Genomic DNA, 185684 nt, shown 5'->3' with positions numbered 1-185684 from the left:
CCCACCTTACGGGCGTCTGACGCCCGTAAGGTGGCCTTAACGGCATTTCTGTCCTGTGGGGGGGGCGACAGGGTGCGTTTTCTTTCCGAGGTGCGGGGTACTCGCCGAGGTGGATCCGCAGGCTACGGAAGGGACCCTTGATGCGCGTGGTGATCGCCGGCGCCGGTTTCGCCGGGTACCAGGCAGCCAGGACTCTGGCGCGAACCGCTCCCGAAGGCACCGAAATCGTCGTGGTGAACCCGACGGACTACTTCCTTTACGTCCCCCTGCTGCCCGAGGTCGCGGCCGGGATCCTCGATCCGCGGCGGGTGCTGGTGTCGATTCCCGGCACGCTGCCCGGCGTCCGGCTCGCGCTGGGCACGGTGTGCGGTGTCGACCTCGACGAGCGCTCGGTGCGCTACCTCGACCCGGAGGACCGCGAGCACACGCTGTCCTACGACCGGCTGGTGCTCGCCGCCGGCAGCGTGACCAAGCTGCTGCCGATCCCCGGGGTGACCGACCACGCGCACGGCTTCCGCGGCCTGCCCGAGGCGCTGTACCTGCGTGATCACGTGACCCGCCAGGTGGAACTCGCCGCCGCGGCCGACGATCCGGCCGAGCGCGAGGCCCGGTGCACGTTCGTCGTGGTCGGCGCGGGCTACACCGGGACGGAGGTGGCCGCGCAGGGACCGATCCTCACCGCCGCGCTGGCCGCCCGCCATCCCGAACTCGCCGATCAGCCGATGCGCTGGATGCTGCTCGACGTCGCCGACCGCGTCCTGCCGGAGCTGGACGAGCGGCTGGGCACGACCGCGGACCAGGTGCTGCGCGAGCGGGACGTCGACGTCCGGATGAAGACCTCCATCGACGAGGCGACCGCCGAGGGCGTCACGCTCACCACCGGCGACAAGGTCCCGACGCGCACGCTGGTGTGGTGCGTCGGCGTCCGGCCGGACCCGCTCGTTTCGGAGGTCGGGCTGCCGACCGACCGGGGCCGGTTGCGGGTCGACGCGACACTGCGGGTGCCGGGACATCCGGAGGTCTTCGCCTGCGGTGACGCCGCGGCGGTGCCCGACGCGTCGCGGAAGGGCGAGATCACGCCGATGACCGCGCAACACGCCGTCCGGCAAGGAAAACTCGCCGGGCACAACGTCGATGCCTCGCTGCGGGAGCGTCCACTTGGCGAGTACAGGCACCATGACCTCGGTTTCGCGGTGGACCTCGGCAAGGGGCAGGCCGCGGCCAACCCGGTGCGGATCCCGCTGTCCGGGCTCCCGGCGAAACTCCTCACCCGCGGCTATCACCTGATGTCCATGCCCGCCAACAAACTCCGCGTCGCGGCCGACTGGGCACTCGACGCCGTCACTCCGCGCCAGACCGTCCAATTGGGACTCGTCAGGTCCGGGTCGGTCCCGCTGGACACGGCCTCGCCCGAACTGCCCGTGACCCGTCGCTGAGCCCCGGCGCCGAAAGGAGAACCTGCCATGCCCGGAACCCCCGAACCCGACCCGGTCCGCGCCGAAGGTCCGCCGGTGGTCGTCCACGGTGTCCCCGGCGGCAGGCGGGTGCTCGTCCTCGATCCGGCGGGCGCGAGCAAGCACGACGAGCTGCCCGCCACCTGGCGTCCGTTCACCGAGGACCGCGAGATCGTCTGGGCGCGGCTGCCCGTGGACGGCGCGCTCCACGCGTGCGAACACGTGCTCGCCCATGCCGGCGGGCCGCTCCCGGTGACCGACATCGTCGCGAGTGGACCGTACGGCGAGGAAGCGCTGCTGCTGGCCGAACACCGGCCGTCCGTCGTCCGGTCCGTGCTGCTGGTGGACCCGGCCGCCGAAGGTTTCCTCGAGGCGGAGCGGGCGCGGGCCGCCGACGCGGACTGGCTGCGCGACCACGGCAACCGGGTCGCCGGGCTCCGGGACGCCGGAGTGGAGGTCGAAATCGTCGCGCACAGCACGGGCGATGCCGGCGACCGGGTGCCCGCGCCGCTCCCGTTAGGACATCCGGACGTCGTGTCCGCGCTGGTCGACGCCTTCGATCGGCTGCCTGCCGTGCGCAGGCCCGCCCTGTAGGCACCGCGTGATTGAGCCCGCCGGACAGCGGGTAGCCGGGTGACATGGCCGGAGAAACAGCTCGCACGGTCGCCGGCCGGCTGCTCGACGAGCACTTGGTGAGTGGCCGTCCCGAACCCGGCTCGGAGATCGGGCTCCGGGTGGACCAGACGCTGACCCAGGACGCCACCGGAACGCTGGTGATGCAGGAGCTGGAGTCGCTCGGCATCGAGCGCGCCGCCACCGAGCTGAGCGTCCAGTACGTCGACCACAACCTCCTGCAGGCGGACGAGAAGAACGCCGAGGACCACGCGTTCCTGCGTTCGGCCTGCCGCCGCTACGGGCTGTGGTTCTCCAAGGCGGGCAACGGGGTTTCCCATCCGACGCACATGCAGCGGTTCGGGATGCCCGGACGCACGCTGGCCGGTTCGGACTCGCACACCTGCGCGGCGGGCTCGCTCGGGATGCTGGCGATCGGCGTCGGCGGGATCGAGGTCGCGCTCGCCATCGCCGGGGAACCGTTGTACCTGCGCATGCCGGAGATCTGGGGCGTCCGTCTCACCGGCACGCTGCCGGACCGTGTCTCGGCCAAGGACGTCGTGCTGGAGATGTTGCGCAGGCACGGTGTCGGCGGCGGGCGCGGGCGGATCATCGAATACCACGGCCCCGGTCTCGCCGGGCTCACCGCGATGGACCGGCACGTGATCGCCAACATGGGGGCCGAACTGGGCGCCACCACCACGGTCTTTCCCGCCGACGAGGCGGTGCGCGAGTTCCTGCGCGCCGAAGGCCGGGAGGACGACTTCCGCGAGATCCTCGCCGATGAAGGCGCCGAATACGACGTGCACGACGAGATCGATCTGTCCACTGTGGAACCACTGGTCGCCAGGCCGTCGTCACCCGGTGACGTCGTACCGGTCCGCGAGGCGGCGGGCACGCCGATCGGCCAGGTCGTCGTCGGTTCCTCGGCGAACCCTGGGTTCCGGGACTTCGCCGTCGTGGCCGCGATGGTCCACGGCAGGCAGGCAGCCGGCTCGGTCAGTTTCGACGTCAACCCGACGTCGCGGCAGATCCTCGTCGACCTGACGCGTGCCGGGCACACCACCGAGCTGCTCGCCGCGGGCGCGCGGATCCACCAGGCGGGCTGCCTCGGCTGCATCGGCATGGGACAGGCACCCGCCCCGGGCCAGAACTCGCTGCGCACCTTCCCCCGCAACTTCCCCGGCCGCTCCGGGACGGCCGACGACGCGGTGTGGCTGTGTTCCCCGGAAACCGCCGCCGCGTCGGCCGTCACCGGGGTCATCACCGACCCGAGGGAGTTCACCGCCGACGTCGACCCCGAGAGTATCCGCCCGCCCCGCAAGTCCACAGTGGACACACGTGTCTTCGCCGAGCCACTGCCCGAGGCGGAGGCCCGGCACGAGGAACTGGTGAAGGGCCCGAACATCTCCGGGCTGCCCGAGTTCGACCCGCTTCCGGACCGCGTCGAAGCGCCGGTGCTGCTCAAACTCGGTGACGACGTCTCGACCGACGAGATCTCCCCTGCCGGCGCCGCCGCACTGCCGCTGCGGTCGAACATCCCGAAGCTGGCGGAGTTCACCTTCACCCGGATCGACGCGGACTACCCCGCGCGGGCCGCCGAGGAGCCGGCGCATTGGCTGGTGGCCGGGGAGAACTACGGCCAGGGATCGTCGCGGGAACACGCCGCGATCGTGACCCGGCACCTCGGCCTGCGGGTCGTGCTCGCGAAATCCTTCGCCCGCATCCACTGGCAGAACCTCGCGAACTTCGGCGTGCTCGCGCTGGAGTTCGCCGACCCGGCCGATTACGACCGCGTCGAACGCGACGACGTCCTCGTTCTCGGCGAAGCCAGGAATCGACTGTCCGATTCGGACACGTTCACCGTGCACAACCGCACGCGGGACGAGAACTACCACGTCACGCACCGGCTCTCCCGCCGCCAGCGGGACGCCGTGCTCGCGGGCGGCCGGATCCCGCTGATCGCCGCCCAGCGCGCCGGGTGAGCGGCACGTTTCCCCGATGTGGCCCGAAGCACGACAGAAAGGTGTTCCCCATGACGATGAGCGCCCCGGACCGCGAGTCCCTCGCCCGGCACCTCGCCGACGTCGAATACCCGTGCGGGCGCGAGGAACTGCTCCGCCGGTGCGCGGCCGCGGGCGGGGGCGACGAGTTGCTCGGCCCGCTCGCCGCCCTGCCCGACGAGCACTACCGCGACCTCGACACCGTGGTCGAGGCCATCTCGGCGACCCGCACCGGCCGGGACTGAGCCCCAGCCCTGGACCACGTGGGCTGAAGGGGACTTTCGTCTCGGCACATGCGAGGGAAGTCCCCTTCAGCTCATGTCACGCGAGGAAAGTCCCCTTCAGCCCGGTCCGGCCTCGGTGGGGGCGACCTTCGGTGGAGTCAGATCTCGCGCAGGGCGGGAAGCAGCTCGCGCTCGGCGAAGTCCAGGAAGTCCTCCTGCCGGTCACCGCCGATCTCGACCAGCGCGACGTCGGTGAAGCCCGCCTCGGCGAACTGGCGCACGCCCCGGGCGATCGGCTCGATGTCGGGTCCACAAGGGATTCCCGCCGCGACGTCGTCCTCGGTGACGAACCGGGTGGCTCCGGCGAACCCGGCCGGGCCGGGCAGTTCGGCGTTGACCTTCCAGCCGTTCCCGAACCAGCGGAACTGCTCGTGTGCGCGCTTGACCGCGGCCGCCCGGTCGGGGTCCCACGAGACCGGCAGCTGCGCGATCTTGCGGGTCGGCCTGCCCAGCCGGGTCGCGTCCCATTCCCGGCACAGCTGTTCCTTCGGCTCCACCGCGATCATCGCGTCCGCGACCGGCGCGAACCGGGTCACCGACCGACTGCCCGAAACCGCGACCGCGACGGGCGTCCGCGCCGTGGGCAGATCCCAGAGTTTCGCCGAGTCCACCCGGAAATACGTTCCCGCGTAATCGAAGTAGCCGCCGTCGAAGAGCCCGCCGATGATCTGGACGGCCTCCGCGAGCATGTCGTGCCGGACGTTCACCGGCGGCCAGCCGCGGCCGACGACGTGCTCGTTGAGGTTCTCCCCCGCGCCCAGCCCGAGGGTGAACCGGCCGTCGCTCAGCTCCTGCACGGTCGCCGCCTTCTGCGCTACCACAGCCGGGTGATACCGCATCGTCGGGCAGGTCACGTACGTCATCAGCTCGATCCGTTCCGTGCAGTGCGCGACGGCGCCGAGCACGCTCCACGCGTACGGCGAGTGGCCTTGCTCCTCCAGCCACGGCGAGTAGTGGTCGCTGGACACCTCGAAGTCGAAGCCCGCGCGTTCGGCGCCCTCGGCGTAGCGGACGAGTTCCTTCGGGCCTGCTTGTTCGGTCATCAGCGTGTAGCCGAGGCGCATGGGTACCTCCTCGCGGGGTTTTGTGGATCACCCGCCGGGTACCCGAACGAAACGTGCGTATGCGGAGGATCGTGATGACCGAGCGAACCGGACGTTATCCCGCGCGGCTGATCGTCGCGCTCATCGGAATCGCCTACCTGGCACTGGGCCTGGCCGGCTTCTGGACCCCGGCGACCGGCACCGTCGGCCACGACCCGAGCCGGACGGTGTGGATCTTCGGCTCCAGCGCCGTGCTGAACGTGGTGCACACCGCCGTCGGTGTGCTCGCGCTGCCGGCGGCTCTGCACCGCGCGAGCACCATCGCGTTCGCCTGGGTGCTGTTCTTCGGGTTCACCGGGCTCACCGTGAACGGCGTCCTCGTGGCGGCCACCGGCAGCGCGGCCGATCCCGTGAACGTGAACTGGGCGGACAACTGGCTGCACGGCCTGACCGCGCTCGCGGGTCTCGCGATCGTGCTGTACGACATCGCGGCGTCCCGGCGCGGAGTGTCCCGGCGCACGGGCGCCCACGCGGCCTCACGTCGTTGATTCACACCGCTTTCGCTGCTGTCGCGAGGTCCGCGCGGAATGCTTCATAGGCGCTCTCGCGGTCTTCGGCGCGGAGCACCGAAGACGGATGCACAGTGGCGATGGCCCGCCGGCCGCCGAACTCCTCCGGCAGGCGGACGAGCTTGCCCCGTTCCCGGGTGATGCGGAAATCGGTACCCAGCACCGCCTGCGCCGCCGTCGCGCCGAGCAGGACGACGAGTTCGGGCTCCACCGCGGTGAGTTCGGCGAGCAGCCACGGGCGGCACGCGACGACCTCGGTCCGCGACGGCTTCTTGTGGATCCGTCGCTTGCCGCGCTCGGGGCGGGTGAACTTGAAGTGCTTGACGGCGTTGGTCAGGTAGATGCCCGCGCGGTCGAGGCCGACGTCGTGCAGCGCGCGGTCCAGGAGCTGCCCGGCGGGGCCGACGAACGGCTCACCCTCCACATCCTCCCGGTCGCCGGGCTGCTCGCCCACCAGCATGACGCGCGCGTCCCGTTCTCCCGCGCCGAACACGGTCTGACTGGCATCCCGGTACAGCCCGCAGCCTTCACAAGCCGCGGCCGCGGAACGCAGCCGGGGCAGCGACACCGTGTCCGGCAGATAGTCGGCCGCGCTCATCTTGTGTCCTTTTCGGACGTCCTCTTCGGACATCCATCGTGGACCGGCCGTACCCCGGCCATAGTGGACGGAGCACGGCCGAGCCTGTCGGGGTTATTCCTCCTGGGAAACGGCTTCGACGAGTTCGCCGCTGGCCGGGTTGGTCAGCGCGCGGGCGACATCGGCCTGCGCGACGATGCCGACCAGGGTGCCGCCGTCGACCACGGGCAGGCGGCGGACGGCATGCTCGGACATGGTGCGGATGATCTCCTCGGCCTCGACGTCGGGGCCGATGGTCACCACGCCGCCCTCGACCACCTCCGACGTGTGCAGCGCCCGGGGATCCTTGCCCTCGGCCAGCACCCGCACGACGATGTCGCGGTCGGTGAGCATGCCCTTGATCCGGCCGTCCTCCCCGCAGACCGGCACGGCGCCGACCCCCTCGGCGGCCATCAGCCGGGCCGCCTCCAGCACCGCATCCGATTCGCGGACGCACTTCACGGGGCTGGTCATCAGCTCACGTACGGTGGTCACCGCAGCCTCCCTTCCTCGGCGTTCGCGGCTCTGCCCACCCTGGGTTCCCGGTGATCCGCCCGGCAAACCCGTGCCCGCCGTGCGACCGTGGAGCCATGCGCACCCGGATGATCGCCGTCGCGTTCGACTGCCACCGCCCGGAGATCGTCGCCGCGTTCTGGCGGGCCGCGCTGGGCTACGGCACAGTCGAACGCTGGACGGACGAGGACGGCACGGGCTACGTCGAGGTCAAGGAGGCCGGGCAGCCGTCACTGCTCTTCCAGCCCGTGCCCGAGGACAAGACCGTCAAGAACCGGGTCCACCTCGACCTCGCCCCGGCGGAGCTGGACCAGCGAGGCGAGGTCGCCCGTCTGGAGGCGCTGGGGGCCACGGTGGTCGAGGAGGACACCGCGGGCCCGTGGATCGTGCTCGCCGATCCCGAGGGCAACGAGTTCTGCGTGCTCCCGGCCAGGTGATCCCCCGGCATCGGCGATGTTTCGTCCCGCGCGGACCGGCAACCCGGCGGACATGACCACCACCGTTGCGGATCTAGTACTGTCCCGGCTTCGCGAATGGGAGGTCGAACAGGTCTTCGGCTATCCCGGCGACGGCATCAACGGTCTCGTCACGGCGTTCGGCGCGGCGGACGACGAACCGCGGTTCATCCAGGCGAGGCACGAGGAGATGGCGGCCTTCCAGGCGGTCGGCTACGCGAAGTTCAGCGGCAGGGCCGGAGTCTGCGCGGCCACCTCCGGACCCGGCGCCATCCATCTGCTCAACGGGCTCTACGACGCCAAGCTGGACCACGTTCCGGTGGTGGCGATCGTCGGCCAGACCGCGCGCAGCGCGATGGGCGGGAGCTACCAGCAGGAGGTCGACCTGCAGGCGCTGTACAAGGACGTCGCGAGCGAGTACCTCGTCGAGGTGAACGTCCCCGAGCAGCTGCCGAACGCGATCGACCGGGCGATGCGGACCGCGCTCGCCCAGCGCGCCCCGACCGCGATCATCATCCCCAACGACGTCCAGGAATCCCCCTACCACGCGCCGGAGCACGTGTTCAAGCACGTGCCGTCGAGCCCGCCGTCGCGGCCGAGGGCCCAGGTCGTCCCGCCCACCGAGGACCTCACCCGTGCCGCCGAAGTACTCAACGCCGGGAGCAAGGTCGCGATCCTGGCAGGCCAGGGCGCCCGCAACGCCGTCACCGAACTGCGCGAACTGGCCGAGCGGACCGGCGCGGGAGTCGCGAAGGCGTTGCTGGGCAAGGATGTGCTGCCCGACGACCTGCCGTACGTCACCGGGGCGGTCGGCCTGCTCGGCACGCGCCCGAGCTACGAGCTGATGCGGGACTGCGACACGCTGCTGATCGTCGGGTCGAGCTTCCCGTACTCCCAGTTCCTGCCGGACTTCGGGCAGGCACGCTCGGTGCAGATCGACCTCGACGCGCGGTTCCTCGGTCTGCGTTATCCCACCGAGGTCCCGTTGCTCGGCGACGCGAAGGCGACGCTGGAACGGTTGCTGCCGTTGATCGAACCCAAGACCGATCGCGAGTGGCGGGAGAAGATCGAGGGCGACGTCGCCGGCTGGTGGGAAACCATGTCGCGGCAGGCGATGCTGGAAGCCAAGCCGGTCAACCCGATGCGGATCGTGCACGAGCTGTCCGAGCGGATCCCGGACGACGCGATCGTCACCGCCGACTCCGGCTCGGCCGCGAACTGGTACGCCCGGAACCTCCGGATACGGGGCCGGATGCGCGGATCGCTGTCCGGCACGCTCGCCACCATGGGGCCCGGCGTGCCCTACGCGATCGGCGCGAAGTTCGCCTACCCTGACCGGCCGGTCATCGCGCTCGTCGGCGACGGCGCGATGCAGATGAACGGGCTCGCCGAACTGCTCACGATCGCCCGCTACCGCGAGCGGTGGCCCGACCAGCGCTGTGTGATCTGCGTCTTCCACAACGGGGACCTCAACCAGGTCACCTGGGAGCTGCGGGCGATGGGTGGCGCGCCGAAGTTCGAGGAATCGCAGTCGCTGCCCGAAGTGTCCTATGCGGACTTCGCTCGCGGCATCGGCCTCGGCGGCATCACCGTCGACTCTCCCGACGACCTGGGTGCCGCCTGGGACCAGGCGCTCGCCGGTGGTGTGCCGACGGTACTCGACGTCCATTGCGATCCCGAGGTCCCGCCGATCCCGCCGCACGCGACCTTCGACCAGCTCAAGTCCATGACCGAAGCGGTGCTCAAGGGCGACCCGCACGCGTGGCACCTGATCGTCCAGGGTGCCAAGACGAAGGCGCAGGAGTTCCTGCCCTCCCGCTCCGGCTCCGAACGGGAGGAATGATGACCACCCGGATCCCCGCCCGCATGCAGATTCCCGACGACGGCACCGCGGTGGCCTGTGAACGCTGTGGCTTCCCGACCCTGCGGGTCGCCGAACTCGTCTCCGTCGACGGCACCGTGGTGGGCCGGACGATGGTGTGCACGTCCTGCCGCCGGCTCCTGCGGCCGGAAGGACCGGGCACGGCGAGCGGGACCGACTGAGAGCCGGTCCCGTCCGCCGGGTGCCTCAGCGGCTCCCGATGCCGAGCCGGATGCCGAAATGGTCCAAAGTGGACGGAAGGCGGCCCGGCACCAGCGCGGCGGCGGTGCCTTCCGGGGTGTACTCGGCCTCCTTGAGCAACACGGCCAGCAGCGTCGACGCGGTGAAGAGCACCACGTCCCGGCCGGGGCAGATCCCCGGACCGCCGCTGAAGGGCACCAGCGCGGGATTCCGTTGCGCCCGGCCGTCGAGCCAGATGTCCGGCGCGAAGTCGTCCGCGTACGGCAGGGTTTCGTCGTCACGGTGGAAGAACGGCGTGTAGACGAGGAACGACGTGCCGCCGGGACCCCACGCCGTCTCCGATCGGCTCTCCCGCAACAAGGCGGGCGTGGTCGGCCACAGCCGCACCGATTCCAGCACGCAGGAACGCAGATAGGGCAGCTGGTGGGGTTCGGTGAGGTCGAGGCCCTCGAGTTCGCCGAGCGCGCGCTCGCGCTGGGCGGGATGGGTGGCGAGCAGGGCCAGTGCCCGCAGCGTCACGATCCCGGCGGCGTCGAACGCGAACATCCAGTGTGGCAGCTGGCCGGCAGGATCTGTCTCGGCGTCGGAGGTCTCGGCGAACTTCGCGAGCTCGCCCGCGAGGCTGCCCGGACGGTCGAGGGCGACCTGATGCCGCACCAAAGCGAGGAACCGGTCGCGAGTGCTCTCCTGTTGCCGCCGCGCGTAGGCCCAGTTCGCGTCGAGCCGCAGGTCGTCCAGCAGCGCGGTGATCTCGCGGTCCACGGCGGTGTCACCGCCGAGCGTGATCCGGCGGACGATCGTCCACCAGTGGCGGGTGAACCGGTCGGCGCCGAGTTCGGCCATGCCCTCGGTGATCCGGCCGCCTTCCTCATGGATGATCTTCGCCCACGGCCCCGCGAGGTGGTGCAGTGGGAGGCCGGGTTCGAGCACGGCCTCGTTCAGTTCGCGGCGCTCCTCCCGGCGGCCGCCCTCGGAGATCAGCACACCGTGCGGCTGGAAGTGCCGCAGCGCGGCGTTCTTCTCCGTGGTGTCCGGGCTGAACGGCACCGGCGCGTCGGCGAGCAGCCCGCCGACCTGCGCCGGATCGAGCACGAGACTCAGCGAACGGCCGGGCACCCGCAGCCGGAGCGGGCCGGCGCCGTACTTGTGCCGCAGCTTCCGCATGAGCCGGATCGCGGGCCGGTCGACGTGGGTCCGGTGGGCGAGCGCCATCATCGCGGGGCGCCGTTTGACGACCCCGATCGCGACCGTCGGCGCGGCGATCTCCGCCGCGACGCGCAGGGTGTCGCCGACCGAGGCCCACACCGGCCGCACCTGTTCGTCCGGAATCGGGATGGCAGGGTCTCCGGGTTCTCCTGGTGTCACCATGATCGCCGGTTACCCGTCGCGGAGGCCGCGGAAACGCGTTTCGGGCGGCGCCCGGCGGGCTACCCGGACGGGACGGCGTGACCGCTCGGGCACGCCAGCCGCCGATCCGAAGGAGGCCGCATGCACCGCGAAAGCGACCGCCATTCGCCCCGGGATGACGACCGGCTCAAGGCCGAGCTGGCCGGGATGCTGCGCGGCAACGGACCGAGCCGCGCCGAGGAATGGCGCGACCCGGAACCGCCCGCCGACGACGATCCGGAGGTTCCGCCGTTCGGCCGGACGGACGCATCGTGACCACCGCCGCCCCCGTGCGGACCTCGTGCCGATACCGCAGGGCGGGCGACTACCTGAGCGCGGCGATGATCCACCTGCGCGACAACACCCTGCTGACCGAACCGCTGCGGCCGGAGCACGTCAAACCCCGCCCGCTCGGCCACTGGGGCACCTGTCCGGGGCTCAACCTCGTCTACAATGGACTGAACGCGCTGATCAGGCTGACCGGGCAGCGCACGCTGCTGGTCACCGGGCCCGGCCACGGCGCACCCGCCATCCACGCGAACCTGTGGCTCGAAGGCACCCACGCGGAGTACGACCCGGCACTGAGCCGCGACGGCAACGGGCTCGCCGAACTGGTCCGGCGGTTCTCCTGGCCGGGTGGCTTTCCCAGTCACCTTTCCCCCGGCGTTCCCGGCGTGATCCACGAAGGCGGCGAACTGGGGTACGCGCTGGCGACCGCCTTCGGCGCCGTACTCGACGACCCCGGCCTCCTCGTCGCGTGTGTCGTCGGCGATGGCGAGGCGGAGACCGGCCCGACGGCGGCGTCCTGGCACTCGCCGCGGTTCACCGGCTCGCACGACGGCGCCGTCCTGCCGATTTTGCACCTCAACGGCTACAAGATCTCCTCGCCCACGATCTTCGCGTCGATGAGCGACGAGGATCTGGAGCACTACTTCCGCGGCTGTGGCTGGTCGCCGCGGTTCGCCGACGTGCGGCGGTCGGCCGACCCGGACACGCTCTTGACCCAGTCGCTGACAGCCGCCTACCGCGACCTCGGCGCGGACCGCCCGCCGATGCTGATCCTGCGCAGTGACAAGGGGGAAGGCGCGCCGGTGCGGGACACCGGCGGCCGTCCGCTGGCCGGGACGTTCCGGGCGCACCAGGTCCCGCTCAAGCACGTCACCGAAGACGGCGATGAACTGGCGCTGCTCGAAAACTGGCTTCGGTCGTATCATCCGGAAGAGCTGTTCGCCGAGGACGGCTCCCCCGCACCCGACCTGCTCGACGTCCCGCCCGAGGGCGATCTGCGGCTGGGCAAGGTACCGCAGGCGAACGGCGGGCTGCTGCGCACCCCGCTTCCGTTACCCCGCCTCATCACCCACTCCGTGCGAGTGGAGACACCCGGCGCGAGGGACGCGAGCGCGACCGAGGTCGTCGGCGGCTGGCTGGCCGATCTCGTGCGGGCGACCGAGGAACGCCGGGATTTCCGGATCGTCTGCCCGGACGAGCTCGAATCCAACAAGCTCGGCGCGGTCCTCGACGCGACGCCCCGCGCGTTCAGCGGCGACGTCCCCGGGTACGCCGAACACCTCGGCTCCGGCGGGCGCGTCATGGAGGTGCTGTCCGAGCACCTGTGCCAGGGCTGGCTGCAGGGCTACCTGCTCACCGGGCGGCACGGCCTGTTCCCCTGCTACGAGGCCTTCGTGTCCATTGTGGACGGCATGGTCAACCAGTACGCCAAGTTCCTGAAGATGGCGCGGGAAACGCCATGGCGCGCCCCGGTGTCGAGCCTGAACTACCTGCTCACCAGCGACGGCTGGGAACAGGAGCACAACGGCTACAGTCATCAGGGCCCCGGCTTCATCAACACCATGCTCACGAAACGGTCCACAGTGGCCCGCGTGTACCTCCCGCCGGACGCGAACACCGCGCTGGAGACGATCCGCCACTGCCTGCACACCACCGACCTGATCAACGTCGTCGTCGCCGGGAAACAGCCGACCGCGCAGTGGCTCGGCCCCGCCGAGGCAGCCGCGCACTGCCGCGCGGGCGCCGGGATCTGGGACTGGGCGGGCACCGCAGGCGACGAGGATCCCGACGTCGTGCTCGCCTGCGCGGGCACCACTCCGACGGTGGAAACCGTCGCCGCGGCCTGGCTCATCCGCCGCGCGCTGCCCGAGGTCCGGGTCCGCGTGGTCAACGTCGTCGACCTGCTCAGGCTCTGCCCGCCGGATCGGCACCCGCACGGCATGACCGGCGACGCGTTCCACCGGCTCTTCCCCCGTGAGGTCCCGGTGGTCTTCGGCTTCCACGGCTACCCGTCGGCAGTGCACGAGGTACTGCACGGCCGCCCTGGCACCGAGCGGTTCCATGTGCACGGCTATCTCGAAGAGGGCACCACCACGACGCCGTTCGACCTGCTCGCGGGCAACCGGATGACCCGGCACGACCTGGCCGCCGACGCGCTGACCCGCTCCTCGCGGGTCGGCAGGGCCCCCGATGTCGCGCGGGAACTGCTGCGGGAACGGGACGCGCTGCTGGCACTGTCCTATCGCGACGGCCGGGACCCGGAACCGATCACCGGCTGGCGGTGGACGCCGTGAACGTCCTGACCGTCAACGCCGGTTCGTCCAGCCTCCGCGCGCATCTCGTCGACACCGCCGCGGAGAAAGTGCTCGACTCCGCCGAAACCGGCGAGCCCGCGGACACCCGGGAATCCCGTGACGCGCTGGAGAATCTGCTCGACCGGATTCCTGCCGAACCCGACGCCGTCGCGCACCGGTTCGTGCACGGCGGTGCCACGGTCACCGGTCCGGCGATCGCCGGACCGCGGGTCCGGGCCGCGCTCAACGCCGCTCGCTCGCTGGCCCCGTTGCACCAGCCGCCCGCACTGGCGTTGCTCGACCTGCTCCGCGACCGGCTGCCGCACATCCCGCACGTCGTCTGCCCGGACACGGCGTTCCACAGTGGACTCCCGGAACGCGCGCGGACGTACGCGCTGCCGGAACGCTGGCGGGCTCGCTGGGACCTGCGCCGCTACGGCTTCCACGGGATCTCCTACGGCTGGGCCGTCCGCCGCGCCGCCGAGCTTCTCGGCCGTCCGCTCGAAGAGCTGGACCTGCTCGTGGCCCATCTCGGGGGCGGCTGTTCGGTGTGTGCCGTGCACGGCGGGCGCAGTATGGACACCTCGATGGGGCTGACCCCGCTCGACGGCCCGGCGATGTCGAAACGGTGTGGCTCGGTCGATCCCGGCCTGCTGCTGTGGTTGCTGCGGGACGGCAAACTCGGGCTCGAAGAGCTCGCGCCCGCCCTGCAGACCGAATCCGGGCTGCTCGGCCTGTCCGGGATCTCCGGCGACACCCGCGACCTCGTCCGCGCGGCGAAGGACGGCGACGTCCGCGCCAGCTTCGCGATGGCCGTGTTCGAGCACCAGGTCTCGCGTGCGCTCGCCGGGGTGGCCGCGAGCCTCGACCGGATCGACGCGCTGGTCTTCACCGGCGACATCGGCTGGGACCAGCCCGAGGTCGCGGAGAGTGTCGCGGACGGGCTCGGGGTGCTCGGCATCCGCGGCGGGCTCGACACCCGGCGTGACGCCGACGCGGTGATCAGCGGACCGGGCGCCGGCGTCCCGGTGCTCGTCGTCGAATCACGGGAAGAACGCGAACTCGCGGCCCTCGCCGCGCGGGCGGTCGAGGCCAGGGAACACGACGAGCCAAGGAGGGCGACCGGATGACCACCATCAGCACTCCCCGCCGGATCGGGACCGTGGTGCGATACCGGCTGCGCGCCGGCTTCACCGTCGACCGCGGGCTCTCCTGGGCACGCATGGTGCTCGACGAGGACAGCGGTCTCGAACTCGACGGCGAAAGCCTCCGCGTCCGGGTCGGGCACTGGCACGTGCCGATCTGTCTGTCCAATGTGGCCGGTGCGGAGGTCACCGAGGGATGCCTGCCGTCGGAACGCGGCGTCACGGCGTTCCCGGAGGGCCATGGCCTGATCGCGCGCACGACCACCGGGCCGGGTGTCCGTATCCGGTGCCGCGAGCCGGTCCCCGGCGCCGGGCCGTTCGACGGCCTGTGGCATTCGATGGTCACCGTGACCGTCGGCGAACCCGCGGTCGTCGCGGACCTGCTCACCCGGGTCGCGGGTGGACATCGGGCCCTCGCCTGAGGGAAAGGCGGAATCATGATCACGAACGAATCGGGTGGCGGGCCCGTCGTGGTCGGCACCGACGGCTCGCAGTGCGCGCGGCAGGCGGTGACATGGGCGGTCGGCGAGGCGGCCGCGATGGGCCGCGGGCTGCTGATCGTGCGGGCGGCGCGGGGCCGGTGGCCGCCGCCGGGGGCCGATCTCCTCGCGGCGCCGCTGGCCGGTGCCCCCACGACCCATGATGTCATCCTCGACACGCGGCAGCGGCTGGCCGGCCTCGCCGCCGAAGTCCGGCAGCAGAATCCCGGCACCGTCGTGGAAACCGCGCTGCGGGACGGTCCGCCGGAGGAGGCACTGGTCGCGGTCGCCGAGGACACCGACGCGGCCATGATCGTGCTCGGCGCGTCCGGCTCCGGCGCGTTCGCCCGGCTCCTGCTCGGCTCGACGGCGGCGGAGGTGGCCCGCACCGCGTTCCGGCCGGTCGTCGTCGTGCGGGGTCCCTCGCCCCATCCGGCCAACGCGGGCCCGGTGGTGCTCGGCGTCGACGGCTCCGACCAGGGTTCCGCAGCGGCCCGTTTCGCGTTCGCCTTCGCCGAACGGCATCGGCTGGCCGTCCACGCGGTCCACGCGTGGCTGAGCCCCACACTCGGCCCCGCGTTCGGCCCGGCGGGCGAACTCGGCCTGGCCGGACAGACCCCCGGCCTCGCACGGGACGAGCTGAGCGCGGCGGCGACGAAGGCCGTCCATCAGGCACTGCGGCCGTGTACCGAACGGCATCCCGATGTCGAGGTCACACACGAGGTCGTGGAGGACCTGGCGGCGAAGGCGTTGCTGGACCGCTCGGCCGACGCCACCCTGCTGGTGGTCGGCAGCCACGGCGGCGGCGAACTGCGGCGCGTGCTGCTGGGGTCGGTCGGCCACGCGGTGCTCTACCACGCCGACTGCCCGGTGGCCGTCGTCCGGCCGCCGGAGAAGACCGAACCCCCGGACTGAGCGTAGCTCCGGGTGCTGAAGGACGCTTTCAGTGCGTTGGCCGCGCTGAAGGACGCCTTCAGTGCATTGAGCGCACCGAAGGCGTCCTTCAGCACGCGCCGGGGAGCCGCTACGGTCTGGTCCATGATCGTCTCGACCCTCCCCACCTTCCCCGACCCACCACGTCCGCTCCCGGCGCCGGGGCGGGCGCGATGACGAGCGCCGTGCACGTGACGCCGGGCAGCCCGTGCTGGATGGAGCTGGCCACCAGCGATCCCGAGCGCAGCATGCGGTTCTACCAGGCCTTGTTCGGCTGGGACTACCGGCTGCTCCGCGACGGCGCGGGCCAGGACTACCCGGTCGCCGTGCTCGCGGGCGAACTGGTCGCCGGGATCCGCGTCCAGCGTCAGGTCGTGCGGGACTGGACCCCGTACCTGGCGGCGCCCGATCTGGCCGGCACCGCGTACCAGGTGAGCGAACTCGGCGGCACCCTGCTCGAAACCCACCCGCACGTCGTCCCCGGCGTCGGGGCGAAGGCGCTGGCCGACGACCCCGGCGGCGCCACCGTTGGCCTGGCCAGCCCGGCCGCCGACTGGGCGTTCGTCGCGGGCGAGCCGGGAACGCTGGTGTGGCTGGAGTTCGTCACCCACCGCGCCCATCAGGCCGACCGCTTCTACCAGCGATTGTTCGGCTACGAACAACGTCAGTTCGGCGACGGACGCGACGTCGATTACATGGTCTACACCGCCAACGGCGACTCCGTGCTCGGCCGCGTCCGGATGGCCCCCGGCACCCCCGACGACGTCCCGCCCCGCTGGATCGCCCACTTCGCCGTCGACCCCGACCACGGGTTCGACCACACCCTCCACCAGGCCCGCTCGCTCGGCGCCAAACTCCGCTTCCGCCCCTACACCTCCGCGCTCGGCAAGGTCGCCGTCCTGTCCGATCCGCTCGGCACCCGGTTCGCGATCATCGACCCGGCCCTGGCCTCGGACTGGGACTTCCGCTCCGCCGCCGACGACCCCTACGACGACTGATCACCGGCGGAGATCTCGCGTGATCAAGTGGCGGTCTCGTGTGATCAGGCGGAGATCTCACGTGTTTGAGCGAGATCTCCGTTCAAGCACGCGAACCCGCCGTTCAAGCACGCGAGTTCGCCGTTCGGGCACGGGTGGCGCGGGCGAGGGTGTCGAGTAGCGGGAGCGTGCGGTCCCAGCCGAGGCAGGCGTCGGTGACGCTGAGATCCGGGCGTGGCGCACCGGTTCCCGGGTCCTGACGGCCGTCGGAGAGGTAGGACTCGATCATGACGCCGGTCAGCGCGTCGGCGCCGTCGGCGAGCTGACCCGCGAGATCCGCGACGACCAGCGGCTGACGGTTGTGGTCCTTGCCGCTGTTGCCGTGGGAGGCGTCGACCACCACACGCGGAGGCAGGCCCGCCTCGGTCAGCGCGCCGAGGGCCGCGGCGACGCCTGCGCGGTCGTAGTTCGGGGTGTGCCCGCCGCGCAGCACCAGGTGGGTGTCGGCGTTTCCGGTGCTGCGCAAGGTGGTCGGCCGCCCGTCCGGTCCGAGACCGGGGAACGTGTGGGGCAACGCGGCGGCGCGGATGGCGTCGATGGCGGTGCCGACCCGGCCCGAGACGCCGTTCTTCATCCCGACCGGCATCCGCAGCCACGACGCCAGATGGCGGTGCGGCTGGCTGGTGACGGTCCGCGCGCCGACGGCCGCCCAGGTGACGGTGTCCGCGACGTAAGGGGCCAGCAGCGGGTCGACGAACTCGTAGGCCAGCGGCAGCCCGAGCGACGCGACCTCGGCCAGAAACGCCCGTCCGGTCCGCAAACCGGTCGCGATGTCGCCCTCGCCGTCGAGCGCGGGGTCGAGCAGCAGACCGGTCCAGCCGCCGATGGTGCGCGGCTTTTCCAGATACGCGCGCATGACGACGACGAGGTCGTCGGCGTACCGTTCCGCGGCCGCGGCGAGCAGGCCCGCGTACTCCAGCGCCGCACCCGGATGGTGGACGGAACATGGGCCCACCACGACCATCAGCCGCGGGTCGCGTCTGCCGAGCACAGCGGCGACGGTGTCCCGGTGGCGGGTGCTCGCCGCGGCGGCACTGGCGGGCAGCGGGTGCGCGGCCTGGAGTTCGGCGGGGGTGGGCAGGGTGTCGGTCGCGAGGGGCCCGCTCTCCAGGAGCGCGACACGGTTGTCGGGCATTTCAGGAACCTTTCCTGTGCTCGGAACGCACGGTTGCTTCGGCTTTCGCCCGGTGGCGGCGCGGCAGCCTGATCGCGCCCGCGGCGGCGACGAGGCAGAACCCGAGGACCCACCAGAAGGTGTCGGCGAACGCCGTGGAGATGTCCGTCCCCCGCGTGTCGAGCCGGGCCTGCAGGACGACCGCCAGCGTCGCGGTGCCGACCGATCCGCCGACCGTGTTCAGCAGGTTCAGCGCGCCGGAGGCACGCGGGAGGAAAGCGGGGTCGATCCCGCTGTAGACGATGTTCATCACCGGCGCGCCGATCATCGCGATCCCCGCGCCGCGGGCCAGCAGGGAAAGCGCTATCAGGGCATCCGGCGGCGTGTGCCCGAGTTGCGTGAACACGACCGTGCCGAGGGTGACCAGCCCGATGCCGGTGAGCACCATCGTCCTCGGCGCGACGGTGTCGATCGCGCGGTTGACGAACACCGAGCCCGCCAGCGCGCCGACGCCCTGCGGCGCGAGCAGCAGCCCGGTCTCCCACGCCGTCAGGCCGCGTCCGGTCTGCAAGTACAGCGGCAGCAGGAACATCGTGCCGAAGACACCGGCGCCGAGCACCGCCAGCGCGAGCGCGGCCACCCCGAACGGCGGCCGGGTGAACAGCCTCGGGTCGATCAACGGCGTCCGGCCGGTCCGCAGCCCGTGGACGACGAACGCGGCGAGCATCGCGAGCCCGGCGACGATCGCCACGACGGCCACCGCGAGCGGGACAGCACGGCCGCGGCCGACCTCGGTGAGACCGAAGACCAGCACGGCAAGACCGGGCGAAAGCAGTGCCGCACCCCGGAAATCGAACGGCGCGCGCGGCTGGGACGGCGAAGACACGGGCAGATAGCGCCGAGCGAGGAGGATCGCGGCGACGCCGATCGGCAGGTTGACGTAGAACAGCCACGGCCAGTCGGCGACCGAGAGCACCGCGCCGCCGATGAGCGGGCCGAGCACCGGCGACAGCAGCGGGACCACCGCGACGATGCTGATGATCCGCCCGGTCCGGCTCGGTCCCGCCGCCCGCGCCAGCAACGCCTGCCCGGTCGGCGGCAGCAGCCCGCCGCCCAGCCCCTGGATCACCCGCGCCACCACCAGAGCGGGCACCGACCACGCGAGCGCGCAGAGCACCGAGCCGAGCAGGAAGACGGCCACCGCGACAAGCCAGGTCCGGCGGCCCCCGAACCGGTCCGCCAGCCAGCCCGACGTCGGCACCACAGCGACCACCGCGAGCAGGTAGGCGGTGCTGACCCACTGGATTTCCGTGACGGAAGCGCCGAAATCGTCCGCGAAGGTGCCGATGCCGACCGTGACGATCGTGGCGTCCATCGTCGCCATGAACGTCCCCAGCACCAGGATGAACGCGCTGCGCAGGAGTGCCGGGTCGATTCTCCCGGCACTCGCGCCGCCGGTCACCGCTCGTCCTTCCCGAACCGGGCCAGCCACTCGGCCGTGTCCTCGCCGAGCCGTTCGTCCCGGACCAGTTCCCCGATCACCGCGCGCAGATCCTCGCCCAGCTCACCGAGTTCCGCCGCGGTGAACATCCCGGGCTTGGCGGCGAGCACACCGGTCCAGCCGTCGCCCACCGGCATGATCGTGCACGTCAGCGGGTAATGGGTCGTCTCGCGGAACCGGGTCCCGGTGATCGTCAGTCCCGGCGCGGGTTCGCGCAGGCGCGCCGGGTCCACCGGGTAGTTCTCGAAGACCAGCAGGGTGTCGAACAGCCTCCGGTGCCCGGTGAGGCGCTCGAGGTCGGCCAGGCCGACATGGTGGTGTTCGACGATCGCCTGCTGCCGCCGCTGGAGATCGGTGAGCGCAGCTTCGAGCGTCCCATCCAGCCGGACACGCACCGGGACCGTGTTCGCCACCAGGCCGAGGATCTCCTCGACGCCTTCGACCTCCGGGGTACGTCCGGAAACCATCGTGCCGAAGCAGACGTCCCGGCGCCCCGACCACGCCGCGAGGACCATTGCCCAGGCACCCTGCACCAGGGTGTTCGGTGTCAGCCCCCGTGCGGCGGCGGCCCGGGTGATCCCCTCGACCGTCCGCGCGTCGAAGCCGAGCAGCACCGGGTCCGGAGGTTGTTCTCCCGCACCGGTTCCGCGATCGGTCAGGTAGTCGCCCTCGGGCAGGCCGTCCAGCTCGGCACGCCAGGCTTCGACATCGGCCGTCTGGTCCCGGTCCGCCCGCCAGCTCAGGTAGCGCGTGAACGGGACCGGCGCCGGGAGGTCCGGCGTCGTGCCCCGGACCCGTGCCGTGTAGCAGGCGAAGATCTCGGCCAGCATGCGCGGCGCCGACCAGCCGTCGGAAAGCACGTGATGGCTGGTGAGCACGAACTCGGCCCGCCCGGGCTCGCGGCGGATGGCCGTCAGACGTATCGGCGGACCGGCCGCGAGATCGAACGGCTCCGCGAGGTCCTCGGCCAGCAGCCGCTCGACTTCCCGGTGCCGCGCCTCGGTTTCGAGACCCGAGACGTCGATGAACCGGCAGTCCGGCCGCACTCCGGCCCGGATGACCTGCACGTGGTCGAGTGGCGCGGCCGGGAACGCGGCGCCGAGGTTCGGATGCCGACCGAGCAGATCGGCACCGGCCGCGTGCAGCGCGGCGACGTCGAGTGGTCCGTCGATCGAGAACGCCGCCTGCACGGTATACGGATCGGGCGCGCCCTCGGCCCGTGCCCGGGAATGCCGCAGCATCAGTTCCTGCAGCGGGGTCAACGGCAGGACGTCTTCGACGGCGTAGTCCCGTTCCAGCGCATCGATCGCCGTCTGGTCCAGTGTGGACAGTGGCAGATCCGACGGGGTCAGCCCGGCTCGCACACGCACTGCCGGGTCCGCCGCGAGCCGGGTCAGCGCGCGCTGGAAGAACTCCGCCAGCTGCTCGATCTCCAGGCTGTCGAAGAGCGCCGAGGGCCAGGTGAACCGGACGCCGAGACGTTCGTCGCGAGCCAGCGCGTCGACCATGAGACCGTACGGCAGCGGCAGCGTGTCGCCACCGCCCGAGCCGAGCGGATCTGCGTCCGCCGGAGCCTGCCACGCGGTCTCCCCGGCCGAGGCGGCCGGGAACTGCCCGAGGTAGTTCCAGCTGAGCTCCGGCACCACGGCCAGATCCGGCTCGGCACCGGCGAGAATACCGTGCCCGAGCCCGTCACCCTGGGCGTGCAGCTGCTCCTTGACAGCCTTCAACGCTTCCGGGAACTCCTTGCCGGACAAGGCTGTTCCGGACAAGCACAGTCGGGCGGGATGGACCGCGGTGAACCAGCCGACGGTCTGCGCGAGGTCCACCGGACGCGAGCGGTCCGGAGTGTGCGGCGGACGGCCGTGACTCTCCAGCGCGACGAGGAGTTCCGCCGCGCCGCCACGCCACTCCCACACCGCGGTGACGAGCGCGGTGAGCAGGACGGTGTCCGGGGTCGTGCGGTAGGCCGCGGGCAACGTCGTGAGCAGTGTCCGCGTCGCCTCGGCAGCCAGCCGGATCTCGTGGTGGACGGCGGTGGCCGCGGTGTCCCGCACCGGATCGAGCGCGGTCACCGACAACGGACGCGCGGGTGCTTCCGCTATCCGCCGCCAATGCGGCAGTTCGGCACGCCGGGACTCCACGGCCGCGCGCAGCGACCGCGCCCAGCCGAGGAAAGATTCCCCGTGCCGCGGCAACGCAGCCGCCCGCGACTGACCGTCCACAACAGACATCGAGGCGTACGCGTGCGCGACGTCGTCGAGCAGGATCCGCCACGAAACCCCGTCCACCACAAGATGATGCGCGATCAGCACGAGCCGCCCCAACCGCTCCGGCCCGGCGTCCACCCACACCGCCCGCACCAACGGCCCCGCCCACGGATCCAGCCGTTCCCGGGCCTCCGCGATCGCGGCATCGGCCAAGGCGCGCGGATCCCCGGCGCCTCGCGCCACGGTGAGGACGTCCGCGCCGGTGACCTCGCCGACCGGCGGGATGCGGAGCACCGGTTCGGCACCCTCGCCAGGCGTGACGAGGCGGGCGCGAAGGACGTCGTGCCGGGCGAGGATCGCGTCGAGCACGGCCTGCCAGGTCGCGGTGCTCCCGCCCGCCGGAACGCGGATCTCGGTCCACTGGCAGTACCCGTCGGGGGACGTCCCGGCCGCGTCGCACCGGCGCAGCAGGTCGCGCATGACCGGGGTCAGCGGCGCGTCGCCCACCGCGGGAGCCTCGGGAGCGGTCTCGTCGAGCGAGGTGGCACGAGCGGCGATCCCGGCGACGGTGGCGCCTTCGAAGACGTCCCGCGCGGTCAGGCCCAGTCCTTCGCGCCGGGCCCGGGAAACCACCTGGAGCGACACGATGCTGTCGCCACCGATGTCGAAGAAGGCGTCGTCGAGGTTGACGTCGTCCGTGCCGAGCACCGCACGGAAGACGTCGAGCAGGACCGCCTCCGCGCGCGTGGCCGGTTCGCGTGCCTCGGACGCCGTGGTGCCGGGCGCGGGCAGCGCGGCGCGGTCGAGCTTTCCACTGGGACTCAACGGAAGCCGGTCGAGGACGACCAGCGCGGACGGCACCATGTGATCGGGCAGCTCCCCGGCCAGCCGCTCGCGCACCACCGCCGGATCGAACTCGACGCCGTCGGCCGGGATGACGTAGCCGACGAGCCGCCGGTCACCGGGCCGGTCCTCGCGCACGATCACCACGCACGCGCGAACATCCGGATCCCGGGTGAGCACGGTCTCGATCTCCGCGAGCTCGATGCGGAAGCCGCGGATCTTGACCTGATGGTCGGCCCGGCCGAGGAACACCAGCTGTCCGTCCGGCCGCCAGCGCACCAGGTCACCGGTGCGGTACATCCGCTCCCCCGGCGCGCCGAAGGGATCGGCGACGAACGCCTGCGCGGTCAGCCCGGGACGTCCGACGTAGCCGCGTGCCAGGCCCGGACCGGCCAGGTACAGCTCGCCGGTCATGCCGGCGCCCACGGGCAGCAAACCACTGTCCAGCACGTACGCGCGGATGTTCGGGTCGGGCCGTCCGATCGGCAGCGGGCCGGGGTCGTCGGGGTCGTAGTGCCAGGTCACCGCGTTGATCGTGACCTCGGTCGGGCCGTAGGCGTTGAACAGCGCGCGCCGGTCACCCCAGCGACGGGCCAGTTCGGGGTCGAGCCGCTCGGCGCCGACGACGAAGAAGACGTCCTTGTCCACCGTGCGGTCGTCCGGCATCGCGGCCAGGAACGACGGCAGCAGGTTCACCCCGGTGACCCGGTGCTCGACGATGTAGTCGAGCAGTTCGTCGCCGGGCACGCGCACCTCCTCGGGCGCGATGACGGACGTCCCGCCGGACAGCAACGGCACCATCGTCTGCCAGAACGCGACGTCGAAGCTGGTCGACGCGAAGTGCAGGTACCGTTCGCGTTCGGTGACCCCGACGACCTCCTCCTGCAGGGCGATCAGGTCAGGAATTCCCTTGTGCGGCACGGCGACGCCCTTGGGCCGCCCGGTAGTCCCCGAGGTGTAGATGACATACGCCAGCGCGTCCTCGGTGAGGCCGCGGCGCGCCTCCGCCGGATCCGTGTCCCAAGTGGACGGACCGGCGAGCGTGGCCGGATCGTCCAGCCGCAGCACGGGAACCCCGGCGGGCAGCACCGCGAGCGGATCGCCGGTGGTCACCGCCGCGGCCGGGGCGATGTCGCCGATCATGTAGGCCAGCCGGTCCTTCGGGTAGCTCGCGTCCATCGGGACGTACACCGCGCCCGCCTTGAGCACCCCGAACAACGCGACCACCATCTCGACGTCGCGGCCGAGCAGGACCGCCACCGGGTCCTCCCGTCGGACCCCGCTCTCGACGAGCTTGTGCGCCAGGCGGTTCGACAGCCGGTCCAGTTCTCCGTAGGTCAGTGTCCTTTCGCGACAGACGACCGCTTCCTTGTCGTGGTGACGACGCACCTGGACGGCGAACTCCGCCAGACAGCTACCGCGTTCCTTCGACGGCACGATCTCGGTACCGGTCCGAAGCAGACTGTCCTGTTCGGACGCGTCGAGCATTGGAATCCGCGCCACCGGCCGCTCCGGATCGGCCACGATCTCCCGGAGCAGCGTGTGCAGCCACCGGCCGTAGTCCCGCACGGTCGCCTCGTCAAGAGCGTGCGGCTGGTAGCCGAGTCCGATCGTGATCTCGTCCTCGGGGATCACGATCACGGTCAGCGGATAGTGCGTGGCGTCGACGATGTCCACGCCGGTCAGCTCCAGTCCCGGCGCGAGCACGGTGCGATTCCGGCTCGACAGCGGGAAGTTCTCCATCACCAGCATCGTGTCGAACAGCTCGCCGGCGCCCACGGCCCGCTGGATGTCCGGGAGGCCGACCTGGTGGTGCTCGGCCAGCGCGACGCTGTCGGCGTGGACGGCGGCCAGCAGCTCGGCCGCCGTTCCGGACGGGGACTGCCGGACGCGGACCGGGATCGTGGTGCCGAGCTGGCCGATCATCGTCTCGACGCCGTCGACCTCGTCCGGCCGCCCCGAAACGGGACAGCCGAAGACGACGTCGTGCCGTCCGGTGAGCCTGCCCAGCAGCAGGCCCCACGCGGTCTGCAGCACGGTGGTCAGGGTGATCCCACGATCACGGGCGAACGCGCGCAGCCGGTCGCTGAACTGTCCGCCGAGCCCGATCGACACACGCTCGGGCCGGTCCACCTGCGCACTCCCCGTCGTGAGCCGGGTTCCCTCGTCGATCCCGGCCAGTGCGTCACGCCAGGTCTTCAGCGACGCCTCGCGGTCGCGGTCGCTCAACCAGCGGTGGAATTCACCGGTGGAGGTCGCCTCCGGCGCGACCGGGCCGCCGCCGAGTTCGGCGTAGAGGGCCAGCAGCGTCCGGCCGACGAGCGGCATCGACCAGCCGTCGAGCAGCGCGTGATGATTGGTGAGCACCAGCCGGTGTTCGCCCGGTGCGAAGGTGCAGAGCAGGAACCGGATCAGCGGGGGCTCCCCCGGATCGAACGGCCGCTTCAACTCCGCCCGGGTTCGCGCGGCGAACAGACCTTCGCGGTCTTCCGGTGCGGTGGCGGAGAAATCGGCCTCCTGCCAGTCGAGGAGGACGTCCTCGGGGACCACCTGGACGACCTCGCCGGACGTCGTCGTGGCGAGGTGGATCCGCAGCGACGGGACGCGCCGCAGCAGTTCCCGTGCCGCGTCGGCCATCCTCGCCGAATCGACGTCACCGGCCAGGAATGTCACCGCTTGGACCACGTAGACGTCGGTGTCCTCGTCACCGCGTACCAGGCTGTGGAAGGACAAACCGACCTGCAGCGGCGTCGCGGGCCAGACGTCCGCGACGCGGCGAGTGCGTTCGAGGGCGTCGATGGTGGCCTGGTCGAGTTCGGCCAGCGGCAGATCCGACGGCGTGAGGCCACCGCCGTCCGGCCCGATCCGCGCCGCGTGCGCGGCCAGCGCGTTCAGCGCCGCCTTCCACGCGGCTTGCAGGTCCGTCACGGTCTCGGCGTCCAGCACCTCACCGGCGGCGGTCCATTCGACGGCGAGCCGAGGCGCACCCTCTTCGTGGACGAAGCAGTTGAGGGCCAGCACTTGTTCGAGAGCCTTACCCGCCGGTTCGATGACCGCGAAGGCGTTGCGTTCCGGGAGCCGCCAGCCGGTGCCGGGCAGTGGGGTGAAGCGGCCGAGGTAGTTCAGCAGGAGTTCCGGTGCCGCGAACTCGCCTCGTGTCGCCGGGTCCAGATACCGCAGCACGCCATAGCCGATGCCCTCGTCGGGAGTGTTTCGTTTGGCCTCCTTGACCGCACGCACCAGCCGTCCGGCGGCGTCCCCGCCCGCGAGCGCGTCATCGAGGTCCATTGTGGACGAAACCGCGTCCGCCGGTGCACGCACCGGGTACTCGCTGGTGAACCAGCCCACCGTGCGGGAAAGATCGGCGCCCGGCGCCAGTTGCGTCCGGCCATGGCCCTCCATGGTGACCGTGACAGCGTCCTCAGTGGACCGTCCCCGGCTGCGCAGCGCCAGGACCAGTGCGGCGAGCAGCACCTCGTCGACACCCGCACGGTACGCCGACGGCAATGTCGTGAGCAGTGCTTCGGTGGCTTCGGGTGTGGCCATCGTGGTCGATCTGTGGGCGGTCGCCACGGTGTCCCTCGCCGGATCGAGTGCCCGGCTCGCCAGACCAGGCGAGACGCTCGCCGCATCCCGCCAGTGGCCGAGTTCGCCGCGTCGCGCGCCGGTTTCCCCTTGTTCGGCAAGCAAAGTGGCATGCCGGCGCCACGACGTGCCCACCGGAGCGAGCCCGGCCGCCCGGCCGGTGCACGCCGCGTGCAGGTCGGGCAGCAGCACCCGCCAGGACACGCCGTCGACGACGAGGTGGTGGATGACGACGACCAGCCGATCCGGCTCGCCTTCGCCGGTCCGGACCAGCGCGAGCCGCAGCAACTCCCCGGAACGCGGGTCCAAAGTGGCCGCCAAGCGCTCGGCCACCGCGTCGACGTCTTCGCCGTGCACCTCACTGACGACGTCGGCGGCGGACACCGTCCCCTGTGGACGGATGAGCAGCTCGCCGGTCACCCGGAGCCGCAGGGCATCGTGCCGGTCCAGGATCGTTCCTACGCCCGCGACGAGGTCGTCCAACGCCAGATCGTCCACGCTCAGCGCCGTCCATTGCGCATACCCGGCCACGACGTCGACGTCCGGATGCGGGTCGAGCAGGCCACGCACGATCGGCGGCGCCGGGACCGGGCCGGTGGGATCGTCGGGGAGCGCGTCGGGAGTGTCCTCGATCGCCTTGCCCGCCGCGGCGAGGGAAGCGAGACTCCGCCGGGCGAGGAGATCCCGCGGCCGCAGTTCGAGACCGCGGGCCCGTAGCCTGCTGCTCACGCTGATCGCGGTGATGCTGTCCCCGCCGAGCGCGAAGAAGTCGTCGTCCACACCGACCCGGTCGAGGCCGAACACCTCGGCGACGGCCTCGCAGAGCAGCCGTTCCCGTTCGGTGCTCGCGGCCCGTCCGCCGCTCTCGGCGCGCGGGACAGGCAGGGCGGCGCGATCCAGCTTTCCGTTGACCGTCAAGGGAAGTTCGTCGAGCACCAGCACCGCGGCCGGGATCAGATGCTCGGGCAGCCACTCGGCGAGCGTGTCCCGCACCGACTCCGGGGTGACCGGCGAACCGGCCAACGTCGCGGACACGACGTACCCGACCAGCCTCGCCCTGCCCGCATCGGTCCTGACCAGAGCGGCCGCCGCGGCCACCCCCGGCGCCGCGGCCAGCGCCGCTTCGACCTCCCCGATCTCCACGCGGTAGCCGCGGATCTTGACCTGCCCGTCGCCGCGTCCCAGGTATTCGAGGCCCCGCCCCGGCACCCACCGCGCCAGATCGCCCGTGCGGTACATCCGCTCCCCCGGCCCCGCGAACGGGTCGGCGACGAACCGCTCGGCGGTGACGCCCGGCCGGTTCAGATAGCCACGGGCCAGCTGCGGCCCGGCCAGGTACAGCTCTCCCCGGGCGCCGTGCGGCACCGGCTGCAGCGCGCTGTCGAGCAGGTAGACGCGGCTCCCCGCGAGCGGCAGTCCGATCGTCGGCTCCCCGCCGTCGATCCGCGCGAACGTTCCATCCACAGTGGACTCTGTTGGCCCGTAAAGGTTTCTGGCCGGGACGCCCGAGGCGGCGACCCGCTGCCACAACGCCCGTGGCGTCGCTTCGCCGCCGAGCACCAGCAACGACGGCCGGTGGGCCGCGGTGAGCAGACCCGCGTCGACGAGCGGGGCGGCCATCGACGGAGTGGTGTCGACGACGTCGATCCGGTCCCGGGCGAACGCGCCGAGCAGCGCGTCGGCGTCGCGGGTGACTTCGGATCCGTAGAGGTGGAGTTCGTGGCCGCAGAGCAGCCACAGCAACTGGTCGAGTGAGGAGTCGAAGGCGAACGAATAGGTGTGCGCGGCACGAAGCCGTCTGCCCGCGGCGGCTTCCGTTTCGGCGACGAGCGTCGAACGGTGGTGGTGCACCAGGTTCGCGAGCGCGCCGACCCGGCCGAGGACTCCCTTGGGACGTCCCGTCGAACCCGACGTGTAGATGACGTAGGCGAGGTGTTCGGGGTGTCGCGGTGCGGCGAGGTCGGCCGCGGTCAGCGGTCCATCGTCCAGTGCGGACAGTTCGATGGCCGTGTCGGGCGCGTCCAGGCACAGCCTTGGCACGTCGCCGAAGACGTCGTCGGCCGATGGCTCGGCGGCTTCGGTGGTCAGCGCGAGCGCGGGCCGGGCGTCGGCGACCAGCTCCCGTTGCCGGGCGGCCGGATGCGCGGTGTCCAGCGGCAGGTACGCCGCGCCCGCGTCGAGCACCGCGAGCAGCGCCACGACCAGCTCGGCCGACCGGGGCGCCGCGAGCGCCACCACGTCGTCCGGCCCGACCCCGCGCGCCCGCAGCGCGCGGGCCAGCCGGTGCACCCGCCCGGCGAGTTCCTCAGTGGACAGTCGTTCTTCCCTGTGCACCAGGGAGATCGCGTCCGGTTGCACGGCGGCCAGCTCCGCCAGCAATGCCGGGACGTCGCGGGGTGTGCCGGGCAACGCGGGCGGAGACCAGCTCGCCAGCAGTTCGGCGCGTTCCCCTGCTTCGAGCAACTCGACCTGTCCGACGGCGGGAGCGTCCGGCCCGGTCAGCGCCACGAGGAGGCGGCGCAGCACGGCCAGTTTGCGGTCGACCCCGGCCTGATCGTGGGTGCGGGCGTCGACCTCGAACCCGAGCAGCAGCCCGCCGTCCCGGGCCGGCAGCACGCTCAGCCCCGTGTCCTCCGGCGGCCCGCCCGCGACGTTGCGCATCACGCCGGTCGCCCCGGCGAAGTCGAGGGTGAGGTCGAACGCCTTGAGGTTGACGCCCCGGCCGTGCAGCAACGCGCCCGCGCCGGGAACGGCGAGATCCTGCGGCAGGTTCTCGCCACGGTAACGCTGGTGCGCGCGCATCTCCCGCATCGCCTCGGCGACGCGGCGGCTCAGCTCGCCCAGCCGGTCACCACCGCGCACGCCCACCCGCAGCGGCAGCACGTTGACCGCCATCGCGGGCGTCCGCAGTTCGGCCGACCCCGTGCGGCACATCAGCGGCAGCGCGCAGACGACGTCCGTGTCACCCTGAACCCGGTGCAGGAAGGCGACGTAACAGGCGATCAGGGCCTCGCCCCAGGTCACGCCCTCCCGTTCGGCGGCGGCTCGCAGCCGCGTGACCTCCTCGGGCGGGACGACCGCGCGGGCGGTCAGCGTGTCGTCCGGCGGTCCGGCCGCGGAATCGCCGTCGCCCAGCTCCGGCAGCGGTGTGAGGCGGTCCCGCCAGTACGCGCGATCGCGTTCGCACTGCTCGCTTTCCCGGTAGGCGCGATCGGACTCGACGACGTCCGCGAAGCGCCCGAACGGCGACGGTGCCACCTCGGTCCCGCGCACCAGCGCGGTGTAGTGTGCGGCCGTCCGGCGGGCCAGCATCGCGGCCGAATAGCCGTCGAACACCAGGTGATGGCCGAGCAGGGTGTACCAGACCTCGCGGTCGGACAGCCGGATCACCGTCTGGGAGTACAGTTTCCGGTCCGCCATGTCGCGGCAGGCATCGGCGAGCCGGAGCCGTTCGGCCGCCACGAACGCCTCCGCGGCCTCGCGCGGATCAGTCTCGGCACGCAGATCGACGACCGCCGGCAGGTCCGTCCCCGCGTCACCGACCACCTGACGTGGGCCTTCCGGCGTGTCGAAAACGCGCAGCCGCAACGACTCCGCCTCGTCCACAGTGGACGAGGTCGCCTTGGCCAGCGCACCGGCGTCCACCGGCTCGGTGCCGGACACCTCGACGACGTCACCGACCACGTAGAACCGCGAGTCCGGCTCCAGCCGCTGCGCGTTCCAGATGCCGAGCTGGGCGCCGGTGAGAGGCAGTGAGGTCAAGGGAGGCTCCTGAAGAGGTCTGCGATTCACGGGCACGCGTCGAGGTCCGGGACCACCATGGGCGTGCCCGTGACCGGATCCGGCACCACCACACACGGCAGGTCGAAGACCTCCTTGAGCAACGCTTCGTCCACAATGGACGAGGCGGTGCCCTCGGCGACGACGCGGCCGTCCTTCATCGCCACCAGGTGATCGGCGTACCGGCAGGCCTGGTTGATGTCGTGCAGGACCGCGACGATGGTGCGGCCTTCGTCGCGCAGCCGCGCGAGCAGCGCCAGCAGCTGGTACTGGTGCGTGATGTCGAGGAACGACGTGGGCTCGTCGAGCAACAGGTACGGCGTCTCCTGGGCCAGCACCATCGCGATCCACACCCGCTGCCGCTGACCGCCGGACAGCTCGTGCACGCCCCGTCCGGCGAGATCGGCGACACCCGCGGCTTCCATAGCCCCGGTCACCGCCCGTTCGTCCACTTCGGACCAGGCGGCAAGCAGCGACTGGTGCGGGAAGCGCCCGCGCGCGACGAGCTGCCGGACCCTGATGTTCTCCGGGGCCACCGGATCCTGCGGCAGGAAGCCGAGTTCGCGTGCCAGCGCCTTGGTCGGGTACGCGCCCACCTCGCGGTCGTCGAACCGCACGGCCCCCTCCGCCGGGCGCAGCAGGCGGACGAACGCCCGCAGCAGTGTCGACTTCCCGCAGGCGTTGGGGCCCACGATCGCGGTGAAGGCGCCATCGGGAATGTCGAGACTCAGCCGGGTCGACACCACTCGCTCGCCGTAGCGCAGTGTCAGCTCCCGCGCCACCAGCCGAGCACTAGTCCCCTCGCTCACGAACGCCTCACTTCCTTGGTCAGCAACCAGATCAGGTAACAGCCGCCGATCGCGGCGCTGACCACGCCGACCGGGAGCGACACCGGCGCCAGCAGCATCTGCGCGATCAGGTCGGCGCCCTGCAACAGCACCGCGCCGGTCAGCGCGGCCGGGAGCAGCGGCACCCCGGGCGCCTTGGCCAGCCTGCGGCCGATCTGCGGCGCGGCCAGCGCGATGAACACGATCGGCCCGGCCACGGCGGTCACCGTCGCCGTGCAACCGACACCGACGAGCACCATCAGCAGCCGCAGCCCGCCGAGGCCGACGCCGCTGGTCACCGCGAGGTCGTCGCCGAGGGCGGCCTGGTGCATGGCGTGCGACCGGGTCGTGATCACGACCAGCAGCACGGCGATGATCGCGAACGGCAGTACCACCTTCGGCCAGCCGATCCCGTTGAGCGAGCCCGCGTGCCAGCCCACCGCCGCGATCGCGACGTCGAGATCGGCGCGCAGCACGATCCAGGAGTTGAGCGCGGTGATCATCGCGTTCATCGCGACCCCGATCACCACCAGCCGCAGCCCGGACAGCCCGCCCCGCATCGACAGCAGGTAGATCACGGCCGCCACCAGCAGCCCGCCCAGCACCGAGCTCAGCGCCAGCGTTCCGGCCGCCCCGCCCAGCACGGTCAGCGCGACGAGCGCGCCCGTGTAGGCACCGGCGTCGAGGCCGATGACGTCCGGGCTGCCCATCGGATTCCGGGTCAGGTTCTGGAAAATCGCCCCGGCCACGCCCAGCGCCGCACCGAAGACGAGCCCGGCCAGCACGCGCGGCAACCGCCAGTCCCGGATGACGACGACCGAGTCGCCGTACCCGCCGAGCGCGGCGAACACCTCGCCGGGATTCGCCCACGATGCGCCGAAACACAGGCCGAGCAGCCCGAGCCCGAGCATCACCACGACCAGCGACGCCGCCAGTACGAGCGTCCGCCGCTCGGCCCGGATCGCGGCCCCGCGCCACACGACGACGTTCACGGCCGTTTTCCCAGCGGTTTTCACAGCGGTCTTCACAGTGCCGCCACCCCGTACTTCCGCACGGCCCAGATGAGCGCCGGGGCACCGAGGAACGCGGTCACGATCGCGACCGGCACCTCGCCGGTCGGCAGCAGCACCCGCGAACCGACGTCGGCCACGAGCAGCAGGATCGGCGCCAGGACCATCGTGTAGGCCAGCAGCCACGGCACCGAACCCGTGGCGAGACGGCGGGCCAGATGCGGGACGATCAGGCCCACGAACAAAATCGGACCCGCTACCGCCGTCGCCGCCCCGGTGAGCGCGGTGATCAGGACGAGCGTGGTGAGCCGCACCCGCGCGACGTTCGTGCCCAGCGTGTGCGCGACCGTCTCGCCGAGCGCGACGGCGTTGAGCGACCGGCTCAGCAGCAGGGCCCCGATCAGCGCGACGCCGATCACCACCATCGGCAGCAGCACCGGCGCCTGCTCACGCCCCGCCAGCGAACCGACCGACCAGAAGCGGTACTGGTCGAGGACGTCGGGGAACATCAGCCGCATCCCGAGCGTGAGCCCGTTCAGCACCGCCGTGAGCGCCACCCCGGAGAGCACCAGCCGCAGCGGCGACTGGCGGCCGACCGAGTAGACCAGCAACGCGGCCAGCACAGAACCCACCACGGCGAACCCGAGCTGCCCGGCCTGCGACGCCGCCGCGCCGAGCGCGGATCCCAGGGTGACCGCGAACCCCGCGCCCGAGGTCACCCCGAGGATGCCGGGTTCGGCGAGCGGATTGCGCGACAACGTCTGGATCAGCGCGCCCGCGACACCGAGCGCGGCACCCACGGCGATGGCAAGCAGCGCCCGCGGCGCGCGGACATCCCGGACGATCGTCTGGTCACTCGAACCGTCGAAGGCGACGAGCGCGCGCACGACCTCGCCCGGTGCGACGGCGTGGGCGCCGATGCCGATGCTGACCACGGCCACCACCCCGAGCGCCACCAGGGCGACGATCAGGACGGTGGTCCGCTTGACGCCGGGAGCCGCTGTGGTACCCGCCGGCCGCGTGACCGTCACTTCGCCAGCAGCGGCGCGAACGCCTTGTCGACCGCGTCCAGGGTCATCATGGCGCCCTTGTAGGTGGCGGCCTCGGTGTAGCGGAACGGGTAGACCTTCCCGGCCTTCACCGCGGGCAGGTTCTTCCACAGTGGAGAGTCCAGAACGTACTGGACGGCGGGCGGGACGGAGCCGTCGGCCTTGACCGAGTAGGTGATCGCGTCGGCCTCGGCGAACGCGGTCGGCAGTTCCTCGATGGACGGGTACTCGCTGACGTCCTTCGAACCGCCGCCCTTCTTCTTGACCTGGCCGTAGTAGTTCGCGCCGGCGTCCTGGGCGATGTTGGTGCCCCACGAGCCGTTGAACTCGCGCTGGAAGTTGCCCTTCGCGACCTCGCCGTACGCGCCGACGTGGCCGAGCTTCAGCTGCGGCAGCACGGCCTTGTACTTGGCGGCGAGCTGGTCGGCCTTGGCCTTGTACTCGGCCTGGGTGCGGTCGAAGTTCGCCAGCGCGCCGGCGGCGTCGGCCTGGCGGCGGGACAGGTCACGCCAGGCGGACGGGACCGTCGGCCCGATCGCCACCACCGGCGCCACGGCCTTGAGCCGGTTGACGTCGATGTCCTTCAGCACCGGCGCGGGCACGCCGATGACGATGAGGTCGGGTTTGGCGTTCGCGATGGCCTCGTAGTTCGTCTCGGCCGCCTGCTCCCCCGCGACCTTCTTGAGGCCGTCGTAGGTCGCCTTGTCGTGCGGACTCATCAGCGGGATCCCGCGCGCCCACGTCGAAATCCCGACCAGCGGCGCGCCAGCTTCGATCAGCGCGGGCACCGCGTAGCCGGTGGCGACGACGCGCTGCGGCTTGGCCGGGATGGTGATCTGGCCGTTGTCCGCGGCGAAGACCCGCGTCCCGCCCTCGGCCGCGGGGGCACCGTTCGACGCGCAGCCGGTGACGGCCACGGTGAGCGACAGCGCCAAGGCGCCGAGGAGACGGAGTGAACGGCCAGCACGCATAGGTAGTTCCTTTGTAGACACAGTCTTTGTGAATTTGTCCTCAGTGGACGGTTGTTCAGTGGTCATGGTGTTCCTCGTGCTCGTCGTCGAAGTCAGCGACGCCGCGCTTCCAGTAGCCGGTGATGTCGTGATCGTCCTTGGCCAGGCGCAGTTCGTCGCGCACCCAGCGGCGCAACGGCTTGAGCTGCCCTGCCTCGCCGGCGATCCAGACGTAGACCCGCTCGCCCTCGGGCACGGTGACGCCGCGGACGGCGCGTTCCAGCCGATCGCCGGTTCCCGGCGGCCTGCCACCACTGTGCAGCCAGTGCACTTCGACGTCCTCGGGCGCGGAAAGCTCTATCTCGCAAGAGGAATCGGGGACCTCGACGAACGCCCAGCCCGCCGCGGTGCGCGGCAGTTCCTCGAGCCAGCGCGCGATCGCGGGCAAGGCCGTGATGTCGCCCGCGAGCAGGTAGCGGTCGTAACTGTGCGGGACGATCAGCCCGCCGGGCGGCCCCGCGACATGAACGACCTCTCCCGGCTCGACGGCTCGTGCCCAGTCCGCGCCGAGACCGCCGTCGTGCAGCGCGACGTCGATGTCGAGTTCACCGGACGCCGCGTCGTAACGGCGCACCGTGTACTCCCGCGAAGTCGGCGACGGACGCGGCCAGCGCAGCATCTGCCCATCCTGCTCCGGAAGCCGGAGCGTCCCGTCGGGTTCGGGGAAGAGCAGTTTGACGTGCTCGTCCGGCGAATGCGCCTCGAACCCCTCGAGGCCGGAACCGCCCAGGGTGACCCGCACGAGCCCCGCGCCCACCATCGTGGTGCGCAGGACCTCGGCCGCGCGGATCCGGATCGGATACCCCACTTTCTCGGCGCTCGCGCCCGCCCGGACCTCCGCGATCCGCTCGTGGTGCCGATGCCGGTGATCGACGCGGCTCACGGCTTCTCCCCCGCCAGCAACGCCGTCCAGTGCCCGAGTTCGGGCCGCTCGGCCAGATCCGGGAACTCCAGCCCGGTCGCCCCCGCCGCGCGCCACCGTTCGATGAGGCTCATGATCCGCACCGAGTCCAGCCCGCGGTCGAGCAGGTTCTCCTCGGGCGAGACCTCGGCGGGATCGCAGCCGAGCAGACCGGCGATGTCGGCGCGGACGCGGTCGGCGGTCAGGGCGGGCGTGTCGCTCATCGGGGTGCTCCTGCGGGGATCGGCGCCGTCAGCGCGGCCAGCGCGACGGCGGTGGTGGTGACGGCACCGCAGCGCTGCGCGACGTACTCGCAGGCCTGGTCGTGCCGCTCCCGGGAAAAATCGGCGACGGCGTCGGCGACCAGGAACGGCCGGACGTCGCGCATGAACGCCTCGACGGCGGTCGCCTGGCAGCCGATGTGCGCGTAGACACCGGTGATCAGCAGCTGGTCGCGCCCCCTCGCGGCGAGCTGTTCGGCGAACGCGCTGCGCTGGAACGCGCTGTAGCGCCACTTGGCCACCACGGTGTCGCCCTCGGCCGGGGCGAGTTCGTCGACGATGTCCGCGGCGCGCGGGTCGGTGTCGATCACCGCGCCGATCCCGTCGCCCCAGAACTCGGTCAGCAGGCCGCGGTCGGGAGCGTCCTGACGGCCCGGCTGCGCGGTGTAGAACACCGGGATCGCCCGCTCGCGGCACGCCGCGATCAGCGCCGCGATGTTCGCCGTCACCTCGGGCACCGGGGCGCCCGCGTACGGGGCGAGGAAATACCGCTGCATGTCGTGGACCAGCAGCGCCGCCCGCGCCGGGTCGGGCGACCAGCCCACCCGTCCCGCGGGCAGCTCCGCCGCGTCCGGCAGCGGATACGGCCGGATTTCCGGCAGGGACACGGACATCACCCCTTCTCGGCGAGGGCGGCCAGTGCCGCCCGCAGTTCGCGTTTGCTGGTCTTGCCGACGCCGGTCACCGGGAACGCGTCGACGACGAGGACGAGATCGGGCACCTTGAACGCCGCCACGCCCCGTTCCCGGACGAAGCGGCGCAGCTCGGGCGCCGTGGGCGCGGAATCCGCGGTGGGCACCACGTAGGCGCAGGTCCGCTCGCCCAGATACTCGTCGGGCACGCCGACGACGGCCGCGTCGAGCACGCCGGGGTGCGCCATCAGGTGGTTCTCGACCTCTTCGGCCGCCAGCTTCTCGCCGCCCCGGTTGATCTGTTCCTTCGTCCGGCCGACGACCTCGACGTGCCCGGTCGGCCCGCGCCGCACCAGGTCGCCGGTCCGGTAGAAACCGTCCGCGGTGAACGCCGTCGCGTTGTGCGCGGCCGCGCGGTAGTAACCGCGGATCGTGTAGGGCCCGCGGGTCAGCAACGCGCCGATTTCCCATGGTGCCACCACATCTTCGGAGGTCGCCGCCGGGTTGTCCGGGTCGACGACGCGGATTTCGTCGTCGAGCGAGATCGGACGCCCTTGCGTGCCAAGGACGAGCTCATCGGGGTCGTCGAGCCGGGTGTAGCAGACCAGGCCCTCGGCCATCCCGAACACCTGCTGCAGGCGGCAGCCCAGCGCGGGCCCGATCCGCTCGGCCAGCTCCCGGCCGCATTTGGCACCCCCGACGAGCAGAGTGTCCAAACTGGACAGATCGCGCCCGGTGCGCGCCGCGGCCTGGACCCAGGCGGCGGCCAGCGGCGGCACGACGCCGGTGATCGTCACCCGCTCGGACTCGATCAACCGGAACACGGTATCCGGATCGGGCCGGGGAGCCAGCACGCTCGCCGCGCCCGCGTGCAGCGCGCCGAGCACACCCGGCGAGCTGAGCGGGTAGTTGTGCGAGACCGGCAACGCGGCCAGGTACACGCTTTCCGGGCGCAGCCCGCAGATGCGGGCGCTTTCCCGGACGCTGTAGAGGTAATCGTCGTGCGTGCGCGGGATGAGCTTCGGCAATCCGGTGCTCCCGCCGGACAGCTGCAGGAACGCGACGCCCTCCGGGTCGGGATCGGGCAGCTCGCGGGGCGCGGTCGCGGCGAGGTCGTCGAACTCCGTGGACCCGACGATCAGTACCTGCCGCACCGAATCCACGTCAGCCGCCACGGAACACGCGGTCGCCGCGTGGTCGTGCCGTTCGTGCTCCGCGACGGTGATGATCGCGGCCGCCTCGGTCTGCGTGGCGAAATGCCGCAGTTCACTGCCCCGGTGCGCGGGCAGGGCGAACACCGGCCACGCGCCCGCACGCCACAGCCCGAACACGACCGGCATGAAGTCCGGGATGTTCGGCAACTGCAGCACCACTCGGTCGCCCGGCACGATCCCCGACTCGGCGAGGCCTGCCGCGATCCGGTGCGCGCGCTCGTCCAGTTCGGCGAAGGTCCAGCGCTCGAGTCGCCCGTCGAGCTCCCCCACGACCGCTGTGCGCCCGGAGTAGGCGGCCGTCACCGAAGTCAGCAGCGCGCCGAAAGTCTGTCCCCGCCAATACCCGGACGCGCGATACCGAGCGGCGACCTCGGGCGGCCAGGCCACGTGATCCGGACCCGAGTTCACGCGACACCCTCCAGCCCGAGAGCACGCAGCAGCGTGCGGAATTTCGCACTCGTCTCGGCGAGTTCGGCCTCCGGGTCCGAACCGGCGACGATCCCGGCGCCGGCGAAGAGCCGGACCGTGCGGTCGCACACCTCGGCGCTGCGGATGGTCACCGCCCATTCGCCGTCACCGTCCACATCGGACCAGCCGACCAACCCCGCGTAGTACCCGCGGTCCTCCGGTTCCAGTTCCGCGATCGCGGCGTAGGCGGGCGCGGCAGGCACGCCGCACACGGCGGGCGTCGGATGCAGGGCTTCGGCCAGCGCCAAGGAAGACGACCCGGGTTCAGCGGGGTTCTTGAGCCGTCCGGTGATCCGGCTCGACAGGTGCCACATCGTCGGGGTGCCGATCACCTCGGGTTCGGCGGGGACGTCGAGGTCCGCGCAGAACCGGCTCAGCACGTCACCGACCTGTGCCGATACGTGGGCGTGCTCACGGCGGTCCTTCGCCGACGCCAGCAGCGTCGCGATGCGCCGCCGGTTCTCGGCGTCGTCGGCCGAACGCGGCAGCGATCCCGCCAGCGGATTGGCCACCACCGTGTCGCCGCGCCGGGAGACCAGCAACTCCGGGCTCGCCCCGGTGAGCGTGCGCGTGGCCGGGTCTCCCGCCGCCGTGACGTCGACCGCGAACGCGTACGCGGCCGGGTTCGCCCGCACCAGCCGAGCGAGCAACGACGGTACCGAGACCGGGGCATCGGCCGTCAGCTCCAAGCTGCGGGCGAGCACCACCTTGTCCAGTCCGCCCGCGCCGATCAGGTCGAGAGCGCCGCGGACGCCGTCCGCGTACGCCCGTGGCTCGGGCCGCGGCGTCACCGACCACGTCGTCGCCCCGAATCCCTCCGGCGTCTCGCCGGCCGCGGAGCGTTCCGGCGCTCCCGCGCGCCGCACCACGGCCGGGATCACGAGGCCGGCTTCCGCCTCCGGCCGGAACCCGATCGCGCCGGCCACCACCGGTTCGGTGACGCCGAGTGCCGCCGCCTTCCCGAGCGCTTCGACCGCCGCGCCGGACCAGGACCCCGTCCCCCGCCGGACGGACGCGCGCACGCCGTCGGCCAGCAGCGATCCCCTCGGCGAGGAGAAGTAGAACGAGCCCGGCAGGTAGGCGGCGAGCAGATCGGCCGCCCGGTGTACGGGTCTCGGCCGGACCAACGCGGGTGAAGACACGTCGAGATTCCTTTCGGGCATCGCGAAATCGGGGGACCGGAACGGAAATCACACGATCAACGACCGAGCGTGACGACTTCCGGCGCGCACGACCGCTCGCGACCGGGGCGCGAAAACCGTTGCCGGACAAGCCTTTCGGACACCGCCACGAAGGTTCGCCCGCCGGGATTCCGCCCCATCGTCCGCTCCCAAGATCGTCAATTGGTTAGGCTAACCTAATTCACAAACGGGACAGAAGTCCACCGTGTCGCGTGCGTGCCAGGTCACAACAGCCACCCGGACAGGCCCCAGGCTCCTGTCTCCGATTAGGTTAACCTAACCAAAGTTGCCAGGGTAGAGAGGTGTTCGAGATGGTGCCGCCAACGCACGAAGACACGGGAATCGCGGGCAAGGTCGCCGTGGTGACCGGGGCCGCCCGCGGGATCGGCGCCGCGGTCGTGGCGGGCCTCGTCCGCGAAGGCGCGACTGTCGCCGCGGTGGACATCGACGCCGGCGGCCTGGCGGAGGCGGGCGCGCGAATGGGCGAGCGAGTACACCCGTTTCCCGCCGATGTGGGCGATTCCGCGGCCTTCGCGCGGGTCGTCGACGCGGTGGAACGGGATCTCGGGCCGATCGACATCGGCGTCTCGGTGGCCGGGGTGCTGCTGCCGGGTTCGGTCTGCGAAACCACCGACGAGGACTGGGCGAGGACGTTCGCGGTCAACACCACCGGCGTTTTCGTGGTACTGCGCGAGATCGCGCGCCGGATGGTCCCCCGCCGGGCCGGGACACTGGTCACCGTCGCGTCGAACGCCGCCGGGGTGCCCCGGATGGGCATGGGCGCCTACGCCGCGTCCAAGGCCGCCGCGACCATGCTGACCCGCTGCCTCGGGCTCGAGGTCGCCGGACACGGGATCCGCTGCAACGTGGTCGCACCCGGCTCGACCGACACGCCCATGCAGCGTCTACTGTGGACGGACGAGAGCGACGCCGCGCGGGTGATCGCCGGTTCCCCCGACCAGTTCCGTGTCGGCATCCCCCTCGGCCGGATCGCCGATCCCGCCGACATCGCCGACGCCGTGCTCTTCCTGGCCTCCCCTCGCGCGCGGCACATCACGATGCAGGAGCTGTACGTCGACGGCGGCGCGACGCTGCGCGCGTGACCGCGCCGTCCCGTCAGGGCGCGGACAGCACACGCTTGTGCAGGACGGTGACCACCTGGCGCGCGGATTCGAACGCGCCGGCCTGCCATGAGAAGAGGTAGGAGAGCCAATCACCGGAGAAGTAGACCCTGCCCGCGGGCTGGTTGAGCAGCTGGTAGGCCGGGGTACGGAAGGGCGGCATCGTCCACGCGGCCTCGATGTGCGGCACGCGGCGCCAAGCGATCGAGAACGAGCTGGCGAGTTCGGTCCGGAACTTCGCGCCATGGATCTTCGCACCTTGCTCGAGAGCCAGGAGTTCGCGCTCCTTCGGGGAGAGTTTCTCGTACCTCTGGGCGGGGCCTTCGTCGGACTGGTAGCCGACGAGGACGCCGGTACGGCCGTGGTGACCGTGGGACGGGTACCAGATCTCGCTGATGTCCAGATCGGTCCAGGTGATACCGCCGTAGATCCGGTGGTCGGTCTCCCACCAGCGGCCCGTGTACTCCAGGCCGATCTTCCCCGCTGCCACCCGGCTGTCGTGGTAGGTGGCGAGCGCCGCCTGTACCTCGGGACCGAGGTTGTGCGGGATCCTGGCCAGCAGATGCGGTGGCAAGGCCGCGATGCAGTAGTCGGCAGTTAGTTCCCGATCGCGGCCGTCCGCCGTGCGGTAGGCGACCGCCACCCCTCGGTCACCGCCGGAGATCCGGCGGACCCGGCTGCCGGTACGGATCCGTTCCCGGCCGATCGCCGCGGCCAGCGCGCACGGGATCCGGTCCATACCGCCGATCGGCTGGAACATGAGCATCGCCTGGTCGTAATCGAGTTCCTCGAAAAAGTAGCGGCCCACCCCGCTGGCGAAGACCTCGGACAGCGACGGCACCGGGCCGAGTACCGTCCCCTCGTTCGCTCCGGCACCGGGATTCACCGAATAACCCCGTCTGCTGCTTCCGGTGTACTGCCGTCCCGTGCCCTTGTCGCCGATCACGCCCCACTCGTGCAGGAAATCGAGCAACCGCTCCTTGTCGGCCGCGGTCAGTTCGGCGTCCAGCGCGCCACGATCGGTCGCCTTGGCGAGCAGCTCGCTGACGTAGCCGTACACATCCGCCTGCGCGGTCCGATGCCGCTGCGGGGCCTTCATCCCGGCGGATTCGTTGTAGCTGTAGGCGTTCGCGTTGGTATTCGTGAAGACCTCGACCGGCACACCCAGCTCGCGGCAGTAGTCGAGGGTGACCATCCACTGCGCGATCCGCGCCGGGCCCGCGTTCAGGTAACCGTCACCGGCGAACTCCGCCACCTGGGTGACACTGCCGAGTTCGGTGTGTTCGGTACCGTTCCGGACCGTGAAGTTCCGTCCGCCGATCCTGTTCTGCGCCTCCAGTACCGTACAGTCGTACCCCGCCTTTCCGAGTTCGTAGGCGCAGGCCAGTCCCGTGATCCCGCCGCCGAGGATCGCGACCTTCGCCGCGGCTCTGCCGGACAGCGTGAAATCCGCTTTTCGTGGTTCCTGATAGGAATCGGCGCGCGCGGTCGGGGCCAGTCCCAGCGCTCCCATCGTCGCGAACATCGTGCCCGCCCCGCCCGCCGCACCCACCGCGGACAGGAACCGTCTTCTGCTGATCCCGTCGCGCCCCGCACCATCCGTCATCGACGATTCCCCCTTTTACGAATTGCCACGTCGATCGGAGGAGAACATACCGCCGACGCCGAATATCGGTCCAGCGAAAGCAATTTCCGTCGAAAAGTGGGCCGATTGCCGCATCCGGTTCACCGGGAATTGTCGGTGCCGTGTGGTTCCCTTGGCCCATGACGACTTCCGTACTGCACGCCCCGCCCGCCCGCATCCAGCGCCAGGACGTCACGGTGGTGGAGCAGACCACCGCCGACGAACTGCCCCGGATCCGGGAAATCTGGCCGTCGTTCGAGCGGCTGGTCGGGCTGCGTGGGCGCAAGATGTATGCCCGGATCGACGAACGCGCGGGCACCTACACCGTGTGCACGCCGGTCAAGGCGGAGGACCGGCCGGAAAGTCTCGGCCTGCGGACCGGCGTCCTGCCCGGCGGCTGGTACCTGCGCGGCAGGCTCGTCGGCGAACCGGCCACGATCCACGGGCGGATCGGTGCCGGGATGGCCGAACTCCAGGCGGCCGCGGAAGCCGACGAGACGCGGCCGCTCGTCGAGTTCTACCGCAGGCACGACCACATCGAGCTGTGGTTGCCGATCCGGTCAGGACACTAGAACACCTGCCGCAGATCGGCCGCCACCACCAGCGGACCGCGCCACGCGCCCCGGCAGGACCGTTCCCACTCCGCGTCGGTGACCGGTCCGAACGACACGAGATGGGTCAGCACCAGATTGCGCACCTTCGCCTCCAGCGCCACGTTCGCGACCTGTTCGTTCGTGGTGTGCGAGGCCAGGAGGTGCTCCTTCAGCCGCGTCTCGGTCGGCTGCGCGGCGAGCAGTTTGTCCAGCGACGGCAGGTGAAGCACCTCGTGCACCAGCCAGTCCGCGCCCTGTGCCAGGCGGACGACGGCGTCGAACGGGGTGGTGTCGCCGGAAAACACGACCGAGCCGTACCGGGTGTCGAAGCGGAGCGCGTAGGACTCGGTGACCGGCGGGTGGTTGTTCCGCGCGGCCGTGACCCGCACCAGGTCGTCGCGGTAGACCTCGCCGTCGCCGGTGAACTCCCGTGCCTCGGCGAGCCCGCGCGGATCCGGCAGGCCCTGGTCCGCGATCCGGAGATCGATGTCGAAACGGTTCATCGCCAGATAGCCCGCCAGCATGTCCTCCATGCCCGGCGGCGCGTGGAACCCGATGCGATGGGTGAGATTCGCGTTCCACGCGGCGTTCAGCAGGTTCCCGAACTCCAGGTTGTGGTCGGAATGGTGATGCGTGATGAACACCGCCCGCACGGCGGACAGTTCGAGCCCGGCGAGCACGAGCTGACGGCTCACGCCCATCCCGCAGTCCACCACGTACACGACGCCGTCGACGATCAGCGCGTTGGCCGGATTGCTCCGGTCGGACCGCAGTGTCGGACCGCCCTTCGTGCCCAGCGGCACCAGGTGCATACCGGTCTTCGGTACCGGCGGAGTGCCCGGCGGCTGCGGCTCGGCAGCCGAGCACGCGCCGAGCGCGAGCAGCCCGGAGGCGACACCGCCGCTCAGCATTCCCCTTCGTGACAAGACTTTCCCCATACGCGCTCCTCGACGTTCACCGACTGGCCGTCTCCGCCACCGCGAGCTCGGTTTCCCGGAACGAAGCGGGCGAGACCGCCCGCCACACCACCGCTGTCGCGGCGAGCTGCACGACCGCCGCCATCACCCATACGCCCCGCAGATTCCAGTGCGCGGCGACGAATCCCCCGGCCAGCGCGCCCAGCGGGGTCAGGCCCCAGGCCAGCGCGCGATGACTCGTCAGCACGCGGCCGAGCAGGGCGGGCGGGGTGAACCGCTGCCGGATCGACTGCGAACACACGTTCCACACCAGCACCGTGGCGGTGAGGAACACCAGGACGAGCCCGATGGCCACCGGCCACGGCGGCAGGACGGCGATCAGCACCATCACCACCATGTTGGCGGCCTGGCCGAACCGCATCGACCACGAATACCCCAGGCGCGCGACGACACGCTGGACCACGAACGACGACACGACCCAGCCGACCGCCATACAGGCGAGCAGGATTCCGTACCCGATGGCGCCGACGTGCAGCACCTGCGTCGCGTAGAGCACGAACATCGCGTTGGACGCGCTCGCCGCGAACGAGCCGAGCGCCACGCTGAGCGTCACCGACCGCAGCAGCGGTGTGCCGACCAGGTACCGCAGCCCCGCCCCGATGCCCCGCAGCGGATGCACCCCGGACACCGGCGCGGGAGCCGAACGAATTCCCCTCGCCAGCACGAACGCCGCCACCGCGAACGCCCCGGCCAGCCACGCGGGCAAGCCGGCGCCGAGCGACAACAGCAGCCCGGTCACCGGTGGGACGATGAACTGGACCACGCCGCGATCGATCACCTGCAGCCGCGCGTTGGCCGAAGCGAGCCGATCCGGCGCCACGATCTCCGGTACCAGCGCCCCGCTGGCGCCGTCGCCGAGCACCTGCGCCGAGGTGATCACGAACGCGACCACCATCAGCACCGGCAGGCTCAGCAGGCCCGCCGAGCCGGACACGGCCAGCGCCAGCGCCGCGGCGACCTGGACCGCGTAGGCCCACGCGAGCACCGTGGTCCGGCGGAACCGGTCGATCACCACACCGGCGAGCAGCGAGAACAGCAGCCACGGCGCCTGGCCGACGACGTTGACCAGCGACACCTCGCGCGGATCCGTCGTGATCGACACCGCCAGCAGCGGCAACGCCGCCAGCAGCAACCCTTCGCACGCCGAACCGGACACCGCCACCGCCTGCAGGCGCACCCACCTGCCCGTCCCCGCCATGATCGACAGTCTGCCGAATCGCGGTGCCCCGGCGAACAGTTTTTCGCGTACTCCCCCGGATGGCTCAGCCACATCGGAGGGTCCACAGTGGACGACGGACACCCCGCGGGTCGATCCGGGCTATCGTCGAGGTGGACGGACCGGACCGGAAACGGAGCAGACGATGAGCGAGAACGACGCCGGGCCGGCGCTGCCCGCACCCGGCACGCCGGAGGTCCCCGAACCGGACTACACCGAAGCGGGGGTGCCCGGCTTCGACTACGTGCGGGACCGGATCGAGAAGCGGTACACCACCGCGATCGGCTCGACCGAACTCGCCGGGATCGGCGGCGAGGAAACCGCCGAAACGCTGGACAAGAAGATCGCCGACCGGGACGAGGCCGCCAAGGACAAGCTGGCCGAGATCCGCAGGCAGCTGCGCGGCGAGTAGCCCTCAGCCGCCGAGCAGCTCGGCCCGCACCCCCAGCCCGGTGAGGAACGCGGTCGCGGCGGGCGTGCGGCTGAACCTGCTCCACACCAGGTATTCGACGCGGCCCGGCGCGTCGGTCACCGGGACGGTGACGACACCGCTGAGCTGGGGCGCGTAGGTCGACGGGAGCATGGCGACACCGAGTCCCTGCTGGATCAGCCGGGCCATGAGATCCGCGGCGGTCACCTCGAGGGCGACGTCGCGGGTCAGGCCGGCGGCGGCGAAGGCCTGATCGGACTGGGCCCGGCCCGCCGTCCCCGCCGGGAAGTCCACGAACACCTCGGCGGACAGCCGGCGCAGGTCGACGTCCGCTTCCCCGGCGAGCGCGTGCCCCGGCGGGACCACGGCGACAAGGCGATCGCGGGCCAGTTCGTGCGTGTGGACGCCTTCAGGTCGCGCGGTGGTGGGCAGGCCGAGAAGGGCGGCGTCGAGCGTGCCCTGTTTGACCTGCTCGACGAGTTCTTCACTGGCGCCCACCCGCAGGCCGACGCGTACCCGCGGATAGCTTCCGTGGAACTCGCGCAGCACGGCCGGGATGTCCACGGCCGCGACGGTGGGGATCACGCCGACGGTGAGCCGTCCCCGCACCTCGCCGACGGCGGCGGCCACCTCGGCGGCGGCGCGTTCGGCGGCGTCGAGGCACTGGCGGGCCGCGGGCAGGAAGGCAGCCCCCGCCGCGGTCAGCCGCACGCGGCGGCTGGTGCGGTCGAAGAGCCGGGCCCCGAGTTCCCGTTCCAGGCGCGCGATCTGGTGGCTGAGCGCCGACTGGACGACGAGGCAGCGCTCGGCGGCGCGGGTGAAGCTGTTCGTCTCGGCGACGGCGACGACGTACCGCAGATGCTGGAGTTCCACGGATCTATCTTGTATCACGATAGATTCGGTGACAAACATGTGTTGGACTCATCACCGCTGGTCGGCCAAGACTGGACCCATGCGAAACCAGACGATTTCCCCAGCCTCGGGCGGCACGCTCGCCCGTACCGCGATGACCGCGCTCGCCCCGATGGTGTGGGGCACGACCTACGTGGTGACCACCGAATTCCTCCCGCCGGGACATCCGCTGTTCGCCGGGCTGCTGCGCGCACTGCCCGCCGGGCTGATCACGCTGGCGCTCACCAGGACCCTGCCGCACGGCGCCTGGTGGTGGAAGGCTGCCGCGCTCGGCGTGCTGAACATCGGGCTGTTCTTCCCGCTGCTGTTCACCGCGGCCGAACGCCTGCCGGGCGGTGTCGCCGCCACGCTGGGCGCGTCCCAGCCGATGATCGTCGCCGTGCTGGCCGTGCTCATCCTGCGCGAGCGCCCGTCCGGTAGACGGTTCGTCTGGGGCATCGCCGGCGTCGTCGGTGTCGGTCTCGTGGTGATCGGCCCGAACGCGGCGTTCGACGTCGCCGGGATCGTGGCGGGCCTCGGCGGCGCGGCCTCGATGGCGCTCGGGATCACCCTCACCAAACGCTGGGGACGGCCCGACGGTGTCGGTCCGACCGCCTTCGCCGGCTGGCAGCTCACCGCGGGCGGCCTGTTCCTGCTGCCCGTCACGTTCCTCGTCGAGGGCGCGCCACCCGCGATCGACGCGAAGGCCGCCCTCGGCTACCTGTGGCTCGGCCTGATCGGCGGGCTGCTGTCCTACGTGCTGTGGTTCCGGGGCATCACCACGCTGCCGGTCAACTCCGTCGCCGTCCTCGGCCTACTCTCGCCGATGGTCGCCGCGCTGCTCGGCGTGCTCGTGCTCGGCCAGACACTCGGCCCGATCCAGCTCGTGGGCTTCGCGCTCGCCCTCGCCGCGGTCGTCGCGGCACAGCTCTCCCCACGCACCCGCCCGGACGCGCCGGTGCGCGACCTCGTCACGGAAGGGACTGTCCGATGAGGATCGTCGTCATCGGCGCGAGCGGAATGGTCGGTTCGCGCGTCGCAGGGGAAGCCACCCGCCGGGGACACCGGACCACCGTGGTCTTCCGCGGCGAACCACCCGCTTCGCTGCCCGCCGAGGTCACCACCGCGCGAGGCGACGCGACCGACCGCGAGCGCATGCGCGGCCTGTTCACCGGCGCCGACGCGGTCGTCGCGGCGACCCGTCCCGCACCGGGGCACGAAAACCTGGCCGCCCCGACCACGACGGCACTGCTGGACGCGGCCGCGGCGGCAGGCACCCGGCTCCTCGTCGTCGGGGGCGCCGGTCCACTGTGGACACCAGGGCGGCCGGACCTCGCGGTGCTCGACAACCCGGACTACGTGCCCACCGCGTGGCGGGACATCGCGGCGGCCAGCGTCGCGCAGCTGGACGCCTGCCGGGCACATTCCGCGGACTGGGTCTACCTCAGCCCGGCCGCGCTCCTCGAACCCGGGGCCCGCACCGGAACCTACCGGCGCGGCGGCACCACGCTCGTCACGACCGCGGACGGCACGTCCCGGATCTCCGCGGAGGATCTCGCCGTCGCCGTGCTCGACGAACTCGAAAACCCCGGCGAGGACAGGCATTTCACCGTCGGCTACTGAGTTCCGTGCCCCGGAGCCTCTTCGAACGGCACGACCAGGCGGCGGACCTCGGCGGCGATGAGGCCGGGTTCGGTCGCCGGCACCATATGCCCCGATTTCCGGGCGAGGACGTGCCTGCCGCCGGCCGACCGCGTCGCGCGATACTCGTGGGACGCGGTCGCCGCGTCGCGAACCCGCCTGCCCATCCCCGGCGCCGTCAGCGCGCCGGAGATCACCGTGACCGGGATGCCGGGCAGCTCCGGCGGGTTCTCGCGCATCGCCAGCAGATCCGGGACCACCGAGGCCAGTTCGGCGGCACGGGTGCGCATGGTGCCGACGGTGAAACCCTCCGCGCGCATGTCGCGGCGCGCGTCCTCCGGCAGCGCCGCGAGCAGCCCGCGGTAGGCGAACCCGAGCAGCCCGGCACGAGCCAGCGTCGCGCTGACCACCTGTCCGATCTTTTCCGCCCGGCGCATGGCAGGCTGGAAAATGAGGTCACAGGACTCGTCGCTCGGATCGACGAGCACCAGCCCCGAGATCCGGCCGGGCCGCGCCGCCGCGGCGAGCCGCACGATCGGCCCGCCCCAGCTGTGCCCGACAAGGATGAACGGCCCCGTCCCGAGATGATCGAGCACCGCGCCCAGGTCCGCGGCGAGCCTGTCGAGCGATCGCGGTCCCGGATCGGGCGCGCTGCGGCCGAGCCCGCTGCGGTCGTAGACCACCGCGGGGGCCCACTCGGCCACCACCGCCTGAACCGGCGCCCAGTACGACCGGTTCGCGGCGAGGCCACCTTCGAAGACCACCGTCGGCGCATCGGCGTCCACCGGTCCCGGAAGGCGCATGAAGAACAACTCGCGCCCGTCACGGGTCGGCGCGGTTTCGGCGGTTCCCTGGCTGTGCCCCACCTGCTTCACTCCCCCAGCTCCGTCCTCCACTTGCCAGGAGAGGCTAACCTAACCTCCGAAGTCTTGGCGAGTCAGCTCAACGAGGGACGCCGTGGAGGCTTCGAGAGGCGACGAGGGCGTCCCCGGGGGGATCCATACTTGTCTTGAACGCTCCTCCGTTGGGGACGTTGATCGTCCTGAACGGAGCGTTCACGACGTACCTCACTGCGCCGCTCAGACCCCTGTGCACAGGAAGGCACGGCACACAGGGAGTTCATGGTGGCCGAGCAGCCTTCTCAGCTTCGGCAGCTTGCCGTTCGTGCCGCGGCCAGGTCGTCATCGACAGTCGAAATCCTTACACCCCAACAGGATCACTCCACGCAGCCACCGAGTCCCAACCTGGACCGGGAGCAGATTTCACCTGATCGTGTCGAACATATGTTCTAGCTCCTACGGTAGGATGGTGATGTGTCCGAGAACCTGTCCACTCTGGAACCGCCACAGGAGCTGTGGCGGCGATCCGGTCGTGCACTCGCCGACGAAGTGCGTACCCGACTGGAGTCCTTGTGGCGCTTGGACGCTGAACTCGGCCAGTTCCTCGCGGAGATCGAGTCGCGTGGCGTCTCCGAGTTGTACGGGTATGGGTCGACAGCGGCTTGGTTCGCGCACATGGCGCGGATGTCGCGGGGTGAAGCCAAAAAGTACCTCGATCGCGCCCACGGGTTGAACCCCGGTCGCAATATCGACGGTAGCGAACTCCCCGCCACCGCGCCAGCAACCAGAGCCGCCGCCCTCGACGGCGAGATCGGCCCGCACCACAGCGACCGGATCCTCCAGTTCCTCAAGAAGGTTCCTTCCTTTGTGTCCGAAGAGGACAGAAGCAGCGCCGAGAAGATCCTGGTGGAGCTGGCCCGGCACGCCACACCGCAGGAAGTGGTCAAGGCCGCCGACGAGATCCTCGCCCGCATGGACCAGGACGGGAAGCCCCCGAAGGACCCGGATCCGCCGGAGCGCAAGCCCGAGTTGCGGTTGCGGCAACGGAAAGACGGCTGGTTCGACATCGACGGACAGCTCGGCCCCATCACCGGAACCCGCCTCAGCACGATCCTCGACCCGCTGGCCACACCCCGGCCCGCCGGGGAAGACAAATGGCCCGACCTGCGGTCGCCGTCCCAGCGGTACGGGGAAGCCTTCGGCGAGACGATCGCCATGCTCGCCAACGTTCCCGACGTGCCTGGTGGCGACCGCGCCCAACTCCTGGTCACGGTCACGCTGGATGACTTGAAATCGAAGCTGGGTACGGCGTGCCTGGACATGGTCAGCACCATCACCGCCACCGAGGCGCGGATGCTGGCATGCGACTGCCAGGTCATCCCGGCAGTGCTGGGCACCAAGGGCGAACCGCTCGACCTCGGCCGCGCCAAACGACTCGTCACCCCCGCGCTACGCAAAGCGCTGGTCATCCGGGACGGCGGCTGCGCTTTCCCAGGGTGTCATCGCAAACCCCGACATTGCGACGCCCACCACGTGGTCGCGTGGATGAACGGCGGACACACCGTCCTCCGGAATCTCGTGCTGCTCTGCGGCGCGCACCACCGGCTGCTACACAAAGCCGACTGGAAAGTCCGCATCGCCGAAGACGGACTACCCGAATTCATCCCGCCAGATTACGTGGATCCGCTACGCACACCCCGAAGAAACAACCTCCACCAACCCATCTCCAGCTAAGTCCCGTAGCCGTTCCAGACTGGAGAGTCTGGCTCCGGGGCCTGTAAAACGTTCGTTTCACGACCCCAGGATGGGGCCTGCCGCAGAAACGGCAGGCCCCTCCGGCTGCTTCGTCAGCAAAGAAGAACAGAAACCATCAGTCGTAAGCCACCCACAATTCCCAGGCGTCCGAGGGCTCTGACGGCTGGCAGTAGTAGTCGAACCAGGAATCGTCGGCTTTCCCCCTAGCACCGGCATCAAGGCACCGGTCGCGCGTCCCGTATATGGCTCGAAGAACGAACCTCCGCTGTTCAGGAGAATTGGCGCTAACGCTCTGACGGCTCGCCGAGGGGCTGGGCATCGCCTGTGCGCTGGTACCCGCGATGCCGATACAGCTGAGAACCAGAAAAACAGTCACCGCGGCACGTAAAATGGCGCGCGGGCGCAACCGAATGGACTTTTTCACCATGCGCAATCCAATCTTGTGAATTGGTGCTTTTCAACGTGGTGTCGTTGTCCTGGTGCGAGATGGACGACCGCAGTGTATTGAGGTGCCGCCGGGACCGGTCCCGATGCTCGCCACGACACGGCAGCGGTCCGCACCGGCCGCGTTCAACCCGTGGGCATGCCGATCTGGGCACGTTCCAGCGCGGCGCGGAGCCCCGCGAAAGCCCGCGCGACCGCGGACATCGGGGCACCCTCGAGGGCATCGCCGATCAGTTCGGCCAGTCGCTCGGTGAAGGTGCGCTCCGCCGCATCGACCAGCTTCAAGCCGTCGTCGGTCAATGCCAGCAGTGACGACCGGCGATCCGACGGATTCGGCCGCCGGACGGCCCAGCCTTGTTTCTCCAGGCGGTCGACCCCCTTGCTCGTCGCCCCGATGCCGACGGCGAACTCGACGGCGATGTCGGCCACCCGGGAACCGGGATGGTCGCGGAGGTAGCGCAGGAACTCGAACTGCGAGGTGACGATCCCGTGCCGCACCCGAAGACAGTCGTTGAGGTCGTTGTACAGGCGCGTCTCGCATCGGACGAGGTCGGCGAAGAAGCTCGGAAGGTCGGCCGCGGCACCATCGGCCGAGGATTTAGATGCCATGGCATATACTGTAGCGGAATGCACTTCCGAGAGGAGCGCAAGGTGAGCAAGGAACAACGCGCGAAGATCGACGCGATGCTGCGGCAGCCCCGGCCCGAGGGACCTCGATCGGTCAAGGAGATCCGTGCCGGATTCAGAGCACTGATGGCCGGGATGCTCGTCCCGGCCGGGATCCGTACCCGGACCGAGACACTCGGTGACCGGCCCGCGGTGCTCGTCGAACCGGCCGACGACGCGAAGGCCAGGACAACCGCGAAGGCCGGGACGATTCTGTACTTCCACGGCGGCGGTTTCGTGTACGGATCACCCGAGACGGCGATGTCGCTGACGGGGAACCTGGTGGCCAAGACCGGATTCAGGGCCTTCTCACTGGACTACCGGCTCGCTCCCGAACATCCGTTCCCGGCCGCGATCGAGGACACGCTGAGCGCCTACCGCGCACTGCTCGACAGCGGCGAAGATCCTTCGGCCATCGCGTTCGCCGGTGATTCCGCAGGCGGCGGTCTCACCGTCACGACATGCCTCGCCGCCCGTGACGCGGGTTTGCCGCTGCCTGCCGCGATCGTGGCGTTCTCCCCCGGGCTCGACGCCACCAGGACCGGGGAAAGCATGGACACCAAGGCGGATCTCGATCCGCTCCTCACCCGCGAGGGAATGGCCCACACGGGAGCCATGTACCTCGCCGGGGCCGACCCGCACCAGCCACTGCTCAGCCCCGCGATCCTCGCCGACCTGACGGGCTTCCCGCCGATGCTCCTGCAGGCGGGCACGAACGAACTGATCCTGGACGACTCCACCCGCCTGGCCGCGCGCGCCCTCGATGCCGGGGTGGACGTCATCCTCGACATCACCGCCGGCGTGCCCCACGTGTTCCAGTCGTTCACCGGCATCCTGGACGAGGCCGATCAGGCACTGGACCGCGCCGCCCTCTTCCTCACCCAGCACCTGTCATAGGGAGCGCTGTCCGAGTTCGCGCCAGGCCTCGCGGCGGCGGCGCTGCGCGGCGGGGTCGGCGACCGGCGCGGCCGCCAGCAGCCGCTGGGTGTAGGGGTGGACCGGCGCGGTGAGCACCGCCTTCGTCGGGCCCTGTTCGACGACGTGACCGCGGTGCATCACGGCGACCCGCGTGGCGAGTTGCTCGATCACCGCGAGGTCGTGGCTGATGAACAGGCAGGCGAACCCGAATTCGTCCTGCAGCGAGCGCAGCAGTTCGAGGACGCGGGCCTGGATGGTGACGTCGAGGGCGCTGGTCGGTTCGTCGGCCACCAGCAGGTCCGGCCGCAGGGCCAGCGCCCTGGCGATGCAGACCCGCTGACGCTGCCCGCCGGACAGCTCGTGCGGGTACCGGGTGTGCAGCGCGGGCGAGAGCTGGACGGCGTCGAACAGTTCCGCGACGCGTTTGTCCACATCGGACCCGCGCAGGAGGCGGTGCAGCCGGATCGGGGTCGCCACGCTCTCGCCGACCGGCATCCGGGGATTGAGCGCCGACAACGGATCCTGGAAGACCACGCCGATCCGCCGCCGCAGTGCCTTGGCCGCCCGCCCCCGGACGCGGGCGATGTCGGCACCGCCGATCCGGACCGTTCCCGCCGTGGGCGGGATCAGGCCGGTGACGGCGCCGGCGACGGTGCTCTTCCCCGAGCCGGATTCGCCGACCAGCCCGAGGATCTCCCCCGGCTCCACGTGCAGGCTGACGCCGTCGGCGGCGCGGACGGCCAGCGACCGGAAGCGGCCCCGGTAGGTGACGGACAGGTCTTCGACCGTCAGCAGGGGCGAGTCCGCCGGCACGTCGGGGACCGATTGCGTGGCCGGGTGTTCCGCGGCGACGTTACTAATCCGATCAAAAGTAGGCGGATACGGGCCGCAGCCGACCTGCTCGTAGGTACCCGTTTCCGCCGTGACTGTGGTCGAATTAGTAACGAACGGCGCAGTATGTCCCGGCGCGAGCACCGGTTCGGCCGCCAGCGCGCGTTCCACCCCTTCGGTGGCGACCGCGCCGAGGGAGACGACCGAGCCGAGGAGCTGCCGCGTGTAGTCCTCGCGCGGCTCGGTGAAGATCGAGGTGACGTCGTTCTGCTCGACGACCTGGCCGCCGTACATCACCACGACGCGGTCGGCGAGATCCGCGACCACGCCCATGTCGTGGGTGATCAGCAGGATCGCCGTGCCGAGGCGCTGCCCCAGATCCCGCAGCAGTTCGAGGATTTCGGCCTGCACGGTGACGTCCAGTGCCGTGGTCGGCTCGTCGGCGATGAGCAGGCTCGGCTCGTTCGCGACCGCCATCGCGATCACGACCCGCTGCAACTGCCCGCCGGACAACTCGTGCGGGTACGACCGGAATCGTTGCTCCGGCGAGGGAAGCCCGACGAGCCTGAGCAGGTCGATCGCCTTGCGCCTGGCCTCGGCTGGCGAGACCGGCTGGTGCACCCGGATGGCCTCGGCCAGCTGGTCGCCGATCGAGAACACCGGGTTCAGCGCGCTCATGGGTTCCTGGAACACCATGCCGACGTCGTTGCCGCGCACCGCCCGCAGTTCGGCGGGGCTCATCGCGAACAGGTCCCGCCCCGCCAGCAACGCCCGGCCGCTCACCTCCGCGTTCGCCGGGAGCAGGCCCAGCAACGACATCGCGGTGACGGTCTTGCCCGAGCCGGACTCCCCGACCACGGCGACGACTTCACCGGCGGCCACCGTGTAGCGGACCGAGCGCACCGCGCGCGTCGTCCCGAACGAGACCGAGACGTCCTGCAGGTCCAGCAAAGCGGCCTCGCCGACCGGCCGGGCCGACTCGGTCGGCGAGGCCCCGGTCACTGGATCAGCCCGAACTGCCGGTGATCCGCGTAGGCCGGGAACCGGCCGATCACGACGTTGCCGAACTTCGACCCGTGCAGGAACGAGTTGCGGGTGTAGATGAGCGGCACGACCGCCGAATCGGCGAGGATCTTCTTGTCCAGCTCGACCCATTTCTTCGCGGCCGCCGCCGGGTCGATCGTGGCCTGCGCCTCGGTGATCAGCCGATCCACCTCGGGGTTGTTGTACCGCGACTCGTTGTACCCGCCGTTGCCGATTTCGGTCGACTGGAACAGTGGCTGGATGTTGGCGTTGGCGCTCGGGATGTCCGGCTGCCACGAGGTCAGCGTCAGGTCGAAGTCCGAGAGGCCCTTGGTGTCCACTTCGGACGTATAGGTGTCCTCGTCCAGCGCCTTGATGGTGATCTTGATACCCGCCCTGGCGAGCGAGGCCTGGATCGCGGCCGCCTTCTCCGGGAAGCTGTTCTCGTTCTTGGTCGCCAGCACCAGTCCGTCGAGGCCGTTCGGCAGACCCGCCTCCGCCAGCAGCTGCTTGGCCTTCTCCGGATCGCCTTCCGGTTTCGCCGGATACAGGTCGAACTGCTCGCGGCCCGCGATGCCCGGCGTGATCAGCGTGGTCGCGATGTCCCCGGCCAGCCGCGCGCTGCCCGCACTCGCGACCTGGTAGGCGGCCTTGTCCACGGCGTACTGGAAAGCCTTGCGTACCTTGGGATCGGTGAGCTTGCCGCGCTGGGTGTTCAGCGAAAGATAGGCCAGCGCTCCGGATTCCGAGGTGACCAGCCGGGACTTCGCCGAGGCGCTGGCCTGGATCTGCGCCAGCTGGGCGGGCGAGGCGAAGGAGAGACCGAACGCGGCCTGGTCGTTGCCGCTGTCGTCGATCAGCCGCTTGGAGATCACCGTGGTGTCCTGGCCGAGCTGGGTCACGATGGTGTCCGGGTTCGCCTGGCGCGTGTCGTCGGACTTGCGATCCCAGTTCGGGTTGCGGACCAGCCGCGCTTCCTTGCCCCGCTCGTACTTCTCCACCTGGTAGGGCCCGGACGTGATCGGGTGATCGCCGTAGTTCGGCTCGGCGCCCTTGCCCTTCGGCACCGGCGCGAACGCGGGGGTGCTGGCGACCCAGTTCCAGTCACCGTAAGGACGCGAGAGGTGGAAGACGATGGTCTTGTCGTTCGGGGTCTGGATCGTGTCCAGTTCCTTGCCGCCGTCGAAGGGACCCTTGTACGCCAGGCCCGGCGAGAGCAGATCCTTGTGGTAGCTGAGACCACCCGAGAACGGGGCGGCGAACGACCGCTCGAGCCCCCATTTGACGTCCTCGGCCCTGATCGGCGTGCCGTCGCTGTATTTCAGGTTGTCCTTCAGGGTGAACGTCCAGGTCTTGCCACCCTCGCTCGGCGTGCCGGTGTCGGTGGCCAGATCGGGGACGATCGTGGTGTCCTGCCCCGGCGCGACCTTCCACGAGGTCAGCCTGCGGTGCACGAAACTGAGTGCCGAGACCACCAGGTTCGAGCTCTTCGCCGGGTCGTACTGCTGCGAAGGCGCGTCGGACAGCAGATAGATCGTGCCGCCCTGCTTCACGCTCCCGGCCTGGCCCGACGGCTGGTCGTTCGCGCCGCAGGCGGTGAGCGCCGTGGCGGCGACCACCGCCCCGGCGACGACCTTCAGCACGCGTTTCATGGGTTCCCCTCTCAGGTCAGCCGCGCTCGCGGATCGAGCGCGCCGTAGCACAGGTCGACAAGGAAGTTCACGACCGTCACGAGCACGGCGGAGAACAACGTCACGCCGAGCAGGACGGGCAGGTTCATCGAAGCGATGCCGTCGACGAGCAGCCTGCCGACGCCCGCCATGCCGAAGATCCGTTCGGTAATCACGGTTCCGGCGAGCAGCGCGCCGAGGTCCACGCCGAACACGGTGATCACCGGCAGCAGGACGTTGCGCAGCGCGTGCCTGCCGATCACCTTCCGCTCGGTGAGGCCCTTGGCCCGCGCGGTGCGGATGAAGTCCTCGCCCAGCGTCTCCAGCATCTGGCCGCGGGTCAGCCGTGCATAGATCGCGGCGTGCAGGAACGCCAGCACCAGCCACGGCAGCACGAGATGCCAGGCCCATTGCACGGGGTTTTCGGCGATCGGGACGTAGCCGGACTTCGGCACCATGTCCAAAGCGAACGCGAAGATCGTGATACCGATCATCCCCGCGAGATAGGCGGGCATCGACACACCGGCCATCGCGATCCCCATCGTGATCCGGTCCCAGGCCGTGCCACGGCGCAGCGCGGAAAGCACGCCGAGGCCGACGCCGGTGACGATCCAGAGCACCGCGGCCCCTGCCGCGACCGAGAAACTCACCTCGATCCGGCCACCGATCTCGGTCAGTACCGTGACGTTGTTCTGGAAGTCGTAGCCGAAGCACGGCGCCGCGCAGTGGATCGCGGCGGTCCCGGTGCCGAAGGTCCGCCCGGCGAAGATTCCCGCGACGAAGTCGAGGAACTGCCGGTACCACGGCACGTCGAAACCCATGAACTCCTTGGCCAGCGCCAAACTCTCCGGCGAGCACGGCCTGCCGCAGGCCATCCGGGCCGGGTCCGCGGGCAGCAGGTAGAACACCACGAACGTGATGAAGGTGACGATCAGCAGGACGAAAGCCATCCCGGCGAACCGGGTCAGCACGAACCGGGCGGTGCGCATCAGCCCCGTCCTCCCGAGCGCGGGTCGAGGGTGTCACGGATGCCGTCGCCGACGACGTTGAACGCGCACGTGACCAGGAACAGCAACGCACCGGGGAACAGCAGGTACATCGGGTCGGTCTGGAAGTAGTCGATCGCGGTGCTGATGGTGCGGCCCCAGCTCGGGGTCGGCGGCAGGACACCGACGCCGAGGAACGACAACGCCGCCTCGCTGCCGATCATCGACGGGATGCTCAGGCTCGCGACGACGATGATCGGTGCCCACAGATTGGGAAGCAGCTCACGGGAGAACACGTGCCATGGCCCGCCGCCCATCGCCTTCGCCGCCGACACGAAGTCGCGCTTGCCGAGTGTCAGTGCCTGCGCCCGCACGATCCGCGCGACCCGCGGCCAGCCGAACAGTCCCAGCACCACGATCAGCAGCAGCTGCCGGGGGAACTCGACCGGGGCGACCGCGCCCAGCGCGATCATGAAGATCAGGTACGGGAACCCGAGGATCACGTCCGCGGTCCAGGTGACCACGCGGTCCCACCAGCCGCCGAGATAGCCGGCGCTCGCCCCGATCAGCACGCCCAGCAGGGTGGCGAGCACGGTCGCGCCGAGCCCGACCAGCAGCGAGGTCCGCGCGCCGTGGGCGACCAGCGCGAACAGGTCGATACCGGTCAGGGGTTCGACGCCGAACCAGTGCGCCGCGCTGATCCCGCCGAGCGGGCCCGCCGGGAGGCCGGTCGGCCCGAGGTTCCCGATGTCCGGCTGGAGACCCTGCCCCTCGATCAGCGTCAGCAGATCGGCCGCGACGGCCAGGAACACGATCAGCACCACCACGATGGCGCAGACCAGAGTCCAGCGGCCGGCGAGGATCGCGCGCCACAGCGCGGCGGGCACCGAGCGCACCGCCGTCGGCGGAGCGCCCTCGGCGGACGGCAGGGGGTCGGGCACGGCACCTACTCGGGTTCATCTGATCGGGTGACAGACACGGACCCTAGGGAAAGAATCTTCCCGAACCCACTCCCCCAGAGACCGTCCCAGCCGGTGGACATCGTGGTAACGCGCGCTGTCCCAGTAACCGGTACCGGTACCGGCACGGTCAGCGAGCGTAGCGCGTCGCGCGAAGGCACCGGAAGCCCCGAATCACCCGCGGTCGCCGCCTTTTCCGTGGCGGAATCGAGTTGTCCCCGTTGCGATGATCAACGCATGACGCAACCCGTTCTGCACACCCCGCGGCTGAAGCTGGTGCCGCTGGCCGACGAGCATCTCGGCCTGGAGATCGAACTGGACTCCGATCCCGAGGTGATGCGCTATCTCGACGGCCGGGCCTCCTCGCGCGCCGAAGTCGAAGCGGCGCACCGCCGTCGGCTCGCCGCGGCGCTCGAGGTGCCCGGTCTCGGCCTGTGGGCCGGTTTCGACGAGGAGGGGTTCGTCGGCTGGTGGCTCCTGCGCCCGCCCCACGGCCCGGACCAGCCCCAGGTCGACGGCGAGGCCGATCTCGGTTTTCGGCTGCTGCGCCGCCGATGGCGCCGCGGCTACGCCACCGAGGGCGCGCGCGAACTCATCCGCTACGGCTTCGCCGAACTCGGGCTCGACCGCATCTTCGCGCAAACACTGGCCGTCAACACGCCTTCGCGCGCCACCATGACCGCCGCCGGGCTCTCGTTCGTCCGCGCCTTCCCGTGCTCCGGAGGCGACGAGAATCTGGTGCCCGGCACCGCCCAAGGTGAGGTCGAGTACGAAATCACCCGCGCCACATGGCAAAACGGGACCGGCCGGCGCTCCTGAGCCGAACTCGGGAGCCGGCGGAATCCGCAGCGGTCACGAGGACGGTTCGTAGGCGAGATTGGGCCGCAGCCAGTGCTCGATCTCGGCCACATCGAGGCCGCGGCGCCGCGCGTAGTCCTCGATCTGGTCGCGGCCGAGCCGTCCCACGGTGAAGTACCGCGAGTCCGGATGCGCGAAGATCAGCCCGCTGACGCTGGCCGCCGGGGTCATCGCGAACGACGTCGTCAGGCCCATCCCGATGGCTTCGGCGTCGAGCAGTTCGAACAGCTGCCGCTTGAGGCTGTGGTCGGGGCTCGCCGGGTAGCCCAGCGCCGGGCGGATGCCGCGGAACCGTTCGGCGTGCAGGTCTTCGAGCGCGGGTTCGGCGCCGGGCTCGAACCAGTCGCGGCGGGCCTTCAGGTGGAGGTACTCCGCGAACGCTTCCGCGAGCCGGTCGGCCAGCGCTTTCACCATGATCGCGCGGTAGTCGTCGTGCTCGGCCTCGTACGTGGCGGCGAGGTCCTCGGCGCCGTGGATGGCCACCGCGAAGCCGCCGAGATGGTCGCCCTCGGGCGCGACGTAGTCCGAGAGGCAGCGGTTCGGCCGCCCTGCGGGCTTTTCGGTCTGCTGACGCAACATCGGGAACTCGACGCCGTTCCCGAGCAGGATGTCGTCGCCCTTGGCTTGCGCCGGCCAGAAGGCGTAGGCACCCTCGGCCCGGAAAAGCTCCTTCTCGACGATCTCGTCGAGAAGGACGTTCGCCTCGTCGTACAGCTCACGGGCGACCGGCTGGTCCAGGATGGCCGGATACTTGCCCTTCAGTTCCCACGCCAGGAAGAAGAACTGCCAGTCGATCATCTCGCGCAGTTCGGCCAGGCCGGGCCGGACGACCCGCAGCCCGGTGAAAGCGGGCGTCGGGACGTCGTCGAACGAGACACGCTCGGGATTCGCGCGCGCCTGTTCCAGGGTCAGCAGCGGGCGCTGTTGCCGGTTCGCGTGCTGCTCGCGCAGGCGTTCCTGTTCCTCGCGGTTGGCCACCGCGAGGGTCTCGGCGCGCTCGGGGTCGAGCAGATCCGAGACGACGCCCACCACACGCGACGCGTCGAGCACGTGCACGGTCGTCCCGTCGTAGGCCGGGGCGATCCGCACGGCGGTGTGCTGCCGCGAGGTGGTGGCGCCGCCGATCAGCAGCGGCAGCTTCAGCCCGCGCCGCGCCATTTCCGTGGCGACGTTGACCATCTCGTCCAGCGACGGGGTGATCAGCCCGGACAGCCCGACCGCGTCGGCGCCTTCGGCGATCGCGGTGTCGAGGATCTTCCCTGCCGGGACCATCACCCCGAGGTCGATGACCTCGTAGTTGTTGCAGCCCAGCACGACGCCGACGATGTTCTTGCCGATGTCGTGCACGTCGCCCTTCACCGTCGCGAGCACGACCTTTCCGTTGCCGTGCCCGGAAACGACGTTGCCCGCGAGCCGGGCCTGTTCCTTCTCCTCCTCCATGAACGGTTCGAGGTAGGCGACGGAGCGCTTCATCACGCGTGCGCTCTTGACCACCTGCGGCAGGAACATCTTGCCCGAGCCGAACAGGTCGCCGACGATCTTCATCCCGTCCATGAGCGGGCCCTCGATCACTTCAAGGGGACGCGCCATGGCCTGCCGGGCTTCCTCGGTGTCGTCCTCGATGAAGTCGACGATGCCGTGCACGAGCGCGTGCGAGAGCCGCTCCGCCACCGGCGCCTCGCGCCACGACAGATCCACCTCGCGGCGGGTGCCCCGGCCGCTGACCGTCTCGGCGAAGGAAACCAGCCTGTCGGTGGCGTCCGGCCGCCGGTCGAACAGCACGTCCTCGACGAGTTCGAGCAGGTCGGCGGGAATGTCCTGGTAGACCGCGAGCTGCCCGGCGTTGACGATGCCCATGTCCAGCCCGGCCTTCACGGCGTGGAAGAGGAACGCCGAGTGCATCGCCTCGCGCACGACGTTGTTGCCGCGGAAGGAGAACGACAGGTTCGAGATGCCGCCGCTGGTGTGCGCGCCGGGACACCGCTCCTTGATCCGCGGCAGCGCGTCGATGAACGCCTTCGCGTAGCCGTTGTGCTCGGCGATGCCGGTGGCGACCGCGAGCACGTTGGGGTCGAAGATGATGTCCTCGCCCGCGAACCCGGCCTGCTGGGTGAGCAGATCGTAGGCACGGGCGCAGATCTCCACCTTGCGGTCGGCGGTGTCGGCCTGGCCCTGCTCGTCGAAGGCCATGACCACCACGCCGGCGCCGTAGTCACGGATACGCCGCGCCTGCGCCAGGAACTGCTCCTCGCCCTCCTTCAGGCTGATCGAGTTGACGATTCCCTTGCCCTGCACGCATTTGAGCCCGGCTTCCAGGACCGTCCACTTGGAACTGTCGATCATGATCGGGATCCGGGCCACCTCGGGCTCGGTCGCGATCAGGTTCAGGAACGTGGTCATCGCCTGCTCGCTGTCGAGCAGGTCGGCGTCCATGTTGACGTCGAGCACGTTGGCGCCGCCGCGGACCTGCTCCAGCGCGACGTCCACGGCGGCCTGGTGATCGCCGGCCTCGATGAGCTTGCGGAACCGCGCCGAACCGGTGACGTTGGTCCGCTCCCCGATCATCGCGAACCCGGTGTCGTCGCCGATCTCCCACGGTTCGAGACCGCTGAACCGGGTACGCGCCGCCGGTGCCGGGACCGGCCGGGGAGCCGCGCCGCGCACCGCCTTCGCGATCTCGGCGATGTGCTCCGGAGTGGTGCCGCAGCAGCCGCCCACGATGTTCGCCATCCCGGCCGCGGCGAAGTCGCCGAGCAGGCTGCCCGTCTCCCGCGGGGTCTGGTCGTAGCCGCCGAACGCGTTCGGCAGGCCCGCGTTCGGGTGACAGGCGGTGTAGGTGCCCGCGAGCCGGGACAGTTCGGCGATGTGCGGCCGCATCTCCTCGGCACCCAGCGAGCAGTTCACACCGACGACCAGCGGCGCGGCGTGCTCGATCGAGCGCCAGAACGCCTCGACGGTCTGCCCGGACAGCGTGCGGCCGCTCAGGTCCACGATCGTCACGGAGATCCACAGCGGCAGGTGCGGCGCGACCTCGCGGGCAGCCGCGATCGCCGCCTTCGCGTTGAGCGTGTCGAAGATGGTCTCGACGAGCAGCAGATCGACACCGCCGTCGGCCAGCGCCTGGATCTGCTCGGCGTACGAGGCGTACACGTCGTCGAACGACACCGCCCGGTACGCGGGGTCCTCCACCTTCGGGGACAGCGAAAGCGTGACGTTGAGCGGCCCGATCGACCCGGCGACGAACCGGCCGCCGAACTCGTCCGCGGCCTGGCGGGCCAGCTCGGCGGCGCGCAGGTTCATCTCGCGGACCAGCGATTCCATCCCGTAGTCGGCCTGGCCGATGCTGGTCGCGGTGAAGGTGTTGGTGGTGGTGACGTCCGCGCCCGCGGCGAGATACTGGCGGTGCACGTCGAGGACCACGTCCGGCCGGGTGAGATTGAGCAGGTCCGGGTCGCCGGTGACGTCCTTCGGGTGCTCGGTGAACCGGTCGCCGCGGTAGTCGGCCGGGGTCAGCCCCGCGTTCTGGAGCATCGTGCCCCACGCGCCGTCCAGCACCACCACGCGCTGGTCCAGCAGCTCCCGCAATGCCGTCTCGCCCGTCGCGGCCACAGCCCACCTCCCGTTACAGGGAGGCGCCCTTGCGGATGATGGTGCGAGCCGAGCGTGGCGGGCCTTCGCCCGTTGCAGCGCCTCTCGGCCCGGTACCCAGGGTAGTGGGCGACGCAAGCCGCGCGCCAACCTTCCCACTGTTCGCGCGCCACGACACGGCGAGCGCGGAGCGATCATCCGAGTACTGGGAGTACTTCCCGCGACCATCGTGGGCACGGCAGAATGGAACCCTTGTAGCTCTTCTTCTCCAGCGACGATGCTGCCGCCGATTTCCCCTCGAAAAATCCGGCGGACAGTTTCACGCCGTGCCCCCGCTGCCGAACGGAGTGAAACCTGCCATGTTCGTGATCTCCACCCGGGCGATGTACCCCTGGATCGCCGAGGTCGCCGGCAACGCCGTGACCTTCCGCCGCGCCCCGGAGGCCGACCAAGCCCATCCCGAATACCGCCTGCCCCGCGTCTGGAGCGGGCACGGCCTCGCCATGCCGGAGGCCGACCTCCCCGGGTTCGCCATGGCGCTCGCGGAGGTGATGCGGTCGCCGAACTACTGGAACGCGCGCGCCGCCCAGGACGATCCCCGGGTGAACGACACCGAACTGTGGTCGGAGCCCTGGTACGACGTCGACGACGAATTCGTGTACATCAGCGGTCCGTGCGGGCAGGCGGGCGCCGATCCCGGGTACCGGCCCGGCCGTGCCTTCGCGATCTCCCTGCCGCACGTCCGCGGGCTGCGGGTCCGGGTCGCCGCGTACGTCCGCGCCCACGGTGGCCTCCGGCCTGTCGCCCGAACGCACTGAGGTCTACGAGGACGGCCAGTTTCCGAGGACGGTGTCGAGGGCGTCCAGAGCCCGCGCCCACGACGCGTCCGCCCCGCGCGAGGTGTGCCGGAACCCGCCCGCGCGCTCCAAGCTCACATAGCCGTGGAACGTGCTGTGCAGCAGCCGCACCGCGTCCGTCTGGTCGGGCTCGGAAAGCGCGTAGCCGCGCAGGATCGCCCGGGTCAGCTCGGCATGCCTGCGCGCGGCGGCGGGGTCCGCCGACTTCTCGTCGAGGTCGTACTGCATCGCGGCGTACCTCCCCGGATGCTTCTTCGCGTAGTCGCGGTAGGCGTTCGCGAACGCCACAAGCGCCGCCTTCCCCGCCCGCCCCGCCAGCGCGTCGGCGGCCTTGTCGGCGAGTTCGGTCAGCGCCAGCGCCGCCACGCGCGTCTTCAACTCCCGCGCGTTCCTGATGTGCGAGTACAGGCTCGCGTCCTTGACACCGAAGCCGCGTGCGAGCGCGGAGACGGTCACGTTCTCGAAGCCGACTTCGTCGGCCAGGTCCGCCGCCGCCCTGGTCAGGCGTTCGGCGGTCACCCCAGCGCGTGCCATGCGTCGCCCTTTCGTTCCTAGGGTATTAAACCATTTGCCTAGGCACCCTAGGAAGAGTTAGCTTTCCGGTATGAGACCCGTAACCGAGCGCGAGATCCGCGCGTCGTTCGTCAACTGCAGCAAGGGCGAGGCGAAGCGGCTGGCCGTGCCCCGGGATCTCGCCACCTGGCCGTGGGACGACCTGGACTTCCTCGGCTGGCGGGACCCCGCCTCGCCGGACCGCGCCTACCTGGTCACCGAGTCCGGCGACGGACTGGTCGGTGTCGCGTTGCGCCGGGCCACCCCGCCCGCCGGGGTCGCGCGGAGCAACCTCTGCTCCCTGTGCCTGACCACGCATTCGGGCGGTGGCGTTTCGCTGATGACGGCACGCAAGGCGGGCAAGGAGGGGCAGCAGGGCAATTCGGTGGGGTCGTACTTCTGCACCGATCTGGCGTGTTCGCTCTACCTGCGCGGCAAGAAGAAGGTCGCGTCCGGTGAGCGGATCCGCGAATCCCTGACGCTGGAAGAGCAGATCGAACGGGCCAAGACCAAGCTCGCCGCGTTCCTGGCCAAGGTCGCCGCATGACCGGCTGGATCACCACCCCGATCAGCGCGGACCTCGTGTTCGGTGCGCTCGAACTGGAGCGCACCGAACACGGCGTGCTGCCGCATCGGCTGCCCGCGTCGGCGAGGAAGCGCTTTCCCGACGCCTACCTGGCGATGGTGGAGGCCCAGCCGTCCGGCGTGCGGCTGGTCTTCCGCACCAGGGCCACGACCGTGGAACTGGACGTGCTGCCCACCAAGACCAGCTACCAGGGGATGCCCGCGCCGCCGGAGGGCCGGTACGAACTGCTCGTCGACGGCCGTCCGGCGGGCCTGACGAAGGTGCCCGGTGGCAACGTCCACGTCCTCGACATGGCCACCCGGTCCGCGGTCACCCGTCCCGGGGAGCCTGGAACGGCTCGGTTCGCCGGACTGCCGGATCATCTGAAGGACGTCGAGATCTGGTTGCCGCACAACGAGATCACCGAGCTGATCGCGCTGCGCACCGACGCGCCGGTCGAGCAGGCTCCGGATCGCGGCCGCCGGATCTGGTTGCACCACGGCAGTTCGATCAGTCACGGTGCCAACGCCGACGGCCCGACCGCGGCCTGGCCCTCGGTCGCCGCCGCCCGCGCCGGCGTGGACCTGGTCAACCTGAGCCTGCGGGGTAACGCGCTGCTCGATCCGTTCACCGCGCGGGCCATCCGGGACGCGCCCGCGGACCTGATCAGCCTCAAGATCGGCATCAACCTGGTCAACGCCGATCTGCTGCGCCCGCGCGCGTTCGCCCCCGCCGTCCACGGTTTCCTCGACACGATCCGGGACGGGCACCCGGCCACGCCGCTGCTGGTCGTGTCCCCGATCCTGTGTCCCATCCACGAGAACACGCCCGGCCCCGGTGCCCCGGACTTCGACGGCGAGAGGCTCGTCTTCCGGGCCACCGGCGATCCCGGCGACCGGTCCGGACGGCTGACGCTCACCCTCATCCGCGACGAACTCGCCCGCATCGTCGGGGATCGGGTGGCCGACGATCCGAACCTGCACCACCTCGACGGGCTCACGCTGTACGGCGAAGCGGACTCCGCCGAGCTGCCGCTACCGGACCGGCTCCACCCGGACACCGCCACTCACCGCCGGATCGGGGAACGTTTCGCCGACGCGGCCTTCGGCGATAGCGGCCCGTTCGCCACGTCCGTCCACTATGGAGGCCAAATGCCGTGAAGGCCTCCTTACCCGCGTTGAGCGCCGGTAAGGAGGCCTTCACGGACCGGCGGCGGAGAATCACACGCCCGCGACGGACCGGATCCAGTCGCGGTAGCGGGTGATGTTGGTGTAGGCGGTGGTGGAGGAGCGGTCGCTGGTGGACGCGACGCCGACCTGCTTGCCGGAGGCGAACATCGGGCCGCCGGAGTCGCCGCCCGCGGTGATGCCGTCACCGCGGCGGGCGCAGACCGCCACACCGCCGGCGTAGTCGGAGCACGAGACCGACGTGACGCTTACGTTGGCGTACTTGAGATACTGCGACTGGCAGTTGATCTCCTGGCCGCAGCGGCTGGTGGCACCCCAGCCGTACACCTGGACGGACTGCCCGACCCGCACGTCGGAGGACTGGCCGAGCGGCGAGTAGGTGGCGCTCACCGAGCTGGTCAGCTTCACGATCGCGAGGTCGGCCGAGGGGCTCCGGGTGATGGTGGAGCCGGTGGCCATGGTTCCGCCGGAGGTCTGGTCGAGGCTGCCGATCCGGAACGTGTAGGTCCCGGAACCGGCCACGCAGTGCTTGGCGGTCAGGATGTACTGCGGCGCGATGATGGTCGACGTGCAGGTCTGCCTGCCGTTGACGAACAGCCGGGCGGCCCAGGGGCCACTGGTGGCCCGGCTGCCGCCGATGATCATCGGCTCCATGGCGGCGGGGTCGCTCGCCGCGGCGGCGACCGGGGTGGCGACTCCGGCGAGAGCGAGGGCAGCACCGGCCACGGCGAGCCCGAGTCTGATCAGACGCATTTTTCCATCTCGATTCCGCGGCGAAAAGGCCGCACGGGGGAAACGGAGCGGGAAAAAGCATCACTCCCCCGGAAGCCGGGACGGTACCGACGAAGGTCGCAAAACGGGCGAGGACACGACGTTCGTCGCACCGTGCCGAAACGTCCACAGTGGACGTCTCGGGCGGCGGGCTCGCGGGGTGGCGCCGGGGTTTCGGCTTCGGTTGGTGCGAATGGGCGAGGGCCGGGGTCGGCCATCCGGCGGACCCCGGCCCTCGCGTGATCGAGCGCGGAACTCGCGTGATCAGGGGCGTAACTCGCGTGATTGAACGGAGAACTCGCGTGATTGGGGACTAGCGGTCGAGCCAGGGGCCGGTCATCGCGGCCAGCAGGCTGTGCTGCGGGTCGTCGAGGCCGATCTCCCACATCATCATGCCCTTGAGGCCGTTGTTCCTGGCGAACCGGGACCGGTCCTGGATCGAGCGCGGGTTCGCGTAGTTGACCCAGGTCTTCGTCTTCGCGTTCCACAGGTAGGGCGAGCGGACGATCGGGTCCCAGCCCTGGACGAAGTCGGGGTTGCCGATCCACTTCGGACCGACCAGGTCCTTGTAGTTGAGGAACTCGGTGGCGGTGTAGGGCTGGTACAGACCACCGTTCGCGTCCGAGGTGACGGTGAACGAGCGGCCGTAGAACGGCACGCCCAGCACGATCTTGTGCTCCGGCACCCCGTGCGCCTTCATGTATTCCAGCGCGCCGGTGTCGTTGTTGTACCGGTCATTGGGATCGTCCGGGCGCTTCACCAGCGGGTCGTTGAAGCACGACACCGTCGCGTAGCCCGTGCACAGGTCGTAGGTCATCAGGTTGAAGATGTCCACGAGCCCGCCGATGGTCTTGAGGTCGAAGCTCTTCGACTGGTCGTACGGGGCGCCGACGTTCTTGCCGGTGCCGTCGTCCTGGCGGCGGCCCGCCGGGATGTCGATCGAGAGCTTCATGGGCTGACGCCGCCCCGCCTCGCGGGCGTAGCGGTTCATCTGCTGCCGGAACTCGACCAGCAGATGGTTCAGGTTTTCCTTGTCCGCGGGCGAAGAACCGATCTCGGGCAGACCGCCGTACACCGGGAACTCCCAGTCGACGTCGAGGCCGTCCACCAGGCCGGCCGGGAACGAGCGCACCCAGTTGTCGACGCACGAGGACACGAACGCGCGGCGGCTTTCGGCCGTCGCGGCACCCGCGCTGAAGCCCGGCGCGGCCCAGCCCCCGATGGAGACCAGCACGGTCAGCCCGGGATGGGCGCGTTTCACCGCCTGCAGGCTCAGGATGTCCTTGCGCTGCTTGTCGTTCGGCTTGTCGCAGTGGCCGCCCGCCGGCGACGCGAAGAAGTAGCTGATGGTGTTGACCATCTCCCACGGCACCTGATCGGCCGAGGGGGAACCGCCCCAGAACGCTTCGAGCACCGGCTTGCGCGACGCCGCTTCGGCGTCAGCCTGCGCGTCCGCGCTCGCGGCCGCCGGTGCCAGCGACAACGCCGTCGCCACGGCCGCGCCGAGCGCGATCGCGGCCCTCCGCGCGCGCCCCCAGGTGAGTTTCATGCGGTGACCTTCCCGAAGAACTACGTCATGAATGGTTTGGACCAATACCTGTCCATGTCTAACGCGCGGGGGCGCAAAAGTAAAGATTCCGTTGCCGGGAAGGCTCAACGCGGCCGCAGGTCCCGGAGACGGAACTCGAGTTCGGCGAGAAAGCGCGTCTCGGGGTCCGTGACATCGAAGCCGGTGAGTTCGTGGATGCGGCGCAACCGGTTCCGGAAGGTGTTGGGGTGCACGTGAACGCGGTCCGCCGCGCGTTTCACGTCCCCGAAGAGATCCAGGTAGGCCCGGAGTGTCGGCACGAGTTCCGTGCGCTGTCCGGCGTCGTGCCCGGCGAGCACGTCGACCGGGCCGCGCAGGCGATGCCCCGCGCGGGCCAGCGCCCGCACGGACGCCGACAGCGCGAACGTCGCCTGGATGTCGGTGAACGTGGCGACCCCTGGGGCGGACGGATGGTCCGCCAGTGTGCGCAGCACGAGGTCGGCCTCCTCCTTCGCGGCCGCCACCTCGTCGGGTGAGGACGCGACGCTCCCGATGGCCAGCACGAGGTCGCCATCCCGCCCCGCCCGGCGCGCGAATCCTTCGGCGAGCCGTTTCGTCCCGGCGAGCGCGGCGGCCGCGGTCATCGAGGACGGCCACGGCAGCAGCGCGCAGGCGGCGTTGCCGTCGAACGTGGTGACCGCGCGGGGATGGCCGATCGCCAGGTGCAGTGTCAGCGGGTCGAGCACGCGGCGGCGTTCGGCCCAGGACTCGTCCGGCTCGACCGCGGCCGCCGACCGCGCCACCAGGACCGTCAGCTTCGCGGTCCGGACACCGAGCCGCTGGGCGGCGTCGTCCGGGTCGGCACCGTGCAGGAGCGCGGAGACCAGATCGGTCGTGGCGGGCCGCTCCCCCTTGCCGTGCCTGCGCAGAAAGGCCGCGACCGCACCGGCGACGGCGGTGAAGTCGGCGCTGCGTTCGGGACCGAACGGTTCCCCGGTCGTCGTCGCCCAGAGGTAGCCGAGGAGTTCGCCGCCGAAGCGGACGGCGACCGCCATCCTCGGCTTCGCGTGCGACGACGCGGGCCCGAGGAACAACGGCTCGTCCGACGCGGCCAGGCGCGCGAAATCGCCACGGGCCTCCAGCGCGTCGACGAGCCAGCCGGGCGCACGCCGTTCGAGGATCCCGGTCACCCGTTCCTGATCGGCCTCGTCCTGCCTGCCCGACCACGCGAGCACCGCGAGCGCGGTGTCCTCCAGCACGATCGGCGCGTCCAGCAGCACGGAAGCCGCGTCCAGCAAGGCGAACAGGTCGTCGGCGGGCGGCCCGTCCGCGGTGTCCGGCCGGGCGGGCGACCACGCGGTGGCCACAGCGCGCACGTCGTCCGCCAGCCGGGTCCAGTCGGCGCCCGCCGCGAGTTCGAGCACCGTCGTGCCGTGCTCGCGGGCCGCCCGGAGCAGCGCGTCGCCCGCCGGGACCGGGGCCCGGCAGACGATCGCGGGATGCCCGGCCGAGGCCACCGCGGCGAGCAGTTCCGGCAGGTCGTCCGCGGTGACACCGGGGGCCAGCAGCAGGCTGCCCGGCCGGGACGGGCCGGCGGGATCGTGGATGGCCACCTCGCGGATCGCCCGTCCGCCGCCCCCGTCCACGACGAGCCGGAGCACCGAGCGGCCCAGCGCGTCGACGATTTCGACCGCGGTCGGATGCGCTGCGACGTCGCGCGGTGTGGACACGTCTCTCCTCGTTTCGGGCCCGGCCAGCGGTTTCCCAGCATCCGGACCGGGCTGTGCCGATCACACTGCCACATCGGCCGAGAGTGTGCCGGTACCCGTTCCCCCGGCGGCGGCGCGGCGGAGATGCTGGGGTGGACGACGGATGACGACCAGGAAAGGACCGGCGATGACCGAGACGATCACGCGGCCCGTCGGGCGGGACCTCGCGTCCTACGACATCGACGCCGAACGCGGGTTCGTCCCCGGCACCGATCCGGTGCCCGCGCTCGCGCCGCGCTACCGGCCGTGGGAACGGATCGCCCGCGACCTCGGCCCCCTGATCATGACCGGCAGGCTGCGGGACACGGTCGACGCCCTGCCGCAGCTCTCGCCCGACGACCTCGACAGCCCCGGCGAGCGCGAACGCGCGTTCCTCCTGCTGTCGTGCCTCGGCAACGCGTACATGTGGGCGGAATCCCGTGCCGCCGAACGCTTTCCGGCGGCGCTGGCCGTTCCGTGGTGCACGCTGGCCGAGGCGCTCGGCCGCCCGCCGGTCCTCGCGCACTACTCCGCCGTGGTCAACAACTGGCGGCGGCTCGCGCCGGACGAACCGCTGAGCCTGACCAACATCGACACGCAGGTGACCTTCCTCGGCGGTGTCGACGAGAAGTGGTTCTACCTGGCCACCGTCGGGGTCGAACTCGCCGGGGCGCCCGCGCTGCCGCTGCTCCTCGCGGCACAGCACGCTGTCGCGGCCGACGACGCGGACCGCCTCACCGCGGCGCTGCGCGCGCTCGAACCGATCATCGCCACCACCACCGGCGCGTTCCTCGCCATGGAGAAGTGGTGTGATCCGCACGTCTTCTACCACCGGGTCCGCCCGTTCCTCGCCGGCTGGGCCGCCCCGGGTGTCGTCTACGAAGGTGTCTGGGACGAGCCGCGGACGATGACCGGCGCGAGCGCCGCGCAGAGTTCCCTCATCCAGGCCTTCGACGCCGGGCTGGGCATCCCGCACCCGCACGAGCGGACCGGGGTGTTCCTGCGCGGGATGCGCGAGCACATGCCGGTCCCCCACCGCCGGTTCCTCACCGACCTCGAAGCGGGACCGTCGGTGCACGGCTACGCCGCGCGCCGTCGTGACCGTCCACAGTTGACGGACGCCTACAACGCCTGCGTGCGCGCGGTGAGCGAGCTGCGGGCCCAGCACATCGGGCTGACCGGCCGGTACATCGGCCGGTTCGAGCGGTCCGGGACGGCGAAGGGCACCGGCGGCACCGACTTCGTGCGGTTGCTGGTGGACGCCCGCGAGGAGACCCGCGCCAGGGAACTGGACTGACCGTGGCGTATACCGGAGACACGCTCCCGTCCGAGAGGATCGCATGACCATCACCGACGACTCGCTGGCCGCACTCGACGCGGCCGACCCGCTCGCCGCGTTCCGGGACCGGTTCCGGCTCCCCAGCGACGTCGTCTACCTGGTCGGCAACTCCCTCGGCGCGCTGCCGGAGGCGGCGAGGACGCGGGTCACCGAGGTCGTCGACGAGGAGTGGGGCGACGGGCTCGTCGGCAGCTGGAACACGGCGGGCTGGTTCGACAAACCCCGCACCGCGGGCGAACTGGTCGCCCCGCTGATCGGCGCCGCGCCCGGCCAGGTCGTCGTCTGCGACACGACGTCGCTCAACCTGTACAAGGTGCTCTTCGCCGCGCTCGCGCTGCGGCCTGGGCGCGGTGTCGTGGTGGCCGAAGCCCACGCCTTCCCCACCGACCTCTACATGATCGAAGGGGCACTCGGCACGCAGGAAGGCAAGCAGCTACGGCTGATCGGCCGCGACGCGCCGGACCTCGCGGACGCGCTGGACAGCGACGTCGCGGTGGTGGTGCTGAGCCATGTCGACTACCGCACGAGCGCGCTGGCCGACCTCGCCGAGGCGACCCGCCAGGCGCAGGGGTGCGGTGCGCTGGTCGTCTGGGACCTCTGCCACAGCGTCGGCGCCCTGCCCGTCGAACTCGACGCGGCCGGGGCGGACTTCGCGGTCGGGTGCACGTACAAGTACCTCAACGGCGGCCCGGGATCGCCCGCGTTCGTGTACGTCGCCCGGCGGCACCAGGACACCGCGCGGCAGCCGCTTTCCGGCTGGCACGGGCATCGCGCGCCGTTCGCGTTCACCGTCGGCTACGAACCCGCCGACGGGATCGACCGCTTCCGGACGAGCACGCCGCAGATCCTCTCCTACGCGCCACTGGAAGCCAGCCTCCGGCTGTGGCAGGACGTCGATCTCGGCCAGGTGCGCAGCAAGAGCCTCGCGCTGACGGGGCTTTTCATGGACCTCGTCGAATCCCGGCTCGGCGATGCCGGGGTCGAAGTCGTGACGCCGCGGGACGAGCGGCGCGGCAGCCATGTCGCGCTGCGCCACGAACACAGCTACGGCATCGTCCGCGCGCTCGCCGATCGCGGGGTGCTCGGCGACTTCCGCGCGCCGGACACCATGCGCTTCGGGTTCGCCCCGCTGTACCTGCGCCACGCGGACGTCGGGAACGCCGTCGACGCAATGGAAGAAGCCATCGCGGCGCGGGCATGGGAACGCCCGGAGTACGCGAACCGGCCGACGGTGACCTGAGCGAGCTCAGCTCATCTGGTAGCCGATGCCGCGCACGGTGTGGATCAGCACCGGATCACGGAGCTTGCGCCGCAACCGGGCGATCACGACGTCCAGGACGTTCGACGCGGGATCCGCCGCCTCGTCCCAGGCGTACGAGATCAGCTCGGTGCGCGACACCGGCCGTCCGGCGGCCCGCATCAGCCGTTCCAGGACCAGGTATTCCTTACGGGTCAAGGTGAGCAGCACCCCGGCCCTGGTCACCTGGTGCCTGCCACCGTCCAGTTCGACGTCCGCGCAGCGGAGCACCATCGTCGGCGGCGGCCCGCCCGTGCCGCCGCGGCACAGGCTGCGCACCCTGGCCACCAGCTCCGGCATGGCGAACGGCTTGACCAGGTAGTCGCCCCCGCCCAGCCGCAGCCCGTCGATCCGGTCGGCCACGCTGTCGCGCGCGGTCAGGAACAGCACCGGCACACCCCAGCCCGCGTTCCGCCGCCGATGCACGTACCACAGCGCGTCGCCGGAAGGCAGCATCCGGTCGAACACCGCGCAGTCGTAGGCGTTCACGAACAGCGCCTCGTCGGCCGCGGGCAGATCGGCCGCGGTGTCCACCGCGAGCCCAGCGCCGCGCAGGGCGGCGTCGAGCGCCACCCGCAAGTTGTCGTCGTCCTCGGTCACCAGCACCCGCACACGCGCACGTTAGCGTGCGGCCGCGGCCACCACGTCGGCGACGACCAGAGTGCGCAGTTCCGCGACGGTCGGGACCCGGCCGAGCTGCCGCAACCGCTGCGACTGCGCCTTGCGCACGCCTTCGAACAGCCGGCGCGCGTCGCGTGCGTTGCCGAAGTTCGCCTCCCCGACGATCCGCTCGAAGAACCCGGTCAGCACCGGGTCGGCGGCCCGGTCCAGCTCGTAGTCCCCGGCTTCCACCATCCGGCCGACGATGCCCAGCAGTTCGTCCGGGGTGTAGTTCGCGAACTCGATCGTCTTGCCGAACCGGGACGCGAGACCGGGGTTGGCCGAAAGGAAGTCCGCCATCTCCCCGGTGTAGCCCGCCGCGATCACCGCCACCTCGTCGCGCTGGTCCTCCATCAGCTTGACCAGCGTGTCGATCGCCTCCTGCCCGAAGTCACCACCCGAGCCCGCCGAGCGGGACAGCGTGTAGGCCTCGTCGATGAACAGCACCCCGCCCCGGGATTCCTCGAACACCACCGCGGTCTTCTCCGCGGTGTGCCCGATGTACTGGCCGACCAGATCGCGCCGGGACACCTCGCGGAACTGGCCGCGCGGCAACACCCCCAGTGCCTTCAGCAGCTTGCCGTAGATCCGCGCCACCGTCGTCTTCCCGGTACCGGGCGCCCCGGCGAAGATCAGGTGGTGCCCGGTGGACCCCACGGGCAGCCCTGCCCGGCGGCGCCATTCGTTGACCTGCAGCTCGTCGATCAGCGAGCGCACCTCGGCCTTCACCCCCGGCAGGCCGATCATCGCGTCCAGCTCGGCGAGCAGCTCGTCCAGTTCCTGGCCGCCGGCGCTCGCCGGGTCCGCGCCGCCCGCCACGGTCGTGGTGGCCCCTTCGGCGATCGCGATGCCCGGCTCGGCGGTGTTCTCCACCCGGCACGCGGAAACGCTGCCCCCGCAGCCGGAAGCGAACGCGATCCCGGCGCCTCGCGTGTCGCGGACCGTGCAGTCGCGCAGCTCCGGCGTCCCGTGGTGGGCCACCGCGATGCCCTCGTGGCCGGTGCGCGTGATCTCGCACCGCTCGATGACCGGCCTGCCGTACTGGTAGACGTACACCCCGCGCAGCCCGCAGCCGGTCACCACGCAGTTCCGGAGCACCGGATCGGCCGCCATCCCGACGACGACGCCGTCGCCGGACACGTCCTCGACGGTGGTGTTCTCCAGCGTGCCGGACGCGCCCTCGATGAGGACGCCCTGTTCGCCGGTGGTGATCACACAGCCGGACACCTCGAAGCCCGCCATCCCCCGGATGTCGATCGCCGGGCCCCGCCCGCCGACGACGACGCAGTCGCGCGCGGTGAACGCGACGTCGTGCACGGCGACCGCGGGCGCGTCCCCGGCACGCAGCTCGATCCCGTGCAGGGCAAGGGAACCGCCCCTGGCCTCGAACACCGGCCGGTCCGCGCCGCGGCCGTCGACGAGCACCTTCGCGCCGTCCGCCGCGGTCAGTGTCACGCGGCGGGCGACGAGTTCGAAGACCTCGTGGTAGGTGCCCTCGGCGATGGTGACGACGGCGCCGTCCGGCGCGTCGGCCAGCGCGTCGCCGATCGTCGGGTAGGCGCCGGGCTGGTCCGCGACCACCAGCGTCCGGCCGGATGCGAGGTCCATCAGCCCGCCTTGGCCATCAGCCAGCCGCGGTCGACCGCCTTCGCGCCGGCCTGGAAGCGGCTGCGCGCGCCGAGCCGGTTCATGATGTCGGCGACCATCCGGCCCACCGTGCGGACCGAGATGCCCAGCTGCGCCGCGGCCGACTCGTCGGTGCTGCCGGAACACAGCAGGGCCAGCAGGTCCCGCTCCCGGTCGGTCAGCATCTGCTCGTCGGGGTCCGGCAGCTCGGTCGGCGCGAGCGGCACCGCGGCCTGCCAGATCCGCTCGAACAGCCCTGCCGTCGCGGTGACCACGCCGGGCAGCCGGAACACCGCGACGCCCGTCTGGTTCCCGCTGCCGGTCCGGTCCACCGGCAGCACCACCGACCGGCGGTCGATCACCAGCGCCTCCATCGGGACCTCGGCGTCGGTCCGCACCTGCGCCCCGGCGAGCGACAGCCCGCTCAGCGTGCTCGACAACCGCGCCGAGTCCGGGAACAGCGCCCGGCAACGCACCCCGGCGCGCAGGTTCGCGTGGGCGATCCGGCGGAACTCGCCGATCGGCCCGGAGTTCGCGTCGGCGCTCATGATCAGCACCTCGCTGACCGCTGACGCCACGAGCCCGTCCCATCCGGCCTGTCCACCCGGTACGCCGGGTCCCGGCGCCGGTGCGATGCTCTCGACGAGGCTGAGCCTGCTCGGCTGGTTCATGGCGCATCCCCTCACTTCCCGCCGCCGCCACGGCGACGGCCTGTTCATGCCAGATCTCGCGGATCCGATGGTCTACGCTCGCCGACGCGTTAGCGTTGCCGAGCATGCGCCCACCTTCTCTCCGCGCACATGAGGTTTTGATGACAACGGTGTTGGTCGTCGAGGACGACGAGAATCTGCGGGTCGCCCTGACCGCGCAACTGCGGGCGGCCGGTCTCGACGTCGGCGCCGAAGGCGACATCGTGGGCGCGGACCGGGCGCTGGGCGCCGGGCACTACGACTGCGTGGTGTTCGACCGGATGCTGCCCGACGGGGACGCCATCGGGTACGTCCACACGCGACGCGGGCACGGCTGGCGGACCCCGGTGCTGTTCCTCACCGCGCGCGACGCGCTGGCCGACCGGGTCGCCGGGTTCGAGCACGGCGGCGACGACTACCTGGTCAAGCCGTTCGCGATGGCCGAGCTGACCGAACGCGTGCTCAACCTGTGCCGCCGCGCCGGTGCCGACCGGCCGTCGATGCTGCGGCACGACGACCTGGTGATGGACTGCGCGCGCCGCGAGGTGCGCCGGGCCGGGGTGCTGCTCACCCTGTCGAACAAGGAGTTCGCGGTGCTGGAGTACCTGCTCGTGCGGGCGGGGCACACCGTGGCGCGGGCGGATCTGATCGAGCACTGCTGGGACAGCCAGACCGATCCGATGTCCAATGTGGTCGACGCGGTCGTGAAGCGGTTGCGCCGCAAGCTGCGGGAACCGGAGCTGATCCACGCCGTGCGCGGCCTCGGGTACCGGCTCGGCGCGCTGTGAGCCGCTCCTCGGCCGACGGGCTGCGCAGGCTGCGCTGGGCCCTGACCGCGCTGTTCACCGTGATCAACGCCGTCGGGCTGATCGCGTTCGCCTGGTTCATGATCAGCGAGGACAGCAAGCAGGGCACCGAGAAGATGGACGCCGACCTGCTCCGCGTCACCTCCTCGGTCAGCAGGCTGGTCAGCTTCGACGGCACCATCGGCTTCGACCTCGTCAAGCCCGACGTGCTGAACCGGCAGTGCCCGCAGTTCGCGATCCTGCCCGGCGGCGCGGCCACGTTCGATCCGCACGTGTCCCAGCGGACGTGCGTGCCGATGGACGTCCGGGTGCTCGACGGGCTCGCCACCGACGCCGTGCGCGGCCGCAAAGTCGTGACCGGCTACCAGCAGGGCTCGGGCGGCGAGTTGGTCCAGTTCCGGGCGGAACCGCTGCTCAACCGGACGGGCAAGCCGTTCGCCGCGGTGGTCGCGGTCGCCGACACCCGGCCCGTCGCGGCGGACCACACCCGGTTCGTGCTGCTCGTGGTCGGCAGCTGTGTCCTGCTCGTCGGCGCGCTCGGGTTCGCGGGACACCTGCTGTCCGGGCGGTCGATCCGGCCCGCGGCGGCGGCGTTGCAACAGCAGGAGGTGCTGCTGGCGGAGACCGCGCACGACCTGCGCACGCCGGTGGCCGCCTTGCGCGCGCTCGCCGAGACCGCGATGGCGCATCCGGACCAGCGCGCCGATCTGCTGCCCCGCACGGTCCGGCTGGCCGCCAGGATGGGCGGCATCATCGACGATCTGCTGGTGCGGGCCCGGCTCGCGGCGGGCGTGGAACAGCTGAGCATCCAGCCGGTGTGGCTGGACCAGCTGGTGGTCGGCGTCGTCGAGGACACCGAGCCGGACGGCGCGCAGGTCACCGTCACCGCCGCGCCGACCAAGGTGAACGCCGATCCGGCGCTGGTGCAGCGCGCGATCGGCAACCTTCTGAACAACGCCCTGCGGTACGGGCGGCAGCCGGGCGCGCCCGCGATCGTGCACGTCACCGTCGCCGGGGGCACGGTGACCGTCGCCGACCACGGGCCGGGCATCGACACCACCCTGACCGAAGACGCCTTCGACCGCTTCACCAGCACCGGCGGATCGTCGGGACTGGGACTGTCCATTGTGCGCTGGGTCGCCGAATCACACGGCGGCACGTTGTCGGTGTACAACGCCGACGAGGGCGGCGCGATCTTCGAACTGCGCTTCCCGGTGAGCGCGGCCTGAGTCCGGCAGAGCCCGGTGTCCACAGTGGACGAACCCCGCCTCGTCGCGCGACCGGGCGACGAGGCGGGGCAGGGTCACCGCGAGCCGATCAGTCGCTCGCTTCGATGAGCTCCACAGTGCCGGTGCCCGACTCGCTCAGGCTGTAGGGGCGGTGGGCGAAGCCCTCCTGGCCGGTGCCGCCCGCCCGGCCGCGGAGCGCAGCCGTCACCCCGTCGTTGCCGGTGGCCCGCCGCCGGCCGCCTGCCGACTGGCCGTCCGCGTTCTCGGCGGTGCCGGGGCGCAGGGTTCCCGCGGAGCCGGAGGCCGGGTTGTGCGGCGTCATCGGGGGCACCATCCCGCCCGTGCTGCCCCGGCCCGAACCGGCCGCGGCGCCCGAGGCGACCCCGGAATCCGCGCCGGAGCGCTTCCCCGTCCCTGCCCGCACCGCCGGGATCGCACCGAGCCCGCTGTTCGCCGCGCCGAGGGCCCCGAACGGCAGACCCGACGACGCCGGGGCCGAACCGGCCGGGGACAGGCCCGGCAGCCCACCTGCCGAACCGGCGGCGAGATCACCCGGGGTCAGGGAGCCCGGCCCCAGCCCGGCCAGTGACGGCCCCTGCCAGGACGCCCAGTCCTGCGGATTCCAGCCCACCGCCTGCGTGCCGTCCGAAAGACCGGGAACGTCGGGCAGCTTCGGCAACGTCCCGCCGCCACTACTACTGCCGCCGATCCCCGCCGCCTGCGCGAGGCTCTGCACCTCGGTCAGCAGATTCACGGCCGCGTCGGCGGTCTTGACCGCGTCGGCCGAGGAGATGTTGAAGTTGGGGATGAGATCCGCCGGGTTGGTGGCGCCGGCGGCCTGGCAGACCGACAGCATGACGCCGTCATAGTGCCCGCCCAGCGTGTTCATCGCCATCGCGGAGTTCTGCCAGGCCTGGATGGCCAGACCCCAGGTGAGCGGATTCATCCGCGTCGCCAGGTATTCGTCGAAGAAACCCTGCACGGCCAGCTGCGTCGCGGGCAGTGTGTCGGCCAGTGCGTTCAGCCGCGTCGTCACCTGGGACGCCGCGATCCGGTCGCTCCACATGGTCAGGTCGGCGATCGACCGCCCGACCTTGGCCTCGAAGGAATCCGCGGCCTTGTCCCGCCAGTCCGCCAGCGTCAGGTCACCCGCGTTCCGCCGCAGGTCCGCGGCCGCGGTCTGGCTCCAGGAATGCACTTCCTGCCACATGGCGGCCGCACTGCGGAGCGTGGGAATGTGCGCCTGCTCGGCGCTGATCATCGCGATATGCGCCTCGGGGGGCAGCACGTTGTAGGGAATCACCGGTCATCTCCTCTTCAGACGCTCTTCTGCGCGGGGTGATTCGCCGACGGACCGCCGGACGACGGGGTGCCGGTGGTGCCCGCCTGCTGATCGCCGCCGCCCGGCGTGGTTCCCGTCGCGTCGGTGCCCGGGGTTTTCCCGCCACCACTGCCTCCGGACAGCTGCTTCACGACGCCGAGGCCCTTGTCGGCCAGTTTCACCGTGGAAGTGGCCAGGTCGATGCTGTTGATCAGGTCGGTGGCGCTGTACTTCGCCGCGGCGGCCTTGACCTTCGCGGAAATGGTGGTCATGTCCTCGCTGGTGTTGGCGATGTAGGCGCCGGCCACCCCCGTGGCGGCCTTGTCCAGCACGGCCATCAGAATTCCCTCGATCGTCCCGGCCAATGCGGCCGGTTCGCCCAGCAGCCTGCCGAGCGAGGCAGGTGGCGCGGGCGCCTTCGTGTGCGCGGAGAACGTGGCCATGGCCTCCGGGTTGCCGTTGATGAACGAAGCGTCGGACATCTGCCCCTCCTCAGGTTCGGTAACTGCGTTCGGTGCCGGACGGGCCGACGCGCCAAAGCTCTTCGTCGAGCACTTCGACGGGCTCGCTGGGCACGGCCGGCGGTGGTTTCGGTTTCGGTTTCGGCTTCGTGGCCTTCGCCAGGGCCGGGGTTTCCTTGGTGTTCCTGCCCTTGCCGCCCTGCCCTTCCCGGCCGGACAGGACGACCCCGGCCCCGCTGCCGGGCTTGCGCGAGCGGACGGCGTTGACCTGTTCGGCCGCCCCTGGCCGGATACCGCCGGAAGCCCCGCGCCCCGCGCCGGACTGCGGCGGATACATCGGCGGCATGGCCCCGCTGCTGCCGGTTCCTGCGCCGCCCGTGGTGCCCGAGGCCGCGGGGACGGCCGCGCCCCCGGCGGTCCCGCCGCCGGACGACGGCGGCTGCGCCGGGTTCGTGACCGGGTTGCTGTCGAGACCGCCGAGCCCGGTGGCGCCCCCACCGAGTCCCCCGCCGCCGACTCCCCCACCACCGGCCGACGCCAGCCCGGGAAGTCCCGGATCCGCTTGCGGCACAAGGGAATCGGTGACGGCGGCGGGATCGATGGGGTGATACAGGTCCGCCGGGTCGAACGTGCCGCCGACCGGGTTGGGCACGTTTCCGGTTCCCCCGGACGCGTTCTTGGCGAGGTCGAGCAGCTTGCTCGCCACGTCCACCGCGTTCTTCGCGGTCACGAGCGGGGATTCCGGGGAATTCTCCTTGGTCTTGGTGGGATCGTTGGGGTTGGGAGCGTTCTGCGGGCCGGGGGTCTCCTCGGGGTTCACCGCGTTCGGGTCGGCACCGCCCGAATCCGACACACTGGGCGCCGGGCCCGGCCCTGGGCCCGGAGTGCCGTCCGGTCCGGACGAGGGCACCGCGGCCAGCGGCACCCCGGACAGGGACCTTCCGGTCGCCGCGCGCAGCTTGGCGGCCGCGTCGTGGTACGCCGGGGTCAGCAGGTTCATCACCCAGGCGACCGCGTCCCTGGCGTCGGTCTTGTCCTTGTCCGACGCGTTGGCGGGCAGCGTCTGCACCCGGTCGTCCGCGTAGCGCCGGACGTTGCATATGCCGTCCGCGAGGGACGTGAGCGCCCGGACGATGTCGTCCGTGGTGGCGGTGGTCGCCCACGGCGCCCCCGACTCGGGACGCGTGATCCCGCCGTCGGTCCAGGACCGCGCGACGGCGACCACCTTGCCGACCTCGCTGTCGAAGGTGGTGCCCGCCAGGTCCTTCCAGGACTCGCCGAGAGTGGTCCGGAGGCTCGCCAGCAGCCCGGCCCGCGAGTCCAGCCAGACGCGGCTCGCCTTCCACATCGCGGCGGCGGAAGTGAGCAGCGGGGCGTGCTGCTCCGCTTCCGCGACGATCATGGTGTGGAGTTCGTCGAGGGAGAGGGAACGATAGTCGATCATGGCCTACTCGTTGCCAGGGGACTCGAGGGAGGGCAGGACCCGGGGCAGGCCCTCGCCGGTCATCCCGGCGAAGGCGGTCCGGGTGTAATCGTCGAACGCGGCCCTGGCGATGTCGCGTTGGTTGGCGTCATCGGTGAAGTGGTAGGAGGTTCCGGCCTTGTGCGCGAAAAGACCCAGCGCGCTCGTGGCTTCCTTGAACCGGGTGAGGAACTCGTAGAGCTGGACAGTGGTCTCGTTGTCGGCGGCGAGTACCTCTTCGTGCCCGTTCATCCCGCCACCACACTGCCCGCCGCCCCGGCCGGCGACCTCCTTGGGCAGTGCGTCCCGCGCCAGGCTCACCGCGTTGTCGGCGAACCGCAGCATCGCCTTCGGGATACCGTCCATTTTGTCCGGTGGTGCCATCATGCGCTCCTGACTCGACTCGTCGCTGTCCACTCAAACACCGCGGGGGCGTGGCGGACGGGCGGCGGCAGGAACCCGCCATCCGCCGCCGCGATCCCCGCGCTAGTCCCGTGGCGGCTGCCAGGCCAGCTGCACCAGGCCCTTGTTCCCCCGCCGGTCGACCAGCCAGCCGCGGCCGGGCGGCAGTACCTGGGCACGCATCCCGCCGAGCAGCGGTCCCTCGTCCCGGTCGCCCGACATCATCAGACCGGGCGCGCCGACCTCGCGCAGCCGGTTCAGGAACGGCTCGTACAACCCCTTGCCCGCACCGCCGGAGCGGCGGGCCAGCACGACCCGGAGGCCGATGTCCGAGGCCTGCGCGGCGAGCGGGAGCAGCGGCATCAGCGGATGGTCCTTGTGCGTGGCCACCATGTCGTAGTCGTCGACGAGCACGAAGATTTCCGGCCCCTGCCACCAGTTCCGGGCCCGCAGCTGCTCGGGCGTGATGTCCGGTCCCGGCAGCCGCCGGGAAATCGCCGTGACCACCTCGTTCATCAGGGCGATGCTGTGCGCGTCGTTGGTGCCGGTCCCGAGCAGGTACTCGTCGGGGATCTCGCCGAGCAGTCCACGCCGGTGATCGATGAGCACGATCCTGGCCTGTTCGGGGGTGTGTGCCGCGCAGATGCGGCGGGCCAGTACCCGCAGGAACGAGGTCTTGCCGCATTCGGTGTCGGCCAGCACGAAGAAATGCGGGTCCTTGGCGAAATCCAGCCGCATCGGCGAAAGATCGTGCTCGTGGATGCCGACCGCGAGCCCGGCGCCGGGCCCGGTCCGGACGTCGGCGGCGGGGAGTTCCTCGTGGGGGAGCACCCCGGGGAGCAGCCGCACCGGTGGCGCGGCCTCGCCCGGCCAGGCCCGCGCGATCGCCTCGACCAGGCCGCCGATCCCGTCGGCAAGGTCCCCGGCGCCGGTCACGCCGTCGATGCGCGGCAGGGCGACGAGCATCTGGTGCTTGCTCATCGCGAGTCCCCGGCCGGGGCAGTCCGCGGGCACGCCCATCGCGGCGCGCCGGTCGATGATGGAGTCGATGGGATCGCCGATCTTCAGCTCCAGCCTGCTGGTGAACAGGTCCCGGACGTTCATCCGCAGGTCGAACGAGCGGGAGCAGCCCGCCACCACGTGCACGCCGTAGGCGAGCCCGCGCGCAGCGATGTCGCCGATCAGGTCCTCCTGCTGGTCGAAGTCGTTGCGCAGGGTCAGCCAGCCGTCGATGACGAGGAACACGTCGCCGTGCGGATCGTCGGCGAATTCGCCGGCCGCCTTCCTCGCCCGGTAGGTGACGATGCTGTCGATCTTGTGCTCGGCGAACCGCCGTTCGCGTTGCGCGAGCAGCGTGGCGACCTCGGCGACGGTACGGCGGACCGCGCCGGTGTCCAGCCGGCCCGCGACACCGGCGACATGGGGCAGGCCGTCCAGCGCGGCGAGCGTGCCGCCACCGAAGTCGAGACAGTAGAACTGCGCCTCGCGCGGGGTGTGGGTGAGCGCGAGGCTGAGGATCAGTGTGCGCAGGGCGGTGCTCTTGCCGGTCCGCGGCCCGCCGATCACCACCACGTGGCCCGCCGCCCCGGACAGGTCCAGGGTCAGCGGATCGCGCCGCTGCTCGAACGGCCGGTCCACGATGCCGAGCACCGGACGCAGCGCGCCTGCCAGCTCGGTCGAATTGGCGGTCAGCCCGCGCTCGCGATGGGTGACCAGCTCGGGCAGCAGCTGGTCCAGGGTCGGCGGCTCGTCCAGCGGGGGCAGCCACACCTGGTGCGCGGGCGTGCCCCGGCCGACCAGCTGATCGACCATGATGTCCAGCAGCGTCTCGCCGATCGCGGTGTCGGGATCGGGCACGGGTTCGGCGGCGGTGTCCTCGGCCTCGAGCGCCGGCGCGTGGTAGGCGGTGGTGTATTCGTGCAGTGCCAGATGTTCCGGTGCGCTGACGGACGTGCCGGACCGGCTGATCCGCCGGTGCACACCGGAGACGTAGGCGGAGCGGAACCGCACCATCGACTCCGTGCCGATCTTGAGGAAGCCGTTTCCGGGCGCCCTGGGCAGTTTGAACGCGTCGGGCACGCCCAGCACGGCCCTGCTCTCCATCTCGGAGAAGGTCCGCAGGCCGATCCGGTAGGACAGGTGGCCTTCCAGCCCGCGCAGCCTGCCCTCGTCCAGCCGCTGCGAGGCGAGCAGGAGGTGCACGCCGAGCGAACGGCCCAACCGTCCTATCTGGACGAACATGTCGATGAAATCCGGCTTGGCGGAAAGGAGTTCCGAGAACTCGTCGCAGATCACCACGAGGGTGGGCACCTCGGGCAGCGGCGCGCCCGCCTGACGGGCCTTCTCGTAGTCCCGCAGCGAGGAGAAGTTCCCGGCCGCGCGCAGCAGTTCCTGACGCCGGATCAGCTCGCCGTTGATCGCGTCGGTCATCCGGTCGACGAGATGGAGTTCCTCGGCCAGGTTCGTGATCACCGCGCTCGTGTGCGGCAGCTTGTCCAGCCGGGTGAAGGTCGCGCCGCCCTTGAAGTCGATCAGCGCGAAGTTCAGTGAGCTCGGTGGATGCGTGACCGCGAGCGCCAGCACGAGCGTCCGCAGCAGCTCCGACTTCCCGGAGCCGGTGGCCCCGATCAGCAGACCGTGCGGGCCCATGCCCTCCTGGGCCGACTCCTTCAGGTCGAGGTCGATCGGCGTGCCGTCCTCCTGGATGCCGAACCGGATCCGCAACCGGTCCCGGTTCGGCCGCAGCACCCACGTTTCGTCCGGGTCGAGGTCATAGGGATCGCCCAGTCCCAGCAATTCGGCGAGGCCCAGCTCGGAACTCATCGGCGCGTCCCCCCGGATGCCGGAGCTGAGCCGCAGCGGCGCGAGCTGCCTCGCCAGCCCTTCGGCGGCGACCGGGTCGAAGAAGTCCGCCTCGCCGAGGCGGGTGTTCCCCTCGGCCGTCCGGCTGGACAGGCTGCCGTCGTCGGCCACCTCCAGCACCACCGCGGACCGGTCCAGCGCCCGCGGCGGAGCGGTGGTCAGATCGACCACCGTGACGCCCTCGACGCCGCCGCCGGTCATCAGGTGATCGGATCCGGCGGACATCCCGCCGTCCAGGACGACGACCAGATACGGACCGGGCACGCTGACCTGTTCCGCGGGGTCGAACCGCGGGCGGGCGCCCAGTTCCTCTTCCAGGATCGACTCCAGCGCGGAAATGGACGGGGCGACCAGGCGCAGCGGGCCGAGCGCGTCGGAGCGCACGGGGTGTAGGGCGTGCGGAAGCCACTTCACCCATTCCCAGTCGGCGCGGCGGTCCTCGCTCACACAGACCGCGACGCGCAGATCCTCGGGTGACTGCAGGACGGCCAGCTGGGCCAGCACCGCACGCAGCATGCCCAGCGCGGCCTCGCGGTCCCCCTGAAGATAGACGCGGCTGAACCCGTTGACGGCGATCGCCAGCGGAAGCCCGTCGGCGGTGCTGTAGGTCGTGAGGAACCGGCGCAGCGCCAAGGCGGACAGCGGCTCGAGTTCTTCCAGCGGCAGGGTGTCCGGGGCGACGAGAGTCAGCGCCGGGCCCTGCGCGCCACGGCCGATCCGCGCGACGGCGAAGTCCTCGTCCTCCTTGCGGCGCTCCCACAGCCGGTAACTCGCCACGAGCGACCACAACGCCGTGGGCTCCGGATGCAGGTAGTCCAGGGCCGCGCGCTGACGGCGCACCGCCCGGCGGAGCCGCAACCGGTGCTGGGACAGGTGCCGCAGGTACTTGCGCCGCGCCTGCCCCATTTCGCGTTTGCTCGGGCCACCGCCCTGCAGGACGCCGACGGCGATCATCCCGAGCATCCCGACACCCATCAGCCCGTAGACCGCGAACCGCGCGGCGCCGGCCATGCCGCCCGAATACAGCAGCACGGTCGACGCCATCATCGCGACCATCGGCAGCACCATGAACACCTGCGCCCACTGCCGCCCCGGCGGGGCCGGGATCGCGGGCGGTGGTTGCAGGATCAGTTCGCCGGCGGGCATTTCCGGGGCCTGCTTCCGGGCGGGCCGCTTGACCAGGACAGTCGCCATGCCCACATCGTCGGTCACGCGGGAGCGGAGCCGGCCCTCGTGGCAGGAACGTGCCGTGCGGCCGGATCGGCCGTCCCGGCGAACTAGCGTCGGCGGGGTGAGGACGCGCCCCGGCCTGCCGGAAAGCGCCTCACGGTAACGGAACGGAGGGTGGTATGTCAGGTTTCGACTTCATCAACGGTGATCCCGACCAGATGCGCCGGGTCGCCGACAACTGGCGTCAGCACTGCGAGGACGTCGCGGGCCGGAACGCCCGCCTCAACGGTGGCAACACCGGCCTGGAGGCGGTGTGGAAGGGCCAGGGTGGCCGCATGTTCCAGGGCATCGAACCGGAGAGGTTCAGCCAGAACAAGGGGCTGACCACCACTGGGGACAGCCTGGCCGACACCATGGTGTCCTCGGCGACCCGGTACTTCGAGAACGATTCCGAAAACGGCCGCACGCTCGCCTCGGCCGGGGACTTCCACATCGACAGCGGGGCGATCAGCGCCGCCATGAACGTCTGATCGGTTCTCAGTAAGGAAAGGAGACAAACGTGTCCAACGACCAGATCCTGATGCATTTCGAACCGGTGCTGGGCCAGGTCGAGGAAATGCAGAAGACCGGCGGCCTCGACAGCGGGTCGTTCACCGACGTGTACCAGCACGCCAAGGACGCCAACGCGTCCTTCTTCTCCGACGGCAACGGGGAGGCGATGGTGGCGCGGCAGGGTGTGTACCACAAAGCCGCGAACGAATACCTCGACCAGGTCTCCCTGCTCAGCGGGAAGACCGCGGACTCGGTGTACCGTTCGCAGGACTGCGTGCAGGGTTGCGCGGCCACGTGGACGTGATCGGCGATTCCTCCCGCTGACAGCGCGCCCCGCACGATCGCGGGGCGCGCTTTCCTTTCTTTGTCCATTCTGGACTAGTCTATTGAGGACTAGGGGAACAGTGAAACCTGTTCGGGCGCCTCGGTTCCGGCGGGGTCGACGGGCACGGCCGGTGCCTGCGCGGGCCGCCACCCTCGCCGGCGGCCACGGCGCACGACGGCGACGGCCATGGCCACCAGCACCATCGCCCCGATCACCCCGGCCGCCAGCCACAACGCGGCGGACGTCGTGTCGCGCTCCCGCGCGGCGCGCGCCAGCGCGGCGTGATCCGCCGGCGCCGGGTGGTAGGCCGGAAGACCCGCCGCCGGGGCGAAGTCCGTCCCGTCGGTGACCGCGCGGTACGGGTTCACCAGGCCCGCCCCGTAGGCAGCACTCGCCTGACCGCCCCGGGCGGGACTGGCAGTGGCCTTCAACCGCCGAACGACCTCCGCGGCGGACAACCGCGGCCAGGCGGCTCGCACCAGCGCCGCCGTCCCCGCGACGAAGGGCGTCGCGAAACTGGTGCCGTCCACGTAGGCGTGACCGTCCACTCGCGTCGCGGCCAGCACCTTCGCGCCCGGCGCGACAAGGCCGACGTACGGCCCGATCTGGGAGGTGGACATCCGTGCCCCGTTGATGTCCACCGCGCCCACGCCGAGCACGCCGGGATAGGCGGCGGGATACGAGGGCAGTTCCGTCGCCATGCCCTGCTGCGCATTGCCCGCCGCCGCCACCACGACGACGTCGCGAGCCACCGCGTAGGCCACGGCGTCCCGGATGGCGGGGAAGTCCGCGGTGCCGGACAGGGAAAGGTTGAGTACCCGCGCGCCCTGGTCGACCGCGTAGCGGATGCCGTCGCCGATCGACTGGGGGCTGATCCGCAGGGACTCGCCCCGGTCCCCGATCTCGCGGTCGCTGACCCGCACCGGCAGGATCACCGCGTCCGGGGCCACGCCGTGGAAACCGACGCCCGGCAGGGCACCGCCCGCGATGATGCTCGCCACGGCGGTGCCGTGGGAATCGCAGTCGAAGTTGCCCGGCAGGTTCCGCGCCGCCACGAAATCCCGGCCGGGGAGCACCTTGCCGGGCTGCCGCAACTGCGGATGGCCGGCGTCCACTCCGGAATCGACCACGGCCACCGGCACCCCTCCCCCGCGGCTGTGCGGCCAGGCCGCCTCGGGCGCGAGCATCTGCTGCGCCCAGGGCTGGGCCGCGATCTCGGGATGCGCCGGTTGGGCGTCGTTACAGGCTCCCGCCGGGGGCGCCGCCCGTGCCGGGCCCCCGCCGAGGGCGAACTGGAGCGTCGCCATCGCGACGACGGTGAGGATCGAGGCCGGACGGTGTCGGTTCACCCTCGCGATACTGCGGCAGTCCCGTCCCGGTGACCGCGGCGTGGCAGCAACAGGTCATCCGGCGGACCGGGACCGATCTTCGCGCCAGACTGGTGCCCGGACGAGAAAAGGGGGCCGGCATGGACACACCGCTCCACCTGAGCATGTACGGCGAGTACCAGCGGATGGCCGAAGACGTCCGGGCCGCGCAGGCCCGCGTGACCGAGATCCGTACCGAGGCCACTTCCGAGGACGGGACGATCACCGCGATCGCCGGCGGTTCCGGGGAACTCGTCGAGCTGCGGCTGGATTCCCGGATCTACCGGACCCCGGATTCCGACCAGCTCGCGACCGACATCACCGCCGTCGTCCACCAGGCGGCGCACCTCGCCCGGCAGGAGACCTTCGAGATCCTGTCCGGCTTCCTGCCGCCCGGCGCCCGCCCGGAAACGACCGACCTGCGGGCCGATCCGCTGTTGCACGAACTCGACCGGCAGGTCGCGGGGAGGGAACGCTGATGGCGCCGCCGGACGAACGCGGAATCACCGTCACCAACGCCGACGGCCTCATCGACATGTATCCCGACGCGACCGAGCGGGTGTTCCGGGCACTGGACATGATTCGCCAGACCTTCAGCACCACGCTGCCCGCCATTCGCGAGGTCCTGGAGCGGGAAATGACACTGGGGAACGGGAAACCGGGCGAGATGTTCATGGACAACTACCGCAAGCCCGCGGTCGAGACCTTTCGTTACGCCAACCAGACCCCGCGAGTGCTCGACCACTACGCGCAGAACGGCCTCGGGCAGGTCACCGAGTACCGGACAGCGGACGCGAAGAACGCCGCCGGCCTGCGGGCGCAGCAGCCCGGAAACTAGGACCAGGTCATGGCCGACCCGAGTGACATCCAGGAACCGAGCGACGAACTCTTCATCCGGGTCAAGAAGATCTGGGGAGTGGACGCGGTCTGGCCACGCGACAGCGAAGGGGACGCGCAGAAACTGGGCGAGGCCTGGGAATCCCTGGCGACCGCGTTGACGAAGCTGGCGACCGACGGCCAGGCACAGCTCAAGGATCTTCACGAGGCATGGCAGGATCTCGCCGGCGTCGCGGCCTACGACTCCCTTCGCGCCCTCTTCGCGGGATCCGACGGCAAGAGCGGCATCCAGGCGCTGGCCGGCCAGTGCACCCAGCTCGCCGAGTTGTGCAAGGGATACGCCAAGCAGATCTCCGACATGAAGGGCGAGATCATCGCGGATCTCGCCATCAACGTCGCACTGTTCGCCCTGTCCTTCGCACTGGCCGGACCAGCGGGCGAGGCCTTTTTCGCGGCCCGGTTCGGTGCCATGATCGCGGCGAGGATGGCGCAGTTCGCCGAGGCCGTCGAGGCGATGGGCGCCGGGCTCAGGTTCGGGTTGCAGGCCGGGATGAACGCGGGTTTCGGCGCGCTCGCCGGCGGGCTGGGCAACCTCGCGGGCCAGGAACTGAGCAACCTTCGCGGCTACGGACCCATCAACTGGGACAACGTCGGACACGCCGCGGGCGCCGGTGCCGTCGCGGGCGCCATCGCGCACGGGGTCTTCACCGGGGCCGGAAAACCGCTCAGCACGGGCGTGACCCGGTTGGCCGGCAAGGCGCCGGGGATCTCCGACACCGTGGCGGGCCAGATCGGCAACATCGCCGGGGTGGCCGCGACGGGTGCGGGCGCCGGCGCGGCGACCGCCGCGGTCTTCGGTCAGGACGCGATCGACGGCGCGATCGGCGGTGCGGCCATCGGGGGCAGCGCGGCGCTGGCCATCCACGGCGGGCGCAACACCTACGAGCACGTCACCGGCAACAAGGCGAACTCCCTGCAGGACTTGATCAAACCTCCCGGCGGGGGCGACGGCGACCCGCCGGGCCCCGGCGCGAGCCGCTCGGCCGGAGGGGATCCCCCACCCGCAGGGACATCGGAACGGCACAGCCCCGGAACCGCCGAGAACGCACAGACCGGCGCGGCATCACAGCATTCCGCTCAGGAAACCGCCCAGCACGGTGAAGGACCGGTCGCCCGCGCGGGCGCGCAGGGCGCCGATCACCCGGGGGCGACGCAGGAAACCACCGTGGCCGAGAACCGGCAAACCGCCACGCCGCCCGGTCACGAGACCACCGCGAACGCCGGGCCGCCGACCGGGGAAACCGTCTCGAACGCGGTGCCGCGGACGACGGCTCAGATGCCCGCGGCGACGACGGTCGAAAATGTCCACAGTGGATCCTCGACCGTCTCGCACGGGACGAACTCGTCCACCGTCCCGGCGAAGTCCGCGAGCGTCGAGCCCCCGGTACGGCAGTCAGCGAGCGGAGACACTCCAGCACAGCAGGCATCGGCCGCGGAGACGTCCAAGACCCAGCAGGCGGCGAGCCGGAACACGGAGAGTCCGGAGCAGGCGTCCCCGAAGCCGAAGCAGGGAGAGCAACCCGGCAAGGGCGGCGAGCAACCCGCCAAGAGCACGGAAACCGCCACCCCACCGGAGAAATCCGCACCGGCGGCGGCCAAGCAGCCTGCCGAGGGCCAAGCGGAAACGCGCGGCCGGAACGGCCGCTCGCAGCAGGCGGTACTCCAGCCGGGCGAGAATCCGAAGGCCACCCCCGGCCCGGCGGTGGCCGAGCGGGCCGAGGCCCGGCCGGGAGAGCGCGAATCCGGCAGCGACGACAAGCGCGGCTCCGCCCCGGAGCCACCGAAACCGTCCGAACACACCAGCGCAGGGCGTGGCCCCGACGGTGCCGAGCCGCGCGGACGGCAGGGCGAGCGCGGGCTGGTCGTCGAGAAGATCACCACACCGGAGCCGCTGACCCTGGCGGACGGGACGAGCCACACACTGCCCGCCGGAAGCGAGATAGTGCGGGACAGGGCAACGCGCGAAACGGTCGCGTACCGGCAGACGACCGGCGAAGACGGCAAACCGCTCGCCAAGCCCGCCACGTTCTTTCCCACCCACGACGGCGTCTGGGCCAGGACGGAAAAGCCGCTGGACCCGGCGATGCACGAGGCGTGGCTGGCGAACGCGAACTACTCGCACGAGACCGCCCGGCTCCTGGACGACCTCGGCAAGCGCTACAGCGAAGACCTGCCCAAACGCGAACGCCTGAACAACCTGCGCTGGCACGAGCTGAAGAATCTGCTGCGCGGTAGTGCCGACGATGTGGCCGCCGCGATTTTCGAGGCGATCCGGCGGCGGGAGGGGATCTTCCTGCGCTGGACGCAGTTGTCGGCGGCGGACGCGCTCGGCAGCGGCAAGATCGTGAACATGGCCGCGGGCGAGGGCAAGTCCTATGTGTACCTGGTGCACGCCGTGCGTGAGGCGATGCGGAACGGCGTCGACGCGGTGAACGTGATCCAGACCCGCGGCCATCTGGCCGACCGGGAACTGGAACGGTACCGCAAGGTGCTGGGCAAACTGGACATCGACGTCCACCGGATCACCCCGGACGAGCCGATGCCGGTGCCCGAACCCGGCAGGCCGACGATCTACATCGGCACCCAGCAGGAGCTCGAATTCACGGTGCTCAAGCAGAAACAGGTTCCGGGCCAGGTCGCGGACGGTTCCAACAAGATCCACGCCGTCGTCGACGAAATCGACGAAGCGTTCGTCTACTCCGACACCAAATACGTCCTCAGCGAGGGCGCGGACCAGCTCGCCCCGCCGGAAATCGCCCAGGAAGTCCACTGGGCCCAGGAATTCCTCGACACCAACCTGACCCGGGAACATTTCAGCCCCGCCGGGGGCCGCGAGGGACAGCTTCTCGCCCTGAACAAGGCCGGCGGGATCAAGGTGGTGGAACTGCTGGGCGAGGCGCCGCCGGTCAAGCTGGCCCAGCGGCTGAACATGGCGGCCAACGCCAAATGGATATTCGAAAAGGACGTCCACTACATCGTCGACGACGGGGCGCACCCCAAGGGCCCCGGCGCGTCCGGGCCCGAGGGCCCGTCGGTCAAGATCATCGACCCGGTCACCCACGAGGTCCTCTACGACCCGAAGACCGCGACGGAGAGCCGGTGGAACGGCGGGCTGGCCCAGGCGGTCGAGGCCAGGGAAGGCCTGCCGGTCCGCGACGACCCGATCGGCCACAACGAGATCACCGCCGGAGAGACCTACGGCAAGGGCAAGCTGATCGAAAGCGTGACCGGCGCCTCGGGAACGGCCAATGGCCACGGGGAGCGTTTCAGCTCCCAAGGCCTCCCCGGCGAGGTCGCCGACACCCCCCGTTACTACAATTCGCGACTGCACCAGCTCGACGATGTCTTCACCTTGAACTCGGCCGAGAAACTGAAGACCATGGCGCAGGAAATCAAAGATTTCCAAACGAGCGAAGAGCGCCCCCAGCTCGTCCTGCTGCACCGCAACGACCTGGTCGGCAAACTTTCGGACCTGCTCACCAAGGACGGCGTCGAGCACGTCGCAGTCGACGCGAAACAGTTCACGAAATGGGGTACCAACCGGCCGGAGGAGTTCAAGAAGATCCTCGACGAGGCCGGCGGGAAACGCAAGGTGCTGGTGGTCAACATGCAGGGCGCCCGGGGTGTCGACATCAAGGTCGCTCCGGAGATGCAGGCGCAGGGCGGCCTGCGGGTCCGGGTCAGTGCCCGGTCCCCCTTCGCGGACATCGACATCCAGGCGGAGAACCGCACGGCCCGCAACGGGGAACCGGGCGACGTGGTCTATTACCCGTCCCTGGACGACGAAGTGTTCAGACTGGCGCCCGACGCCCAGGTCGAGCACGCGATCGTCAGGTACGAGAAGGCACACGCCGAGCACGAGAGCGCCGCCGCCGAACACAGCGCGAACCCCACCCCGGAGAACCGTCAGGCGCTCACCAACGCCGAACAGGAACTCTCCCATGCTGGAAAGGGGCTCACCGGCTCCCTTCCGCAACTGCGGACCCACGCCCTCGCGGGACGGATCGCGCTCCAGACGCTGCCCACCCACCAGCCCAACGCCCCGCCCGGCCCTGCCCAGCCCACCGGAGACCTCCCCACCGCGCCGGAGTCGAAGCCGCCCCAATCGCCGCGGCACACCCTGCTGACAGCTCAGCCGGGCGAACAGCCCGATTCGCCGATCGCACGGCCGGCGCCCGAGATCCGGCCGCAGTTGCCCGCCGCGGTGCACACCGTCGCGACCGAGCTCGCCGACCTGGTGGGACAGCACCACGCGGGGACGATCCTGACGCACCACATCGCCGAGATCGCGGCGGCGGGCCACGTCCCCGAGGGCGCCGGTCCCGCCGACCACCTGGCATCGCTGGCGGACCCGTCGCGGCAGGAGGAACTGCATCGGCGGCTGCGGGAGGCCGTCGCCCAGGCCAGGGCCGAGGGGCCCGGTCCGACGGCGCAGCTTGGCGAAAACACCGCCGCTCCAACGAATTTCAGCACTGTCCACGCCGTGATCGCCGGCGAGACCGGACCGGCGGTGCCGCAGACGACGGGCGAGCACCAGGGCCCTGCCGAGCAGGCCGCGGAATCACCGAAGCGGCCCGAACAGGCCGAAACGCCGGAACCCGGGCCGGTTCCGGCCTCCGAGGCTCAGCCCGCCACGCCCCAGCCCTCCACACCCCAGCCCGTCGCGAGCCCGGCACCCGCCGCCCCGCAGCCCGCCGCTGCCCTACCGCCGACCGGAACCCCGCCGGGCCGGGGATCCGAAGGCCCCACCTGGCCACGGCCGCGTTCACTGGCGAAGGCGTCTCGCCCGCTCACCGGCACCATCGAAATCCACGGTCCGCTCAGCACGGTCCGGGGCGCCCGGCAGAAGCGGACGGCCGAAGAGATTTCCCGCTCGCGGCTGCTGCCCGCGGCGACCGCGGCGGACGTGCGCGTCGTCGAGAACGTCCCGTTCCCCCTGCCCTCGGCGGACGCGGTGGTGCTCGAGGGTGCCGGGGTGCCGTTCGTCTTCCAGACCATCCACGTGCCGAACCTCGGCCACTCCACGGCGAAACCGATCACCTTCCAGGTCTATCTGGAAGCCACGTCGAGCCTGCCACTGCCCCGGGTCGTCCTGCGCCTGCCCGACTGGCTGACGCCGGACCAGGCGGTCCTGCCGATGGCACACGCGATGGCGGCGGGCGCCGCGATGGTGGCCGAACGAGCCCGCGGCGGCTTGGCCTCCCTCCACGAGCAGCACCTCGGCCATGACCTGTTTCCCGGTCAGGCACCGGTGCTCACGCCGACAGATCTGGGCCACATCGCCCAGATCGTCGCGCTGGGCAAGGAAATCGAGCAGACACGGTGGCGCGACCGGCGGCGGCTGCGGGCGCAGCTGGGACGGTTGCTGTCGGACCTCGGACTCGCCGAGGACGACCCGCACAGCAACGTCCGGCTGCGCGCGCTCGCCGGGTACGGCACCAGAATCCGGATGAACGCACCGCCCGAAGCACGCGACGCGGCGACAGCGGCCGACAGCGCGCTCATCATCGCCAACCGGTACCGGCCGGCCAAGGCGGTCAAGGGATACCGATCCGTCCACCGGCCGGTCGAGGACCCGGCCGTGGAAATCGGCTACCGCGTTCCGGTGGATGCCCACGCCCGGCCCTTCGGCCGCGCCGCCGCGGTCGGGGCGGCCGTGCGCGAGCACCTCGGCAAGGCCGGATCGCGGGCCGGGGTGCGGCTGGTCCCCAGCGGACCGGACCTGCGCTACGACGCCTTCGTCGGCGAGCGGAAGATCTTCACCGCGGTCTTCCACGTGCTGCCCGGCCGCACGCTCGAAACGACCGGTGTTTCGGTGCACCCCGGCAAGCAACTGCTGTCCGGCTACCTCCCCGCCCGGACGCGGCTACGGGACGTCGAGGAGGTCGTCAGCGCCGCGATCGCTTACGGGGCAAGGTATTTCACCACGGCGACCGCCGATCCGCACGCGCACACCCTGCACCGGGACACCGATCTGGACGCGCTGCCCCCGGGGCCGGCCGACCGCGCCTTCGAGGCCAGGATCGAGGTGCTCGGCGATCGCGTCGTCACCACCCCGGCGTGGCGGCCGTGGCGCAGGCGGCAGCTGGTCTCCCAGCTGCGCAAGCTGCTCGAACGGGCCGGGCTGGAAAAGCAGCTGCCGGGCTATTCCTACCGGGCGGGCTCGCTCGGCCCGCACGCCCGCGCGGTGGTGGACGAGTTCGCCAGGACCAGGTCCCACGCGGACTACCTGCCCACCTGGTTCCACGTCGGGACCGCGCTCTTCAACGAGTACCCGGCGATGCTGGCGATGGGCGTCACCTTCACCATCGCCGGCGCCGCGCAGAACCACGCGGGCAACGGCATCGGCTATCTCGTATACGGCCTGGTGGCCACCCTGACGGGTGCGGCACTGGCGCGGAACTACGACATCGCCAGCGACAAACAGGCTGCCAAGAAGAAGAAATGGGACGAGATCCGCGCCGCGGTCGACCATGGCCGCGCGCTGGCGGATTCGGTCAACAGCTGGCGCCGCGACCACCTCGGCCGGGCGCCGAAGCACAACGCCGAAGTGCCCTCCGCCGCGCAGCTCCAGGGCGAAGCCCCCGACATCGCCCCGAGCCTGACCCGGCGGTATCTCCGCTTCGGGACGCCCCGGGTGGCGGGCCTGGCAGCCGGGCTGGCCGCGGGCTGGCCGCTGGGCATCGCCGCCTCATCCGTGCTGGGCCTGCTGTTCGCGGCGCTCGCCACGACCGTTCTGCAGCCGCTGGCCGAGGGGATCAGCCGCCGCTCGCGCAAGGGTGCCGAGCTGGCCCAGCAGGACGACCTCCGGCGCACGCTGAACAGTTACGACATCGAGGAGATCAACGATCTGTACCGGCAGATCGAGCAGGCCTTCGCCGTGATCGACGGTCATCTCGCGGACACGCCACTGCCGGCGGACGTACTGGCCAGGCTGACACCGGTACCCGCCGAGCGCCCCGGCGTGGCCTACGACGTACGCGAGCCGGTGCTGGGGACGCTGAGTGCCTCGTCGGGCTTCATCCCCTATGTGCCCGATCCGAACAAACTCGCGCGTCCGTCGCCGAGCCTCAAGCCGATCGGGCCCATCCTGGAGCACCTCAACGCGCACGCGACCGTGGTGGCCTTCGATCTGGTACGGCTGGCCGTCGCGGGCAGTGTCTCCGCGTGGGCGGAGAACCGGCTGGCGGTGCGCGAGGTGAACAACAAGCTCACCCGGCTGGCCATGCGGATGCGGGCCGAGCGCGAAACACAGCTCCCGATGAAGACACAGGACCGGGACCAGCTGCTGCGGGACATCATCGTGCAGGCCCTGCGGATCGTGGCCGATTCCGCGCAAGCGAACCCGGCGGAGAACGCCTGGCTGCCGCCGGTCACGTCCCTGCCCCCGGAACTGGACCGGCTGTTCGGCACCATCCGGTCGCACGCGCCCCGGCTGCCGGACCCGGTTTCCCGGAAGGCTTCGGCGTCCCGGTGGTCCTACGCGGGATTCATCGCCACCAAATCGGCGGCCGCGGGCGCGGTCACGGTCATTCCGAGCGCGCTGCTCGGCATGCCGGGGTCGTATCTGCTCGGCGCGAGCGCGGCCGCGGTGGCCGGGCTGCTCGCGGTGGCGGGCAGGCCGTTCCACCGGATCAGGGAAATCCTCGTCGACGACCGGGCGGGCTCGCCCGTGGAGAAACAGAGCGACCAGGCCGCTCTCGAAAACCGCCACGTCCTCCAGCAGGTGCTGGAATCCGGGCTCAGGGGCTACGCGGAGAAGTACGGCGAGGCCCTGCCCGGCGCTCTGGTGGAGCGGGTTTCGCACTTCGTCACCTCGCACGAGCAGCCGACGCTGCCCGCGGTGACGCCGCTGGCCGAGTTCGAGCCCATCTCCTTCACCGACGAAAGCCTGCGGTCCGGGGAGTGGGCGCGGGAGGTCCGGGTCAGGCTGGCCTCGCTGGCACAGGCCATCGAGAACGAACTCCGCCTCTGGGGTTTCCGCCCCACGCTGGAACGCAGGCAGGCGTTGCTGCGGGACGAACTGCCCCGGCTCGCCGCCCGGGTGGAAACCCAGCTGGGCAAGTACGAAGGCACCGGCGACAGTCTCCTGGCCGACCGGCTGGCCACGGTGCTGCGGGACTACCTGCGTACCGGGGAAGGCGACTTCACCATGCAGGTGCAGCACGTGCTCTGGGAGCACGAGGCCGTGGACGTCGCGCTGGTCAGGGACCTGAAAACGCTGGCACGGCAGTACGAAAGCACCGGGCGGGGCGACCTCGGCAGGCAGCTGGTCGACCTGTTGTGGCGGCACGGCTACGACCGGGACCGCCAGCTCGTCGACCGGGTGGCCGAGCTGACGAACATCCGGTTCGGCGACGACCGGCTCGCCGCGCACCTGAAGATGCTGCTGCACTGGTACGAAACCGGGGGCGACGGCCACCTCGCCCGGCAGGTGCACACCCTGCTGCGGCGGCTGCCCCCGGGCACCGCGCTCCCCGGGCAGATCGCGAACCTGCTGCACCCGTTCGAGAACGAACGCGCTCGCGCCGCGCGCCTCGCGGTGGAGGCCATTCGCGAACTCAACGAACTCGTCGCGGAATACCAGAAAGCCAGTGATCCGGTGCGGTTCACCCGTGTCGACGACCCCGCCCCCGAACTCCCCGAACCGGTCTACCGGACGCCCGGTCAGCTGCTGATGGACAAGTTCGCCGAGGAGCTGAAGCCACCACGGACGGTCCTGGGTTCCCGTTATCTAGCGGACCGGCTCCCCGAGGACTGGGCGAAACGGCTGCGCGAGCGGGCAACGGACCTGCTGGCGGACGCCAGGAGGAGCGCGGCGCTCGCCGTCTGGGCCGGTGAGAAGACCGGGAAGTACACCCGGGTGGCGGCCACCGCCGACACGGCACCGCCCGCGGTGCTCGAGTCGCTCCTGCGCGACGAAGTCCCCCAACTGTCGAAGATCAACCCGAAACACAGCGAGTGGCTGCCGGGCCGCGAGCCGTACCGGACCAACTGCGTGCCCGCCACGAGTGCCTTCCTGCACGCGCTGGCGGGCTGGGACACCGGGGCCGTCGCGGCGAAGCCGGAGCGGGCCACCCTGGCCGCGCTCTGGCAGGAGGTGGGTGGCACCTGGCAAGCCCACGGCACCAGGTACGACAACGTCATCGCCGCGATGACCGGCCGCAAGGGGATGGCGGCGGCGCTGGCCGTCGTGTCGCGGGGGCGCCACGGCGAAAAGGTCCGGCACGTGAGCGCGGTGGTGGTGAGCGAGAAGACCGGGGTGCCGATCTTCGTGGATCCGCTGACCGGCTACGCGACGAAACTCCCCAGCCACCCCAAGGCGATCTACCTGCTGCCGGTCGACCTGGCGGCGCTGCGGTCGATGAAGGACGTCGAACTGCCGCCCGACGGGCTGGCGAAGCTGCCGGACGCCGAGCGGACGGCGGCCTACCACGGCCAACGGGGACGCGAGCTGTACGAGCTGGTGCGGCAGTCACCGCTGTTCAAGTCGAAGGGACTGCCCCCGCTTCCGGCCGCGCGGCCGGACACGACGCAGTATTTCGAGCGGCATCCGCTGTTCCAGCTCTGGGGACGATCGCCGCTGGCGAAGGCGAACCGGATGCACGCGCTGCCCGCGATCGACGCCGGTACCGCGTCCAGGGCGGAAGAGGCGAGGTTCCTCCGGGAAAACCACCCGGACTACGCCCAGCCGAACCCGCACTTCTACGGCACCGCCTGGCGCGACGACGGCTGGGTCGATCAGGGCTACCTCGCCCACTGGTTCGGCGGATTCTGGTTCCACCACCTCGATTCCTACGACAGCGTGATCGTCGCGATGGCCGACCGGCCGATCGGCGCGCGCGCCCTGATGCTGGTCGTCACCTCCGACGAACAGGGGGTGGAGGAACACCGGCTGGGCTACGTGGCCCACGGCCCGTACGGCGTCGCGTTCTTCGACCGGCAGCTCGGCCGGTTGCTGCACCTGCCGGAGTACCCGGACCGGCTCGCCCTGCTGCCCTACACCGACCCGTTCCTGCCGTGGCGGGACGCACCACCCGAGTATCAGCCCGCGCCGGGGAAGCTCTTCGTGCCGGATGCCCCACCGGCCCGCCACGACGAGGAGCCGCGGGCGGACGTACAACCGGCCGAGCCATCCCTTCCGTCCTTTGTGGACGATGTGCGGATCACACCGGCCGGTCCGCGTAACCGGCCCCGGCCGCCGATGCGCCAGGCACCGCATCCCTCCCGCCCGGATCCGTCCGGCCCGCCGCCCTCCAGCCCGCCGCCCTCCGGCCCGGGTCCGGACCACGGCCCGGAGGCGGCGAAACCGGCCAGGTACGGCCCGTACCACCGGGCGGAAAGCTCAAGCCAGTCACCGGAAGTGGCGAAGATGATGGTGGAATCGAACGAGCTCTGGGGGAAAGCCGCCCGGTTCGGCAACAGCGCCGTTGTCCAGGCGTGGAACGGCCCGCTGCCGGACGGCGACCGCGGCGTCGAGTTCTACACGGACGTCAAGCCGCGGTTCTACGGCACCAAGGTCTCGCTCCGGGAATGGCGGGAAGGCCAGAACGTCACCTTGGACGGCGACTACGTGAAAGTCGCCATCGTGGTCACCAAGAACACCCAGACGACGCCGGAGGCCGACGCGGGCGGAACGGCGGAAATCCCGTGACGCGCGAAGGAGAAGCGATGGAAGCGCGGGAAGCGGTCGAGAAGGTCGAGCACTGGTTGCGTTCCGGCACGTCCGCCGACCTGACCGACGGCGAGCACGCGGTGCGGGTCGACCACGAAAACGTGGTGCGCGTGCCGGAAGGCTGGTACGTCCCCTACGACTCGGTCCGGTCGCTCGACACGGGAGACCGGCTGGCCGCGCTGGTGCCGCAGCCCGCGCTCGTCGTGCGTGCGGACGGCGCGCTGCGCAGGCCCGACCTCGGCCCGGAAGGCAGGCTGCCGAGCGTGCCGGTGGCCATGGCCGGTGCGGCGGACTGGCAGGAGATCCTCGAGCCGGAGTTCGAGCACAGCGGGGTGGCCTACCTCGGCGTTCCGCGAAGCGCCGTGCTCGCCTGGCGGAAGTACACCGACGGCGAGCCAACGGACGAAGTGCGGGTCAATCCGGAGTATCAGCAGGGCCCGGAGCGGCTGGGCTACCCGCCCATGGACACCCCGCTGGAGCATCTGCTGAGCTACGCCGCGACCGGACGCTACGAGCGTGCCCAGTACCTGTCCGGCTTGCTGGGCGCGGAAGTGCTCATCCCCCTCGATCCGTATACCGGGCAGCCACTGGAGCGGCAGTGGGAGGAAGGCCGGACGCTTCTGCGGGTGTACAGCTCCCGGCGCCGCCTGCCGGTGGGCACCGCGCGCTGGTCGCGCGCCGAAGTGCTGTCGGTCATCGAAGACTTTCCCGGCACCGGCCTGCTGATCAACCCCGGTTCGTTCCCGTCGGACCGGCTCGACGCCGGCGAGCTGGCCGCCACGCGGGCCGCGTGGCCCCTGTTCCGCAAGTCGCCGCCGGTCGTGGAGGTCTCACCCGAGTACTCCGAGTGGGTGGCCGAAACGGGCAGGCTCGTCGCGGAGCGGTTCGGGCTTGACGAGCCGCTCGCCGGTCTGCGCGAGGCGATGGCGAAAGCCAGGGCCGCCGGTTTCGAACTGTCCGAAGTGGAGTGTGAACGCTTCGTCGTCGGCCGGGCGTGGGAACGGCGCAACGGCGTGCGCCCCGACGGAGTCGACTCGCCAGGGGAAGACCGGTCCGGCCGGCAGTGGCCGGAAGACCTGACGGCGAACGGCCTGGTGGCCAGGTACGACGCGCTCGGCCGGGTCCGGCCGCACGCGGGGAGTTCGGGCAAGTTCTCCCGGCGGGACGCCGACGAAGCCGGCTTTCAGTGGCACCGCGTCACCGGGGCCTTCGTCGGGTTCGCCATGGGCGAGTCCCTCGGCCTCGCGGTGGACACGCTGAGCACGCCGGAGATCCAGGCCCGGTTCGGCGACGGCCTGCTGGACCGGGTCGGCAGGCCCGGCCCGCTGACCGAGCAACTGCTGTTCCACACCGAGGGTCTGCTCCGGGCGCTGCCCGCCCCGGTGACCCCGGCCCTGCGGACGGTCGGGGTCCGTGCTCTGCGCCGCTGGCGGGAAACCGGCGGCGACGACGGCTGGTTGACGCGAGTCGCGGAACTGCGCGATCGCACGCCCCTTCCGGCCGGGCCCGGCGACGACGTGAGCTTCCTCGTGCCGGGTCTGGCAGCCGCGCTCTGCGGTGGCGCCCCGGATTCGGACGAGAAGACCGCCGCGGAAGCCGGCAGGCTGCTCGCGGCGGGTGCCGGCGCCGACGAACCCACGGCGGACGCGGCGGCGGCGCTGGCGGAGCTGTTCGCCCGGCTCTTCCGGCGGGCCGACCCGGCCTATCCCCCGCACATCCACGTTCAGCGGCAGCTGGACGTGGGAACGGTGTCCGGCCCGGTGGCCGGGGCATTCGCCGGCGCCCTCCGCGCCAGGGTCGAGCTGATCCGCCCCGACCACGAGGAACTGGACGCGGCGGGCACGGGGCAGAGCGCCGTGGACGCGGTGGGACGGACGATGATCGCGGTGTTCCGGCGGTTCTTCGACCCGCGCTGGACGCTGGTGTCCGCGGTCGGCCACTCCGGCCGAAGCGCGATCACCGGAGCGCTGGCCGGGGCGATGCTCGGTGCCCGGTACGGTATCCCCAGCCTGCCCGCGGACTGGCTGCACCAGCTGGAACTACGCGACTTGACCGAAACCGTCGCCGACGACGCGTTCTGGCACTTTTCCGCCCATCCGCCGCTCGCCGACAGCCGCTACGCCGCCGAGTGGGCCGCCCGCTATCCGCGCGATGTGTCCTGAGTGGACGGACAGACGCCGCAGGCACCGCACTATCCACAGTAGACGGACAGCAGGGGCTCAGCCGCCCAGCGTCTGGTTCTTCGCGGCGTTCGGATCGAGCCCCGGGCCCTCCGGCAGCCGTGCCACCAGCCCGGCGGGCAGCCGGACGGCGCGATCGGCCGGGTAGCCGAGCATCTTCAGCACGTCCGGCGCGGCCAGCGGATAACGGCGGCCCAGGTCGGTCACCAGGGTCAGGGTTCCGCTCGGCGCCTGCGCCGAGGGCATCGCCTCGACGACCGCGGCGCTGCCCGGCGGCACGAACACCCGGTCGGCGAGCGGGGTGCCGTCCGCGGACCGGCGCGAGGTGGCCGCCATCGGATCCGCGGGCGGCAGCGCCGGATCGACGGTCAGCCGCGGCGCGGTCCCGCCCGGCGCGAAGGTGGCGCACACCGTGGACTCCCGGTCCCGCAGCCGCGCGATCGACGGCCGCGTGGCTGGGGCCGCACCCGCCACGGCGTCGGCCGGGTCGAGCCGCCGGGAGGTGGTCGCCAGCGACGGCGGCAGGGAAACCGCCATCGGCTCACCCCCCGGATAGGCGGCCGACGTCTGCGCGGCGGCCCGCTGGATGTCGTACTGCAGCGCGGAAATCGGGCGCAGCGCGTCCCGCTCGGCGAGGTAGTACTGCCGTCCGCCGCCCGAGGGCTGCACCACCAGCAGCATCCCGGCGCGGATGTCGGCCCGGCCCGGCACCGCCGTCGACGGCTCCCCCGGCTGTGCCACCGCGAGCGGCCCGATCGGGGCGCCCTCCGGCAGGACGTCGAGCCACGGCCTGCCCACCCGTGCCCACGGTTCGGCGGTCAGCGCGAGCCCGGTGCCGACCGCGCCGTAGTCCTCGATCCGGTGCCGGTGACCCCGCCAGACCAGATACCGGTCCCCGTTCGTCACCAGTTCCACCAGCAGCGCCTGATCGCCCAGCCCGGCCCCGCCCGCCGGGTCGGCCCCGGCCAGCAGCACCGACTCCTCGATCCGGCTGCCCGCCACGTCGCTGGCGGGCGCCGAACACAGCGACCACGAGCCGGTGAGCAGCCGGTCGGCGGCGGGCAGCGCGTCCGGCGCGTCCGGGATGCCGATCCGCGGCCCGCGCGGCACCCCGGCCAGCGACTCGCGGGAAACCTGTTCCGTGGCGCGGTGATCGCCGAGCAGCAGCAGCGCGGAGGTGTAGTTGGCGACCGGGTGCAGCCGGTCGCCGAGGTAGACGTACCTCGTCCCGGTCTCCTTCTCCACGATCACCGCGGATTCCTTGCGCCAGGCCGTGTTCCCGCCCGGCACGATCATCCCGTACACCCCGACCGCGGCGAGCGACACGATGCCCAGCGCGATCCCGGCGAACGACGCGCTCCCGGTGCGGCGGAACGGCGGCTGCTCCGGATCGGTCTCGCGGGTCACCAGCGCGGACGTCGCCCGCCGGACGAGGAACTGGTACGCCTGCAGCTGGTCGCGTTTGGACGCCACGGGTCAGCCTCCCAGCCCGCGCACGGCGGCATACAGATCGAGCACCCAGCACGCCACCGGCACGATCGCGACCATGAGCAGGATCTCGAAGTACTCGGCGAACCGGCCGAGATAGGGATTCGCGCGGCGGGTGCTGAGCAGGACGCTGGACGCGATCGCGCCCGCCGCCACGGCGAACAGCAGCGGACCGGCCGTCAGCAGCGCACCCGCCCCGTCCGCGATCAGCGGGCCGAGCGCGAGACAGCCGAGCCCGGACATCCCGGTGACGAGCAACGGAACGCGCTGACGCAGGACCGGATACAGCCGCGCGCGCAGCAGGAAACCCAGTGCCAGCACGGAAACCAGCACCACGGGCGCGGTGCCGCCCGCGCGGATCAGCACCACCTGGCAGACCGTCACCACCACCGACGTCCCGGCCAGCATGCCGGTGAGCAGACCGTCGGCCCTGGCCACGGCGGCGTGCACGAGCGCGAGCGGCGGCTGTGGATCGTCGCGGACCAGATCGGCCGTGCTGCGCGGCAGCACCGGCATCGGCACCCGGCCCAGCCGCAGGGCCAGCGGGGCGAACGCGCCGGACAACGCCAGCAGCGCCCCGCCGAGCACGGCCGCCGACCGGTACCCTGCGACGTCGTCGAAAGTGGCCAGCCAGCCGCCGAGCACGGTGAGCAGCCCCACCATGACCGCCCCGGCGAACAGCGTCTGCGCCGCGGTCACCCCGAGGTAGCCCACGAGCGCCGCCAGCAGCAGGGCCGCACCCGCGAGCACCAGCTGCCCGGCGGAGAGCCCGGTCACCGGATTGCCGCCCGCCAGCAGCAAACCGCCGCCCGCGAAGGCGTAGGGCAACGCGACCGCGGCAAGCACGGCTCCGGCACCGGCGTCCCGCATCGCGCGTGCCAGCGCGACACCCGCGATCAGCAACAGCGCCGCCGCGCCGAGCGCCCACGCCGCCGCGCCCGGCAACGGTGGTCCGGCGCGCAGCACCGCGGCCAGCCCCAGCACCAGGGCCACGGCGCCCGCGGAGAGCCCGGCCAGCCGGGTGTGCCGCGGGCCCCAGGCACGACCGGTCTGCCCCGAGCCGGTGGCGATGGCGTCGACCACGTCGTCGTACTCCAGCTCCGGCCAGTCGGCGCGGCGCGGTGTCAGGTGCAGGATCTCCCCGTCGCGCACGCGGTGCGAGCCGAGCGTCCGATCGAGGTCGAACGCCGTCCCGTCACCGCGGCGCAACACCCAGCCGCCTCCGGGAACGCCGTCGTCGGCGAGCCCTTCGCCCGCGCGTGCCAGCAGGCCGGGCAGGAGCTCGGCGACGGCCATGTGCTCCGGTAACGCCATGTCGATACGCCGATGCGGGGTGGCGATGGTGAGTCGGACCAGGCCGGCAGTCTGCATAGGGGAAGCCTCGGGCACCACGCGCGGACGCGGGCGCCGAAGGCAGGAACCTGCCGCGCGAAACGCACGTGGGAATGGCCTCGATGCGCGAGAATGGACACATGAGCATCGAGAACGCGGCCGTCGACCTGCGGCTCGTCGCCCAAGGCCCGATCGCCACGGTCTACGCGGCCCGGTCGGCCGACGGCGGCGCCGAGGCCGTCAAGGTGTTCCCCGAACGGTTCGACCGCGACACCGCGGCCTGGCTCGACCGGGAGCGCAAGGCGCTGGACACCGCCCGGTCGACGCCGTCGCTCCTGCCGATCGAGGGACTGGTCGAGTTCCCGCAGGGACGTTCGGGCGTGCGGATGCGGCTGTGCGACGGATCGCTGGCCGGGCTGCTCGACGCCGGTGTCCGCCTGCCCGTCTCCGACGTGCTCAGGCTGGGCGCGGCGATCGCCTCGGCGCTGGCCGCAGCCCATCGGGTGGACGTCCTGCACGGTGGGGTGACCCCGCACAACGTGCTCTACCGCGCCTCCGGTGAGTTCTTTCTCGCCGACTTCGGGCAGGCGCTGCGCCGCCGGTTCCCCCGCGATCCGATGTACGCGGTGGAATACACCGCGCCGGAGACGTTGCGCGACGACACGTTGTCCACCGCCTCCGATCTCTACGGGCTGGGCGCGGTGCTGTACACCCTGTTGACGGGCGCGCCGCCGTTCCCGCGCCGCACCGGGCAGCAACCCGGCGAACGGATTCTCCAGGTACTGCGGGAACCGGTGGCGCCGATCCGCGGCACGCAGGTGCCCGCCGGACTGTCCGAAATGGTCATCCGGCTGCTGGCCAAGGAGCCGGACGAGCGGCCCCACGAGGCGGGCGCCGTCGCGGAGCTGTTCGAAAACCTGCGCCGCGCGCCGCAAGGTCACGGTGTTCCCGCGCCTGTCCAGGAGCAGCTACCGGAGCGCACCGAGACGACCGCTGTGCCCGAAACCCCCGAGGACGAGCCGGAGCGGGAGGACGTCGAGTTCGACGATTTCGCCGAACTGCCAAGGCCTTCGCCCGTCTCGCCCGCGCCCGCGCCCGTGCCCGCTGAACCCGTGGCGCCGCCGCCCGCACCGGCGAACCCCGGTGGCCGCACGTTGATCCGTACCTTCGGCGGCCCGGCCACCGCCACGCGGAACACCGCTTCGGGCGCCGGCTGGCGTACCGGAATCCTGGTGGGCGCGGGTGTCGTCGTCGTGGGTCTCGCCGTGGTGCCGATGCTCGCCGGGCCGGAGAAGGTGTCCGGGCAGGCCAGCCCGGTGACGCTGGTCGCGCAGCCGGCGAACGGCATGCCGCCCGCCGAACAGGCCCCGGACATGCACCTCGAACTCGCCCAGCCCGCCGACCTCGGCGACCGCGTCCGCCTCAGCTGGCGCGCCGACGGTGACCTCGATTTCGCCGTTGTCGTGGCGGGCGAGCGGATCGACACGATGGTGCTCGTCGCGCACCGCCAGCGCGCCATGGACGTCCCGGTCGACCCGGCACGCCGGTACTGCTTCCAGATCCGTGCCACCGACGGCAGGCACGTCTACACCAGCGCGCCCGTCCCGATCCGCGGCGGCCGCTGCACCCCGTGAGCTGAAGGGGACTTTCCTCGCATCCCCTGCGACGAAAGTCCCCTTCAGCTACCGTCCCTTGGCCCGCTTGGGAGGCGACGGCGGCAGCAGCGTCCGCGGGTCCAGCGCCGCGCGCAGCCGGGCCCGCAGCGGCTGCCCGGCCAGGCCCTTGCGCACCTCGCCCACCTCGTGCCAGGCCCGCCGGACGGCGCCCTCGGACGCCGGGACTCCGGACCACAGCGCCATGTCCAGCACCTTGCCCAGCCGCGTGATGGGGTCGCGGGTCCGGTCCCCCGCCACCGCGTCCGCCAGATCGGCGAGATCCCGTGGTGTCATGCCGACGCGGTAGGGCACGCCGTACGCGCGCAGCCGGTCGCGGGCCTCCGCCCACGCGCCGATGACGCCCGCCGACCCGGAAAGGCGGCGACGGCGACGGCCGCGGACGGTCTTCGCCAGCGGCACTCCCCACAGCCAGCAGACAAGCAGTGCGCCGACCGCGATCGCCGCCACGATCCCCCACTGGCTCACACTCGGCCCAGTCGAACTGTCCACTTCGGACTCCTGGTGCCCCGGTGGCAACTGCGGTGGTCGCAACGACTGCTCGGGCGGCAGTTGCTGCCGCGCCAGCGCGGTCGCCTTGGCGAGACCGGACTGCTCCCGTCCGGCCCTGGCCGCCGCGGCCGTCGGGTCCAGCGGCACCCAGCCCACCCCGGCGACCGCGACCTCGGGCCACGCCAGCACGTCGCGGTTGCGCACGACCCGGTCGGCACCGTCCACTTCGGACGAACCGCCGAACCCGACCACCAGTCGCGCCGGGATACCGTTCATCCGCGCCAAAACCACGTACGCGGCGGCGAACTGCTCGCTCGTGCCGCGCTTGCTCTCCAGCAGGAACCGCCGCAGCTGGGGCCAGCCGTGCCCGGTCGGCAGATCGTTTCCGACCGCCACCTGGTAGTTCGCGCTGAGGAACCGTTCGAGCTGCAACGCCGACTGGAACGTCGGGCGCAGTCCGTGCACCGCGTCTTTGGCCACCCGGCCGATGTCGGCGGGCACCTGGCCGAGGCCGCCGAGCCCGCCCTCGGCGCGCGCGTCGACCTCCGCCAGCCCGAGCTTGGCGGCGTCGACCTCCGGCGATGACCACGACAACCGGTAACGCCGCTCCTGCCCCGGTGCCGCGGGCGGGTCCAGCAGGAGCGTGCCCGCGGACTGGTCCACCAGCGGCGCGAGCCCGTCCACCCCGGTCAGCGACGGCTGGCTGGGCAACCACGGTCCCGGCAGCGCGCGCACCCGGACATCGGCGGTCCGGGCGGCTCCGCCCGACGCGCTCTCCAAGCGGAGACCGAGCCGACGCAGCTTCGCGTCGGCCGACCAGTTGGACCCGTCGAAGCCGTCGAGCACGATCAGGCGCCAGCGGTCGACGGGTGCGTCACTGCGGTAGCGGAACACTTCCTGGCCGGGGCTGGCACTGCGCTCGCCGACCTCGTCCAGCGGATTGCCGAGCCGGTTCTGTGAAAGCGGAGCCACCTGGGCGTCGCTGAAACGGTACGGATTCCGGCCCGCCGGGTCGAGCTGGCCCAGTGCCGCCGCCCCGGCCACGAGTGCGACCACAGTGGACAGTGCGAGCCAGGTGCCCGCCGCGGACAGCCGCCGCGCCGGTCGTGGCCCGCCCCGTGACCGGCGGGCCGCACCGGGGCGCTCCGCCCACAACATCAAGGCCGCCATGACCGCGTACGCCACCGCGGCCGCCAGCGCGGTGAAGCCGGTCAATGCCTGGTACGCCTGGGAAAGCGCTGCGACGAGCAGACTCGGCAGCAGGGCGAGGAGCGGTTTTCGCAGCCGTAGCACCAACTCCAGGCCGAGCACCACCGCGAGCAGCACGGCCAGCGGGACGAACAGCAGCTGCTCGGGGACCGGGCGGGCGGGCCAGGTCGACTGCAACGTCAGCAGCCAGCCCTCGGTGAACCCGCGCACCAGGACGTTCAGCGTCTCGCCGGTGGGCAGGCCCGCGAGCGTGGTCGGGAACAGCACCGACTCGATCAGCCCGAGAAGTCCGCCCAGCACAACGAAAAGCGGCCGGTACGGCGTCAGTTTCGGCCAGCGCGCGCAGACTTCGACACAGACGTACCCGACGGCGACCACCACGAGGACCGGGAGGAGCAGCGACGGCAGGCCGAACACCGGCGTGAACAGCAGCCCGGCCACCGCGGTCGCGCCGAGCACTCCGGCGACCGCGAGCCGGTCCAACCTGTCGTTCATGCGATCGCCTCGCTCCGCGAGACAGTGTTGAATCCCTTTTGGCGCATGATATCCATGATTCGCTCGCAAGCGTCGCTCATGCCGTACCCGCCAACAGCGAGTTCCACTGCGCAGCCGCGTCGGCCGCGTCCGCGGCGACGATGGTCCCGGCTCCCGCGGACACGCCGCGCTGCCGGGCGCCGAGCCGGATCACCGTGTCCGGGCGCCAGCGGCGGGCCGGGCCGAGGTCGGCTTCCATGCCGGTGAGCACGAGGACGACACCGCCGGGCCGCCGCCCGGCCGCCAGCGGTGCGGCCAGCAAGGGCGCGTCGTCGGCGGCGTCCTGGGTGACCAGGCAAAGCTCGTCCAGCACCGCCCTTGCCACCCGCAGTCCGCTGTCCACCGGGGTGTCGGTGCCGGTCGTGGTGATCAACCGGCAGTGCTGCCCCGCCGACGCCGACGCGAACAACACCGAGGCCGCCACCTCGACGGCCTCCTCGAACACGGCCGGGGTCATCGCGGCGGGCCGGGTGTCGAGCAGGACGGTGCACCGCAGCTGCGCCGGATCGGCGTACTCGCGCACCATGAGCTGGCCGGTGCGGGCGGTCGCCTTCCAGTGCAGGAGCCGCACCTCGTCGCCGACCACGTACTGCCGGACCACCTGCAGATCCGCCGAACCGCGCAGCGGCGGGTCGGTGATCGGGCCGTCGTGGTGATGCCGCGGGTGCCCGGCCTGCGCCGGGCGCACCGCGTGCCGTCGCGGATACACCCACAGCCGCGCGGTGCCGCCCACGGTCCGCTCGCCGCGGGCGAGGTCGAACAGGTCCGGCCGGTTCAGCACGAGCGGCCCGACCTCGAGCCGTCCTCGTTTCGACGTCGGGAGTTCGTAGTGGTACGTGGCTTCGGCGCCGGGCGCGAGCGGACGCACCCGCACCCCGTGCGTCTCGGTGCCGATCCGGTCGCCCGCGGCGAAACCCCCGTGCCTGCGCGTGCCGGCGTTGCGCACGGTCAGCGAGGCCAGCGCGGGCTTGCCCCGTTCGATCCGGTCCGGGTGCACCGTCCGGTCCACCTCGACCTTCGGCCGGAAGCGGGCGACGGCCACCGCGACGAGCACCGCGCCCAGCGCGATCCCCGCCAGTGCCCGGAAAAGCGGGTACCCGGCCAGCTCGCCGGCGGCGTAACAGACTGCCGCCGCGGCGAGCACGAAGACGCCGCGGCGGGTGAGCCGCACCGCTACCTCCCTGCCGCGGCCGCCGGGGCGGGCGTGTCGGCCAGCAGTTCGTCCACGACCTCGCTGGTCTGCCGCTGGTTCAGCTCCGCGTCCGGGGTGAGCACGAGCCGGTGCCCGAGCACCGGATGCGTCACGTCCTTGACGTCGTCGGGCGTGACGAAGTCGCGGCCGTGGGTGGCAGCCAGCGCCTGCGCCGCGCGGATCAGCGCGATACTCCCGCGCGGGCTCGCGCCGTACCGGACGGCGGGATGCTGGCGGCTCGCCGCAGCCAGCCGGACCGCGTAGGACACGATTTCCGGCGCCAGATGGGATTTCCGCACCTCGGTGATCACCTGCTGCACGGCGCCGAGGTCGATCACCGGCCGCAGTTCGTCCGGGGTCACCCCGGCGCAGTCCCCCATCACGACCCGCATTTCGGCGTCGTGGTCCGGATAGCCGACCGACAGCCGCATCAGGAAGCGGTCCAGCTGGGCCTCGGGCAGCCGGTAGGTGCCCTCCAGTTCGATCGGGTTCTGCGTCGCCACCACGAAGAACGGCCGCGGCACGTCCTGGCTGACCGCGTCGACGGTCACCCGCCGCTCGGCCATCACCTCCAGCAGCGCCGACTGCGTTTTCGGCGTGCCCCGGTTGATCTCGTCGGCGAGCACCACGTTGGCGAAGATCCCGCCGGGGTGGAACTGGAACCGTTCGGCGTTCTGGTGGTACACCATCACGCCGGTGATGTCGCCGGGCAGCAGGTCCGGGGTGAACTGGATCCGGCTCCACCGGCCGCCGATGCTGGCCGCGACGCACCGGGCCATGGTCGTCTTCCCGACACCGGGCACGTCCTCGATCAGCAGGTGCCCCTCGGCGAACAACGCCGCCACGGCGAGCCGGACGAGCTCCGGCTTACCCCGCACCACCGTCTGGACGTTTTCCGCGATCAGCTCGTAGGCCGCCCTCGGAGTAGGTGTCACAACAGGCCCTTTTCCTTTTCCACCTTGGTTTTTCCTTTGCCGTGCCGCAGTCCCACCAGCGCGACCGGCCCGATCCAGAACAGGAAGCCACCGGACGAGCCGGGCGCTCCGCCACCTCCACCCACCTCGGGCGTGCCCTGCCAGTTGTCCTCGCGGGTCCCCGCCGCGGTCGTGATGGTGGCCTTGACCGTCGCGCCCCCGAACCACTGGACGTTCGGGATGGTGAGCTGCGTGCTGCCACTGCAGGCGACGGAACTCGACGAGGCCTTGCCGAACACGGTCGCCTGGCACGTCGCGGGCGAGCCCTTCCCGTCGGCGCTGACCGTCACGACCAGGTCGAGGTTGGACATGGTGCGCACGCGGGTGATCTTGATCGTCGGTGGTTCCGTCGGGACGGTGGCCGTCTTGCTGCCCGCACTCCCGGTGAGCGCCGGGCCCGAGCCGTACTGGGTGACCGCGCGGACCGTGACGGTGACCGCGCCGGACATCCCGGAGAAGTCGGCGGACGTGCCGGACACCTGGCGGTCGCCCTGTCCCGTCGCGCTGACGACGTAATGCAGCAACGTCGCGCCGTGCAGGTCGGGCTGGGACCAGCTCGCCGAGACCTGTCCGCCGAGCTTCGCGTTCACGGTGACGCTCGGCGCCCCGGCCGGGGGTCCCTGGATCAGCACCCTGGCGCCCGCACCGGCCCCTCGGCCCGCCGAGTTCTCCGCGACCACGGTGATCGTGTAGGACGTCCCGGCGGTCAGCCCGTTCACCGTGGCGCTGCGCGCCGATCCGCCGACCGTCGCCGACCCGCCCGGCCAGGACAGGTGATAGGCGGTGATCCGCGCGCCGTTTTCGGGCGCGGCGCCCCACGAAACGGTGGCGGCGCCGTTCCCCGCGGAGGCACTGACGTTTCTCGGCGCACCCGGCGGCGTCGCTGCCGCGACTGGCGGAGCGGACTGCCTCGACGGCGGAGGCGAGGCGGGTGGTTGCGCCGAGGGCGGCTGGGGGTTGTCCGCCGGTTGCGAAGCGGGCGGCGCGGCGCTCGTGGTCTGGTTCCTGGCCTGTTCGTCGACGGCCACCTCGACGACCGATCCGTTGTCGCCGTTGACGACCAGTACGTGCGAACCGTCCGCGCTGTCGACGTAGATCCGGTTGTCCTCGCCGTGCGCCAGCCGCGGCCGATCACTCTTGCCGGGCACCTTCTTCGTGCTCTTCAGTGAGCCGGTGCTGTCGTAGGTCCAGACCTCGTTGCGGGTCTCGTCGACCATGGCGACGACGTGTGTCGTGGCGACCGGTCCGGCGAACCGGCCGTCCTTGGGCAGTTCGATCGAAACCGGTTTGCCCGCCGGGCGCTTGCCGGCCAGCCCGGCGGTGTCGATCAGGTGCAGCTGGTTGCGCTCGGGATCGGCGACGGCCAGCCGCCCGTCGACGGAGGTGTTCGCCACCTGGGCCGAGGGCGGCAGCTTGACGCCGATGCCGACCGGTTCGCCGAGCCCGTCCTTGCCGATCACGCTCAGCGTGTCCGCCGTGATGTCGAGCAGCACCGGCTGGTCGTCGACGAGCGCGAGCAGCCCGCTGTGTCCCGGTGGCAGTTGCGCGGGGCAAGCCAGACGAGTCGCGCCACGCGGCAGTTCGCACACCGAGCCGTTGTCGATCCGGTGCACCCACAGCGTTCCGGCGGACGTCACGATCGGCGGCGACAGCGGGCCGCCCGCCGGGACGGTCGCCGTCGGGTCGCCGAGCCGGACGATCTGGCCGGCGTTGCGGTAAACCAGGTACGGGCCGCCCACGGCCTCCAGCACCGCCGGTGTCTCGGTGGCGGGTGGCGTGGCGGCGTTCTCGACGCTCAACGTCGACTTGTCGAACATCGTGATCCGTGACCGTTCGACCACGTAGCCGGACCGCTCCCCCTGCGCGACCTGGCTGCCCTGCTCGGCCCCCGGCACGCTCGCGCGCGCGTCCACCTGGCTGGTCCCGCCGTCGATGTGCAGCGCGGACTGCAGTTCGCTGCTGTACACCCAGTGTCCGACCTGGACGAACTGCAGCCCGGCCGGCATCGGCGCCCGGCCGGAGACGGCCACGCCGATCAGCACCAGGCACGCGGTGACCAGCAGGGCGATGGCCAGGCGAGTACGCACCACGGCGCTGAACCCGCGGCGGGCGGCGGCTTTCGGCTCCGTGGCGTTCACGGTCACGCCCCGGGAACGGTCCATAGCGGCTGACGCTAATGACCGACCATGAAATTTTGATGAAACGCCCCTGCCGCCGAACTCTGTCATCGAAACCTCATGTCGGCCGTGGACGCTGTCGGTGACCGGACGAGGAGGCACAGTGACTGATCTCGGCGCGGCGACCGAACTCGGCGCGGCCAGGCCAGACCGGCGAGGCGGCGTGCCCGCACCCCCGCGGCCCCAGGCCATGACCGCCCCGCCGGGCATCGCGTACGGCACGCTCTCCGTCGCGGACTCGGCCTCGCGGGCCGCGGCGCGTGAAGCGGCGCGCGTGGCGTTGTCCGCGGCACGGCAACCACAAGCACGCGTCGCGACACCGATCGCGGCGCCCGCGCCTCCCGCCGCCGGACCGCGGAAAGCGGCCGCGCCGCCGAGGTCCGGCGACACTCGCGGCGCCGGCAGGCCGGGCGGGATCGGGATCGGGGTCGCCCAGCTCGTCAGCTGGCAGCTCGTGCTGGTCGCGCTCGTACTGGCGCTGGGCAGGCCGTGGCCCGTGCTCGCCGCGGTCGTCGTCCTGGCCGCGATCGTCGTGACACTGACCGCCGTCCGGTTCCGCGGTCGCTGGTTGTACGCCTGGCTCGCGGTGGGCTCGGGTTACCTGCTGCGCGACCGGGTCCGCGATCTGCGGAGCGAGAGCGAGGCGGGCCGGGCGCTGCTGCGCCTGATCTCGCCGGAGGCCGCCGGCAGCACCGACGAGGACGGCGCGTTCCTGCTCAGCCGCGCCGCCGGGATCACCGCTGTGCTGCAACCGAAATCGGCCGTGCGGGATCTGACGAAGGCGATGCCCGCCCCCGAATCCCTGCTCCCCCCACCGCACGAACAGGCGCAGGCGATCGCCGCGCAGGTCGTCCACCACGCCGGGATCAGCAGGGACCGCCCGCCGCGGGTGTGGGTGACGCTGCAGGCCTTGCGCACGGTCGACGTGCACCACGACGCCGATGTCCGGCGAACGCTCCGGAACGCCCTCCGGCGGGTGCAGCGCCAGCTCCGCCGGGCCGGCCTGCCCGCGCGTGCGCTGGCCGAGCACGAGGTGCTGGGCACACTGGCCTCGCTCGCCCACGTCACCGCCGGCCGGGGACAGGTCCGCGAGGACTGGCGGGGCTGGCACAGCGGCCCGGTCACGCAGGCGACGTTCCGGCTCGACGGCTGGGCGGAGCTGTCCCCCGCGGTCGCCCCGCAGATGGTGCGCTGGCTGCTCGCCGCCGTCCCCCAGGCCGCCGTGACCGTCGCGGTCACCGCGCACCGCCCGGCCGGCGCGGCCGTCGCCAGGACCGACGCCGCGGTGCGCATCGCGGCCACCGGTTCCCCGGCGCTGGAGCACGCGGCACGCGAACTGGCCCGGCTCGCCGGCGAATGGGGCCTCGGCATGGAACGTCTCGACGGCAGGCACGCCTGGGGCATGGGCGCCACGCTGCCGATCGGCGTCACCTCCCCGTGACGGCCAGTCTCGAACGGCGTCAGCGTGCGGACGGCTCGAAATGGGTGAGCAGTTCGGCGACCGGCTTGCGGCCGGACGGGATCACCGACCGGCCCGGAGGCGCCACGGCGGGCCGCCCCAGCGCGATCGCGTGCCCGGCCCGCCACGGCGCCGGACGCCCGACCAGCCGGGCGGCCTCGATCGCGTTCGCCTCCGGGTACAGCGTGACCGGGCAGGTCCCCAGCGACCGGCTGTGCGCGGCGAGCAGGAGCGACTGGCAGATCCGGCCGAGATCGAACTCGGTGTCCGCGCCCGCTTCCGCGTCGGACAGCAGGATCAGCACGGCGGGCGCGGCCGCGAGCAATCCCGCGTACTGACCCAGCCGGGACAGCCGCTCACGCGTGCGCCGGTCGCGCACCGCCACGAAGCACCACGGCTGACGGTTCCGCGCGGAACCCGTCCACCGCGCCACCTCGACCATCGCCTCGATGTCCGCGCGTGCCACCGGCTCGTCGCGGAAGAACCGGGTGGCACGGAGGGAACTGATCAGCTTGACATCGTCCACAAGCGACTACTGTGCCACTCGCCGGGACGATCGCTCAGCGGGCTTCGCGGCCGCGCGCCATCAGCGCGACACCCCCGATGATGCAGACGGCTTCGGTGATCACGCCCCAGTATTCGGGCTGGCTGTTGAACTGGTCGTGCTGGCCGAGGAATCCCACGGTCGCCGCGAGCACGTACGAACCGAGCGTCAGCGCCCCGAACCCGAACGCGCCGAGCGCGGGCAGCCAATGCCGCCACGCCAGCACCGCGATCGCCAGCACCAGCCCGCCGACCGCGTTCAGCAGGAACAACGGGCCGATGACGCCGGGGTACCCCTGCGTCCACAGGAAATAGTGCACCCCGGCCGAGCCGAGCAGCGCGACCGCGACGACGGTTCGCAACACCCATCCGATCATGACGTCCTCCACCTCTGAACCCGCACCTCACCTCCTATACGGACGCGACGGCGATCCGGTTCACCACCGCCTTGCCGCCACACGGTGACGCACGGCGCGGAAAGCGTTACCATCCGCGCCCATGATCGAGAACGACTCCCCGGCGGGCCAGGTCGCCGCGCGCCGTCCCGGCTATCTCGCCGATCTGGCCGAAGGCGTGGACCGGTTCTTCGAACCCCGGCGTGCCTCCTGCCCGTGGTGCGGCTCGGCGGCGCTGCGGACCCGGTTGCGCACGACCGACCTGCTGCAGCACAAGCCGGGGCGATTCGTGCTCGACGGCTGCCGCGACTGCGGGCACACCTTCCAGAATCCCCGGCTCACCCCGGCCGGGCTCGAGTTCTACTACCGGGATTGCTACGACGGGCTCGGCGAGAAGTCCATGAGCGGGATGTTCGAGGGCAACCGGGCGGGCTACCGCTCGCGGGCCGAGCTGGTCCGCGGCTTCGGCGAGCCCGGGGAGTGGCTCGACGTCGGCATGGGGCACGGTCATTTCTGCCGCGAGGCCGGGGACCTGTTACCCGGCACCAAGTTCGACGGTCTCGACCTCAGCGACGGGGTGGAAGTGGCGCAGCGGAAGGGCTGGGTCCGCACCGCCCACCGCGGCTCCTTCGTGGACCTGGCCGGCGAGCTCGGCGGCCGGTACGACGTGGTCAGCATGTACCACTACCTGGAACACACCCCGGATCCGAAGCGCGAACTGACGGCGGCGCGCACGGCGCTGCGGCCGGGCGGGCTGCTGGCGATCGAACTGCCCGACCCGGAATGCCGGTGGGCGAAGGTGCTCGGCCGCTGGTGGCTGCCCTGGCTGCAGCCCCAGCATCTCAACCTGATCCCGATCGGCAACCTGCGCACCGAGCTGGCCGCGCGGGGCTTCACCGTGATCGCCGAACAACGCGGCGAACCCCACGCCGCGATCGACGTGCTGGCCGCGTCGGTGATGGCGGTCAACGCGCTGACGATCGGCGGCGAGGACCTGGCCTGGCGGCCCGCCGCGCCCGGCAGGCCGCGGCGGATCCTGCGCAAGGCCGCGTTCGTGGCGTGCGTCCCGGTGTTCGTGCTGGCCGCGCTGCTCGACCGGCTCAGCGCGCCGTTCGGCCGGAAACGCGGCTGGTCCAACGCCTACCGCGTGGTGGCGCGACGCGACGACGACACCGGCGGATAGCTGACGACCCAGCGGTGCCGCACCTCCCACGTGCCGCCGTCCGCGCTCGCGCCCCGCAGGCCGTGCAGAACGTCGCCTCCGGTGAGTGCCGGGACCCGCGAATCCCGCAGGGAAGCGAAAGCGAAGCTCCGAGCCGGGTCCCAGCCCGTGCTGTGACGCAGCCGCCGGACGAGCTGGGCGAAGCCGAGCGGCGCGGCGGCGAACACCCACGCGTCCGGGCTTTCCGCGGTGAGCCGCTGCGCGGGCCGCAGCCACGAGGCCGCGGTTTCCGGCCACTCGGCCATCGCGAGAACCGTCCCGCCCCGCGCCCGCCATGCGGCCGCGAACGCGGCGGCCGACGAGCGCGAGACGTCGTCTCGGCTGTGCCCGATCGTCACGGTCTCGATCCTCGGCCGGGGCCGCGTCAGCAATCCGGCGAGCGCGGCGAGTTCGGCATCGGTGTGCGGAGCGGGCGACGGCACGCCGCCGTACTCGGCCACGTCCGCGGCGGGGATCAGGGGTGAGCGGTTTCCTCGTGTCATCAGGTTTTCCGGTTCGCCTTCCAGTGGGCGTACTGTTCGGGGAGACAGACGGCGCACGGCCGGTAGCCCGCCGCGATCGCGGTGGCCTCGTCCGGGAAGAAGACCCGGTTCGCGGCGTAGTGACCGCGGGCCAGCGCGCGCAGGGCCGACGGGCAGTCGAGCCGCCCGTACAGCCGTCCGCGGCGGTGGCCGCCGAGAGTGCCGGGCACCGCGCTGCGGTAGCCCCGCCCGTCCGGCCCGATCAGCTCGTACACCGGATCAAGCGGCGTCGTGGAAGACGAGGCCGAGTGCACGGCGGCGCCCGGACCGGACGACGCTGACACCGTGCCGCATGACGCCCGCCGACCAGCCGCGTTTCGTGGCCACCGGCCGGTCGCGGGTGGTGAACACCAGACCGTGGCCCTGCCGGAGCGCGGTGGTGGTGCCCCGGGACTGGGCGCGCGGCCGCTGTTCGACGAGCAGGAACTCCCCGCCGGTGTAGTCGGTGCCGTACTCGTCGAGCCCGATCACCACCTGGAGCGGGAACAGCATGTCGCCGAACACGTCGCGGTGCAGCGCGTTCCAGTCGCCTTCGGCGTACCGCAACAGGATCTGCGCGGAACGGTCCTGCCCCGCCCGGTGGCAGTCGGCCACCCATTCCTCGAGGCTGTCCGGCCACGGCGCGGGCCTGCCGAGCCGCTCGGCCCAGTCCCGCGCGATCGGCAGCAACCGAGGGTAGAGCGCGGCACGCAGCGCGGCGATCGGCTCGGGCAGTTCGTGGGTGAAGTACCGGTACTGGCCGGACCCGAACCGGTGCCGTGCCATGTCGACGGTCGTCCTGAACAGTTCGGTCCGTTCGTACAGTCCCGCGATGTCCGCGCATTCCGCGGACGTGAGCAGCCGCGGGGTGAGCGCGCATCCGTATTCGTCCAGTTCCCCGGCCAGCCGCCCCCAGCCGGCCTTGTCCACGCGCCGGGCGATCGTGTCAGTCTTGACAGGCATCGATGTTCTCCGGAATCTTCGGTGTTTCAGACGGCCAGCGCGACGCCCTCGTGGGCGAGCAGCCGAACCTTGCGCTCGACACCAGCGGCGTACCCCCGCATGCCGCCGTCCGCGCCGATCACGCGATGACAGGGCCGCATCAGCAGCACCGGGTTCGCCCCGACCGCTGCCCCCACCGCCCGCACCCGCTCGCGAGGCAGCCCGAGGCGCTCGGCGAGTTCGCCGTACGTCGTGGTGGCACCGAACGGAATGGCCGCCACCTCCTGCCAGACCCGCTGCTGGAACCCGGACCCGGTGGTGGTGAACTCGAGCTCGAACTCCGTCAGCTCCCCGTCGAAGAACGCCCTGATCTGCCGAATCGCCTCGGCGAACGCGTCGTCGTCACGCCGCCACTCCGGCCGCACCGCGGGCGCGTTCTTCTGCTCCGGCATGGACAGCGACGCGATGGCGACCCCACCCGGCGCGGTACCGGACTCCTCCCCCACCAGCAACAGCTCCCCGAGCGGACTGTCCGTCGTCGTGTAGACGGTCATGGCCGACGACTCCCTTCGTGTGTCGCTTCTCTTTCCTTCCACCAGTCTGCGTGCGCGCGGGAGCGGACACTGGCGGAATTCGGACATCACGACAGAGCGTTCACTCTGGACGAGGTCGTCTCAGCCCGCCTGGGAACACCGCGCCAAAGATGTGACAATTGACCATCGGCCGCAACGCCGACATGGATCTTACCGACGTCGTAGATCACCCGTCACAACGAAGAACCGGACAGCGCCAATGCCTTACAAACTCGACGGCCGACTCGTTGTCGGCATCGCCTCAAGCGCATTATTCGACCTCAGCGAATCCGATGCGGTACTTCACACAGAAGGAGAAGAAGCCTATCGCAGGTATCAAGAAGACTGACTTGACGACCCCGTCGACAGGGGCGTGGATTTTCCGTTCATCAAGCGCCTTCTCTCGCTTAACGATTTCAGCGAGCAGAACGACCCACTTGTGGAAGTGATCATCCTATCACGCAATGCACCGGATACCGGACTGCGCGTCATGAGGTCAATAGCCGACCACAACCTGTCGATCACCAGCGCGATCTTCACACGAGGCGAATCTCCCTACCGGTTCATGAGGGCACTCAACATGTCCCTCTTCTTGTCTGCCAACGAACGTGACGTTCGCGAAGCGATCGCGTGCGGGCTGCCGGCGGGGCGCGTACTCAACGGCTCCTTCGTCGACGACGAGGCCGAAGAACTCCGCGTCGCCTTCGACTTCGACGGAGTACTAGCCGACAACAAATCCGAGCGCATCATGCAGAGCAGCACTCTGGAGGAGTTTCACTCACATGAATCCGCCAACCTGATGGAGCCACACTCTGCCGGGCCTCCACATGGTTTCTTGCTCAACGTCAACAGGATTCAGCAACTCGAGGAAGCACGTCGAGCATCGGACGAAAGTTGCAAACTTCGCGTACGCGTATCGATAGTGACAGCACGTAGCGCACCATCACATGAGCGCGCAGTTTTGAGCCTCAAGTCATGGGGAGTGACCGTCGACAATGCTTTCTTCCTAGGGGGAATAGAGAAGGTATCGGTGCTGGGCATATTGAAGCCCCACATATTTTTCGACGATCAAAGCAGGCACCTTGATCCGGCCTGCCTGATTGTGCCCTGCGTGCACGTACCATTCGGCGTCGCCAACGAGAGGTAGCACGACCGATCACTCAGCGTGACGCGGTGCGGATACGGTCCTTCAGCCGGTGTTCGAACGTCGTGTACTCCGAGTCGTAACCATCCACCACGACCAGCTCACCGGCCGGAGTAACGCAGCAGACGCACACGACGGAATCCCGCCGGATACCGACCATTTCCTCGGGTCGCGCCTGCCTGGCGGCGGGATAGTCCCGGTACAACAGTTCCGACATCAGTTGTGTGCCGAACTCGTCGTCCTCCAGGAACCGCGGGAACCGAGACGGCCAGTCGTGGCCGACTTCGACCAACTCTCCCTCGACGGTGATGGCCACACCACCTGCGGAAAAGAGAACATCCACCCGGCAGGTCTCGGTCACCACCCTGCCGAAGCGTTTCTTCACCGTCCGTTTCCCCGAGATACCCCACGGGACCATGCCGATTTCGGCGGCCACTCTCGCGAACGAGGCGGCCTGACTTCTCCAGACCGCCCGGTACTCCGGGAGCTTCGCCATGACCTCGTCGATCACCTGACGCTCACGGCTCCTGGTCTGCCGCACCTCGTCGGCCTGCGCGCGAAGCTCTTCCTCGAAATCACTCATGGAGCGACAGTACCGTCGCGGCAGGAGATGAGACTGTTCCCAGATCGGTGTTCCGGCCCGACGGGATGGGCACTGTGAGTGCCTGCCCTGTCGTTGTACGCGAAGGGAATGACAACCGGGTGTCGAAGGCGACGATTTCGCGTATCACCGACCGGGCAGGCCGCAACGCCTTCGCCATCACCTTCGGTGACCGCTGGCCGGGAGCCGAAACCTACTGATCAACAACGCCGGAAACCGACCACGGGATAGGCTTGAGTGCTTGACTCAAGGCGGCTCACGTTCGTAGGTGGATGGTATTGCGTCGGGGTGTGCGGGTCGCGTCCAGCCAGGCGGGCGGCACGAACTCGGGTAGTCCGTCGCTGGCGATGCGGACTTCCCATTCGGAGCTGTGGATGAGCTTGTGGTGAACAGAACATACGAGCACGAGATTGTCCACTTCGGTCTCACCATGATGTGCCCAAAACACCACATGATGCGCCGTACAACGATAAGCAGGAGCATCGCAGCCCGGGAAGGCGCACCCACCGTCACGGCGGATCAGCGCCCGTCGGATGGCCGGGGTGGCCAGCCGTTGTGCCCGGCCCACGTCGAGGGGTTCGCCGTGCGAGCCCAGCACCATCGGAATGATCTTGGCGTCGCAGGCCAGCCGCCGCGCCTCGGACGCGGTGATCTCCCCGAGCAGGTCGAGGGTGGCTTGCCCGACCCCGGATCGCAGCTCTTCCAGGCTGACTGTCACGACGATGTGGGTGGCTTCCCCGGCTTGCGTCGGCAGATCGGGATGTTCGGCCCACATCCGCACCAGCTCGGAGAACGCGCAACCCCGCCGCTCCCACTGGGTCCGTGTGTCGCGGGCCTCTTCCTCGGTGGCGGGCCGTGGCTTCGCGAGTGGATCCAGCATCGCTTGCAGTCGCGCGGAGGTTTCGTCGTCGACGCGTGCCTTGATCTGATGCCCGCCATCGCGATGCGGAGCGATCGAGAACTCGGGCTGGAACGGTTTCGGTTCCCGGGTTTTCGGCTCTTTCCCGTCGGGGTCGAGCTGGGAGATCAGGCGTCGTCCGGCGGCGCGGATTTCTCGGGGTCCGGCGGCGCGGGCGAGTTCGGCGAGGATTTTCTCCGCCTGCTCCCGATCCTCCATCGACACGGTCTTGGGAAGCTTGTCCAGCGCCCGCAGGATCTCATCGATCTGCGCTGCGCCGACCGCACCCTCGGCGGCGGCCTGCGCGGTCGCCGGAGCCTGCGGCGGCTGCTCGCCGCTGGTGAGATCGCGGGTGCCGTTCAACGCCAACGCTCGCGCCGCGCGAGCTTTCGCCTCGGCGTACGGGATGTTCAGCGTCTCCTGCAACAGCCGCACGAGGCTGCCGTATCCGGTGGTGTCGCGTATCCCGCGCCGTTCCAGCTCGGCCATGACCTCGCCCTGGACAGCGGCCTCACGACGCTGCACACACTCGGACTCCAGAAGCCGCTCCAGCAGGCAGCCGACATCCTCGCGCCACCACTCGGTGCGCGATGCCTGGGTGCTGCCCTCGACGGCCACAACACCACCCTACTCCACCCGATCGAACATGTGTGCTATCGATCGAGTGAACTGTAGGACGCAATTTTCCTTGCTATGTAAGGGTTTTGCGATGTCACAGCGAATGAGGGAACTCTGTTAGTCGAATGGCGAACTGATCGGGCCGCGCGGAGATCGAGCGGTTGCGGTCGGGCAATCCTCCGCCGAAGCCGTTGCGGCGCAGGGAAATTTCGACCACGAGCGCAGGCCGGAGCGAGGTTGTCTCCGACGGAGGCCCCGGACAAGATCATGAGCCTTCATCGTGTTGGCGTGGCGGTGCGCATTTGCGACAACGTGACGACGTCCGGCGTGGTGCGTCGTCACGTTGTCAAGCCGCCCGTGGCGCGCCCGGTGGCGACCGAGCCTCGCTTGCGCCGACGGCGCATCTGCTGACGTATCAGTCCGAACCACCGCGCGAGGCTGACCCGAGAGACCTGCCACTATGCCACCGGCAGCGAGGCAACCGGCGCATGGCGCCCGCGCCACAAGACCGGACACGATCCCCAGCGCATCCCGCAACCAACATGATGACTTACGCGCGACTCTCCCCGATCAGAAATCCCAACAGGCGACGCACAGGTCACACCAAAGGTAGTGAAGGGGTCCTTCACAGCGCTCACCGCACCGAAGGACCCCTTCACCGCCCCAAAGTCCACAAAGGACAACAACCCGCCGCGTGCCGCCCCCGGCACCCCATTCGATCCGTCAGGACTGGTATCGCGGGTTGGTGGCGTGCCACTCGACGCCGCCGCCCATCCACGCCCGCACTCCCTTGAGGAACCGGTGCAGCTCCGGGGACGGCACGACCATCAGCTCCCGATGGCCGTCCTCGAAATCGTGGACGAACCGGTTGTGCAGGTCGACGGTCACCTCCGTCGCCTCCTCGATCGAGCACTTCCGGTCCTCCGCGATCTGCAGGACCATGTTGCAGACCGGGTTCTCGTCCGCGGCGTCCTTGGCGACCGAGAACAGGTCGTTCACCATCACCGACGCGGTACCCGCCTGCATCATCATCCGGCGGACCCGGGGGTCGTAGTAGAAGTGCGCGGGCAGTTCGTACCCGTCCACGACGTCCACCAGGGTCATGGACGTGTAGAAACTGTCGTGCTGCCGGGTCGCCAGGTACTTCCACGCCTCCGGGTATTCGGCCGTGTGGCGCCACGCGGCGTACGCACACCAACCGACGAACATCGCGAACGTCGAGTAGCAGACACGCTGGGCCTGCACGGGCGAACCGTGCCGGAGCAGGTGGTCGATGCCGGAACGCAGCGAGACCAGGATCGGGTCCGACCGCAACGCCTCATCGAGCGGAGCGGAGAATTCCCCGGCCGGGGCCACCGGGTCCATGGCCGCCATCGCCATCGCCAGGCGCGGCGGGAGACTGGTCGGTGTCGCACCCAGGGAACTGTCGTCGGCGTAGTAGTCGTCGGCGGCCCACCAGGCCGCGTTCAGCTGCGCCGCGATCAGCAGCAGGTCCGGGTCCTCGGAACCCGAATGCGCGAGCATGACCAGCCGCCCGAGCTGGGAGCGGCGGATCTGCTCCAGCCCGCCGCCGGTGTACCCGCAGTCCTCCGCCCATTCGTCCAGTCGCCGCTGGACCTCCTCGGCCAGCGGGTCGTTGAACCGCTCCACCACGGGGCAGTAGAGCGGCGACGCCGTCCCGTCGCCCCACGGCCGTTCGACGTACGCCGGGTCGTGCCCGGGAGCGGGGGTACCTTCCGGCATGAGATCGGCCGCGGTGGTGCCCAGCCCGGAGAGCCCAAGGTGCGCCATCACATCCGGCGGGCTCACCGGGGCCGGCGAAGCCACGGCAGGCGGAGCCACGTCGGCCTCGCCTGCCGTGGTGAAGAGCCGGGCCGCCGCGGTGCCGAGTCCCGTCGGCCCGGTCCGGAACACCGACGGCCCCGCCGCACCGGCCGCGCCGCCGGTACTCACCGGACTGTCCGGAATGGACGGACGGCCGGGACGCGCACCCACCACTCCCGGCCCTGTCACGGGGGCTGTGTCGACCATCGTGTTCCCTTCTCCTCGTCAGCCGGGCGCCCGCCCCGGGATCAGACCCGGTCCGCGGCGATGAGCAGGTAGTGGAAGCTGCCTTCCCGATAGGCGGTGAGGAACGCGTCCTCGATCCCGGTGGTGACCGAGGATCGCGCGCGCAGCTCCCAGTAGGGAATCGTCGCCGCGGTCAGATCCACGACGCTGATCGGCACGAACCCGTTGGCCGCGAGCGCCTTGAAATACTGGCTCCTGGCGTGGATGTTGCAGATGTAGTGCTGGTCGATCTGGCTCACCGCCCGCGACCGGCCGCCGGTGACGTCGTTGTAGCACCCGGTGATGGTGACGTAGCGGCCGCCCGGCGCGAGCTGGCGGGCGTGTTCGGCGAACAGGTCGAACAGGTCGACGTACATCGTGCTCTCGTTGTTCCAGATGCCCTTGAACGCGCCCGTGTCGAACCCGGTGTCCAGCATGTTGCGCAGGTGGTACCGCACTTCGCCCGCGACGCCGCGCCGCGCCGCCTCCGCGTTGGCGAAATCGACCTGCTGCTGGGAGATCGACACCCCGTCGACCTGGCAGCCGAACCGCTGGTTCGCCATGATGCTGCTCCCGCCGCGACCGCAGCCGGCGTCGAGCAGCCGGTCGGTGGGCGCGATGTCGCCGAGGTAGTCGAGCAGGACCTGGGCCTGGGCCGTCTCCAGCCGGTGCATTTCGGCGATGATGGCCTCGTCGCGCTGCGCCGCCGGCGCCTCGAGCACGGCGGCGTCGTAGTCACCGATGCCGTAGTGGTGGTGATAGAGGTGGTCGATGTCGCCGAGCCGGAGGTTGACGGCGTTCTTCTCGTTGTTCCAGTAGTCCGCGACCGACCGCTGATAGGGGGTGCGCAGCACGGGCTGGTCGATGGAGGTCATCGGTGACGGGCTCCTTCTCAGGCGGTGACGTCGGCAGAACGGACGGCTGCTTCCGGCACCGTGGATCGGAACACAGGCAGCATCCGCGGTTTCCTTCGTATATGGATTCGACTGGCTGAGGCGGTTTTCCAGGCTCGGGTAATTGCGCGGCCGGACCGGAATTCCGGCCCTGACCACCGGGTTCGGTGCCTACCTCGGCCAACGCTAGTGGCAGGCATGCGGCCCGACAAGAAGCTCGACCGCGGTTCACTCAGGTAAATCCGGAAGCGGCGATTTCGTTCCCGAATCGGCCTATTCCCCTTGGCTCAGGGGTGATTTCCCCGGCGTGCGCAAAACTCCTTCGAGACTGCTTCTTTCCCGACCGGATGACGACAGGCGACTGTCCGTGACCCGCGACGGCTACCATCGGCCGGTGATCACCGACGGCACGTCCGGCGCCCTGCTCGTCACCGGTCCGGTCGGGGTCGGCAAGACGACGATCGCCGAGGCCGTGGGAGACCTGCTCGCCGCCGCGGCGATCCCCCACGCCGTCATCGACCTCGACGCGCTCCGCGGCCGCTGGCCCGCGCCCGCCGACGACCCGTTCGATCTCGCCATGGAACTGCGGAACCTGAGGTCCGTGGCCCGCAACTACCGCGACGCGGGCGCGCATCGCCTGGTACTGGCGGGAGTGGTCGAAAGCCGGGAAGACCGGCGACGGTACGCGGAGGCGCTCGGCGTGGAACCCGCGGTGTGCAGGCTGACCGCGGCCGAGGCGGTCATCGACCGCAGGCTCGCCCGCAGGCACGGACCCGAGGACGAGGCAGGACTGCGGTGGCACCTCGAACGCGCACGGGAACTCGACGGGATCTTCCGCCGCGCCGGCGTCGAGGATTTCGTCGTCACCGCCGACGGTTCCGTGGCCGACGTGGCCAAGGCCGTGGCGGAAGCGGCGGGCTGGCCGTGATCCGGCGAGCCCGCCACCGACCGGCGAGGCGGGTTATTCCTTCCACTCCAACGGCGAGCGGGCCGCCAGTTCCGCGTCCCGGTGCGTGAACTCCGCGAGGTCGGCCAGCATCGTGTTGTGGAACGCGACGATCCGGCCGTCCCGGACGATCTTCGTCTGGATGGCCGCCCAGTCCCCTTCCCTCGGCCCGCCGGGCACCCGCAGCTTCGACGTCGTGTGCAGCACCAGCGCGTCCGCGCCGATCGGCCGGACGTCCAGCTGCCGGATCTCGAGCCGGCTGCCCCGGTAGATCGTGTCGAAGATCTTCTGGTGTTCCTCCGCGATCACCTTCCTGCCGCGCTGCACACGCCCCACGACGTCCACGAAGTCGGCGTCCTCGGCGAAGTACGAGCCCCACGCGGCGCCGTCACCGGCGTTCCACGCGCGCTCCAGCCCGGTGATGATCTCCTCAGCAGTCATCGCTACCCTAACTTAGAATGGTAGTCCAGTTGTTAGAACGATGTTCTAAGTTGGAGTGTACATGCCAGCCGACCTGCCCGGCATCGTCCGGCTGCGGGACCAGCGCGAGGCGCTGACCCTGCGCGCGATCCTCACCGCGGCACGCGGGCTCTTCGCCGAACACGGCTACGCCCGCACCTCGATCCGCCGCCTCGCCCAGGAAGCCGGCGTCGTACCGCAGACCATCTACGCGCATTACGGGTCCAAGGCCGGAGTCCTCACCGGGCTCGTCGATCTCCTCGACGACGAAGCGGGCTTGCCCGAACTGATGGCGCGGTCCGCGGAACTCGACGAACCCGTCGAACTGCTCCGCCTGCTGGCGAAGGCGAGCAGGCAGGTCCAGGAGCGCTGCGGTGACATCGTCGCGATGCTGAACTCGGGCGCGGCCGTCGATCCCGACATCGCGGCCACACGCGCGGAAGGCGCGCGCCGCAACCGGCTCGGCGTGGAGATGATCATCGGCCGCGTCCGGGAAACGGGCGGGCGCCTCGTTCCCCGCGCCGGCGACATCGCCGTCGCACTGATGACCGACGGCGTCCACAACAGCCTCGTCCACGAAGCGGGCTGGTCCCACGACGATTACGAAACCTGGCTCACCGCAACCCTGACCGCCGCCGTCCTGCGCTGAACATCCCCGGCCGATAAAATCTCGGTAAAGCCAAGCGGAAATCACCTGAAAGTGTCGCCATAACACACCGTTCCGCCGCACGCATCCCGTTATTTTCACATTTTTAACACTGTCGGCACCGTCACACGGCAAATCGGGAACTCACCAGTGTTTCGCGAAAATTCGCCTATTACCGGCGTGGTCACGCGCGATTAACGGCTACTTGACAACGGCCCTACGCAGCGGACCTTACGTTGACCATGTCGATCTTTTACGATACGGTTACCTACATCGGGAGACATCCACTCTCCCTTTCCCATCCTGTGCTTGTGACCTGCTCCGATGTCGCAGCGGTCGACGAACCCTCCCCTTTTCCTATTGTGGACGGTGTTACGCATGCTCTCCCCCGAAAAAGGAACCATCGGCGTATCGGCGACCCTGGTACGCGGCGGAACGAGCAAATGCTGGCTGTTCGACGTGGCCGACATCCACGGGCGCGGCGCGTCGACCGAGGACGTGCTTCTCGCCGCGTTCGGCGCGCGGGACCACAGCCAGATCGACGGCGTCGGCGGGGCGACCTCGACGACGTCGAAGGCCGCGATCGTGGCCCACTCCTACGAGCCGGGAGTGGACATCGACTACACCTTCGCGCAGGTCGGCGTCGGCGTCGAACAGGTGGAATGGGGCAGCAACTGCGGCAACTGCGCCACCGCGGTGGGGCTGTACGCGGTGCAGTCCGGGCTGGTCCGGCCGCGCGGCGACCGCACCAGGGTGCGCATGCGCAACACCAACAGCGGTTCCCGGATCGACGCGGTCGTGGCCACGCCCGGCGCGCGGTTCCGCCCCACCGGCGACGCGGTGGTGCCGGGCGTCTCCTCGCCCGGCGTGCCGGTGGGCCTGGAGTTCCTGAATCCCGTCGGCGGCAGCCTGCTGCCGACCGGCCGCGCCGTCGACATGCTGGAATCGCGCGAAAAAACCGCGAAGGCGACACTGGTCGACGCCGGAGCACCGGCCGCACTGGTCGACGCGCCGTCGCTGGGCCTGACCGGTTCGGAGAGCGTCGCCGAGTTCGGCGAACGGCTCCCCTCGCTGCTCGGCCTGCGCCGTGCGGCCGCGATCAGGATGGGACTGTCCACTCCGGACAGTCCGGTCAGCCACGCGGTGCCGAAGCTCGGCATCGTCGGTCCCGCCGCGGACTACACGACCACCGGCGGCACGCACGTCACCGCCGGGGAGTTCGACGTCGCGGTGCGGATGGCCTCCATGCACGCGCCGCACCCGGTGATCGGCCTGACCTCGATGGTCGCGGTGGCCGCCGCGGCCACGGTCCCCGGCAGCACGGTCCGCGCCCACACCGCCGCGGAGAACGGGGAGATCCGGATCGGCACCGCGGCGGGCGTCGTCTCGGCCAGCCTGCGCACGAGCGGCGACGGCGCGCTCACCGGCGTCACCCTCAACCGGTCGGCCCGGGTGATCGCCCGCGCGGACATCTTCGTCCCGGCGGCGGCCCGCGAGGCCCGCGAGCCGGCGGTCGCCCGGTGACCACGGCGACCAGGCCGGGCACCGCTTTCGACGCGAAATTCCTCACCCCGCTGGTCATCGGCACACTGCTCAACGCGGTCAACTCGTCGATGATCGCGGTGACCCTGGTCCCGATCGGCCGGGACCTCGGCGTCGGGGCGGGGCACACGGTGTGGCTGGTCACTGTGCTGTACCTGACCACGGCCACCGCCCAGCCGGTGATGGGCCGCTTGGTCGACACGCTCGGCGCCCGGCGGGTGCTGGCCGCGGGCCTCGTGCTGGTCGCGGCGGCGGGCCTGCTCGGCACGTTCGCCCCCGCCTTCGAGGTCCTGCTCGTGGCCAGGATCCTGCTCGGCCTCGGCACCGCCACGGGATTCCCGGCGGCGATGGCGATGGTCCGGGCACGGGCGAACGCCGCGGACGTCCCGGTGCCGGGGCGGGCACTGGCCACGCTCGCCACGTCCACCCAGGCGAGCATGGCCGTCGGCCCGACACTCGGCGGCCTGCTGGTCGGCCTCGGCGACTGGCGCTGGACGTTCGCGGTGAACGTGCCGGTCGCCGCGCTCGGGCTGCTGCTGGTGTGGCGGTGGCTGCCCCCGGACGAACGCCGCGAGCGCACCGGCCCCCGGCCGCCGCTCGACCTGGTCGGTATCGGGCTCTTCACGCTCACCCTCACCGCGCTGCTGCTGTGCCTGACCCGCTCGGGCGCGACGCCGTGGCCGTTCCTGCTGACCGGCGTGCTCGCGGGCGCCGGGCTGATCGCGTGGGAACTGCGCGTGCGGGACCCGTTCCTCGATCTGCGTACCCTGGCCCGCAACCGGCCGCTCGCCGCGACCTATCTCCGGCAGGGCTGCGGTTACCTGGTGATCTACGCGTTCCTCTACGGCTATCCGCAATGGCTCGCGGAAGGCTACCGGCTGCCGGAATCGACGATCGGCCTCGCGCTGCTGCCGATGTCGATCACCACCGTCGCGCTGTCCGCCTTCGGCGCCCGGCTGTGCACCGGCGTCCGCGCGCGGCTGCTGCTCACCGCGGGCGCGCTGGTGATCGGCTCGATGGCCCTGCTGACGCTGTCCTCGGGCACCGCGCTGTGGCTCGTGGTCGCGATCGGCCTGCTCTTCGGTGTCGGGCAAGGGCTCAGCACCGTGGCGAACCAGACGGTCCTCTACGCGCAGGCCCCCGCGGACCGGATCGGCACAATGTCCGGCCTCTTCCGCACCGCCCAGTACATCGGCGCGCTGGCTTCCACCAGCGTGCTCGCGCTGGCGTTCGGCGCGGAAGCCACCGATGGCGGACTCGGCACGCTGGCGCTGGTGCTCAGCGTGGCCGCCGCCGCGCTGCTCTCGGTCACCGCCGCCGACCGCTCACTCCGCGCCCTCGACCCGCACTGACAGTCCACAATGGAGGATCAGAGTTCCGGGGACCACACGGCGACCTGCTCCCGGAGCACGGCGACGAACGCGTCCACCGCCGGGGTGTTGACGCCCTCGACGGTGGCCACGCCGATGGTGCGGGTGATCGACGGCGCGGTGCGCAGGAACCGGACCCCGTCCGGCTGCGGATGCCGGGCCATCCGCGGGACCAGCGCGACGGCGAGCCCGGCGGCGACCAGCAGGAGGTGGGTGGTGTAGTCGAGCACGCAGTAGGGCACGTCCGCGCCGACGTTGTGCGCGCGCAGCGCGTGCACCAGCGCCTCGTGGGGATCGGTGCCGGGCGCGCAGCTCACCCAGGTCAGCCCGCCCAGCTCACCGAGCGGGATCGGCTCGCGGCGGTCGGCGAGCGGATGGCCCTCCGGGACGGCGAGGTGGACGTCCTCGCGGATCAGCTCGGTCAGGTGAATCCCCGGCGGATACCGCGACGGCCTGCTGGACCAGCTCTCGGTGAGGACCGCGTCGAGGTGACGCGATCGCAACGCGGGGATCATGTCGATGACCTCACCGTCCCGCAGCGCCGGGACCAGCCGGGGATGCCGGGCGGTCAGGGTGTGCAGCACGCGCGGGATCAGCGCGCGCAACGCGCTGGCTACCGCCCCGATGCGCAGCGGCCCGACGATCTGGCCGTGCAGGTTCGCCAGATCGCGCTCGGCCTCGGCGACCGTGCCCGCGACGTGCAGCGCCGTGTCGGCCAGCACCCGTCCTGCGGTGGTGAGCCGGATGCCCCTGCCGTCCGGCTCGACCAGCGGGCAGCGCACCTCGCGTTCCAGCTTGCGCACGTGCTGGGTCACCGCCGAACCGGTGATGTGCAGGGCCTCCGCCGCGCCGGAGATCGAGCCGTGCTCGGCGACGGCGGCGAACACGCGGAGCCGCTCCCAGACAATCATCTAAGCCATGCTAATCAGAAGTCCTCATAAATCATAACTAGTGCTGGTGAGTCCTGGTTGGCACCGTGGAGGACGTGGACACGACCTTCCCCCTGCCGAAGACCCGGCGGCCCGCCCTGCCCGCGCTGTCCGTCGTCGCGGGTGCGGTCTGCCTGTCCGGCTCCGCGACGTTCGTCAAGCTCGCGGACGTCAGCGCCGGGACCGCCGCGTTCCTCCGGTGCGCCATCGCCTTGGTGGTGCTGATCCCGCTGGCGTATGCCGAACTCCGGCGCGAGGGACCGCTGGGCGGCCCGTTGCTCGGCTGCGCCGCCGCGGCCGGCGTGTTCCTCGGGATCGACTACGTGCTCTGGACCGCCAGCATCCTCGACGTCGGGGCGGCCATCGCGACCGTGCTGATCACCGTCCAGGTCATCGTGTTCCCGTTGCTGGGCAAGGTGTTCGGCGGCACGCCGATCGCGCGCCGCTTCCTGGCCGCCGCCCCGCTGATGATCGCCGGGATCGCGCTGGCCAGCGGTGCGCTGGGGCACAGTGCCCAGGTGACGAACCCGGTGCGCGGCTCGATCATGGGCATCGCCGCCGGCGTCGCCTACTCCGGTTTCCTTTACCTGAACCGGGTTTCCGGACGGCGGAGCCCGCGCCACCTGGTGACGCCCATCGCGGTGGCGACCGCCGCCGCCACCGCGACCGCGGGGGTGATCGGCGCGAGCACCGGCGGCATCAGCCTCTCGCTGGACGCGGCGTCGTGGGGCTGGATGATCGCGCTCGCCCTGCTCGGCCAGGTCGCCGCGTGGCTGTTCGTCAGCACGGGAACCGCCCGGCTGCTGCCGAACACCGCCGCCGCGCTGCTCACGCTGCAGCCGGTGCTGGCCATCGGGTTCGGCCTGGTGGTGCTGGGCGAAACGCCGACCGCCGCCCAGCTCGCCGGATGCGTCGTGGTGATCCTGGCCGTCTGGTTCGCCAATCGCACACCCCGGACTCGGGAGCGGAAGCCCGAGCCCCAGCTGAGCGGGCATCGGTAACTCCCGCGCCACTGTCCTTTGTGGATACAAAGTGCTGAAGGACGCCTTCGGTGCACCTACCGCGCCGAAGGACGCCTTCAGTGCACTCAGCGCGCTGAAAGCGTCCTTCAGCACCCGGCCCTGGCACGCGACACCGCGACGACCGGTGTAACGGGGGTACGGCCGAGACGGTTGCCTGGCAAGATCGTATCGCTTATCGTATACGAAATTGCTTCCTCTCGGTGCTGCGAGGTAAGTCGTGACCGTCGCCCTTCACCCGTCCACCACGCTGGTCGCGCGGGATTTCACCGACTTCCGCACGGCGGTGTCCCAGTCGTTCGTCCCACTGCACGTCACCAGCCCGCACCACGACCACTTCCGCGGCCGGATCCGGTCCGGTGGCGCGGACGACGTCCAGTTCTCCGAGATCACCGCCTCCGCGCACAACGTCGAGCGCACCCCGGAGCTCATCGCCAGGGCCGACCGGCGCTACTACAAGCTCAGTCTCATCCTCGCCGGGACCGGGCTGCTCGTGCAGGACGACCGGCAGGCCGTGCTGCAGCCCGGCGACGTCGCGCTCTACGACACCCACCGGCCGTATTCCCTGGTGTTCGAGGAGGATTTCCGCACGCTCGTGGTGATGTTCCCGCAGCGGCTGCTCGACCTGCCCGCCGAACTGGTCGGCCAGCTGACCGCCGTGCGGATGTCCGGCCGCGAAGGCGTCGGCAACGTCGTCGTGCCGTTCCTCGCCCAGCTCGGCACGAACCTCGACCAGCTGGCCGGTCCCGCCGGGGTGCGCCTCGCACACAGCGCGGTGGACCTGCTGGCCACGATGTTCGCCGCCGAACTCGACCTGGCGCGCACCACGGCCGACCCGCATTACGAGCTGATGCGGCGGATCCGCGCGTACGTCGACGCGAACCTGTCCTCGCCCGAACTCGGCCCGGCGCAGATCGCCGCCGAGCACTACATCTCGACCCGCCATCTGCACGGGCTGTTCCAGGAACAGGGCACCACCGTATCGGGCTGGATCCGCACCCGGCGTCTGGAGCACTGCCGCCGCGAGCTGCTCGATCCGGTGCACTCGACCCGCCCGGTCGCGGCCATCGCCGCGAAATGGGGGTTCGTCGACGCCGCCCATTTCAGCCGCGTGTTCAAGGCCGCCTACGGCCGCTCGCCGAGCGAACTGCGCGCCGCGGGTTGACCGAGAGCGACCGGTCCTTGCCCTCCAGTGCGTGATCGCTGGCCGTCCCCCGGCGCGGCGCCGAGGATGAGGCCATGTCCGAAACACCGGAAGAACAGTGGCGCACCTATGACGAGTTCGCCGCCGGGATAGCCACCTACCGCCTGCCGAACGCGGACCTCACCGGCCGCGAACTCACCGTCACGCTCGACGACGACACGAAACTCGAGCTGCGTTTCGAGGACGCCGAGCACGTCGTCTGCAACGGGGTCAAGGATCCCTATGACGCGGTCGCGGTGCGCGAAGACGTCTTCTTCGTCAACCTGCCGTTCGCCAGCGTCGAAGGCGAAGCACTCACGGTGATCTTCTCGACCACCACCCACCGCGCGCTCGCGATCCGGTCGGTCATCGGAACCGAGGACGTCGAGGGTGTGCCCCGCGTGTCGCAGACGTTCCGCGCGGGCACCACCGACGGCGGCACGCCGTCCGGTGCCGTGCCGGGCCCGTCCCGCGACCTGATCGGCAAGCGCAACATCTACCGCTACAGCCCGAACCATCTCTACGAGCACGTCTACGTCTCCTCGCAGCGCTACGCCTGGCAGTGTCTCGAAGGCGTGCAACGCGGTCACGGCGACATGGACCTGTCCACGGTCTGGAAGTTCGCCGACGGCCTCTACCTGTTCTGCTTCCGCGAATTCCGCATCGCCGTGGCCAGCGTCTGGCTGCACGACCTCGGCTACGCGCTCAAGACCACCGGCGTGTTCCTCGGCATCACCGGCGACGGCCGCTCCGAACATTCCCGCGCCGGCGGCCACATCTACCCGCTCGGTTCCGTCAGTTACCCCGACGCCCAACCCGTCTAGCCCAGCCCGTCTGAAGGAGAACCCAGTGTCCAATCTGGACGTCATCACCGCGCACTACGCCGCCAGCGACCGCGGCGATCTCGAGGGCATGCTGGCGCCGCTCGGGCCGGGGACCACCTGGACCGAGGCCGCCGGTTTCCCTTACGGCGGAACGTACACCGGCCCCGACGAAGTCAAGAAGAACGTCTTCGAGGCGATCGGCAGGGACTGGGAGGGCTACACGTTCACCTTGGCGGAACTGCACGACGCCGGGGACACGATCATCGGCCTCGGAACCTACACCGGTACGCACCGCAAATCCGGTCAGTCGTTCACCGCGCGGGTCGCGCACGTGTGGAAGTTCGACGGCGGCGAGCTGGCCAGTTTCGAGCAGATCGTGGACTCCGTGCCGGTGGTCGCCGCGACGGCGTGAGCCCGTGCCGCACCGGACAACACCCGTGCCCGCAGAGACAAGGCGCGCCGCCGTGGCCGCTCGTAGGGTCCATCCACCTCGACTAGCCACAGGACGGGAACCGCCATGAGAAAGATCTTGGGCAGCCTGGCGTTCGCCACCGCTGTCGTGCTGTTCGCGGGGGGATGCGCCGGGACCGACGCCGGGACGAGCGGGCCGATCGTGGTCGGCTCGGTCAACGCGCTCAGCGGCGCCGCCACCTTCCCCGAATCGTCACAGGCCGCGAAGGCGGTGTTCGACGCGACCAACGCCGCGGGCGGGATCAACGGCCGGAAGATCGAGTACAAGGCGATCGACGACAAGGGCGACCCGGCGGCGGCCGCCGCCGCGGCCCGCGAACTCGTCGGCGGTGACAAGGCAGTCGCGCTGGCGGGCTCGTCCAGCCTCATCGAGTGCCAGATCAACGCGAAGTACTACGAGCAGCAGAAGATCCTTTCGGTCCCGGGGATCGGCGTCGACCCGGCGTGCTTCACCAGCCCCAACATCTCCCCCGCCAACGTCGGCCCGTTCCACGACATGACGCTGACGCTGCTGTACGGGTCCGAAGTGCTGAAGCTGAACGACATCTGCGCGTTGCTGGAGATCGCGGGCAACACGCTGCCCTCGTACCAGGCGGCCATCGACGAATGGTCGGCGATCACCGGCAAGAAGCTCAAGTACGTCGACGCGACCGTGCCCTACGGCGGCTCCGACTACACCTCCTACGTCGTCAAGGCGCGGGCCGCGGGCTGCAAGGCGATCACCGTCAACCCCGTCGAACCCGATTCGATCGGCCAGCTCAAGGCCGCGCAGGCACAGGGCTGGAACGACGTCACGTGGCTGCTGCTGACCAGCGTCTACAGCGAAAACTACGCCAAGGCGGTCCAGAACGCGGGCGCGGGCGTCTACGTCCCCGCGGAGTTCTACCCGTTCACCGACGCGGCCAGCCCGCAGAACAAGGAATGGCGCGACCTGATGACGAAGGGCGGCATCCCGCTCACCTCGTTCAGTCAGGGCGGCTATCTCGCGGCGAAGTACTTCGTCGCGGTGCTCAAGGGCATCAAGGGTGACATCAACCGCGAGAGCGTCACCAAGGCACTGCACGAAATGCAGCCGATCGTCGATCCGATGGTCGGGACGCCGTACGTGTTCGGGACCGGCAAGACCCATCACGACAACACCGCGGGCTGGCCGGTCAAACTCGCTTCCGGCGCGGGCAAATGGGAACTGGCCGCGAACGACTGGCTGCACATCCCCAAGAAGTAGAGCCCGAAAGAAGTAGAGGAGTATCCCGATGCTGCAGGGAGCGCTGGCAGGCCTGGCCGCCGGCGGGCTGTACGCGGTGCTGGCGGTGTGCCTGACCCTGATGTCCCGGCTGGTCCGGGTGGTCAACTTCGCGCAGGCGGCGACCGCGATGTTCGGCTCGTACGTCGCGGTCTACCTGGCCGTCCACATCGGACTCCCGGTGTGGCTGGCGACGGTCGTGGGCATCCTGCTCGGCGGTGCGCTGAGCGCGCTGCTCGGCTGGGTGATCTCGACCTGGCTCGCCGAGGCGGACACCGGAACGCGTTCGGCGGTGACCGTCGCGGTGCTCCTGCTGCTCATTTCGCTGTCGTTCATCCTGTTCGGCAACAAGCCCCAGCCGTTCCAGCCGATCCTCGCCGGCCCTGCCTTCGAGGTCGGCGGAGTGGTGGTCAGCCAGGTCACCGTGGTCACTGTCGGGCTGGCGGTGCTGGTCTCGCTGGGCTGCCGGGCGGTGCTGACGCGGACGTCGGCGGGTGTCGCGTTGCGTGCCCTGTCGGAGCGGCCGACGACGGCGGAGTTGCTGGGCATCCCGGCGAAACCGCTCAGTGTCGCGGTCTGGGCGGTCACCGGGCTGATCAGCACGCTGATGATCTCGATCGTCGCGCCGTCGCAGTCCAACGACGCGACGTCGCTGGCGATGCTGGTCGTCCCGTCCGCCGCCGCGGCCCTGCTGGGCGGGTTCCGGCGGCTGGATCTCGCGGTGATCGGCGGGCTGGTGCTCGGCATGCTGCAAGGCGCGCTGGCCCAGTCCGACAGCCTTTCGATCGCGCGGTACTTCCTGCCCTTCGTCGTCATCGCCGGACTGCTGCTGTGGTCGCAGCGCAAGGAGGTGTGGGATGCCGCTCGCTGATCGCCGGACGCTTCCCCGGTTGGGAATCCCCCTGCTCGTCGCCGTCGTCGCGGTGGCCGCGGGGTACGCGCTGAGTGTCGGGCTCGAAGGGTACTTCGTCTACCTCGGCATGAGCGCGGTCGTGGCCGCGATCGCGTTGCTCGGGCTCGGCGTCGTCACCGGCAGCGCCGGGATGATCTCCTTGTGCCAGCTGACTTTCGCCGCGGTCGGGGCCTGGGTGGTGTCCGCGCTCAACAAGGCGGAGGCGCCCGGCGGGTTCCTGGTGTGGCTGCTGCTGGGCGGCCTCGCCGCCGGGGCCGTCGGCGTGCTCGTCGGGCTTCCGGCGCTGCGGCTGCGCGGGATCAACCTCGCGGTCGTCACTCTCGGCCTCGCCGCTGCGGCGGATCTCACCCTGGTGCAGCTCCAGTTCCCCGGCGTGAGCGAGGGGATCTCGGTCATGCGGCCCGACGCGTTCTCCGACGACCGCGCCTACTTCCTGCTCGGCGTGATCGTGCTGGTGCTGTGCTGTCTCGCGGTGTACTTCCTGCGCCGGGGCCGCTGGGGCAGCGGCTGGCAGGCGGTGGCGTTCTCCGAACGCGGCACGGCCGCGGCGGGGGCCAGCGTGCGGACGTCGAAGCTGACGGCGTTCGCGGTGAGCGCGACGCTCGGCGGCATCAGCGGCGGGCTGCTCACCGGGCAGGTCGGCCTGGCGTTCCCGGCGAGCTTCACCTCCATCCAGTCGCTGGCGCTGTACGTGCTGGCGATCATGTCGGGCGCGCATCTGATCGACATGGCGGTGTTCGGCGCGGTGCTCTGGGTCGCCGTGCCGGAACTGCTCAAACGCTGGGGCGTGCCGCAGGACTGGGGCTATGTGGTGTTCGGCCTCCTCGGCATCCAGGCGCTCACCAGCGGCGGGAACCTCGGCACGGCGCTGCGGGAACTGTGGCACCGGCGCGCCAGGGCCCGCGACGGCAACGGGCATGTCGGGATCGAGCACCGCGACGTCGAGGCCGTTGGCGAGGCGCCGCCACCGGGCGATCCGGTACTGGTGGTGCGCGGATTGAGTGTCCGATTCGGACATGTCGACGCACTGTCCTCAGTAGACATAGCGGTTCCGGAGCACGGGATCCTCGGCGTGATCGGGCCCAACGGTGCCGGGAAGTCCACTTTGGTCGACGCGATCAGCGGCTTCCTCCCACAGGCGCAGGGCGCCGTCGAACTCGACGGCCGCCCGTTGACCGGCTCACCCACCCGCCGGGCGCGCGCGGGCCTGCGGCGGACGTTCCAGCAGGACCGGGTCCCGCCGGGGCTGACCGTCGAGTCCTATGTCCGGTTCGTGGCACGACGGCGGCTGGCCGCGGCGGAGATCGCCGACGCGCTGGAGTTCTTCGGCTGTCCCGCCGCCCGCACCCCACTGTCCCGAGTGGACGTCGGCGCGCGGCGGCTGGTCGAGGTCGTCGGCCATCTGCTGGCCGGTCCGCGCATCCTCCTGCTCGACGAACCCGCCGCGGGACTGCCGCACGAGGAACACGTCGCGTTCGGGGAACGGCTGCGGCGGGTGCCCGCCCGGTTCGGCGTGTCGTTGCTGCTCATCGAGCACGACCTGGACCTGGTGCGGTCGGTCTGCGACACGATCACCGTGCTCGACTTCGGCCAGGTGCTGGCGACCGGCCCGCAGGCCGAGGTGCTGGCCGATCCCGCGGTGCTCAAGGCATACATGGGCGAAACGGAGCTGCTGTGAACGCGTTGCGAGTGGCGGGCTTGACGGTCTCGCGCGGGGCGGGCCCGGTGATCAGGGACGTCGGCTTCGAGCTGGCGCCCGGCCGGATCACCGCGCTCGTCGGGCCGAACGGAGCCGGGAAGACGAGCCTGCTGGAGGCGGTGTCCGGGGTGATCCCGGCGGCGCGCGGAAGTGTCCACATCGGACACACCGAGATCACGAAGCACTCGCGAGTGGCGCGTGCGCGGCTCGGGCTCGCGCACATCGAGCAGGGCCGCGCGGTGTTCGGCGGGCTCACCGTGCTGGAGAACCTCCGGTTGACGGCGCGCACCAGGGCGCGGGTCGACGAGGTCCTGGAGTTGTTCCCGGAGCTGGAAAAACGCCGCGACTCCCCCGCCGCGCTGCTGTCCGGCGGGGAACAGCAGATGGTGGTGCTGGCCCGCGCTTTCGCCGCGCGGCCGGCGTTCCTGCTGATCGACGAGATGTCGCTCGGCCTCGCGCCGGTGGTGTTCACCCGCCTGCTCCCGGTCATCACCCGGTTCGCTTCCGACGGGGCGGCTATTCTGCTCGTCGAGCAGTTCACGCATCTGGCACTGGGCGTCGCGCAGGACGCCGTCGTGGTGTCGTCGGGCCGGGTCACCTTCTCCGGCGAGGCACGCACCCTGCTGGACTCCCCCGACACCCTGCACACCGCCTACCTCGGCGAATCCTGACCCCGCACCTCTCAAGCGCCCCATTGTGGCATTGGGTGCATCCAACGCACCGAACGCCACATTGGGGCGCATGACCGCGCCTACGAACCCATGCCCGCGCGTTCGAAGGCCAGGGTGGGCAGGTCGACCGCGTGGGCGCCGCCGTCGGCGACCAGCACCGCGCCGGTGATGTACGACGACTCCGACGAACCCAGGAAGCGGACGATGGACGCGATCTCGTCCGGCTCGGCGGGCCGTCGCAGCGGGACCTCGGCGGTGACCCGGCGATAGCCCTCGTCGTGACCGCCGGTGAATCCGGCCGCCTCGGCGAACTGGTCCATCTCGCCGTCGGCCATCGGGGTGCGGACCCAGCCGGGACACACAGCGTTGGCGCGGACACCGCGGGGGCCGTAGTCCCGGGCGATCGACCGGGTGAGCCCGATGAGCGCGTGCTTCGCGACGGTGTACCCCGCGACGTTCGGCCCGGCGAACAGGCCGGCCAGTGACGACACGATCACCACCTGTCCCCCGGTCTCCACCAGCGACGGCAACGTCGCCCGGCAGAACACGAACGCGCTCGACAGGTTCGAGCGCAGCGCGAGCTCCCATTCCTCGTCGCCGGTGTCGACCACCGACGAAAGGCCATGCCCGCCCGCGTTCGCGACCACGACGTCCAGCCGCCCGAACCGGCCGATGATCTCCGCCACCGCGTTCTCCGCGTCCGAAGCCACACTCGCGTCGCAGGAGATGACGTGCGCGCCGGTCTCGGCCGCCACCTTCTCCAGCGGTTCGCGCCGCCGTCCGAGGACCACGACGTTCGCGCCCTCGGCCGCGTACCGCCGGGCCACCGCCGCGCCGATGCCCGTGCCGCCGCCGGTGATCGCGACGACCTTGCTCTCTGTACCCACCGTGAAGGTCCTTTCCTTGTCCTGAAACGAAGTCCTAAGCGGGCTGTGTCTACGCAGGCTGTGTCTACGCCGGAAAACCGGATCGCGCCGACACCCCGAAGTCGGCGAGCACCGCCTGGCCGTTGACCGTCCGCGACCGCGCGGAGGCCAGGTACAGCACGTGCTGCGCGACGTCCTCGACCGCCTGCACGGGAAACACCGGATCGTCCAGCACCGCGCCGAGATCGCCGCGGGCCATCGGGGTGTCCACCACCGACGGGCACACGCAGTTCACCCGCACGCCGCCCCACTCGACGGACAGGGCCCTGGTCAACGCGACCACGGCGCCCTTCGACGCGCAATAGGGCACCATGCCCGGCGCGCACACGAACGCGGAGTCGCTCGCGAGGAACACCACGGACGCGCCGGGCGAAAGCCACGGGCGCGCGTGCTTGGCCAGCAGGAACTGCCCGGTCACGTTCACCGACAGCACCGTCGTGAAGTCCTCGACCGTGGTCTCGGCCAGCGGCTTGCCGACCGGGCCGGAGACCCCGGCGCAGCCGACGACGACGTCGAGGCCGCCGAACCGGCGCGCGACCGTGGCGACCGCCGCGCCGAGCCTCGGTTCGTCCGTGACGTCGGCCCGCACCGCCACGACGTCGCCGTCCAGCAGTGGAACCGACGCGCGGTCGACCAGCCCGACCCGGGCGCCCTCGGCGAGGAACGCCCGCGCGCAGGCCAGTCCGATTCCCGAGGCCGCGCCGGTCACCAGTACCGCCTTGCCCGCCAGATCCAGTCGCATGCCGTCATCCTCGATCCCCGTGCCGCCGCGCGGGTTGGCCGCGAGCGCATCCCTCTTGACCGATACCGCACGACGCCGTCCGCCCCGTTCCACCCGCCGGGAAATCGGGCGAAACTACCCCCGACGAGACTCCGACCACTGAGGACGAGCCGATGCCCGAGACCGCGCTGAACCTGTCCGACACCTCGACCTGGCTGCCGCTGGACGGCCTGGCCCCCGGATTCGACGCGAACAAGGCCCCCACCGTCGGTGACCTGCACGGCCGCTCGTTCGTGCTCCACTGCGCGGACGGCACGACGTTCTCGGCGAAGTTCACCGGTGCCCGTATCGAGTGGAGCCACGGCGCGTCCGGGACCGACGACTGCGAGACGTTCCTCGTCGACGACGACCTGTACTACGTCCAGTTCCATCCCCGGACCCGGCAGGAGCGGGCCTACACCGTGTTCCTCGACCTGCGTCAGGGCCGGGCGCTCGTCGTGGTCACCGAGATCGGCGACGGCCTCCCGCGCGTCGGGCAGACGTTCCTGCCCGCCACCATCGAGGGCCTCGAAGCGCGAGGCGAACAGATCGCGCCGAGCACGTCGCTCGTCGGCAGGCGAGTGATGTGGGTGTACAGCGCCGCCCACGCCTACGAGCACGTCTACCTCAGCCCGCACTGGTACACCTGGCAGTGCCTCGCCGGACCGGAGAAGGGCCTCGCCGACACCGACGAGAACTCCGTCTACCAGCTGCGGCCGGGCATCTACGTCTTCACGTGGCGGGAGAAGGTGATCCCGTGCGCCTCGGTCACCGTCGCCGACCACCGCGACGTCCGCGCGCTGCGTTCGCACGGTGTCCTCTTCGGACTCGACGCGACCGGCCGGACTCCCACCCACTTCACCTTCGGCGCCCACGGCAGGCTGCTGAGCACGACCGTGCACCCCGCGCCCTACGACCCGGCCGGGGACTGAACCATGGCGGCCGACCTGATCCTCACCAACGCGACGGTGTACACAGTGGACACCGCGCGGCCGTGGGCGTCCTCGCTGGCCGTCGAGGACGGGAAGGTGCTCGCCCTCGAAGACGTCGACCGTGGACCGAAAACCGAAGTGCTCGACCTCGGCGGGGCGTTCGTCATGCCCGGGTTCGTCGACGTCCACAACCACCACGCGCTCGCCGGGCGCGCCGCGCTGTTCGAACTCACCTTCGGCGGGGACGCCGGTTTCGAGGACATCCTCGCCGCCGTCCGCGATCGGGCCCGCGGTCTCGGCCGTGACGAGTGGGTGATCGGCGGCGCGTGGGCGTCCACTTTGGTCAGTACGCTGTCGCAGCACTCCGCCCGGCTCGCGCTCGACGAAGCCGCGGGCGGCCGTCCCGTCGTCCTCTCCGACGACAGCAGGCACAACCGCTGGGTCAGCAGCCGGGCACTGGAACTGGCCGGGATCACATCGTCCACAGTGGACCCGACGAGCGGAGTCATCGTCCGCGACCAGGACGGGACACCGACCGGTGTCCTGCTCGAAGCGGCGGGCATGCTCGTCGAACGGGAGCAGCGGGAGAACAGCGCGTTGAGCGCGGAACAGCACGCGCGCGCCTCCCGCCACGGAATCGAGATCCTGCATTCGTACGGTGTCACGGCGTTCCAGGACGCCGGGGTCTCCGTCGACATCATGGCCGCGCTGAAGACGCTGGACGACGCGGGCGAGCTCGACGCGTGGGTGGTGTCCTCACTGCTGGTGAACGACCCGATCTTCGGCGTCGACCCGATCGGGCGCCCGCTGATCGAGGTCCGCGAGCGCTATCGCACCGAGCATCACCGGCCGGACTTCGTCAAGATCTTCCTCGACGGGGTGCCGCCGACCCGCACCGCGGCCTTCCTGGAGCCGTACCGGCCGGACGAGGTCCACGGGGCGTGTTTCCACGGCGCGACCACGATGACCCCACCGGAACTGGAGGGGTGGCTGCGCACGGCGGCCGAGGCCGGGCTGTCGGCGAAGATCCACTGCACCGGGGACGCCTCCGTACGCGCGACGCTCGACGCCGTCGAAAAGGTCCGCGCCGAAGGCTACCCGGACACCAAGTTCCAGGTCGCGCACGGCCAGTTCGTGCACCCGGACGACATCCCGCGTTTCGCCGAGCTGGGCGTCGCCGCGGACATCTCGCCGTTCCTGTGGGTGCCCGGGGTCATCCCGTCCGCGATCGCCGGCGTCCTGCCCGCCGAGCGGGCCGAGCGGATGCAGCCCAACCGGTCGCTGCTGGACCGGGGCGCGCTGGTCGCGGGCGGCTCGGACTGGCCGGTCAGCGAATCGCCCGACGCCTGGGAGGGCATCGAGGGCCTGGTCACCCGGCAGGATCCGAGCGGGGCCTTCCCCGGTGCGCTGTGGCCGGAGCAGGCCATCACGCTCAGTGAGGCCATCGAGGTGTTCACCCTCGGCGCGGCCAGGGCGTGCGGCCTCGACGACGTCACCGGATCCTTGACACCGGGGAAGTCCGCCGACTTCCTCGTGCTGGACCGGGACCCCTTCCGGACCACGGCTGGGGCGCTCGCCACCACGAAGGTGGCCGAGACGTGGTTCGCCGGGCGCCGGGTGTTCAGGCGCGGCTGAGCACCCGGCGCACTACCGGCCGATACTTTCTCCTACACTGGTAGACAAACCAGTGCGGGAGGTGCCGCGATGCCGAAGATCATCGACCACGACCAGCGACGAAGCGACATCGTCGACGTGACGTGGGACCTGATCATCCAGGGCGGGATCGAAGCCGCCACGATGCGGGAGATCGCCGCCGCGGCGGGCTTCGCCAACGGTGCGCTCAAGCACTACTTCCCCAGCAAGGAAGACATCATCGAGGCCACCTACGTACGGGCGCTGGACATGATGCGCGAATACGTCGAACTGGACGGCCTGCGCGGGCTCGCCGCGCTGCGCGAGCTGTGCGTGTCCTCGATGCCGATCGACGCCGAGCGCATCACCGCGGGCCGGGTGCTGCTGACCTTCTGGCAGATGTCGCTGTCGAACCGGAAGCTGCACGACAAGTACCTGGAGCACATCCGCTCGTGGCGGGGCCTGCTGCACCGCTATATCACCGAGGGCCGCGAGGACGGCGACATCGTCACCGAGACCCCGGACGAGCAACTGGTCGACGAGGTCGTGCTGCTCAACGCCGGCGCCAACGTGATGAGCCTGGTCGCCGGGGAGTTCTCCACGGTCCCGCTGCAGCACCGGCACCTGGAGTCCTTTTTGGACCGCTTGACCCGCCCCTGAGGTTCCCGGCTCAGGAGAAGACCTCTCGGAGGAAGGCAGCGGCCTGGGCGTGTGAGCGTGGTGACGCCGGGAGGTCCGTGTACAGGCCGTAGAAGCCGTGGATCTGCCCGGTGTAGCGAGTCAGTTCCACCGGGACACCGGCGTCGGCGAGGCGGCGGGCGAACTCCTCGCCCTCGTCGCGCAGGACGTCGTATTCCGCGGTCAGCACCAGCGCCGGGGGCAGGCCGCCGAGGTCGGAAGCGCGCAACGGCAGCACGTACGGGTCGTTCAGCTGCGCCGGATCGGTGACGTACTGCGCGAAGAAGAACCGCATCGCCGCGGCGGTCATCCCGAAGCCTTCCGCGCAGTCCACATAGGACGCGAAGCCGTCGTCGGGATGGCCGTAGACCGGGCAGATCAGCACCTGCGCGGCGATCGGCGGGCCGCCGCCGTCGCGGGACATCATCGAGACCACTGTGGACAGATTGCCCCCGGCGCTCTCCCCGCCCACCGCGATCCGGGAACCATCCACAGTGGATCCGGCACCTCCGGCGTGCAGCCACTCGACGACGGCATAACAGTCCTGCGGCGCCGCGGGGTAAGGATTTTCCGGCGCGAGCCGGTAGTCCACCGCGACGACGGCGACTTTCGCCGCGTTGCACACCGCCCGCGAGGCGACGTCGTTCTCGTCGATGGAGCCGATCGTCCAGCCGCCGCCGTGGATCCACACGAACACCGGCACCGGCCCGTCCGATTCCGGCAGGTACAGCCGGACCCGGACGTCTCCGCCGGGGCCGGGCACCTGATGCTCGGTCACCGACTCGACCGCCTCGACCGAGGCAGGACGAGGCCAGGACGCGTCGAAGGCGGCACGCAGCTCCACCGCCGTGGGCGGCCTGGCGGGAGCGGCGGAGGAGGCCGATGCGCTGCGGGCGAGCAGCTCCCGGACCGCGGGATCGAGAGCCACGGTCATTCCGCCTTGGCCACGAGCACGCGAGGACTGCCCGGCAGGGTCAGCCGGTCCACCGGCCGCCAGCCCGCGCCCATGAGCCAGGCCCGCACCTCTGCCTCGGGGTACACCACGGTCCCGTCGATCACCAGGTACTCCCCCGCGTGCAACGCGTCGAGCGGCCGCTGGACCGCGTCGTCATCGAGGAAGAAATCGAGCAACAACAGGGTCGCGCCGGGCGCGGCGGCCGCACGAGCGCGGCGCAGGATCTCCGTGTTCTCCCTGGCGGTGAACCGGTGGACGACGTGGTTGACCATGACGAGGTCGAACTCCCCCGACGGCCGCGCTTCGGTGGCCGGCTCGCCCACCACGGTGCTTCGCCCGGCGAATCCGGCGTCGGCCACCGCGCGGGTGACCGGCTCGACCGACCGCGGGTCGAAGACGAACGTCGTGTGCAGTTTTTCGTTGACACGCATGGCTTCCAGCGCGAATTCGCTCGACAGCCCGCCGAGGTCGAGGAGTTTTTCGTGCGGCCCGTAGTCGAACGCGGCGGCCAGCATCCGGGCGTGTAGGGCGTTATACGTCATGACACCGGAGAGGAACGTGTCCCAGCGATCGCCCCCGACGTCGAGCTTGCCCGGCTCGCCGGTGTCGGCGGTGTGCTCGAACTGGAGCCAGTGCGGATAGCTGATCGAGTCGAGGAACGTCAGGAACGGTGAGAGGTCCAGACCGCCTCCGGCGAGGTACGCGGCGGCGTCGGCACCCAGCTCATAGCGGCCCTCAACGCGCGAGAGCAGGCCCAGCGAGGACATCGTGTCGCCGAGGATGCGGGCGATCTGCGCCGGTTTCCCGATCTTCGCGGCCAGCGCGGCGGCGTCGAGCGGGCCGTCCGCGAGCGCGGCGAACAAACCGATCCGGCTCGCGGCGAAGAGCTGTTTCGCCGCCATGTAGCCCACGGCGATGTCCACGATCCGGTCGGGACTGGCTGTTCTGGTTGACCCGGTCACGGTCACTCTCCTCAGGGTTGACTCGCCGGACACTCTACAACCGTAGACAAAAAAATCCAGGGTCGATTTTCCTCGCACAGCAAGCAAAACCGGGCGGAAATCGACTTCCTACATTTGTAGAATAAAACCATTGACACGACCGGTCACCGGTGTCAACATGCGTAGAACTACCCCTGCCGGAGCCGTTCGCCCGGCAGTCCGGCCCGTGCGACACGACGGGCACGAGGAAGGGGACTTACCAATGAGGCCGAAAGTAGGCCAACAAGGAGATCGGACAGACCTACGGGAACCGCCTACTTTCGGTCGGTTTGGTATCTACCAGCACAGCAGCATGACGCTGCTCGCGATCCGGGATCTCACAGTCGGCGTCGTCACCGACGATGTCGAACGTGAGCTCGTACGAGAGCTTTCCCTCGATCTCGCCGAGGGCCGCACGCTCTGTGTGGTGGGCGAGTCCGGCAGCGGGAAGACCGTGACGGCGCTGTCGATCATCCGGCTGCTCGAGTTCGTCGCGCCGGTCCGCACACGCGGAGAGATCACTGTGGACGGTGTGGACGTCACCACGCTGTCCGCTGAAGAAATGCGCGCTTACCGGGGGCCGCGGATCGGGATGATCTTCCAGGAGGCGCTCGATTCGCTCAACCCCGGGCAGCGCGTCGGGAAACAGCTGATCGAGGCGTACCGTAAACCCGGATCCGCGCCACGCCAGGCGGTCCGCCGCCGATCGCCGCTGCACCAGGAAGCCGACGCCAAGGCGCGGGGCCTGCTGGCGGAGGTCGGCCTGCCCGACGCCGACCGGACCATGGCGCTCTACCCGCATCAGATGTCCGGCGGCATGCAGCAGCGCGTGATGATCGCGCTGGCGCTGATGGCGGATCCGGACCTGCTCATCGCGGACGAGCCGACCACCGCTCTCGACGTCACCACCCAGGCCGAGATCCTCACGCTGCTCGACCGCGTCCGCCGCGACCACGGCATGGCGTGCGTGTTCATCACCCACGACATGGGCGTGGCCGCGCAGGTCGCCGACCGGATCGCGGTGATGTACCGCGGTTCCCTCGTCGAATCAGGGGCAGGAGAGGACATTCTGTTCCGAGCGAAGCACCCGTACACGCGCGCGTTGCTGAGCTGCGTTCCCCAGCTGGGCGTCAGCAGGCGTGACGGATTCCCGACGATCTCCGAGACCCTGCTCGAAGCCGCGATGACGGGGGAATCGACCACCGCCACGGAGACCAGGACGCTCTCCCCCCAACGTCCCGCCACCGAGGGCAAGGGCACGGTGCTCACCATCGACTCGGTGTCCAAAGTGTACGGACGACGTGGGCGGTTCTCCCTGAACCGCGAACCGGAAGTGCACGCGGTACGCGAAGTGTCACTCGAAATCGCGCCCGGCGAGTTCTTCGGGCTGGTCGGCGAATCCGGCTCCGGCAAGTCGACGCTGGGCCGTCTGGTGAGCGCACTGGAAACCCCGACGTCCGGAACGATCACCTTCGGCGAGCACCGCTGCACCGCCGACGGGCTGGACGGCGACGAACGCGCGTTCCGGCGGCGCACGCAGCTCATCTTCCAGGACCCGCAGAGTTCGCTCGATCCCCGCCACACCGCGGCCCGGATTATCGCCGAACCCTTGCGGGAACTCACTTCCCTGCGCGGCGCCGAACTCGAACGACGCGTGCGGGATCTGCTCGACGAGGTCGGCCTGCCCCGGGACACCGCCGGAAAACTGCCGTCCCAGCTGTCCGGCGGACAACGTCAGCGCGTCTCGATCGCCCGCGCCATCGCCGCCGAGCCGGAGCTCATCGTCGCCGACGAGCCGACCTCCGCGCTCGACGTCTCGGTGCAGGGCCAGGTGATGAACCTGCTGCTGGAACTGCGACGCACCCGCACTCTCAGCCTGCTGTTCATCACGCACAACCTGAGCCTGGTGCTCTCGGTGGCCGACCGCGTCGGGGTGATGTACCGCGGCGAGCTGATCGAGGTCGACACCCCGGACGCCGTCCGGCTCACCCCGCGTCACGAGTACACCCGCCGCCTGCTCGCGGCGAATCCCGAACTCCCCGTCCCCCACACAGGATCGCAGGGCTCATGACCTCCTCTCCCGTACGGCGGCGCACCGCCGTCCTCGCCGCGCTCGGTGCCACGAGCACCCTCCTGCTCACCTCGTGCATGGGCGACGCCCCGGGCGCGCAGTCCGCGGACGGCCCGCCGGTCCGCGGCGGCAACCTGACCGTCGCGGTGCCGACCGATCCGCAGTCGCTCGACATGGTCGCCAATCCCGGCCAGGTCACCGCGCACATCGGCAACATGATGTACGAGAAACTGTTCGAAGTGGACAAGACGTTCACCGCGCGGCCGATGCTCGCCGACAGCTTCACGACGAGCCCGGACAAGCTCACCTACACCTTCAAACTCCGGCAGGGCGTCACCTTCCAGGACGGCAACCCGCTCACCGCGAACGACGTGGTGGCCAGCCTGCAGCGCTGGGAAAAGGCCCACCGGACCGGGCAGCTGGTCGCCCCGGACATCGAGTCGGTCACCGGACCGGATCCGGCGACGGTGGTGATCAAGCTCAAGAAGCCACGCTATCCGCTGATCGACGAACTCGCCGGCGCGGGCACCGAGATCTACGAGGCGAAGAACCTCGAAGGCCTGCCCGCGACGGGGTTCGGGCAGGACAAGGCGATCGGCACCGGGCCGTACAAGCTCAAGAGCTGGGATATCGGCCAGCAGCTGGTGTTGCAGCGCTACGACGGCTACAAGTCACGGTCCGAAGAGGACTGGGGCGGACAGGCCGGCGCCAAGCACGCCTATCTCGACACCGTCACCTACAAGGTCGTCGCCGATCAGGACGCGCTGATCAACGGATTGCAGACCGGCCAGTGGGACCATGCGATGCCGACCAACGACCAGTACGAAATCCTCAAGAAGAATCCGGGCGTCGTGGTGCACAACCTGCCGGGTGGCAACGAGAACGTCATCATCCCGAACTTCAACCCCGGCTCCCGCTTCGCCGATCCGCGGGCGCGGGAGGCGCTGAACCTGCTGCTCGACAAGCCCGCGATCAACGCCGCGACCGGGGGCAGCAAGGAACTCACCGTCGAGACCGGCGCGTTCGCTTCCCCCGACAACAAGGCGTTCTATTCGACCGTCGGCGACGACGTCTACCGGCGGCACGATCCGGCGCGGGCCAAGCAGCTGCTGGCCGAGGCCGGAGTCACCGCCGGGACGCCGATCCGCATCGTCACCAGCAACTCCTACCCCGAGTTCGCCAAATGGTCGGTGCTGATCCAGGATTCGCTGTCCAAGATCGGGCTGACCGCCAAGATCGACACCTACGACTTCGCGACGATGCTCGGCACCCTGATGAAGGAGCCGGGTGGCTGGGACCTGACCACTCTGTTCTTCGATGCGGCACTGACCGCACCCGCGCAGATGCCCGCGCTCACCCTCGGCACGCTCAACGGCTCGTCCTCTCCCGAGATGGACAAGCTGATGGCCGGCTACAACGCGTCGAACTCGCCCGAGCAGGCCAAGGCGGTGGTCGACAAGTTCCAGACGTTCACCTGGAAGCAGCTGTCGGTGATCACGTTGAGCCAGTCGAGGCTGTACGCGGCCTACACGCCCCGGGTGAAGGGATACGGCGACTTCTACCGCGTCTTCTGGAACACCTGGCTGGCGGCGTCATGACCGGAGTGCTGCTGCGCCGGCTGCGCGATCTCGTCCTCATCCTGGTGATCGTCGGCACGATGATGTTCTTCGTCATCCGGCTGATCCCCGGCGATCCGGCGCTGGCGATCCTCGGGCCGACGGCACGTCCGTCCGATGTGGACGCGCTGCGGGCGAGCATGGGCCTGGACGGGCCGCTGTGGCAGCAATACCTGAGCTGGGCGGGCCACGTCGTCCAAGGCGACTTCGGCACGTCGATCACCTATCACGCGCCGGTGCTGAAGGTGGTCGCCGAGCACATCCTCCCGACACTGACCCTGGCCGTGCTCTCGACCGTCATCAGTTTCCTGTTGTCGGTGGCGATCACCACCTGGCAGGCCGTGTCGCCGCGCAACCCGGTGGCGCGGGCGTTCGACCGGCTGTCCTCGCTCGGGATGGCCATGCCGGACTTCTGGATCTCGCTGGTACTCGTGCTGATCTTCTCGGTGACGCTCCGCTGGTTTCCCTCCAGCGGCTACCACAACCTGTTCACCGATCCGGTCGCCTCAGTGCCCGCACTCGTGCTGCCGCTGGCGGTGCTCGTCATCGGGCAGACGGCGTTGTTCGTGCTGACGCTGCGGGAAAGCCTGCTCGGCGAACTCCCCCTGGCGTACCTGCGCACCGCGCGCGTCAAGGGACTCTCGGAACGTCAGGTGCTGCTGAAACACGTGCTGCCGAACGCGATGATGCCGCTGATCACCCAGCTGGGCAGCAACTTCGCCATGCTGGTCGGCGGTATCGTGATCATCGAGTCGATCTTCGTGATCCCCGGCCTCGGCCATCTGCTCATGGGCGCGGTGTCGACCCGTGACTTCCCGCTCATCCAGGGCGTGACGTTGTTCGTCGCGGTGCTGTTCGTGCTGGTCAACATGCTGGTCGACCTGTCGTACGCGCTGCTCGACCCGAAGGTGCGTGTCTCGTGAGTGTCGCCCTCGTGGACAAGAGCGAATCCGTGCGTACCGCCCGCGCGCCAGGCCGTGTGGCCCGATTGTTCCGCCGCAACCGGGTCCTGGTCGTGTCGACCGCGCTGCTGGGCCTGATCGTGCTGGCGGTGCTCGTGCTGCCGGTGTTCCTGCCCAGTGTCAGCGCGACCGATCCGGTGCACCGGCTGCTGCCGCCGTCCGGCGCCCATCCGCTGGGGACCGACTCCTACGGCCGGGACGTGCTCGCGCGGCTGGTGTCCGGCGGCCGGGCCTCACTGGGGCTGTCCGCGCTGATCACCCTGTGCGCGGCGTTCTCCGGGATGGTGATCGGCCTGGTCAGCGGGTTCTACCCGCGGGCGGACGCGGTGCTGATGCGGCTGATGGACGCGTGGATGTCCTTCCCCGCGATCATTCTCGCGATGGCGCTCGCCGTGTCGCTCGGTGCGAGCATCTGGACCGAGCTGATCGCGCTGACGGTCATCTTCACCCCGTTCACCGCCCGGGTCGTGCGCAGCCGGGTGCTCGGGGTCGCCGGCCGGTCCTACATCGGCGCGGCCAGGGTGTCCGGGATGAGCCGGGGCAAGATCCTGCTGGTGCACGTGTTCCCGAACGTGCTGCCGCTCGCCCTGGTCCAGGTCGTCATCCTGTCGGCGGCCGCGATGCTGGTCGACGGGGCGATGAGCTTCCTCGGCCTCGGCATCGCGCCGCCGACCCCGACCTGGGGCAACATGATCGCCGAGGGCCGGTCGTACCTCGTCGTCGCGCCGTGGCTGGTCGTCGTGCCCGGCGTGACGATCATGCTGTGCGTGTTCCTGCTGAACCTCATCGGCTCGTCGCTGCGTGTCGCCGTCGACGCCCGCGCGCGGACGCTGTCCGAGCTACAACGCCTGCGCACCCGGCGCCGGGCACCCCGCTGAGTAAAGGAAGAAGGATTTCCTTGTCCGCCACCACCTCCCTGGCCGTCGGCCGGTACGTGCCGGAGACGTCCGCAGACACCGGCCCGCCCGTGCTGCTCGTGCACGGTTTCGCCTCCGACGGGCACACCGACTGGGTCACCACCGGCTGGCCCGCGGCGCTCACCTCGGCCGGCCGCCCGGTGATCGTGCCCGACCTGCCGGGCCACGGCTCCAGTCCGGCGCCCGCCGACGCGGCGTCCGCCACTCCCGAAGCGATCGCCGGGGAACTGGCGCGGGCCGTCGGCGCTTCGGCCGAACTGTCCGAAGTGGACGTCATCGGCTACTCGCTCGGCGCACGGCTGGCCTGGGAACTGCCCGAACTCCTTCCCGTGCGGCGGCTGGTGCTGGGCGGGATCAGCCCGATGGAGCCGTTCGGTGCCATCGACGTCGAGGCCGCGCTGGCCTACGCCACCGGCGGGAAGCTGCCCGGCGACCCGCTGACCGCGATGATCGCGCGGATGATCAGCGCGCCCGGCCGTGACCCGGTGGCGCTGTGCCGGTGCATCGAAGGGCTCCGGAGCGCGCCGTTCGCCCCGGCCGTCGGCACGCTCCGGGTACCGACTCGGTTCGTGGCGGGCAGGGACGATCCGGTCAGTCAGGGCGTCGAACAGCTGCTGGCGCTGGTGCCGGGCAGCGATCTGGTCACCGTGCCCGGCGATCACGGCGGCGCGTTGCGCGGGGCGAAGTTCAAGGCCGCCGCCCTGGAGTTCCTCGGCGCGTTCTGAAGCTGCTGAAGGGGACTTTCGTCTCATCCGATGCGAGGAAAGTCCCCTTCAGCTCAGCCGCCGTCACCAGGTGCCGTCGGGGTTCACCGCCTTGTCCAGCCACAGGTGTTCCACGGCGGCCCGCACCTCCGCGCCGTGCTCGGTGAACAGCCGCAGCGCGCCCAGGTTGTCCTCCAGCTGAGCGAGGCGGCTCACTCCGAAAAGGACGTTCGCCACCGGCGGATAGGCGAGACAGAAAGCGATGGCGAGTTGCGACGCGGTGACGCCGAACTCCGCGGCGATCCCGCTGAGCACACCGGCGGCGTCCATAATGGACTCGCGGATCCCGCCGACGTCCGCGCCGATCTTGCGGGTCGGCAAGCGGTTGCCCAGCAGCACCCCGCCTTCGAAGATGTCCGACGCCTGCAACGCCAGCCGCCCCGAGGCGAAATGCTTGGCATAGAACGGCCCTTCGGCCATGGACCGGCGGACCACGCTGTACTTCAGCTGCGCGAAAACCGGCCCCGGCAGCCCTTCGGCGTCAGCGAACTCCAGCGCACGGTCGAGATCCGCAACGGCCCAGTTGTTGACGCCCCAGCCGCCGAACCGGCCGGCGTGGATCTGCTCGGCCACCTCGGTGACGATCCGCGGCACGTCCGGCGGTTCGAAGTAGTCGCCGACGACCACGACGTCGGCGCGCTCGACGCCGACCCGGCCGAGCGCCGTTTCCAGCTGCTGCGCGAAACCCGTGCGCGGATAGTCCCACAGCCACAGTTTCCCGCACAGCTGGTAGTGCTCGCGGCGCACTCCGGCGGCCCGGACCGCCTTCCCGAAGATCACGTCGGTCCGGGAACCCTCGGCGTGCGGGCCCATGTCGTAGTGCGCCACGTCGAAGAGTGTCACACCCGCGTCCACGGCCGCCCGGATGAGGCGGACCGCGTCGTCGAACTCCATCCGGTCCCAGGTGTTCCACGAGCCGAGGCCGAACACCGATGTGGTGATCCCGCCCTCGCCGAGCTGCCGCACCGGCACGGTGTCTTTCTCGTTCACAGGATTTCCTTTCGCTGGCAACGGAAACCAGTTTTAGTCTACGATCGTAGAATGAACAAGAGAACCGTGGTGGTGACCGGCGGCGCGAGCGGAATCGGCCGCGCCGCGGCCGAAGCGTTCGCGGCCGAAGGCGACAGGGTCGTCGTGGCCGACATTTCGGGCGACGCGGCGCGGGACGTCGCGCGGGAACTCGGCGTCGACCACGTCGAGGTCGACATCTCCGATCCCACGTCGGTGGACGCGGCCGTCGCCGCAGTCACCGGGCGGACGGGACCGATCGACGTCCTGGTGAACAACGCGGGCCTCGCCGGCGGAGGCGGCCCGCTCACCGCGCTCGACGTCGAGGTGTTCGACCGGTGCGTGCGGGTCAACTTCCGGGGGACGTTCCTCATGACCCGGGCGGTCGGCGCGCACATGATCGCGGCGGGCACGCGTGGGGCGATGGTGAACATCTCCTCGATCGGCGCCCGCCAGCCCACGCCCGGCCTCGGCCACTACGAGGCGACCAAGGCCGCCGTCGACGCGCTCACCCGGTCGGCCGCCCTCGAACTCGCCCCGCACGGAATCCGCGTCAACGCCGTCGCCCCCGGCCCGGTGCTCACGCCGATGACGGCCGGATTCGCGTCCGACAGCGCCGCCCGCCAGGCATGGGAGGCCCGGATCCCCTTGGGCTCCATCGCGTCGGTGGCGGACGTCGTGCCGTCGGTGCTCTTCCTCGCTTCGTCCGACGCCCGCCACATCACCGGCGCCTGCCTCCAGGTCGACGGCGGCCAGCTGCTCGTCTGAGTCCGTTGTGGACTATCCGGAGTGGACGATCTGCCCGGCGGTGACGGTGGTCTCCACCTCGACCCCGGGCAGGTCGGCGGGCGCGATTTCGAGCGGATTCGCCGACAGCACACAGAAATCGGCGACCTTGCCGACCGACAGCGAGCCCTTCCAGCTCGCCGTGCCGTCCTGCGCCGCGGCAGCTGTGGTGTAGCACCGCAGCAGACGCGTCATCAGCGCCGGATCGGGGCCGTTGGCGCCCAGCAGCCGGGCTGCGGCGGCCACGTGCACCCGCCAGTCCGGGGTCACCACCGGCGCGTCACTGCTGAGGGTGAGCGGCACGCCCGAGTCCAGCATCTCGCGCAGCGGCCACGCCTTCGCGGCGACGTCGGCGCCCATCGTCGTCGCCATGAGGTCGCCCATCGCGGCGGCGATCGCGGGCTGGGTGGTCAACCCGATGCCCCGCGAGGCCATCCGCGCGAGCTGCTCCGGGGTCACAAGGTCGCCGTGCACGACATGGTCTCCGCGCCTCAGCGCACCGAGCGCCGCCTCGATGCTCCGATCGCCCGTGGCGTGCACCCCGACGGACATCCCGGCCTCGTGCGCCAGCCTGATCATCGCGGTCATGTTCCGCTCGCGGGCGGTGTCGTCGGCGCCGTCGACGAGCAGGTGGCCGTGAGTCCCGTCGGCGTAGCAGTGCCGCGTCCACGCCGAGCCCATCGGCGGAATGCCGTCGGCGAAGATCTTCACCCCGCTCACCTTGAGCCACAAGGGATCCGAGTCTGGAACCGATGTCGCGAGCCCGCGCGCGAAGTCGCCGAGCGAACTGGGACCGTCGAGCAGGCCGAACAGCCGCAGGACGGTGACCCGGGCCTTGAGCTGCCCCGCGTGCGCCATCGCCGCGTACTCGTCGAGCGTCTCCTGCGCGAAGCAGCCCGTCTCGCCCGGCCCCAGCCCCGGCTCGGTGTAGCTCGTGATCCCCAGCGACGCGCACAGTTCGCTGGCAAGCAGCAACGCCGCTTGCCGGTCGGCGGCGGTCGTCACCGGTTTCTCTTCGTATTCTATGAATCCGGCGTCGCCCATCAGCGTATGCGGCCAGCGCGCGCCGAGCCACGCCGCGTGCAGATGCGTGTCGTTGATCCCCGGCAACACGGTCCGCCCCGCCAGTTCGATGATCCGGGTGCGCGAACCGACGTGCGCCGAGACGTCGTCACCGACGGCGACGATCCGGCCGTCCCGCACGGCCAGCTCCCGCGCGACGGTCCCCAGCGAGTTGAAGGTGAGCACCGTGCCACCCCGGACCACCAGCGACGCGGGACGAATTCGTTGAGATGGCAAGGTTCCTCCCGGGCCATGGACTTTTTCTTCCACGAATGTAGACTAACCGCACACTCAACGGCGAGAGCGGAGACGAAGATCCATGCCGCTTCCCACGACCACCGAAGCCGCGGTGCTCACCGAACACGGCACCGCGCTGTCCCTGCGGGAACTCCCCCTTCCCGGCACGCTCGAACCCGGCGCCGCACTGGTCCGGGTCACCTGCACTACCCTGTGCGGCACGGACGTACACCTCTGGTCCGGCGAGATGACCTTCCCCGGCATGCTCCCGATGGTGCTCGGTCACGAGATGGTCGGCGAGGTCGTCGCCACCGGCGAAGGCACCACCGACACCCTCGGCCGGGACATCGTGCCCGGTGACCGCGTCGGCTGGTCGGAGGCCACCTGCGGGAAATGTCACGGCTGCGCGATCCTGCGCGAACCCGTGGCGTGCGCGAGCCGGGGCTACGGTTTCCTCCAGCGGGCGGACGAATTCCCTTACTCCACCGGCGGTCTCGTCCGGTACTGCTACGTGACGCCACGCGCGGCCAAACTGCTGCTGCCAGGGGAGGTCAAGGACACCTGGGCCTCGATGTCCGGCTGCGCTGGCAAAACCGTGTTGCGCGCGTTCGCCCGGTGCGGCGGCGTCCGGCCCGGGGCGACCGTCGTCGTCCAGGGCGCGGGCGCGCTCGGCGTGTTCGCCACCGCCGTCGCCCGGATTTCCGGCGCGGGCACGGTGATCACCGTCGGCGGTCCCGCGGACCGGCTCGAAACCGCGAAGAAGTTCGGTGCCACCGCGACGATCCCGGTCTACACCGAGCCCGCCGACCGGATCGAGCGGGTCCGCGAGCTGACCGGCGGCCGCGGCGCGGATCACGTCTTCGACTTCGCCGGCGGTCCGACCATCGGCGAGGAGGCCGTCGGGTTCGCGGCCCAGCGCGGCACCGTCGCGATCGTCGGCTCGACCGGGCCACGGCCCTCCCCCGTGCCGCTGGGCACGGTCATGGGCAAGGAACTCACCGTCGTCGGCTCGCTCAACGGCGACATCGCCGACTATCACCGTTCGGTGGAGTTCTTCCGCACGTTCACCGGCCGGATGCCGTGGGACGAGCTGTTCAGCGCGCCCGTCGGCCTCTCCGGCGCCTCCGGCCGTGTCGAGTCGATGTCCCGGCTCGAAGAGCTCAAGGCCGTCATCGATCCCCGCCTTCCTTAGGAGTTCCCGCATGTCCGTGATTCCCCAACGCAGTATCGGCAGGGACGGCCCGCGTACCGGCGTGCTGGCCCTCGGCTCGTGGCACACCTACGACCGGATGGACTTCCGCGAGGCCGTCACCCTGCTGCGGACCGCGGTCGACGCCGGGATCACCCTGTTCGACGTCGGTGTGTACGGCATCCCCGGCGGCGAGCCGGTGTTCACCGACGTGCTGTTCTCCGCGATGGTGCGCGCGGCCGGGCTCAAGCGCGACGATTACCTGCTGTCCTCGAAACTCTGGCTCGAAGGGTACCCCGGGCACAGCCTGCGCGGGCAGCTCGAGAACGCGCTTTTCCGGGCCGGGACCGACCACGCCGATCTCGTCGTCCTCGGCGATCTGCGGCGCGACGACACCGGCCTGCACCAGCTCGTGCTGGATCTCGACGAGCTGCGCCGGGCCGGGCTGATCCGGCAGTGGGGCGTGAACAACTGGTCCGCCACGACGATCCGGGCACTGCACGAGTTCGCACGGGCTGAGAACGTGCCGGGACCCGCGCTCGCTCAGCTGAAGTACAGCGTGGCCCGACGGTCCATTCCGGACGGTCGGCCGTTCGCTTCGGTGTTCGGCGAACTCGGCGTTTCCCTGCAGTCCTCGGACATCTTCGAGGGCGGCGTGCTACTGGGCAAGACGGCGGGTGCCCGCCAGATCGGCCGCGATCCCGGCGGGGTCCGCGGCCGCATCGCCGAATCCGCTGTCCAGGTGGCCGAAATCGCCGAGAAGCTGGGCACCACCGCGGCGCGGTTCTGCCTCGCCTTCACGCTCACCCATCCCGCGAACACCACGACGTTGTTCGGGGCCACCAGCACCGAGCAGCTGAAGGACAACCTCGGCGCGGTCGACCTCGTCGAGCGCGTCGGCGCCGCCGAACTGCGGGCACTGGCGGAGCCGCTGTGGGCGGATCGCGACGTGGTCGATCCGGAGGGGCCGTGAGTGCGTTGGATCCGGAGCTGGCCGAGGCGTTGCGGGACCTTCCCGACGGCCCCGCGCTGGGCGCCGATTCCCTGCCCGCCATCCGCGCGGCGCTGCGTGAGAACAATCCCGGCTGCGCGGAAGCCGTCGGCGAGCGCGATCTGGTCTGGGAAGACCGGCTCGTGCCCGGCGCCGACGTCGCGGTCACCGTCCTGCGGCCCAGAGTCCTGACGCCGGGCGCGCCGGGGTTCTACAACATCCACGGCGGCGGGATGGTGATGGACGACCGGTTCGCCGATCTGCCGCGGATGGTCGGTCTCGTCGAGGAGTTCGGGTTCGTCGCGGTCACCGTCGAATACCGGCTGGCGCCCGAGCACCCGCATCCCGCGCCGATCGAGGACTGCTACGCGGGTCTGGCCTGGATGGCGGACAACGCCGCCGAACTCGGATTCGACCCGGCGAAACTCGTCGTGGGCGGTGGCAGCGCGGGCGGCGGCCTCAGCGCCGGTGTCGCCCTGCTGGCCAGGGACCGCGGTGGTCCGGCGCTGGCCGGTCAGCTGCTGCTGTGCCCGATGCTCGACGACCGCAACGACTCACCGTCCACTGTGGAATACGGGGACAGCGGCGTCTGGACGCGGGCGGGCAACGCGTTCGGCTGGCACTCACTGCTGGACGGGCAGACCTCGGAGTACGCCGCGCCCGCCCGCGCCACCGACCTCGCCGGCCTGCCACCCGCCTTCATCGAGGTCGGCGCCGTCGAGATCTTCCGCGACGAGGACATCGACTACGCGCGACGGCTCTGGCAGGCGGGCGTGCCGGCGGAACTGCACGTCTGGGCGGGCGCCTACCACGGCTTCGACCGGTTCGCGCCCACGGCGGAGGTGACCAAGGCGGCGCTGGCCGCCCGGTCCTCCTGGCTCCGCCGCGTCCTGGGCGCTACCGGCCCGGGTGTTATCGGCTCAGCATGAACCGCGCCGCGCGCTCGCCGACCAGGACGGCGGGAGCGTTGGTGTTCCCGGTGGTCACCGTCGGCAGCACCGACGCGTCGGCGACCCACAGCCCGCCGATCCCGCGCACCCGCAGTTCGGGATCGACCACCGCGTCCTCTCCGGTGCCCATGCGGCAGGTCCCGACCTGGTGGTGGTAGGTGATGGCGGTGCGGCGCACGTACTCGCGGACGTCGTCCCCGGGTTCGGGATACAGTTCGCGCGCGCCCCATTCCTCCGCCAGGGCCGGGGCCCGGCCGATCTCCCGGCACTGCTCGACGGAAGCGACGAGGCTCTCGAAGTCGGCGGGCTCGGCCAGCGCCGCGAGGTCGATGAGCGGGGCGTCGTCCGCGTCCGGTCCACTCAGCCGGAGGCTGCCCCGGCTCAGTGGCGAAACCATGCCCGCCATGAGGGAGAATCCCGTTGCCGGGCCGGTCATCCACGATTCGTACATCGGCACGCTGAAGTGGATCGGCTGCGTGTCCGGCACGGCCAGGCCCGGCCTGCTGCGCCAGAACAGATGCGTCTGGGTGACCGAACGTCCCGGCGCCGGGGGTTCGACCTCGCGCCGGTCGGTCGTGAAGATCACCGGCGACAGCAGGTGGTCGTGCAGGTTCCGGCCCACGCCGGGCAGATCGGCGACGACGTCGATGCCGAGCGCGGCGAGTTCGTCCGCCGGGCCGACGCCGCTGCGCAGCAGGATCGCGGGCGAGGCCAGCGCGCCCGCGGCGAGCACCACCCGGTCGGCACGCCAGCGCCGGGGCTTGCCGCCGATCTCGGCCACGACGCCTACCGCCTTGGTACCCTCGAACAGCAGGCGGTGCACCAGCGCTCCCGTGTGGACGGTCAGCGTGCCCGACCCCAGCAGCGGCTGGGCATAGGCGAGCCAGGTGGTGAGCCGCTTTCCGTTCCGTAGCGTGATGCGCTGCACGGAAACGCCGTCGAGCCGCTCGCCGTTGTAGTCCGGGTTGAACGGCAGCCCCACCGCCATTGCGGCGTCCACAATGGACTTCTGGATCGGGTGCAGCGGCTCGTTCGGGACGACGTCGAGGAGATCCTTTTCGATGTCCTCGAACACCGGCCGCACATCGGACCATGCCCAGCCCGGTATCCGCCAGCTGTCGTAGTCGTGCGGTGCCCCGCGCACCCAGATCATCGCGTTGAGCGCGTGCGAGCCGCCGAGCACCTTGCCGCGGGGCAGATGCAGCCTGCGGTTCGCCGCGTGCCGCTGCGGCACCGTGTAGAGGTCCCAGTCCTCCGGCCCGTGCCACAGCTCCCCCGCCCGCGAAGGGTCGTGGATCGCCGGATTCGCGTCCACGCCACCCGCTTCGAGCAACGTCACCCGGGCACCCGCGTCGGCCAGCCGCCGCGCGAGGACCGACCCCGCCGAACCCGCGCCCACCACAATCACGTCCATGGTCCCAGCCTCGCAACCCGGCCGCGCGGCACGTCCGTTCCGGGAAGATCCCTTCGCTGGGCGACAATCGGCGTGCCTTGGCGGACAAGACCGGGATAGCGGCGTCCGCCGATACTCGATCACCACAAGGGTCCGTGCGATCCGCCGGTCGAGGAGGAACTCGGGATGACCACACGCCTGTTCATCGACGGACAGTGGACCACGGCGGGCGGCGGCGCCATCGCGACCCTCGACCCGGCCACCGGCAAGGTGCTCGAAGAGGTGGGCACGGCGTCGCGGTCCGATGTCGACGCCGCCGTCGGCGCCGCGCGCCGGGCGTTGACCGCGCCCGAGTGGGCCGGGCTGCTACCGGTCCAGCGGGCCACGCTGCTGTTCCGCCTCGCTGATCTGGTCGACGCGCACCACGAAGAGCTGGCGGCGCTCGAAACCCGCGACCAGGGGCAGCCGATCGGGATCTCCCGCCAGGTGAGCGTGACGGGTACGGCCGAGCATCTGCGGTACTTCGCCGGATGGGTCACCAAGATCCAGGGCACGACCAACCCGGTGTCGTTCCCGGACACCCTGCACTACACCCGCCGCGAGCCGGTCGGGGTCAACGCGCTCATCACGCCGTGGAACTTCCCGCTGATGATCCTGGCCTGGAAGCTCGCGCCCGCGCTGGCCACCGGCAACACCGTGGTGATCAAGCCGAGCGAGGTCACGCCGCTGACCAGTATCCGGCTGGTCGGACTCGCGCACGAAGCGGGATTCCCGCCCGGGGTGGTCAATCTGGTCACCGGGGACGGTTCGGTCGGCGCCATGCTCAGCGCGCATCCGGACGTCGACCACCTGTCCTACACCGGCTCGACCGCGGTCGGGAAGCTCATCACCGCCGCGAGCGCGGAGTCGAACCTCAAGCGCCTCACCCTGGAACTCGGCGGGAAGGCCCCGAGCATCATCGCCCGCGACGCCGACATCGACGCGGCGGTCGCGGGCAACCTCGCCGGGGCGACGCTGAACACCGGCCAGGTCTGCGCCGCGTACACGCGGTTCTACGTCGACCGGAAGCGCGAACAGGAGTTCGTCGGGAAGCTCGCCGAAGGCCTGGGCGGCCTGCGCCTCGGGCCGGGCCTCGACGAATCCACGCAACTGGGTCCGCTCGTGTCGGCCAAACACCGCGAGCACGTCGACTTCCTCGTCTCGACCGGTCGCGAACAGGGCGCGGAGCTGGTCACCGGCGGACAGTCCGTCGACGGCGACGGCTATTTCTACGCACCGACCCTGTTCGCCGGCGTCGGCGACGACATGACGATCATGCGGGAAGAGATCTTCGGCCCGGTCCTCGCGGTCACGCCCTATGACGACGAGGACGAACTGCTCGCCCGCGCGAACGACACGGAGTATGGGCTCGCCGCGACGGTGTGGACGCGGGACATCGGTACGGCGCAACGGTTTTCGGACGGGATCCGGGCCGGCGCGGTGTTCGTCAACATGCCGCCGATCCCGGATATGGCGGCGCCTTGGGGCGGCTACAAGGCGTCCGGCTGGGGCCGCGAGATGGGCCCGTGGGCACTGGACGCCTACACCGAGACGAAGTCCGTGTGGCTGCACTACGGCCGCTGACCGGGCCACCGACCCCAGGATCGTATATCATTTCGGATATGTTGTTCGAGCACCAGGCAGGAACTCAGCCATGACCAGCGCGTCTCCCCTTCCCGAGCGGCCCGGCAAGATCATCGCGCTGCACCTCAACTACCCGTCGCGGGCGGCGCAGCGCGGGCGTACCCCGGCCCAGCCGAGCTACTTCCTCAAGCCGCCCACGTCCGTAGCCGCGAGCGGTGCCGCGCTGGAACGCCCGGCGGGCACCGAACTGCTCGGGTTCGAGGGCGAGATCGCGCTGGTGATCGGCACCGCGGCCCGCCGCGTCAGCCCCGAGGAGGGCTGGTCGCACGTCTCCGGCGTCACCGCCGCGAACGACTTCGGCGTGTACGACCTTCGCTACGCCGACAAGGGTTCCAACCTGCGGTCGAAGGGCGGCGACGGGTTCACCCCGCTCGGCCCGTCGGTCCTTCCCGCCGACGCCGTCGACCCCGCCGCGCTGCGCGTGCGCACCTGGGTCAACGGCGAACTCGTCCAGGAGGACACCACCGGCGATCTGCTGTTCGGCTTCGGGCGGCTGGTCGCCGACCTCTCCCAGCTCATCACCCTCGAACCCGGCGACGTCGTCCTCACCGGCACGCCCGCGGGCGCGTCGGTTGTCCAGCCGGGCGACGTCGTGGAGGTCGAAGTGGACGGTGGCGGGCTGTCCACCGGACGTCTGGTGACCCCGATCGTCGCCGGGACCGTCCCCTTAGGATCGTACGGAGCACTGCCCCGTGTGGACGGTCAACAGCGCGCGGATGCTTACGGGACAACGCAACCCGGGTTCGTCCTCACCGAGGATCTCCGAAAGCGACTCGAAAGTGTCGGCGTGGCGACGCTTTCCGCGCAGTTACGCAAACGTGGCTACGACAACGTGTCGATCGACGGCCTCACCTCGACGAAGCCGGGCGCACGGCTGATCGGCCGCGCGCGGACGTTGCGCTACATCCCGCACCGCGAAGACCTCTTCCGTGAGCACGGCGGCGGCTACAACGCCCAGAAGCGCGCGTTCGACGCGCTCGAACCCGGCGACATCCTGGTGATGGAGGCCCGTGGCGAGCGCGGCACCGGCACCGTCGGCGACATCCTCGCGCTGCGTGCGCAGGTCAAGGGCGCGGCGGGGATCGTCACCGACGGCGGAGTCCGCGACGTCGCCGCGGTCGCCGCGCTCGACATCCCGACCTACCACGCCGGGGCGCATCCCGCGGTGCTCGGCAGGCGGCACGTGCCATGGGACGTCGACGTGACCGTCGCCTGCGGAGGCGCGTCGGTGTGTCCGGGCGACGTCGTCGTCGGGGACGCCGACGGCCTGCTCGTCATCCCGCCGCGGCTCGTCGAAGAGGTGGTGGACGCGGCGATCGAGCAGGAGCGCCAGGAGGCGTTCATCGCCGAACAGGTGGCCGCGGGCGAGCGCGTCGAGGGGCTCTACCCGATGGACGAGAGCTGGAAGGCGAGGTACGCCGCATGGCAGCCGAAGCCATGAATTCGCACGCGATGAGCAAATCGCAGATCGCCTACCAGTGGATCAAGGCCCGCATCCACGACGGCACCTTCTCCCCCGGCTACCGGCTCGTCCTCGGCCAGATCGCCCAGGAACTCGGCGTCAGCGTGGTGCCGGTCCGCGAGGCGATCCGGATGCTGGAGGCCGAGGGACTGGTGACCTTCGAACGCAATATCGGCGCGCAGGTCGCGATGGTCGACGAGACCGACTACCAGCACACGATGCAGACCCTCGCACTGGTCGAGGGTTACGCCGCCGCGCTCGCCTCCGAGGTGTCACCGCCGGAAGTGCTCGAAAAGGCGAAGGCGCTCAACGCCGAGCTGGCGGACTGCCTCGACCACTTCGAGCCGAACCGGTTCACCGCGCTCAACCGCGAGTTCCACGCCGCGCTGTTCGGCCCCTGCCCCAACCCGCAGGTGCTGGACCTGGTCACCCGCGGCTGGAACCGGCTGTCCGGGCTGCGCAGCTCGACGTTCACCTTCGTCCCCGGCCGCGCGAAGGAATCGGTGGCCGAGCACGAAAAGATCCTCGGCCTGCTCGAACGCGGCGCGCCCGCGCACGAGATCGAACTGGCCGTCCGCGAACACCGGCTGGCGACCCTGCACGCCTTCCAGGCGTACCAGGCCGAACGCCATTCATAGCACTGTGCCGATAGATACCAAACCGACCGAAAGTAAGTGGTTCCCGCAGGTCCGTCCGGTTTCTTTGCCGGCTTACTTTCCGTCTCATTGGTAAGAGACCCAGGAGGAAGTCCATGCGTTTCCGCGCAGATCCCCAGTCGATCCGGGGTTCGATCGCGCCGCTGATGACCCCGTTCACCGCCGAGCGCGCCGTCGACCACGACGGGCTGGCGAACCTGGTGCGGTGGCAGCTGGCGGCGGGGTCGCACGGCATCTCGATCGGCGGCTCCACCGGAGAACCCGGCGCGCAGACGATCGCCGAACGCGCCGAGGCGATCCGCACCGTCGCCGCCGAGGTCGGCGATCGCGTCCCGTTCGTGCCCGGCACCGGATCGGCGAAACTCGACGAGACGCTCGAACTCACCGCCATCGCGGCCGAGGCCGGTGCCGACGCGGTGCTCGTCATCACGCCGTACTACGCCCGCCCCACCCAGGAAGCGCTTTATACCTGGTATCGCACCGTCGCGCGGGAATTCCCCGATCTGCCGATCGTGGCCTACAACGTGCCGAGCCGGACCGCGGTGGACATCGCTCCGGAAACGGTCGCCCGGCTGTTCCGCGAACTCGACAACTTCGCCGGGATCAAAGAGACTACAAAGGACTTCGAGCACTTCTCCCGGGTACTGCACCTGTGCGGCAAGGAACTGCTGGTGTGGTCCGGGATCGAGCTGCTCTGCCTGCCGCTGCTGGCGCTCGGCGGCGCCGGGTTCGTCAGCGCGACCGCCAACATCGCGCCCGCGGCCTGCGCGCGGATGTACCAGGCCTGGCAGGAAGGCGACCTCGACCTCGCCCGGGAAATCCACTATGGACTCCACCCCCTGGTGGATCTCCTTTTCGTGGAAACGAATCCCGCGCCGGGCAAATGGGTGCTCGAACACCGTGGGCTGATCGGGTCCGGGCTGGTCCGGCCGCCGCTGATCGCCCCGACCGACGCCGGCGTCGCCCGGATCAAGGACCTGATGGCCCAGGGCGAGGCCTACCTCAGCCCGGTCGACGGCTTCACCGTGAAAGGAAAGTAGGCATGGCGAAGCACCACATCCCCGAGAACCTGCCCTCCCGGATCCAGCACTACATCGGCGGCGAACTCGTCGACAGCGTCTCCGGGAAGACGTTCGACGTGCTCGACCCGGTGTCCAACCAGGCCTACGTGACGGCCGCCGCCGGACAGGCCGAGGACGTCGACCGCGCCGTGGCCGCGGCGCGGAAGGCGTTCACCGAGGGACCGTGGCCCGGCCTGCTGCCGCGTGCGCGCGCCCGGATCCTGAACCGGATCGCCGACGCCGTCGAGGCACAGGACGCCCGGCTGGCGGAGCTGGAAACCTTCGACACCGGCCTCCCGATCACCCAGGCACTCGGCCAGGCCCAGCGCGCGGCCGAGAACTTCCGGTTCTTCGCCGATCTGATCGTCGCGCAGGCCGATGACACCTACCGGGTGCCGGGACGGCAGGTGAACTACGTGCACCGCAAGCCCGTCGGCGTCGCCGGGCTGATCACCCCGTGGAACACGCCGTTCATGCTGGAGAGCTGGAAACTCGCGCCCGCGCTCGCCTCCGGCTGCACCGTGGTGCTCAAACCCGCCGAGTTCACGCCGCTTTCGGCGAGCCTGTGGGCGGAGATCTTCCGCTCAGCCGGGTTGCCTGACGGGGTTTTCAACCTCGTCAACGGTTTCGGCGAGGAAGCGGGCGACGCGCTGGTCAAACACCCGGACGTCCCGCTGATCTCGTTCACCGGCGAGTCCGCGACCGGGCAGACCATCTTCCGCAACTGTGCCACCGGGCTCAAGGGCATGTCGATGGAACTGGGCGGGAAATCCCCGGCCATCGTGTTCGCCGACGCCGATCTCGGCGCCGCGATCGACTCGACGTTGTTCGGGGTGTTCTCCCTCAACGGCGAACGCTGCACCGCGGGCAGCCGGATCCTCGTGGAGCGCCCGGTCTACGAAGAGTTCTGCACCCGGTATGCGGAACGGGCGCGGAACATCGTCGTCGGCGATCCACACGACCCGGTGACCGAGGTCGGCGCGCTGGTGCACCCGGAGCACTACGAGAAGGTCATGAGCTACGTCGAACTCGGCAAGTCCGAGGGGCGGCTGCTCGCCGGCGGCGGCCGTCCGTCCGGTTTGGACACCGGGAACTACGTGGCGCCCACGGTGTTCGCCGACGTGCCTGCCGACGCGCGGATCTTCCAGGAGGAGATCTTCGGCCCGGTCGTCGCGATCACCCCGTTCGACACCGAAGAGGAAGCGCTTTCCCTGGCCAACGGCGTCAAGTACGGCCTGGCCGCCTACCTGTGGACCTCGGACCTGAACCGGGCGCACAGCTTCGCGCAGTCGGTCGAGGCGGGCATGGTCTGGCTCAACTCGCACAACGTCCGCGACCTGCGCACGCCGTTCGGCGGCGTCAAGGCGTCGGGCCTCGGGCACGAGGGCGGCTACCGCTCGATCGATTTCTACACCCATCAGCAGGCGATCCACGTGACGCTCGGCGCCGTGCACACCACGCGCTTCGGAGTCCAGAAAGGACAGTCATGACCGCGACACCGCCGGACGTGATCCGCTGCGCCTACGCCGAGTTCGTCGTCAGCGACCTCGCCGCGTCCCGCGCGTTCTACGTCGACGTACTCGGGCTGGTCGTCACCCGCGAGGACGACGACGCGATCTACCTGCGCGCTTTCGAGGAGTACCTGCACCATTCCCTGGTGCTGCGCAAGGGAAGCACGCCCGCGCTCGCCGTACTCGCCTATCGGGTGCGCACCCCTGCCGACCTCGATCTCGCCGAGGCGTACTACCGGGAACTGGGCGTCCGGGTGGAACGCCGTCCGGCGGGCGCGACCCGCGGGATCGGCGAGGCGGTACGGATCGTGGACCCGCTGGGCTTCCCGGTGGAGTTCTTCCACGAGGCCGAGCACGTCGAACGGTTCACCCAGCGCTACGACGTCCACGGCGCGGGCGCACTGTCCCGTTTGGACCATTTCAACATCTGCACCCCGGACGTCCCGGCCGCCCGCCGGTACTACGAAGGACTCGGTTTCCGGGTATCGGAAGACATCCAGGACGACCAGGGCACCGTCTACGCCGCCTGGATGTTCCGCAAACCGACGGTGCACGACGTCGCGCTGACCGGGGGTGACGGGCCGCGCCTGCACCACGTCGCCTTCGCCGGCCACGAACGACACCAGATCCTGCACATCTGCGATCACCTCGGCGCGCTCCGCAAGTCCGGCATGATCGAGCGGGGCCCGGGCCGCCACGGTGTGTCGAACGCGTTCTACCTCTACCTGCGCGACCCCGACGGGCACCGCATCGAGATCTACACGCACGACTACTACACGGGCGACCCGGACAACCCGGTCATCACCTGGGATGTGCACGACAACCAGCGGCGCGACTGGTGGGGCAATCCGGTGGTGCCGAGCTGGTACGCCGAAGCCTCGCCCGTGCTGGACCTCGACGGCTCGATCCAGCCACTGGTGGTCCGCTCCGACGCACGCGAGGCCGACGTCACGATCGGCGCGGACGGCTTCTCCTACACGTCCGAACAGCAGGGTTTCAAGCTGGGCCAACAGGTCTGAGATCCCGGCGGTCGAGCGCCCCAATGTGGCATTGGGTGCGCTCAACGCACCGAACGCCACATTGGGGCGCTTGAGAACCGGGGAACACGATCACATGGGTACCGCCTCGATCAGGGACATTCCCGACGGCAGTGGCGTGACCAGTTCGACGGCGAGCCCGGCCTGAGCGAACAGCCACTCGAACTCGTCGCGGGTACGTTCCCGCCCGCCGTAGATCGTCAGCATGTTCAGGTCGGTCAGCGCAGGATCCCTTGCCCGGTCCGGACTTCCGCGCTCCGGCAGGATCAGCTCGACGACGAGCACCCTGCCGTGCGGGGGCGTCGCGGCACGGCAGTTGCGCAGGATCGTGACGGCCTCGTCGTCGGGCCAGTCGTGCAGGATCCACTTGAGCAGGTAGGCGTCGGCCCCGGCGGGCACCTCGCGCAGGAAATCGCCGTCGGCGCGGTCGAACACTCGCCCGCGCAGCTCCGGATACCGCTGTGAGAGCACCGCGAGCAACGTGCCGTCCCCGCCGCCCACGTCGATGACGCGCCGGTAGCGGCCGAAGTCGTGGTGCTCCCCCACCTCCTCCGCGATCGCGACGGTGTGCCCGCCCATGAACCGGTCGTACCGCGTGCGGAGTTCCGGATCGCCGTCCATGTGCTCGAAGATCGACATCCCGAACGCCTCGTGGAACCCGCCGCGGCCGGAGCGCACCCCGGCCTCCACCGCCGCCCAGGCACGCTCGGTCACCGGATCGGTCATCAGCCGGACAACGTCGTTCAGCTCGCTTCCCTTGCCCAGCAACGCTCCCGCCTCCGTGAGCGTGAACGTCCCCGATGCGTCCTCGGCGCACAGACCGATGTCGGCGAATCCGCGCAGCAGCCGGATCGCCCGCTCCGGTGCCATGTCGCACGCGCGGGCGAGCGCGTCGAGTGTTCCGTTCCCTTCGGTGATCAGATCGGCCATGCCCAGCCGGGCGAACACCCCCGCGAGCCGCGCCGCCATCGCCCCGTGCAGCCAGCCGCGCACCGTTTCGCCTGCGGTCACCGTGCCTCGGCCTCGATCAGGCAAAGGCCGGTCGGGGGAACCGGCGTGATCGCGGTGACGGCCAGGCCCGCCCGCGCGCACACCGTCTCGAACTCGCTCCGGGTGCGTTCCTTCCCGCCGACGACGACCAGCATGTGCAGGTCCATCAGATACGGGTCGAACAGCCGCTCGTCCTCGCTCAGCGCGTCGGGCAGCACCGGATCGGCGATCAGCACCCTGCCGCCCTGGTTCATCGCGGCGCGGCAGTTGCCCAGGATGACGGCCGCGTGGTCGTCGTCCCAGTTGTGCAGCGCGCTCTTGATCACGTACAGGTCCGCGCCCCCGGGCACGGCCTCGCGGAAATCCCCCGCCACCACGTCGCACCGCTCGGAAACCCCTGCGGCGCCGAGGTTTTCCGCCGCGCCGGCGCTGCCCGCCTCGAGATCGAACAGGACGCCGCGGGAGCCGGGCGCACCGCGCAGGATCCCGGCGAGCAGGGTGCCGTCCCCGCCGCCGATGTCGGCGATGGTCGCGTACCGGCCGAAATCGTAGTAGCGGGGCACTGCCTCGGCGAATTCCCGGGTCCCTTGACTCATCGCCGCGTTGAACACCGCCGCCTGCGCCGGCTCGTCCGCGAAATATTCGAACGCGGGCCTGCCGAAGACGTCCTCGAACGCGGGACGCCCAGTACGGAGACTGTCCTTCAACCGCAGCCACGGCCGCTCGGTGACCGGTGTGGTGGACAGCTTCGCGAAATCGAGCAGCGACCCCGGATCGTCCTTGCGCAGCAAGGAACCGACCTCGGTGAGCGCGTACACCCGTGGCGCGCGCTCGAAGCAGCAGCCGAGGCTCGCGAACGCCCGCAGCAGGCGGACCATCCGCTCCGGCGGAATGCCGTGCGCGTCGGCGATGACCCCGAGTCCCGCGCCGTCCCCGATGGTGTCGGCCAGCCCGAGGTCCGCGGCGACCCCGAGGACGTGCGTGGCCATCGCGCCACTCAGCAGCCGCCGCAGCGTTGCCTGTGCTTCCATCTCAGCTCCCAAAGTTAGGCTTACCTAAATTCTGGGAGCTCAAGTCGGCTTCATGTCAAGCGGCGACGTTACGGGACGTCGTCACCGCCGCCCGCGTGGCCGCGCGTGACGAAACCGGCCCACGGGTGACGAAATCAGCTGGCCCCGCCGTCTGACAGACGAGACGGCGAGCGCGGTCAGCACCGCTACGTCGATCACGACGCACGCCACGCCGACACCGATCCGGAACCGCCCGGTAGCGCGCTGGTCGTCCTCCATCTGCTGATACGTCCTGGAGTTCGCCGGGTCGCGATCGTTCGCCTTCTCCTGCCGGGAAGACGAACTCACCCAGCCGTCCGTCCCGTCCCGGGTGATCCGGCAGGTGAACTCGGGCGACATCGTCCGGTTACCGCAGCGGGGCTCCGTCAGGCTCAGGGCGCCGACGCCCCAGATGATCATCCCCGGGCCCAGCACCGCCAGCGCGGCCAGCAGCAGCACGGCCATCGCCCGGGTGCCGCTCCGGTCCGGTGTCCCCATGCCGCGACGCTAAGCACGACCGATGAAATGCCGATGACACCGCGCCGCACTGTCAGGGGCGGTCGAGCTCCCTGCCCGGAGCGGCCGGGGCGGCCCCGATCCGCCAGCGCAGCGTCGGTTCGCGCGCGGCTTCGGACCGGCGGGGCCGGTCGTCGCGGCGGAGCAGGACGGAAAGCCGGTGCTGGGCGTACGCGAGGTCACTGCACGCGGCGGCGAAATCGTGGGCGGCGGCATAAACCAGTGCGCGCCGGATGTGGTCGAGGGCGTCGGGCTCCGCGACGGCCAGCAGCTCGGCCGCGGCCGCGGTGGTCTCCCGCAGCCCCGCCGTCATCGTCGCCGTTTCGGGCGTGCCGGGGGCCACCGTGAGCGCCGGGGTGAGGATCGTCAGCTCGGTGTGCAGCTGGTAGAGCACGCGCAGCTCGCCGCCAGATGCCTGCTCGGAGGTGTTCACCGTTGAGTCCTCTTCCTCGATCCGTCCTATGTTACCGGCCGGTTGGGAGACGACGATCACTCGGCCCCATGACGCCGTCCGCCAGGGTTTGCTCCCGGCGACCGGCGTTCGCGCGGCGCTCACTCCACTCCGGACGCCGCGCCCCTGGGGGACGCGTTCACCCGGACGAAAACCACACACACTTTCGGTGGCACGACGGACATTAATTGAGTAGTACCGCCGCGACCGTTTTATGACCGAAACCCCCCTTTCGAGCGATTCACCGTCCGGGACCCGACCTTGGTCGGTAGCGGTGCACTTTCCCCGGCAAACAGGGTGATCCCGTCGTGTTTCTTCCAACCCGGCACAACTGGAGATCCCATGACATCCCGGAAAACCCTTGCCGCGTTCGCCGTCCTGTCGACCGCGGCACTGACCACCGGCGTCTGCGCGCAGCAGGCCACCGCCGGCCCGCTGGCCTTCGCCCAGCTTCAGGAAGCGTCGATCACCCAGGCCACCCAGGTCACCGACGCGCTGGGCACGGCCTCCGGCGGGTTCTACCTCGACAACGGGAAAGCGGTCGTCACCGTCCTCGACGACGTCGCCGCGAAGACCGTACGGGACGCAGGGCTCACCGCGAAGAAGGTCGCCCACAGCTTCACCGCGCTGACCAGTGTCAAGGAAAGCCTCGACGGGATCGGCGCCGCGCCGCAGACCGCGTGGGGCATCGACACGAGCACGAACCAGGTCGTGGTGACCGTCTTCGACGCCGCCACACCGGCCACCACGAAGAAGGTCACCGAGGCCGCGAGCCGGCTCGGCGACAGCGTCCGGATCGAGCACGAGACGGGCAAGCTCGAACTGCACATCAAGGACGGCGACGCCATCCGCAACAGCAGCGCTCGCTGTTCGCTCGGCTTCAACGTCAAGAAGGGCAGCACCCCGTACCTGCTCACCGCCGGGCACTGCACCAACCTCGGCGGGACCTGGTCCGGCGGCGACGTCACCGGCGCCAGGATCGTCCGCAGCGACTGCCCCGGCGCCGACTCCGGCTACCTGACCCGGCCGAACGGCACCGGCCCCGGCCAGATCAACACCGGGCAGAAGATCACCCGCGCGGCGGCACCGCGGGTCGGTGAGCGGATGCAGAAGCAGGGTTCCACCACCGGCGGCGGTGGCGGCACCATCAAGTCGGTCGACCAGACCGTGAACTTCGACGTCGGCGTGCTGCGGCACGAATTCGGCACCACCGCGCACACGGACCACGGGGACTCCGGCGGCCCCGCCTACGACGGCTCGACCGGGCTCGGCACGCTGTCCGGCGGCAACACCACCGTCAGCTACTTCTACCCGCTGACCCTGGAACTCCAGTCCTACGGCCTCACCCTCGCCTGATCTCTCCTGCCGTGAAGGACTCCTTACCGGCGCTTGAATCCACTACTGCCGCGCGCAGCGCGCCCGTTGAGGGTGGTGGCGGGGGCATGGATGGACGGTAAGGAGTCCTTCACGGCGTTGAGGACCGGGCGACGCGGAAGCCGACGTCGTCGAGCCGCAGGGTCGGGTGGCTGCGGCGGCGCACCGACGCCCGGCAGCTCCAGCGTTCGTCGAACCAGCCGCCGCCGCGAAGCACCCGGTAGCTGCCGTAGACCTCGGCGTCGTAGACGTCCCAGCACCATTCCCAGACGTTGCCGAGCATGTCGTACAGGCCCCACGCGTTGGGCCGCTTCCCACCCACCTCGTGCACACGCTCGCCGGAATTGCCGCGGTGCCAGCCGATTTCGTCGAGTTCGCCATATCGGGCGCCGGTCGTGCCCGCGCGGCACGCGAACTCCCATTCGGCTTCGGTCGGCAGCCGGTATCCATCGGCGGTGTTGTCCCACTCGGCGTCTTCGGCATCGACGCGATAAGCGGGCGTGAAGCCCTCGCGCTCGGAAGCGGCATTGCAGAACCGGACCGCGTCCAGCCACGAGACACTTTCGACCGGCAATCCATCGCCCTGCGCCGTACTCGGCCGCGCGCCGGTGACCTCCGCGTACCACGCCTGGGTCACCGGCACCGCGCCCAGCAGGTACGGCTCCAGCGCGACCGGCCAGCTGCGCTGCGTCCGCCGGTCCGACAGCGTCACTTCGCCACCGGAAAGGGAAATCAGCTCGCCGCCCGTGCGTGTGTCCACACGGGAAATCTACCGGCACCCCGCTCCGGGTCAGAAGGTGATCACCTGGCGGACGGCGCCACCCCGATGCAGGCGGTCGAAGCCCGCGTTGATCTCGTCGAGGGTGATCGAGTGGGTCAGCAACGCCTCCACCGGCAGGAGACCGGCCTGGTACAGCGCGATGAACCGGGGCACGTCCCGCCGGGGTACGCAGGAGCCCAGGTAGCTGCCGCGCAGGGTTTTCTCCTCGGCGACGAGGCTTTGCGCGGGAAGGGCCAGCTCGGCGGACGGGTCCGGCAGGCCGACGGTGACCGTGGTCCCGCCCGGCCGGGTCGCCTGGTAGGCCTGGGCCAGAGCGGCGACCACTCCGGTGGTGTCGACGGCGTGGTCGGCGCCTCCGCCGGTCAGCTCGCGGATCTCCGCGACGTCGCCGGCCAGGACACGGGTGGCGCCGAGTGACGAAGCCAGCTCCCGCTTCTCGGCGACCGGGTCGACAGCGATCAACGTGGACGCACCGGCGGCCTTCGCGGCGAGCAGCGCGGAGAGGCCGACACCGCCGAGACCGAACACGACCACGCTGTCGCCGGGACGGACGTCCGCCGCGTTGAACACCGCACCGGCGCCGGTCAGCACCGCACAGCCGAACAGCGCGGCGATCTCGAACGGCAGCGTCTTGTCGACCCGCACAGCCGAGCGGGCGGACACGACGACGTACTCGGCGAAGGCCGACACGCCGAGGTGGTGCAGCGGGCGCCCCACCGGGGACGACCACCGGACGTCCCCGCCGAGCAGGGTGCCGTCCCGGTTCGCGGCGGCGCCCGGGACACACAGGGCGGGACGTCCGGCGGTGCACGGGCCGCAGTCGCCACACGACGGCACGAACGTCAGCACGACGTGCTCGCCCGGGACGAAATCGCTGCCCGGCCCCGCCTCGACGACCTCACCGGCGGCTTCGTGGCCGAGCACCATCGGCACCGGACGCGGGCGCGACCCGTTGATCACCGACAGGTCCGAATGACACAGTCCGGCCGCGCGCACGCGGACCAGCAACTCGCCCGGCCCCGGCGCGTCCAGCGTCAGCGTCTCGATCTCCAGCGGCTTGCCGACCTCGCGCAGTACCGCGCCACGGACGCGCATCACCGCTCCCCTGCCGGGACGCAGCGGGTGACCTGCCGGTCGGCCAGCAGCGGCACGACCTCGCCGAGCACGATCCGCTTGAAGTGCTCCGACGCGCAGTGCTCGGTGAAGTCCTGTTCGGTGTCGTACTCCTCGACGATCACCACGACGCCCTCCTCGATTCCCGTGTGGACGGTGTATCGGCGGCAGCCGGGCTCGCGCCGCGACGCCTCGGCCATCGGCCCGAGCAGTTCGACGACCCGGTCCCGCTCCGCGGTCACATACCGGGCCACCACTACGAAACTCATTGTTCTCCCGCACGTAGCCGGGACCGGGTCAGCGACCACAGTCCCGAATCGGACGACGCGGCGGCCAGCGCGCCCATCGCCAGTGAATGCGCCACCCCGTCGCGGTCGGTGACGAAACCGGCCGCGACGAAGGGTGACAGGACTTCCCGGGCCTGTGCCGACATCCAGGGGATGATCGGCGCGGGCATCAGCTCCACCAGATCGGGCCCGCTGCGCTTGACCGCCTCCAGGCTCCGGTTCAGGTTCGACCGGTCGGTGACGAACACCTTGTGCATGGTCAGCAGCGACAGCGCCCGGCCCCGTTCGATCGGGGCGACCCGGGTGCTGACCACCCCCGCCGCCCCGATCTCCTGCAGGAAGTCGACGCCGCCGCGGTCGGTGGCCAGCCCGGGGCACGAGTCGATGTTGACGAACACGAGCTTGTCCAGCCCGGCCAGCAGCGACACGATCTTCGGCAGCTGCCCGACCGGGACCGACGCCAGGATCCCGACCCGGGACGCCGCCTTCACGAAGTCCGGCACCCGGGCGGAACCCACCACCGAAGCACACACCGGGACGTCCTCGAACGCCGCCGTGATCCTCTCGTTCATGGCGCCCACCGTTTCACAGTGCCCGTCCACAGTGCCCGGCCGCCGCGTCAGCCCGCCGAGTCCAGCGGGTTCGGGCCCAGGTCGCTGGGCAGGCCGAGCTTGCCGGGGTTGAGCAGCCCGTGCGGGTCCAGCGCCCGCTTGACGTCGACGAACGTGCCGAAGCCGGTGCCGAGCGCGTCCGGCAGGTACGGCCCGCGCAGCAGGCCCGAGCCGTGGTGGTGGCTGAGCGCCGCACCGTGGCGCACGAGCACGGCGTTGGCCGCGTCCCACGCCGAGCGGTACCAGTGCCGCCGCTTTTCCGGCTCGACGTCGCCGCGCAGCGAGAAGTACAGGCAGGCGCCGTCGGTGTAGGCGTGCGACTGGTGCGCGGACGCCCGGAGCGTGCCCGGCACGGCTTCGATCGCGGCCACCACCTCGTCGTAGATCGCGGGCAGCGCGGCCCACGAACCGGCCATCTCCAGCGTGTCGGCGACGAACCCGGGCCCCGGGGTGAACCCGTCGGCCGACTTGCCGACCAGCATGCGCTCGTCGAGCCAGCGCTCGAACACCGGCTGACTGTCCATTTCGGACCCAGTGGCGGCGCATTCCTCGGCGCTCACCTTGATCATGGCATCGACCAGCACCGGGTCGCCCTCGTCGGCGATGAGCAGCAGGTTGGTGTCCGGCTGCCCGAAGTGCGTTCCGCTCTCCAGCTTGTCGTAGAGCCGCATCGCGGCCGGGGTCGCGCCGCGCTGCATGATCCGGCGGCAGGCGTCCAGCCCCTCGGCGAACGTCTCGAAGCCGTACGCGATGGCCTTCGAGTAGTCCGGCAACGGGTGCGTGCGCAGGCGCACCGACGTGATAACGCCGAGCGTGCCCTCCGAGCCGACGAACAGCTGGCGCAGGTCCGGGCCGGTGGCCGCGCGCGGATAGTCGCCGAAGCGGGCCAGCGTGCCGTCGGCGAGCACGACGTCGAGGCCGACGACCATGTCCTCGATCTTGCCGTAGCGGGTGGACAGCTGGCCCGCGCCGCGGCAGGCCACCCAACCGCCCACAGTGGACATCGCGAACGCCGAGGGCCAGTGCCCGGTGGTCGCGCCGTGGACCTCCTGCAGCTCCTTTTCGAAGAGGTCGCCGAACATGCCGGCCTGCACCTCGACGATCTGTGAGGCGGCGTCGTAGGAGACGATCTCGTTGAGGCGGCAGACATCCAGCACGACGCCGCCGTACACCGGCAGCGCGGCGCCGGTGACGTTGCTGCGCCCGGCGGACACGGTCAGCGGCACGCGGTGCTCGCCGCACAGCCGGACCACGGCCTGGATCTGCTCCACCGTGCTCACCTCGGCGATCACCGCGTCCGGGGTCGCCGGAGCGTCCGCGGTCTCACCGATCATCGCGCCCGCCCACCAGTCACGGGTCCGCAGCACGACCTCGTCGCGGTCGGTGTACACCGCGTCCGCCAGGCCGCGCAGGGCGTCGGTCAGCGCCGTCGGGACGTCCACAGTGGACGTCTGCAGCGACGCGTCGCCCTGGCCCGGCGCGGTGCGGGCGCCCCAGCGCGGCGGCGTCGGCGCGCCGACCACGTAGTTGCCCCGGTTGAACGGGTGGGTGATCGTCTGGCGGCTGATCATGCGTTGTCTCCCAACAGGTTGTCTCCGAACAGGATCGACTTCTCCCGGGCGACGCCCGCCCGGTACTCCTTCACTTGCGCGGCCACGGTTTCCTGGCCGAGGCCGAGTTCCGTGCCGAGCAGTTCGCCCACCAGCGGCGCGGCTTCGGCCGAAGCGTCCCTGGCGAACAGCCGCAGCCGGGTGCGCCGGGACAGCACGTCGTCCACCGAACGCGCCATCTCCGAGCGGGCCGCGAACACGACCTCGGCCTTGAGGTGCGGCTGTCCCGGGATCAGCGGCTCGCCCAGCGACGGGTCCTCGTCGACGAGCGCGCTGACGAAACGCGCCTCGGTGCCGTAGCGGCCACCGAGGTGGGCGGCGATACCGCCGGTCGCGGCGGTGGCCTCCGCGTCGTAGCCCGCACCGCCGACCAGCGGCAGGTTCTTGGTGCGGCAGCGGGCTTTCCGGCCGAGCAGGCCGAGCGCCTTGTCGACGACCAGCTCGCCCATGTGCCTGCTCGTGGTGAGCTTGCCGCCGGTCACCGTGACCATGCCCGCGGACACGGTGATGTGGTGGTCGCGCCGCATGTCCAGCGTCGCGCCCTCCTTGCCGCCGACCAGCGGGCGCAGGCCGGCGTAGCTGCCCAGCACGTCGTCGGCGTCCAGCTTGGTGTCGAAGGCGATCGTGGCGCCTTCGAGCAGGAACTCCATCTCCTCGCGGGTGCAGTGCACGTCGTCGGTCGAGCCGTCGTAGTCGGTGTCGGTGGTGCCGACCACGACGACGTCGCCCCAGCGGGTGCAGGTCGCGCGCCGCGCGCGGCCCGGGATGGGCACGGTGACCGTGCAGTCGTTGCGGATCTTCGACCACGGCAGCACGATGTGGACGCCCTTGGCCGGACGCACCTGCGGCCGATGGCCGTCATCGGCCATGCCGTCGACGCTGTCGGCCCACACCCCGGTCGCGTTGACCACGACCCTGGCGCGGACGTCGATCCGCTCGCCGCCGGCCTCGACCGTGGCACCGGTGACCCGCCCGCCGGAGGTGTGCAGGCCGGTCACCTCCGCGCCGTTGGCCACGACGGCGCCGTAGCGGGCCGCGCTGCGCACGATCGCCAGCGTCAGCCGGGCGTCGTCGGCACGGCTGTCGTAGTACATCAGCCCGCCCTTGAGGTTGTCCGCGCGCAACGTCGGGGCGTGCGCCAGCACCTCGTCGACGGTGAGCCGCTGGTGCAGCTTGCCGATCCGCCAGCCGCCCGCGAGGTCGTATGTCCACAACAGACTCTCGAAGGCCTTGGCGATGCGCGCGTCGAACACGCCGTCCTTGGCCAGGATCGGGAACAGGAACGGCAGGCGCTGCACCAGATGCGGGGCGTTGCGGCGGAACCGCTGACGTTCCAGCAGCGAATGCCGGACCAGATCGAGGTTTCCCTGCTCGATGTAGCGCAGCCCGCCATGGACCATCTTGGACGATTTCGACGACGTCCCGGACGCGAAGTCGTCGCGCTCCACCAGGGCCACCTTCAGGCCACGGGAGGCGGCGTCCAGCGCGGTGTAGGCGCCGGTGACGCCACCCCCGATCACCAGCACGTCGAAGGTGCCGGTGTCGAGACTCCTCAGCGCGTCGCGGCGATCCAGCCGCAGTGGCGCGGAAAGAGTCGCCCTCGCGGCGACGGCGTTCGGCCGTCGGGACGGCAGTGTGAACATGAGCTTGTCTCTCCACTCAGGACAGGACCCGGACGGCGCCGGGACCGCTTGAAACGTCCACTAAGGACAGTATGAACAGGACGGTCAGGACAGGGCTGTCACGACAAGGAAGTCGCGAGCACGTCCTGCCAGCGTGCGCGCAGTTCCCGCCGGTCGTCTTCGGGAAGCCGGGGCTCGAACACCTCGCCCGGCTTCCGCTGGGCGGCGGCCTCGGCCAGCGACGGCCACACCCCGAGCCGGGTACCGGCGAGGTAGGCCGCACCACGCAGGCTGGCGGTCGCCGAATCGGCCACCCGCTCGATCGGCACCCCGGCGAAATCGGCCTGGCTCTGGAGCAGCGCGTCGCTGGCGGCCAGCCCGCCGCCGACCCGGAGGTGGGTCAGCGGCCGCTTCATGGTCGCCCGCAGCGCGTCGACGGTGTCGCTCACCGCGTGCGCGATCCCGTCGAGCACCACGCGCGCCAGCACCTCGCGCGTGGTCGCCAGGCTCAGCCCGACCAGCAGCCCGCGCGCGTCGGGCCGCAGCACCGGCGTGCGCAGCCCGGCCAGCGTGGGCACGAACCAGGTCGTCTCGCTGCTCGGCTGCCCCGCCGCCAGCGCGCTGATCTCGGCCGCCGAACCGAACAGCCCGAGATCCTCGGTGAGCCAGCGCAGCGCGGACCCGGTGGTCGAGGTGTAGGCCTCCAGGCTGAATCGGCTGTGCCCCGCGCTGCGCCAGCCGACCAGGCACAGCACGCCGTCCAGCTCACCGAGACCGTCCGGCGGTTCGTCACCGACGAGCGCGCCGACGAACGTGCCGGTGCCGTGCACGCAGGTCCCCTGCCCCGGGGTCAGGGCGCCGAGGGCGATCAGCGAGGCGTGCTGGTCGCCCATCACCGCCGCGATCGGCACGCGGATGCCGAGCAGTTCCGGGTCGGTGTACCCGAAGTCGCCGTCGTCGTCGAGTGGCGGCGGTGCCAGCTCGGCCGGAAAACCCAGCTGTGCCAGCCATTCCTGATCCCAGGCATGCTCGCGCAGCCGATAGCCACCGAACGCGACAGCGTTGGTCGCCGAAATCGCGTACCGCTCACGACCGCTCAGGTGCCAGACGAGCCAGGTGTCGACCGACCCGAACAGCACACGGTCCGCGGGCACGTCGAGCTGGTCGAGCAGCCTCGCGGCCCACAGGAACGGCGCACGGGTACCGACCGGACGGCCCGTTCTCGCCCACAGGACCGGATCCCAGTCCGGTGCCAGCTTCGCCAGCTCGGCGGCGTACCGGGTGTCCTGCCACACCACGGCCGGAGCCAGCGGGCGCCCGGTCTCGCGGTCCCACAGGATCGCGGTCGCCCGCTGGGTGCACACCGACATCCCGGCGATCTCGACGTCGTTCTCCCCCGCCCAGGCCACGGCCTGCCGGGCGACGTCGACGGTGTGCCGCAGCAACTGCTCCGCGTCCTGCTCCACTCGGGACGGTTCGGGGTGGACCACGTCGATGGCGGTGTAGAACGACGGCCCGCATACGCCGTCCTCGCCGACCACAGCCGCCCGCGTGCCCGTCGATCCCTCGTCGACGGCCAGGATTCCGCGCCGCGTCATGCCGCGCTCCCGGCGAACTTGATGTCGATCTCCTCGTCGTCGGGGTCGACACCGCTGCGGGTCGGGTCCCACCGCACGATCAGGCAGGAGACGAGGCCGAGGAACGGCACCACCGCGAGCAGCGCGATCGTCGGGCCGAGCCCCAGCGCCTCCTTGATCTGCGGGAACACGTACAGCCCGATCACGCTGCCGAAGCTGCCGAGCATGCCGGTCACGCCGGTGCCGAGGGTGCGGATGTCACTGCGGTAGGACAGCGCCGCGATCGACTTGCCGTTCGCGCCGGGGCCCGCCGAGTGGAAGAAGATGAACAGGAACGGCAGCAGGAACCCGATCGCGATCGGGAGCTTGCCGAAGCCGAGCCCCATCACCAGCAGGATGGCGAACGCGAAGGCGTACCCGATCGCGGAGCTGACGCGCAGCCCGATCCTGCGGCCGAAGTACGCCGAGAGCGCGCCGCCGACGATCCCGGCGACGTTGAAGATCATCGACCCGAGTGTGGCCGTCTGGAACTGCTGGCCGAAGATCGCCAGGCTGATCACCGGCAGGTACCAGCCGACGGCGAAGTACTGCATGGACTGGGTCAGCGAGATCGCCGTGGACAGGAAGGTACGCGGCAGATAGGGCTTACGGAACAGCACGCCCGCCTGCCGGAACCCGATCTTCTGTTCCTGGACCGGGACGTCCTCGTCCGCGGCGGTTCCCGGGGTCACCTCGAAACCGTAGATCCGCCGGAGGCTTTTCGCCGCTTCGGGCAACCGTCCCTTGGTCGCCAGCCACGACGGGCTTTCGGCGAGGAACACGACCTGCAGCACCAGCAACGCGATCGCGAAAACCCCGGCGGAACCGACCGACCAGCGCCAGATCTCCACCGAAACACCGAGGTTGTAGAAGAGCAGCGTCAGCGCCAGGTTCACCGTGGTCGCGACGTACCAGACGGACTGCCACAGGTTGAGCCGTCCGCGCAGCTTCGCCGGCGTGTACTCGGCGAGCAGCGCCATCGCCACCGCGAAGTCGATGCCGTAGGCGATGCCGACCAGCCCGCGCCCGAACCAGACCGCCTCGAAACTGCCCGCGGTGGCGGTGAGCACGGCGCCGAGCGCCGCGATCGCCTTCGCGGCGATCAGCGGCTTGACCCGGCCGATGCGGGCCGCCAGCCAGCCGCCCGCCGGGTTGAACAGGATGGCGATCGCGGGCGCGGTCGCGGTGAGCACGCCGACCTGCGCGGGGCTGAGCGTCAGCTCCTTGGTCATCGGCGAGAGGCCCGCGCCGAGCGCGGCGTTCGAATAGGCGTCCAGGAACAGACCGCCCAGCACCAGGTACCACAGCAGGTTCGCCTTGCGCGGCAGCTTCGACAGACTGTTGATCAGCGCGGTGACCTGCGAAACGTTCGAAATCGATCGCGACGTTGCGACCGCCGGTGAACTCATGGACCGCCAACTTTCTGCGCTGGCTGTCAGCGATCCGACACGAAAAAAACAGACACGACGAAGACCGCTGACAGTGGCTCTTCGTCTGTGCCTGTCTGAAGTGGAGACACTAGGCCGGGAATCGGCACGCGTCAAGACGACCCGGCGAACCGCGGCCGGTTGCGACAAGGGCGTCCCTGGGTTCCGGCTCTGCCTGCGGACAGAGAGCGGGGCGGTGAATCTCCGTCGCGCGGCAGATGTCCGGCGGTTCCGTCCCGCCATAGCGTTTTCCCGTGACAGCAACGACTTTCCGACTTCGGAGGCACGATGAAACCGTTCCGGCACACGCTGGTGTGGACACTCGTTTCCGGCGGGCTGCTCACCGTCACGGCGGGTGCTTCCGCCGCCACGGACGGCATGACCCGGTTCGAGCGGCAGACGATCGCCTGGCACGGCTGCCGCACCGGCGACGGGGACGAGACGGGCGCGCGGCTCGACGCGGCCGGGGCACGCTGCGGCGAGGTCACCGTCCCGCTGGACTACGCCGCCCCCGGCGGGCGCACGATCTCGGTGGCGGTGGCCCGGCGAGCCGCCACCGATCCCGCGCACCGGATCGGCACGCTGGTGGTCAACACCGGCGGGCCGGGTCCTTCACGGGACGGGGTCACCCTGCTCGCACAGGGCCTGCCACCCGAGATTCCGCGAAGCGCCCCGGAGCTCGCGGCGCGGTACGACCTCGTCGGGATCGACCCCCGGTTCTTCGGCCGCAGCACACCGCTGGAATGCGGCTGGCCCACCGGGCTTTACCTGCGCAGCGCGCAACTCGCCACCCCGGACCGCGCGACGTTCGGGCGGAGTGTGGCCACCGCGAAGGATCTGGCGTCCCGGTGCGCGCCGCAGCGCGACCTGCTCCCCCACGCCTCGACCCGTGCCATGGCCCGCGATCTGGACGTGGTGCGTGCCGCGCTCGGCGAACCGCGGATCTCGTACCTGGGCTGGTCCTTCGGCAGCTATCTCGGCGCGGTGTACCTCCAGCTGTTCCCCGGCCGCGCCGACCGGGTCGTGCTCGACAGCGCCGCCTCCCCCGACGCCGCGGGCCCCGGCCTGACCCGCGAGACCGCGCCCGCCGACGCCGCCGCGCTGGCGGACTGGGCACACTGGGCCTCCCTCCACAATGGAAAATACGGCCTCGGCGACAGCGTGCCCGCGGTACTGGCCACCATCGACCACATCGGACGGTCGGCCGCCCGTGCCCCGCTGCGGGTCGGAAGCCACCAGGTCGACGCGGCCATGGTTCCCGGACTGCTGCTCACGGTCAGCGACAGTGACGCGGCATACGCGGAATTCAGTGCCCAGGTGCGGGTGCTGCGCGACGCGGCGCGGGGAATCGCGGTCACGCCGACTCCCGCCCAGGAGTGGAAACTGGCGCTGTACACCAGTTCCGAGGTGCTCCCGGACTTCGGTTTCAGCGCCACGATCGCGAACCAGTGCGCGGATCGGGCGGCGTCACACGATCCCGGGACGTACTACCGCGACATCCAGGCGCATCTGGCCACCGAGCCGAGGTACGGCCCGCTGGCCCGCCACATCACCCCGTGCGCGTTCTGGCCCGCGGCCCCGGTCGAGGCCCCGACCCGGATCGGCACCGGCCACGCCGCGCTGCTGGTGGGCGCCACCGGCGATCCGGCGACCCCGTACCCCGGTCAGCGGGTACTGCACCGGGCCCTCACGGGCTCGCGGATGGTCACCCTCGACCGCGCGTTCCGGCACGGCGTGTACCTCCTTTCCGAACCCGGCGCCGCCACCCGCTGTGTCGACGAGACGGTCCTGGGTTATCTGCTCGGCGGTTTCCTGCCCGCCGCCGACCGGATCTGCGCCCGAGCCTGAGCCCACGGCGGGCGTCACCGGTCCCCGGGCCGGACGACGCCCGCCTCGTAGGCCATGACCACCGCCTGCACCCGGTCGCGGACCCGCAGTTTGGCCAGGACGTTGCGCACGTGCGTCTTCACCGTTCCCTCCGCCACCACCAGATCCCCGGCGATCTCGGCGTTCGAGAGGCCCCGGGCCATCGCCACCAGGACCTCTCGTTCGCGTCCGGTCAATGTCGCGGCCAGCCGCGCCGCGTCCGGGTCGAGCGCGGGCGCCAGCCGCTCCAGCAGTCTTCGGGTGGTCGGCGCCGCCAGCACGGCGTCCCCGGCGTATACCGTCCGCACCGCGGCGAGCAGGTCGCCGGGAGCCGCGTCCTTGAGCAGGAACCCGCTCGCCCCCGCTCGCAGCGCCGCCAGCGCGTGCTCGTCGACGTCGAACGTGGTGAGCACGAGGACCTTCGGCGGTTCGGGGAGCGCCAGCACCCGGCGGGTCGCCTCCAGGCCGTCGAGCACCGGCATCCGCACGTCCATCACGACCACGTCCGGACGCCGCAGGCGGACCTCCCGCACCCCGGCCAGGCCGTCCCCCGCCTCGCCCACCACGGTCAGGTCCGGCTGGGAGTCGAGCACCATCCGGAATCCGGCCCGCACGAGTTCCTGGTCCTCGACCAGCACCACCCGGACGGTCACGACGGCACCGGGATCCGGGCGCTGAGCACGTGCCCGCCACCGGGCCGCCGGCCGAAGGTCACGGTGCCGCCGTGTGCCCCGGCACGTTCCCGCATCCCGGCCAGGCCGTAACCGCCGCCAGGGCCCGCGGCGGCGAGCGGTGTGCCGCCCTCGTCCCGCACGTCGACCGCGAGCCCGCCGTCTTCCCAGCGCAGCGACACCTCCGCGCGGGCGCCCCGGCCCGCGTGCTTGAGCACGTTGGTCAGTCCCTCCTGCACGATCCGGTACACCACCAGCCCGAGGGCGGGCTCGACGGGCGCCGGGAGGTCCATGCTCAGCCGGACGTCGAGCCCACCGGCCCGCACCCGGTCGACGAGGGCCCGCACGTCCGCCGCGCCCGGCTGAGGCGCGACGGACTCGCCGGAGTCGTTCCGGAGCACGCCGAGCACCCGCCGCACTTCCCCGAGTGCTTGCCGCGCGTGTTCCCCGATCGTCTCGAGCGCCGACCTCCCGGCCTCCGGCGACGACGCCGCCGCGTACCGCCCGCCGTCCGCCTGGGCGATCACCACCGCTAGCGAATGCGCGACGACGTCGTGCATCTCGCGGGCGATCCGGGTCCGCTCCCCCAGCACGGCGAGCCGGGCCCGCTGATCACGCTCGACCTCCAGGAGCCTGGCCCGCTCGGCGAGCATGTCCAGCTGCCTGCGCCGGACCCGGTGCAGGACGCCGACGGCCCACGCCGCCACCACGGTGCTGCCGAGCAAAGCGCCGAGGACGACGTGCAGCGACACCGGGACCGGCAGCTGCGGCCAGCTCCACCCGCCCAGCGCGGCGCCGAGCAGACCGGCCGCCGTCGCGAGCCTGCCCGCCCACACCGGGCCGTGGGCCACCGCCGCGTGGACCGCGATCGGCACGGCCACATCGGCGGGGAGCGCGCCGATGCTGTCGCGAACGGTCAGCCACTGGGCGAACGCGGCGGCCGACACCAGCGCCGCGCACAGCACCGGTGCGCGCCTGCGCAACGCGAGCGGAACGGTCAACAGCAGCGACAGCACGAAATAGCCGGATTCCGCGCCGATTTGAAGTCCTAAAAGGACACTGGAACCGGCGAGCACGAGTGCTGCCACGGCATCGGCGGACAGTACGTGCCCCCGCATCCACGAATCAACCCGCTCGCCGAGCACGGGCTCACTCTACGTCCGGGCCACCGGGCGGCACCTCGGCAAAGCGGCCGATACCGGCTACGCCGCCGGGCCTAGCCCGAACGGCGTAACCGGCGGACGCGGCGGGGCGGCCACCGTGCCCGGCGACCGCCCCGTCCGTTCATCGTGTTCCCGGTGTCAGCAGGCTCCTTCGTCCTCCCAGACCGCCCACGACTCCGGTGCGCCAGGCTCGGCGCCGACGGAGTACCAGGTGGACTTCCACTTGTGCCCGTTGTGCGAGACCTCGTCACCCGGCGCGTAGGCCTGGCTCGAGCTCCACGCCTGGATCACGCCACAGCCGCCCTGTTGCTCGACGGTCAGGGTGAACGTGGCCGTGTGCGTCACCGAGCCCGTGCCCGACACCGTGATCGAGTAGGTCCCCGGCGCCGTCGTGGCCGACGTCGTGACGGTCAGCTTGGCCGAACCACCGGAGGTGACCGAGGCCGGATCGAAGGCCGCGGTGGCCCCGGAAGGCAGGCCCGATGCGCTCAAAGTGACCGTCTGATCCGTACCGGCGGTCGTCTTCGTCCCCACGGTCGAGGCCGCGGCGTCGCCGGGTTTGACGGTCGCCGCCGCCGGGTCGAGCGTGAGCGAGAAGTCGTTCTCCGGCGGCTTACCGCCCACCGTCAGGTTGTACGTCGCGGTGTGCGTCGCGCTGCCCGCGCCCTTGACGGTGATCGGATAGGTGCCCGCGGGCACCGACGCCGTCGTGGCCACCGTCATCGTCGAGGACTGACCCGAGGTCACCGACGCCGGGTTGAACTGGATGTTCACGCCGGAGGGCTGCCCGGTCGCGGTGAGCGCCACCGTCTGCGGGTTGCCCGAGGTGGTCGTCGTCGCGACCGTCGCGGTCGCCTTGCCACCCGCCTGGACCTGGCCGGACGCGGGGTTGAGCGTCAGGCCGAAGTCGTCGGTCGGGGTCCCGACACAGGTCGGGTCACCGGACTGGGCGGGCAGGCTGATCGCGTCCCAGGCCGCCTTGACCGAGTTGAACTGGGCACAGCTCGGGTCCAGGTTCTTGGCCGCGGTCAGCGTGGCGGTGCGGTAACGCTTGTAGGTCATGCCCGAGGTCTTGAGCAGCATCGCGTTGTAGAACACGCGACCGGCGTTCTGGATGCCGATGCCCTTGACCGTGGAGCTGTTGCAGGTCGGGCTGTTCGCCGAACCCTCGGCCAGCAGGTAGAACCAGTGGTTCAGCGGGCCGGCGGCCTTGTGCACCTCGGTGCCGGGGATCGAGCTGGAGTAGCAGTTGGGGTCGTTGTTGACCCGGGAGGGATCCCGCATGTCGCGGATCGGCCCGTTGCCGACGAGGTCGACCGACTCGCCGACGGTGTAGTCCGGGGTGTCGTACGGCGACGGCTCGTTGGTGTAGGCCTCGGTCAGCGCGCCGAAGATGTCCCCGGTCGCCTCGCCGAGCCCGGCTTCCTGCCCGGCGCCGCCGGGGGTGTACTGGTCGATGGCGTGCCCGTGCTCGTGGCCCACCACGTCCATGGACCCGATCCACTTGCCGGCCTGGTTGTGCCCGATCTCGATGTGGTCACCGGTCCAGTAGGCGTTGACCGCGTTCAGCCCGACCTGCACGGTCACCCCGCGGCCGTTGCCGTCGATCCCGTTGCGGCCCAGCCACGCCTTGAGCATGTCCCATTCGTGCTGGGTGGACCAGAGCACGTCGACGCAGCCGGTTTCCTTGCTGCTGGCGTTGCCGTTGCCGAAGGTGTCGTTGGCGTTGGTGAAGGGCTGCTTGCTGCTGTAGTCGACACAGCGCACACCGGACCGCTTCGGGTCGACCGTGCTGTTGTTGCTGGTGTCGATGGTCAGCGGGTTCGGGCCGTTCCACTCGCTCGTGCCGCGCCCGGCGGAGGAATCGTCGCGGCTGCCGACGACGGCGCCGGTGTGGGCGTCGACGTAGACGTGCGGCCTGCTGGGGATGTTGCCCGCCTTGTGGCCGGTGAGCACGGTCTCGAAGACCAGCTTGCCGCTGCCGTCGGCCAGCACCGAAAGCGTGCTGCCCACCACACTGTCCACTTGCGACAACGTGGTCTTCGCGATGGCCGCGGCCTGGTCGCCGGTCAGCTTCGGGACGGTGTCCACGGTGAGATCGGCCTTCGGGGCCGCCATGGTGTCGAGCACCTTGCCCGCGTTGTCGGTGGCGACCACGGCGTCCCCGCCGATGACCGGGAGTCCCTTGTAGGTCCGGTCGTACGAGACGTAGAACAGGTCCCGTTTACCGGGAACACCGCCCTGATAGACGTTCACTCTTCTGAACTGCTCGTCGGCGCTCTTGTGGAGCGCGTCGAGTCCGGAGTCGGCCGCCCGGTCGGCGGCCGCGACGGCGAGTGCCACGGAGTTGGGGCCCGGTGCGGGCGGTGGCGCCGCCTCGGCGGCGACGGTGATCGCTTGAATGGAAAGGGCCGCCAAGCACGCCGCCGATAACAGTCCTGCTGCGCGTTTCACGCTTGCTCCTAGAGGAAGGGTTTTCTGCCTGAACAGCAGGAGCAAAGTATGAGCTTATAAACATGAATGTCAACTGAACAGAATGCTTGACGCTGTTCGGCCGCACGCATTAGGTCGATCGGCACTGAACGGCCATATTATGCCCCGCGTTATGGCGCGGTTCGGACTATTCTCCCGCCGCTCCCCGGATCGGCGGCTTCCGCGCCTCGCCGACCGCCCCGACTTTCCGCCGTGGCAGGGATGTTCGGCGACGACAGCGGACCTGCGGACCGGCGGCGCAAGTGGTCTGGTCCAGTTAGGCGCCGACGGCGAAATCCATCCCTTCGACGCTTGACAGAAGACCGATCACCTCTCCCGGCGACCCCCACCGTACACCCGATCCACGGCCACGGAAACCGCGCCGGCAATCCGCCGCCACCATTTTTCCCGGCATCTGTCAATCCGCATTCTCACCGTTGACGCAGTGAATTCGATCTCCGCCGGGCGCACCTCGGGTCCGTGAAGGACTCCTTACCGGCGCTCACCGCAGTGAAGGGGGCCACCGCCCGCGGCGATGTCCCGAACGCGTCGTTGACGACGTTGATCGTCTCGAACGGAGCGTCCGCGACAGGCGACACGCCACGGACTGCTCTGTCATGCCGTGCCCGGCACCGTATGCCGGGACACCCGCAACGCCGCGCTCCGCGGACCAGCGCAGCGCACGAA

150 protein-coding genes, 1 pseudogene and 1 riboswitch are annotated in these 185684 nt (G+C 70.7%); of the genes and pseudogenes, 71 read left to right on the top strand and 80 right to left on the bottom strand.

What is annotated here, in order from left to right:
- Positions 1–140 precede the first annotated feature (140 nt).
- From ACFW0G_RS14270 to ACFW0G_RS14255, 4 genes are read left to right on the top strand one after another with little or no spacing between them, the layout of a single operon-like run.
- On the top strand, positions 141–1436 hold the full coding sequence (locus ACFW0G_RS14270; protein ID WP_378325580.1) for an NAD(P)/FAD-dependent oxidoreductase: 1296 nt from the start codon (positions 141–143) through the stop codon (positions 1434–1436).
- A gap of 27 nt (positions 1437–1463) precedes the next feature.
- Entirely contained in the window at positions 1464–2048 is a 585-nt protein-coding gene (locus ACFW0G_RS14265) for a hypothetical protein (protein ID WP_378325579.1), read from the top strand.
- Positions 2049–2092: 44 nt separating this feature from the next.
- Complete coding sequence (locus ACFW0G_RS14260; protein WP_378325578.1) at positions 2093–4051, top strand: aconitate hydratase; 1959 nt, start codon at positions 2093–2095, stop codon at positions 4049–4051.
- A 50-nt stretch (positions 4052–4101) separates the two neighbouring features.
- Entirely contained in the window at positions 4102–4314 is a 213-nt protein-coding gene (locus ACFW0G_RS14255; RefSeq protein ID WP_378325577.1) for a DUF2795 domain-containing protein, read from the top strand.
- Positions 4315–4451: 137 nt separating this feature from the next.
- Here ACFW0G_RS14255 and ACFW0G_RS14250 read toward each other — a convergent pair whose 3' ends face one another.
- Entirely contained in the window at positions 4452–5417 is a 966-nt protein-coding gene (locus ACFW0G_RS14250) for a TIGR03557 family F420-dependent LLM class oxidoreductase (RefSeq protein ID WP_378325576.1), read from the bottom strand.
- A 74-nt stretch (positions 5418–5491) separates the two neighbouring features.
- On the opposite strand from ACFW0G_RS14250, the gene ACFW0G_RS14245 reads away from it, so the two are divergent.
- Positions 5492–5944 (top strand): DUF4383 domain-containing protein, encoded by a 453-nt coding sequence (locus tag ACFW0G_RS14245; RefSeq protein WP_378325575.1) that lies wholly within the window; start codon positions 5492–5494, stop codon positions 5942–5944.
- A 1-nt stretch (position 5945) separates the two neighbouring features.
- Here the strand turns inward: ACFW0G_RS14245 and ACFW0G_RS14240 are convergent, their stop codons facing one another.
- The gene (locus ACFW0G_RS14240) at positions 5946–6563 is read right to left on the bottom strand and encodes a UdgX family uracil-DNA binding protein (protein WP_378325574.1); all 618 of its coding nucleotides are present in this window, start codon (positions 6561–6563) and stop codon (positions 5946–5948) included.
- Between the two features lie 93 nt (positions 6564–6656).
- Positions 6657–7076 (bottom strand): CBS domain-containing protein, encoded by a 420-nt coding sequence (locus ACFW0G_RS14235; protein ID WP_378325573.1) that lies wholly within the window; start codon positions 7074–7076, stop codon positions 6657–6659.
- Between the two features lie 95 nt (positions 7077–7171).
- Between ACFW0G_RS14235 and ACFW0G_RS14230 the strand changes: the two genes are divergently transcribed.
- The 3 genes from ACFW0G_RS14230 to ACFW0G_RS14220 are packed head-to-tail and all read left to right on the top strand — an operon-like array spanning position 7172 to position 9592.
- Complete coding sequence (locus tag ACFW0G_RS14230) at positions 7172–7531, top strand: VOC family protein (protein ID WP_378325572.1); 360 nt, start codon at positions 7172–7174, stop codon at positions 7529–7531.
- 52 nt (positions 7532–7583) lie between these two features.
- The gene (locus ACFW0G_RS14225) at positions 7584–9392 is read left to right on the top strand and encodes a thiamine pyrophosphate-requiring protein (protein WP_378325571.1); all 1809 of its coding nucleotides are present in this window, start codon (positions 7584–7586) and stop codon (positions 9390–9392) included.
- The gene (locus ACFW0G_RS14220) at positions 9392–9592 is read left to right on the top strand and encodes a hypothetical protein (RefSeq protein ID WP_378325570.1); all 201 of its coding nucleotides are present in this window, start codon (positions 9392–9394) and stop codon (positions 9590–9592) included. Before ACFW0G_RS14225 ends, ACFW0G_RS14220 begins: the two co-directional genes overlap by 1 nt.
- A gap of 25 nt (positions 9593–9617) precedes the next feature.
- On the opposite strand, the gene ACFW0G_RS14215 is transcribed toward ACFW0G_RS14220, so the two are convergent.
- On the bottom strand, positions 9618–10979 hold the full coding sequence (locus ACFW0G_RS14215; protein WP_378325569.1) for a cytochrome P450: 1362 nt from the start codon (positions 10977–10979) through the stop codon (positions 9618–9620).
- Between the two features lie 120 nt (positions 10980–11099).
- Between ACFW0G_RS14215 and ACFW0G_RS14210 the strand changes: the two genes are divergently transcribed.
- The 6 genes from ACFW0G_RS14210 to ACFW0G_RS14185 all read left to right on the top strand — a co-directional run bounded on the left by ACFW0G_RS14210 (position 11100) and on the right by ACFW0G_RS14185 (position 17134).
- A complete protein-coding gene (locus tag ACFW0G_RS14210; RefSeq protein WP_378325568.1) occupies positions 11100–11273 on the top strand; it encodes a hypothetical protein in 174 nt (57 codons plus the stop codon).
- Positions 11267–13579, top strand: coding sequence for a phosphoketolase family protein (locus ACFW0G_RS14205; protein ID WP_378325585.1), 2313 nt, complete (start codon positions 11267–11269; stop codon positions 13577–13579). Before ACFW0G_RS14210 ends, ACFW0G_RS14205 begins: the two co-directional genes overlap by 7 nt.
- The gene (locus tag ACFW0G_RS14200; RefSeq protein WP_378325567.1) at positions 13576–14709 is read left to right on the top strand and encodes an acetate/propionate family kinase; all 1134 of its coding nucleotides are present in this window, start codon (positions 13576–13578) and stop codon (positions 14707–14709) included. The genes ACFW0G_RS14205 and ACFW0G_RS14200 overlap by 4 nt, the downstream gene beginning before the upstream one ends.
- Entirely contained in the window at positions 14706–15146 is a 441-nt protein-coding gene (locus tag ACFW0G_RS14195) for a hypothetical protein (protein WP_378325566.1), read from the top strand. The genes ACFW0G_RS14200 and ACFW0G_RS14195 overlap by 4 nt, the downstream gene beginning before the upstream one ends.
- 15 nt (positions 15147–15161) lie before the next feature.
- Positions 15162–16118, top strand: coding sequence for a universal stress protein (locus ACFW0G_RS14190; protein ID WP_378325564.1), 957 nt, complete (start codon positions 15162–15164; stop codon positions 16116–16118).
- A gap of 191 nt (positions 16119–16309) precedes the next feature.
- Positions 16310–17134: a VOC family protein gene (locus tag ACFW0G_RS14185; protein ID WP_378325562.1), complete on the top strand. Its 825-nt coding sequence runs from the start codon at positions 16310–16312 to the stop codon at positions 17132–17134.
- A gap of 103 nt (positions 17135–17237) precedes the next feature.
- On the opposite strand, the gene ACFW0G_RS14180 is transcribed toward ACFW0G_RS14185, so the two are convergent.
- The 12 genes from ACFW0G_RS14180 to ACFW0G_RS14125 all read right to left on the bottom strand — a co-directional run bounded on the left by ACFW0G_RS14180 (position 17238) and on the right by ACFW0G_RS14125 (position 38740).
- Complete coding sequence (locus tag ACFW0G_RS14180; protein WP_378325561.1) at positions 17238–18308, bottom strand: 3-deoxy-7-phosphoheptulonate synthase; 1071 nt, start codon at positions 18306–18308, stop codon at positions 17238–17240.
- 1 nt (position 18309) lies between these two features.
- Positions 18310–19749 (bottom strand): MDR family MFS transporter, encoded by a 1440-nt coding sequence (locus tag ACFW0G_RS14175; protein ID WP_378325560.1) that lies wholly within the window; start codon positions 19747–19749, stop codon positions 18310–18312.
- On the bottom strand, positions 19746–30188 hold the full coding sequence (locus tag ACFW0G_RS14170) for an amino acid adenylation domain-containing protein (protein WP_378325559.1): 10443 nt from the start codon (positions 30186–30188) through the stop codon (positions 19746–19748). Before ACFW0G_RS14170 ends, ACFW0G_RS14175 begins: the two co-directional genes overlap by 4 nt.
- A 26-nt stretch (positions 30189–30214) precedes the next feature.
- Complete coding sequence (locus ACFW0G_RS14165) at positions 30215–31015, bottom strand: ABC transporter ATP-binding protein (RefSeq protein WP_378325558.1); 801 nt, start codon at positions 31013–31015, stop codon at positions 30215–30217.
- Positions 31012–31944: a FecCD family ABC transporter permease gene (locus tag ACFW0G_RS14160; protein WP_378325583.1), complete on the bottom strand. Its 933-nt coding sequence runs from the start codon at positions 31942–31944 to the stop codon at positions 31012–31014. The genes ACFW0G_RS14165 and ACFW0G_RS14160 overlap by 4 nt, the downstream gene beginning before the upstream one ends.
- A gap of 113 nt (positions 31945–32057) precedes the next feature.
- Positions 32058–33074 (bottom strand): FecCD family ABC transporter permease, encoded by a 1017-nt coding sequence (locus ACFW0G_RS14155; RefSeq protein ID WP_378325556.1) that lies wholly within the window; start codon positions 33072–33074, stop codon positions 32058–32060.
- Positions 33071–34063: an ABC transporter substrate-binding protein gene (locus ACFW0G_RS14150; RefSeq protein WP_378325554.1), complete on the bottom strand. Its 993-nt coding sequence runs from the start codon at positions 34061–34063 to the stop codon at positions 33071–33073. Before ACFW0G_RS14150 ends, ACFW0G_RS14155 begins: the two co-directional genes overlap by 4 nt.
- Before the next feature lie 55 nt (positions 34064–34118).
- Positions 34119–34985 carry a siderophore-interacting protein gene (locus ACFW0G_RS14145; RefSeq protein WP_378325553.1) on the bottom strand — a complete coding sequence of 289 codons (867 nt, stop codon included), beginning with the start codon at positions 34983–34985 and terminating at the stop codon, positions 34119–34121.
- Entirely contained in the window at positions 34982–35227 is a 246-nt protein-coding gene (locus ACFW0G_RS14140; protein WP_378325552.1) for a phosphopantetheine-binding protein, read from the bottom strand. Before ACFW0G_RS14140 ends, ACFW0G_RS14145 begins: the two co-directional genes overlap by 4 nt.
- Positions 35224–35898, bottom strand: a complete 675-nt coding sequence (locus ACFW0G_RS14135) for an isochorismatase family protein (RefSeq protein WP_378325551.1) — start codon at positions 35896–35898, stop codon at positions 35224–35226. Before ACFW0G_RS14135 ends, ACFW0G_RS14140 begins: the two co-directional genes overlap by 4 nt.
- Complete coding sequence (locus ACFW0G_RS14130) at positions 35898–37538, bottom strand: (2,3-dihydroxybenzoyl)adenylate synthase (protein WP_378325550.1); 1641 nt, start codon at positions 37536–37538, stop codon at positions 35898–35900. Before ACFW0G_RS14130 ends, ACFW0G_RS14135 begins: the two co-directional genes overlap by 1 nt.
- A complete protein-coding gene (locus tag ACFW0G_RS14125; RefSeq protein ID WP_378325549.1) occupies positions 37535–38740 on the bottom strand; it encodes an isochorismate synthase in 1206 nt (401 codons plus the stop codon). The genes ACFW0G_RS14130 and ACFW0G_RS14125 overlap by 4 nt, the downstream gene beginning before the upstream one ends.
- A 350-nt stretch (positions 38741–39090) precedes the next feature.
- Here ACFW0G_RS14125 and ACFW0G_RS14120 point away from each other — a divergent pair, with 350 nt between their 5' ends.
- Entirely contained in the window at positions 39091–39882 is a 792-nt protein-coding gene (locus ACFW0G_RS14120) for a 2,3-dihydro-2,3-dihydroxybenzoate dehydrogenase (RefSeq protein WP_378325548.1), read from the top strand.
- A gap of 13 nt (positions 39883–39895) precedes the next feature.
- Here ACFW0G_RS14120 and ACFW0G_RS14115 read toward each other — a convergent pair whose 3' ends face one another.
- Complete coding sequence (locus ACFW0G_RS14115; RefSeq protein WP_378325547.1) at positions 39896–41506, bottom strand: flavin monoamine oxidase family protein; 1611 nt, start codon at positions 41504–41506, stop codon at positions 39896–39898.
- Between the two features lie 158 nt (positions 41507–41664).
- Here ACFW0G_RS14115 and ACFW0G_RS14110 point away from each other — a divergent pair, with 158 nt between their 5' ends.
- Positions 41665–42096 (top strand): hypothetical protein, encoded by a 432-nt coding sequence (locus ACFW0G_RS14110; protein ID WP_378325546.1) that lies wholly within the window; start codon positions 41665–41667, stop codon positions 42094–42096.
- On the opposite strand, the gene ACFW0G_RS14105 is transcribed toward ACFW0G_RS14110, so the two are convergent.
- Together ACFW0G_RS14105 and ACFW0G_RS14100 are read right to left on the bottom strand one after the other, a co-directional pair.
- On the bottom strand, positions 42093–43055 hold the full coding sequence (locus ACFW0G_RS14105; protein ID WP_378325545.1) for an MBL fold metallo-hydrolase: 963 nt from the start codon (positions 43053–43055) through the stop codon (positions 42093–42095). The genes ACFW0G_RS14110 and ACFW0G_RS14105 overlap by 4 nt on opposite strands.
- Positions 43056–43071: 16 nt before the next feature.
- A complete protein-coding gene (locus ACFW0G_RS14100) occupies positions 43072–44292 on the bottom strand; it encodes an MFS transporter (protein WP_378325582.1) in 1221 nt (406 codons plus the stop codon).
- Between the two features lie 163 nt (positions 44293–44455).
- On the opposite strand from ACFW0G_RS14100, the gene ACFW0G_RS14095 reads away from it, so the two are divergent.
- Positions 44456–44722, top strand: coding sequence for a hypothetical protein (locus tag ACFW0G_RS14095; RefSeq protein WP_378325543.1), 267 nt, complete (start codon positions 44456–44458; stop codon positions 44720–44722).
- Positions 44723–44725: 3 nt separating this feature from the next.
- Here ACFW0G_RS14095 and ACFW0G_RS14090 read toward each other — a convergent pair whose 3' ends face one another.
- Positions 44726–45613: a LysR family transcriptional regulator gene (locus tag ACFW0G_RS14090; protein ID WP_378325542.1), complete on the bottom strand. Its 888-nt coding sequence runs from the start codon at positions 45611–45613 to the stop codon at positions 44726–44728.
- 79 nt (positions 45614–45692) lie between these two features.
- On the opposite strand from ACFW0G_RS14090, the gene ACFW0G_RS14085 reads away from it, so the two are divergent.
- Both ACFW0G_RS14085 and ACFW0G_RS14080 read left to right on the top strand, forming a co-directional pair.
- Complete coding sequence (locus tag ACFW0G_RS14085) at positions 45693–46625, top strand: EamA family transporter (protein ID WP_378325541.1); 933 nt, start codon at positions 45693–45695, stop codon at positions 46623–46625.
- Complete coding sequence (locus ACFW0G_RS14080) at positions 46622–47254, top strand: NAD(P)-dependent oxidoreductase (RefSeq protein ID WP_378325539.1); 633 nt, start codon at positions 46622–46624, stop codon at positions 47252–47254. The genes ACFW0G_RS14085 and ACFW0G_RS14080 overlap by 4 nt, the downstream gene beginning before the upstream one ends.
- Here the strand turns inward: ACFW0G_RS14080 and ACFW0G_RS14075 are convergent.
- Positions 47248–48147 (bottom strand): alpha/beta fold hydrolase, encoded by a 900-nt coding sequence (locus ACFW0G_RS14075; protein ID WP_378325538.1) that lies wholly within the window; start codon positions 48145–48147, stop codon positions 47248–47250. The genes ACFW0G_RS14080 and ACFW0G_RS14075 overlap by 7 nt on opposite strands.
- Positions 48148–48585: 438 nt before the next feature.
- On the opposite strand from ACFW0G_RS14075, the gene ACFW0G_RS14070 reads away from it, so the two are divergent.
- Positions 48586–49845 (top strand): DUF222 domain-containing protein, encoded by a 1260-nt coding sequence (locus ACFW0G_RS14070; protein ID WP_378325537.1) that lies wholly within the window; start codon positions 48586–48588, stop codon positions 49843–49845.
- A gap of 591 nt (positions 49846–50436) precedes the next feature.
- Here ACFW0G_RS14070 and ACFW0G_RS14065 read toward each other — a convergent pair.
- A complete protein-coding gene (locus tag ACFW0G_RS14065) occupies positions 50437–50919 on the bottom strand; it encodes a MarR family winged helix-turn-helix transcriptional regulator (protein ID WP_378325536.1) in 483 nt (160 codons plus the stop codon).
- Positions 50920–50937: 18 nt separating this feature from the next.
- On the opposite strand from ACFW0G_RS14065, the gene ACFW0G_RS14060 reads away from it, so the two are divergent.
- On the top strand, positions 50938–51873 hold the full coding sequence (locus tag ACFW0G_RS14060) for an alpha/beta hydrolase (protein ID WP_378325535.1): 936 nt from the start codon (positions 50938–50940) through the stop codon (positions 51871–51873).
- Here the strand turns inward: ACFW0G_RS14060 and ACFW0G_RS14055 are convergent.
- The 4 genes from ACFW0G_RS14055 to ACFW0G_RS14040 are packed head-to-tail and all read right to left on the bottom strand — an operon-like array spanning position 51868 to position 57345.
- A complete protein-coding gene (locus tag ACFW0G_RS14055) occupies positions 51868–53727 on the bottom strand; it encodes a dipeptide ABC transporter ATP-binding protein (protein ID WP_378325534.1) in 1860 nt (619 codons plus the stop codon). The two genes, ACFW0G_RS14060 and ACFW0G_RS14055, sit on opposite strands and share 6 nt — an antisense overlap.
- Positions 53724–55400 (bottom strand): ABC transporter substrate-binding protein, encoded by a 1677-nt coding sequence (locus tag ACFW0G_RS14050; protein WP_378325533.1) that lies wholly within the window; start codon positions 55398–55400, stop codon positions 53724–53726. The genes ACFW0G_RS14055 and ACFW0G_RS14050 overlap by 4 nt, the downstream gene beginning before the upstream one ends.
- A gap of 11 nt (positions 55401–55411) precedes the next feature.
- A complete protein-coding gene (locus ACFW0G_RS14045) occupies positions 55412–56407 on the bottom strand; it encodes an ABC transporter permease (RefSeq protein ID WP_378325532.1) in 996 nt (331 codons plus the stop codon).
- Complete coding sequence (locus ACFW0G_RS14040; protein WP_378325531.1) at positions 56407–57345, bottom strand: ABC transporter permease; 939 nt, start codon at positions 57343–57345, stop codon at positions 56407–56409. Before ACFW0G_RS14040 ends, ACFW0G_RS14045 begins: the two co-directional genes overlap by 1 nt.
- A 255-nt stretch (positions 57346–57600) precedes the next feature.
- Between ACFW0G_RS14040 and ACFW0G_RS14035 the strand changes: the two genes are divergently transcribed.
- Entirely contained in the window at positions 57601–58182 is a 582-nt protein-coding gene (locus ACFW0G_RS14035) for a GNAT family N-acetyltransferase (RefSeq protein WP_378325530.1), read from the top strand.
- 33 nt (positions 58183–58215) lie between these two features.
- Here the strand turns inward: ACFW0G_RS14035 and metH are convergent, their stop codons facing one another.
- Entirely contained in the window at positions 58216–61830 is a 3615-nt protein-coding gene (gene metH, locus ACFW0G_RS14030; protein ID WP_378325528.1) for a methionine synthase, read from the bottom strand.
- A 14-nt stretch (positions 61831–61844) separates the two neighbouring features.
- Positions 61845–61922, bottom strand: a riboswitch (S-adenosyl-L-homocysteine riboswitch).
- Between the two features lie 246 nt (positions 61923–62168).
- On the opposite strand from metH, the gene ACFW0G_RS14025 reads away from it, so the two are divergent.
- Positions 62169–62627, top strand: coding sequence for a hypothetical protein (locus ACFW0G_RS14025; RefSeq protein ID WP_378325527.1), 459 nt, complete (start codon positions 62169–62171; stop codon positions 62625–62627).
- A gap of 3 nt (positions 62628–62630) precedes the next feature.
- Here ACFW0G_RS14025 and ACFW0G_RS14020 read toward each other — a convergent pair whose 3' ends face one another.
- Complete coding sequence (locus tag ACFW0G_RS14020; protein WP_378325526.1) at positions 62631–63200, bottom strand: TetR/AcrR family transcriptional regulator; 570 nt, start codon at positions 63198–63200, stop codon at positions 62631–62633.
- 70 nt (positions 63201–63270) lie between these two features.
- Between ACFW0G_RS14020 and ACFW0G_RS14015 the strand changes: the two genes are divergently transcribed.
- Positions 63271–63765: an FBP domain-containing protein gene (locus ACFW0G_RS14015; RefSeq protein ID WP_378325525.1), complete on the top strand. Its 495-nt coding sequence runs from the start codon at positions 63271–63273 to the stop codon at positions 63763–63765.
- On the top strand, positions 63762–64943 hold the full coding sequence (locus ACFW0G_RS14010) for a GDSL-type esterase/lipase family protein (protein WP_378325523.1): 1182 nt from the start codon (positions 63762–63764) through the stop codon (positions 64941–64943). The genes ACFW0G_RS14015 and ACFW0G_RS14010 overlap by 4 nt, the downstream gene beginning before the upstream one ends.
- 60 nt (positions 64944–65003) lie before the next feature.
- On the opposite strand, the gene ACFW0G_RS14005 is transcribed toward ACFW0G_RS14010, so the two are convergent.
- The 3 genes from ACFW0G_RS14005 to ACFW0G_RS13995 form a co-directional block, all read right to left on the bottom strand.
- A complete protein-coding gene (locus tag ACFW0G_RS14005) occupies positions 65004–65723 on the bottom strand; it encodes a S1 family peptidase (RefSeq protein WP_378325522.1) in 720 nt (239 codons plus the stop codon).
- A gap of 331 nt (positions 65724–66054) precedes the next feature.
- Positions 66055–67290 (bottom strand): glycoside hydrolase family 18 protein, encoded by a 1236-nt coding sequence (locus ACFW0G_RS14000; RefSeq protein ID WP_378325521.1) that lies wholly within the window; start codon positions 67288–67290, stop codon positions 66055–66057.
- A 104-nt stretch (positions 67291–67394) separates the two neighbouring features.
- Positions 67395–68999: a PucR family transcriptional regulator gene (locus ACFW0G_RS13995; protein ID WP_378325519.1), complete on the bottom strand. Its 1605-nt coding sequence runs from the start codon at positions 68997–68999 to the stop codon at positions 67395–67397.
- A gap of 166 nt (positions 69000–69165) precedes the next feature.
- Between ACFW0G_RS13995 and ACFW0G_RS13990 the strand changes: the two genes are divergently transcribed.
- Together ACFW0G_RS13990 and kynU are read left to right on the top strand one after the other, a co-directional pair.
- On the top strand, positions 69166–70314 hold the full coding sequence (locus tag ACFW0G_RS13990) for a hypothetical protein (RefSeq protein ID WP_378325518.1): 1149 nt from the start codon (positions 69166–69168) through the stop codon (positions 70312–70314).
- Between the two features lie 43 nt (positions 70315–70357).
- Entirely contained in the window at positions 70358–71596 is a 1239-nt protein-coding gene (gene kynU, locus ACFW0G_RS13985) for a kynureninase (RefSeq protein WP_378325516.1), read from the top strand.
- Between the two features lie 6 nt (positions 71597–71602).
- Here the strand turns inward: kynU and ACFW0G_RS13980 are convergent, their stop codons facing one another.
- From ACFW0G_RS13980 to ACFW0G_RS13970, 3 genes are read right to left on the bottom strand one after another with little or no spacing between them, the layout of a single operon-like run.
- A complete protein-coding gene (locus ACFW0G_RS13980) occupies positions 71603–72265 on the bottom strand; it encodes a winged helix-turn-helix domain-containing protein (protein WP_378325515.1) in 663 nt (220 codons plus the stop codon).
- A gap of 9 nt (positions 72266–72274) precedes the next feature.
- Complete coding sequence (locus ACFW0G_RS13975) at positions 72275–73921, bottom strand: right-handed parallel beta-helix repeat-containing protein (RefSeq protein ID WP_378325514.1); 1647 nt, start codon at positions 73919–73921, stop codon at positions 72275–72277.
- A complete protein-coding gene (locus ACFW0G_RS13970; protein WP_378325513.1) occupies positions 73921–74610 on the bottom strand; it encodes a LuxR C-terminal-related transcriptional regulator in 690 nt (229 codons plus the stop codon). The genes ACFW0G_RS13975 and ACFW0G_RS13970 overlap by 1 nt, the downstream gene beginning before the upstream one ends.
- A gap of 140 nt (positions 74611–74750) precedes the next feature.
- On the opposite strand from ACFW0G_RS13970, the gene ACFW0G_RS13965 reads away from it, so the two are divergent.
- Positions 74751–75416: a response regulator transcription factor gene (locus ACFW0G_RS13965; protein ID WP_378325512.1), complete on the top strand. Its 666-nt coding sequence runs from the start codon at positions 74751–74753 to the stop codon at positions 75414–75416.
- Positions 75413–76663: a sensor histidine kinase gene (locus tag ACFW0G_RS13960; RefSeq protein ID WP_378325511.1), complete on the top strand. Its 1251-nt coding sequence runs from the start codon at positions 75413–75415 to the stop codon at positions 76661–76663. The genes ACFW0G_RS13965 and ACFW0G_RS13960 overlap by 4 nt, the downstream gene beginning before the upstream one ends.
- 88 nt (positions 76664–76751) lie before the next feature.
- Here the strand turns inward: ACFW0G_RS13960 and ACFW0G_RS13955 are convergent, their stop codons facing one another.
- The 5 genes from ACFW0G_RS13955 to eccCa form a co-directional block, all read right to left on the bottom strand.
- Entirely contained in the window at positions 76752–77966 is a 1215-nt protein-coding gene (locus ACFW0G_RS13955; protein WP_378325510.1) for a hypothetical protein, read from the bottom strand.
- 14 nt (positions 77967–77980) lie between these two features.
- Complete coding sequence (locus ACFW0G_RS13950) at positions 77981–78466, bottom strand: hypothetical protein (RefSeq protein WP_378325509.1); 486 nt, start codon at positions 78464–78466, stop codon at positions 77981–77983.
- Between the two features lie 10 nt (positions 78467–78476).
- A complete protein-coding gene (locus ACFW0G_RS13945) occupies positions 78477–79889 on the bottom strand; it encodes a hypothetical protein (protein WP_378325508.1) in 1413 nt (470 codons plus the stop codon).
- Between the two features lie 3 nt (positions 79890–79892).
- On the bottom strand, positions 79893–80324 hold the full coding sequence (locus tag ACFW0G_RS13940; protein ID WP_378325507.1) for a hypothetical protein: 432 nt from the start codon (positions 80322–80324) through the stop codon (positions 79893–79895).
- Positions 80325–80393: 69 nt separating this feature from the next.
- Positions 80394–84365 (bottom strand): type VII secretion protein EccCa, encoded by a 3972-nt coding sequence (eccCa, locus tag ACFW0G_RS13935; RefSeq protein ID WP_378325506.1) that lies wholly within the window; start codon positions 84363–84365, stop codon positions 80394–80396.
- 155 nt (positions 84366–84520) lie between these two features.
- On the opposite strand from eccCa, the gene ACFW0G_RS13930 reads away from it, so the two are divergent.
- On the top strand, positions 84521–84871 hold the full coding sequence (locus tag ACFW0G_RS13930) for a hypothetical protein (protein ID WP_378325505.1): 351 nt from the start codon (positions 84521–84523) through the stop codon (positions 84869–84871).
- Positions 84872–84900: 29 nt separating this feature from the next.
- On the top strand, positions 84901–85197 hold the full coding sequence (locus ACFW0G_RS13925; protein WP_378325504.1) for a hypothetical protein: 297 nt from the start codon (positions 84901–84903) through the stop codon (positions 85195–85197).
- Positions 85198–85286: 89 nt separating this feature from the next.
- Here ACFW0G_RS13925 and mycP read toward each other — a convergent pair whose 3' ends face one another.
- Positions 85287–86567 (bottom strand): type VII secretion-associated serine protease mycosin, encoded by a 1281-nt coding sequence (gene mycP / locus ACFW0G_RS13920; protein WP_378325502.1) that lies wholly within the window; start codon positions 86565–86567, stop codon positions 85287–85289.
- Between the two features lie 119 nt (positions 86568–86686).
- On the opposite strand from mycP, the gene ACFW0G_RS13915 reads away from it, so the two are divergent.
- From ACFW0G_RS13915 to ACFW0G_RS13900, 4 genes are read left to right on the top strand one after another with little or no spacing between them, the layout of a single operon-like run.
- Positions 86687–87064 (top strand): YbaB/EbfC family nucleoid-associated protein, encoded by a 378-nt coding sequence (locus ACFW0G_RS13915; protein WP_378325501.1) that lies wholly within the window; start codon positions 86687–86689, stop codon positions 87062–87064.
- The gene (locus tag ACFW0G_RS13910) at positions 87064–87423 is read left to right on the top strand and encodes a hypothetical protein (protein ID WP_378325500.1); all 360 of its coding nucleotides are present in this window, start codon (positions 87064–87066) and stop codon (positions 87421–87423) included. The genes ACFW0G_RS13915 and ACFW0G_RS13910 overlap by 1 nt, the downstream gene beginning before the upstream one ends.
- A 9-nt stretch (positions 87424–87432) precedes the next feature.
- Positions 87433–98136 carry a hypothetical protein gene (locus tag ACFW0G_RS13905; RefSeq protein WP_378325499.1) on the top strand — a complete coding sequence of 3568 codons (10704 nt, stop codon included), beginning with the start codon at positions 87433–87435 and terminating at the stop codon, positions 98134–98136.
- Positions 98137–98153: 17 nt separating this feature from the next.
- Positions 98154–100319 (top strand): YrhB domain-containing protein, encoded by a 2166-nt coding sequence (locus tag ACFW0G_RS13900; protein ID WP_378325498.1) that lies wholly within the window; start codon positions 98154–98156, stop codon positions 100317–100319.
- Between the two features lie 57 nt (positions 100320–100376).
- On the opposite strand, the gene eccB is transcribed toward ACFW0G_RS13900, so the two are convergent.
- The gene (gene eccB / locus ACFW0G_RS13895) at positions 100377–101810 is read right to left on the bottom strand and encodes a type VII secretion protein EccB (RefSeq protein ID WP_378325497.1); all 1434 of its coding nucleotides are present in this window, start codon (positions 101808–101810) and stop codon (positions 100377–100379) included.
- Between the two features lie 3 nt (positions 101811–101813).
- Positions 101814–103196 (bottom strand): type VII secretion integral membrane protein EccD, encoded by a 1383-nt coding sequence (eccD, locus tag ACFW0G_RS13890; RefSeq protein WP_378325495.1) that lies wholly within the window; start codon positions 103194–103196, stop codon positions 101814–101816.
- Positions 103197–103297: 101 nt separating this feature from the next.
- Here eccD and ACFW0G_RS13885 point away from each other — a divergent pair, with 101 nt between their 5' ends.
- Positions 103298–104791, top strand: a complete 1494-nt coding sequence (locus ACFW0G_RS13885; RefSeq protein ID WP_378325493.1) for a serine/threonine protein kinase — start codon at positions 103298–103300, stop codon at positions 104789–104791.
- 48 nt (positions 104792–104839) lie between these two features.
- Here ACFW0G_RS13885 and ACFW0G_RS13880 read toward each other — a convergent pair whose 3' ends face one another.
- From ACFW0G_RS13880 to ACFW0G_RS13865, 4 genes are all read right to left on the bottom strand, one after another.
- A complete protein-coding gene (locus ACFW0G_RS13880) occupies positions 104840–107026 on the bottom strand; it encodes a DUF3488 and DUF4129 domain-containing transglutaminase family protein (RefSeq protein WP_378325491.1) in 2187 nt (728 codons plus the stop codon).
- A gap of 76 nt (positions 107027–107102) precedes the next feature.
- Positions 107103–108236, bottom strand: coding sequence for a DUF58 domain-containing protein (locus tag ACFW0G_RS13875; RefSeq protein ID WP_378325490.1), 1134 nt, complete (start codon positions 108234–108236; stop codon positions 107103–107105).
- Positions 108237–108238: 2 nt separating this feature from the next.
- Positions 108239–109192: an AAA family ATPase gene (locus tag ACFW0G_RS13870; protein ID WP_378325488.1), complete on the bottom strand. Its 954-nt coding sequence runs from the start codon at positions 109190–109192 to the stop codon at positions 108239–108241.
- Positions 109189–111393, bottom strand: a complete 2205-nt coding sequence (locus ACFW0G_RS13865) for a fibronectin type III domain-containing protein (RefSeq protein ID WP_378325486.1) — start codon at positions 111391–111393, stop codon at positions 109189–109191. The genes ACFW0G_RS13870 and ACFW0G_RS13865 overlap by 4 nt, the downstream gene beginning before the upstream one ends.
- Before the next feature lie 118 nt (positions 111394–111511).
- Here ACFW0G_RS13865 and ACFW0G_RS13860 point away from each other — a divergent pair, with 118 nt between their 5' ends.
- The gene (locus ACFW0G_RS13860; protein WP_378325485.1) at positions 111512–112849 is read left to right on the top strand and encodes a type VII secretion protein EccE; all 1338 of its coding nucleotides are present in this window, start codon (positions 111512–111514) and stop codon (positions 112847–112849) included.
- A gap of 19 nt (positions 112850–112868) precedes the next feature.
- Here the strand turns inward: ACFW0G_RS13860 and ACFW0G_RS13855 are convergent, their stop codons facing one another.
- Together ACFW0G_RS13855 and ACFW0G_RS13850 are read right to left on the bottom strand one after the other, a co-directional pair.
- Positions 112869–113393 (bottom strand): nitroreductase family protein, encoded by a 525-nt coding sequence (locus ACFW0G_RS13855; protein WP_378325484.1) that lies wholly within the window; start codon positions 113391–113393, stop codon positions 112869–112871.
- A gap of 34 nt (positions 113394–113427) precedes the next feature.
- On the bottom strand, positions 113428–113787 hold the full coding sequence (locus ACFW0G_RS13850; protein ID WP_378325483.1) for a hypothetical protein: 360 nt from the start codon (positions 113785–113787) through the stop codon (positions 113428–113430).
- 121 nt (positions 113788–113908) lie between these two features.
- Here ACFW0G_RS13850 and ACFW0G_RS13845 point away from each other — a divergent pair, with 121 nt between their 5' ends.
- A complete protein-coding gene (locus tag ACFW0G_RS13845; protein WP_378325482.1) occupies positions 113909–114988 on the top strand; it encodes a class I SAM-dependent methyltransferase in 1080 nt (359 codons plus the stop codon).
- Here ACFW0G_RS13845 and ACFW0G_RS13840 read toward each other — a convergent pair.
- Genes ACFW0G_RS13840 through ACFW0G_RS13825 form a run of 4 tightly spaced genes read right to left on the bottom strand, consistent with a single transcriptional unit; the run spans position 114946 to position 117023 of the window.
- Positions 114946–115509 (bottom strand): ABC transporter substrate-binding protein, encoded by a 564-nt coding sequence (locus ACFW0G_RS13840; protein ID WP_378325481.1) that lies wholly within the window; start codon positions 115507–115509, stop codon positions 114946–114948. The two genes, ACFW0G_RS13845 and ACFW0G_RS13840, sit on opposite strands and share 43 nt — an antisense overlap.
- Positions 115509–115763, bottom strand: coding sequence for an Ada metal-binding domain-containing protein (locus ACFW0G_RS13835; protein WP_378325480.1), 255 nt, complete (start codon positions 115761–115763; stop codon positions 115509–115511). Before ACFW0G_RS13835 ends, ACFW0G_RS13840 begins: the two co-directional genes overlap by 1 nt.
- A 4-nt stretch (positions 115764–115767) precedes the next feature.
- Positions 115768–116490, bottom strand: a complete 723-nt coding sequence (locus ACFW0G_RS13830) for a 2OG-Fe(II) oxygenase (RefSeq protein ID WP_378325479.1) — start codon at positions 116488–116490, stop codon at positions 115768–115770.
- 26 nt (positions 116491–116516) lie between these two features.
- The gene (locus tag ACFW0G_RS13825; RefSeq protein WP_378325478.1) at positions 116517–117023 is read right to left on the bottom strand and encodes a methylated-DNA--[protein]-cysteine S-methyltransferase; all 507 of its coding nucleotides are present in this window, start codon (positions 117021–117023) and stop codon (positions 116517–116519) included.
- Here ACFW0G_RS13825 and ACFW0G_RS13820 point away from each other — a divergent pair.
- Positions 117022–118188, top strand: a pseudogene (locus tag ACFW0G_RS13820) (5'-nucleotidase). The gene ACFW0G_RS13825 and the pseudogene ACFW0G_RS13820 overlap by 2 nt on opposite strands.
- 13 nt (positions 118189–118201) lie before the next feature.
- On the opposite strand, the gene ACFW0G_RS13815 reads toward ACFW0G_RS13820, so the two are convergent.
- The 4 genes from ACFW0G_RS13815 to ACFW0G_RS13800 all read right to left on the bottom strand — a co-directional run bounded on the left by ACFW0G_RS13815 (position 118202) and on the right by ACFW0G_RS13800 (position 123226).
- Complete coding sequence (locus tag ACFW0G_RS13815; protein WP_378325477.1) at positions 118202–118768, bottom strand: hypothetical protein; 567 nt, start codon at positions 118766–118768, stop codon at positions 118202–118204.
- A 274-nt stretch (positions 118769–119042) separates the two neighbouring features.
- Entirely contained in the window at positions 119043–120302 is a 1260-nt protein-coding gene (locus ACFW0G_RS13810) for a DUF222 domain-containing protein (protein ID WP_378325476.1), read from the bottom strand.
- Between the two features lie 723 nt (positions 120303–121025).
- The gene (locus tag ACFW0G_RS13805) at positions 121026–122333 is read right to left on the bottom strand and encodes a family 2 encapsulin nanocompartment cargo protein terpene cyclase (RefSeq protein ID WP_378325475.1); all 1308 of its coding nucleotides are present in this window, start codon (positions 122331–122333) and stop codon (positions 121026–121028) included.
- A gap of 41 nt (positions 122334–122374) precedes the next feature.
- Entirely contained in the window at positions 122375–123226 is an 852-nt protein-coding gene (locus tag ACFW0G_RS13800; RefSeq protein ID WP_378325474.1) for a geranyl diphosphate 2-C-methyltransferase, read from the bottom strand.
- Positions 123227–123638: 412 nt separating this feature from the next.
- Here ACFW0G_RS13800 and ACFW0G_RS13795 point away from each other — a divergent pair, with 412 nt between their 5' ends.
- Positions 123639–124172: an AAA family ATPase gene (locus tag ACFW0G_RS13795; protein WP_378325473.1), complete on the top strand. Its 534-nt coding sequence runs from the start codon at positions 123639–123641 to the stop codon at positions 124170–124172.
- A 33-nt stretch (positions 124173–124205) separates the two neighbouring features.
- On the opposite strand, the gene ACFW0G_RS13790 is transcribed toward ACFW0G_RS13795, so the two are convergent.
- A complete protein-coding gene (locus tag ACFW0G_RS13790; protein ID WP_378325472.1) occupies positions 124206–124631 on the bottom strand; it encodes an SgcJ/EcaC family oxidoreductase in 426 nt (141 codons plus the stop codon).
- Positions 124632–124692: 61 nt separating this feature from the next.
- Between ACFW0G_RS13790 and ACFW0G_RS13785 the strand changes: the two genes are divergently transcribed.
- From ACFW0G_RS13785 to ACFW0G_RS13775, 3 genes are all read left to right on the top strand, one after another.
- Complete coding sequence (locus ACFW0G_RS13785; protein WP_378325471.1) at positions 124693–125298, top strand: TetR/AcrR family transcriptional regulator; 606 nt, start codon at positions 124693–124695, stop codon at positions 125296–125298.
- A gap of 375 nt (positions 125299–125673) precedes the next feature.
- Complete coding sequence (locus ACFW0G_RS13780) at positions 125674–126819, top strand: PrpF domain-containing protein (protein WP_378325470.1); 1146 nt, start codon at positions 125674–125676, stop codon at positions 126817–126819.
- Positions 126816–128189 carry an MFS transporter gene (locus tag ACFW0G_RS13775; protein ID WP_378325469.1) on the top strand — a complete coding sequence of 458 codons (1374 nt, stop codon included), beginning with the start codon at positions 126816–126818 and terminating at the stop codon, positions 128187–128189. The genes ACFW0G_RS13780 and ACFW0G_RS13775 overlap by 4 nt, the downstream gene beginning before the upstream one ends.
- 17 nt (positions 128190–128206) lie before the next feature.
- Here ACFW0G_RS13775 and ACFW0G_RS13770 read toward each other — a convergent pair whose 3' ends face one another.
- Positions 128207–129118, bottom strand: coding sequence for a LysR family transcriptional regulator (locus tag ACFW0G_RS13770; protein WP_378325468.1), 912 nt, complete (start codon positions 129116–129118; stop codon positions 128207–128209).
- A 74-nt stretch (positions 129119–129192) separates the two neighbouring features.
- On the opposite strand from ACFW0G_RS13770, the gene ACFW0G_RS13765 reads away from it, so the two are divergent.
- The 8 genes from ACFW0G_RS13765 (at position 129193) to ACFW0G_RS13730 (ending at position 137159) form a co-directional block, all read left to right on the top strand.
- Complete coding sequence (locus ACFW0G_RS13765; RefSeq protein ID WP_378325467.1) at positions 129193–130137, top strand: DMT family transporter; 945 nt, start codon at positions 129193–129195, stop codon at positions 130135–130137.
- Between the two features lie 238 nt (positions 130138–130375).
- Positions 130376–131320, top strand: a complete 945-nt coding sequence (locus tag ACFW0G_RS13760; protein ID WP_378325466.1) for a helix-turn-helix domain-containing protein — start codon at positions 130376–130378, stop codon at positions 131318–131320.
- Positions 131321–131394: 74 nt separating this feature from the next.
- The gene (locus ACFW0G_RS13755) at positions 131395–132162 is read left to right on the top strand and encodes a MoaF C-terminal domain-containing protein (RefSeq protein ID WP_378325464.1); all 768 of its coding nucleotides are present in this window, start codon (positions 131395–131397) and stop codon (positions 132160–132162) included.
- Between the two features lie 25 nt (positions 132163–132187).
- On the top strand, positions 132188–132574 hold the full coding sequence (locus tag ACFW0G_RS13750; protein WP_378325463.1) for a nuclear transport factor 2 family protein: 387 nt from the start codon (positions 132188–132190) through the stop codon (positions 132572–132574).
- 105 nt (positions 132575–132679) lie between these two features.
- The gene (locus tag ACFW0G_RS13745; RefSeq protein ID WP_378325462.1) at positions 132680–133858 is read left to right on the top strand and encodes an ABC transporter substrate-binding protein; all 1179 of its coding nucleotides are present in this window, start codon (positions 132680–132682) and stop codon (positions 133856–133858) included.
- 28 nt (positions 133859–133886) lie between these two features.
- Positions 133887–134747: a branched-chain amino acid ABC transporter permease gene (locus tag ACFW0G_RS13740; protein ID WP_378325461.1), complete on the top strand. Its 861-nt coding sequence runs from the start codon at positions 133887–133889 to the stop codon at positions 134745–134747.
- Positions 134734–136467 (top strand): ATP-binding cassette domain-containing protein, encoded by a 1734-nt coding sequence (locus ACFW0G_RS13735; protein ID WP_378325459.1) that lies wholly within the window; start codon positions 134734–134736, stop codon positions 136465–136467. The genes ACFW0G_RS13740 and ACFW0G_RS13735 overlap by 14 nt, the downstream gene beginning before the upstream one ends.
- Positions 136464–137159, top strand: a complete 696-nt coding sequence (locus ACFW0G_RS13730; protein ID WP_378325458.1) for an ABC transporter ATP-binding protein — start codon at positions 136464–136466, stop codon at positions 137157–137159. The genes ACFW0G_RS13735 and ACFW0G_RS13730 overlap by 4 nt, the downstream gene beginning before the upstream one ends.
- A gap of 80 nt (positions 137160–137239) precedes the next feature.
- On the opposite strand, the gene ACFW0G_RS13725 is transcribed toward ACFW0G_RS13730, so the two are convergent.
- Both ACFW0G_RS13725 and ACFW0G_RS13720 read right to left on the bottom strand, forming a co-directional pair.
- A complete protein-coding gene (locus ACFW0G_RS13725) occupies positions 137240–138046 on the bottom strand; it encodes an SDR family NAD(P)-dependent oxidoreductase (protein ID WP_378325457.1) in 807 nt (268 codons plus the stop codon).
- Positions 138047–138110: 64 nt separating this feature from the next.
- Positions 138111–138827: an SDR family NAD(P)-dependent oxidoreductase gene (locus ACFW0G_RS13720; protein WP_378325456.1), complete on the bottom strand. Its 717-nt coding sequence runs from the start codon at positions 138825–138827 to the stop codon at positions 138111–138113.
- Between the two features lie 152 nt (positions 138828–138979).
- Here ACFW0G_RS13720 and ACFW0G_RS13715 point away from each other — a divergent pair, with 152 nt between their 5' ends.
- From ACFW0G_RS13715 to ACFW0G_RS13705, 3 genes are all read left to right on the top strand, one after another.
- Positions 138980–139777 (top strand): molybdenum cofactor biosynthesis F family protein, encoded by a 798-nt coding sequence (locus tag ACFW0G_RS13715; RefSeq protein ID WP_378325455.1) that lies wholly within the window; start codon positions 138980–138982, stop codon positions 139775–139777.
- Between the two features lie 3 nt (positions 139778–139780).
- Complete coding sequence (locus ACFW0G_RS13710; protein WP_378325454.1) at positions 139781–141412, top strand: amidohydrolase; 1632 nt, start codon at positions 139781–139783, stop codon at positions 141410–141412.
- A gap of 69 nt (positions 141413–141481) precedes the next feature.
- Complete coding sequence (locus ACFW0G_RS13705; RefSeq protein WP_378325453.1) at positions 141482–142069, top strand: TetR/AcrR family transcriptional regulator; 588 nt, start codon at positions 141482–141484, stop codon at positions 142067–142069.
- 10 nt (positions 142070–142079) lie between these two features.
- Here ACFW0G_RS13705 and ACFW0G_RS13700 read toward each other — a convergent pair whose 3' ends face one another.
- Entirely contained in the window at positions 142080–143021 is a 942-nt protein-coding gene (locus ACFW0G_RS13700; RefSeq protein ID WP_378325452.1) for an alpha/beta hydrolase, read from the bottom strand.
- Positions 143018–144004, bottom strand: a complete 987-nt coding sequence (locus tag ACFW0G_RS13695; RefSeq protein ID WP_378325451.1) for a methyltransferase dimerization domain-containing protein — start codon at positions 144002–144004, stop codon at positions 143018–143020. Before ACFW0G_RS13695 ends, ACFW0G_RS13700 begins: the two co-directional genes overlap by 4 nt.
- A gap of 331 nt (positions 144005–144335) precedes the next feature.
- Between ACFW0G_RS13695 and ACFW0G_RS13690 the strand changes: the two genes are divergently transcribed.
- The 5 genes from ACFW0G_RS13690 to ACFW0G_RS13670 are packed head-to-tail and all read left to right on the top strand — an operon-like array spanning position 144336 to position 150313.
- Positions 144336–146093, top strand: a complete 1758-nt coding sequence (locus ACFW0G_RS13690) for a dipeptide ABC transporter ATP-binding protein (protein ID WP_378325450.1) — start codon at positions 144336–144338, stop codon at positions 146091–146093.
- Positions 146090–147691 carry an ABC transporter substrate-binding protein gene (locus ACFW0G_RS13685; protein ID WP_378325449.1) on the top strand — a complete coding sequence of 534 codons (1602 nt, stop codon included), beginning with the start codon at positions 146090–146092 and terminating at the stop codon, positions 147689–147691. Before ACFW0G_RS13690 ends, ACFW0G_RS13685 begins: the two co-directional genes overlap by 4 nt.
- Positions 147688–148632, top strand: coding sequence for an ABC transporter permease (locus tag ACFW0G_RS13680; RefSeq protein WP_378325447.1), 945 nt, complete (start codon positions 147688–147690; stop codon positions 148630–148632). The genes ACFW0G_RS13685 and ACFW0G_RS13680 overlap by 4 nt, the downstream gene beginning before the upstream one ends.
- Complete coding sequence (locus ACFW0G_RS13675; protein WP_378325446.1) at positions 148629–149549, top strand: ABC transporter permease; 921 nt, start codon at positions 148629–148631, stop codon at positions 149547–149549. Before ACFW0G_RS13680 ends, ACFW0G_RS13675 begins: the two co-directional genes overlap by 4 nt.
- Before the next feature lie 20 nt (positions 149550–149569).
- Positions 149570–150313: an alpha/beta fold hydrolase gene (locus ACFW0G_RS13670; RefSeq protein WP_378325444.1), complete on the top strand. Its 744-nt coding sequence runs from the start codon at positions 149570–149572 to the stop codon at positions 150311–150313.
- 63 nt (positions 150314–150376) lie between these two features.
- On the opposite strand, the gene ACFW0G_RS13665 is transcribed toward ACFW0G_RS13670, so the two are convergent.
- On the bottom strand, positions 150377–151342 hold the full coding sequence (locus ACFW0G_RS13665) for an aldo/keto reductase (protein WP_378325442.1): 966 nt from the start codon (positions 151340–151342) through the stop codon (positions 150377–150379).
- Between the two features lie 51 nt (positions 151343–151393).
- Between ACFW0G_RS13665 and ACFW0G_RS13660 the strand changes: the two genes are divergently transcribed.
- Positions 151394–152128, top strand: a complete 735-nt coding sequence (locus tag ACFW0G_RS13660; RefSeq protein ID WP_378325441.1) for an SDR family NAD(P)-dependent oxidoreductase — start codon at positions 151394–151396, stop codon at positions 152126–152128.
- Between the two features lie 12 nt (positions 152129–152140).
- Here the strand turns inward: ACFW0G_RS13660 and ACFW0G_RS13655 are convergent, their stop codons facing one another.
- Entirely contained in the window at positions 152141–153445 is a 1305-nt protein-coding gene (locus tag ACFW0G_RS13655) for an amidohydrolase (RefSeq protein WP_378325440.1), read from the bottom strand.
- 82 nt (positions 153446–153527) lie between these two features.
- Between ACFW0G_RS13655 and ACFW0G_RS13650 the strand changes: the two genes are divergently transcribed.
- Genes ACFW0G_RS13650 through ACFW0G_RS13640 form a run of 3 tightly spaced genes read left to right on the top strand, consistent with a single transcriptional unit; the run spans position 153528 to position 156554 of the window.
- Positions 153528–154637, top strand: coding sequence for a zinc-binding dehydrogenase (locus ACFW0G_RS13650; RefSeq protein ID WP_378325439.1), 1110 nt, complete (start codon positions 153528–153530; stop codon positions 154635–154637).
- Between the two features lie 10 nt (positions 154638–154647).
- Positions 154648–155607, top strand: coding sequence for an aldo/keto reductase (locus ACFW0G_RS13645; protein ID WP_378325437.1), 960 nt, complete (start codon positions 154648–154650; stop codon positions 155605–155607).
- On the top strand, positions 155604–156554 hold the full coding sequence (locus ACFW0G_RS13640; protein WP_378325436.1) for an alpha/beta hydrolase: 951 nt from the start codon (positions 155604–155606) through the stop codon (positions 156552–156554). Before ACFW0G_RS13645 ends, ACFW0G_RS13640 begins: the two co-directional genes overlap by 4 nt.
- Here the strand turns inward: ACFW0G_RS13640 and ACFW0G_RS13635 are convergent.
- A complete protein-coding gene (locus ACFW0G_RS13635; protein ID WP_378325435.1) occupies positions 156538–157989 on the bottom strand; it encodes a GMC family oxidoreductase in 1452 nt (483 codons plus the stop codon). The two genes, ACFW0G_RS13640 and ACFW0G_RS13635, sit on opposite strands and share 17 nt — an antisense overlap.
- 165 nt (positions 157990–158154) lie before the next feature.
- Here ACFW0G_RS13635 and ACFW0G_RS13630 point away from each other — a divergent pair, with 165 nt between their 5' ends.
- The 6 genes from ACFW0G_RS13630 (at position 158155) to hpaD (ending at position 165360) form a co-directional block, all read left to right on the top strand.
- Positions 158155–159591 (top strand): aldehyde dehydrogenase family protein, encoded by a 1437-nt coding sequence (locus ACFW0G_RS13630; protein WP_378325434.1) that lies wholly within the window; start codon positions 158155–158157, stop codon positions 159589–159591.
- A 70-nt stretch (positions 159592–159661) separates the two neighbouring features.
- Entirely contained in the window at positions 159662–161092 is a 1431-nt protein-coding gene (locus tag ACFW0G_RS13625) for a fumarylacetoacetate hydrolase family protein (protein ID WP_378325433.1), read from the top strand.
- Complete coding sequence (locus tag ACFW0G_RS13620; protein WP_378325432.1) at positions 161074–161751, top strand: GntR family transcriptional regulator; 678 nt, start codon at positions 161074–161076, stop codon at positions 161749–161751. Before ACFW0G_RS13625 ends, ACFW0G_RS13620 begins: the two co-directional genes overlap by 19 nt.
- Positions 161752–161864: 113 nt before the next feature.
- Positions 161865–162809 carry a 4-hydroxy-tetrahydrodipicolinate synthase gene (dapA, locus tag ACFW0G_RS13615; protein ID WP_378325431.1) on the top strand — a complete coding sequence of 315 codons (945 nt, stop codon included), beginning with the start codon at positions 161865–161867 and terminating at the stop codon, positions 162807–162809.
- A 2-nt stretch (positions 162810–162811) separates the two neighbouring features.
- Positions 162812–164320, top strand: a complete 1509-nt coding sequence (hpaE, locus tag ACFW0G_RS13610; protein ID WP_378325430.1) for a 5-carboxymethyl-2-hydroxymuconate semialdehyde dehydrogenase — start codon at positions 162812–162814, stop codon at positions 164318–164320.
- The gene (gene hpaD / locus ACFW0G_RS13605) at positions 164317–165360 is read left to right on the top strand and encodes a 3,4-dihydroxyphenylacetate 2,3-dioxygenase (RefSeq protein WP_378325428.1); all 1044 of its coding nucleotides are present in this window, start codon (positions 164317–164319) and stop codon (positions 165358–165360) included. The genes hpaE and hpaD overlap by 4 nt, the downstream gene beginning before the upstream one ends.
- A gap of 90 nt (positions 165361–165450) precedes the next feature.
- Here the strand turns inward: hpaD and ACFW0G_RS13600 are convergent, their stop codons facing one another.
- The 4 genes from ACFW0G_RS13600 to ACFW0G_RS13585 all read right to left on the bottom strand — a co-directional run bounded on the left by ACFW0G_RS13600 (position 165451) and on the right by ACFW0G_RS13585 (position 168366).
- A complete protein-coding gene (locus tag ACFW0G_RS13600; protein ID WP_378325427.1) occupies positions 165451–166389 on the bottom strand; it encodes a methyltransferase in 939 nt (312 codons plus the stop codon).
- Positions 166386–167399, bottom strand: a complete 1014-nt coding sequence (locus ACFW0G_RS13595) for a methyltransferase (RefSeq protein ID WP_378325426.1) — start codon at positions 167397–167399, stop codon at positions 166386–166388. Before ACFW0G_RS13595 ends, ACFW0G_RS13600 begins: the two co-directional genes overlap by 4 nt.
- 81 nt (positions 167400–167480) lie before the next feature.
- Positions 167481–167915, bottom strand: coding sequence for a hypothetical protein (locus ACFW0G_RS13590; protein ID WP_378325424.1), 435 nt, complete (start codon positions 167913–167915; stop codon positions 167481–167483).
- A 52-nt stretch (positions 167916–167967) separates the two neighbouring features.
- On the bottom strand, positions 167968–168366 hold the full coding sequence (locus ACFW0G_RS13585) for a hypothetical protein (RefSeq protein WP_378325423.1): 399 nt from the start codon (positions 168364–168366) through the stop codon (positions 167968–167970).
- A 360-nt stretch (positions 168367–168726) separates the two neighbouring features.
- On the opposite strand from ACFW0G_RS13585, the gene ACFW0G_RS13580 reads away from it, so the two are divergent.
- Positions 168727–169740: a S1 family peptidase gene (locus ACFW0G_RS13580; RefSeq protein WP_378325422.1), complete on the top strand. Its 1014-nt coding sequence runs from the start codon at positions 168727–168729 to the stop codon at positions 169738–169740.
- 109 nt (positions 169741–169849) lie between these two features.
- Here ACFW0G_RS13580 and ACFW0G_RS13575 read toward each other — a convergent pair whose 3' ends face one another.
- From ACFW0G_RS13575 to ACFW0G_RS13540, 8 genes are all read right to left on the bottom strand, one after another.
- Positions 169850–170518, bottom strand: a complete 669-nt coding sequence (locus tag ACFW0G_RS13575; protein ID WP_378325421.1) for a formylglycine-generating enzyme family protein — start codon at positions 170516–170518, stop codon at positions 169850–169852.
- A 30-nt stretch (positions 170519–170548) separates the two neighbouring features.
- Complete coding sequence (locus ACFW0G_RS13570; RefSeq protein WP_378325419.1) at positions 170549–171634, bottom strand: zinc-binding dehydrogenase; 1086 nt, start codon at positions 171632–171634, stop codon at positions 170549–170551.
- A complete protein-coding gene (locus ACFW0G_RS13565) occupies positions 171634–171921 on the bottom strand; it encodes a putative quinol monooxygenase (protein ID WP_378325418.1) in 288 nt (95 codons plus the stop codon). Before ACFW0G_RS13565 ends, ACFW0G_RS13570 begins: the two co-directional genes overlap by 1 nt.
- Entirely contained in the window at positions 171918–172511 is a 594-nt protein-coding gene (locus ACFW0G_RS13560; protein WP_378325417.1) for a glycerol-3-phosphate responsive antiterminator, read from the bottom strand. Before ACFW0G_RS13560 ends, ACFW0G_RS13565 begins: the two co-directional genes overlap by 4 nt.
- Positions 172512–172558: 47 nt before the next feature.
- Positions 172559–174121: an FAD-binding oxidoreductase gene (locus tag ACFW0G_RS13555; RefSeq protein ID WP_378325416.1), complete on the bottom strand. Its 1563-nt coding sequence runs from the start codon at positions 174119–174121 to the stop codon at positions 172559–172561.
- Entirely contained in the window at positions 174118–175803 is a 1686-nt protein-coding gene (locus ACFW0G_RS13550; RefSeq protein ID WP_378325414.1) for an FAD-dependent oxidoreductase, read from the bottom strand. The genes ACFW0G_RS13555 and ACFW0G_RS13550 overlap by 4 nt, the downstream gene beginning before the upstream one ends.
- 98 nt (positions 175804–175901) lie before the next feature.
- A complete protein-coding gene (locus ACFW0G_RS13545; RefSeq protein ID WP_378325412.1) occupies positions 175902–177380 on the bottom strand; it encodes an FGGY family carbohydrate kinase in 1479 nt (492 codons plus the stop codon).
- Positions 177377–178807 (bottom strand): MFS transporter, encoded by a 1431-nt coding sequence (locus tag ACFW0G_RS13540; protein WP_378325411.1) that lies wholly within the window; start codon positions 178805–178807, stop codon positions 177377–177379. The genes ACFW0G_RS13545 and ACFW0G_RS13540 overlap by 4 nt, the downstream gene beginning before the upstream one ends.
- Before the next feature lie 306 nt (positions 178808–179113).
- Here ACFW0G_RS13540 and ACFW0G_RS13535 point away from each other — a divergent pair, with 306 nt between their 5' ends.
- Positions 179114–180673 (top strand): alpha/beta fold hydrolase, encoded by a 1560-nt coding sequence (locus tag ACFW0G_RS13535; RefSeq protein ID WP_378325410.1) that lies wholly within the window; start codon positions 179114–179116, stop codon positions 180671–180673.
- Positions 180674–180687: 14 nt separating this feature from the next.
- Here the strand turns inward: ACFW0G_RS13535 and ACFW0G_RS13530 are convergent, their stop codons facing one another.
- The 3 genes from ACFW0G_RS13530 to ACFW0G_RS13520 all read right to left on the bottom strand — a co-directional run bounded on the left by ACFW0G_RS13530 (position 180688) and on the right by ACFW0G_RS13520 (position 184979).
- Complete coding sequence (locus ACFW0G_RS13530; protein WP_378325409.1) at positions 180688–181344, bottom strand: response regulator; 657 nt, start codon at positions 181342–181344, stop codon at positions 180688–180690.
- Positions 181341–182507, bottom strand: a complete 1167-nt coding sequence (locus ACFW0G_RS13525) for a sensor histidine kinase (protein WP_378325407.1) — start codon at positions 182505–182507, stop codon at positions 181341–181343. The genes ACFW0G_RS13530 and ACFW0G_RS13525 overlap by 4 nt, the downstream gene beginning before the upstream one ends.
- Positions 182508–182663: 156 nt before the next feature.
- Positions 182664–184979 (bottom strand): M4 family metallopeptidase, encoded by a 2316-nt coding sequence (locus tag ACFW0G_RS13520; RefSeq protein ID WP_378325406.1) that lies wholly within the window; start codon positions 184977–184979, stop codon positions 182664–182666.
- Positions 184980–185684 lie beyond the last annotated feature (705 nt).

This window comes from Amycolatopsis sp. NPDC058986, assembly GCF_042741125.1.
Taxonomy (GTDB): Bacteria; Actinomycetota; Actinomycetes; order Mycobacteriales; family Pseudonocardiaceae; genus Amycolatopsis.
Note: the sequence above shows the minus strand (reverse complement) of the source record. Positions and strands in the feature narration are given on the sequence as shown.

What these genes read in the sequence shown, in the direction of transcription:
- ACFW0G_RS14270 (WP_378325580.1), top strand. Translation starts at nt 141, where the DNA reads ATGCGCGTGGTGATCGCCGGCGCCGGTTTCGCCGGGTACCAGGCAGCC.
- ACFW0G_RS14265 (WP_378325579.1), top strand. Translation starts at nt 1,464, where the DNA reads ATGCCCGGAACCCCCGAACCCGACCCGGTCCGCGCCGAAGGTCCGCCG.
- ACFW0G_RS14260 (WP_378325578.1), top strand. Translation starts at nt 2,093, where the DNA reads ATGGCCGGAGAAACAGCTCGCACGGTCGCCGGCCGGCTGCTCGACGAG.
- ACFW0G_RS14255 (WP_378325577.1), top strand. Translation starts at nt 4,102, where the DNA reads ATGACGATGAGCGCCCCGGACCGCGAGTCCCTCGCCCGGCACCTCGCC.
- ACFW0G_RS14250 (WP_378325576.1), bottom strand. Translation starts at nt 5,417, where the DNA reads ATGCGCCTCGGCTACACGCTGATGACCGAACAAGCAGGCCCGAAGGAA.
- ACFW0G_RS14245 (WP_378325575.1), top strand. Translation starts at nt 5,492, where the DNA reads ATGACCGAGCGAACCGGACGTTATCCCGCGCGGCTGATCGTCGCGCTC.
- ACFW0G_RS14240 (WP_378325574.1), bottom strand. Translation starts at nt 6,563, where the DNA reads ATGAGCGCGGCCGACTATCTGCCGGACACGGTGTCGCTGCCCCGGCTG.
- ACFW0G_RS14230 (WP_378325572.1), top strand. Translation starts at nt 7,172, where the DNA reads ATGCGCACCCGGATGATCGCCGTCGCGTTCGACTGCCACCGCCCGGAG.
- ACFW0G_RS14225 (WP_378325571.1), top strand. Translation starts at nt 7,584, where the DNA reads ATGACCACCACCGTTGCGGATCTAGTACTGTCCCGGCTTCGCGAATGG.
- ACFW0G_RS14220 (WP_378325570.1), top strand. Translation starts at nt 9,392, where the DNA reads ATGACCACCCGGATCCCCGCCCGCATGCAGATTCCCGACGACGGCACC.
- ACFW0G_RS14215 (WP_378325569.1), bottom strand. Translation starts at nt 10,979, where the DNA reads ATGGTGACACCAGGAGAACCCGGAGACCCTGCCATCCCGATTCCGGAC.
- ACFW0G_RS14210 (WP_378325568.1), top strand. Translation starts at nt 11,100, where the DNA reads ATGCACCGCGAAAGCGACCGCCATTCGCCCCGGGATGACGACCGGCTC.
- ACFW0G_RS14195 (WP_378325566.1), top strand. Translation starts at nt 14,706, where the DNA reads ATGACCACCATCAGCACTCCCCGCCGGATCGGGACCGTGGTGCGATAC.
- ACFW0G_RS14190 (WP_378325564.1), top strand. Translation starts at nt 15,162, where the DNA reads ATGATCACGAACGAATCGGGTGGCGGGCCCGTCGTGGTCGGCACCGAC.
- ACFW0G_RS14185 (WP_378325562.1), top strand. Translation starts at nt 16,310, where the DNA reads ATGACGAGCGCCGTGCACGTGACGCCGGGCAGCCCGTGCTGGATGGAG.
- ACFW0G_RS14180 (WP_378325561.1), bottom strand. Translation starts at nt 18,308, where the DNA reads ATGCCCGACAACCGTGTCGCGCTCCTGGAGAGCGGGCCCCTCGCGACC.
- ACFW0G_RS14160 (WP_378325583.1), bottom strand. Translation starts at nt 31,944, where the DNA reads ATGCTCGGGCTCGGGCTGCTCGGCCTGTGTTTCGGCGCATCGTGGGCG.
- ACFW0G_RS14150 (WP_378325554.1), bottom strand. Translation starts at nt 34,063, where the DNA reads ATGCGTGCTGGCCGTTCACTCCGTCTCCTCGGCGCCTTGGCGCTGTCG.
- ACFW0G_RS14140 (WP_378325552.1), bottom strand. Translation starts at nt 35,227, where the DNA reads ATGAGCGACACGCCCGCCCTGACCGCCGACCGCGTCCGCGCCGACATC.
- ACFW0G_RS14135 (WP_378325551.1), bottom strand. Translation starts at nt 35,898, where the DNA reads ATGTCCGTGTCCCTGCCGGAAATCCGGCCGTATCCGCTGCCGGACGCG.
- ACFW0G_RS14120 (WP_378325548.1), top strand. Translation starts at nt 39,091, where the DNA reads ATGGTGCCGCCAACGCACGAAGACACGGGAATCGCGGGCAAGGTCGCC.
- ACFW0G_RS14115 (WP_378325547.1), bottom strand. Translation starts at nt 41,506, where the DNA reads ATGACGGATGGTGCGGGGCGCGACGGGATCAGCAGAAGACGGTTCCTG.
- ACFW0G_RS14110 (WP_378325546.1), top strand. Translation starts at nt 41,665, where the DNA reads ATGACGACTTCCGTACTGCACGCCCCGCCCGCCCGCATCCAGCGCCAG.
- ACFW0G_RS14105 (WP_378325545.1), bottom strand. Translation starts at nt 43,055, where the DNA reads ATGGGGAAAGTCTTGTCACGAAGGGGAATGCTGAGCGGCGGTGTCGCC.
- ACFW0G_RS14100 (WP_378325582.1), bottom strand. Translation starts at nt 44,292, where the DNA reads ATGGCGGGGACGGGCAGGTGGGTGCGCCTGCAGGCGGTGGCGGTGTCC.
- ACFW0G_RS14095 (WP_378325543.1), top strand. Translation starts at nt 44,456, where the DNA reads ATGAGCGAGAACGACGCCGGGCCGGCGCTGCCCGCACCCGGCACGCCG.
- ACFW0G_RS14085 (WP_378325541.1), top strand. Translation starts at nt 45,693, where the DNA reads ATGCGAAACCAGACGATTTCCCCAGCCTCGGGCGGCACGCTCGCCCGT.
- ACFW0G_RS14080 (WP_378325539.1), top strand. Translation starts at nt 46,622, where the DNA reads ATGAGGATCGTCGTCATCGGCGCGAGCGGAATGGTCGGTTCGCGCGTC.
- ACFW0G_RS14065 (WP_378325536.1), bottom strand. Translation starts at nt 50,919, where the DNA reads ATGGCATCTAAATCCTCGGCCGATGGTGCCGCGGCCGACCTTCCGAGC.
- ACFW0G_RS14060 (WP_378325535.1), top strand. Translation starts at nt 50,938, where the DNA reads ATGCACTTCCGAGAGGAGCGCAAGGTGAGCAAGGAACAACGCGCGAAG.
- ACFW0G_RS14050 (WP_378325533.1), bottom strand. Translation starts at nt 55,400, where the DNA reads ATGAAACGCGTGCTGAAGGTCGTCGCCGGGGCGGTGGTCGCCGCCACG.
- ACFW0G_RS14045 (WP_378325532.1), bottom strand. Translation starts at nt 56,407, where the DNA reads ATGCGCACCGCCCGGTTCGTGCTGACCCGGTTCGCCGGGATGGCTTTC.
- ACFW0G_RS14035 (WP_378325530.1), top strand. Translation starts at nt 57,601, where the DNA reads ATGACGCAACCCGTTCTGCACACCCCGCGGCTGAAGCTGGTGCCGCTG.
- ACFW0G_RS14025 (WP_378325527.1), top strand. Translation starts at nt 62,169, where the DNA reads ATGTTCGTGATCTCCACCCGGGCGATGTACCCCTGGATCGCCGAGGTC.
- ACFW0G_RS14020 (WP_378325526.1), bottom strand. Translation starts at nt 63,200, where the DNA reads ATGGCACGCGCTGGGGTGACCGCCGAACGCCTGACCAGGGCGGCGGCG.
- ACFW0G_RS14015 (WP_378325525.1), top strand. Translation starts at nt 63,271, where the DNA reads ATGAGACCCGTAACCGAGCGCGAGATCCGCGCGTCGTTCGTCAACTGC.
- ACFW0G_RS14010 (WP_378325523.1), top strand. Translation starts at nt 63,762, where the DNA reads ATGACCGGCTGGATCACCACCCCGATCAGCGCGGACCTCGTGTTCGGT.
- ACFW0G_RS14005 (WP_378325522.1), bottom strand. Translation starts at nt 65,723, where the DNA reads ATGCGTCTGATCAGACTCGGGCTCGCCGTGGCCGGTGCTGCCCTCGCT.
- ACFW0G_RS14000 (WP_378325521.1), bottom strand. Translation starts at nt 67,290, where the DNA reads ATGAAACTCACCTGGGGGCGCGCGCGGAGGGCCGCGATCGCGCTCGGC.
- ACFW0G_RS13990 (WP_378325518.1), top strand. Translation starts at nt 69,166, where the DNA reads ATGACCGAGACGATCACGCGGCCCGTCGGGCGGGACCTCGCGTCCTAC.
- kynU (WP_378325516.1), top strand. Translation starts at nt 70,358, where the DNA reads ATGACCATCACCGACGACTCGCTGGCCGCACTCGACGCGGCCGACCCG.
- ACFW0G_RS13975 (WP_378325514.1), bottom strand. Translation starts at nt 73,921, where the DNA reads ATGGACCTCGCATCCGGCCGGACGCTGGTGGTCGCGGACCAGCCCGGC.
- ACFW0G_RS13970 (WP_378325513.1), bottom strand. Translation starts at nt 74,610, where the DNA reads ATGAACCAGCCGAGCAGGCTCAGCCTCGTCGAGAGCATCGCACCGGCG.
- ACFW0G_RS13965 (WP_378325512.1), top strand. Translation starts at nt 74,751, where the DNA reads ATGACAACGGTGTTGGTCGTCGAGGACGACGAGAATCTGCGGGTCGCC.
- ACFW0G_RS13950 (WP_378325509.1), bottom strand. Translation starts at nt 78,466, where the DNA reads ATGTCCGACGCTTCGTTCATCAACGGCAACCCGGAGGCCATGGCCACG.
- ACFW0G_RS13945 (WP_378325508.1), bottom strand. Translation starts at nt 79,889, where the DNA reads ATGATCGACTATCGTTCCCTCTCCCTCGACGAACTCCACACCATGATC.
- eccCa (WP_378325506.1), bottom strand. Translation starts at nt 84,365, where the DNA reads ATGGCGACTGTCCTGGTCAAGCGGCCCGCCCGGAAGCAGGCCCCGGAA.
- ACFW0G_RS13930 (WP_378325505.1), top strand. Translation starts at nt 84,521, where the DNA reads ATGTCAGGTTTCGACTTCATCAACGGTGATCCCGACCAGATGCGCCGG.
- ACFW0G_RS13915 (WP_378325501.1), top strand. Translation starts at nt 86,687, where the DNA reads ATGGACACACCGCTCCACCTGAGCATGTACGGCGAGTACCAGCGGATG.
- ACFW0G_RS13910 (WP_378325500.1), top strand. Translation starts at nt 87,064, where the DNA reads ATGGCGCCGCCGGACGAACGCGGAATCACCGTCACCAACGCCGACGGC.
- ACFW0G_RS13905 (WP_378325499.1), top strand. Translation starts at nt 87,433, where the DNA reads ATGGCCGACCCGAGTGACATCCAGGAACCGAGCGACGAACTCTTCATC.
- ACFW0G_RS13900 (WP_378325498.1), top strand. Translation starts at nt 98,154, where the DNA reads ATGGAAGCGCGGGAAGCGGTCGAGAAGGTCGAGCACTGGTTGCGTTCC.
- eccD (WP_378325495.1), bottom strand. Translation starts at nt 103,196, where the DNA reads ATGCAGACTGCCGGCCTGGTCCGACTCACCATCGCCACCCCGCATCGG.
- ACFW0G_RS13885 (WP_378325493.1), top strand. Translation starts at nt 103,298, where the DNA reads ATGAGCATCGAGAACGCGGCCGTCGACCTGCGGCTCGTCGCCCAAGGC.
- ACFW0G_RS13880 (WP_378325491.1), bottom strand. Translation starts at nt 107,026, where the DNA reads ATGAACGACAGGTTGGACCGGCTCGCGGTCGCCGGAGTGCTCGGCGCG.
- ACFW0G_RS13865 (WP_378325486.1), bottom strand. Translation starts at nt 111,393, where the DNA reads ATGGACCGTTCCCGGGGCGTGACCGTGAACGCCACGGAGCCGAAAGCC.
- ACFW0G_RS13850 (WP_378325483.1), bottom strand. Translation starts at nt 113,787, where the DNA reads ATGATCGGATGGGTGTTGCGAACCGTCGTCGCGGTCGCGCTGCTCGGC.
- ACFW0G_RS13845 (WP_378325482.1), top strand. Translation starts at nt 113,909, where the DNA reads ATGATCGAGAACGACTCCCCGGCGGGCCAGGTCGCCGCGCGCCGTCCC.
- ACFW0G_RS13840 (WP_378325481.1), bottom strand. Translation starts at nt 115,509, where the DNA reads ATGACACGAGGAAACCGCTCACCCCTGATCCCCGCCGCGGACGTGGCC.
- ACFW0G_RS13830 (WP_378325479.1), bottom strand. Translation starts at nt 116,490, where the DNA reads ATGCCTGTCAAGACTGACACGATCGCCCGGCGCGTGGACAAGGCCGGC.
- ACFW0G_RS13825 (WP_378325478.1), bottom strand. Translation starts at nt 117,023, where the DNA reads ATGACCGTCTACACGACGACGGACAGTCCGCTCGGGGAGCTGTTGCTG.
- ACFW0G_RS13815 (WP_378325477.1), bottom strand. Translation starts at nt 118,768, where the DNA reads ATGAGTGATTTCGAGGAAGAGCTTCGCGCGCAGGCCGACGAGGTGCGG.
- ACFW0G_RS13805 (WP_378325475.1), bottom strand. Translation starts at nt 122,333, where the DNA reads ATGGTCGACACAGCCCCCGTGACAGGGCCGGGAGTGGTGGGTGCGCGT.
- ACFW0G_RS13800 (WP_378325474.1), bottom strand. Translation starts at nt 123,226, where the DNA reads ATGACCTCCATCGACCAGCCCGTGCTGCGCACCCCCTATCAGCGGTCG.
- ACFW0G_RS13790 (WP_378325472.1), bottom strand. Translation starts at nt 124,631, where the DNA reads ATGACTGCTGAGGAGATCATCACCGGGCTGGAGCGCGCGTGGAACGCC.
- ACFW0G_RS13785 (WP_378325471.1), top strand. Translation starts at nt 124,693, where the DNA reads ATGCCAGCCGACCTGCCCGGCATCGTCCGGCTGCGGGACCAGCGCGAG.
- ACFW0G_RS13780 (WP_378325470.1), top strand. Translation starts at nt 125,674, where the DNA reads ATGCTCTCCCCCGAAAAAGGAACCATCGGCGTATCGGCGACCCTGGTA.
- ACFW0G_RS13770 (WP_378325468.1), bottom strand. Translation starts at nt 129,118, where the DNA reads ATGATTGTCTGGGAGCGGCTCCGCGTGTTCGCCGCCGTCGCCGAGCAC.
- ACFW0G_RS13755 (WP_378325464.1), top strand. Translation starts at nt 131,395, where the DNA reads ATGTCCGAAACACCGGAAGAACAGTGGCGCACCTATGACGAGTTCGCC.
- ACFW0G_RS13745 (WP_378325462.1), top strand. Translation starts at nt 132,680, where the DNA reads ATGAGAAAGATCTTGGGCAGCCTGGCGTTCGCCACCGCTGTCGTGCTG.
- ACFW0G_RS13740 (WP_378325461.1), top strand. Translation starts at nt 133,887, where the DNA reads ATGCTGCAGGGAGCGCTGGCAGGCCTGGCCGCCGGCGGGCTGTACGCG.
- ACFW0G_RS13735 (WP_378325459.1), top strand. Translation starts at nt 134,734, where the DNA reads ATGCCGCTCGCTGATCGCCGGACGCTTCCCCGGTTGGGAATCCCCCTG.
- ACFW0G_RS13720 (WP_378325456.1), bottom strand. Translation starts at nt 138,827, where the DNA reads ATGCGACTGGATCTGGCGGGCAAGGCGGTACTGGTGACCGGCGCGGCC.
- ACFW0G_RS13715 (WP_378325455.1), top strand. Translation starts at nt 138,980, where the DNA reads ATGCCCGAGACCGCGCTGAACCTGTCCGACACCTCGACCTGGCTGCCG.
- ACFW0G_RS13710 (WP_378325454.1), top strand. Translation starts at nt 139,781, where the DNA reads ATGGCGGCCGACCTGATCCTCACCAACGCGACGGTGTACACAGTGGAC.
- ACFW0G_RS13705 (WP_378325453.1), top strand. Translation starts at nt 141,482, where the DNA reads ATGCCGAAGATCATCGACCACGACCAGCGACGAAGCGACATCGTCGAC.
- ACFW0G_RS13700 (WP_378325452.1), bottom strand. Translation starts at nt 143,021, where the DNA reads ATGACCGTGGCTCTCGATCCCGCGGTCCGGGAGCTGCTCGCCCGCAGC.
- ACFW0G_RS13690 (WP_378325450.1), top strand. Translation starts at nt 144,336, where the DNA reads ATGACGCTGCTCGCGATCCGGGATCTCACAGTCGGCGTCGTCACCGAC.
- ACFW0G_RS13685 (WP_378325449.1), top strand. Translation starts at nt 146,090, where the DNA reads ATGACCTCCTCTCCCGTACGGCGGCGCACCGCCGTCCTCGCCGCGCTC.
- ACFW0G_RS13680 (WP_378325447.1), top strand. Translation starts at nt 147,688, where the DNA reads ATGACCGGAGTGCTGCTGCGCCGGCTGCGCGATCTCGTCCTCATCCTG.
- ACFW0G_RS13660 (WP_378325441.1), top strand. Translation starts at nt 151,394, where the DNA reads ATGAACAAGAGAACCGTGGTGGTGACCGGCGGCGCGAGCGGAATCGGC.
- ACFW0G_RS13650 (WP_378325439.1), top strand. Translation starts at nt 153,528, where the DNA reads ATGCCGCTTCCCACGACCACCGAAGCCGCGGTGCTCACCGAACACGGC.
- ACFW0G_RS13645 (WP_378325437.1), top strand. Translation starts at nt 154,648, where the DNA reads ATGTCCGTGATTCCCCAACGCAGTATCGGCAGGGACGGCCCGCGTACC.
- ACFW0G_RS13635 (WP_378325435.1), bottom strand. Translation starts at nt 157,989, where the DNA reads ATGGACGTGATTGTGGTGGGCGCGGGTTCGGCGGGGTCGGTCCTCGCG.
- ACFW0G_RS13630 (WP_378325434.1), top strand. Translation starts at nt 158,155, where the DNA reads ATGACCACACGCCTGTTCATCGACGGACAGTGGACCACGGCGGGCGGC.
- ACFW0G_RS13625 (WP_378325433.1), top strand. Translation starts at nt 159,662, where the DNA reads ATGACCAGCGCGTCTCCCCTTCCCGAGCGGCCCGGCAAGATCATCGCG.
- ACFW0G_RS13620 (WP_378325432.1), top strand. Translation starts at nt 161,074, where the DNA reads ATGGCAGCCGAAGCCATGAATTCGCACGCGATGAGCAAATCGCAGATC.
- dapA (WP_378325431.1), top strand. Translation starts at nt 161,865, where the DNA reads ATGCGTTTCCGCGCAGATCCCCAGTCGATCCGGGGTTCGATCGCGCCG.
- hpaE (WP_378325430.1), top strand. Translation starts at nt 162,812, where the DNA reads ATGGCGAAGCACCACATCCCCGAGAACCTGCCCTCCCGGATCCAGCAC.
- hpaD (WP_378325428.1), top strand. Translation starts at nt 164,317, where the DNA reads ATGACCGCGACACCGCCGGACGTGATCCGCTGCGCCTACGCCGAGTTC.
- ACFW0G_RS13595 (WP_378325426.1), bottom strand. Translation starts at nt 167,399, where the DNA reads ATGGAAGCACAGGCAACGCTGCGGCGGCTGCTGAGTGGCGCGATGGCC.
- ACFW0G_RS13590 (WP_378325424.1), bottom strand. Translation starts at nt 167,915, where the DNA reads ATGGGGACACCGGACCGGAGCGGCACCCGGGCGATGGCCGTGCTGCTG.
- ACFW0G_RS13580 (WP_378325422.1), top strand. Translation starts at nt 168,727, where the DNA reads ATGACATCCCGGAAAACCCTTGCCGCGTTCGCCGTCCTGTCGACCGCG.
- ACFW0G_RS13570 (WP_378325419.1), bottom strand. Translation starts at nt 171,634, where the DNA reads ATGCGCGTCCGTGGCGCGGTACTGCGCGAGGTCGGCAAGCCGCTGGAG.
- ACFW0G_RS13565 (WP_378325418.1), bottom strand. Translation starts at nt 171,921, where the DNA reads ATGAGTTTCGTAGTGGTGGCCCGGTATGTGACCGCGGAGCGGGACCGG.
- ACFW0G_RS13560 (WP_378325417.1), bottom strand. Translation starts at nt 172,511, where the DNA reads ATGAACGAGAGGATCACGGCGGCGTTCGAGGACGTCCCGGTGTGTGCT.
- ACFW0G_RS13555 (WP_378325416.1), bottom strand. Translation starts at nt 174,121, where the DNA reads ATGATCAGCCGCCAGACGATCACCCACCCGTTCAACCGGGGCAACTAC.
- ACFW0G_RS13550 (WP_378325414.1), bottom strand. Translation starts at nt 175,803, where the DNA reads ATGTTCACACTGCCGTCCCGACGGCCGAACGCCGTCGCCGCGAGGGCG.
- ACFW0G_RS13545 (WP_378325412.1), bottom strand. Translation starts at nt 177,380, where the DNA reads ATGACGCGGCGCGGAATCCTGGCCGTCGACGAGGGATCGACGGGCACG.
- ACFW0G_RS13540 (WP_378325411.1), bottom strand. Translation starts at nt 178,807, where the DNA reads ATGAGTTCACCGGCGGTCGCAACGTCGCGATCGATTTCGAACGTTTCG.
- ACFW0G_RS13535 (WP_378325410.1), top strand. Translation starts at nt 179,114, where the DNA reads ATGAAACCGTTCCGGCACACGCTGGTGTGGACACTCGTTTCCGGCGGG.